At 72.1% G+C, this 187,988-nt stretch carries 152 protein-coding genes, 2 tRNA genes, 11 pseudogenes and 1 riboswitch; of the genes and pseudogenes, 71 read left to right on the top strand and 94 right to left on the bottom strand.

Features of this window, described 5'->3' with window-relative positions; genetic code table 11:
* Positions 1-472 precede the first annotated feature (472 nt).
* Positions 473-1,480 (bottom strand): stage II sporulation protein M, encoded by a 1,008-nt coding sequence (locus tag ACIQAK_RS25485; RefSeq protein WP_366392804.1) that lies wholly within the window; start codon positions 1,478-1,480, stop codon positions 473-475.
* Between the two features lie 122 nt (positions 1,481-1,602).
* On the opposite strand from ACIQAK_RS25485, the gene ACIQAK_RS25480 reads away from it, so the two are divergent.
* Positions 1,603-2,664, top strand: coding sequence for an RDD family protein (locus ACIQAK_RS25480; RefSeq protein ID WP_366392803.1), 1,062 nt, complete (start codon positions 1,603-1,605; stop codon positions 2,662-2,664).
* On the opposite strand, the gene ACIQAK_RS25475 is transcribed toward ACIQAK_RS25480, so the two are convergent.
* The 8 genes from ACIQAK_RS25475 to ACIQAK_RS25440 all read right to left on the bottom strand — a co-directional run bounded on the left by ACIQAK_RS25475 (position 2,661) and on the right by ACIQAK_RS25440 (position 11,528).
* Positions 2,661-3,290: a hypothetical protein gene (locus tag ACIQAK_RS25475; RefSeq protein WP_366392802.1), complete on the bottom strand. Its 630-nt coding sequence runs from the start codon at positions 3,288-3,290 to the stop codon at positions 2,661-2,663. The genes ACIQAK_RS25480 and ACIQAK_RS25475 overlap by 4 nt on opposite strands.
* Before the next feature lie 186 nt (positions 3,291-3,476).
* Positions 3,477-4,934, bottom strand: a complete 1,458-nt coding sequence (gene ahcY / locus ACIQAK_RS25470) for an adenosylhomocysteinase (RefSeq protein WP_366392801.1) — start codon at positions 4,932-4,934, stop codon at positions 3,477-3,479.
* 274 nt (positions 4,935-5,208) lie between these two features.
* A complete protein-coding gene (locus ACIQAK_RS25465) occupies positions 5,209-6,228 on the bottom strand; it encodes a cation diffusion facilitator family transporter (protein ID WP_366392800.1) in 1,020 nt (339 codons plus the stop codon).
* An 87-nt stretch (positions 6,229-6,315) separates the two neighbouring features.
* Entirely contained in the window at positions 6,316-7,554 is a 1,239-nt protein-coding gene (manA, locus tag ACIQAK_RS25460) for a mannose-6-phosphate isomerase, class I (RefSeq protein ID WP_366392799.1), read from the bottom strand.
* A 178-nt stretch (positions 7,555-7,732) separates the two neighbouring features.
* On the bottom strand, positions 7,733-8,866 hold the full coding sequence (locus tag ACIQAK_RS25455) for an SIS domain-containing protein (RefSeq protein ID WP_366392798.1): 1,134 nt from the start codon (positions 8,864-8,866) through the stop codon (positions 7,733-7,735).
* Between the two features lie 151 nt (positions 8,867-9,017).
* The gene (locus ACIQAK_RS25450; protein WP_015608932.1) at positions 9,018-9,200 is read right to left on the bottom strand and encodes a Trm112 family protein; all 183 of its coding nucleotides are present in this window, start codon (positions 9,198-9,200) and stop codon (positions 9,018-9,020) included.
* A 515-nt stretch (positions 9,201-9,715) separates the two neighbouring features.
* Positions 9,716-11,083, bottom strand: a complete 1,368-nt coding sequence (locus ACIQAK_RS25445) for a phosphomannomutase/phosphoglucomutase (RefSeq protein ID WP_366392797.1) — start codon at positions 11,081-11,083, stop codon at positions 9,716-9,718.
* Positions 11,084-11,150: 67 nt separating this feature from the next.
* Positions 11,151-11,528 (bottom strand): DUF3499 domain-containing protein, encoded by a 378-nt coding sequence (locus ACIQAK_RS25440; protein WP_366392796.1) that lies wholly within the window; start codon positions 11,526-11,528, stop codon positions 11,151-11,153.
* A 356-nt stretch (positions 11,529-11,884) separates the two neighbouring features.
* Between ACIQAK_RS25440 and ACIQAK_RS25435 the strand changes: the two genes are divergently transcribed.
* Complete coding sequence (locus ACIQAK_RS25435) at positions 11,885-12,316, top strand: metallopeptidase family protein (protein ID WP_366392795.1); 432 nt, start codon at positions 11,885-11,887, stop codon at positions 12,314-12,316.
* A gap of 121 nt (positions 12,317-12,437) precedes the next feature.
* Here ACIQAK_RS25435 and ACIQAK_RS25430 read toward each other — a convergent pair whose 3' ends face one another.
* The 3 genes from ACIQAK_RS25430 to ACIQAK_RS25420 all read right to left on the bottom strand — a co-directional run bounded on the left by ACIQAK_RS25430 (position 12,438) and on the right by ACIQAK_RS25420 (position 18,792).
* The gene (locus ACIQAK_RS25430; protein WP_366392794.1) at positions 12,438-13,988 is read right to left on the bottom strand and encodes a DUF5719 family protein; all 1,551 of its coding nucleotides are present in this window, start codon (positions 13,986-13,988) and stop codon (positions 12,438-12,440) included.
* Positions 13,985-18,028, bottom strand: coding sequence for a glycosyltransferase (locus ACIQAK_RS25425; protein ID WP_366392793.1), 4,044 nt, complete (start codon positions 18,026-18,028; stop codon positions 13,985-13,987). Before ACIQAK_RS25425 ends, ACIQAK_RS25430 begins: the two co-directional genes overlap by 4 nt.
* 500 nt (positions 18,029-18,528) lie before the next feature.
* On the bottom strand, positions 18,529-18,792 hold the full coding sequence (locus ACIQAK_RS25420) for a WhiB family transcriptional regulator (protein WP_014046372.1): 264 nt from the start codon (positions 18,790-18,792) through the stop codon (positions 18,529-18,531).
* Positions 18,793-19,472: 680 nt separating this feature from the next.
* Here ACIQAK_RS25420 and ACIQAK_RS25415 point away from each other — a divergent pair.
* From ACIQAK_RS25415 to ACIQAK_RS25405, 3 genes are read left to right on the top strand one after another with little or no spacing between them, the layout of a single operon-like run.
* A complete protein-coding gene (locus tag ACIQAK_RS25415; protein ID WP_366392792.1) occupies positions 19,473-19,973 on the top strand; it encodes a cysteine dioxygenase family protein in 501 nt (166 codons plus the stop codon).
* A 13-nt stretch (positions 19,974-19,986) separates the two neighbouring features.
* The gene (gene cofD, locus ACIQAK_RS25410; RefSeq protein WP_366392791.1) at positions 19,987-20,943 is read left to right on the top strand and encodes a 2-phospho-L-lactate transferase; all 957 of its coding nucleotides are present in this window, start codon (positions 19,987-19,989) and stop codon (positions 20,941-20,943) included.
* Positions 20,940-22,262, top strand: coding sequence for a coenzyme F420-0:L-glutamate ligase (locus ACIQAK_RS25405; RefSeq protein WP_366392790.1), 1,323 nt, complete (start codon positions 20,940-20,942; stop codon positions 22,260-22,262). Before cofD ends, ACIQAK_RS25405 begins: the two co-directional genes overlap by 4 nt.
* 305 nt (positions 22,263-22,567) lie before the next feature.
* On the opposite strand, the gene ACIQAK_RS25400 is transcribed toward ACIQAK_RS25405, so the two are convergent.
* The 3 genes from ACIQAK_RS25400 to ACIQAK_RS25390 form a co-directional block, all read right to left on the bottom strand.
* Entirely contained in the window at positions 22,568-23,770 is a 1,203-nt protein-coding gene (locus ACIQAK_RS25400) for a DNA-3-methyladenine glycosylase 2 family protein (RefSeq protein ID WP_366392789.1), read from the bottom strand.
* 75 nt (positions 23,771-23,845) lie between these two features.
* On the bottom strand, positions 23,846-24,937 hold the full coding sequence (locus tag ACIQAK_RS25395; protein WP_366392788.1) for an NDP-sugar synthase: 1,092 nt from the start codon (positions 24,935-24,937) through the stop codon (positions 23,846-23,848).
* 80 nt (positions 24,938-25,017) lie between these two features.
* Positions 25,018-26,592: an N-acetylmuramoyl-L-alanine amidase gene (locus tag ACIQAK_RS25390; RefSeq protein WP_366392787.1), complete on the bottom strand. Its 1,575-nt coding sequence runs from the start codon at positions 26,590-26,592 to the stop codon at positions 25,018-25,020.
* A 137-nt stretch (positions 26,593-26,729) separates the two neighbouring features.
* Between ACIQAK_RS25390 and ACIQAK_RS25385 the strand changes: the two genes are divergently transcribed.
* The 4 genes from ACIQAK_RS25385 (at position 26,730) to ACIQAK_RS25370 (ending at position 32,936) form a co-directional block, all read left to right on the top strand.
* Positions 26,730-27,482 carry a TIGR03089 family protein gene (locus ACIQAK_RS25385; RefSeq protein WP_366392786.1) on the top strand — a complete coding sequence of 251 codons (753 nt, stop codon included), beginning with the start codon at positions 26,730-26,732 and terminating at the stop codon, positions 27,480-27,482.
* 174 nt (positions 27,483-27,656) lie between these two features.
* Positions 27,657-29,228: an LCP family protein gene (locus ACIQAK_RS25380; RefSeq protein WP_366392785.1), complete on the top strand. Its 1,572-nt coding sequence runs from the start codon at positions 27,657-27,659 to the stop codon at positions 29,226-29,228.
* 434 nt (positions 29,229-29,662) lie between these two features.
* Positions 29,663-31,195 carry an LCP family protein gene (locus ACIQAK_RS25375; RefSeq protein ID WP_366392784.1) on the top strand — a complete coding sequence of 511 codons (1,533 nt, stop codon included), beginning with the start codon at positions 29,663-29,665 and terminating at the stop codon, positions 31,193-31,195.
* Positions 31,196-31,232: 37 nt separating this feature from the next.
* Positions 31,233-32,936, top strand: coding sequence for an LCP family protein (locus ACIQAK_RS25370; protein WP_366392783.1), 1,704 nt, complete (start codon positions 31,233-31,235; stop codon positions 32,934-32,936).
* A gap of 155 nt (positions 32,937-33,091) precedes the next feature.
* Here the strand turns inward: ACIQAK_RS25370 and ACIQAK_RS25365 are convergent, their stop codons facing one another.
* Positions 33,092-34,138, bottom strand: a complete 1,047-nt coding sequence (locus ACIQAK_RS25365; protein WP_366392782.1) for a glycosyltransferase family 2 protein — start codon at positions 34,136-34,138, stop codon at positions 33,092-33,094.
* 334 nt (positions 34,139-34,472) lie between these two features.
* On the opposite strand from ACIQAK_RS25365, the gene ACIQAK_RS25360 reads away from it, so the two are divergent.
* Positions 34,473-35,858, top strand: coding sequence for an LCP family protein (locus ACIQAK_RS25360; RefSeq protein ID WP_366392805.1), 1,386 nt, complete (start codon positions 34,473-34,475; stop codon positions 35,856-35,858).
* A 252-nt stretch (positions 35,859-36,110) separates the two neighbouring features.
* Positions 36,111-37,154, top strand: coding sequence for an IS110 family transposase (locus ACIQAK_RS25355; protein ID WP_401849009.1), 1,044 nt, complete (start codon positions 36,111-36,113; stop codon positions 37,152-37,154).
* Here ACIQAK_RS25355 and ACIQAK_RS25350 read toward each other — a convergent pair.
* On the bottom strand, positions 37,118-37,723 hold the full coding sequence (locus ACIQAK_RS25350; protein WP_366391946.1) for an acyl-CoA thioesterase: 606 nt from the start codon (positions 37,721-37,723) through the stop codon (positions 37,118-37,120). The two genes, ACIQAK_RS25355 and ACIQAK_RS25350, sit on opposite strands and share 37 nt — an antisense overlap.
* A gap of 137 nt (positions 37,724-37,860) precedes the next feature.
* Here ACIQAK_RS25350 and ACIQAK_RS25345 point away from each other — a divergent pair, with 137 nt between their 5' ends.
* Positions 37,861-39,156 carry an LCP family protein gene (locus ACIQAK_RS25345; RefSeq protein ID WP_366391945.1) on the top strand — a complete coding sequence of 432 codons (1,296 nt, stop codon included), beginning with the start codon at positions 37,861-37,863 and terminating at the stop codon, positions 39,154-39,156.
* Between the two features lie 172 nt (positions 39,157-39,328).
* Here the strand turns inward: ACIQAK_RS25345 and ACIQAK_RS25340 are convergent.
* Positions 39,329-39,670, bottom strand: a pseudogene (locus ACIQAK_RS25340) (DUF5954 family protein); the annotation flags it as partial.
* 557 nt (positions 39,671-40,227) lie between these two features.
* Between ACIQAK_RS25340 and ACIQAK_RS25335 the strand changes: the two are divergent.
* Positions 40,228-41,205: a hypothetical protein gene (locus ACIQAK_RS25335; protein WP_366391953.1), complete on the top strand. Its 978-nt coding sequence runs from the start codon at positions 40,228-40,230 to the stop codon at positions 41,203-41,205.
* A gap of 52 nt (positions 41,206-41,257) precedes the next feature.
* Positions 41,258-41,682 (top strand): annotated as a pseudogene (locus ACIQAK_RS25330) (hypothetical protein).
* Positions 41,683-41,754: 72 nt separating this feature from the next.
* Here the strand turns inward: ACIQAK_RS25330 and ACIQAK_RS25325 are convergent.
* Both ACIQAK_RS25325 and ACIQAK_RS25320 read right to left on the bottom strand, forming a co-directional pair.
* Positions 41,755-42,171 carry a class I SAM-dependent methyltransferase gene (locus tag ACIQAK_RS25325; protein WP_366391944.1) on the bottom strand — a complete coding sequence of 139 codons (417 nt, stop codon included), beginning with the start codon at positions 42,169-42,171 and terminating at the stop codon, positions 41,755-41,757.
* 197 nt (positions 42,172-42,368) lie between these two features.
* Positions 42,369-42,842 (bottom strand): hypothetical protein, encoded by a 474-nt coding sequence (locus ACIQAK_RS25320; protein ID WP_366391943.1) that lies wholly within the window; start codon positions 42,840-42,842, stop codon positions 42,369-42,371.
* 178 nt (positions 42,843-43,020) lie between these two features.
* Between ACIQAK_RS25320 and ACIQAK_RS25315 the strand changes: the two genes are divergently transcribed.
* From ACIQAK_RS25315 to ACIQAK_RS25295, 5 genes are all read left to right on the top strand, one after another.
* Positions 43,021-43,593 carry a dihydrofolate reductase family protein gene (locus ACIQAK_RS25315; protein WP_366391942.1) on the top strand — a complete coding sequence of 191 codons (573 nt, stop codon included), beginning with the start codon at positions 43,021-43,023 and terminating at the stop codon, positions 43,591-43,593.
* A 110-nt stretch (positions 43,594-43,703) separates the two neighbouring features.
* Positions 43,704-43,919: a hypothetical protein gene (locus tag ACIQAK_RS25310; RefSeq protein WP_366391941.1), complete on the top strand. Its 216-nt coding sequence runs from the start codon at positions 43,704-43,706 to the stop codon at positions 43,917-43,919.
* On the top strand, positions 43,900-44,436 hold the full coding sequence (locus ACIQAK_RS25305) for a DUF6879 family protein (protein ID WP_366391940.1): 537 nt from the start codon (positions 43,900-43,902) through the stop codon (positions 44,434-44,436). The genes ACIQAK_RS25310 and ACIQAK_RS25305 overlap by 20 nt, the downstream gene beginning before the upstream one ends.
* Positions 44,387-45,277: a helix-turn-helix transcriptional regulator gene (locus tag ACIQAK_RS25300; protein ID WP_366391939.1), complete on the top strand. Its 891-nt coding sequence runs from the start codon at positions 44,387-44,389 to the stop codon at positions 45,275-45,277. Before ACIQAK_RS25305 ends, ACIQAK_RS25300 begins: the two co-directional genes overlap by 50 nt.
* 287 nt (positions 45,278-45,564) lie before the next feature.
* Positions 45,565-46,590, top strand: coding sequence for a methyltransferase domain-containing protein (locus ACIQAK_RS25295; protein WP_366391938.1), 1,026 nt, complete (start codon positions 45,565-45,567; stop codon positions 46,588-46,590).
* Positions 46,591-46,663: 73 nt separating this feature from the next.
* Here ACIQAK_RS25295 and ACIQAK_RS25290 read toward each other — a convergent pair whose 3' ends face one another.
* Positions 46,664-47,821, bottom strand: a complete 1,158-nt coding sequence (locus ACIQAK_RS25290) for an acyl-CoA dehydrogenase (RefSeq protein WP_366391952.1) — start codon at positions 47,819-47,821, stop codon at positions 46,664-46,666.
* A 206-nt stretch (positions 47,822-48,027) separates the two neighbouring features.
* Here ACIQAK_RS25290 and ACIQAK_RS25285 point away from each other — a divergent pair, with 206 nt between their 5' ends.
* The 3 genes from ACIQAK_RS25285 (at position 48,028) to ACIQAK_RS25275 (ending at position 51,071) form a co-directional block, all read left to right on the top strand.
* The gene (locus ACIQAK_RS25285; protein ID WP_366391937.1) at positions 48,028-49,371 is read left to right on the top strand and encodes a UDP-glucose/GDP-mannose dehydrogenase family protein; all 1,344 of its coding nucleotides are present in this window, start codon (positions 48,028-48,030) and stop codon (positions 49,369-49,371) included.
* An 81-nt stretch (positions 49,372-49,452) separates the two neighbouring features.
* A complete protein-coding gene (locus tag ACIQAK_RS25280) occupies positions 49,453-49,815 on the top strand; it encodes a VOC family protein (RefSeq protein ID WP_366391936.1) in 363 nt (120 codons plus the stop codon).
* Positions 49,816-49,877: 62 nt separating this feature from the next.
* Positions 49,878-51,071: a GDSL-type esterase/lipase family protein gene (locus tag ACIQAK_RS25275; RefSeq protein ID WP_366391935.1), complete on the top strand. Its 1,194-nt coding sequence runs from the start codon at positions 49,878-49,880 to the stop codon at positions 51,069-51,071.
* On the opposite strand, the gene ACIQAK_RS25270 is transcribed toward ACIQAK_RS25275, so the two are convergent.
* From ACIQAK_RS25270 to ACIQAK_RS25260, 3 genes are read right to left on the bottom strand one after another with little or no spacing between them, the layout of a single operon-like run.
* Positions 51,068-52,264: a dipeptidase gene (locus tag ACIQAK_RS25270; RefSeq protein ID WP_366391934.1), complete on the bottom strand. Its 1,197-nt coding sequence runs from the start codon at positions 52,262-52,264 to the stop codon at positions 51,068-51,070. The genes ACIQAK_RS25275 and ACIQAK_RS25270 overlap by 4 nt on opposite strands.
* Before the next feature lie 9 nt (positions 52,265-52,273).
* Positions 52,274-52,816: a 5-(carboxyamino)imidazole ribonucleotide mutase gene (gene purE, locus ACIQAK_RS25265; protein ID WP_366391933.1), complete on the bottom strand. Its 543-nt coding sequence runs from the start codon at positions 52,814-52,816 to the stop codon at positions 52,274-52,276.
* Positions 52,813-53,964 carry a 5-(carboxyamino)imidazole ribonucleotide synthase gene (locus ACIQAK_RS25260; RefSeq protein WP_401849000.1) on the bottom strand — a complete coding sequence of 384 codons (1,152 nt, stop codon included), beginning with the start codon at positions 53,962-53,964 and terminating at the stop codon, positions 52,813-52,815. The genes purE and ACIQAK_RS25260 overlap by 4 nt, the downstream gene beginning before the upstream one ends.
* Before the next feature lie 163 nt (positions 53,965-54,127).
* Between ACIQAK_RS25260 and ACIQAK_RS25255 the strand changes: the two genes are divergently transcribed.
* Positions 54,128-54,646, top strand: coding sequence for a GtrA family protein (locus ACIQAK_RS25255; RefSeq protein ID WP_366391931.1), 519 nt, complete (start codon positions 54,128-54,130; stop codon positions 54,644-54,646).
* Positions 54,647-54,803: 157 nt separating this feature from the next.
* Here ACIQAK_RS25255 and ACIQAK_RS25250 read toward each other — a convergent pair whose 3' ends face one another.
* Positions 54,804-56,069 (bottom strand): ATP-binding protein, encoded by a 1,266-nt coding sequence (locus ACIQAK_RS25250; RefSeq protein ID WP_366391951.1) that lies wholly within the window; start codon positions 56,067-56,069, stop codon positions 54,804-54,806.
* A gap of 70 nt (positions 56,070-56,139) precedes the next feature.
* On the bottom strand, positions 56,140-56,817 hold the full coding sequence (locus tag ACIQAK_RS25245; protein WP_366391930.1) for a response regulator transcription factor: 678 nt from the start codon (positions 56,815-56,817) through the stop codon (positions 56,140-56,142).
* A gap of 491 nt (positions 56,818-57,308) precedes the next feature.
* Here ACIQAK_RS25245 and ACIQAK_RS25240 point away from each other — a divergent pair, with 491 nt between their 5' ends.
* A complete protein-coding gene (locus ACIQAK_RS25240; protein WP_366391929.1) occupies positions 57,309-58,793 on the top strand; it encodes an oligopeptide:H+ symporter in 1,485 nt (494 codons plus the stop codon).
* Positions 58,794-59,122: 329 nt separating this feature from the next.
* Here ACIQAK_RS25240 and ACIQAK_RS25235 read toward each other — a convergent pair.
* The 6 genes and pseudogenes from ACIQAK_RS25235 to ACIQAK_RS25210 all read right to left on the bottom strand — a co-directional run bounded on the left by ACIQAK_RS25235 (position 59,123) and on the right by ACIQAK_RS25210 (position 64,732).
* A pseudogene (locus ACIQAK_RS25235) lies at positions 59,123-60,548 on the bottom strand (hypothetical protein).
* Positions 60,545-61,655: pseudogene (locus tag ACIQAK_RS25230) on the bottom strand (hypothetical protein). The pseudogenes ACIQAK_RS25235 and ACIQAK_RS25230 overlap by 4 nt, the downstream one beginning before the upstream one ends.
* Positions 61,652-62,743, bottom strand: coding sequence for a hypothetical protein (locus ACIQAK_RS25225; RefSeq protein WP_366391928.1), 1,092 nt, complete (start codon positions 62,741-62,743; stop codon positions 61,652-61,654). The pseudogene ACIQAK_RS25230 and the gene ACIQAK_RS25225 overlap by 4 nt, the downstream one beginning before the upstream one ends.
* A 32-nt stretch (positions 62,744-62,775) precedes the next feature.
* Positions 62,776-63,499 (bottom strand): annotated as a pseudogene (locus ACIQAK_RS25220) (peptidase).
* Positions 63,500-63,673: 174 nt separating this feature from the next.
* Positions 63,674-64,165, bottom strand: a complete 492-nt coding sequence (locus ACIQAK_RS25215; RefSeq protein ID WP_366391927.1) for an ATP-binding protein — start codon at positions 64,163-64,165, stop codon at positions 63,674-63,676.
* 198 nt (positions 64,166-64,363) lie between these two features.
* Complete coding sequence (locus tag ACIQAK_RS25210; RefSeq protein ID WP_366391926.1) at positions 64,364-64,732, bottom strand: STAS domain-containing protein; 369 nt, start codon at positions 64,730-64,732, stop codon at positions 64,364-64,366.
* A gap of 288 nt (positions 64,733-65,020) precedes the next feature.
* Here ACIQAK_RS25210 and ACIQAK_RS25205 point away from each other — a divergent pair, with 288 nt between their 5' ends.
* Positions 65,021-65,992, top strand: a complete 972-nt coding sequence (locus ACIQAK_RS25205) for an RNA polymerase sigma factor SigF (RefSeq protein ID WP_366391925.1) — start codon at positions 65,021-65,023, stop codon at positions 65,990-65,992.
* A gap of 176 nt (positions 65,993-66,168) precedes the next feature.
* Here ACIQAK_RS25205 and hutI read toward each other — a convergent pair whose 3' ends face one another.
* The 4 genes from hutI to hutU form a co-directional block, all read right to left on the bottom strand.
* Positions 66,169-67,341, bottom strand: a complete 1,173-nt coding sequence (hutI, locus tag ACIQAK_RS25200) for an imidazolonepropionase (protein ID WP_366391924.1) — start codon at positions 67,339-67,341, stop codon at positions 66,169-66,171.
* A gap of 80 nt (positions 67,342-67,421) precedes the next feature.
* Positions 67,422-68,807: a formimidoylglutamate deiminase gene (locus ACIQAK_RS25195; RefSeq protein WP_366391923.1), complete on the bottom strand. Its 1,386-nt coding sequence runs from the start codon at positions 68,805-68,807 to the stop codon at positions 67,422-67,424.
* Positions 68,798-70,087, bottom strand: a complete 1,290-nt coding sequence (locus ACIQAK_RS25190) for an allantoate amidohydrolase (RefSeq protein ID WP_366391922.1) — start codon at positions 70,085-70,087, stop codon at positions 68,798-68,800. Before ACIQAK_RS25190 ends, ACIQAK_RS25195 begins: the two co-directional genes overlap by 10 nt.
* Positions 70,087-71,745: a urocanate hydratase gene (gene hutU, locus ACIQAK_RS25185; RefSeq protein ID WP_366391921.1), complete on the bottom strand. Its 1,659-nt coding sequence runs from the start codon at positions 71,743-71,745 to the stop codon at positions 70,087-70,089. The genes ACIQAK_RS25190 and hutU overlap by 1 nt, the downstream gene beginning before the upstream one ends.
* 130 nt (positions 71,746-71,875) lie before the next feature.
* Between hutU and ACIQAK_RS25180 the strand changes: the two genes are divergently transcribed.
* The 5 genes from ACIQAK_RS25180 (at position 71,876) to ACIQAK_RS25160 (ending at position 75,653) form a co-directional block, all read left to right on the top strand.
* On the top strand, positions 71,876-73,249 hold the full coding sequence (locus ACIQAK_RS25180) for an APC family permease (protein WP_366391920.1): 1,374 nt from the start codon (positions 71,876-71,878) through the stop codon (positions 73,247-73,249).
* A gap of 158 nt (positions 73,250-73,407) precedes the next feature.
* Positions 73,408-73,821, top strand: a complete 414-nt coding sequence (locus ACIQAK_RS25175) for a hypothetical protein (protein WP_366391919.1) — start codon at positions 73,408-73,410, stop codon at positions 73,819-73,821.
* Positions 73,818-74,633, top strand: a complete 816-nt coding sequence (locus tag ACIQAK_RS25170; RefSeq protein WP_366391918.1) for a helix-turn-helix domain-containing protein — start codon at positions 73,818-73,820, stop codon at positions 74,631-74,633. The genes ACIQAK_RS25175 and ACIQAK_RS25170 overlap by 4 nt, the downstream gene beginning before the upstream one ends.
* A gap of 38 nt (positions 74,634-74,671) precedes the next feature.
* Positions 74,672-75,139, top strand: a complete 468-nt coding sequence (locus ACIQAK_RS25165) for a roadblock/LC7 domain-containing protein (RefSeq protein ID WP_366391917.1) — start codon at positions 74,672-74,674, stop codon at positions 75,137-75,139.
* Positions 75,140-75,278: 139 nt separating this feature from the next.
* A complete protein-coding gene (locus ACIQAK_RS25160; RefSeq protein ID WP_366391916.1) occupies positions 75,279-75,653 on the top strand; it encodes a hypothetical protein in 375 nt (124 codons plus the stop codon).
* 144 nt (positions 75,654-75,797) lie between these two features.
* On the opposite strand, the gene ACIQAK_RS25155 is transcribed toward ACIQAK_RS25160, so the two are convergent.
* Complete coding sequence (locus ACIQAK_RS25155; protein ID WP_366391915.1) at positions 75,798-76,643, bottom strand: MurR/RpiR family transcriptional regulator; 846 nt, start codon at positions 76,641-76,643, stop codon at positions 75,798-75,800.
* A 169-nt stretch (positions 76,644-76,812) separates the two neighbouring features.
* Between ACIQAK_RS25155 and ACIQAK_RS25150 the strand changes: the two genes are divergently transcribed.
* Positions 76,813-77,238 carry a hypothetical protein gene (locus ACIQAK_RS25150; protein WP_366391914.1) on the top strand — a complete coding sequence of 142 codons (426 nt, stop codon included), beginning with the start codon at positions 76,813-76,815 and terminating at the stop codon, positions 77,236-77,238.
* A gap of 354 nt (positions 77,239-77,592) precedes the next feature.
* Here ACIQAK_RS25150 and ACIQAK_RS25145 read toward each other — a convergent pair whose 3' ends face one another.
* Positions 77,593-78,999, bottom strand: a complete 1,407-nt coding sequence (locus ACIQAK_RS25145; RefSeq protein ID WP_366391913.1) for a cystathionine beta-synthase — start codon at positions 78,997-78,999, stop codon at positions 77,593-77,595.
* A gap of 233 nt (positions 79,000-79,232) precedes the next feature.
* Between ACIQAK_RS25145 and ACIQAK_RS25140 the strand changes: the two genes are divergently transcribed.
* The 3 genes from ACIQAK_RS25140 to ACIQAK_RS25130 all read left to right on the top strand — a co-directional run bounded on the left by ACIQAK_RS25140 (position 79,233) and on the right by ACIQAK_RS25130 (position 82,938).
* Positions 79,233-80,246 carry a GDSL-type esterase/lipase family protein gene (locus ACIQAK_RS25140; protein WP_366391950.1) on the top strand — a complete coding sequence of 338 codons (1,014 nt, stop codon included), beginning with the start codon at positions 79,233-79,235 and terminating at the stop codon, positions 80,244-80,246.
* A gap of 154 nt (positions 80,247-80,400) precedes the next feature.
* Positions 80,401-81,621, top strand: a complete 1,221-nt coding sequence (locus tag ACIQAK_RS25135) for an acetyl-CoA C-acetyltransferase (RefSeq protein WP_366391912.1) — start codon at positions 80,401-80,403, stop codon at positions 81,619-81,621.
* A 426-nt stretch (positions 81,622-82,047) separates the two neighbouring features.
* A complete protein-coding gene (locus ACIQAK_RS25130) occupies positions 82,048-82,938 on the top strand; it encodes a hypothetical protein (RefSeq protein WP_366391911.1) in 891 nt (296 codons plus the stop codon).
* Positions 82,939-82,987: 49 nt separating this feature from the next.
* Here the strand turns inward: ACIQAK_RS25130 and ACIQAK_RS25125 are convergent, their stop codons facing one another.
* A complete protein-coding gene (locus ACIQAK_RS25125) occupies positions 82,988-83,305 on the bottom strand; it encodes a hypothetical protein (RefSeq protein WP_366391910.1) in 318 nt (105 codons plus the stop codon).
* Between the two features lie 135 nt (positions 83,306-83,440).
* Between ACIQAK_RS25125 and ACIQAK_RS25120 the strand changes: the two genes are divergently transcribed.
* A complete protein-coding gene (locus ACIQAK_RS25120) occupies positions 83,441-83,671 on the top strand; it encodes a DUF4287 domain-containing protein (RefSeq protein ID WP_093691897.1) in 231 nt (76 codons plus the stop codon).
* Positions 83,672-83,764: 93 nt separating this feature from the next.
* Here the strand turns inward: ACIQAK_RS25120 and ACIQAK_RS25115 are convergent, their stop codons facing one another.
* Positions 83,765-84,649 (bottom strand): Bax inhibitor-1/YccA family protein, encoded by an 885-nt coding sequence (locus ACIQAK_RS25115; protein ID WP_366391909.1) that lies wholly within the window; start codon positions 84,647-84,649, stop codon positions 83,765-83,767.
* A gap of 198 nt (positions 84,650-84,847) precedes the next feature.
* Positions 84,848-84,933 (bottom strand) — tRNA-Leu (locus ACIQAK_RS25110).
* A gap of 553 nt (positions 84,934-85,486) precedes the next feature.
* On the opposite strand from ACIQAK_RS25110, the gene ACIQAK_RS25105 reads away from it, so the two are divergent.
* Both ACIQAK_RS25105 and ACIQAK_RS25100 read left to right on the top strand, forming a co-directional pair.
* Complete coding sequence (locus ACIQAK_RS25105) at positions 85,487-86,257, top strand: ABC transporter ATP-binding protein (protein WP_366391908.1); 771 nt, start codon at positions 85,487-85,489, stop codon at positions 86,255-86,257.
* Positions 86,258-86,390: 133 nt separating this feature from the next.
* Positions 86,391-88,925: an ABC transporter permease gene (locus ACIQAK_RS25100; protein ID WP_366391907.1), complete on the top strand. Its 2,535-nt coding sequence runs from the start codon at positions 86,391-86,393 to the stop codon at positions 88,923-88,925.
* Positions 88,926-89,022: 97 nt separating this feature from the next.
* Here the strand turns inward: ACIQAK_RS25100 and ACIQAK_RS25095 are convergent, their stop codons facing one another.
* Entirely contained in the window at positions 89,023-90,366 is a 1,344-nt protein-coding gene (locus ACIQAK_RS25095) for a cyclopropane-fatty-acyl-phospholipid synthase family protein (protein ID WP_366391906.1), read from the bottom strand.
* Positions 90,367-90,626: 260 nt separating this feature from the next.
* Positions 90,627-92,015, bottom strand: a complete 1,389-nt coding sequence (locus ACIQAK_RS25090; protein WP_366391905.1) for an NAD(P)/FAD-dependent oxidoreductase — start codon at positions 92,013-92,015, stop codon at positions 90,627-90,629.
* 448 nt (positions 92,016-92,463) lie between these two features.
* Here ACIQAK_RS25090 and ACIQAK_RS25085 point away from each other — a divergent pair.
* Positions 92,464-92,649, top strand: a pseudogene (locus tag ACIQAK_RS25085) (prevent-host-death protein); the annotation flags it as partial.
* Between the two features lie 35 nt (positions 92,650-92,684).
* Here ACIQAK_RS25085 and ACIQAK_RS25080 read toward each other — a convergent pair.
* The 14 genes from ACIQAK_RS25080 to mfd form a co-directional block, all read right to left on the bottom strand.
* Positions 92,685-93,647: a Ppx/GppA phosphatase family protein gene (locus ACIQAK_RS25080; RefSeq protein ID WP_366391904.1), complete on the bottom strand. Its 963-nt coding sequence runs from the start codon at positions 93,645-93,647 to the stop codon at positions 92,685-92,687.
* Positions 93,644-94,261 (bottom strand): DUF501 domain-containing protein, encoded by a 618-nt coding sequence (locus tag ACIQAK_RS25075; protein WP_366391903.1) that lies wholly within the window; start codon positions 94,259-94,261, stop codon positions 93,644-93,646. Before ACIQAK_RS25075 ends, ACIQAK_RS25080 begins: the two co-directional genes overlap by 4 nt.
* 70 nt (positions 94,262-94,331) lie before the next feature.
* A complete protein-coding gene (locus tag ACIQAK_RS25070; protein ID WP_366391902.1) occupies positions 94,332-94,811 on the bottom strand; it encodes a septum formation initiator family protein in 480 nt (159 codons plus the stop codon).
* 93 nt (positions 94,812-94,904) lie between these two features.
* Positions 94,905-96,185, bottom strand: a complete 1,281-nt coding sequence (eno, locus tag ACIQAK_RS25065; RefSeq protein ID WP_366391901.1) for a phosphopyruvate hydratase — start codon at positions 96,183-96,185, stop codon at positions 94,905-94,907.
* A gap of 340 nt (positions 96,186-96,525) precedes the next feature.
* Positions 96,526-97,242, bottom strand: coding sequence for a transglycosylase family protein (locus tag ACIQAK_RS25060; protein ID WP_366391900.1), 717 nt, complete (start codon positions 97,240-97,242; stop codon positions 96,526-96,528).
* Positions 97,243-97,247: 5 nt separating this feature from the next.
* Positions 97,248-97,430: riboswitch (cyclic di-AMP (ydaO/yuaA leader) on the bottom strand.
* 290 nt (positions 97,431-97,720) lie between these two features.
* Positions 97,721-98,761: a transglycosylase family protein gene (locus ACIQAK_RS25055; protein ID WP_366391899.1), complete on the bottom strand. Its 1,041-nt coding sequence runs from the start codon at positions 98,759-98,761 to the stop codon at positions 97,721-97,723.
* Between the two features lie 213 nt (positions 98,762-98,974).
* Entirely contained in the window at positions 98,975-100,279 is a 1,305-nt protein-coding gene (locus tag ACIQAK_RS25050) for a cytochrome P450 (RefSeq protein WP_366391898.1), read from the bottom strand.
* The gene (locus ACIQAK_RS25045; RefSeq protein ID WP_366391897.1) at positions 100,276-102,135 is read right to left on the bottom strand and encodes a tetratricopeptide repeat protein; all 1,860 of its coding nucleotides are present in this window, start codon (positions 102,133-102,135) and stop codon (positions 100,276-100,278) included. The genes ACIQAK_RS25050 and ACIQAK_RS25045 overlap by 4 nt, the downstream gene beginning before the upstream one ends.
* 41 nt (positions 102,136-102,176) lie before the next feature.
* Positions 102,177-103,151, bottom strand: coding sequence for a nucleoside triphosphate pyrophosphohydrolase (locus tag ACIQAK_RS25040; protein WP_366391896.1), 975 nt, complete (start codon positions 103,149-103,151; stop codon positions 102,177-102,179).
* A gap of 42 nt (positions 103,152-103,193) precedes the next feature.
* Positions 103,194-103,850 (bottom strand): SurA N-terminal domain-containing protein, encoded by a 657-nt coding sequence (locus ACIQAK_RS25035; protein WP_366391895.1) that lies wholly within the window; start codon positions 103,848-103,850, stop codon positions 103,194-103,196.
* Between the two features lie 139 nt (positions 103,851-103,989).
* On the bottom strand, positions 103,990-105,642 hold the full coding sequence (locus ACIQAK_RS25030) for a protein kinase domain-containing protein (RefSeq protein ID WP_366391894.1): 1,653 nt from the start codon (positions 105,640-105,642) through the stop codon (positions 103,990-103,992).
* Positions 105,639-106,250 carry a hypothetical protein gene (locus tag ACIQAK_RS25025; RefSeq protein ID WP_366391949.1) on the bottom strand — a complete coding sequence of 204 codons (612 nt, stop codon included), beginning with the start codon at positions 106,248-106,250 and terminating at the stop codon, positions 105,639-105,641. Before ACIQAK_RS25025 ends, ACIQAK_RS25030 begins: the two co-directional genes overlap by 4 nt.
* Before the next feature lie 126 nt (positions 106,251-106,376).
* Positions 106,377-107,168: an HNH endonuclease family protein gene (locus tag ACIQAK_RS25020; protein ID WP_366391893.1), complete on the bottom strand. Its 792-nt coding sequence runs from the start codon at positions 107,166-107,168 to the stop codon at positions 106,377-106,379.
* Positions 107,169-107,393: 225 nt separating this feature from the next.
* A complete protein-coding gene (gene mfd / locus ACIQAK_RS25015) occupies positions 107,394-110,927 on the bottom strand; it encodes a transcription-repair coupling factor (protein ID WP_366391892.1) in 3,534 nt (1,177 codons plus the stop codon).
* A gap of 494 nt (positions 110,928-111,421) precedes the next feature.
* Here mfd and ACIQAK_RS25010 point away from each other — a divergent pair, with 494 nt between their 5' ends.
* The gene (locus ACIQAK_RS25010) at positions 111,422-112,417 is read left to right on the top strand and encodes a LuxR C-terminal-related transcriptional regulator (RefSeq protein WP_366391891.1); all 996 of its coding nucleotides are present in this window, start codon (positions 111,422-111,424) and stop codon (positions 112,415-112,417) included.
* A 22-nt stretch (positions 112,418-112,439) separates the two neighbouring features.
* Here ACIQAK_RS25010 and ACIQAK_RS25005 read toward each other — a convergent pair whose 3' ends face one another.
* Positions 112,440-112,694, bottom strand: coding sequence for a hypothetical protein (locus ACIQAK_RS25005; RefSeq protein ID WP_366391890.1), 255 nt, complete (start codon positions 112,692-112,694; stop codon positions 112,440-112,442).
* Complete coding sequence (locus ACIQAK_RS25000; RefSeq protein ID WP_366391889.1) at positions 112,691-114,067, bottom strand: amidohydrolase; 1,377 nt, start codon at positions 114,065-114,067, stop codon at positions 112,691-112,693. Before ACIQAK_RS25000 ends, ACIQAK_RS25005 begins: the two co-directional genes overlap by 4 nt.
* A 186-nt stretch (positions 114,068-114,253) precedes the next feature.
* Here ACIQAK_RS25000 and ACIQAK_RS24995 point away from each other — a divergent pair, with 186 nt between their 5' ends.
* Entirely contained in the window at positions 114,254-114,430 is a 177-nt protein-coding gene (locus tag ACIQAK_RS24995; RefSeq protein WP_018515646.1) for a thiazolylpeptide-type bacteriocin, read from the top strand.
* A 71-nt stretch (positions 114,431-114,501) separates the two neighbouring features.
* Here the strand turns inward: ACIQAK_RS24995 and ACIQAK_RS24990 are convergent, their stop codons facing one another.
* From ACIQAK_RS24990 to ACIQAK_RS24930, 13 genes and pseudogenes are all read right to left on the bottom strand, one after another.
* Positions 114,502-116,445: a TOMM precursor leader peptide-binding protein gene (locus ACIQAK_RS24990; RefSeq protein WP_366391888.1), complete on the bottom strand. Its 1,944-nt coding sequence runs from the start codon at positions 116,443-116,445 to the stop codon at positions 114,502-114,504.
* Positions 116,442-117,197, bottom strand: a complete 756-nt coding sequence (locus ACIQAK_RS24985; RefSeq protein ID WP_366391887.1) for an ABC transporter permease — start codon at positions 117,195-117,197, stop codon at positions 116,442-116,444. Before ACIQAK_RS24985 ends, ACIQAK_RS24990 begins: the two co-directional genes overlap by 4 nt.
* A gap of 59 nt (positions 117,198-117,256) precedes the next feature.
* Entirely contained in the window at positions 117,257-118,213 is a 957-nt protein-coding gene (locus ACIQAK_RS24980) for an ABC transporter ATP-binding protein (RefSeq protein ID WP_366391886.1), read from the bottom strand.
* Positions 118,214-118,236: 23 nt separating this feature from the next.
* Entirely contained in the window at positions 118,237-119,337 is a 1,101-nt protein-coding gene (locus ACIQAK_RS24975) for a peptidase M50 (RefSeq protein ID WP_366391885.1), read from the bottom strand.
* Positions 119,334-120,379: pseudogene (locus ACIQAK_RS24970) on the bottom strand (lantibiotic dehydratase C-terminal domain-containing protein). Before ACIQAK_RS24970 ends, ACIQAK_RS24975 begins: the two are co-directional and overlap by 4 nt.
* Positions 120,376-123,081, bottom strand: a complete 2,706-nt coding sequence (locus ACIQAK_RS24965) for a lantibiotic dehydratase (protein ID WP_366391884.1) — start codon at positions 123,079-123,081, stop codon at positions 120,376-120,378. The pseudogene ACIQAK_RS24970 and the gene ACIQAK_RS24965 overlap by 4 nt, the downstream one beginning before the upstream one ends.
* Before the next feature lie 15 nt (positions 123,082-123,096).
* Entirely contained in the window at positions 123,097-124,677 is a 1,581-nt protein-coding gene (locus tag ACIQAK_RS24960) for a nitroreductase family protein (protein ID WP_366391883.1), read from the bottom strand.
* A gap of 43 nt (positions 124,678-124,720) precedes the next feature.
* Positions 124,721-126,733, bottom strand: coding sequence for a TOMM precursor leader peptide-binding protein (locus ACIQAK_RS24955; protein WP_366391882.1), 2,013 nt, complete (start codon positions 126,731-126,733; stop codon positions 124,721-124,723).
* Positions 126,723-129,155: a TOMM precursor leader peptide-binding protein gene (locus ACIQAK_RS24950; protein ID WP_366391881.1), complete on the bottom strand. Its 2,433-nt coding sequence runs from the start codon at positions 129,153-129,155 to the stop codon at positions 126,723-126,725. The genes ACIQAK_RS24955 and ACIQAK_RS24950 overlap by 11 nt, the downstream gene beginning before the upstream one ends.
* A gap of 5 nt (positions 129,156-129,160) precedes the next feature.
* Positions 129,161-131,122, bottom strand: a complete 1,962-nt coding sequence (locus ACIQAK_RS24945; RefSeq protein ID WP_366391880.1) for an AfsR/SARP family transcriptional regulator — start codon at positions 131,120-131,122, stop codon at positions 129,161-129,163.
* Positions 131,123-131,138: 16 nt separating this feature from the next.
* Positions 131,139-131,459, bottom strand: coding sequence for a hypothetical protein (locus ACIQAK_RS24940; protein ID WP_366391879.1), 321 nt, complete (start codon positions 131,457-131,459; stop codon positions 131,139-131,141).
* Positions 131,460-131,736: 277 nt separating this feature from the next.
* A complete protein-coding gene (locus tag ACIQAK_RS24935; RefSeq protein ID WP_366391878.1) occupies positions 131,737-134,322 on the bottom strand; it encodes an FtsX-like permease family protein in 2,586 nt (861 codons plus the stop codon).
* Entirely contained in the window at positions 134,319-135,107 is a 789-nt protein-coding gene (locus ACIQAK_RS24930) for an ABC transporter ATP-binding protein (RefSeq protein WP_366391877.1), read from the bottom strand. The genes ACIQAK_RS24935 and ACIQAK_RS24930 overlap by 4 nt, the downstream gene beginning before the upstream one ends.
* Before the next feature lie 760 nt (positions 135,108-135,867).
* On the opposite strand from ACIQAK_RS24930, the gene ACIQAK_RS24925 reads away from it, so the two are divergent.
* A complete protein-coding gene (locus ACIQAK_RS24925; protein WP_366391876.1) occupies positions 135,868-136,491 on the top strand; it encodes a histidine phosphatase family protein in 624 nt (207 codons plus the stop codon).
* Between the two features lie 96 nt (positions 136,492-136,587).
* Positions 136,588-138,222, top strand: a complete 1,635-nt coding sequence (locus ACIQAK_RS24920) for an MFS transporter (RefSeq protein ID WP_401848974.1) — start codon at positions 136,588-136,590, stop codon at positions 138,220-138,222.
* A 30-nt stretch (positions 138,223-138,252) separates the two neighbouring features.
* On the opposite strand, the gene ACIQAK_RS24915 is transcribed toward ACIQAK_RS24920, so the two are convergent.
* Positions 138,253-138,780: an ATP-binding protein gene (locus tag ACIQAK_RS24915; RefSeq protein ID WP_366391875.1), complete on the bottom strand. Its 528-nt coding sequence runs from the start codon at positions 138,778-138,780 to the stop codon at positions 138,253-138,255.
* Between the two features lie 137 nt (positions 138,781-138,917).
* Here ACIQAK_RS24915 and ACIQAK_RS24910 point away from each other — a divergent pair, with 137 nt between their 5' ends.
* From ACIQAK_RS24910 to ACIQAK_RS24895, 4 genes are all read left to right on the top strand, one after another.
* On the top strand, positions 138,918-139,862 hold the full coding sequence (locus ACIQAK_RS24910) for a helix-turn-helix transcriptional regulator (RefSeq protein ID WP_366391874.1): 945 nt from the start codon (positions 138,918-138,920) through the stop codon (positions 139,860-139,862).
* Positions 139,819-139,944, top strand: coding sequence for a DUF397 domain-containing protein (locus ACIQAK_RS24905; protein WP_366391873.1), 126 nt, complete (start codon positions 139,819-139,821; stop codon positions 139,942-139,944). The genes ACIQAK_RS24910 and ACIQAK_RS24905 overlap by 44 nt, the downstream gene beginning before the upstream one ends.
* A 70-nt stretch (positions 139,945-140,014) precedes the next feature.
* Positions 140,015-140,671, top strand: a complete 657-nt coding sequence (locus ACIQAK_RS24900) for a DUF433 domain-containing protein (protein ID WP_366391872.1) — start codon at positions 140,015-140,017, stop codon at positions 140,669-140,671.
* Positions 140,661-141,047 (top strand): toxin-antitoxin system, toxin component, PIN family protein, encoded by a 387-nt coding sequence (locus ACIQAK_RS24895; RefSeq protein WP_366391871.1) that lies wholly within the window; start codon positions 140,661-140,663, stop codon positions 141,045-141,047. The genes ACIQAK_RS24900 and ACIQAK_RS24895 overlap by 11 nt, the downstream gene beginning before the upstream one ends.
* Positions 141,048-141,092: 45 nt before the next feature.
* Here the strand turns inward: ACIQAK_RS24895 and ACIQAK_RS24890 are convergent, their stop codons facing one another.
* The 3 genes from ACIQAK_RS24890 to ACIQAK_RS24880 form a co-directional block, all read right to left on the bottom strand.
* Positions 141,093-141,992 carry a cellulose-binding protein gene (locus tag ACIQAK_RS24890; RefSeq protein ID WP_366391870.1) on the bottom strand — a complete coding sequence of 300 codons (900 nt, stop codon included), beginning with the start codon at positions 141,990-141,992 and terminating at the stop codon, positions 141,093-141,095.
* Positions 141,993-142,222: 230 nt separating this feature from the next.
* On the bottom strand, positions 142,223-144,688 hold the full coding sequence (locus ACIQAK_RS24885) for an SUKH-4 family immunity protein (RefSeq protein WP_401848970.1): 2,466 nt from the start codon (positions 144,686-144,688) through the stop codon (positions 142,223-142,225).
* A gap of 5 nt (positions 144,689-144,693) precedes the next feature.
* Positions 144,694-145,671: an SMI1/KNR4 family protein gene (locus ACIQAK_RS24880; protein ID WP_366391868.1), complete on the bottom strand. Its 978-nt coding sequence runs from the start codon at positions 145,669-145,671 to the stop codon at positions 144,694-144,696.
* Between the two features lie 236 nt (positions 145,672-145,907).
* Between ACIQAK_RS24880 and ACIQAK_RS24875 the strand changes: the two genes are divergently transcribed.
* The gene (locus ACIQAK_RS24875; protein ID WP_366391867.1) at positions 145,908-146,522 is read left to right on the top strand and encodes a YwqJ-related putative deaminase; all 615 of its coding nucleotides are present in this window, start codon (positions 145,908-145,910) and stop codon (positions 146,520-146,522) included.
* Positions 146,523-146,532: 10 nt separating this feature from the next.
* Positions 146,533-147,063 carry an SUKH-3 domain-containing protein gene (locus ACIQAK_RS24870; protein ID WP_366391866.1) on the top strand — a complete coding sequence of 177 codons (531 nt, stop codon included), beginning with the start codon at positions 146,533-146,535 and terminating at the stop codon, positions 147,061-147,063.
* A 47-nt stretch (positions 147,064-147,110) separates the two neighbouring features.
* Here the strand turns inward: ACIQAK_RS24870 and ACIQAK_RS24865 are convergent, their stop codons facing one another.
* The gene (locus ACIQAK_RS24865; RefSeq protein WP_366391865.1) at positions 147,111-148,442 is read right to left on the bottom strand and encodes a histidine kinase; all 1,332 of its coding nucleotides are present in this window, start codon (positions 148,440-148,442) and stop codon (positions 147,111-147,113) included.
* Between the two features lie 261 nt (positions 148,443-148,703).
* Here ACIQAK_RS24865 and ACIQAK_RS24860 point away from each other — a divergent pair.
* The 7 genes and pseudogenes from ACIQAK_RS24860 to ACIQAK_RS24830 form a co-directional block, all read left to right on the top strand.
* Positions 148,704-148,917, top strand: a pseudogene (locus ACIQAK_RS24860) (hypothetical protein); the annotation flags it as partial.
* A 16-nt stretch (positions 148,918-148,933) separates the two neighbouring features.
* Positions 148,934-149,004: transfer RNA gene (locus ACIQAK_RS24855), tRNA-Gln, on the top strand.
* 108 nt (positions 149,005-149,112) lie between these two features.
* Positions 149,113-150,561 (top strand): bifunctional UDP-N-acetylglucosamine diphosphorylase/glucosamine-1-phosphate N-acetyltransferase GlmU, encoded by a 1,449-nt coding sequence (gene glmU, locus ACIQAK_RS24850; protein ID WP_366391864.1) that lies wholly within the window; start codon positions 149,113-149,115, stop codon positions 150,559-150,561.
* A 119-nt stretch (positions 150,562-150,680) separates the two neighbouring features.
* The gene (locus tag ACIQAK_RS24845; protein WP_366391863.1) at positions 150,681-151,658 is read left to right on the top strand and encodes a ribose-phosphate diphosphokinase; all 978 of its coding nucleotides are present in this window, start codon (positions 150,681-150,683) and stop codon (positions 151,656-151,658) included.
* 243 nt (positions 151,659-151,901) lie between these two features.
* Entirely contained in the window at positions 151,902-152,492 is a 591-nt protein-coding gene (locus tag ACIQAK_RS24840) for a 50S ribosomal protein L25/general stress protein Ctc (RefSeq protein WP_366391862.1), read from the top strand.
* A gap of 173 nt (positions 152,493-152,665) precedes the next feature.
* Positions 152,666-153,259 (top strand): aminoacyl-tRNA hydrolase, encoded by a 594-nt coding sequence (gene pth, locus ACIQAK_RS24835; RefSeq protein WP_366391861.1) that lies wholly within the window; start codon positions 152,666-152,668, stop codon positions 153,257-153,259.
* A 279-nt stretch (positions 153,260-153,538) separates the two neighbouring features.
* The gene (locus ACIQAK_RS24830) at positions 153,539-154,009 is read left to right on the top strand and encodes a hypothetical protein (RefSeq protein WP_366391860.1); all 471 of its coding nucleotides are present in this window, start codon (positions 153,539-153,541) and stop codon (positions 154,007-154,009) included.
* 31 nt (positions 154,010-154,040) lie between these two features.
* Here the strand turns inward: ACIQAK_RS24830 and ppc are convergent, their stop codons facing one another.
* The gene (ppc, locus tag ACIQAK_RS24825; protein ID WP_366391859.1) at positions 154,041-156,770 is read right to left on the bottom strand and encodes a phosphoenolpyruvate carboxylase; all 2,730 of its coding nucleotides are present in this window, start codon (positions 156,768-156,770) and stop codon (positions 154,041-154,043) included.
* A gap of 392 nt (positions 156,771-157,162) precedes the next feature.
* Here ppc and ACIQAK_RS24820 point away from each other — a divergent pair, with 392 nt between their 5' ends.
* The 3 genes from ACIQAK_RS24820 to ACIQAK_RS24810 all read left to right on the top strand — a co-directional run bounded on the left by ACIQAK_RS24820 (position 157,163) and on the right by ACIQAK_RS24810 (position 159,528).
* Positions 157,163-158,146 carry a fatty acid desaturase gene (locus ACIQAK_RS24820; RefSeq protein WP_366391858.1) on the top strand — a complete coding sequence of 328 codons (984 nt, stop codon included), beginning with the start codon at positions 157,163-157,165 and terminating at the stop codon, positions 158,144-158,146.
* Positions 158,143-158,823: a TetR/AcrR family transcriptional regulator gene (locus tag ACIQAK_RS24815; protein ID WP_366391857.1), complete on the top strand. Its 681-nt coding sequence runs from the start codon at positions 158,143-158,145 to the stop codon at positions 158,821-158,823. The genes ACIQAK_RS24820 and ACIQAK_RS24815 overlap by 4 nt, the downstream gene beginning before the upstream one ends.
* 102 nt (positions 158,824-158,925) lie before the next feature.
* Positions 158,926-159,528, top strand: coding sequence for a Uma2 family endonuclease (locus ACIQAK_RS24810; RefSeq protein WP_366391947.1), 603 nt, complete (start codon positions 158,926-158,928; stop codon positions 159,526-159,528).
* Between the two features lie 19 nt (positions 159,529-159,547).
* Here the strand turns inward: ACIQAK_RS24810 and ACIQAK_RS24805 are convergent, their stop codons facing one another.
* Complete coding sequence (locus tag ACIQAK_RS24805; protein WP_366391856.1) at positions 159,548-160,366, bottom strand: trans-aconitate 2-methyltransferase; 819 nt, start codon at positions 160,364-160,366, stop codon at positions 159,548-159,550.
* Between the two features lie 89 nt (positions 160,367-160,455).
* Between ACIQAK_RS24805 and ACIQAK_RS24800 the strand changes: the two genes are divergently transcribed.
* Positions 160,456-160,953: a MarR family transcriptional regulator gene (locus tag ACIQAK_RS24800; RefSeq protein ID WP_366391855.1), complete on the top strand. Its 498-nt coding sequence runs from the start codon at positions 160,456-160,458 to the stop codon at positions 160,951-160,953.
* On the opposite strand, the gene ACIQAK_RS24795 is transcribed toward ACIQAK_RS24800, so the two are convergent.
* Positions 160,912-161,694 (bottom strand): response regulator transcription factor, encoded by a 783-nt coding sequence (locus tag ACIQAK_RS24795; protein WP_366391854.1) that lies wholly within the window; start codon positions 161,692-161,694, stop codon positions 160,912-160,914. The genes ACIQAK_RS24800 and ACIQAK_RS24795 overlap by 42 nt on opposite strands.
* Positions 161,695-161,975: 281 nt before the next feature.
* Here ACIQAK_RS24795 and ACIQAK_RS24790 point away from each other — a divergent pair, with 281 nt between their 5' ends.
* Positions 161,976-162,416 carry a GNAT family N-acetyltransferase gene (locus ACIQAK_RS24790; RefSeq protein WP_366391853.1) on the top strand — a complete coding sequence of 147 codons (441 nt, stop codon included), beginning with the start codon at positions 161,976-161,978 and terminating at the stop codon, positions 162,414-162,416.
* Positions 162,417-162,438: 22 nt separating this feature from the next.
* Here ACIQAK_RS24790 and ACIQAK_RS24785 read toward each other — a convergent pair.
* Positions 162,439-163,311: pseudogene (locus ACIQAK_RS24785) on the bottom strand (galactokinase); the annotation flags it as partial.
* Between ACIQAK_RS24785 and ACIQAK_RS24780 the strand changes: the two are divergent.
* Entirely contained in the window at positions 163,295-163,594 is a 300-nt protein-coding gene (locus ACIQAK_RS24780) for a hypothetical protein (RefSeq protein ID WP_366391109.1), read from the top strand. The pseudogene ACIQAK_RS24785 and the gene ACIQAK_RS24780 sit on opposite strands and share 17 nt — an antisense overlap.
* Before the next feature lie 34 nt (positions 163,595-163,628).
* Here ACIQAK_RS24780 and ACIQAK_RS24775 read toward each other — a convergent pair whose 3' ends face one another.
* The 5 genes from ACIQAK_RS24775 to ACIQAK_RS24755 form a co-directional block, all read right to left on the bottom strand.
* Positions 163,629-164,360 (bottom strand): LuxR C-terminal-related transcriptional regulator, encoded by a 732-nt coding sequence (locus ACIQAK_RS24775; RefSeq protein WP_366391110.1) that lies wholly within the window; start codon positions 164,358-164,360, stop codon positions 163,629-163,631.
* 236 nt (positions 164,361-164,596) lie between these two features.
* Positions 164,597-166,513 (bottom strand): PQQ-binding-like beta-propeller repeat protein, encoded by a 1,917-nt coding sequence (locus ACIQAK_RS24770; protein WP_366391111.1) that lies wholly within the window; start codon positions 166,511-166,513, stop codon positions 164,597-164,599.
* Between the two features lie 88 nt (positions 166,514-166,601).
* Positions 166,602-168,470 carry a PQQ-binding-like beta-propeller repeat protein gene (locus ACIQAK_RS24765; RefSeq protein WP_366391112.1) on the bottom strand — a complete coding sequence of 623 codons (1,869 nt, stop codon included), beginning with the start codon at positions 168,468-168,470 and terminating at the stop codon, positions 166,602-166,604.
* 234 nt (positions 168,471-168,704) lie between these two features.
* Positions 168,705-170,123: a PQQ-binding-like beta-propeller repeat protein gene (locus tag ACIQAK_RS24760; RefSeq protein WP_366391113.1), complete on the bottom strand. Its 1,419-nt coding sequence runs from the start codon at positions 170,121-170,123 to the stop codon at positions 168,705-168,707.
* 446 nt (positions 170,124-170,569) lie between these two features.
* The gene (locus ACIQAK_RS24755; protein WP_366391114.1) at positions 170,570-172,390 is read right to left on the bottom strand and encodes an ABC-F family ATP-binding cassette domain-containing protein; all 1,821 of its coding nucleotides are present in this window, start codon (positions 172,388-172,390) and stop codon (positions 170,570-170,572) included.
* 135 nt (positions 172,391-172,525) lie between these two features.
* Between ACIQAK_RS24755 and ACIQAK_RS24750 the strand changes: the two genes are divergently transcribed.
* Positions 172,526-172,786 carry a Txe/YoeB family addiction module toxin gene (locus tag ACIQAK_RS24750; protein WP_366391115.1) on the top strand — a complete coding sequence of 87 codons (261 nt, stop codon included), beginning with the start codon at positions 172,526-172,528 and terminating at the stop codon, positions 172,784-172,786.
* Here ACIQAK_RS24750 and ACIQAK_RS24745 read toward each other — a convergent pair.
* Positions 172,774-173,498: pseudogene (locus tag ACIQAK_RS24745) on the bottom strand (acyltransferase); the annotation flags it as partial. The gene ACIQAK_RS24750 and the pseudogene ACIQAK_RS24745 sit on opposite strands and share 13 nt — an antisense overlap.
* Positions 173,499-173,500: 2 nt before the next feature.
* Positions 173,501-173,659, bottom strand: a pseudogene (locus ACIQAK_RS24740) (helix-turn-helix domain-containing protein); the annotation flags it as partial.
* Between the two features lie 154 nt (positions 173,660-173,813).
* Between ACIQAK_RS24740 and ACIQAK_RS24735 the strand changes: the two are divergent.
* Together ACIQAK_RS24735 and ACIQAK_RS24730 are read left to right on the top strand one after the other, a co-directional pair.
* A complete protein-coding gene (locus tag ACIQAK_RS24735) occupies positions 173,814-174,566 on the top strand; it encodes a methyltransferase domain-containing protein (protein WP_366391116.1) in 753 nt (250 codons plus the stop codon).
* Between the two features lie 37 nt (positions 174,567-174,603).
* Positions 174,604-175,095 carry a DinB family protein gene (locus ACIQAK_RS24730; protein ID WP_366391117.1) on the top strand — a complete coding sequence of 164 codons (492 nt, stop codon included), beginning with the start codon at positions 174,604-174,606 and terminating at the stop codon, positions 175,093-175,095.
* A 17-nt stretch (positions 175,096-175,112) separates the two neighbouring features.
* Here the strand turns inward: ACIQAK_RS24730 and ACIQAK_RS24725 are convergent, their stop codons facing one another.
* The 5 genes from ACIQAK_RS24725 to ACIQAK_RS24705 form a co-directional block, all read right to left on the bottom strand.
* Entirely contained in the window at positions 175,113-176,018 is a 906-nt protein-coding gene (locus tag ACIQAK_RS24725; RefSeq protein WP_366391118.1) for a 4-(cytidine 5'-diphospho)-2-C-methyl-D-erythritol kinase, read from the bottom strand.
* Entirely contained in the window at positions 176,015-176,887 is an 873-nt protein-coding gene (gene rsmA / locus ACIQAK_RS24720) for a 16S rRNA (adenine(1518)-N(6)/adenine(1519)-N(6))-dimethyltransferase RsmA (protein WP_366391119.1), read from the bottom strand. The genes ACIQAK_RS24725 and rsmA overlap by 4 nt, the downstream gene beginning before the upstream one ends.
* A complete protein-coding gene (locus ACIQAK_RS24715) occupies positions 176,884-178,224 on the bottom strand; it encodes a ubiquitin-like domain-containing protein (RefSeq protein ID WP_401849021.1) in 1,341 nt (446 codons plus the stop codon). Before ACIQAK_RS24715 ends, rsmA begins: the two co-directional genes overlap by 4 nt.
* Positions 178,225-178,396: 172 nt before the next feature.
* Positions 178,397-179,272, bottom strand: coding sequence for a TatD family hydrolase (locus ACIQAK_RS24710; RefSeq protein WP_366391120.1), 876 nt, complete (start codon positions 179,270-179,272; stop codon positions 178,397-178,399).
* A gap of 79 nt (positions 179,273-179,351) precedes the next feature.
* Positions 179,352-179,708 carry a hypothetical protein gene (locus tag ACIQAK_RS24705; protein ID WP_366391121.1) on the bottom strand — a complete coding sequence of 119 codons (357 nt, stop codon included), beginning with the start codon at positions 179,706-179,708 and terminating at the stop codon, positions 179,352-179,354.
* A 501-nt stretch (positions 179,709-180,209) separates the two neighbouring features.
* Here ACIQAK_RS24705 and ACIQAK_RS24700 point away from each other — a divergent pair.
* From ACIQAK_RS24700 to ACIQAK_RS24680, 5 genes are read left to right on the top strand one after another with little or no spacing between them, the layout of a single operon-like run.
* Entirely contained in the window at positions 180,210-180,386 is a 177-nt protein-coding gene (locus ACIQAK_RS24700) for a hypothetical protein (RefSeq protein WP_366391122.1), read from the top strand.
* A gap of 10 nt (positions 180,387-180,396) precedes the next feature.
* Complete coding sequence (locus ACIQAK_RS24695; RefSeq protein ID WP_366391123.1) at positions 180,397-181,161, top strand: hypothetical protein; 765 nt, start codon at positions 180,397-180,399, stop codon at positions 181,159-181,161.
* Positions 181,158-182,219 carry a DUF6895 family protein gene (locus tag ACIQAK_RS24690; RefSeq protein WP_366391124.1) on the top strand — a complete coding sequence of 354 codons (1,062 nt, stop codon included), beginning with the start codon at positions 181,158-181,160 and terminating at the stop codon, positions 182,217-182,219. The genes ACIQAK_RS24695 and ACIQAK_RS24690 overlap by 4 nt, the downstream gene beginning before the upstream one ends.
* Positions 182,216-183,142 carry a DUF6895 family protein gene (locus ACIQAK_RS24685; protein ID WP_366391125.1) on the top strand — a complete coding sequence of 309 codons (927 nt, stop codon included), beginning with the start codon at positions 182,216-182,218 and terminating at the stop codon, positions 183,140-183,142. The genes ACIQAK_RS24690 and ACIQAK_RS24685 overlap by 4 nt, the downstream gene beginning before the upstream one ends.
* Positions 183,139-184,203: a serine hydrolase domain-containing protein gene (locus ACIQAK_RS24680; RefSeq protein WP_366391126.1), complete on the top strand. Its 1,065-nt coding sequence runs from the start codon at positions 183,139-183,141 to the stop codon at positions 184,201-184,203. Before ACIQAK_RS24685 ends, ACIQAK_RS24680 begins: the two co-directional genes overlap by 4 nt.
* A 161-nt stretch (positions 184,204-184,364) precedes the next feature.
* Here the strand turns inward: ACIQAK_RS24680 and rsmI are convergent, their stop codons facing one another.
* A complete protein-coding gene (rsmI, locus tag ACIQAK_RS24675; protein ID WP_366391127.1) occupies positions 184,365-185,285 on the bottom strand; it encodes a 16S rRNA (cytidine(1402)-2'-O)-methyltransferase in 921 nt (306 codons plus the stop codon).
* Positions 185,286-185,338: 53 nt separating this feature from the next.
* Here rsmI and ACIQAK_RS24670 point away from each other — a divergent pair, with 53 nt between their 5' ends.
* Together ACIQAK_RS24670 and ACIQAK_RS24665 are read left to right on the top strand one after the other, a co-directional pair.
* Positions 185,339-187,108, top strand: coding sequence for a phospholipid carrier-dependent glycosyltransferase (locus ACIQAK_RS24670; protein ID WP_366391128.1), 1,770 nt, complete (start codon positions 185,339-185,341; stop codon positions 187,106-187,108).
* Between the two features lie 121 nt (positions 187,109-187,229).
* Positions 187,230-187,763, top strand: a complete 534-nt coding sequence (locus tag ACIQAK_RS24665; protein WP_366391129.1) for a hypothetical protein — start codon at positions 187,230-187,232, stop codon at positions 187,761-187,763.
* Positions 187,764-187,988: the final 225 nt, after the last annotated feature.

Here is a 187,988-nt window from a genome sequence, read left to right as displayed (position 1 = left end):
GTCCCGTTTCACCGGGGCCCTCCGGGCGCTTCCCTTCGTTCTTGCGTTTCCGACTCTATCAGACTCTTTCCTGTCCGATTCCCGGTCGAAGCGGGATGCTTTCGAGGTTCTTCGCTTTCGCGTTTTCCCTTTCCCGGCGGTTCCAACTTTACCAGACTCTTTTCGTTCCGTTTCCGGTCCGAATTCGATTTCCGGTGGCCTGTGGAGTGGCTTTGCCTTTCGGCGGATCCGACTTTATCAGAGATGCGTGGACCGAATGAACAGTCTGCGATTCGAGATAAAGGGGAATCATTTGGCTCTGACAGGATGTACAAGCTTCCCAGCACGAGCGAGATAGACGCTACGCGCTCCGCTCGCATATGTCTAATCCGAGGTAACCGTTTAAATCTACCTCCCCACATCCACCGTGTCAACGGTTTTTGTGGGCGAGGAGGAGACTAGCAGCTCGGCAGGGGGGAACGCACACCCGTGATCACGCTGCGGTGGGAAGCTCGGCGCTGCGTTCGATCGCAGTCAGGTCCCCGGTGTCGCCGACTCGTACCGCGCGGCGGCCCAGGATGTAGACGTAGGCGAGAAAGGCCAGCTCAGCGGCGATGCCAATGGTGATCCGGGACCAGGTCGGCAGGCCTGAGGGGGTCACGAAGCCTTCGATGACTCCGGAGACGAACAGCACCAGGGCCAGGCCGATGGCCATGCCCAGCGCGGCGCGGCCCTGTTGGGCGAGGGCGGTGCGGCGGGTGTGGGGGCCGGGGTCGATCACCGTCCAGCCGAGGCGTAGCCCCGTACCGGCGGCCACGAACACCGCGGTGAGCTCAAGCAGGCCGTGTGGGAGGACCAGTCCGAGGAAGACGTCCAGACGGCCGGCGGAGGACATCAGGCCTATGCCGATACCGAGATTGAGCATGTTGAGGAAGAGGATCCAGATCACCGGTATGCAGAGGAACGCGCCCAGGACCAGGCACATCGCAGCGGCCTGCGCGTTGTTCGTCCATACCTGTGCCGCGAACGAAGCCGCGGGGTGGCTGGAGTAGTAGGTCTCGTACTCTCCGCCCGGCCGGGTCATGGCCCGGAGGTCCTCCGGGGCGGCTATCGCCGCCTGGACCTCGGGGTGTGCGCCGATCCACCAACCCAGGAGCCCGGCCAGGGCCGTGGACAGCACCGCCGTGGGAGCCCACCAGTGCCGGGAGCGGTAGACCGCCGCGGGGAATCCCGCCGTGAGGAAGCGGGCCGCGTCACGCCAGGAGGCCTTGCGGGTGCCCGCGACCGTCGCCCGGGCGCGGGCCGCAAGCTGGGTGAGGCGGGCGGTGAGCAGGGGGTCGGGAGTGGTCGACCGGATCAGCGAGAGATGGGTGGCCGTGCGCTGGTAGAGGACGACGAGCTCGTCCGCTTCCGCGCCCGTCAGGTGGCGCCCCCGGTGCAGGAGGTGGTCGAGGCGGTTCCACTCCGTGCGGTGGGCGGTGACGAAGACGTCGAGGTCCATGGGCGGCTGTTGCTCCAGGCATGGGTGCGTACGGGGCCGTACTACTGCGGCGCGCTGCCGGTCAGCTTGGCAGACTGGGTCCGGCCGGGGGCAAAGAAGGCCGGGGAAGAGTGGGGGGCGCGATGAGTGAGTTGGTGACCGGGGACGCGGTCGTTCTGGGACTGAGGCCGGCGAGGTTGCCGAGCCGGGTCCTGGCGGCGGCGATCGATCTGACGGTGGTCTTCTGCGTCTTCATGCTGGTCTCGGTCGTGGTGGGGATTGCCTCCGTCACCTTGGACGAAGCCGCCGTCGCGGCCATCGGGGTCGCCTTGTTCCTGCTGGTGCTGATCGGGGGGCCGATCGCGGTGGAGACGCTGAGCCACGGACGTTCCCTCGGGAAGCTGGCCTGCGGGCTGCGCGTGGTGCGGGACGACGGCGGGCCCATCCGGTTCCGGCACGTGCTCGTACGGGGGGCGATGGGGGCCGTGGAGATCCTGATGACGTTCGGGGTCGTGGCCTCGATCGCGTCGCTGGTGTCGGCACGCGGGCGGCGGCTCGGTGATGTCTTCGCGGGGACGCTGGTCATCCGGGAGCGAGTGGCCGCCAAGCGGTCGCCGGCCGTGCCGCCGCCCCCTCCGTGGTTGGTCGGCCGGTTCGTGCAGCTCGATCTGTCGGCCGTGCCGGACGAGCTCTGGCTGGCGATACGGCAGTACCTGACACGGATACATGAGCTGGACCCCGGCGTAGGCGGCTCGATCGCGGGGCGGCTGGCCGACGAGCTGGTGGCGCGGACGGGGATCGCCCCGCCCCAGGGGATCCCGGCGGCCGCGTTCCTGGGCGCGGTGGTTCATGAACGGCAGGCGCGCGATGCCCGGCGGGTGTTCGCGGGGGCGCGGGTCGCGTCCTCCGCGGTACCGGTACCGGTGCCTGTCGGCGGGGCGGCGGGGGTTGCCTGGCCCGTGGGGTCCTTGGGGCCCGAGGGGTCCGTGGGGTCCGCCGGAGTCGCCGGAGTCGTGGGGTCCGCCGGAGTCGCCGGAGTCGCGGGATCCGCCGGAGCCGTGGGGTCCGTGGCGCCTGCCGGGCCTGTTACGTCTGTCGGGTCAGGGTCCTCCGGAGCGGGTGCGCCTGCTGGGGCTGCTGGTCCTGGGGGTGAGGGCCGGAAGGACGCGGGAGTCTCCTCGGCCGGGTTCGCTCCGCCCGGTTAGCCGGAGTTTTCGGCGGCGCGGGGGGACGGGGGTGTCTCCAGGTGCTCCAGCTCGATGCCCGGTGCCGCGAGGACCACGTCTCCGGCCACGTGGACGGTGTGCCGGTCCCCGGTGTCCAGGGCGCTGACCTGGTATTCGTCCACGATCAGGGGGCTGTTGTCAGTGGCGTGCGCTTCACTGTTCACCAGAGCCCAGGACTGGTCGTTGGTACGGGGCGCGAGGACCGGGTCCGTGAAGGTGACCACGCGGACGCGGGTCTCGGGGGAAGCGGGGGTGAGACGCAGCAGTCGGGTCAGGGCGACGAGGAACGCGGGGGATGTTCCGGAGAAGGCGTGGGCGCGGACGTTGCCCTCGGTGGCGTGCGTGCCGGTCGGATCGGTGCGGACCCAGGTGACGCCTTCCAGGGTGGCTCCCCGTACCTGCCAGCTCGCGGAGTGGAGTTCGAGACGGATCGGCCTGCCCAGTTCGTCCAGGGCCAGGTCGACGGAGCCGAGGTGGTCGCCCGAGGGGGACGTGGTCTGGGAGACGTAGCGCCAGCCGGAGGGGCCGGGGGCGCAGTGGAAGTGTTCTTCGCCGAGGGGGGTGTGATCGTGAAGATCGTGGAGCGAATACCTGCCGCGGGGCATGGGGTCCTTCGGGTTCCTCGGGCGCTACGGAGGCGGTAACGGGGCAGGCCCCCGACACGGGGGTGCGGGGGCCTGTCTCGTCAGCCGCCTACTACTGGCCGCTGCTTGGTACGTGCTGCTGAGGCTGGGTGCCGCCGGACGGCCGGGAGGAGATGGTGCCGCCTCCTGGCCGCCGACGGAGCCGGATCAGTAGCGGTAGTGGTCGGGCTTGTACGGGCCGTCGACCTCGACGCCGATGTACGCCGCCTGCTCGGGGCGGAGCGTCGTCAGCTTGACGCCGAGGGCGTCAAGGTGGAGTCGGGCGACCTTCTCGTCCAGGTGCTTGGGCAGCACGTAGACGTCGGTCGGGTACTCCTCGGGCTTCGTGAAGAGCTCGATCTGCGCCAGGGTCTGGTCGGCGAAGGAGTTCGACATCACGAAGGACGGGTGGCCGGTCGCGTTGCCGAGGTTCAGCAGGCGGCCCTCGGAGAGCACGATGAGGACCTTGCCGTCGGGGAACTTCCAGGTGTGGACCTGGGGCTTGACCTCGTCCTTGACGATCCCGTCGATGGCGGCCAGGCCGGCCATGTCGATCTCGTTGTCGAAGTGGCCGATGTTCCCGACGATGGCCTGGTGCTTCATCTTGGCCATGTCCGCGGCCATGATGATGTCCTTGTTCCCCGTCGTGGTGATGAAGATGTCGCCCTGCTCCACCACGTCGTCGAGGGTGGCGACCTGGTAGCCGTCCATCGCCGCCTGCAGCGCGCAGATCGGGTCGATCTCCGTGATGATCACGCGGGCGCCCTGGCCACGGAGGGACTCCGCGCAGCCCTTGCCCACGTCGCCGTAGCCGAAGACGACGGCGGTCTTGCCACCGATCAGGACGTCAGTGGCGCGGTTGATGCCGTCGATCAGGGAGTGGCGGCAGCCGTACTTGTTGTCGAACTTCGACTTGGTGACCGCGTCGTTCACATTGATCGCGGGGAACAGGAGGGTGCCGTCACGGTGCATCTCGTAGAGGCGGTGGACACCGGTGGTGGTCTCCTCCGTGACGCCGCGGATCTCGGACGCCAGCTGGGTCCACTTCTGCGGGGCCTCGCCGAGGGTGCGGTTCAGCAGGGTGAGGATGTGGGCGTACTCCTCGCTGTCCGCCGTCGACGGGTCCGGGGCCGCGCCGGCCTTCTCGAACTCGACGCCCTTGTGGACGAGGAGGGTGGCGTCGCCACCGTCGTCCAGGATCATGTTCGGGCCGCCGGTGGGGGTGTTCGGCCAGGTCAGCGCCTGCTCCGTGCACCACCAGTACTCCTCCAGCGTCTCGCCCTTCCAGGCGAAGACCGGGACGCCCGCGGGGGCCTCCGGGGTGCCGTTCGGGCCGACGGCGATGGCCGCGGCGGCGTGGTCCTGGGTGGAGAAGATGTTGCAGGAAGCCCAGCGGACATCGGCGCCCAGGGCGACGAGGGTCTCGATGAGTACGGCGGTCTGCACGGTCATGTGCAGCGAGCCGGTGATCCGGGCGCCGGCCAGCGGCTGGGCGGCGGCGAACTCCTTGCGGATCGACATCAGGCCGGGCATCTCGTGCTCGGCGAGAGTGATCTCCTTGCGGCCGAAGGCGGCGAGAGAAAGGTCGGCGACCTTGAAGTCCTGGCGGTTGGTGACCGTCGTCATAACGGGGCTGCTCCTCGTGATGGGTCGAGGTGGGCTGTCTGGGCTGACTCTGCGGCGACGGACACACGAATGCCCGAGCGCGTTCGCAGTGCAGTCCGTCGGAGGCCCTCTGTCCCTCGCCCGGCTCGCGTCCGCGGACCGGTCGACCGCCATCAGCAGCGACGTCTGTTCCGTATCCGAATCTACACCGAACGGCCCAGTGACCCCCAGCCCGTTCGTGGAGCCGGGCATGTGTGAGGGGTCACCGGGCCGATCGGGGCCGGTGTGCGGTGGGTCAGTGGCCGAGATCCTTCGGGGCCCTGGGGCCCTTCGGGGCCGGGGCGTCGGAATCATTCGGGGCCGGTGCGCCAGGTGTGTTGCCCTGGTTGGTGCCGGCAGCGGCTTCCGCGTTGAAGATGTCCGGCTCCAGGTAGATCACCCGGGCGATCGGGACGGCCTCGCGGATCCGATTCTCGGCGGCGTTGATGGCGTGGGCGACCTCGGACGCGGTGTCGTCGTGCCGGACCGCGATCTTGGCGGCGACCAGCAGTTCCTCGGGGCCGAGGTGGAGGGTGCGCATGTGGATGATGCCGGTGACGGTCTCACCGTCCACCACGGCCGCCTTGATCTTCTCGACCTCTTCCAGGCCGGCCGACTCCCCCAGCAGGAGGGACTTCGTCTCGACGGCGAGGATGATCGCGATGACGATCAGCAGGACGCCGATGCACAGGGTGCCGATGCCGTCCCATACGCCGTTGCCGGTGGCGAGGGCGAGACCGACGCCTCCGAGAGCGAGGATCAGGCCGACGAGGGCGCCGAGGTCCTCCAGGAGGACGACCGGGAGTTCGGGTGCCTTGGAGCGGCGGACGAACTCGGTCCAGGAGCGGTTGCCGCGCGTCTGGTTGGACTCCTTGATCGCGGTACGGAAGGAGAAGATCTCGGCGATGATCGCGAAGACCAGGACCCCGACCGGCCAGTACCAGGCCGTGATCTCGTGCGGGTGCTTGATCTTCTCGTAGCCCTCGTAGACCGCGAACATGCCACCGACCGAGAAGAGGACGATGGAGACGAGGAAGGCGTAGATGTAGCGCTCACGCCCGTAGCCGAACGGGTGCTCCGGGGTGGCCTCCCGCTTGGCTCTCTTGCCGCCGAGCAGCAGAAGGCCCTGGTTGCCCGAGTCGGCGAGCGAGTGGACGCTCTCCGCGAGCATCGACGAGGAACCACTGAAGAGGAACGCTACGAATTTGGCCACGGCGATCGAGAGGTTGGCGGCGAGTGCCGCCACGATCGCCTTGGTTCCGCCTGACGCGCTCATAGGTGCGTGGTGTCCCTTCGTCGGTGTGCGGCAGGTGGCGCCGCGGTACGGCGGCACATTGTTGCAGCCACGGAGAGGGACGCTGGGTCAGGCCGCCACCGTGGCACGGAAGAGTGTGCCCGATCCCGCGGCTTCCACCGCTTCACCGGCCGGTACGTAGACGGACTGCCCCGGGGACAGGTCCAGTTCGCCGACCCGTACGGTGCCTGCGGTGCAGAGCAGGATCTGGGGGGCGGCGGCGGTCAGTGCGGTGGGCGCGGCACCGGACGCGAGGGTGTAGCGGGACAGGGCGAACTCGTCGACGGGGGTGTCGTACCGCTCCTCGCCGGAAGGTGAGGCCTCGGGGCGCAGGACGCCGGGTTCGGCGGCCTCGAAGCGGACAACGCGCAGGAGTTCGGGGACGTCGATGTGCTTGGGGGTGAGGCCGCAGCGCAGCACGTTGTCCGAGTTGGCCATGATCTCGACGCCGAGGCCGCCGAGATAGGCGTGCGGGACGCCGGCGCCGAGGAACAGGGCCTCGCCGGGCTGGAGTTGTACGTAGTTCAGCAGCATCGCGGCGAGGACGCCGGGGTCACCGGGGTAGTGGTGGGCGATGCGGGCGTACGGGGCGTGGGCGCCGCCGAGGCGCTCAGCGGCGGCGGCCGCCTCGGCCACGGTGTCGGCCACCTCCGCCGGGTCGGCGCCGAGGATCGCCGTGAGCACCTCGCGGAGGGCGGCTTCCTCGGGGTGGGCGCGCAGGAGGTCCACGTACGGCTTCAGGGAGTCGACTCCGAGTGCCTCCATCGCATCCGCCGCCTCGGTGGGCCTGCGAAAGCCGCAGAGGCCGTCGAAAGGCGTGAGGGCGCAGATCAGCTCGGGCTTGTGCTTCGCGTCCTTGTACGTGCGGTGGGGGGCGTCGATCGGGACGCCCCGGGTCTCCTCGTCCTCATATCCCTTCCGGGCCTGGTCCAGGTCGGGATGGACCTGGAGGGAGAGGGGGGCGCCGGCCGCGAGCAGCTTGAGGAGGAAGGGGAGGCGGGGGCCGAACCTGGCGACGGTGGCCGCGCCGAGCTCCCCTTCGGGGTCGGCCGCGATGACGTCGGTGAGGGCGAGCTGTGGCTGCGTGGTGTTGGTGGTGTTGGTGGTGTTGGGCGCGCCGGTGGTGTTGGTCGCGCCGGGGGTGTCGGTCGTGGTCACGGGGCGGGTTATGCGGGATGGGGCCCCTGGATGGGCGCCCATCCACAGCTCGGCCTGCGGTTCGCCGGTGGGGGCGGTGCCGAGCAGGGCCGGGATGGCCGTGGTGGAGCCCCAGGCGTAGGGGCGCACGGTGTTGGACAGCCGGTCCATGGAGTCGTCCTCGGGATCGTGCGGGGGGCTGGGGCGGGGGCGGGGAGCGAGAAGGAGGGCGGTGCGCGGGGGCAGTGCGACCGGGGTGGCGTTTGGTGGGTGGGCCGGGGGGCGATGGTGGTGGGGTGCGGTGCCGTGGGGCGGGCCGGGGCGATGGTGGTGGGGTGGGGCGGCCTTGTCAGGTGGGTGTCGAGGCCAGGGAGAGGTAGACCGCCGCGAAGTCCGTGATCGCAAGTAGTTCGGCCAGAGCTTCCAGTTCGCTGCCCTCGTCCGGTTCCAGTTCGCTGACCGCTGTGTCGTGGCTGAGCGCCAGCTCGCGCGCGGCCGGATAGGCGCTGAGACCGCCCGTGGGGCGGTCCCGGAGCAGGACGACTCTGGCTCTGAGGGTCTCGCCCTCGTCCACCCGGTCGCGGAAGAAGTCGTCCGGGTCCGCGCCGGCCGCGAAGTCCCCCGCGAGGAGGGTGCCGTGCGAGGGCAGGGCCTCGGGGAGTTCGGCGGCGAGGGCGGGGCGGCCCGCGAGTTCGGAGAGTACGGCGGCGAAGCGGCGGCCGACCGGGCCCGCCGCGTCGCCCTCCGTCCACAGCAGCGGCAGGCTGTCGGCGAGCTCGGCGGCGAGCGTCTTGGCCGGGTTGCTGTACGTGGCGATGGCCGGGCCGCAGCGTTCCGCTGTGCGGTCCAGGCGGTCGGCCACCTTATGCAGCTCCTCGGCGGGGGCGGTCACCAGGCCGACTCGGTCGAGCAGGGCCAGCAGCGGGGTGAGCAGCGCCCACAGGGTGCCGGGACCGGCGGCCGAGGTCTCCGCGTCGTACTCGCCGTGCGGGGCGGCCGCCATCGGTACGACCAGGCCGTGCACCCCGTCGACCGCGTCGCGCAGCGGGGAGCGGGTGGGGGCGACGGCGACCACGGTGCAGCCGCGGCGGTACGCCTGCTCGGCGAGGAGGGCGAGGCCCGGCTCGGAACCGTCGGCGGTCGCAATGAGGAGGAGGTCCACGGAGCCGGCCCAGCCGGGCAGGGCCCAGCGCAGGGCGCCGGGGGCGGGCGCGACGCCCGTGGGGTGGATACGGGTCACCGGGGCCGCCGCGCCCGCCAGCGCGCCGATCAGGTCGGCGACGCCGGATGCCGCGGTGCCGGGGCCCGCGACGAGGACGGCGCGGGGGCGGCCCTCCGGGGTCAGACCGCCGATGCCGGCCTCGGCGGCGTGCCGGGCGGCGGTGCGGACCCGAGCGCCCGCTTCGGCGGCGCCGCGGAGCAGGTCGCGTCGGTCGGCCCTGGCCAGGGCTTCCGGGGCGTCGAGCAAGGACTCGTCGAGCATGGCGGTGGGCCTCCGATCACCGGGTGGGGTGCGGGATGCGGGTGCGGGGCTCCGTGGCGGCGGGGGTGGGAACGGGCGCCTGTGCTGGGGTGCGCCCTGGTCCGGTCCTGCGTGCCGCGCGGGGGCGTGCCCGTACGCGCTTCGCTCGCGGTCAGGCGGGTCGGCGGGCCTCGTCGACGAGCAGGACCGGGATGCCGTCGCGGACCGGGTAGGCCAGGCCGCAGTCGGCGCCGGTGCAGACCAGCTCCGGGCTGTCGGCCGCGGTGCGGTCGTCGAGCGGGGAGTGACAGGCCGGGCAGGCCAGGATCTCCAGGAGGCCGGCTTCGAGCGGCATGGGTGGGTCCCTTCGAGCGGTGCGATATCTGATTCACGTGGATCAGGCGTCGTCAGCCTACCGCTGGGGGGACGGGGGCGCGGCCCGGCCGGGGGTGGGGGGCGGGTGCGGGGCGGGGGCCGGGTGGCGGGTGCGGGGCGGGGGCCGGGTGGCGGGTGCGGGGCGGGGGCCGGGTGGCGGGCCTGTCCCCTACCCGCCCCTTCCCGAAACCGGGGCTCCGCCCCGGGCCCCCTTTGTCCTCAAGCGCCGGACGGGCTGGAGGTTCGGGGCTCCGCCCCCGCCTCCTTGTCCTTAAGCGCCGCACAGGCTGGAGGTTCGGGGCTCCGCCCCGGACCCCGCTCCTCAAACGCCGGAGGGGCTGGTTCGGGAACCGCCGGAGAGGCTGGAGCAGGGCCACCCGAGGGGACGAGGGGCAGGGCCGCCGGAAGGCCGGCGCAGGGCCACCGGAGGGGCTGGGGCGAGGCCGCCGGGGTGTTGGAGCAGGGTCCCAGCGCGTGGAAGGTCGCCGGAGTGGTTCAGGTTCTGATCAGGGCCAATACCTCGTCCCGTACCTTCGCCATCGTTCCCTCGTCCCTTGCCTCCACGTTCAGGCGCAGCAGCGGTTCCGTGTTGGAGGCGCGGAGGTTGAACCACCAGTCCGTGGACGTGACCGTCAGGCCGTCCAGGTCGTCGAAGGTGATGTCGTCGCGCTCGCCGTAGGCGGACCTGATGGTGGTCAGGCTGGCCTGCTGGTCGGCGACCGTGGAGTTGATCTCGCCTGAGCCGGCGTAGCGGTCGTAAGCGGCGACCAGTTCCGAGAGAGGGGCGGTCTGGCCACCCAGGGCGGCCAGGACGTGGAGGGCGGCGAGCATGCCCGTGTCGGCGTTCCAGAAGTCGCGGAAGTAGTAGTGCGCCGAGTGCTCGCCGCCGAAGATCGCGCCGTGCTCGGCCATCTCCGTCTTGATGAAGGAGTGGCCGACCCGGGTGCGGACCGCCGTGCCGCCGTTCTCGCGGACCACCTCAGGGACCGACCAGGAGGTGATCAAGTTGTGGATGACCGTGCCCTCGCCGCCGTTGCGGGCCAGTTCCCGGGCGGCCACCAGGGCAGTGATCGCGGAGGGGGAGACGCCCGCGCCCCGTTCGTCGACGACGAAGCAGCGGTCCGCGTCGCCGTCGAAGGCAAGGCCGAGGTCGGCGCCCTCGGCGAGGACGCGGGCCTGGAGGTCGACGATGTTCTTCGGGTCGAGGGGGTTGGCCTCGTGGTTCGGGAACGTGCCGTCCAGGTCGAAGTAGAGGGGGACGAGGTCGAGGGGCAGGCCCTCGAAGACCGTGGGCACCGTGTGGCCGCCCATGCCGTTGCCCGCGTCGACCACGACCTTCAGAGGGCGGATGGAGGTGAGGTCGACCAGGCCCAGGAGATGGGCCGCGTAGTCGGTGAGGGTGTCTCGTTCCGTGATGGTGCCGGGGGTCGTGGCGGGCGCGGGCCGCGGGGCGCCTTCCGACCACTGCTCCACCAGCGTGCGGATCTCCTTCAGGCCCGTGTCCTGGCCGACCGGCGCGGCTCCCGCCCGGCACATCTTGATGCCGTTGTACTGCGCGGGGTTGTGCGAGGCCGTGAACATCGCGCCCGGGAGGTCCAGCGCCCCCGACGCGTAGTACAGCTGGTCCGTCGAGCAGAGGCCGATGAGCGTGACGTCCGCGCCCCGGGCCGCCGCACCCCGGGCGAACGCGCCGGACAGCCCTGGGGACGTGGGGCGCATGTCATGGCCGATCACGATCGCGTCAGCTGCCGTGACCTGGACGAACGCGGATCCGAACAGCTCGGCCAGCGACTCGTCCCACTGGTCGGGCACCACGCCACGTACGTCGTACGCCTTCACGAGCTGCGACAGATCAGCAACCACGGCCGGTCCTCCTGGTGTTTACGGAGGGTCCAAACTACCCGGCGGGGCAATACCTCAAGTGGTGGCCTCAGGAGTCGGGGGAGCGCAGGACTCTCAGGTGGCCTCGGCGGGCGACCTCCACCGGGTCCGCGGCGCGGGGGCCCCGGCCTCCGCCCTCCGGCCCGCGGTCGTGCGGCCGGGCCGCTTCCCGTACCGCGTTGGCGAGGGCTTCGAGGTCGTCACCGCTGGGGTGCGCGGGCGCGGAGCCGTCGGAGAGGCGCACCACCTCCCAGCCGCGCGGCGCGGTCAGCCGCTCACTGTGCTCGGCACAGAGGTCGTAGCAGTGGGGCTCGGCGTAGGTGGCGAGCGGGCCGAGGACCGCAGTCGAATCGGCATAGACGTACGTCAGTGTCGCGACGGCAGGGCGGCCGCACGCGGTGCGCGAACAGCGACGTACAGGGCTCACGATGTTGGACGGTACCGCACTCTTGAGCGGGCTGCGACGACTCTCCCCCGGCTCACCCCGCCGTGTCGCCCTGTGGTCCCCACCACACCCCGGACCCCGGCCACCCGCCTGACCTGCGTCGCCCCTCCTCCACGGTGTGCGCCGGGCGGCTCCGGTGGGCGTGCGCCGGGGCGGACGCCGACGTCCCACGCACCGCCGTGATCGGATCAGGGGCCTGAAAACGGCTCAACCTTGGCCTGAATGTTCAACTGCGGACATCGGGGTGGACAGCGGGAATGTCCGGCCGGGGGAAACGGCCACGGGCCGAGTCCTCGGCACGATCGAGCCGTCCCGGGGAGCGTTACGCTGCGTCGGTGATGGACAGCCCCGTACCTCCCCCCCACTCGTTCGAGCCGCGGCCCCGGCGCCGCGACCGTCATGGCCGCGGTATGCGGGGGCCGGTCGCGCCACCCCAGGTGCCGCTGTCGGCCAGCCGGGGCGAGATCTTCCGCGATCTGGTCCAGGACTCGGTGGAGCGGCTGGAGCGGCGTTGGCCTCAGCTGGCCGAGGTCGACTTCGTCGTCCTGGACGTGCCCGACAACCTGGAGGAGAGCGTTCCGCTCGGCAGCGCCGTAGCGGCGGCCAAGGGGCGGCCCGCGCAGATCGTCGTCTACCGGCGGCCCGTCGAGATCCGCACCAAGAGCCGCGACGAGCGCGCGCTCCTGGTCCACGAGGTCGTCGTCGAGCAGGTCGCCGAGCTCCTGGGGCTGGCCCCGGAGTCGGTCGATCCCCGGTACGGGCAGGACTAGCCTCCGGGCGGGGAGGGCTGTTCAGTCGTCCAGTACCGGACAGGTCCCGGCAGTCATCCCCTGCCGGCCCTACCGGCAGGTCCCGTCAGTCGTCCCCTACCGGCCCTACCGGCAGGCCCCGTCAGTCGTCCAGTACCGACAGGTCCTGCTGCGCCGACGGCACCACGACCGTGCCGCCGTCGTCCGGCAGCGTCTGCACCGTGAACATCTGTACGCCGCCCGCCGGCAGGACCAGCGACCGTGACGCGTGCACCGGCCCGCCGGACACCGTCTCGACGGTCAGCGCGTACGAGCCCTTGAGGCCGGCCGGGGGCTTCGGGGTGACGGCCGTCGTCGTACCGGCCTTCACCGTGTACGTCTCGACGGCCGGTTCGCCGCCCCCGCTCCCCGCCGACGCGGTGACCTTCACCTTCGCCTCGGCACCCGGCGCCGCGAGGGAGAGCGTCGAGCCCTTGGCCCGGTTGTCGGTGACGCTCGCCCGGGCGCCCACGGGGCCGGTGGCCGGGATGTAGGCGTACTCCTGCTTGGCGCCGGTGCCCCGGACCACGAGCAGGGCGGCCACGATCGGGGTCGCCCGGTCCTTCTCGACCGGGGTCAGGCGCAGGGAGCCCGGTTCGCCCCGGGTGATGTCCTTCAGGTCGATCGTCGCGGTCATCCCGGACTTGACGTGGAGGGTGTCGTTGCCTGCCGGGGAGAATGTCGTGTTCTTCCCCATCAGCTGGACCTTCACGTCCGCGTCGTTCTCGCCGGGCGCGAACGCGACCAGCTGTACGGAGGTGGCGTCGGCCGGGATGCCGGGCATCACCAGGGTGCCGGAGGGGTCCGCGGCCGGCGTGAGCCAGTCGGTGCCCGAGCCGTCGTCGGCGGTCAGGACGACCGCGCCGACCCGGCCGGAGCGGGTGGTGACGTGGGCCGTCAGATCGTTGACGGCCTCGTCGGTGAGGGTGGAGAGCAGGACCGCGACGCTGGAGCGGGCGGGCACGGTGATGCCGTCGCCCACCTCGGACGTGACCGCGCCCTTGGCCCCGAACAGCTCGATGTCGGCCACGGCCGCGCTGTCGTCGGGGTTGGTGAGGTGGAGGTAGTCCTGGCGGGAGCGCGCGGTGCTCACGCCGGGGAACCAGAAGTCGGTGTCCGGGGCGGTGCAGCGGACCCCGAGGAGGCCGCGGGCGCCACCCGCCGTGACCGTGGTGGTCTGCTGGGCGGCCCAGCCGGGGGCGAGCTTGCCGGTGGCCGTGCCCACGAGGGCCGGGGCGCCGGAGCCGTCCGCCTCGGCGAGGACCGGCTTTCCGGGCTCCTTCACGGCGAGGACCGGCTTGTCGGCCGTCGCCTTCGCCTTCTTCGCGGCCTCCTCGGCCTTCTTGACCTTCTTCGGGTCGGTCTCGGCCTCGTCGTCGAGGACCGGCAGCGCGGGCTTCAGCTCGGCGGTGCCCTCCGTGCTCCCGCCCTTCCCGGTGCCTTCTCCGGGCGGGGTGAACGAGGTGTACTGCGTCTCGGCGAGGTCGGAGGTGCTGGGCGCGGGGCAGACCAGGCTGGAGCGTTCGACCGGCAGCGAGGAGGCGGCCCTGGCCTCGGCGGCGGCCGGGCCGTCGGGTGCGGTGAGCGTGGCGAAGCCGGTGATGGCGGCCAGGGCGACGGTGCCCGCGATGAGGGACAGGTGGGTGGACTTCACTCGGACTCGCCTCGCGTTGCGTTACGGGTCTGCCAGGGGGTCTGGCCCGGGGCCGGGGTGTCGGGGTGCTCGCCGTTCTCGGCAGGGTGCGGGGCGGGATCGGCGTACGGGGGCTGCTCCCCGGTGTACCGGCCGTACTGGCCGTATGGGCCGGGGCTGCCGTACGGGTCGCCGTCACCGTGCTCGGCGCCGTACTGCGGCTGCTGCGGCTGCTGCGGTTGTTGTTGCTGGGGCTGTTGTTGCTGGGGCTGTTGTCCGTACGGGTCCTGGGTGTCGTAGCCGCCCGCGTCCCCGTAGCCGGAGGAGTAGCCGGTGTCCTGCTGGGCGTACGGGTCCTGCTGGTACGTGGCGTAGTCGCCCTGCTGGTAGGGGGCCGCGGTCTGCCGGCCGTCCCACTTCCCGTAACTCTGCTGCGGGAGCGCCGCGTAGCCGCCGGTGCTGTCCTGCGGGTCGTAGCCATCCTGCGAGTCGTAGCCGGGCTGCGGGTGGTAGCCGCTGCTCTCGGCGTACGGGGCGGTGTCCTCGGCGTACGGGGCGGTGTCCTCGGCGTACGGGGCGGTGTCCTCGGCGTACGGGTCGGTGCTCTGCTGGCCGGGGATGTACTCCCCCGGGCCGGCGGCTGCTTCCGCCGAGGCCGGTGGGGTCGGTGGGACTGGAGGTACGGCGGGCGGTGCGGCGGGCGGCGGTGACGGGGCCTGGCCGGGGCCGTCGGCCGGGTAGCGGTCCGCCGTCGACCCGGCCGTCTCCTCGGCCGCCTCTGCCTCCGCCTCGGCCACCGCGCGGAGCCTGCGGGCGCGGCGGCCGTCGCCTTCGGCCGCGTCCGCGGCGGGCGCGAGCGACTCCTCGGACAGGTCGTCGTCGATCTCCCGGCGGCGGCCCGGCAGCGCCATGACCACCAGGACCAGGGCGAGCGCGCCCTGCGCCCAGAGCCAGACGGTGTGCGTGAACGGGGCGTCGTAGGTGAGGTCCAGGCGGCCGCCGCCCGCGGGCAGTTCGAAGCCCTGGGCCCAACCGTCGACGGTCACGCGGGTCAGCGGCTTGCCGTCGATCGTGGCCTGCCAGCCGGGTGCGGCCTCGTCTGCGATCCGCAGGATGCGGCCCTCGTCGCCGGCCGGGATCCCGGAGTGCGCCTCGACGGGCCCGGAGCCGACCGGAAGGCGCTCGCCCTCACCGCCCGCCGGGACCGCCATCACGCGGGCGACCTGACGGTCCACCCGCCACAGGGCGCTGCCGTCCAGCTGGCTGAGGCGGCTGAGGCCGGGGGTGGTGTCGAGGACGCGGCTCATCTGGCGCGGTGCTCCGTCGCGTACGAGGACGTAACGGATGGCGAAGTTGCCGAGCTGGCCGCCCTGGTCGGCGCCGGAGCCCGCGACCAAATTGGCGACGACCTTGTCGAGCCGGCTGTTGCTGCCCGCCGCCTCGGTCAGCTCGCCGTCGCCGAGGCGGGCGCCGGAGCCACGGACCAGGCTGTACGAGACGGACTCGGGCGAGGTGCCGCCGAGGACCAGGGTCCGCGCCTGGTCGCGGGTCGAGCTCTCCTCGGCCACGAACGCGGGCACCTGTACGGGGTCGCGGCGCTCCAGAGGACCGTCCGCGCCGCCGACCATCCAGCCGAACGCGGCCAGGACCGGGGCGAGCCCGGCGGCCAGGGCAATCAGGGCCGCGACGGGCTGGCGCCAGCCGAAGCTCTGCTCGGCCACCCGGATCCGGGCGCCGTCCGCGCCGACGAGCGCGGCGGCGATCAGGGCGGCGCCGTAGACGAGGGTGGCCGGTCCGGCCCACGTGGAGCCGTTGGCGAGGGCCGCGAAGAGCAGGCCGACGAGCGCGGTCACCCATGCGGCCCGGACGGCGAACTGCCGCTCGCCGCGCAGCAGGGCGGCGAGCGCCGCCAGCACGATGCCGAGCAGCAGGACACCGCCCGCCGCGTTGGGGCCGCCGGGGCTGATCCCGAGCAGGTCGAGCGCCGAGGCCTCCCCCGTACCGATGTCCAGGCCCGCTTCCCGCAGGAACGCGGACGGGTCGGTGAGGAGGGTGAGCGACCAGGGGGCCAGGGCCAGCATCGGGGTGCCGACGGCGGCGAGGAAGCGGAGCCCGTACGCCGTGATGTCGCGGCGGCGCAGCACCAGCACACCGAGGCCGAGGAGCACGGCGAGCGGCCAGACGACCGGGGTGAACGCCGTCGTGACCGTGAGGAGCAGGGCGTAGGCCCAGGTCGCGCGCCAGCTGCCGCGCGCCGCGTCCGGGCCGCCACCGCCCCGCAGCCCGTGGGCGGCGACGGCGGCGCGGGCGATCAGCGGGAGCAGGACGAGCAGGACGGCGGTGCCGAGGCGGCCGGTGGCCAGGGCGCCGGTCGCGGCGGGCAGGAAGGCGTACGCGACGCTCGCCCAGGCCCGCAGCAGCCGGGAGGGGAGCAGCGGCCGGGAGGCGAAGTACGCGGTGAGCCCGGCCAGCGGGACCGAGCAGACCAGCAGGACGGCGACGGCGAAGCCGGTGGAGCCGAGGAAGAGGGCCGACAGGGCGGCGAGCAGCGCGAGGTAGGGCGGGGCGGTCTCGGTGGAGCCGGTGGAGATCGTGTGCCAGGCGTCCGCGTACCGGCCCCAGAGCTCGCCGGCCTCCGCGGGGGCGGGCAGCAGCGCGCCGCCCGCCAGGGAGCCGCCGGAGAGCAGGTCGCGGCAGGCGATGAGGGAGACCACGAGCAGCAGCGCGAAGAGGACCGGGCCGGGTTTGCGGCCGATCCGCTTGAGCCGCGCGAACTGGTCGACCTCCAGGAAGTCGGCGTCGTCGCCGCCGGGCCCGGACTCGACGGCCCCGTGCCGTGATCCGCCGGACTCTGCCTCGCCCCGGCCGCCGAAGTTGCCCGCGACCTGTTCGACGGTGGCCCGGACGGTGGCGCCCGGCGGCGGGAAGAGCGCGCGCAGCTCGGCCGCGTCGACCACGCCCTTGCCCCGGGCGCGGCGGGCGGCGAGGACGCGGCCCGGCCGCAGGAGGGTGCCCAGGAGGCCGGTGACCTCGTCGAGCGCCTGGCCGGGAACCTTGCCGACGAGGTAGGCGAGCGTACGGAGCAGGGTGCCGACGAGGAGCCGGAGCAGAACCCAGGGCAGGGCCTTGCCGCGGGCGTTGACGAGCATCGTGTAGACCGCGCCCGCCTTGTCGACGCGGTGCGGGCCGACGACCGAGCGGCCGGCGCAGTCGATAGGGCGGCGCTCGCGGGCGGAGGCCTCGGCGTGGCGCAGGACGGCGTCCGGGGCGACGAGGACCCGGTGCCCGGCCAGGTGGGCGCGCCAGCACAGGTCCACGTCGTCGCGCATCAGGGGGAGGCCGCGGTCGAAGCCGCCGAGCTCCTCGTAGACGTCGCGGCGGATGAGCATGCCGGCGGAGGAGACGGAGAGGACGGTACGGACCTGGTCGTGCTGGCCCTGGTCCTGTTCGCGGCGGTCCAGGCCGGTCCAGCGGCGGCCGCTGTTGGCGATGGAGACGCCGACTTCGAGGAGCTGCTTGCGGTCGTACCAGCCGCGCAGCTTGGGGCCGACGATCGCGGCGTGCCGGTCGGTGTCGACGACGCGCAGCATCTCGGCGAGCGCGTCCGGTTCGGGTGCGCAGTCGTCGTGGAGCAGCCAGAGCCACTGGACCGGTTCGCCGTGCGGCAGCTCCGGCAGGTCGTAGTTCTCGTCCACCCAGGTCCGGGTTGCCGGGTCCCAGCCGCCGGGGCGCTTGAGGTACGGCAGGTCGTCCGGGGTCAACGCACCGGCGGTGCGGACCGCCTCGTCGACGGCGGTGCCGAAGCTCGTACGGCGGGCGAGGTGCAGGACGCGGTCGCCGCCGAGCGCCTCCGTGACCAGCCGGGCGGAGTCGTCGGCGCTGCCGGTGTCGGCGGCGACGGCGTTCTGTACGGGGCGTTCCTGCCCGAGCAGCCCGGCCAGCACGTCGGGCAGCCAGCGCGCACCGTCGTGGGAGACGAGCACGGCGGTGACGACGTGCCGGGGGAACTCTGGGGCGGCGGCGGCCGCGTTCGGCGCCGCCGAGTGGCTGTGCACGGACATCGAGGTACGGGCCCTCCGGCCGGGTCCGGGGGCGTATCCCCGGGGGCTGCATCGGTGTACACGCGCGCCCCGGCGGGGCGTTGGCGCATCTCGGACGGGGCCCCACACTAACGGTACGGATACCTGGTGGTGGCCCCGAGCGGGTGAAGGAGCGGGAAATGCCGGGGCCGGAAATCTCCGGGGCGGGAAACGCCCGCGGCCCGTCGTCCGCTCCCCGGGGAGGGAGTGATGGACGACGGGCCGTCGGTGGGTGGTCCTGGGGAGCCCTGCTCGGGAAAGGGCTGCCGGGGGCCGGGTAGTAGCCGGGTAGTAGCGGAGCGGAGCGGTATCGCTGCCTTCTTCAGGTGCCGGGTCCGGATCGCTGCCCTCTCAGGGCGCCGGGTCTGGATCACGCCCTCTTGGGGGTGCGGGCCTGGATCGCCGCCCTCTTGGGGGTGCGGGCCTGGATCGCCGCCCTCTTCAGGCGCCGGTCTAGATCGCCGCCTTCTTCAGGCGCCGGTCTAGATCGCCGCCTTCTTCAGGCGCCGGCGTTCCCGCTCGGAGAGCCCGCCCCAGATGCCGAAGCGTTCGTCATTGGCGAGGGCGTACTCGAGGCACTCCGAACGCACCTCACAGGCGAGACAGACCTTCTTGGCCTCGCGGGTGGATCCGCCCTTTTCGGGAAAGAAGGACTCGGGATCGGTCTGGGCGCACAGTGCGCGCTCCTGCCAGCCGAGTTCCTCGTCCGCGTCCTCGACCAGCAGTTGCTGGAACAGCTCGGTCATGTGCGCCCCTCGTCTGTCTCTTGCGTCCCGTGATGCGGCCGCTACTGATGGCGGCCGAACGACACGAGTGAAATTACAAGTGTGTATCTCCAAGCCAGTCAAGCGAGGATCTGCTATTGGCCCTGGGATTCACTCTGCGGAACCAAGCGTATGCGGTAAGTGTTCAAATCACCAAAAACCTGACATATGCCACCGGCCCCACACTCACTGCGCCTTCTCTGGATCAAGACGATCAGGCGCGTGCCCGCGTTGCGATTCGATCACTGTAGCGATCAAGATCACAGTCAGGTTACGGACCCTCGGCCGCGTTTAAGAGCGCGGATGATGCGCCATGTCTCCGCCCTTGCGGGTGCACAAACCTTTCTCCTGGCGCGGGAACCGGAAGGGGTGAAACTTTGCCCTCATATCGGGCATCGGGTTGACAGGAGTCGATTCAGCCGGTCTCCTTGATCTCATGTCAGCGATCGCAGCGATGCACGTCACCCACGTCCGTGGGTTCCGCACCGCTGTCCAGGCTCGCTGTTGCTGTTCCAGCTGTCACAGCTGTTGATGCCGTAGTGCTCCAGCTCTGATCCAGCCCGCCGGCCCTTCCGGCTTCCCCGCAGCTCCCCTGCGGCCGCCGACGCTCCACGCGACTCCCCCGCACGTGCTCCCCCCATGCCGAGGATCCACCGCACCCCATGAACAGCGACAGCGACCTTCAGATCGCCGGCGACATCCTTGAGGTCCAGCACCTCCTGCAGCCCGCCCGCGAGCACCCCGCCACCGTCTCCGAGTTCGTCGGTCTCGCCCGCTCCATCGCGGCCGACCGCGCGCGCTGGTCCGGACTCGTCCGGTACGACACCACCACCCGCTGGTACCACCGCCTCCAGACCGGGCCCGGCTATGAGGTGTGGCTGCTCAGCTGGGTGCCCGGGCAGGGCAGCGGGCGCCACGACCACGGTCGCTCCGCCGGTGTACTGACCGTCCTCGAAGGCGAGTTGACCGAGCACACCGAACGCGGGAGCCAGGCGCTCGGCGCCGGTGCGCAACGCGCCTTCGCCCCCGGTTATGTCCACGAAGTGGTCAACGACTCGCTCGAACCGGCCGTCAGTCTGCACATCTACCACCCGGGCCTGACCGAGATGCCGATGCACGCCGCGCAATGCGCCCCGACGGCCGTGGATGTCGTACCCGCCTGACAAACTGCTGTGCATGCGCATTGTTGTTCTGGCCGGTGGTATCGGTGGTGCTCGTTTTCTGCGTGGCCTCAAGCAGGCCGCGCCCGACGCGGACATCACGGTCGTCGGCAACACGGGTGATGACATCCATCTGTTCGGGCTGAAGGTCTGCCCCGACCTCGACACCGTGATGTACACCCTCGGCGGTGGCATCAACGAGGAGCAGGGCTGGGGGCGGACCGACGAGACCTTCCAGGTCAAGGAGGAGCTCGCGGCGTACGGGGTGGGGCCCGGGTGGTTCGGTCTCGGCGACCGCGACTTCGCGACCCACATCGTCCGTACGCAGATGCTCGGCGCGGGCTACCCGCTCAGTGCGGTCACCGAGGCGCTCTGCGCCCGCTGGCAGCCCGGTGTGCGGCTGCTGCCGATGTCGGACGACCGGGTCGAGACACACGTCGCCGTCGAGATGGACGGCGAGAGCAAGGCCATCCACTTCCAGGAGTACTGGGTGAAGCTGCGCGCCTCCGTCGAGGCGCAGGCGATCGTGCCGGTCGGGGCCGAGCAGGCGAAGCCGGCGCCGGGCGTGCTGGAGGCCATAGGCGCCGCCGACGTCATCGTCTTCCCGCCGTCGAACCCGGTGGTCTCCATCGGCACCATCCTCGCCGTGCCCGGGATCCGGGAGGCGATCGCCGAGGCCGGGGTGCCGGTCGTCGGACTCTCCCCCATCGTCGGGGACGCGCCCGTGCGCGGCATGGCGGACAAGGTGCTCGCCGCGGTGGGCGTCGAGTCGACGGCCGCGGCCGTGGCCCAGCACTACGGGTCGGGGCTGCTGGACGGGTGGCTGGTCGACACGGTGGACGCGGGTGCGGTCCGCGAGGTCGAGGCGGCGGGGATCCGGTGCCGGGCGGTGCCGCTGATGATGTCGGACGTGGACGCCACGGCGCAGATGGCGCGGCAGGCGTTGGACCTGGCCGAGGAGGTCCGGGCGTGAGCGTCGCTCCTGGCGCCGACGGTGGTGCGCCTTCCTTCCGGGTCTGGGCGCTGGGCGGGATTCCGGAAGTGCGGGCCGGTGACGATCTCGCCAAGCTGATCGCCGGAGCCGAGCCCGGGCTGGTCGACGGTGACGTCCTGCTCGTCACCTCGAAGATCGTCTCCAAGGCCGAGGGGCGGATCGTCGAGGCCGCGGACCGTGAAGCCGCCATCGACGCCGAGACCGTACGGGTCGTGGCGCGGCGCGGCACCCTGCGGATCGTGGAGAACCGGCAGGGTCTGGTCATGGCAGCCGCCGGGGTCGACGCCTCGAACACCCCGGCCGGGACCGTGCTCCTGCTGCCCGAGGACCCCGACGCCTCGGCCCGGGCCATCCGGGACGGGCTGCGGGACGCGCTCGGCGTGCAGGTCGGCGTCGTCGTCACGGACACCTTCGGGCGGCCCTGGCGCAACGGGCTGACCGATGTCGCGATCGGGGCGGCCGGGGTGCGGGTGCTGGACGATCTGCGGGGCGGGACGGACGCGTACGGCAATCCGCTCAGCGCCACGGTGGTGGCGACGGCGGACGAGCTGGCCGCCGCCGGGGATCTGGTCAAGGGCAAGGCGGCGGGGCTGCCGGTCGCCGTGGTGCGGGGGTTGCCGCATGTGGTGGCGGAGGACGACTCCGGTGCCCGGGCGCTGGTGCGGAGTGCGGCCGATGACATGTTCCGGCTCGGGACGTCCGAGGCCGTGCGGGAAGCGGTGACCCTGCGGCGCACGGTGCGCGAGTTCAGCGACGAGCCGGTGGATCCGGGGGCGGTGCGGCGGGCGGTGGCGGCCGCCGTGACGGCTCCGGCGCCGCATCATACGACGCCGTGGCGGTTCGTGCTGCTGGAGTCCGCGGCGTCGCGGACCCGGCTCCTCGACGCCATGCGGGACGCCTGGATCGCGGATCTGCGGCGGGACGGCAAGAGCGAGGAGTCGATCGCGAAGCGGGTGCGGCGCGGGGATGTGCTGCGCGACGCGCCGTATCTGGCGGTGCCGTGTCTGGTGATGGACGGGTCCCATACGTACGGGGACGAGCGGCGGGACACCGCGGAGCGCGAGATGTTCGTGGTCGCGGCGGGGGCGGGGGTGCAGAACTTCCTGGTGGCGTTGGCGGGTGAGCGGCTGGGGTCGGCCTGGGTGTCCTCGACGATGTTCTGTCGGTCGGTGGTGCGGGAGGTGCTGTCGCTGCCGGCGTCCTGGGATCCGTTGGGGGCGGTGGCTGTGGGGCACGCGGTGGGGGAGCCTCGGGCTCGGGGGGTTCGGGATGCGGAGGCGTTTCTCACCGTGCGGTGAGGGGGGTGGGGGGTGAGGGCGGTCACGGGGTGCGGTGGGGGGCGGGGGTGCGGTGGGGCCGCTGCGCGGGCTTGTCCCCTCCCCGCCCCTTCCCGAAACCGGGGCTGCGCCCCGGCCCCTCTTTGTCCTCAAGCGCCGGACGGGCTGAGGTTCGGGGCTCCGCCCCGGACCCCGCTCCTCAAACGCCGGAGGGGCTGGGTGGGCGAGACCCGGACCAGCAAGTGGGATGGGGGCCGTGCGGATGGGTGGGCGAAACCCGGACGGGCAAGTGGGATGGGGGCTTCGACGGGGTCGGCGGGATAGGGCTACAGCGACGCGATGTTGCCCGGGGTCATCCTCGGTCCTCGGCGCTCCGGGATGCGGCCCGCGAGCAGGATCAGGCGGGTTGCCCTGTGGCGTTGGCCCTCGTACGGGGTCAGCAGGGTCAGCATCTCCTCGTCGTCCGCGTGGCGGTTGTCCGCCAAGGCGTGGCCCACGATGCTCGGGAGGTGGTAGTCGCCCACCGTGATCGCGTCGGGGGCGCCGTTGGAGCGCTGGAGGGTTTCGGCTGAGGTCCAGGGGCCGATTCCCGGGATCAGTTGCAGGCGGGCCGTGGCCTCCGGGAGTGGCATCGCCGACGCCTCCTCCAGTCTCGGGGCCACCCGTACCGCTCGCAGGATCGTCGACGAGCGCTTGGTGTCGACCCCCGCCTTGTGCCACTCCCAGGACGGGATCATCGCCCAGGTGCGCGCGTCCGGCATGACGTGGAGGCCCAGCGCGGCCGTGGGGCCGGGGGCCGGGGTGCCGTAGCGGCGGACCAGGAGGCGCCAGGCGCGGTACGCCTCGTCCGTGGTGACCTTCTGCTCCAGGATCGAGGGGATCAGCGACTCCATCACCAGGCCCGTGCGCAGCAGTCGCAGGCCGGGGCGGCGGTGCCGGGCCACGGCGAGCAGGCGGTGGTGCGGGGTGAAGGCGTCCGGGTCGTCGTCGGCGCCGAGCAGGGCGGGGAGGCCGGCCAGCAGCCATTCCGCGCCCGGGCCCCAGGCCTGCGCCCCGACCCGGTCGCCACGCGCCGCCACCCGCAGGGTGCCGGGACCCTGCGGCGTGCGGGTGGCCCGCCAGAAGGTGCCGTCCGCCGCCATCCGGAACGTGGGGTCGGCCGGGCCCCGGCGCAGGGGCCCGAGCACCAGGCGCAGGTCCAGCGGGCCCGGCGGGGTCCACTCCCGGGTCAGCGGAGGGCCGACGGGCGTTGCCTGGGCCGTGGTGGAACCGGGCGTTGCCTGGGCCGTGGTGGACCCGGGCGTTGCCTGAGCCGTGGCGGAACCGGGCGTTGCCTGGGCCGTGGCGAAACCGGGCAGGGCCTGGGCCGTGGCGGGCCAGGGCGTCGCCTGGGCCGTGGCGGGCCAGGGCGGGTGTTGAGCCGGGCGGGTGGGCCTCGCGGCGGGGCGCGGGCCCGGGCCCCGTACGGCCGTGGCTGCCTGGTGGGGCGGCGCCTGGCGCGCGGTGCGGGGGGCGAATCGTCCTGCCACGGGTGAGGCCTCGGGTGTTCTTGGGGCGGAGGTGAATGCTGAGGAAAGTGTCCTCTTGAGGGTACGGGTCGCGCCCTACTGGTCCGAGGAGAAGCGGATCGAGGCGTCCGGGAGAACCGCCTCGCACCAGATCCGCACTCCGTCGCGCAGCTCGTTGTCCGCGCCCACCCGGGCGCCGTCCCCGATCACCGCGCCGCTCAGCACCGTACGGCTGCCGATCCTCGCGCCGGCCCCGATGAGTGAGTCCGTGACGACCGCGCCAGCTTCGACGACCGCTCCGGCCAGGACCGTCGAGCCGTCGAGCCGCGCGCCCGCGCCGATCACCGCGTCGGCCCCGACCGTCGTGCCGCCGGTGAGCTTGGCGTCGGCGGCCACCGTGGCACTCTCCAGGACCAGGCGGTCGCCGCACCGGCCCGGGACCGCCGGGGACGGGGCGCGGCCCAGGACCAGGTCGGCCGAGCCGCGTACGAAGGCCTGCGGGGTGCCGAGGTCCAGCCAGTAGGTGGAGTCGACCATGCCTTGGAGGTGGGCCCCGGAGGCGAGCAGGCCGGGGAAGGTCTCACGCTCGACGGAGACCGGACGGCCCTCGGGGATGGTGTCGATGACCGAGCGCCGGAAGATGTACGCCCCGGCGTTGATCTGGTCGGTGACGATCTCCTCGGGCGTCTGCGGCTTCTCCAGGAAGGCCGTGACCCGGCCCGTCGCGTCCGTCGGTACGAGGCCGAAGGCCCGCGGGTCCTCCACCCGGGTCAGGTGGAGCGAGACGTCCGCCCCGGAGTCGTTGTGCGAGGACACCAGGGCCCGGATGTCCAGCCCGGTCAGGATGTCGCCGTTGAAGATCAGCACGGGTTCGTCCGGCCCCGAGGACAGCTTGGCCGCGACGTTGCGTATGGCGCCGCCGGTGCCGAGCGGCTCCTGCTCGGTGACGTACTCGATGTGCAGGCCGAGCGAGGACCCGTCGCCGAAGTACGGCTCGAAGACCTCGGCCAGGTACGACGTGGCGAGCACGATGTGCTCCACCCCGGCCGCCCTGGCCCGCGCCAGCTGGTGGGTCAGGAAGGGGACCCCCGCCGCCGGGACCATCGGTTTCGGGGTGTGCACCGTGAGCGGTCGCAGCCGGGTGCCTTTGCCACCGACCAGGAGGATCGCTTCTCTTGCCTCTGTCACAGCGCCGTCTCTGCTTCCTGCTGGTGGCCTGGGCGGGATATGGCTGGCCAGTCTAAGCAGTCGGGTCGGGCGGGGACCGGTCAGCGGCCCTGCAGTTTGGCGGAGCTGGTCCTGGCCTTGCCGAGCTTCTTGTAGAGACGCGCTCCGGGGCATTCGGTTGCGAACCCGTCCCGATGGCCCGAGATCACGTTCATCTTGACCCGCACGCCCTGCTTGTACTTGTTGCTGCCGCCCGAGACGAGCGTCACCTTCCCCTTGGGGTTGCCGCCGAACAGGCCGAGCTTCCAGGCCGTGAGCTTGGAGACGGCGGTCACCGCGGCGGCGGGCGGGTTGGTGGACGCGTAGGAGCCGAGTACCGCGATGCCCATGGTGTTGGTGTTGAAGCCCAGGGTGTGCGCCCCGAGGACGGCCTTCGAGACGCCTCCGGCCCGGCCCTCGTAGATGTTTCCGCACTTGTCGACGGCGAAGTTGTAGCCGAAGTCGCGCCACCCGCTGCTCTTGACGTGGTAGCGGTAGATGCCGCGGAGCACGGAGGGGGCCTGCTTGCAGGTGTAGTTGTTCCCGGTCGCGCTGTGGTGCACGAAGGCCGCCTTGACGGACCTCGTGTACGCGAAGTTCTTCTCGCGCAGCCGTTCGTCCGCGCCCCAGCCCTTGCGGGTGACGATCCTCGGCCGCGGACCGATGTACGGCTTCGCCCCGGGTGCCATGTTCACCGTCTCCGCCGTCTCCGCCTGGGTGAGCTCGGGGATGACGCTCGCACCGATCTCCGCGAGTTCCGCGTTGACCGCGGACGCTGCGGCGATCTCGGCGGTGAGCACCTCCGGCAGGGCGACGGCGGTCGGCGGGGTGTCGGCGTAGACGGCGGGGACAGCCGCCCGGCCCACGGGGGCGCCTCGGCTGGGCTCCTGTTCGGGGTCCTCGCCGGGGTCGACGAGCTCCAGGCGCATCCCCTCCGGCAGCGGTACGGGGGTGGCCGCCCGGTCCCGCGGGTCCGGGGCCTCCGGGCGTACGCGGACCTCGACGCCGTCCGAATCGCCGACCCAGAGCGGCGCCGTCGCACCGCGCACCGCGGCGCCCTCGTGTTCGGCGCTGCCGAGGTCGGGAGCGTGGTCGGCGTTGTGCGTCTCCACGTCCTGCCAGTCCGACCAGTGCGTGGTGCCGGTGGCGCGGGTCCGGACCTGGACCGTGCCGTGCAGTTCGGCCTCGGCGTCGTCCCAGACCACGCCGACCAGCGAGAACGGGAGGGCGTCACGCTGGGGCAGGCCCTGGGCCGCCGGTGCCCCCGCGACACGGTCGGAGGGGGCGGTGAGGGGCGCCAGGGGGAGCGACTGCGTCGAGCCCGCCGGTTCGGCCGCGGACTTCGTGACACGGGACTCGGCCCGGTCGGGGGCGGGGGTGCCGGGAGCGGGGGTGCCCGAGGCGGGGGTGGCCGGGGCGAGGGTGCCGGGAGCGACGGTGGCCAGGGTGAGTGCCTCCCCCGTCGTGACTTCGGTCCGTACCGAAGGCGGTCCGGCACCCGGTGACTCCGGGGACGTGGAGGGAGGCCGGGCCGAGATGGAGTCGAGGGCGGGGGCGGACGAGGCGGGGGCGGCGAGCGGCAGAGTGAGGGCCGCCGCGCAGGTGACGCCGACTGAGGTGACCAGTAGTGCACGCATACGCATGATCCTGGCCATAAACGGATAAGTCCTGCTACCGGGGCGGAGAGCCGCCACCGACGCCGTGTCTGCCGAACCGGTGCACGTGACACTCGTTCAGCCCGCCCCGCACAGCGTCCCCGCGTACTCTTGCGCGGATGAACTCCAGCGACCTCACCGCCGCCGACCTGCTGCGATCCGCCCTGGCCGCGGACCCGGCCCGCCCCCTGGTCACCTTCTACGACGACGCCACCGGAGAGCGCGTCGAACTGTCGGTGGCCACCTTCGCCAATTGGGTGGCCAAGACCGCCAATCTGCTCCAGAGCGACCTCGCCGCCGAGCCGGGCGACCGGCTCGCCCTGCTCCTGCCCGCGCACTGGCAGTCCGCGGTCTGGCTGCTCGCCTGCTCCTCGGTCGGGGTCGTCGCCGACGTCCAGGGCGACCCGGCCGCCGCCGACCTCGTGGTGAGTGGGCCGGACACCCTGGAACGGGCCCGGGCCTGCCGTGGCGAGCGGGTCGCCCTGGCCCTGCGTCCGCTGGGGGGCCGGTTCCCGCAGGCGCCCGCCGGCTTCGCCGACTACGCGGTGGAGGTGCCGAGCCAGGGCGACCGCTTCGCCCCGTTCGCCCCGGTGGACCCCGCGGCTCCCGCGCTGACCGTGGGAGGGGTCGAACTGACCGGTGCGCAACTCGTCGCGAAGGCCCGGCAGGACGCCGACGCCCTCGGGCTCGTACCGGGGTCCCGGCTGCTGGCCGGGCACACGTACGACACCTGGGAAGGACTGAGCGCCGGGCTCTTCGCGCCGCTGGCCGCCGGCGGGTCCGTGGTCCTCTGCCGCCACCTCGGGCAGCTCGACGCGGAGGGACTGGCGAAGCGGGTCGAGAGCGAGCGGGTCACCAACACGGCGGTATGACAAGCGCCCTGAGGTGACTCGTCCGGCCCACAGCGGGCCGAGCCCCCGGTGACGATCGCCGGAGGGGGTAGATGATCGGCGGTACAGACCACTCTGTGGCAGTGCACAACCAAGCGTGAGGTTCAGCCGTCTACTCCTGCGACCGGCGGCCCATCGCGCCGCCGACCGTGAAGGATGGACGCAGACGTGACCGACAGTGCTGGCACGCCGGCCGACCCGGACCACCCGGCCGGGGACACGCCGCAGGGCAGGTCGCAGGAAGAGTCGGGGACCACGGACTCGAACAGACAGCCCGAACCCGACAACCGCGCATCTCAGGGCGGTGCCCCGGACGCCGACGCCCCACGGGGCCCCGGCGACGGGGACGGCGACAGGGACGGCGACAGGGCCGACGCCGGTCCCGGCGGCCGCGAGAGCGCTGAGAGCGGCGTAGGCAGCGGCGAAAGCGCTGAGGACGGCGAAGACAGCGGTGCCGGCCGAAGCGGCGCAGTCGGCGTGGAGACCTGGGCCGCCAGCCCCAAGGACGGCAGCGCCTCCCGGCGTAAGCGGCCCTGGCTGCGTTGGGCCGCCCTCGGCGCGTCGTTCCTCGTGCTGGTCTCCGCGGGGGCGGGCTGGTGGCTGTACAAGAAGCTCGACGGCAACATCACCACCGACACCAGCGCCGCCGCCGAACTGAAGGTGTACGAGAAGGAGCGGCCCGCCCCGGTCGTCACGGATGCCATAAACATCCTGCTCATCGGGTCCGACAGCCGGGCCGGCGACAACCGGAAGTACGGCCGTGACGACGGCGGCAGCCAGCGCTCGGACACCACGATCCTGCTGCACCTCGCGGCGGACCGGAAGAGTGCGACGGCGGTGTCCCTGCCGCGCGACCTGATGGTGGAGATCCCCAGCTGTCGCACCGGGGACGACAAGAAGAGCCGTCAGCGGTTCGCCCAGTTCAACAGCGCGTTCGAGCTCGGCGGCACCGCCTGCACGATCCGTACGGTGGAGCGGCTGACCGGCATCCGCATCGACCACCACATGGTCGTCGACTTCAACGGGTTCAAGGACATGGTCGACGCCGTGGACGGAGTCGAGATCTGCCTCAAGAAGCCGGTCGACGACAAGGACGCGCGTCTCGAACTCCCGGCCGGGCGGCAGACGCTGAACGGCGAGCAGGCACTCGGCTACGTACGGGCGCGCAAGTCCATCGGCGACGGCAGCGACACCGAGCGGATGGAACGCCAGCAGAAGTTCCTCGGCGCCCTGGTCAACAAGATGCAGAGCAACGGCGTCCTGCTCAACCCGACGCGGCTCTACCCGGTCCTGGACGCGGCGACCAAGTCGCTCACCACCGACCCGGAGCTGAACTCCCTGCGGGACCTGTACGACCTGGTGCGGAGCATGCGGGACGTGCCGACCGACCAGGTGCAGTTCCTGACCGTGCCCCGACAGCCGTACCGCCAGGACACGAACCGGGACGAACTGGTCGAACCGGATGCGGGCGATCTGTTCAGGCAACTGCGTGAGGACAGGCCCGTGGCCGTGGTCCCCGCGGACGAGCTCAAGGACGCCGAGAAGGACGCCGTGACGGACGCCGAGAAGGGCACCGAGAAGGACACCGAGAAGGACGCGGAACAGGGCGAAGGCGCGGATCAGGGGACCGGCCAGGACGGCAAGCCGGACGACACCGGCTCCGAGAGCCCCACCCCGACGCCCACCTATTCGGGCTCGAGCGCTGCGGACGACCTGTGTGAGCAGTAAAGCAATTGCCAAGACACACAAGACAATCAGCGCGTAATGGGAAGAATGCCCGGTTGTAAGGAGCGTGGTGTGGGTCACGCACGTCGCTCCTTCACGAACCGGGCGGATAGTGTGACGCGATCCGGTGCTTCCGGCCATCAGGTCGTGCACTGCCGGAGCGAAGGAACGAGCGCCTTGCCGGGGGAGGGCGCCTCGCGTGGCACCGACGGAGGACTCAGGCAACCGTGGATGCGCAAAGCCGTGGGCGGGCGGACGATATCGACCCCGCAGACCAGTGGGTACTTAACCCGCACACCGGCCATTACGAACTGCGACTGGACCAATCCGCAGGGGAGCCGCCGGTCGCGGCTCGTACGGCCACTGTCGACGGTCCCGGGCGCCGGGAGGGCGGTTCCCATTCCCGTGAGGGTTCCGCCGGGACTCCGCGCCGCGAAGTGCCCGGCCAGCGCAGCCGCCGGTCCTCCCAGAGCGCCGGGCGCGGCCCGGAGGCCGTGGCCGCCGCGGGGCGCCGCAAGCGCAAGTCCCCCAAGGCGCGCCGGAAGAGGGCGCTGATGTGGACGGGCGGGGTGACGGCGGTCCTGGTCGTCTCCGCCTCCGTGGGCGCGTACGCCCTGTACCAGCGGTTCAACGGCAACATCGACACCGTCGACATCGGCGACGCGGGCAACAAGGACGTCCTCGGCGACGGCCCGATGAACATTCTGATCATCGGCACCGACAAGCGGACCGGTAAGGGCAACGAGGGGTACGGCGACAAGGGCAGCGAGGGCCACGCCGACACCAACATCCTCTTCCACGTCTCCGAGGACCGCACCAACGCGACGGCGATGAGCATCCCGCGCGACCTGATGACGAACATCCCGGACTGCGAGACGAAGCAGCGGGACGGGTCGGGGAAGGTCATCCCGGGCACCCCGAACGCACGCTTCAACATCAGTCTCGGCCAGGACGGCCGCGACCCCGGCTGCACGATGCGGACGGTCGAGACGATCACCGGCATCATGCCCGACCACTTCATGATGGTCGACTTCAACGCGGTCAAGGAACTGACCACCGCGGTCGGTGGCGTGAAGGTCTGCATGGCCAAGCCGGTCGACGACCCGAAGTCCCATCTGAAGCTCCCGAAGGGCGAGTCGAAGGTGCAGGGCGAGATGGCGCTGGCCCTGCTGCGCACGCGGCACAGCTTCGGCAACGAGAGCGACCTCGACCGGATCAAGGTGCAGCAGCAGTTCCTCGGCTCGATGATCCGGGAGATGAAGTCGAGCGACACCCTGACCGACCCGACGAAGCTGTTCAAGCTGGCCGACGCGGCGACCAGCGCCCTCACGGTCGACAAGGGGATCGGCAGCGCGAAGAAGCTGATGACCCTCGCCCAGGAGATCGGCAAGGTCGACACCAAGAACATCACCTTCGTCACGATGCCGGTCAAGGACAACCCGGCCGAGCCCACGCCCATCACCGTCGTCGTGGACGAGACGAAGGGTGAACAGCTCTTCGCGATGATGCGCTCCGACACCTCGCTGACCGAGGTGAAGCAGAAGGAGAAGGCCGCCAAGGGCAAGCAGGCGGCCCTGCTCAAGGGCCCGAAGGCCGACCCCGCCGACGTACGCGTGGACGTCCTCAACGGCGGCGAGATCCCGGGTGCGGCGGGCGCGACCGTCACCTGGCTGCAGAACCAGCAGGGCGTGCCGAAGTCCACGAACAAGGCCAACGCCCCCGAGCGGATCAAGAAGACGACCCTGGCCTACGCGCCCGACCAGGCCGACCAGGCCCGGGCTCTCGCCGAGATGATGGGCCTGTCCGCCGCGGCCATGAAGCAGGGCACCACCGAAGCCGAAGGGCTGCAGGCGATGGTGCTGACGCTGGGGGCGGACTTCAAGGGCGCGGGCATACCCATCACCGGGCCGGCGAAGGCGCCGGAGAACATCCAGCGGGCAAGTGCCGACAAGGCGGAATGCGCACAGTGACACCGCGTCACCGCGTCGCAGCGGAAATCTGAACAGCATGGGGGGTCCGGTGGGACGGAGCAGTACGCCTGGGGAGGGGACACGGTCACACGTCCGGTCCCCGGATCGCCGCGGCCGGGGCGAGGTCCGGAACGGGAGCGATACGGACCGGGTGCGCCGTGAGGGCGGAGCCGGCGGGCCGGCCACGAACAGGGCCGGTGACGGGCCGGGGCGGCGGGGTGGGAGCAGCGGGGGCCGGAGCAACCGCCGCGCCCCGAAGAGCGGCAGACGGCGTGTGCTCCGCTGGGCCTCCTCCGCGCTCGCCCTGCTGATACTCGGCGCCGGTGGGGCCGGCTATCTCTACTACGAGCACCTCAACAGCAACATCAAGAAGGAGGATCTGACCCTCGGCGACAAACAGATGGCCGACCACAAGGCCAACGCCGCCGGTCAGACCCCGCTCAACATCCTGCTCATCGGCTCCGACGCGCGGGACTCCAAGGCGAACCAGAAGCTGGGCGGCGCGAAGGATACCTTCGGCTCCCCACCGCTCGCCGACGTGCAGATGCTGCTCCATCTCTCCGCGGACCGCTCCAACCTCTCCGTGGTCAGCATGCCGCGCGACACCATGCTCAGAATGCCGAAGTGCACGGCCCCGGACGGCGAGGTCTTCCCGGCCAGCACGGGGGACGTGCAGACCAACAAGAGTCTGAGCCGCGGCGGACCGGGCTGCACGGTGGCCGCCTGGTACGAGCTGACCGGCATCCGGATCGACCACTTCATGATGATCGACTTCGCCGGTGTGGTCTCGATGGCCGACGCGATCGGCGGCGTCCCGGTCTGTGTGACCGCCAACATCCACTCACGCGGCCGCAACAACCGTGGTGGTTCCGGACTGAAGCTGGAGAAGGGCACCACCTACGTCAAGGGTGAGCAGGCCCTCCAGTGGCTGCGCACCCGGTACGGCTTCGAGGACGGCAGCGACCTCGCGCGGGCCAAGGCCCAGCACCAGTACATGAACTCGATGGTGCGTCAGCTACGCAAGGGCACCAAGCTCACCGACCCGGGCAAACTGATGAACCTGGCCGAGGCCGCGACCGAAGCGCTGACGGTCGACAAGGGGCTCGACACGGTCAAGAAGCTCTACGACCTGGCCGAGGAGCTCAAGAAGGTCCCGACGAAGCGCATCACGATGTCGACCATGCCGAACGTGTACGGGACCGGCGTCAACGCCGGCCGGGTCTACCCGAAGGCGGGCGACGCGGAGCAGCTGTTCCGGATGGTCCGCGAGGACATGCCGCTGGACGGCAAGGCGTCCAAGCGGAAGAAGGTCGAGGCGAAGGACCCGTCCGCGCCGGTCGGCGAGATCGCCGTCGCCGTACGGAACGGGACCGCCACCGACGCGCTGGGGCCGGCCTCGGGACGCGCGGGTGACGTGGAGAAGCTGCTGAAGGAGGCGGGCTTCGCCAGGACCACCGTCGATCGCGGGAACGTGGCCGGGACGGCGCGGACCGGAATCCTGTATCCGAGCGCGGAGCTGGAGGGCGACGCCCAGGCGGTCGCCAAGGCGCTCGGCATCCCGGTCTCCCAGGTGAAGAAGTCGACCGACGTCTCGGGCATCGCGCTCGCCGTGGGCGCCGACTGGCGCGAGGACGGCGCCTACCCCGTCTCCAAGGGCACGGAGAAGACACCGGATTCGGCGGGGGCGCAGAACGGCGAGGAGAAGGGCTGTATGAAGGTCAACCCGCAGTACACGTGGTGACCCGGTAGCCGAACGTTCGCGGAGGAAGGGCCCCACCGGCTGACCGGTGGGGCCCTTCGCGTACGGAGCGTCTGCGCCGCGTACGGAGCGTCTGCGCCGCGTACGGGGCATCCGCACCGCGTACGGGGCGTACGGGGCGTACGGAACCTGCCGGATCAGACCCTCTCGCTGCTGCTGTCGCTGCTGTCGCGGCTTGCGAGCGAGGGGCGGCGGCTGGCGATGACCCGCTTCGCCAGGGAGCGCGGGCTGGTAAGGAAGCCGAAGCCCCAGCACATGTGCATGGTCGCCAGCGCCACCGGGATCTGCGCGCGGGCCTTCAGCGAGAGGCCCTTGCCGGCGGGCAGGGACCCGGCGACGATCGCGGCCACGTACCCGCCGGGGACGACCAGGGCCCAGGGGGTGACGGCCGCGCCCGCCACCAGGCCCGCCGCGATGGCGACGACGGCGGTCGGCGGGGCGAGGTAGCGCAGGTTGATCGAGCCGGAGTGGTAGCGGGCCACCACGTGGCGCCAGCGGCCGTAGTCCTTGTACTGCTTGGCGAGCGCCTTCACCGTGGGGCGCGGGCGGTACTGGACCTTCAGCTCGGGCGAGAACCAGATCAGCCCGCCCGCCTCGCGGATGCGGAAGTTCAGCTCCCAGTCCTGGGCGCGGATGAACTCGACGTTGTAGCCCTCCGCCTTCTCCAGCGCCTCGCGGCGGAAGACGCCCAGGTACACCGTCTCGGCCGGGCCCGCCTGGCCGCCGGTGTGGAAGGCCGCGTTGCCGACGCCGATCTTCGAGGTCATCGCGGCGGCGACGGCGTCCTCCCAGGCGTTCTCGCCCTCGGCGTGCATGATGCCGCCGACGTTCTGCGCACCGGTCTCCTCCAGGAGGCGGACAGCGGTCGCGATGTAGTTCGGGGAGAGCATGCCGTGGCCGTCGACGCGTACGACGACGGGGTGGCGGGACGCCTTGATCGCCGCGTTGAGGGCGGCGGGGGTGCGGCCGGTGGGGTTGGGGACCGTGTGGACCCGGGGGTCCTCGGCGACCAGCTCGGCCGCGATCTCGTCCGTGCGGTCGGTGGAGGGGCCGAGCGCGATCACGACCTCCATCTCACCGGCGTACTCCTGCTCCAGGATGTGCCGGACCGAGTTCCTGAGATGGCGTTCCTCGTTGAGCACCGGCATGATCACGGAGACGGCGGGGTACTGCGCGGCAGACATGTGGTCCTCGGGGATTCCTCGGGGGCGCCGGGGGGTTCCGCACCCCAGGAGGCGGCGTCATTCGGCCGCCACGTTACCGCGAATGGGGGACACCGGTGCGCGCCGCCGGGTCGTGGGCCGGGACGGAGATCGTATGGGCCTACCGTGCGATGGTCCCCGTGCACCGCAGAGGTGTCTCCGTCCCCCGTGCACCGCGGAGGTGTCTCCCCCCGTGCCCACCCCCCGCCCACCGCAGCGCCCACCGCACCCCCGCACCACTCCCCCGCGCCGCCGCCCCCCGCAGGGTGTGCGGCCGGTCCGCTCCCGGAAGCAGGACGAGCGGCCGCGCTGGGGCATGCGGGTGGCGACCGGGCTCTCCGTGCTGGTGCTGGGCGCGGGTGGGATCGGCCACGCTCTGGTGAGCAGCCTGGAGGGCGGGATCGGCCGGGTCGACCCGTTCAAGGACATGAAGAACCGCCCCCGGTCCGGGCACGGCACGAATCTGCTGCTCGTGGGCACCGACGGCCGGGACTCCATCACCAAGGCGGAGAAGCGGAAGTACCGGCTGGGCGGCGCCCCCTGCCACTGCACCGACACGATCATGCTGGTCCACCTCTCGGCCGACAAGCAGCGGGCGAGCGTCGTGAGCCTGCCCCGGGACAGCTACGCCGAGGTTCCCGCGCACACGGACCGCACGACCGGCAAGAAGCACGCGAGTCACCCGGTGAAGCTGAACGCCGCCTACGCGGAGGGCGGGCCGACGCTGACCGTACGCACGGTCGAGCACATGACCGGCGTCAAGATCGACCACTATCTGGAGGTCGACTTCACCAGCTTCATGAAGACCGTCGACGTGGTGGGCGGCGTGCAGATCTGTACGGCCCGGCCGATGAAGGACACGTACACCGGTCTGAACCTGCCCGCGGGCACCCATCGGCTCGACGGCGGCCGGGCCCTGCAGTACGTACGCTCGCGCCATGTCGACGTCGCCTCCGACCTGGGCCGGATGCAGCGCCAGCAGAAGTTCGTGGCAGCGCTGATCAAGCAGGCGACCAGCAACGGGGTGCTGTTGAACCCGGTGCGGTTCCAACGGGTCTCCGCGTCGGTGCTGGGCTCGGTCCGGGCCGACGAGGGGTTCGGTACGGAGCAGATGCTGACGCTCGGCAAGGCGATGAAGGACTTCAGCCCGGCCTCATCCGAGTTCACCTCCGTACCGGTCGGCAATCCGAGCTTCCCGGTGAAGGGGATCGGCTCCACGGTCCAGTGGGACGCGGCGAAGTCGAAGAAGCTGTTCCTGGCGCTGCGCGAGGACAGACCGCTGGTGCCGGCGAAGCCGAAGCCCGCGGCGGGCGCACCGGGGCAGGCGCGGACGGTTCTGGTGGACGTGGCGCCGGAGGAGATCCGGGTGCAGGTCTACAACGGCACCCCGAAGGACGGTCTCGGCAAGGTCGTGGACGCCGCCCTGCGCGCCACCGGCTTCAACACCACCGACGCCCCCCTCAACGGAAAGCTGCGGAACGTGGAGCGGACGCTCGTGACGTACGACCCGCGCTGGGACCGGTCGGCGCAGTCGCTGGCCACCGCGTTGCCCTGGAGCGAGCTGAAGGCGGTGCAGGGACAGGGCCCCACGATGGAGGTGACGGCCGGCGCGGACTTCCGGAAGGTGCGGCCGGTGCGGGCGGAGAACCGGCAGGAGGGCGAGTTCGCCACGGTGACGGGCGACGAGGTGGTCTGCCCGTAGGGCGTTTCCCGGACCTCAGTCGTCCCTACCTTGTTGATCGGGCTGAGCGAGCCATTCGTAGGGTTGGCTCACCCAGGGGTGCCGGGTGTGGCTTTCAGTCGTCTGCCGTAGTTGTGGCTTCCGTCGATTCGCCGCCCGGCGCCCCACGACGACTCGGCTGCTCATGAGGAATTGCGGCACTGATCGCTCAGTAGGGACTCGACAGCGAGGTCGTCCGTGGTACCTGTCCGAACACGACCTGCGGAGTAGCGAGTGACAGCGATCTGGGCCGGTATCGACGCCGGGAAGACCCATCACCACTGCGTGGTGATCGACGACACCGGCAAGCGGCTGCTGTCCCGGCACGTCGCCAACGACGAGAACGACCTGCTCAAGCTACTCGGAGACGTTCTCGATCTGGGCGACGAAGCGACATGGGGCATCGACCTGGACCAAGCCCGCATCCGGCGCGACCTCACGCCCTTGCGGCCCGGCGACGAGCTGGTGTCCGAGCTGAAAGTCCTCACTCGCCACCGCCGAGATCTCAGCGACGACCGCACCCGGACCATCAACCGGCTCCGCGGCCACCTCACCGAGATCTTCCCCGGCCTGGAACGTGAACTCGACCTGGGCAACACCGGCCCCCTGGTGCTGCTGACCGGCTACCAGACCCCAGCAGCCATCCGCCGCACCGGCCGGCGACGCCTGGCCACCTGGCTGCGCAACCGCAAGGTCCGCAGCGCAGACGAACTCGCCGCCAAGGCCGTCCAGGCGGCCGAAGGACAACACACCACCGTCCCCGGCGAGGAAATGACCGCCCACGTCGTGCACTCCCTGACCAGGGAGGTGATGGCCCTCAACGAGAAGATCGCGGAGACCGACCAGCTCATAGAGGGCCGGTTTCGCCGCCACCGCAACGCGGAAGTGATCACGAGTATGCCCGGCATCGGTGTCCTGCTGGGCGCCGAATTCCTGGCTGCCACCGGCGGAGATATGGACGCCTTCGCCAGCCCGGACCGGCCGGCCGCCTTCGCCGGCGTCTCCCCGGTGCCTCGTGACTCCGGGAAGGTGAGCGGCAACCTGCACCGTCCCACCCGCTACAGCCGACGCCTCCAACGCGTCTTCCACACCTCCGCATTGATCAGCATCCGCTGCTGCGACGAATCCCGGCGCTTCTACGACCGCAAGCGCGCCGAAGGCAAACGACACAGCCAGGCCGTCATGGCCCTCGCCCGCCGCAGGGTCAACGTTCTATGGGCCCTTCCGCGTGACGGACGGTGCTACGACCCCACACCGCCCGTCACACTGGCCGCTTGACATCTCCATGAGGAATCGATGCCGTCGGCGACGCGCTTCTCCCGCAGCTCCTTGATCGCCCGGCGGCGGGCCAGCCGGTGGGTTCGCCGGATCTGCGCCTCCTGGTAGCGCCGCTTGTCGCGCTCGGTCTCGGGGATCACCGGCGGTACGCGGCGCGGCTTGCCGTCCCCGTCGACGGCGGCGAAGACCAGGTAGGCGCTGCCGACCTGCTGGGCGGGGGTCGACTCGTTCCAGCGCTCGGCCATCACGCGGACGCCGACCTCCATGGAGGAGCGGCCGGTCCAGTTCACCTGGGCGCGTACGTGAACGAGGTCGCCCACCCGGACCGGCTCCAGGAACACCATCTCGTCCATCGACGCCGTGACCGCCGGCCCGCCGGAGTGCCGTCCGGCCACGGCACCCGCCGCGTCGTCGACCAGTTTCATGATCACGCCACCGTGCACCGTCCCCAGGAGGTTGGTGTCGCTGCCGGTCATGATGTGGCTGAGGGTGGTCCGGGACGCGGCGGTGGGCTTGCCCGGAATCTCTTCCTCCGAGCGGGTCTCCGCGTGGGTGGCCTGATCTGTCATACAGTCCACCTTATGCGCGGCCAGTCCACCTCGTGCGCGGGCCCGGATCGCGCGGAATGCATCAGCTTCGCAACAGCCCTGGTGCGATTTCCCTTACACCCTGTAATAGCTGTGGGTCGGCGCGGCACACTGTTCGGATGAACGATTGGCCCGATCGACGGACCGGCGACCGCAGTGAGCGCTACGGGCGGGGCAGTGCCAGCCCCCAGCCCGAGGGCGCCCGGGCGATGCCCCACATCCAGCGCCGCCCGGCCCCGCCGCAGAGGCCGACGGTGCCCCCGCAGAGCCAGGGGTACGACGACCGCTACCAGGACGGCTCCTCCGGCTACGGCAACAGCCCCGAGCCCGGTTACGACAGCGGCTACAACACCGGCCAGGTCTACGGCGCCGGGTCCGGCGGCGGAGGCCGGGGCGGTCGCGGCGGTGACGCGGGTTACGTCCAGGGCCGCCCGGCTCCGGACTGGCGCCGCCGGATCAAGCTCGGCGCGCTGACCCTGGTGGTCGCGCTCCTCGTGATCTCCGTCTCCACGTACTTCTGGGCCGACGGCAAGCTGAAGCGCGAGGTCGACCTCGCCAAGGTCATCGAGCGGCCGGAAGCGGGCGACGGCACGAACTACCTGATCGTCGGCTCCGACAGCCGTGAGGGCATGTCAGCCGAGGAGAAGAAGCGGCTGCGCACCGGTTCCGCCGAGGGCAAGCGCACCGACTCGATGATGATCCTGCACGACGGCTCCAACGGCCCGACGCTGATCTCCCTGCCGCGCGACTCCCAGGTGGAGATCCCCTCCTTCAAGGGGTCCGAGTCCGGCAAGATGTTCCCGGGCACCGGCCGGCAGGTGAAGCTGAACGCCGCGTACGCCGAGGACGGCCCCGAACTGCTGGTGCGTACCGTCGAGTTCAACACCGGGCTGCACATCGACCACTACGTCGAGATCGGCTTCGGCGGCTTCGCCAAGATCGTGGACGCGATCGGCGGGGTCGAGATGGACATCCCGGAGGCGTTCAAGGACAAGAAGTCCGGCGCCGACTTCCAGGCCGGGAAGCAGACGCTGAACGGCGAGCAGTCCCTGGCCTTCGTCCGCACCCGGTACGCGTTCGCGGGCAGCGACCTGGACCGTACGAAGAACCAGCAGAAGTTCCTCGCGGCGCTGGCGAGCCAGACGGCGACCCCGTCCACCATCCTCAACCCGTTCAAGCTCTACCCCACGATGGGCGCGGGCCTGGACACGCTGGTCGTGGACAAGGACATGTCGCTCTGGGCGCTGGGCAACATGTTCTTCGCCATGAAGGGCGTCACGGGCGGCGACGGTACGTCGATGAACATGCCGATCTCGGGCACCAACGGCGGCAACCTGGTCTGGGACAAGGCGAAGGTGAAGCAGCTCGTGGAGCAGCTGAAGAACGACGAGAAGGTCACGGTCAAGGGCAACTGAGGTCCCTCGCAAGGTTGTTGCAGGGGGGCGACGCGCGGTCGTCGCAGGGGCGACGCGCGGTCGTCGCAGGGGTGACGCGCGGTCGTCGCAGGGGTGACGCGCGGTCGTCGCGGGGGTGACGCGCGGTCGTCGCGGGGGTGACGCGCGGTCGTCGCGGGGAGGGGAGCGTCACCTACGTGCCGTAGGTGATGTTCCCCTCCTCGTCCATGAGGGGATGAACCTGCGAGGGGCCGTAGTCGTCCGTGTCGGACGGGCGCGGCTCCTCCGGCCCGTCGGGCCCGATGCGCATCACACGCTCGACCCGCACGAGCTCGAACCGGAGCCCCCGCACCAGGAGTTCGTCGGTTCTTCGGCGCGCCCTGAACTTCTTCGCGGCCCGCTCGCCGATCGCCTGCTCCTACGGAACGTCGTCGGGAGGAGCACGCCCCCCCGGGGTGGGTGGCCAACGCCCGCTGGGAGTCGGCCCGTACGTCATCGGGAAGCGGCCGGCGGTGTAGGAGAGCTGGAGCAGCCCGGGCCCGGAAGCCGGTGTCGAGTTCGCCCAGCAGCCGCCAGAAAAGGACGTCCGGCGGGCGGAGTTGCACCGCGCTCGAATCGTCCGCCGGATCGATGTCCAGGTCGAGATCGGGCTCGGATACGTCTTCGTCAGCCATGGTGCGCGGCGTAGGGACGGCTGGCAGCACCGAGGGGTGGATCCCCGGAGATCCACCCAAAAACGCTGCTCAGGCCGGGTCGTGGCGCTTCACGCCCCGGTGAGGGGCCACCGGATCGTGGCCGACCGCGACCCGGTGCGCCATGAAGTCAAAGGCCTTAAGAACCAAGAGAAATCACCCAACCCCACCCCACCCGGCCCCGGTGGTCAGCAGCGGGAGGGGCTGGTCACCCACACGGGTGAGATTCACCAACTGGGCTGAATTTCGGACGGGTTGGCAGGCATATGCTCACGCTGACCGACACCCAGACATGAGACGGCCCCCGCCGGGACGGCAATCCCGAACGAGGGCCTGACCACCAAGGAAGAGACAGAGACTTCCCGATGGATACCAGCACGATATCGCCCTCACCCGCGCCCTGGCAGAGCTCCCCGGGCCCCTTCCGTCCTCCGGCGTGATCCACATCGCGATCCCGCACACCAGCCGCTTCACGATCGTCGGCAACCACCTCGCGCAGCACGCCGAGCTCTCGCTCGTCGCGATCGGCATCGGCGTCCACATCCAGTCGCTGCCCGCCGGGTCCAAGGTCGGCATCAAGGCGCTCGCCGCCCGCTTCACCGAGGGTGAGACGAGAATCGCCGCCGCCCTGCGTGAGCTGGAGGCCCACGGCTACCTGCACCGGACCCGTGTCCGTCTGGCGAACGGCCGGATGGTCACCCGCACGGCGTTCTGCAACCAGCCGGGGGCGCTGGAAGCGCGAGGCGGGGCGGTGGTGGCGCCAGCGGTAGCGCAGGTGCCCGTGCCGTTGGTGGTGCCTGTGGCACCTGCGGCGCCCGCTCCCGTGCCGGTGGTGGCGCCCGTAGCACCTGCGGTGCCCACGCCCGCGCCCGGGCCCGCACCCCCACCTGCGCCCGAGCCCACCCCCGTACCGGAGGAATCGCATCCCCCGGTCCGCGTACCGTCGCGCACCGCGCCCGCGCCACGGCGCCGACCGCTCCCCCAGCCCCGCGAGCTCACCCCGGAGCTTCGGCAGGCATCCTCCGCGCTCCTCGCCGACCTGCGGCGTCACACGAAGGAGCTGGTGCTCTCCGAGGAGGACGTCGAGGAGCTGGTGCCCGGTGTGGCCGCCTGGCTGGAGCGTGACGCGCACCCCGACACGATCCGCCACGCTCTGACGACGGAGCTCCCGCAGCCGCCCAGGTACCCGGCGAAGATCGTCAAGCACCGCCTCACCGTGCTCCTGCCGCCGCCGCTCCCCGGCACCACGGAGCTGGCTCCGGTCCGCCGCACGCTCGTGATCCCCCTCCAGAACTGCGACCGCTGCGACCGCGCGTTCCGCTCCCCTGCGCCGGGTCACTGCCGCGGCTGCCGGAGCGAGCTGCTGGAGGCGGCCTAGCGTGAAGGGGACGACTCCTGCCCCTGGGCAGCGACGACGAGGAGTGGGCACGATGGCCATCGCCCCGGACGACGCACGGCGCGACGCCCACCTCTACCAGGCCATGCGGGAGTTCGTCGCCAGCGCGGACGACACCCTTCCCGGGAAATTCGGGATCACCCGGGAAGGGATCGTGCACGACATGATGGCCCCGGGACGCCCCCACGAACTCACCGCAGCCCAGGTGAGTCGCCGCCTGGAGAAGGAGATGCCGGTCCCGCTCCTGGGCATCCCGGTCTACGCGGTCTTCGACCCGCGCACCGGTTCCGGGGCCGTGCTCTGCGACATCCACCGGACGCCGGGCGGGCCGCGCTATGCGACATCCACCGGACGCCGGACGGGCCGCGCCATGCGACCCGTGAGGACTTCGTGTACGGGGAGGACGTCACGATCGCCGAGTGGACGATCTCGACGGACGGTCTCCCGCGTTACGCCTGACGCCCCCGCCCTACGCCCCGCCCATCAGGGGAGCTTGACGCAGACCGCTGTCTCGCCGAGCGAATGGGTGCGTCACCGGCTCGGGTCCCCCAGGCTGTCCACGACCGTCCGGTCGGGGCCGAGGATCAAGTTGCCCGCGAGCAGTGTTCCGCCGGGGCGGAGCAGGCGGCGGAGCTCCTGGACGATGTCGGCGGTCGGGGTGAACCCGTCGAAGAAGGCCATGTCGTAGGCCCCGGTGACCAGCGTGGCGAGGACCTTCTCCGCAGTGCCGTGGTGCACGTCGATCCGTTCGGCCATGTGGTGGCGAGCGATGTGGGCGCGGGCCGCGTGAGCGTGATCGCCGTCCATCTCGACGCTCTCGACTCGCGCCGTCGGTACCGCGTCGGCCATCGACAGGGCCGTGTACCCGAGGGCGGTACCGACCTCGATGATCCGTCGGGCGCCGATGGCGGCGGCGAGGGACGCGGGCAGGGAACCCTCGCCGCGCATCGAACAGATGGCGCTGGCACGGGACCGGCTGGACCATGCATCGACCTGCCGGAGCGAGAACCCTCTCGCATGCCCCACCTTTCTGGCCGGCCTGCGCGAGCTGCTTCCCGCGGACAACCCCTCGGCCGCGGCACGCTTCCCGCTCTGAGCACCGCCGCTCGCGCGCGTGCGGGGGTGGGGCCACCGCGTCATCGGCGTCAGCCCGGCCCGGGGCTCTGCGGTTCGAGTCCGGCGAAGTCCTCGTGCAGTGCGTCGAGATGACGGCCCGTCGGTACACCGGCCGGGTCCAGCTCCGCCAGCCGCCAGCCGGGCAGTTGCTCCTCCACCTCGGCGGGCAGCGATCCGTCCGCCGGGTCGGCCAGGGCGTACAGCACCCCGAACGCGGTCTCCCGGGCCACCTCACGGGCCAGCTCGCCGAGGTCCTCGGGGGTGAGCCCGGCGGCGAGGGCGCGGTCGACGGCTGCGGCGGCCACGCCGTCGCTGCGATAGGCGGCCACCCACCGGGGCGCGTCCGTGCCCCAGGCGTCGACGTCCTGCCACACCGTCCGCAGGAACCGGTAGCGGGCGAGCTGCGGGAGCCCCTCCTCGGCCTCGGATTCGGCCCAGTCCGGGGCGTCGCCGTCCGCCCCCAGGGCGCGGAAGAGGGCGGTGAGCCTGTCGAGTTCGGTCATGAGGTGGGAGGCTACCGGCCGTGGTCCGAACGGATGGGCCCACCTGGAGCGATGAGTTTCGGCGGGGTGCCCGGTCAGTACATCCGTAAGAGTTGGTGCCCCACGGGCCACCCGCCACGAGACGCCCGCCACGAGACGCCCGTACGCGATGACCGTTCGACATACCCAGGAGCCCCTGATGCGCACCCTGATCAGCACCGCCTTCGTTTCGCTCGACGGCGTCATGGAGGCCCCGGGCGGCGAGCCCGGTTACCGGAACTCGGGGTGGACCTTCAAGGACGTGGAGTTCCTCCCGGAGGCGTACGAGATCAAGGGCCGGGAGCAGGAGGAGGCCGGCGCCCTGATGTTGGGCCGGACCAGTTACGAGGCGTTCAGTCCGGTGTGGCCGGCGATGGAGGAGTTCGCCCAGTACAAGGTGATGCCGAAGTACGTCGTCTCCACCACGCTCAAGGAGGACGACCTGGTCTCCGACTGGGGCGAGACCACGATCCTGCGCTCCCTCGACGAGGTCGCCGCCCTCAAGGAGACCGAGGGCGCCCCGATCATCATCCACGGCAGCGCCGCCCTGAACCGCGGCCTGTCGGACGCCGGCCTGATCGACCGCTACCACCTGCTGGTCTTCCCGCTCCTGCTCGGCGCGGGCAAGCGGCTGTTCAGCGCGACGGACAAGGACGCGCAGAAGCTGAAGCTGGTCGAGTACGAGGCGTACGCGAACGGCATCCAGAAGAACGTGTTCGACGTCGTGCGCTGACGCACCGGCCCCCACAGTTCTATGCGACAACGTGACTGGAGTGCGGACCGCCCTTGTGGCGTGCCCGTGACCGTACGTAGCGTACTGACCACATGGAACGAGGGGGTTCAGTGGACGAACTACGGATGATCGCCGGCGGTCCGTGCCGGAGCGGTGTCGACAAGTGCGGGAATGGCGACTGCTCGACGGTGTACGCCACGCCGGAACCCGGCATGCTGGCGATCCAGGGATACGACGTGGCCCATCCGACGCCCGACGGCGAATCGGTCGTGCTGATCCCCGAAGACGTCTTGAAGGAGGCGGCCCGTGTCCGTGGATGGCTCTAGCCCCGTACTGCTGGACGGCGACGAGTGGCAGGCGTACTTCCGCGACTTCAAGCGTTCCGCCTTCCGGCTCGAAGTGCATCAGACGTACACCATGCCCACCGAGGCCGATACGGTCCGCGACTTCCTCGCCGGGGCTCGGAAACCGGATGGCTTCAATGCCTCGTGGCACCGAACGATCGGGGACCACGGAGCCGCCGGACGGACGATGACACGCGCCAAGATCGTGCGTCGGCCCCTCACGCCGTACAGCCGCTATCTGTTCGAATGGTGCATCCCCGGTAATGTCGCCGCCGGGGAGGACTACCGGATAGTCGATGTGACCGACCGGCCGCATCCTGGACTTCCTGAACAAGACTTCTGGATGTTCGATGAATCTACGGTCGTCCACCTGAACTACCGCCCTGACGGAACGCAGATCAGCCGCGAACTGATCCAGGCCCCGGACCTGGGCACGTATCTCACATGGCGTGACCTCGCCCTGGAAAGCGCCGTACCCTTCAGTGCCTATCGCACCTGAGACGCAAGCACGGGAGCGGAAGGACCTGGCGGAGGCCCTGCGGAGTCTCCGCCGCGCTTCCGGGCTCAGTGGTGGACGCCTCGCAATCCGCTGCAACATGAGCCAGACCAAGATCAGTCGAATCGAAACAGGTCGCGCACTCCCCACGGTCATCGACGTCGAGCGAATCCTCAAGGCCCTTTCCGTACCCCATGAGGTTGCGGACCAGCTGCTGCAACTGGCGCGCAGGGCTAATGTCGATTACGCGTCCTGGCGGGCATACGCCCGCGTGGGGCTGTACCACAAGCAGGCCGAACTGAAGGCGCTCGAATCCTCCTCGCGGGTGATGCGGCATTTCCTGCCTGCCATCCCCACCGGCCTGCTGCACGTCCGTGAGTACGCCGTTGAAACGCTGTCCCCTACCGTGGACAGCGATCCGGCGAGAGACATCTCCCGGGCCGTTCAGGCCCGCATGGATCGCCAAGCAGTCCTGGATGACACGTCGCGTTCCTTCTGGTTCCTGATGACCGAGCAGGCCGTGAAGTGGCGGCGGGCAAGCAGGGGGACCATGGCAGCGCAGTGCGCACACATGGCGAACGTCAGTCGAAAGCCCAACGTCGAGGTCGGGATAATTCCGCAGGGGGTCCAGATTCCTGGCACCCCCATGAATATTTTCGTTGTCTACGACGACAGACTCGTGACGGTGGAACTGTTTTCCGGGGAAGTCGCTCTGCGTGATCCCCGGGATATTACCCAGCACCGTAATCTGTTCGAGCTTTTCTGGTCTTATGCCCTCACCGGTGATGCTGCCACGGAATTCATGAACGAGATGTCAGAGAACTTTATGCGTCAACGCGACTAGTCCTTCCGCCCACGCCGCCGACTCTCGATTATGGCTTCTACGGGAGCGAGCACAGCTCTCGATCCGACAGAAAGCGAGTCCGAGATGAGCAAGAAGGGCGGCAGCCACTCCGGCACGCCGGACACCTCCAGCAGTGATGGCCACCGGGAAAGGCCGCCGGGCCCGACCCGGCCGTACGAGCCCCCGCCGAAGAAGAAGTGAGTCCGGTGACGACACAACGACAGCTCGTTCGAAGCCTGCTGAGAAAGGGCGCACTGCCTCCGGAGTGGCATGACACCGTTGCGTCGGTGGACCGGGCCCTGTTCATCCCCGAGGTGATCATGGGCGGCGACTTCGCCGAAGACCCGGAACAGTGGTTGAGGACCGTCTACGCGGACGGCCCGGTCGTGACCCAGGTCAACGACGGGAAGCCCACGGCGGACGACTCCTTCCGGCTGTACACCTCGTCATCGTCCATGCCGTCGATCATGCTCGACATGCTCGTCCTGCTGGATGTACGCGACGGGCAGCGGGTTCTGGAGATCGGAACCGGAACCGGGTACAACGCCGCCTGGCTCTCACACCGTCTGGGCGAGGCCAACGTGACCAGTGTGGAGCTGGACGAGGCGGTACTGACACTGGCCGACGAGAACTTGAAACGGGCGGGGTTCCACCCGAAGACGGTCCTCGGCAACGGCCGCAACGGCCACCGTCCGGGATCACCCTACGAGCGGATCGTCTGCACCTGCACCATGCGGGACGTACCGCAAGCGTGGTTGGAGCAGTGTCCGGACGGGCGGATCGTCACCCCGTGGGGAAGCAGCTTCTTCAGCGGTTCGTTCGCCACGCTGGATGTGACGGACGGGCGGGCCCTGGGGGCGTTCTCCGGATCTCCCGCCTTCATGTGGGACCGCACCCATCGCGGCGGGGCCGGGCGCATCTCGGACCTCTATCGCGGGGAGCAGGGGGAGAAGGGGACGACGGACATCGCTCCCCAGAACGTCGTTCAGGATGATCCGGCGTTCTTCATCGGCCTGAGCCTCACGGACGTGTGGTTTCGGTGGTGTGACGCGGACGATGACAGCGGGGAGGCCACCTTGTGGTTCTTCGCCGACGACGGCACGTCGTGGGCGACCGTGGAGTGGGTGCCGGATGCGGAGAGGTACGAGGTGGAGCAGTACGGCCCTCGGGCCCTCTGGGACGAGGTGCGGACTGCCTTCCTGAGGTGGCACGACCTCGGGGAACCGGAACGGTCCCGTTTCGGGCTGTCGGTGGACGGGAACGGTCAGCGGGTGTGGCTCGACTCGCCCGGCTGCCTCATCGGCCGGTCCTAGCCCGAGGGAACGAAGGAAGCCCCAGCCGACTGGCCGGGGCTTCCTCGTGGGGCAGGCTCGCGCGAGCCCCGGGTTACGGCAGGTTGCGCGCCATGACGATGCGCTGGACCTGGTTGGTGCCCTCGTAGATCTGGGTGATCTTGGCGTCGCGCATCATGCGCTCGACCGGGTAGTCCCGCGTGTAGCCGTAGCCGCCGAGGAGCTGGACCGCGTCCGTGGTGACCTCCATGGCCACGTCGGAGGCGAAGCACTTGGCCGCCGCGCCGAAGAAGGTGAGGTCGCCGTCGACGCGCTCGGACTTGGCTGCGGCCGAGTAGGTGAGCTGGCGGGCCGCTTCCAGCTTCATCGCCATGTCGGCGAGCATGAACTGGATGCCCTGGAAGTCCGCGATCGGCTTGCCGAACTGCTTGCGCTCCTGGACGTACCCCTTGGCGTAGTCCAGCGCGCCCTGGGCGATACCGAGGGCCTGGGCCGCGATGGTGATGCGGGTGTGGTCCAGGGTCTTCATCGCGGTGGCGAAGCCCGTGCCCTCCTCGCCGATCATGCGGTCGGCGGGGATGCGGACGTTGTCGAGGTAGACCTCACGGGTCGGGGAGCCCTTGATGCCGAGCTTCTTCTCCGGGGCGCCGAAGGAGACACCCTCGTCGGACTTCTCCACGACGAACGCGGAGATGCCCTTGGAGCGCTTGGTGGGGTCGGTGACCGCCATGACCGTGTAGTACTCGGAGACGCCCGCGTTGGTGATCCAGCGCTTCACGCCGTTGAGGACCCAGAAGTCGCCGTCGCGCACGGCCTTGGTCTTCATGCCCGCCGCGTCCGAGCCGGCGTCCGGCTCGGAGAGCGCGTACGAGAACATCGCGTCACCCTTGGCCAGCGGGCCCAGGTACTTGCGCTTCAGCTCCTCGGAGCCGGAGAGGATCACCGGGAGCGAGCCGAGCTTGTTGACGGCCGGGATCAGGGAGGAGGAGGCGCAGGCGCGGGCCACCTCCTCGATCACGATGACCGTGGCGAGCGCGTCGGCGCCGGCGCCGCCGTACTCCTCCGGGACGTGGACGGCGTGCAGGTCCGAGGCGACCAGGGCGTCCAGCGCCTCCTGCGGGAAGCGGCTCTCCTCGTCGACCGCGGCGGCGAAGGGGGCGATCTTCGTCTCGGCGAGCGCGCGGATGGTCTCGCGGAGCATGTCGTGCTCCTCGGCCGGACGGTACAGGTCGAAATCGGTCGAACCCGCCAAGACGCTCACTCCCCAGATGCTAACTACCGTTAAGTAACTCAATTTTAGTGCGGAAGCCGTCCGAGGACATACGAGAGTCGCACGTGAGCTTGGTGACAGGGGTCGGGCAAAGCGGAGGTAAGCGGCGGATCGGGTGGGGAAAAGCGGGGTTCTCCCCCGCGACTATGCTCGGTTCGCACGTCCATCCGCACCTCCCAGGAGCTTTTATGGCCCTCAGGATCACTGTGATCGGCACCGGCTATCTCGGCGCCACCCATGCCGCCGCCATGGCCGAGCTGGGGTTCGAGGTCCTCGGGCTCGACGTCGTACCGGAGAAGATCGAGCTGCTGTCCACCGGGCGCGTGCCGATGTACGAGCCGGGGCTTGAGGAGATTCTCCACAAGCATGTCGCGGGTATCGAGGGGTCCACCGGGCGGCTGCGCTTCACCACCTCCTGGGAGGAGGTCGGGGAGTTCGGGGACGTGCACTTCGTCTGCGTGAACACCCCGCAGAAGCACGGCGAGTACGCCTGTGACATGAGCTACGTCGACAGCGCCTTCGAGTCGCTGGCCCCGCACCTCGCGCGGCCCGCCCTGGTCGTCGGCAAGTCGACCGTCCCCGTCGGCTCCGCCGCCCGCCTCGCCGCCCGCCTCGCGGAGCTGGCCCCGGCGGGGGCCGGCGTCGAGCTGGCCTGGAACCCGGAGTTCCTGCGCGAGGGCTTCGCCGTCAACGACACCCTGCACCCCGACCGGATCGTCGTGGGTGTGGAGAGCGAGCGGGCCGAGAAGCTCCTGCGCGAGGTGTACGCCGTGCCGGTCGCGGAGGGGTCGCCGTTCGTGGTGACCGACTTCCCGACCGCCGAGCTGGTGAAGACCTCCGCCAATTCCTTCCTCGCCACCAAGATCTCCTTCATCAACGCCATGGCCGAGGTCTGCGAGGCCGCCGACGGGGACGTCGTGAAGCTCGCCGAGGCCATCGGTCACGACGAGCGCATCGGGAAGAAGTTCCTGCGGGCCGGGATCGGCTTCGGCGGCGGCTGCCTGCCCAAGGACATCCGGGCCTTCATGGCGCGCGCCGGCGAGCTGGGCGCGGACCAGGCCCTCACCTTCCTCCGCGAGGTCGACTCCATCAACATGCGCCGCCGCGGCCACATGGTCGAGCTGGCCCGGGAGGCGGTGGGCGGCGGCTCGTTCCTCGGGACCCGGGTGGGCGTCCTGGGTGCCGCGTTCAAGCCGGACTCCGACGACGTACGCGACTCCCCCGCGCTCAACGTCGCCGGGCAGATCCATCTGCAAGGCGGCCAGGTGACCGTCTTCGACCCGAAGGGGATGGAGAACGCCCGGCGGCTGTTCCCGACGCTCGGTTACGCCGACTCCGCGCTGGAGGCCGTGCGCGGCGCGGACGTGGTGCTGCACCTGACGGAGTGGCGTGAGTTCCGTGAGCTGGACCCGGCGGAGCTGGGCGAGGCGGTGTCCCGCCGGATCATCCTGGACGGGCGCAACGCCCTGGACAGTGCGGTGTGGCGCGAGGCCGGGTGGACCTACCGGGCGATGGGGCGGCCGAAGGCCTGAGTTGCCCGCACTTCCGCGCCGGTATGGGGTAGTCGTTACGCCATGCCGCAACAGGGCGGCCACCACCGGGAGGTATGCGTCATGCCCATCGCCACACTCGGCGCCGTCGTACTCGACTGCCCCGACCCCGTCGCGCTCGCCCGCTTCTACGCCGCCGTGATCGGCGGCACCGTCGAGGACGGCGGGGACGGCTGGGTGGATCTCACCGGCGCCCCGGGCACGCCGCTCGCGTTCCAGGCCGCGCCCGGTTTCGTACCGCCGCAGTGGCCCCGGCCCGACGACTCGCAGCAGTTCCACCTGGACCTGACCGTCAAGGATCTGGACGCGGCGGAGCGGGAGGTCCTGGCCCTGGGGGCCCGGCCGCTGGACACGGAGGACCGGAAGCGGTCCTTCCGCGTCTATGCCGACCCCGTCGGGCATCCGTTCTGTCTCTGCGCCTGCTAGCCGGAGGGTCAGGGGGTCTCGAAGTGTGTGGTGATCGGGCGTCCGGTGGACAGGCTCAAGGGATGACCCCCTCGCCCGACTGGATCAGCACTCCCCTCTCCGACAACCTCCTGCGCGGCGCGCTCGACCTGGAGCGCACCGCGCGCGGCGGCCTCCTCCCCCACCGGCTGCCCGCCGTCGCCCGGGCGCAGTTCGACGGCGACGATCAGGTGGCCCAGGCGGAGTCGCAGCCCTCCGGCGTCCGCGTGGTGTTCCGCACCCGGGCCACCGCCGTCGAACTGGGCGTCCTGCGCACGGTCGTCGGCTACCGGGGTGTCCCGCCCCGCCCGGACGGGGCGTACGACCTGCACATCGACGGGGAGCCGGTCGGACGGGCCACCGCGAGCGGCGGCAACATCCTGATGGTCGACCTGAGCGACGGCTCGCAGGAGACGTTCCCCGGGCGGGTCGGCACCGTCCGGTTCGACGGGCTGCCCGGACGGGAGAAGACCGTCGAGATCTGGCTGCCGTACAGCGAGACCACCGAGCTGATGTCCCTGCGCACCGACGCGCCCGTCGCGCCCGTGGAGCCGGACGGACGGCGGGTGTGGCTGCACCACGGAAGCTCGATCAGCCACGGATCGGCCGCCGACAGCTCCGCCACCGCCTGGCCCGCCCTGGCCGCCGCCGCGGGGGGCGTGGAGCTGATCAACCTGGGGCTGGGCGGCAGCGCCCTGCTCGACCCGTTCACCGCGCGCGCCCTGCGGGACACCCCCGCCGACCTGATCAGCGTCAAGATCGGCATCAACCTCGTCAACCGCGACCTGATGCGGCTGCGCGCGTTCGGCCCGGCGGTGCACGGGTTCCTCGACACCATCCGCGAGGGGCACCCCACCACACCGCTGCTGGTGGTCTCGCCCATCCTCTGCCCCGCCCAGGAGGACACCCCCGGCCCGGCCGCCCCGGACGTCCACGACGGGCAGGTGGAGTTCCTGGCGCTGGGGGACCCTTCGGAGGCGGCTCTGGGAAAGCTGACGCTGCGGGTCGTCCGGGAGGAGCTGGCCCGCATCGTGGAGCGGCGCGCCGCCGAGGATCCGGCGCTGTACTACCTGGACGGCCTCACCCTGTACGGCGAGGCCGACTTCGCCGAGTTGCCGCTGCCCGACCGGCTCCACCCGGACGCCGCGGCCCACCGCCGCATGGGCGAGCGCTTCGGCGCGCTCGCCTTCGGTCCGGGGGGACCGTTCGCCACCCCGGACCCGCAGGTGCGGAACTAGCGGATCCGCCGCCCGTCCAGCTCCGTGATCGTCGCGTGGGACGGGCCGCGCGTGCTCTGCTCGTCGCGGGCCACGGCTTCCGCGTCGCGCAGCACCCGTACCGCGTTCTGCCAGGTCAACTTGGCGACCTCGCCCTCGGACCAGTGACGCCGCAGCAGCTCCGCGATCAGGTTCGGGTAGCCGGAGACGTCCTCCAGGCCGTTCGGGGTGAACGCCGTGCCGTCGTAGTCGCCGCCGATGCCGATATGGTCGACGCCCGCGACCTCGCGCATGTGGTCGAGGTGGTCGGCGATGGTGGCGACGGTGGCCTGGGGGCGGGGGTGGGCCGCCTCGAAGTCCTCGTGGATGCGCATCGCCGGCGGGGTGGTGTCCAGGTGGTGCAGGCCGTGCTCGCGCATGTTGCGGTCGGCGGCCTGGGTCCAGGCGACGGCGGCGGGCAGCACGAACTTCGGGACGAAGGTCGCCATCGCGACACCGCCGTTGGCCGGGAGCGCCGCCAGCACGTCGTCGGGGATGTTGCGCGGGTGGTCGCAGACGGCCCGGGCCGAGGAGTGCGAGAAGATCACCGGCGCGGTGCTGGTGGCGATCGCGTCACGCATGACGCCGTCCGCCACGTGGCTGAGGTCGACCAGCATGCCGATGCGGTTCATCTCCCGGACGACCTCGTGGCCGAAGGCGGAGAGGCCGCCGAGGCGGGGAAGGTCGGTCGCGCTGTCCGCCCAGTCGATGTTGTCGTTGTGGGTGAGCGTCATGTAGCGGACGCCCAGGGTGTGCAGGGCGCGCAGGGTGCCCAGCGAGTTGTTGATGGAGTGGCCGCCCTCGGCGCCCATCAGGGAGGCGATGCGGCCCTCGGCGCGGGCCTTCTCCAGGTCGTCGGCGGTGAGCGCGCGCCGCAGGTGGGTCGGGTAGCGGGCGATCAGCTCGGCGACGATGTCGATCTGTTCCAGCGTGGCGCTGACCGCCGCGTCGCCGGTCAGGTCGGTGCGCACGTACACCGACCAGAACTGGCCGCCGACCCCGCCGGCCCGCAACCGGGCCAGGTCGGTGTGGAGCAGGCCGCGCTGGTCGGCGGCGATGTCCCGGGCGTCCAGGTCGTAGCCGACCTGCTCGCGCAGGGCCCAGGGGAGGTCGTTGTGGCCGTCGACGATCGGGTGGGCGGCGAGGAGCTCGCGGGCCCGCTCCAGGTGGTCCATGTGCCGCCCCTACTTTCCGAAGCCGAAGGAGTCGGAACCCTGGACCTTGGACCGCAGCCGCTTGCCCTTCTCGGTGGCCTGGGCGTTCAGCTCCTGAAGGAACTCCCCCATCCGCTCCTGGAGGGCCGGGTCGTGCGCGGCCAGCATCCGGGCGGCGAGCAGGCCCGCGTTGCGCGCGCCGCCGACCGAGACGGTGGCGACGGGGACGCCGGCCGGCATCTGGACGATGGAGAGCAGGCTGTCCATGCCGTCCAGGTACTTCAGCGGCACCGGGACACCGATGACCGGCAGCGGGGTGACCGAGGCCAGCATCCCGGGCAGGTGGGCGGCCCCGCCCGCGCCCGCGATGATCGCCTTCAGACCGCGGCCCGCCGCCTCCTCGCCGTACGCGATCATCTCGCGCGGCATGCGGTGGGCGGAGACGACGTCGACCTCGTACGGGATCTCGAACTCGTCGAGCGCCTTGGCCGCCGCCTCCATGACGGGCCAGTCGGAGTCCGAGCCCATGACGATGCCGATCACGGGTGCGGCCGGTGCGGAGGGGGAAGTCATTCGGTGATCGTTCCTCGCAGGTAGTCGGCCGCGTGCCGGGCGCGCTCCTGCACGTCCGCCAGGTCGTCGCCGTAGGTGTTGACGTGGCCGACCTTGCGGCCGGGCTTCACGTCCTTTCCGTACATGTGGATCTTGAGCTGCGGGTCGCGGGCCATGCAGTGCAGGTACGCCTGGTACATGTCCGGGTAGTCACCGCCCAGGACGTTGCACATGACCGTCCAGGGGGCGCGCGGGCGCGGGTCGCCGAGGGGGAGGTCGAGGACCGCCCGTACGTGGTTGGCGAACTGGGAGGTGATCGCGCCGTCCTGGGTCCAGTGGCCCGAGTTGTGCGGGCGCATCGCCAGCTCGTTGACGAGGATGCCGGGCTTCCCGTCGGGTCCCCGCGTCTCGAACAGCTCCACCGCGAGGTGGCCGACGACACCCAGCTCGGCGGCGATGCGGAGCGCGAGCTGCTGCGCCTCGCCGGCCAGCCGCTCGTCCAGCTCGGGGGCCGGGGCGATCACCGTGTCGCAGACGCCGTCGACCTGGATCGACTCGACGACCGGGTAGGCGACGGCCTGGCCGTGCGGCGAACGGACGATGTCGGCCGCCAGCTCCCGTACGAAGTCGACCTTCTCCTCGGCGAGGACCGGGACCCCGGCGCGGAACGGGTCGGCCGCGTCCGCCTCGGAGCGGACCACCCACACGCCCTTGCCGTCGTACCCGCCGCGCACGGTCTTCAGGATGACGGGGAAGCCCCCGACCTCCTGGGCGAACGCGGCGGCGTCGGCCGGGTCGCTCACGATGCGGTGCCGGGGGCAGGGCGCGCCGATCTCCATGAGCTTGGCCCGCATCACCCCCTTGTCCTGCGCGTGCACCAGGGCATCGGGGCCGGGGCGCACGGGGATGCCGTCCGCCTCCAGGGCCCGCAGGTGCTCGGTCGGCACGTGCTCGTGGTCGAAGGTGATCACGTCACAGCCCTGCGCGAAGGCGCGCAGCGTGTCCAGGTCGCGATAGTCGCCGATGACGACCTCGCTGACCACCTGGGCCGCCGAGTCCTGGGGCGTGTCACTGAGGAGCTTGAATTTCAGGCCGAGGGGGATGCCCGCCTCGTGGGTCATACGGGCGAGCTGACCGCCGCCGACCATGCCGACTACCGGGAACGTCACGCCTCCAGGGTATCGGGCGCGCCGGGGCGGCCGGGACGCCGTCCGGGGGCCGCCCACCGGCGGGCTCCCCGGGATCACCGGGGCAACACACGGGAGGGCTGGTTAGCATGGCGGAGTTGACGGAACCGTCGACGCCATCGGACGGACGGATCGAGCGATCACCATGAGCGAACGGGGCGCACTGCGGGCCCGGCTTGATCTGCTGGCCCGTGAGGTCGCCAAGTTCGGCGCGGTCGGCGCGGTCGGCCTGCTGGTCAACATCGCGGTCTTCAACCTGCTCCGGCACACCACCGACCTCCAGGTCGTCCGGGCGAGCGTGCTGGCGACGTTCGTCGCCATCCTCTGCAACTACGTGGGCTTCCGCTACTGGACCTACCGGGACCGCGACAAGACCGGCCGGACCCGCGAGCTGACCCTCTTCCTGCTGTTCAGCGCGGCGGGCGCGGTGATCGAGAACGGGGTGCTGTACCTGGCGACGTACGGCTTCGACTGGAACACCCCGGTCCAGAGCAACGTCTTCAAGATCCTCGGTATCGGGATCGCCACCCTCTTCCGCTTCTGGTCCTACCGGACCTGGGTCTTCAAGACCCTCCCCGCCAAGGAGGCCGTCCGCAACGCGGAACGGTTTCTGGAGCAGCGACGGCCGACGGAGACGGTAGAGCCCGGTCCCGTACGGAACTGACGTCTACCGGGGCGGCCGTCCCGTGCGGAACCGACGCCTTCCGGGGCGGCCGTCCCGTACGGAACCGACGCCTTCCGGGGCGGCCGTCCCGTACGGAACCGACGTCTCCCGGGACGTCCCTCCCGTGCGGAACCGACGTCTCCCGGGACGTCCGCGCTCAGCGCACCGGGCGTTCCGGGTCCTTGCGGTCGAGCGGGATCCGGCTGAGGAAGAGCGCGAAGACCGCCGGGTGCTGCTGGAGCAGCTCCAGTCGGCCGCCGTCCGCCTCCGCGAGGTCCCGGGCGACGGCCAGGCCGATCCCGGTGGAGTTGCGGCCGCTGATCGTCCGCTCGAAGATCCGCGCCCCCAGCTCGGCCGGGACGCCGGGGCCCTCGTCAGTGACCTCGATGACCACCTGGTTGCCGGTGACGCGGGTGCGCAGGGCGACGGTGCCACCGCCGTGCATGAGAGAGTTCTCGATCAGCGCGGCCAGGACCTGGGCGACCGCGCCCGGGGTGCCGACCGCCCGCAGCCCGTGCTTGCCGGAGCAGACCAGCGCGCGGCCGGTGGAGCGGTAGGCCGGGCGCCACTCCTCGATCTGCTGTTTGATGACCTCGTCCAGGTCGAAGACGACGGCGGAGCCGGTACGCGGGTCCCGGGAGTTGGTCAGCAGCCGCTCGACGACGTCGGTGAGGCGCTCCACCTGGACGAGGGCGATGTTCGCCTCCTCCTTCACCGTCTCCGGGTCGTCGGTCACCGAGATCTCCTCGATCCGCATGGAGAGCGCGGTGAGCGGCGTCCGCAGCTGGTGCGAGGCGTCCGCGGCGAGGCGCCGCTCGGCGGTCAGCATCCGGGCGATCCGCTCGGCGGAGGCGTCCAGGACGTCGGCGACCCGGTCCAGCTCGGGCACCCCGTACCGCTTGTGGCGCGGGCGGGGGTCGCCGGAGCCTAGGCGTTCGGCGGTCTCGGCGAGGTCGGTGAGCGGCGAGGCGAGCCGGTTGGCCTGGCGTACGGCGAGGAGCACGGCCGAGATGATCGCGAGCAGCGCCACCGCGCCGATGATCAGGAGGGTGCGCCCGACCTCGCGGGTGACGGCCGAGCGGGACTCCTCGACGGTGACCTTCTCGCCCCGCTCACCGGTCTCGGTGGCGCGCAGGACGCTGCCGCTGGGGCGCTCGCCGACGGCGATGGGCTCCCGGCCCGGGATCTCGATCAGCGCGAACCGGGTGGGGTCGATCTGCTCGGACAGCACCCCGGAGTTGATCACCTCGTCGCCCATCAGCCGGCTGTCGACCACGCTGATCAGCCGCAGCGCCTCGGACTCGACGCTCTCCTGGGCGCTGGCACTGATGGTGCGCGTCTCCACGATGACCAGGGAGACGCCGAAGACGGCGATGACCACGAGCACCACGGCGAGCGTGGAGTTGATCAGCCGGCGGCGCATGGCCACCGGCCCTGTCGGTGTGCGCGTACGAGGAGCTGTTCGTCGTCAAGGGACATGGGTGCTTCGTACGTCAACTCTTCTCGAACCGGAAGCCGACGCCCCGGACCGTGGCGATGTACCGGGGGTTGGCCGCGTCGTCGCCGAGCTTCTTGCGGAGCCAGGAGATGTGCATGTCGAGCGTCTTGGTGGAGGACCACCAGGTGGTGTCCCAGACCTCGCGCATCAGCTGGTCGCGGGTGACCACCCGGCCGGCGTCCCGGACCAGGACCCGCAGCAGGTCGAACTCCTTGGCGGTGAGCTGGAGTTCCTCCTCGCCCATCCAGGCCCGGTGCGACTCGACGTCGATCCGGACACCGTGGGTGGCGGGCTGGGCGGCGGGCTCGGAGGCGCCACGGCGGAGCAGGGCCCGGACCCGGGCGAGGAGCTCGGCGAGGCGGAAGGGCTTGGTGACGTAGTCGTCGGCCCCGGCGTCCAGACCGACCACCGTGTCGACCTCGTCCGCGCGGGCCGTCAGCACCAGGATCGGCACGGTGTGGCCGTCGGCCCGGAGGCGGCGGGCGACTTCGAGGCCGTCCATCCCGGGCAGCCCCAGATCGAGGACCACGAGGTCGACGCCGCCCTGGAGTCCGGCGTCGAGCGCCGTCGGGCCGTCCTGCCGGACTTCGACCTCGTAACCCTCCCGACGCAGTGCGCGGGCCAGTGGCTCCGAGATGGACGCGTCGTCCTCGGCGAGCAGTACACGGGTCATGGACTGATGGTAGTCCGGCGGGGACGTGCGCAGTGAGGCCCTCGCCAGCGCCTGCGGGTCAGTGCCACAGGTAGGACATAGACCTTTGAATATGGGAGCCTGGTTCCACGGTCACCTGTGATCCATCTCTCAAGTCCTTCCATATCCTGCCGTGTCGTGTCGTATGGTGTTCTGACGCCTGTTGCAGTACTGAAGGACCTTTGGGCCGCCATGAGCGCCAAGGGTCTCTTCTGTGTGCAGGGCCGGTTCGCGCCGGCCCGTATCGAGTGAATGACCTGTGAGCCGGGCCCGGAGCGTGAGGACGCGCCCCGGGTGTGGATCCCGATGCGGTATTTCCCCGCCCCGCCGCCGAACGCTCCGCCCGGAGCCCGGCCCCGGAGCGAGTCCCCCTCAGGCGTGGGGATGGGGTGCGGCCGCGCCGGTGCCGGCTACCCCCCACCGGGCGCGTACCGCTCACGAGGCGAGCGCGTCCCGACCAGCAAGGATCGACCATGGCGTCCAGCCTGACGAAGGACTCGGCCAGTTCCGGCGAGAAGACCTTCTTCGGCCACCCTCGCGGCCTGGCCACTCTCTTCATGACGGAGATGTGGGAGCGCTTCAGCTACTACGGCATGAGGGCACTGCTCCCGCTCTACCTGATCGCGCCCGGCGGGCTCGACATGAACCCCGCCACGGCGACCGCGATCTACTCGGTCTACCTGTCGCTGGTGTACCTGCTCGCCATGCCCGGCGGCTGGTTCGGCGACCGGGTCTGGGGCCCGCGCAAGACCGTCGCCATCGCCGGCGGGATCATCATGGCCGGGCACCTGGTCCTGGCCCTGCCCTGGGAAGGCACGTTCTTCGGCGGTCTGGGCCTCGTGGCCATCGGATCGGGTCTGCTGAAGTCCAACATCTCGACGATGGTCGGCCACCTCTACGACGGGCCGGACGACCCGCGCCGCGACGGTGGCTTCACGATCTTCTACATGGGCATCAACATGGGTGCCTTCGCCGCGCCCCTGGTGATCGGCACCGTCGGTGAGAACGTCAACTGGCACCTCGGCTTCGCCCTCGCGGCGCTCGGCATGGGTCTCGGCGTGCTCCAGTTCCTGCTCGGCACCCGCCACCTGGACGAGCGCAGCCTCGTCGTCCCGAAGCCGCTCTCCAAGGACGAGCGCGCCTCCACCCTGCGCAAGTCGATGATTTGGCTCGGCATCGCCGCCGTCTTCTACATCGGTACGGTCGTCACCGGCGTCTACACGCTGAACTGGCTGCTGGTCCCGATCACCCTCGCGGGTCTCATCATCCCGGTGATGGTCCTGGTGCGCATAAAGCGCGACAAGGAGCTCAGCGAGACCGAGCAGTCGAAGATGTCCGGTTACATCTGGTTCTTCGTGGCCGCCGCCATCTTCTGGATGATCTACGACCAGGGCGGCTCGACGCTCGCCATCTTCGCCGAGTCCTCGGCCGACAACAGCGTCTTCGGCTGGGAGTTCCCGGTCTCCTGGTACCAGTCGGTCAACCCGGTCCTGATCATGGCGCTCGCCCCGGTATTCGCCGCCTTCTGGCTGGCGCTGAACCGGCGGGGCAAGGAGCCGAGCACGATCGTCAAGTTCAGCTCCGGCCTCGTTCTGGTCGGCGCCTCGTTCTTCGTCTTCCTGATGCCGCTGACCATCGCGGGTGACGGCCACAAGGCCGCCGCGATGTGGCTGGTCGCCATCTACTTCATCCAGACCGTCGCCGAGCTGACCCTCTCGCCGGTCGGCCTGTCGGTCACGACGAAGATGGCTCCGGCGAAGTACGCGAGCCAGATGATGGGTGTCTGGTTCCTCGCCGTCACCGCCGGCGACTGCACCACGGGTCTGCTCTCGCTGGCCGGTGTGGAGCTCAACGGCACCGGGGTGGTGGCCCTGGAGGCGACGCTCGCGGTGGTGGCCGGTATCGCGATCTTCATGTACCGCGGCAAGGTCAAGCAGCTCATGGGCAACGTCCGCTGACGGCTCACGGCCTGTAGCGACGCGCGCGGCGAAGGGCCGCCGCACCGGAACGTTCCGGTGCGGCGGCCCTTCGTCCTTGCCCACGGCGCCTTGCCCTGGCTCGCAGCCCCTCGTTCCTTGTCCGGGGCGCCTCGCCTCTGCCCGCGGGCCTTCGTCCTTGCCCACGGCGCCTTGCCCTGGCTCGCAGCCCCTCGTTCCTTGTCCGGGGCGCCTCGCCTCTGCCCGCGGGCCTGCGCCCTTGCCCGAGGCGCCTTGCCCTGGCTCGCAGCTCCTCTTCCTTGTCCGGGGCGCCTCGCCTCTGCCCGCGGGCCTTCGTCCTTGCCCGCGGCTCAGCGCGTGCCGCGCAGCCTCCGCCACGGGGTGAACGTGAACACCGCGCCGCCCAGCAGGATCGCCGTACCCGCGACCAGGCCGAGCGCGCGCAGGGCGCCGTCGTCCTCGGCGCCGGTGGCCGCCAGGCCGCCGCCCGAGTCCGTACCGCCGCCGGACGCCGCCGCTCCGCCCGCGCCCGCCGCGCCCCCGGAGCCTGTGCCACCGGACGCGCCGCCCGGCTGGGCGGAGGTGTCCAGCTCCAGGGAGACCGCGACCCCGGCGGGCGAAGTGCAGGTCGTCGTCGTACCGGCGGCCATCACGGTGAGGACACCCGGGCTGAGCGTGGACCTCCCGCTCGCCGGGCTTGTACGTGCCGGTGAGGTCCGGGATCTCGATCGGGGCGCCGGTCTTGATGACCTCCTTGTTCAGCGGCCCCTCGACCTTGACCGTGCCCTTGTCGGCCCCGCCGAGCTTGACGTCCATCGACGGCTTGACCTGTCCGGCCGGGATGTCGATCGGGCTGTCCATCACGGGCTTGCTGAACTCCACCGTGAGGTCGTACGCGCCGCCGCTCCTCCTGGCGCTGATCCTGACCGGGGAAGTGGCGTTCTTGTCGCCGATGGGGGTTTTGCAGGCGTAGGCGACGGACACCTCCTTGCCGGAGAAGTCGGTCTCACCCCCGCTGCCGCCGGTACCGCCGCTGCTGCCGGTGCTGCCGGAGCTGCCGGTGCTGCCGCCGGATGTGGTGCCGCCGGTGTCGCCGCCTCCGGATGTGGTGCCTCCGTCCGTGGTGCCCCCGGTGTCGCCGCCGCCGGTCGTGGTGCCGCCGGAGTCGCTGCCACCCGTCGTCGTACCGCCGGAGTCGGTGCCTCCGGATGTGCTGCCGCCGGATGTGGTGCCGCCGGTGGTGGAGCCTGCCTCCGTCACCTTGATCGTGGCGCCCGGCTGGACCGCCCCCTTCGGGGCGCACTTGGTGTCCGTCGAGATCGGCTTGGAGACGTTGATGGTGTACGCGCCCGGAGTCAGCGTGATCTCCCCGGCCTTCTCCAGCTTCAGCTTGGCCGTCATGTCGGGCAGCAGCATGGGGCTGTTCTTGGGGATGGGCGGGTTCTGCCGGGGGCCCTGAAGTTTCAGCTCGCCGCTCGCCGCGCCGCCCAACGTGACCGTGCCGGCCGGCTTCACCGTGTCCTTGCCCAGGTCCAGCACGTCCGGGTTCTTGGACGCGGCCGCGACCGTCTTCCAGACGACCTCGATCTCGTCGCCCACCTTCGCCTCGGCCGGTGCGGTCAGCTGCACCTTCGTGGTTCCCTGGACCGGCGGCAGGCCCGAGATGGGCGGCGGAACGCACTCCGTCGCATAACTGACCTCGGCGGCCCGGGCCGGGCTCGCGGCCAGCACGAGGCCCGCGCCGGCGAGCATCAGCGCCAGTCCGGCCGCGCTCATCCTCCGTTGCGTGTCCACACGTGTCCCTTCGTCGTGGGTGGTGGTCGGTTCTCCGACGGTGTGGAACGCCGGTTCTCTGACGGTGCGGAGTCCTGGGTGAACCACGGCAGCGCGGCCGGGGTCGGGGTCGTACCGGTGTGCGCCCTCGTGGCGGGTGTCCTCGCGCGGTGCGCGTGGCGTGCCACCGTGCCGGCGGGACGGGGGCGGACCTTGTCCACGACGGCCATGCCGGTACGGAAGACCGCGGCCGGGACGACCAGGCAGAGCAGCACCCAGAAGAGCGTGACGCCCCACGGGCGGCTCACCCCCCCCCGGCTGCTCGGCCAGCACCTTCGTCCCGTACCGCAGGGAGACCTGGTAGTCGCCGTGCGCGCCGGCCGGGAGTTCGACCGGCAGCTTGATCTGCGCCCTGCCCCCGGGGGCGCCCGTGCCGCGCCACGGGCGTTCCTCCCACTGCGGGGCGTAGACGCCGTGCGCGGTGCCCATCTCGAAGACGGGGTCCTCAACGGGCGCCGAGCCGAGGTTGCCCACGGTGACGACCAGTTGCCGGGCGGGCGGGGCGCCGAACCAGGTGAGCAGCGAACTCTCGCCCTCCAACCGGGTGGTGGCCAGCACCGCGAGCCTCCCGTCCTCGGCCGGGGCCGGCAGCGGGGCCGTCGGGTGGCCCGCCACCGTGAACACCGCGTCGGCCAGCGCCTTTTCACCGGTCACCGTGGCGACGTGCACCACACAGGGGCAGGGCTCCGGCGGCTCGGCCACCGGCAGCTTCTTGCTGAACCCACCCCTTCGGTCGGTGGTGACGGCGCGGCCGTCGGCGTTGGCACAGGAGTTGGTGCCGCCGATCACGCCCCGCTCAGGGGTGGACCGGCCGCAGATCAGCAGCATCAGCAGCGCTTCGGAGCGCCAGCCGCTGCCCTTGACGGTGATCTCACCGCCCTTGCCCGCCTCCTTCCTGGAGAGGGTGACGGAGGGGCCGTCGGCTCGGGCCGCCGTTGCGCCCGGGGTGGCCAGGGCCAGGAGGGCGAGCAGGGCCAGGAGGGTGAGGAGCACGAGCGATGTCGGATCGGTGAGCCGGGCAGCGGGCCGGCTTTCGGGGTGTCGCGTCACGACTCCGCTCCCGTCTTCGCCATGGGCCTGGGCATGGTGTCCTGGGCCGGTCGTCGCCCGCGTTGTCCGCCGGCCGGGGCGGTGGCCGGGGTGGTGGCCCGGGCGGTGGCCGGGGTGGCGTCCCGGGCGGTGTCCCGGGCGGTGGCCGTCGCCCCGTCCGGCCCGGTCGTCCGCGGCCCGCGCCGGTCGCGCCGCCGCCGGTGCCGCCGTACGCCGAGCACCGCCAGGACACCGAGCACCAGCAGCCCGGCCCCGGCGACCGGCACCACCGGGACGTACGCCGTCGAGGCCGCCGCCTCGCCCCGCGCGCCGCCGTCCGCGGTGACCCGCAGCCGTACGGTGACCGAGTCCAGGGCCGGGGCGTCCGGCCAGGGTTCGGTGAGCTCCACCCGGCGGCCGGGGGCCAGCTCCAGCGGCAGGGGCCGGGCCGGGCGGTCCAGCAGCGTGCCGAACATCCCGTCCGCGCGCACGGCCAGCCGGGGCCGCAGCACCGCGTTACCCCGGTTGACCAGGGCGTACCGGATGGTCCGCGCGGACACCTCGACGTCCTCCACGGTGAGCGCCGCCAGTGTGGGGCCGCCGACCCGCACCCGTACCGGTACGCGCCGCTCCTCGCCCCCGCCGGCCGCCACGATCTCCCCCGCGAGGCCACCGGGCACCGCGTCGCCCGGCACCGTGAGGGCGAACGGCACGTCGGCGCGGGTCCGGGCCGGCACGGTGACCGAGGCCGCGGCGAACCGGACCCACGGCCCGGCCGGACCGTCGCCCCGCAGCCGTACGGTCAGCGGGGCGCGGGCGGGGTTGGTCACCGAGAGCCGGTCCTGGAGCACCGTCGCGGGGGTGCCTTCCAGGTAGACGTACGGCCGGGCGTCCCGGCCGGTGCTGCCGCCGCCCGCGGGCCGCGCCGTCCAGCCCGCCGGGGCTCCTGGGCTGTCGTCGGCCGCCCCGGGGGGCGCGACGAGCAACGACAGCAGCAGGACGGCGAACAGCGACAGCGGCCGGACGGCGGGCAGCGTCGGCGGCCGGACGGCGGGCAGCGTCGGCGGAGTGAACCGTCTCCTGCGTACGTATGGGGTCGACTGCGGCATTCGCGGCTCCCTCACGCTGACGTTTTCGGCGTTCAGCCCGTGGGGCGCTGTCCTCGCCGGGTCAGCCAGAGCACCCCGGCCGCCCCGGTCAGCAGCACGGTCCCGCCGAGCGTGCCGAGCGCCGCCGCCGAGTCGAGCGGGCCGGTCTTCGGCAGTTCGCCGCCGCCGGCAACTCCGCCGGCGCCCGTCGAGCCGCCTCCCGTGGAACCACCTCCGGTGGAACCGCCCGTGGAACCTCCCGAGCCCCCGGCGCCTGCGACGTCGAGTTCCAGGGAGGGGCCGGGGCGGTTCCTGGGCATACAGGTCGTGGTCGTACCGAGCGCCTTGATGGTGAGCACCCCGGCGGTGAAGGTGACCTTGCCGCTCTTCTTCGGGGTGTACGTCCCCGGCAGGTCACCGATCCTGATGGGGGTGTTGGCCGGGATCGCCTCGGCGTTCGCCGGTCCCGAGACCTGGACCTTCCCCGTCTCCGCACCCCCCACCTCGATCACGGCGCTCGGGTTCATGGCTCCCTTACCCAGACTCCACCGGGCTGGAGGAGACGCCCTTCTGGAAGGACATGGTGAGCTTGTAGCCGGCGCCGCTCCTGACGCCCTTGATATCGATGGGTGAGACGGCCCCCTTGGGCCCGATGGGCGTCACGCACTGGTAGTTGACGTCCACGACCTCGGCGTGGGCGGCGGGTGCGGCCACCAGCACCGCCGAGCCCGCCAGCACGGCCGTCAGCGCGAGAGCTGTCCGCTTCTGGTTCGACACCTCGTGTTCCCCTCATGCCGGACGTCGCCGCGCGCCACCTTCCTCACGGGCGCAGGTTACTGACGACGCATCAGATTGGGCGCTCAAGGTACGCCCGGGGCCTGACGGAGGGAAGACAAAGAGCGCGCCGGATCGGCGCGCTCTTCGAGGTGGGAGATGAGTGCCTGTCGTGGGTCAGGCGGGGGCGGCGAGCTCCGCCCAGACGATCTTGCCGGGCGTCTCCGGCGTACGCTGCACGCCCCAGTCCAGACAGAGGCGCTGCACGATGAACATGCCGTGCCCGCCGGGGCGGCCGGCGCGGTGCGGCGTGCGGGGAGCGGGCTGACCGTCCCCCCGGTCGACGACCTCGACGCGCAGCGCCTTGGCGGAGTGGCCGATCCGGAGCTCCTCAGGCCCGTTCGCGTGCAGACAGGCGTTGGTCACCAGCTCGGAGACGACCAGCAGAACGTCCTCGGCCGCGGCCCGGCGGTCGGCGCTGGAGGCCGGCAGCCAGCCCCAGTCGTGCAGGGCCTGCCGGGCGAAATCACGGGCCATCGGAACGATTCCGCTGGCCTGCCCGAGTGAGAGCGTGCGCCACTGCCGCTCGGCCGGAACGGGCGAGGCTGCGCCCGCTCCTTCCGGCTCGCGGCCGAGGTCGCCCGGCGGATGCTGCCGGGTGGTGCTCATCAGCGCTTCACCTCACCGATTCGCCATGTCGCCATGTCGCCTGAGAACAGAAATGATCAATTACCGAGTGTGCCGGATCTTTGCGGGATACCGACGGGGGTCTCCTGCCCGGCCGCATCGCTACGACACCCACTTCGGGCAGTCGATCGCATAACACGGCCGTCATCAGGTGCGACGCGAGAACGCGTCGTACCGGATTCAGGTGTCGAGGGCTTCTTCGAGCGTGCCGTGGATGGCGAAAACCGCCTCCGCGCCGGTGATCTCGAACACCCTCGCCACGACCGGCTGCATTCCGGCCAGGTGGACCCCGCCACCGGCCTCCTCCGCCTTGAGGCGGGCACCGAGCAGCACGTTCAGCCCGGTGGAGTCACAGAAGTCCAGGCGCGAGCAGTCGACCACCAGACGTGACCGCCCCTGTTCGACCGCTCCCTCCAAGGGTTCCCGCAGCAGATCGGCGGTGTGGTGGTCAAGCTCACCCACCGGTGTCACGACTTCGCTGCGCCCCTCGGTCCGGACCTCGACGTGAAGTCGACCCCGGTTCGCACTGCCGACCGTCCCGCGGTCCATGCCCATGTACCTCTTCGCCGTCCGTCACTGTGCGCGTCACTGCTTGTACGGCTGTATGCAGAGCTACCGCCGACGTGCGGGAAACAGTACGCGTTTCATGCGCCCCGCGGTAGTCGGAGAACTCAACAAACCGGACATATAGCGTCAATTGGCGCTTGTAACTGCTGGCAGGAACCGGGTAAGGGTAGAGGGACACCCGAAACACGACCGGCTTTGGAGGCGCCGCTTCACCGCAGGAGACACGTATGGGCATCGGCAGCCATATGTCGAGAACGATGGAGGAGAACCATGTCACCCCGGCTCGACGAAGCGCGTACCCCCAACGCGTCGTCGGCATGTCCTCAGGGACCGACCAATTCCGACTCCCCCGCCGCGAGCGCCGTTCCAGGCCCGCGTGCCAGCACCACCCGCACCACCAGCACCACCCCGGACTCTTCCGGCGAGGGGTTCGACGGGCTCGAGGGACTGCCCGAGATCCCGCCCTACGCCGAAGTGGGCGCTGTGGACGCCAGAGCCCTGTCGAAGACGCTCTTCGAGCGGCTCGAATCCCTTGAGGAGGGCACGCACGAGCACGCCTACGTCCGCAACACCCTCGTCGAGCTCAACCTCGCGCTCGTCAAGTTCGCCGCCTCCCGGTTCCGCTCGCGCAGTGAGCCGATGGAGGACATCGTCCAGGTCGGCACCATCGGCCTGATCAAGGCGATCGACCGGTTCGAGCTGAGCCGCGGTGTCGAGTTCCCGACCTTTGCGATGCCGACCATCGTCGGCGAGATCAAGAGGTTCTTCCGCGACACCAGTTGGTCCGTGCGCGTCCCGCGCCGGCTCCAGGAGCTCCGGCTCGAACTGGCCAAGGCGGGGGACGAGCTCTCCCAGCGGCTGGACCGCGCGCCCACCGTGGCGGAGCTGTCCGAGCGCCTCGGCATCACGCCGGACGAGGTCGTCGAGGGCATGTCCGCGAGCAACGCGTACACCGCGAGCTCGCTGGACGCCAAGCCCGAGGAGGACGACAGCGAGGGAGCCCTCGCGGACCGCCTCGGCTACGAGGACCACGGGCTCGAAGGCATCGAGTATGTCGAGTCCCTGAAGCCGCTGATCGCCGCGCTGCCCTCGCGGGACCGGATGATCCTCTCGCTCCGCTTCGTCAGCAACATGACGCAGTCGGAGATCGGGGAGGAGCTGGGCATCTCGCAGATGCACGTGTCCCGGCTGCTCTCCCGGACGCTGGTCAAGCTCCGCAAGGGGCTGACCCTGGAGGAGTAGCCGGACCGGGTCCGCTGCCCTCCAGGGGCTTGGCGGGCCGGTGCCGAGCGCATGCGGAAGGACCCGCTCCCGTACGTATCCGGGGCGGGTCCTTCGGCATGTCCGGCCACTCCACCCGCCCGCCGCCAACGCCGGAGTCGCCGAGCCACTCCACCCGCTCGCCGGACCGCGCCGAGTTACTCCACCCGCTCGCCGCCCCGCCAGACCGCGCTGACCAGCGGGACGCCCGGGCGGTAGGCGAGGTGGACGTGGCTCGGGGCGTCCAGGAGGACCAGGTCGGCGCGGGCGCCGGGGGTGATCCGGCCGATGTCGGCGCGGCGCAGGGCCGCGGCGCCGCCCGCCGTGGCGGACCAGAGGGCCTCATCGGGGGTCATCCCCATGTCCCGTACCGCCAGCGCGATGCAGAACGGCATGGACGAGGTGAACGACGAGCCGGGGTTGCAGTCCGTGGAGAGCGCGACCGTGGCCCCCGCGTCGAGCAGGCGGCGGGCGTCGGGCCAGGTGGCGCGGGTGGAGAACTCGGCGCCGGGGAGCAGGGTGGCGACCGTGCTCCCCTGGCCGAGCGCGTCCACGTCCGCGTCGGTGAGGTGGGTGCAGTGGTCGGCGGAGGCGGCGTCGAGCTCCACGGCGAGCTGGACGCCGGGACCGTACGTCAGCTGGTTGGCGTGGATACGGGGGTGCAGCCCCTTGGCGCGGCCCGCCGTGAGGATGGCGCGGGCCTGGTCGCCGTCGAAGGCGCCCCGCTCGCAGAAGACGTCGATCCAGCGGGCGTGCGGGGCGCAGGCCTCCAGCATCGGGCCGGTGACCAGGTCGACGTACCCGGCCGGGTCGTCGGCGTAGTCCGGGGAGACGACGTGGGCGCCGAGGTAGGTGACCTCGTCGGTGTGGCGGGAGGCGACGCGCAGGGCGCGGGCCTCGTCCTCGACGGTGAGCCCGTAGCCGGACTTGGTCTCCAGGGTGGTGGTGCCCTGGCGCAGGGCCTCGGCGAGGTAGTGGGCGACGTTGGCGGAGAGCTGCTCGTCGGAGGCCTGGCGGGTGGCGGCGACCGTGGTGCGGATGCCGCCGGCGGTGTAGGGCTGCCCGGACATCCGGGCGTTGAACTCCTGGGTGCGGTCGCCGGCGAAGACGAGGTGGGAGTGGGAGTCGACGAAGCCGGGGATCATGGCCCGGCCGGCCGCGTCGAGGACGTTGTCAGTGGCGGGTGCTTTGCTTGATTCACCGGTCCAGACGATGCGGTCGCCCTCGATGACGACGGCCGCGTCCTGGATCAGGCCCAGGGGGGTCCCGTTGCCGAGGGAGGGGTCATTGGTGACCAGGCTGGCGATGTGGGTGACGGCGGTGGTCGTCATCTGGAGAGTGTTCTCCTTGCGTTCCGGGGGGTCCGGGTCCGCTGTTGGGGCCGGGGTCGGTGGTGCGGGGCGGCCGGCGGTCAGTGGTGCAGGGCTGCCACGGCCGCGGCGAGCGCTCCGGGCACGTCCTCGATCAGGGCGTGGCGGCCGTCCCGCACGATGTGACGCCCTGCCACGACCGTGTGCCGCACATCAGCGGCGGAGGCGGCGAATACGGCGGTCTCCGCCGCCAGTCGGGGCACCGGTCCTGCCGTTCTGACGGAGTCCAGGGCGAGCGTCGTCAGATCGGCGGGGGCACCCGGTTCCAGGACGCCCGCGTCGGGGCGGCCGAGTGCGGCGTGCCCGTCGGCGGAGGCGGCCCTCAGCAGGGCGGCGGCCGTCCAGTGGCCCCGGATGTGGGTGCGCAGCCGCTCGTTGAGCTCCATCGCGCGGGCCTCTTCGAAGAGGTCGATGACGGCGTGGCTGTCGCTGCCCAGCGAGAGCGGCGAGCCCGCCTGCTGGAGGGCGACGGCCGGGCCGATGCCGTCGGCGAGGTCGCGTTCGGTGGTGGGGCACATGCAGGTGCCGGTGGTGGAGGCGCCGAGCAGCGCGATGTCTTCCTGCGTCAGATGCGTGTTGTGGATGCCGGTGGTACGCGGTCCGAGGACCCCGTGGTCGGCCAGCAGCCGGGTGGGGGTGCGGCCATGGGCGGCCAGGCAGGCGTCGTTCTCCGCGATCTGCTCGGAGAGGTGGACGTGGAGCGGGGCGTCCCGCTCCTCGGCCCACCGCGCGACGGTGGCCAGCTGGTCTGCCGGGACCGCGCGGACGGAGTGGATGGCCGCGCCGATCAGGGCGTGGTCGCCGCCCTTGAGGAGGGAGGCGCGCTCGGCCCAGGCGTCGGCGGTGGTGTCGCAGAAGCGCAGCTGGTGCCGGTTGGGTTTCTCGCCGAAGCCGGCGGAGAGGTAGGCCGTGTCCAGCAGGGTGATCCGGATGCCCGCCTCGGCCGCCGCCGCGATCAGCGCCTCGCCCATGGCGTTGGGGTTGTCGTAGGGCGTGCCGCCGGGCGCGTGGTGCAGATAGTGGAATTCGCCGACGGAGGTGATGCCGGCCAGGGCCATTTCCGCGTAGGTGGCGCGGGCCAGGTCGAAGTAGCTGTCCGGGGTGAGCCGGGAGGCCACCCGGTACATCAGCTCGCGCCAGGTCCAGAAGGTGCCCGAGCCCACCTGGACGGTGGCGCGCAGGGCCCGGTGGAAGGCGTGGGAGTGGGCGTTGGCCAGGCCGGGGAGGGTCAGGCCGCGCAGCACGGTGGCGCCGGGCGGGGGCGCCTGGACGCCGGTCCTGACCCCGGCGATGCGGCCGTCGGCCACCTCCACGGCGACGTCGGGCTCGACATGGGTTCCGAGCCAGGCGTGGTCCGTCCAGTACGTCGCGGTGACGGGCCCGCCGGCCGCCCGGGTTGTCAGCGCGGTCCGGGTTGTCAGCTGCACGCGAGACCTTCCAGTACGGCGGCGAGTGCCCGCACCCCGGCCGTGCAGTCGTCCTCGGCGGCGTGTTCGGCCGGCGAGTGCGAGATGCCGGTGGGGTTCCGTACGAAGAGCATGGCGGTGGGCACCGAAGCGGACAAAATACCCGCATCGTGGCCCGCTCCGGTGCCCAGGACGGGGACGGAGCGCCCCGTGTCGCCGGTCCCATCGAGGATCTTGGCGAGCTCGTCGCGCAGGGCGTGCTCGAACGCGACGACGGGCGTGAAGGACTCCCGTACGACATCGAGGTCGATCCCGGCCCGTTCGGCGTGCTCCCGGGCGGCGCGCTCGATTCCGGTGACGACGGCGTCCAGGGTGGCCTGGTCGGCGGCGCGCGAGTCGAGCCAGCCACGCACGAGGGAGGGGATGGCGTTGACCCCGTTGGGCTCGACCGCGATCTTGCCGAAGGTGGCGAGGGCGCCGGTGAGTTCGGCCTCGCGGCGGGCGGCCAGCACGGTCTCGGCGTACGTGAGCATCGGGTCGCGGCGGTCGGCCAGGCGAGTGGTGCCCGCGTGGTTGGCCTCACCCCGGAAGTCGAACCGCCAGCGGCCGTGCGGCCAGATGGCGGAGGCGATGCCGACGGGGTCGCCGGTCAGGTCGAGGGCGCGACCCTGCTCGACGTGGAGTTCGACGAACGCGCCGATACGGGCGAGCCGTTCCGGGTCGGGGCCGATGGCCTCGGGGTCGTACCCGGCCTCCGCCATGGCGGTGGGCAGGGCGGTCCCGTCCGCGTCCCGGAGGCGGTGGGCGTCGGCGACGGTGAGCTGTCCGGCGGCGAGCCGGGACCCGACGCAGGCGAGGCCGAAGCGGGCGCCCTCCTCGTCACCGAAGTTGGTGATCGCCAGCGGCCGGGTGAGCACCGCTCCCCTGGCGTGGAGTTCGTCGAGCGCGGCGAAGGAGGAGACCACGCCGAGCGGGCCGTCGAAGGCGCCGCCGTCCGGGACGGAGTCCAGGTGCGAGCCGGTGACGACGGCGTCGCCGGCCAGCGGGTCGCCGAGCCAGGCCCACTGGTTGCCGTTGCGGTCGGTCTCGTGGGTGAGACCACGTGCCTCGGCCTGCGCGCGGAACCAGGCCCGGCAGTCGAGGTCCGCCGCCGACCAGGCGTAGCGCCGGTAGCCGCCGCTGCCGGGGTGGCGCCCGAGGGGAGCCAGCTCCCGCCACATCGAGAGGAAGGAGTCACCCGCGCGCCATGACCGGGAGCCAGGTGTGGGGCCGGAACGGCCCTCCGTCGTGCCGGACGGCATCAGTTGCCCTCCGCCATCGGGACGCGTACGCCCTTGTCGGTGGCGACCGACTCCGCGATGTCGTAACCGGCGTCGACGTGCCGGATGACGCCCATGCCGGGGTCGTTCGTCAGGACGCGGCGGATCTTCTCGCCCGCGAGCTTCGTGCCGTCGGCGACGGTGACCTGGCCCGCGTGGATGGAGCGGCCCATGCCGACGCCGCCGCCGTGGTGGAGGGAGACCCAGGAGGCACCGGAGGCGACGTTGACCATGGCGTTCAGCAGGGGCCAGTCGGCGATGGCGTCGGAGCCGTCGAGCATGGCCTCGGTCTCGCGGTACGGGGAGGCGACCGAGCCGCAGTCCAGGTGGTCGCGGCCGATGGCCAGCGGGGCGGCCAGTTCGCCGCTTGCGACCATGTCGTTGAAGCGCTCGCCGGCCCGGTCGCGCTCGCCGTAGCCGAGCCAGCAGATGCGGGCGGGCAGGCCCTGGAAGTGCACGCGTTCGCCTGCCATCCTGATCCAGCGGTGCAGCGACTCGTTCTCCGGGAAGAGCTCCAGCATCGCCTTGTCCGTCTTGTGGATGTCGGACGCCTCGCCGGAGAGGGCGGCCCAGCGGAAGGGGCCCTTGCCCTCGCAGAAGAGGGGGCGGATGTAGGCGGGGACGAAGCCGGGGAAGTCGAAGGCGCGGGTGTACCCGGCGAGCTGGGCCTCGCCCCGGATGGAGTTGCCGTAGTCGAAGACCTCGGCCCCGGCGTCCATGAAGCCGACCATGGCCTCCACGTGCCGGGCCATCGACTCACGGGCGCGCTGGGTGAAGTCGGCGGGTTTCTCGGCGGCGAGGTCGGCCATGTCATGGAAGTCGACGCCGAGCGGGAGGTAGGCCAGCGGGTCGTGGGCGCTGGTCTGGTCGGTGACGATGTCGATGGGCGCGCCCTCGGCGAGCATCCGGGGCAGCAGCTCCGCCGCGTTGCCGAGGAGGCCGATGGAGAGGGGGCGGCGGGCGTCACGGGCCTCGACGGCGAGCTGGAGGGCGTGCTCCAGGCTGTCGGCCTTCACGTCCAGGAAGCGGTGCTCGATGCGGCGCTCGATGGCGCGCGGGTCGCAGTCGACGCAGATAGCGACGCCGTCGTTCATCGTGACGGCGAGCGGCTGGGCGCCGCCCATGCCGCCGAGCCCGGCGGTCAGGGTGATCGTCCCGGCCAGGGTTCCGCCGAACTTCTTCGCGGCGACGGCGGCGAAGGTCTCGTAGGTGCCCTGGAGGATGCCCTGGGTGCCGATGTAGATCCAGGACCCGGCGGTCATCTGGCCGTACATGGTGAGGCCGAGCGCTTCCAGGCGGCGGAACTCCTCCCAGTTGGCCCAGTCGCCGACCAGGTTGGAGTTGGCGATGAGCACGCGCGGCGCCCACTCGTGGGTCTGCATGACGCCGACCGGCCGCCCGGACTGGACGAGCATCGTCTCGTCCTGCTTGAGCGTCCGCAGGGTCCGGACCATCGCGTCGAAGGAGCGCCAGTCGCGGGCCGCCTTGCCCGTGCCGCCGTAGACGACGAGCTTGTCGGGGTGCTCGGCGACCTCGGGGTCCAGGTTGTTCTGGAGCATGCGCAGGGCGGCTTCCTGCTGCCATCCCAGGGTGGTGAGCGCGCTGCCGCGCGGCGCTCGTACGGGGCGGGGTCCTGACATGGCGGTGCCTCCTCGGACGGTGAAATCTATTCACATCCTGATGCGCTGAATAGTCGTAGTCAACAGGTGCGGTTCGCGCCGCGCCCGGGAAGAGGTTTTCCATCCCGACCCGAGGGCCCCGGAGGCACCGATGAGCACTCCCGACACACCCGCGACCCCCGCGCCCCAGGGGTCGCCGCCGCTCAAGCGGGCCCTGGGGCCCAAGCTGCTGATCCTCTTCGTCATCGGCGACATCCTCGGCACCGGCATCTACGCCACCACCGGTGACGTGGCGGGCAAGGTGGGCGGCGCGCTGTGGCTGCCGTTCGCCATCGGATTCGTCGTGGCGCTGCTGACGGCGGCCTCGTACGTGGAGCTCGTCGGCAAGTACCCGAAGGCGGCCGGGGCCGCGCTCTACACCCAGAAGGCGTTCAAGGTCCCCTTCCTCACCTTCGTCATCGCCTTCATGGTCATGTGCTCGGGGCTCTCATCGGCGAGCGCGGCGGCCCGGGCGTTCAGCGGCGACTATCTGGGTGAATTCACCGACGCGGTACCGCCGACGCTCATCGCGATCCTCTTCATCCTCGCCCTGTCCGCGATCAACCTGCGCGGGGTCGCCGAGTCGGTGAAGACGAACGTCGTCCTGACCGTGGTGGAGGTCAGCGGGCTCGCGGTGATCCTGGTGATCGGCGCGTACGCGGTGTTCAGCGGCGAAGGGGAGCCCTCCCGGCTGACCCAGATCGAGGCCGGCGGAACCGGATACGCCCTGCTCACCGGGGTGCTCGGTGCCACCGCGCTCGGCTTCTTCGCCTTCGTCGGCTTCGAGGACTCGGTGAACATGGCCGAGGAGACCAAGGACCCGGCCCGCAGCTTCCCCCGCGCCATCTTCATCGGCGTCGCCGTCACCGGCACCATCTACGTCCTGGTCGCCCTGGTCTCCTCGCTGCTGGTCGACTCCCGCACCCTGGCGGGCTCCAGCGGCCCGCTGCTGGAAGTGGTGAAGGCGGGCGGAGTCGATTTTCCGCCGAAGCTCTTCGCGCTGATCGCCCTGTTCGCGGTCACCAACTCGGCGCTGATCAACCTCATGATGGCCTCGCGGCTCTGCTACGGCATGGCCAACGAGCGCATCCTCCCGCCCGGGATGGGGAAGGTGCTGGCGGGCCGGCGCACCCCCTGGGTCGGCATCGTCTTCGTCTCCGTCCTGGCGATCGGCCTGGTCTCCACCGGCGAGATCGAAGGGCTCGGCGACACCACGTCCTTCCTGCTGCTCTGCGTCTTCGGCGTGGTCAACATCGCCGTGCTGGTGCTGCGCAAGGACCGGGTCGAGCACCACCACTTCCGTACGCCGACCGCCCTGCCGGTGCTCGGTGCGATCACCTCGCTGATCCTGGCGAGCCCGCTCGCCGACCGGGGCGCCGACGTGTACGTACGCGCCGGCATCCTGCTGCTGATCGGCATCGGGCTCTGGGGGGTGAACAAGGCGGTGATGGCGGCCAGGGAGAAGTCCGGCGGCTCAGCGGCCTGACGGCGCGCCACCGCACGTCCCGGCCAGCCCAATCCAGCCGCTGCTTTACACCCGGGGGCGCATGTACCAAAGGAAAATGCCAGAACCTCCACCTGCCGTGAGCACGTTGCGTAGCCTCGGGGTCACAGCCGTACGCCGCGTCGGGAAGGGGAATCCGCGTGCCCGGAATCGACGAGTGCCTGCTCGAAGTCATGAGGCTGCCCGGCGCGCGGGGCGCCTCGGTGGTCGACTGGACGAGCGGCCTCGCGCTCGGCACCATCGGCGAATCCCCCAACGGCGACCACGAGGCGACAGCGGCCGAGACGGCGGAAGTCGCCCGGATGACCGCCGAACAGCCCGCCTTCGCCCACCTCGCACAAGGGGGCGGAACCGGACGCTCCGAGGAAGCGCCGAGTACCCCCGTCGAGGACGTCATCGTCACCACACAAGACGGTTACCACATGCTCCGCTTCGTCGAGACGGCTTTCGACAGCAGCGTCTTCCTCCACCTGTGGCTGGACCGCTCCGAGGGCAACCTCGCGCTCGCCCGGATGCGCCTGGGCGAGCTGGCCGAGCGGCTGGTGCTGGCATGAGCGCGATAGCCGCCGACCCCGGTGCCCCGCCGACGGACCGGCTCCCGGTCCTCTCCCCGATGCTCCAGCGCCTCGCCACCGAACGGGCCACCGGCGCCCTGATGCGCGACCGCGGCACGCTCTACCTCGCCGACGGCCAGGTGGTGCACGCCGAGAGCCCCGCCACCCCCGGCATCGACGTGCTGCTCACCACCGGCGGCACGCTGCGGCACGAGGGCTGGTGGGACGCGGTGGCGCAGGCCGGGGCCGGGCAGCGGGTCGGGCGCTACCTCGTGGACAGCGGCCATGTGCCGGGCGGCGCCCTGGAGTTGTGCCACCTGGGCGCACTGTACGACGCCGCGTTCTTCGCCCTCGCCCCGACAGGGACACCCGCCCGCTTCCGTTACGGGGTGTCGCACTGGATCGGCCCCGTGCGGCCGGTCCCGGTGGCCGCCGTCCAGCGCGAGACGCTGCGCAGGCGGGAGCTGCTGGACCGGATCTGGCCCGACGCCGCCTGCGACAGCGCCCCCGTGGTCCGGACGGCGGCGCACCCGGGCGACAGCCCCGTACCCGCCCGCCAGCGCCCGGTCCTGGAGCTGGCCGACGGCGTGCGGACGGCCTCCGACATCGCCCAGGCACTGGGCCGTTCGGCGTTCCACATCCTGGTCGACCTGCGGCGGCTCGCCGCGGCCGGCCTGGTGGGGGCGGTGCGCGCGCGCCCCCTGCGCGCCGCCGGCACCCCGGCACACGGCCGGATCGCGCTCCCCGAGGTGACGGCCGACCCCGATACCGCCCTGCTGCGCCGGCTCCGAGACGCATTGGAGGCCCTGTGATACGCGCGCTCAGACAGCGTGCCGGGAGGAGACAGCTGATGGTTCCCGAGGCCGAGACGCGCGGTGTTCTCGACGAGCTCCAGCGATTACGCGCCCGGGTCCCGCTCCTCGCCGGGGCGCTGGCCGCCTCCACCGACGGGCTGGTCCTGGCCCACGACACCCCGGGCGTCGAGGCCGAAGGCGTCGCCGCCCTCACCGCCGCCGCGCTCGGCGTCTCGATCCGCATGACGGAGGCCACCGGCCGCGGCGGCTTCCGGGAGCTCCTGGTCCGCGGCGGGAGCGGCTACATCGCCACCTACGCGGCCGGCTCCTCCGCCGTCCTGACCCTGCTGGCCGAGGACCGCATCAACGTCGGCCGGCTGCACCTGGAGGGCCGCCGCGCGGGCGCCCGGATCGGCGAACTCGTCGACACCGCCCTGGAACGCGCCGAGCGTACGCCCCCCATGCCCCGCACCGCACCACCGCGCGTCGCCCCCGACCGCACCCTGCCGCAGCGCCCCACGTAGCGGCTCCGATCCCCCCACCCGTACCGCCAAGAACCCCGGGACCCACGCCATCACGCGGAAACCCACGCGGCAACCCACGCCACCCACACAGAAACGGACCCGGTCGACGCGACCGGCCAGGGAAAGGAAACGAGCCTCCATGGCGAACACCGAAACGGCACTGAAGGACGCGATGAGCTCGATCGAGGGCGCCACGGGTGTCGCCCTCGTCGACTACACGAGCGGGATGGCCTTGGGCACACTCGGAGGCGGCAAGGACTTCAACCTGGAGGTCGCCGCCGCCGGCAACACCGACGTGGTCCGCGCCAAGCTCCGCACCATGGAGCATCTGGGCATCAAGGACGAGATCGAGGACATCCTCATCACGCTGGGCACCCAGTACCACCTGATCCGGCTGCTCAAGACCCGTGGCAGCAACGGCCTCTTCCTCTACCTGGTGCTGGACGGGAGCCGGGCGAACCTGGCGATGGCCCGCCACCAGCTGAGGAAGATCGAAGCCGAACTGGAGATCTGAGCGCCTCGGGCACGTCCCTTTCGGAACCGGAGATCCGAGCGCCTCGCGCATCCTCACCGGCGGCGACGCCGCGCCCCGCCCGGCGCGGCGTCCCCCGCCGGTGCCCGGGAGCGCGAACGAGGACGCGACGGCTGCGGAGGGAAGTCACTCCACGAACAGGCCCCGCGCCGCCGCCCGTACGTCGAACTCCTCCAGCCGCGCCTGGGCGTCGGGCAGTTCGTCGCACATGGCCTCCAGCAGCACCCGCCCCAGCAGCATCGGCGCGCAGACGGTGTCGAAGGAGAGCCCGGAGCCGATGGCCGCCGGGAGCAGCAGATCGCTGTGCTTGGCGACCGGCGCGAAGGCGGAGTCGGCGACCGTCACGACGGTGAGTCCCTGCTCCCCGGCGTACGCCAGCGCCTCCACGCACTCCTTGGGGTGGCGCGGCAGCGCGAAGCACATCAGGGCGGTGGCGCCGGCCCGGCGGGCGGAGTCGATCCGGTCCAGGAGCATGGAGCCGCCCTCGTCCAGCACCCGGACGTCGGGGTGGACCTTGGCGGCGAAGTAGCCGAACCCCCGCGCCTGCGAGGAGGCCGCGCGCAGCCCCAGCACGCACAGCGGCCGGGAGGCGGCCAGCAGCCGCCCCGCCCGCTCCACGGGCCCGGGGTCGGCGAGCAGGTCGGAAAGGTGCTGGAGATTCTCGATCTCGGCGCGGACGGCCTGCTGGTACTCGTTGTACGTCTCCCCCGCGTCCTCCTGCTCGGCGTCGGCGGGTGCGACCGCGCGCAGGTGTCGGCGGAGCGCCGGGTAGCCGTCGAAGCCGAGGGCGACGGCGAAGCGGGTGACGGAGGGCTGGCTCACCCCGGCGAGATCGGCCAGCTCGATGCTGGAGAGGAACGGCGCGTCGGCCGCCCGGCGGACCATGCAGTGCGCGATACGCCGCTGGGTGGGCGTGAGCCGGTGCCCCTCGAAGAGCCGCTGCAACCGCGCGGCGGGGCTGCTCCCACTCATGCCTGTCCCCTTGCTGGATCCGTCGTGCCACGATCGGCGCCGACAGATCCATTCAGCCAGGAAGGCTCCTGCATGTCCATATGCAACGGGTGGACGGGCGGCTTCCCCCCGGGAAACACGGGGGTTAGCCCCCGTGTTCGGGCCCCTCGACGCTCGTACCGTAACGGGTATGGAAGCTCGTGACCATGAGATCGAGAAGGAGCTCGCCGCCACACTCCAGGCGCGCGGCGAGCTGGGGCCGGAGTACGAGTCCGCGCTCATCGACTCGTTCCTGGAGAAGGTCGAGCAGCGCCTCGACACCACCCTGGACCGCCGGGTCCGGCGCCATCTCGCCGAGCAGCGGGTGACGGCGGTCCGTGACCCCGAGTCCGCGCGGCCGCCGTCCGCGGCGGGGGCCGGGTTCGGGGAGCGGTTCGGCTTCACCATCGCCTCACTCGTCCTGGCCGTCCCGCTCTCCGCGATAGGGGGCGTGCACGCGGGCATCGAGGGGCTGGTGGTGGCCTGGATGGGGATCGTCGGGGTGAACGCGGTCCACGCGGCGCGCAACGGGGGGCGGTTCCGGCAGCGGCGCGCGGCCTCCGACTGGCCGGACTGAGTCGGACTGAGTCGGACTGAGTCGGACTTCCGGCGGTGCGGCGGGAACGACCGCGCGGCCGAGCCCTGGGGGCCCGGCCGCGCGCCGAGTATGTCGCGGGGGCCGCCGCACCCCCGGTGGCCCGGGGGGCGGGACGACGGCGGTCCCCGCGAAGGACGCGGTCCGGGTCAGGGCCGGGTGCCCGCGTCCGGGCGACGGTGGAGGTCCGGGAGCCGCTCCGAAGTCCGGTGTCGCCGTTCTGGGCGCCGGCAAGTTTCCCTGCCGACACCCATCAATGTGCCGGAGCCGTGTTAAGCGGGTGCTGCGCGGACGTGACGCGCTCGTACCGTTTCCGCGAAGCCCCGGCCCGCGTCGTCACGCCTTCGCGGAGCCGGCGTCCTTCGCCAGGAACGCCAGCACGTCCTGCCTGCTCACGACGCCCTTCGGCTTGCCCTCGACCAGCACGATCGCCGCGTCCGCCCCGTCGGCGCCACTGAGCGCGGCCATCAGGTCCTCGACCGGTTCGCCCGAGCCGACCTGCGGCAGCGGGGCCGACATGTGCTTCTCCAGCGGGTCGTCGAGCGAGGCGCGCTGGGTGAACAGGGCGTCCAGCAGCTGTCGTTCCACGACGGAGCCGATGACCTCGGCGGCCATCACGTCGGGGTGTCCGGCGCCCGGCTTCACGATCGGCATCTGGGAGACGCCGTACTCGCGCAGGACGTCGATCGCCTGGCCGACCGTCTCGTCCGGGTGCATGTGGACGAGCGAGGGCAGCGGGCCCTCCTTGAAGTTCAGCACCGTGCTGACCTGCGGGGAGGAGCTGGTGTCCTCCAGGAAGCCGTAGTCGGCCATCCACTCGTCGTTGAAGATCTTGCTCAGGTAGCCGCGGCCGCTGTCGGGCAGCAGCACCACGACGACATCGTCCGGGCCGAGCCGCCGGGCGACCTCCAGGGCCCCGACGACCGCCATGCCGCAGGACCCGCCGACGAGCAGGCCCTCCTCCTTGGCGAGGCGGCGGGTCATCTGGAAGGTGTCCTTGTCGGAGACCGCGACGATCTCGTCGGTGACCTCGGCGTCGTAGGCGGAGGGCCAGAAGTCCTCGCCGACACCCTCGACCAGGTACGGCCGGCCGGAGCCGCCGGAGTAGACCGAGCCCTCCGGGTCGGTGCCGATGACCTTCACGGCACCGTTGCTGATCTCCTTGAGGTAGCGCCCGGTGCCGGTGATCGTGCCGCCGGTGCCGACGCCCGCGACGAAGTGGGTGATCCTCCCCTCCGTCTGCTCCCACAGCTCGGGACCGGTGGTCTCGTAGTGCGAGCGCGGGTTGTTCGGGTTGGAGTACTGGTCCGGCTTCCAGGAGCCCGGCGTCTCGGCGACCAGCCGGTCGGAGACGTTGTAGTACGAGTCCGGGTGCTCGGGGTCAACCGCGCTGGGGCAGACGACGACCTCGGCGCCGTACGCGCGCAGCACGTTGATCTTGTCCGTGGACACCTTGTCCGGGCAGACGAAGATGCACTTGTAGCCCTTCTGCTGGGCGACGATCGCCAGGCCGACGCCCGTGTTGCCGCTGGTCGGCTCGATGATGGTGCCGCCGGGCTCGAGCTCGCCGCTCTGCTCGGCCGCCTCGATCATGCGCAGGGCGATGCGGTCCTTCACCGACCCGCCGGGGTTGAAGTACTCGACCTTGGCCAGGACGGTCGCCTGGATGTCTGCCGTGACGTTGCGCAGCCTCACCAGCGGGGTGTTGCCGACAAGAGTGATCAGCGAATCGTGGAATTGCACCGTGTACTCCGGGATCTCCGAGATGGTCCGGCCAAGGGTATGCGTACCAGCCGGACGATGCGTACGTACGGGGTCCGCCCGCCGGTGGGGGAGGCCGGAAAACGAGGCCGGATACGGAGCGTACGGGCCCGGAAACGCGCGGTGCGATTGGGCGGCGCCCTCGGCGGGGCAGGTAGGTAGATGGACGGCTGTACGGCGAGGAGGAGGTGGACCGGACTGTGTCGAGAGCGAGGGTGGCACGGCGGATCGCGGCGGGCGCGGCCTATGGCGGTGGCAGCATCGGACTGATCGGTGCGGCGGCCGTCGGCGTGTTCCTGGCGGAGGTCCAGCTCGCGAAGAGGCAGGTGGGCGGCGCTACGGCACCGGTTCCGCCGAGCGCGGACGGGCGGTACGGGGTGGCGTTCGCCGGGCCGAACGAGCCGTTGCGGCTCGGGATGCTCGGGGATTCGACAGCTGCGGGCCAGGGGGTGCGGCGGGCCGGGCAGACCCCGGGGGCGCTGCTCGCCTCGGGGCTCGCGGCGGTGGCCGAACGGCCGGTGGACCTGCGGAACGTGGCCCTGCCGGGGGCCCGCTCGGACGATCTGGAGCGGCAGGTCTCGCTGCTCCTCACGGACCCGGCCCGCACCCCGGACGTCTGCGTGATCATGATCGGGGCGAACGACGTCACCCACCGGATGCCCGCCACCCAGTCGGTGCGCTGTCTGACGACGGCGGTGCGCAGGCTGCGGACGGCGGGGGCGGAGGTGGTGGTGGGGACCTGCCCGGACCTGGGCACGATCGAGCCGGTCTACCAGCCGCTGCGCTGGCTGGCCCGGCGGGTGAGCCGGCAGCTCGCGGCGGCGCAGACGATCGGTTCGGTGGAGCAGGGCGGGCGCACGGTGTCGCTGGGGGACCTGCTGGGCCCGGAGTTCGCGGCGAACCCGCGGGAGCTGTTCGGGCCGGACAACTACCACCCCTCGGCGGAGGGGTACGCGACGGCGGCGATGGCGGTCCTGCCCACGCTCTGCGCGGTGCTGGGCCTGTGGCCCGAGTCGGACCGGCTGGACAGCTCGCGCCGCGAGGACATCCTCCCGGTGGCCGAGGCGGCGTCCCAGGCGGCCCGCGAGGCCGGTACGGAGGTCACCGGGGCCCGCGCCCCCTGGGCCCTCCTCAAGCACCGCAGGCGGCGGCGCCTGCCCGCCCCCGCGGAGACGGAACCGGCGCCCCACCCGCACCCGGACGCGGACGCGGCCCACGGGCACGCATAGGGGCGTGGCGCCCCCCGGCAGGCCACCTGAGCAAGCGCTTAGAAAAGAGTCCCTCATCACACGGCCTGCCGGGTGACCCCGGGGATACGCCCGGGTAGCTTCCAAGGGAGTTCTCCCCGTCCACCCAGCTTTCCAGCCCTCATGGAGCCGCGTGATGCCCGAAGCCGTGATCGTCTCTGCCGCCCGTTCGCCGATCGGCCGCGCCTTCAAGGGGTCCCTCAAGGATCTGCGCGCGGACGACCTGACCGCCACGATCATCCAGACCGCGCTGGCCAAGGTCCCCGAGCTGGACCCGAAGGACATCGACGACCTGATGCTGGGCTGCGGCCTGCCCGGGGGCGAGCAGGGCAACAACCTGGGCCGCGTCATCGCCGTGCAGATGGGGATGGACCACCTTCCCGGCTGTACGGTCACCCGCTACTGCTCCTCCTCGCTGCAGACCAGCCGGATGGCGCTGCACGCGATCAAGGCCGGCGAGGGCGACGTCTTCATCTCGGCGGGCGTCGAGATGGTGTCCCGCTTCGCCAAGGGCAACTCCGACAGCCTGCCGGACACGCACAACCCGCTCTTCGCCGAGGCCGAGGCGCGCACCGCCGCCCGCGCCGAGGAGTCCGGTACGGACTGGCACGACCCGCGCGAGGACGGCATCCTCCCGGACGCGTACATCTCGATGGGGCAGACGGCGGAGAACCTGGCCCGGCTCAAGGGCGTCACCCGCCAGGACATGGACGAGTTCGGCGTACGGTCGCAGAACCTCGCCGAGGAAGCCCTGAAGAACGGCTTCTGGGAGCGGGAGATCACCCCGGTCACCACCCCCGACGGCACGGTCGTCTCCAAGGACGACGGCCCCCGCGCGGGCGTCACGCTGGAGGGCGTGCAGGGCCTGAAGCCGGTGTTCCGCCCCGACGGCCTGGTCACCGCGGGCAACTGCTGCCCGCTCAACGACGGCGCCGCCGCCCTGGTGATCATGTCCGACACCAAGGCGCGCGAGCTGGGCCTGACCCCGCTGGCCCGGATCGTCTCCACCGGCGTCTCCGGCCTCTCCCCCGAGATCATGGGATACGGCCCGGTCGAGGCCAGCAAGCAGGCGCTGGAGCGGGCCGGCCTGACCATCGGCGACATCGACCTCGCCGAGCTCAACGAGGCCTTCGCCGCCCAGGTCATCCCCTCCTACCGGGACCTCGGCCTGCCGCTGGAGAAGGTCAACGTCAACGGTGGCGCGATCGCGGTCGGCCACCCCTTCGGCATGACGGGCGCCCGCATCACCGGCACGCTGATCAACAGCCTCCGGTTCCACGACAAGCAGTGGGGCCTGGAGACGATGTGCGTGGGCGGCGGCCAGGGCATGGCGATGGTGATCGAGCGGCTGAGCTGAGCCGCAGCGGAGGGTAGGGGTCGCGCGAGGTACGAGTGCGGCACCTGCCCGCAGCGGAGGCGAAGCTCAGCGCGACCACCAGCGCGAGCGGCTGAGCTGAGCCGCAGCGGAGGCGAAGCTCAGCGCGACCACCAGCGCGAGCGGCTGAGCTGAGCCGCAGCGGCCCGTGAGGGCCCTCGGGGCTTCCTCGCCGCGGGGTGTCCGAATCCGGCCGAGCCCCGACCGTGACCGAATCTCCCCCAGGATGTGATCTGCGTCCCGGGGGAGAGTCGTTTCCCCAGGTCACGGCGGATACGGGGGTAAACCCAGGACCGAAAGACCTGTCCATTTCGTGACGTAATGCACTGACAGCCGGTATGGGTACAGGCCAAGCTGATGTAGGAAGTCGGGGGTATCGATTGAAACCGGGAGTTGTCAGTGAGCGCCATGTCGTTTGCCCTGTTGCTGACCACCGCCGCTGCCACGGCCGTCGGCGCCGCCGCGCTGCACGCCGCTCACGGGCTGCGTAAGCAGGTCGCGGGCCTGCGCACGGAGCTGGCCGAGGGCCGCGCCCGCGGTGCGTCGGTGCCGGCGCAGAGCCGTAGTACCGCCACCCCCGCCGAGGAGATACGCGCGGCCGTGGCCGAGGCGCTGGCCGAGGAGCGCGAGCGCGAACTGGCCGAGGCGCGTGCCTTCTGGGCCGCCCAGGAGGCGCGCGACGCGGCGGACGCCCCGTCCCTGCTGGGCGGGATGCCCATGCTCGGCGAGGAGGCCCCGTTCTACCTGCCGCGCCAGGCCGACTTCGCCGGTCTGGAGTCGATGGACCTCGAAGCGGCCGAGGCGATGGAGGAGCTGGCGGAGCTGAGCGAGCGGACGCTCGCGGAGCACGAGGCGGCCGACTTCGCAGGCGAGTTCGCCGGTGAGTTCATGGACCTTCCGGAGATCGCGGACCACCCCGAGGACTCCCCCGAGCTGGCCGCGGCCCGCCGCCGCCACCCCTCACACCCGGACTTCGTCCCCGTACAGACACCGGTGGTCACCGACCACGAGCGCACCGTGAGCCGCCTGGAGGAGCTGGCCGACCTGGCCACCGAGCTCACGGATGTGCGGCCGGGACCGCTGGGCACGCTCGATGTGTACGTCTTCGCCGACGGCACCACGCTCTGTATGACCCCCGGCCACCGCGAGACGGCCGAGCGGCTCGCGGACGCGCTGCGGGCGGGCCGGCAGCCGGTGCTGCTGGGCGGTTCGGGCGTCTCCGGCGCCTACGCGCTGACCTTCTCCTGCGGCGAGGACAACGTCTACATCCTCGCGGACCGCGTCATCGCCTCGTTCTGACCGGAGGGGTTCCGACCGGACCGTCACGGTCCCCCGGGCGCGGGCCCGGCTACGCGAAAGCCCGCGCCGCCGCTTCCTCGACGTAGCGCACGGCCTCGTCCAGCTCTCCGGGCGGGGCCGTCACCAGTGCCACGGCCAGGTCCCGCCCGGCGACGGCGAGTTGGTCGCCCACGGCGAACACCCCGGCGTCCGGCAGCACCCGGGGCTGCGCCCCGGGGCTCTCGAAGCGCTGAGCCCGTACGGCGAGTTCACGGGCGGCGGCCAGCGCCTCGGCGGCCGCACCGCGCTGGAGGCGGCTCTGCGGGGCCGAGCGCAGCCGGTCGGCGAATCGGTCCACGACCAGGATCAGAGGCGTCGTATCGAGCACGCGCCCGACCCTACGCGCCCTTTCCGCCCGGCTGCCACGCGCCCCTACGCGCCCTCGCGGCATGGTTGCCAACAGCCGCACGCTCAGGCACGGTGTCGGGAAGGAACAGCAACGCGCACTGCGTCGGAGGCGCCGATGTCGCATGTCTTCTCCGAAGAAACTCATCGCAACCTGCTCTCGCGGATCCCTCAATGCACCGGTCGTGAGATCTCCGACTGGATCCGGACCGTCGATGAAGGACCCTCCCTCGTCCGCTTCGAGGAGAAGGTGAGCTGGCTGCGCGGGGAGCACGAACTCGCCTACGGGCACGCCAAGGCGATCATCCACGAGTACGACCTCAGGCGGGCCGCACGCAAACTGCTGTGACCCGCACCCGCCATGAGCACCAGGAACGCGGAAACGGCCCGCAGGCGCGATGGCTGCGGGCCGTTCCGATGGTGCCTACCGGTGCGTCGCCGGTCAGTCGTCACCCTGGAGGATGGCGACCAGACGCAGCATCTCGATGTAGATCCACACCAGGGTCACGGTCAGGCCGAAGGCGGCCAGCCATGCCTCCTCGCGCGGGGCGCCGTACGCGATGCCGTCCTCGACCTGCTTGAAGTTGAGGGCGAGGACGCACGCGCCGATCACGATGGCCACGATGCCGAAGACGATGCCGAGCGCGCCGCTGCGGAAGCCGAGGCCGTCACCGCCGCCGAAGACGGCGAAGAGCAGGTTGACCATCATCAGCAGCATGAAGCCGATGAGGGCTGCCATCACGAAGCCGTAGAAGCGGCGCGTGACCCGGATCAGACCGGTGCGGTAGGCGATCAGCACACCGGCGAAGACCGCCATCGTGCCGAGCACCGCCTGCATCGCGGCGCCGGGGGCGACGTAGACACTGACGATGTTGCTGACGATGCCGAGGAAGACACCCTCGAAGGCCGCGTACGTCAGGATCAGCGCCGGCGAGGGCCGGCGCTTGAACGAGTTCACCAGCGACAGCACGAAGCCGATGAGCGCGGCACCGATGGCGACGCCGTAGGCGCTGCTCAGGTTCCCCTGGTCGACCGGCATGACCCACCAGGCGATGGCGGCGGCCACGATCACGGTGCCGAGCGTCATCGTCGTACGCGTCACCACGTCGTCGATGGTCATCGCGTCGGTGCGCGCGGGCGCCGGGGCGCCGGGCTGGGTGCCCTGCTGTGCGTAGGGGTTGGTGGCGTACGGGTTGGCGGCGGTGCCCTGCGCGAACGGGTTGGCCCCCGTCGCGGCGGCCCCGGCCTGCGGCACCGCGTCGAAGCCCGCGTGGCCGTTGTCGCGGCTGAACCCCCGTCGCGAGAAGACCGGGTTGCTGCTCCTCATCTCACTCCTCCATGGCCACACTGCGTGGCCTTGCCACAAGAGTAATGGGTAGGCAAAAGAATCACCCTAGTGCCTGGGGAGGATCTTTGGCACCGCCGTCGGCTCGGACCGCGGAGGCCCTGTTCCGTGCCGGGACCTGGGGCCCTTCGACCCGGGCGCTACAGGGAGGGCCGTCCGGGTCACGCTCCGTACTGTGCGTGGTGCCCGGAGCCGGACTCGAACCGGCACGCCCCCGAGGGGCAGCGAGGTTTAAGCTCGCCGTGTCTACGTTCCACCATCCGGGCGTGCCGCGGGGCTCCGCGTTGGCAACAGACCCTATCCGGGGGCGTCCCCCGATCAGCGGAACAGTGGCGCGATGTTGTCCTATTTTATTGACCGCTTGAGGGGCCGTCAGCACCTTCGGGCGGCCTCACCACGCGCCCGCACCGGATACCGGCAGGCGGGGCACCGCGCGGGAATGACGGAAAGTCGCCGCACCCGTACGGCCCAATCCGCCAGGTGCGCGCCATGCTTCGCCAGGGGGCGCGCCACCCTCGCGGTCCGGGGCGTCGGGAGAGGTCCGAGCACCGCCTCCGCGGACGCTTCCGCGGCTCGGAGCGCGCTGGTCACCCTGTGTTACCGGTCGGACTCTCGAACGGGGCGTCAGGGTCGGTGTCATACCCGAGGAGGACGCCCCCACCCCTGGGATGCGACTCAAGAGGGCCACGGGAACGGGCATCGGGGGTGACGACCGAGGGCGATCGGGACGGGACGATGAAGAGGTCCCGAAGGCACCGCCGTCAGCGCGGTCCGCGTCACCCCGTATGCGTCCGCATCACCCGAACCAGGAGCGTCCCTGTGACCACCACCCCCACCGTTCACCGCGCCACCGCGGTGGCTGCCCGTGCCACGGAGCTGTCGAAGGTCTACGGCGAGGGTGAGACGCAGGTCGTCGCCCTGGACCGGGTGTCCGTGGACTTCCCGCAGGGTGAGTTCACCGCGATCATGGGCCCCTCGGGCTCCGGCAAGTCGACGCTGATGCACTGTGTCGCCGGTCTCGACAGTTTCAGCAGCGGTTCGGTGCGCATCGGCGACACCGAGCTGTCGACGCTGAAGGACAAGCAGCTCACGCAGTTGCGCCGGGACAAGATCGGCTTCATCTTCCAGGCCTTCAACCTGCTGCCGACGCTCACCGCGCTGGAGAACATCACCCTTCCGATGGACATCGCGGGCCGTAAGCCCGACGCCGCGTGGCTCCAGAAGGTCATCGACATGGTGGGGCTCTCGGAGCGGCTGAAGCACCGGCCCACCGAGCTCTCCGGCGGCCAGCAGCAGCGGGTCGCCGTGGCCCGTGCCCTGGCCTCGCAGCCCGAGATCATCTTCGGTGACGAGCCGACCGGGAACCTGGACTCCCGCTCCGGCGCCGAGGTCCTGGGCTTCCTGCGCAACTCGGTGCGCGAGCTGGGCCAGACCGTGGTGATGGTGACCCACGACCCGGTGGCCGCCTCCTACGCGGACCGGGTGATCTTCCTCGCGGACGGCGCGGTCGTCGATCAGATGATGCACCCCACGGCCGACGGGGTCCTCGACCGGATGAAGGCGTTCGACGCGAAGGGCCGCACCAGCTGACGCGAGCGGCCCGCCGCCCGCGGCGGCCGCCGCCCAGTCGACGCGTATGGCGAGCGCCCGCCGCGTCCCCCTCCCCGTCCCCCTTTCCGGAGACCCTCCCGGGCTGCCGGAACCCATCCCAGGACACACAGACATGTTCCGTACCGCCCTGCGCAATGTGCTCGCGCACAAGGCCAGGCTGCTGATGACCGTGCTCGCCGTCATGCTCGGCGTAGCGTTCGTCTCCGGCACCCTCGTCTTCACCGACACCCTCGGCAACGCCTTCCGCAACCAGTCCGCCAAGAGCTACGACGACGTCGCCGTCGCCGTCGAGACCCACGCCGGCGGGCGCGACGAGAAGACCCCCGGCCTCGACGACGCCACCCTGGACAAGATCCGCGGCGTGGACGGCGTGGCCTCCGTCACCGGCCGGGTCGACGGTTTCGCCGGGGTCGCCGACCCGGACGGCAAGCTGATCGGCAACGGCTGGTCCAACACCGGCGCGAACTTCGCCCCCGGCAAGGACGGCAAGGACGGCGCCTACGACTTCACCCAGGGCAGCGGCCCGGTGCGCAACGGCCAGATCGCGCTCGACAAGGACACCGCCTCCAAGGGCGAGTACCGCGTCGGTGACCCGGTGCGGGTGGCCACCAACGGCCCGGTGAAGAAGTACACCCTCTCCGGTGTCTTCACCACCGAGGACGGCGCGGTCAACGCGGGCGGCAGCCTGGTGCTGTTCGACACCGCGACCGCCCAGAAGCTCTACCTGAAGCCCGGCGTCTTCCAGAACGCCACGGTGACCGCCGCTGCGGGCGCCTCCGACAAGAAGCTGCTGGACGCCATCACGCCGCTACTGCCCAAGGAGGCCACCGCGCAGACCGGCGAGGCCCTCGCGGACGAGCAGGCCGAGCAGATCGAGAACGGTCTCAGCAGCCTGAACGCCATGCTGCTGGCCTTCGCGGGCATCGCCCTGTTCGTCGGTGTCTTCCTCATCGCCAACACCTTCACCATGCTGGTCGCCCAGCGCACCCGTGAGCTGGCCCTGATGCGGGCCATCGGCGCCTCCCGGCGGCAGATCAAGCGCTCGGTGCTGGTCGAGGCCGGTGTCGTCGGAACGCTCGCCTCCGTCATCGGCTTCGCCCTCGGTCTGGGCCTCGCCACCGGGCTGCGCTCCGCGATGGGACTCCTCGGCGGCAAGATCCCGGCCGGTCCGCTGGTGGTCTCGCCCACCGCGGTCGGCTCCGCCTTCGCCGTCGGCATCCTGATCACCGTGCTGGCCGCCTGGCTGCCCGCCCGCCGGGCCGCGAAGATCGCCCCGGTCGCGGCGATGAGCAGCGTGCACGCCACCGCCTCCACCAAGTCCCTGGTCGTACGGAACTCGATCGGCGGCTTCATCGCCCTCCTGGGTGCGGCGGGCATCGTCGGCGGCGCGGCGACCGGCGGGGTGAACGGCCGCTACCTGGTCGCGGCCGGCGCCTTCCTCGCCCTGATCGGCATCATCATCCTGATCCCGCTGCTCTCGCGCCCGGTCATCGCCCTGGTGCGGCCGCTGCTGAAGAAGCTGTTCGGCGTCTCCGGGAAGCTGGCCTCGCAGAACGCGGTGCGCAACCCGCGGCGTACCGGAGCCACCGCCTCCGCCCTGGCCATCGGGCTGACGCTGGTCACCGGCATCTCGGTGCTCGGAGTCACCCTCGGCCAGGCCATCGACAAGATGACCACGGACAACATCAGCGCCGACTACATGGTCTCGATGGCCAGTGGCGGCCCGCTCGACGAGTCCGCGCTCACCGCCCTGGCGAAGGCGGACGGCGTCTCCGCGCTGTCCCCGCAGCAGGCGGCGTACTTCGAGTCCGACGGGGAGTACTTCTCCGCCTCCGGCGTGACCCCGGGCGACGTGGAGAAGGTCTTCTCGCTGGACACGGTCTCCGGCTCGCTCGCCTCGCTGAAGGACGGCCAGGTCGCGGTCGGCGCCAAGACCGCCAAGGAGAACGGCTGGAAGACCGGCGACACCCTGCCGGTGAAGTTCGACGACGAGAAGAAGGACGAGCTGACGATCGGCGCGGTCTACAAGGAGAACGAGTTCCTGCAGACCTTCGTGATCCCCAAGGAGCTCGCCGACCGGCACAGCGCAGCCGCGCGTCCCGACATCCGCGAGATCTGGATCAAGGCGGACGGCGGCGCGAGCGAGGCCAACGAGCAGGCCATCGTGGACGCGCTCGGCGACAACCCGGCGATGAGCGTCATGGACCGGCAGGACATCCGTGACATGTTCGGCGGCTTCGTCAACACCGCGCTGAACATCATGTACGGGCTGCTCGCCATGGCCCTGCTGATCGCGGTCCTCGGGGTCGTCAACACCCTGGCGATGTCGGTGTTCGAGCGCCAGCAGGAGATCGGGATGCTGCGCGCCATCGGTCTCGACCGCGGTCGTGTCAAGCGGATGATCCGTCTGGAGGCCGTCGTCATCTCGGTCTTCGGCGCGGTGATCGGGGTCGGCCTCGGCGTCTTCCTCGGCTGGGCGATCGGCCGGACCCTGGCCGCCGACATCCCCGGCTACGCCCTGGTCATCCCGTGGGACCGGCTCGCCATCTTCCTGGTCCTGGCCGGCCTGGTGGGCGTCCTCGCCTCGCTGTGGCCCGCCCGCAGCGCCGCCAAGCTCAACATGCTGACGGCGATCAAGACCGAGTGACCGGGTCCCGGTGGGACCGGGAGGGGACAAGGGACGACGAGGGGCCGGCGCTCCGCTGGGAAGCGGAGCGCCGGCCCCTCGCCCGTTCGCGTACGGGTCAGTTGGCCGGCTTCTCCGTCCAGGCACGGGTGCGCAGCGGCAGCTTCGAGCCGCCGCCCTCCAGGGGGCGCACCGCGAGGATCTGGTTGACGCCGATCTTGTTGTGCTCGAAGGAGAGCGCGGAGGCCGCCATGTACAGCCGCCAGACCCTGGCCCGGCCCGGCGAGGTGGCACGTACCGCCTGCTCCCAGTGGCGCTCCAGGTTGGCCACCCAGTGGCGCAGGGTCAGGGCGTAGTGCTCGCGGATGGCCTCGACGTCCCGGGCCTCGAACCCGGCCTCCTCCAGGGTGGTCAGGGTGCGGCCGAGGGGGGCGAGCTCGCCGTCGGGGAAGACGTAGGAGTCGATGAACGCGTCGATGCGGTAGGCGTCCTCGTCCTTCTCCGGGCGGCGGGCGATCTGGTGGTTCAGCAGGCGTCCGCCGGGCTTCAGGAGGGCGTAGAGGTCGTCGGCGTACTCGCGGTAGCGGACCGAGCCGACGTGTTCGGCCATCCCGATCGAGGAGATCGCGTCGTACGGGCCGGGTGGGGTATCCCCTGTCCGAGCGGAGCCGAGAGCTCGGGGAAGGACGTCCCGGTAGTCCTGGACCCGGATCTCGATCCGGTCGGCCAGGCCCTCCTCGGCGATGCGCTTGCGGGCGTGGGTGGCCTGTTCCTGGGAGAGGGTGATGCCGGTGACCTGTGCCCCGTACTCTCGCGCCGCGTGGATGGCCATCGAGCCCCAGCCGCAGCCGACGTCCAGGAGGCGGTCGCCCGCCTTCAGGGCGAGCTTGCGGCAGACCAGGTCGAGCTTCTCGCGCTGGGCGTCCTCCAGGGTTCCGCCGTCCTGCCAGTAGGCGCAGGAGTAGACCATGGACGGGCCGAGGACCAGGGCGTAGAAGTCGTTGCCCACGTCGTAGTGGTGGCTGATGGCCTCCTTGTCGCGCCGCCTGGTGTGCAGCGGGCCGGTGCGGCGCCGGACCTCCTCGGCGGGCGGGGCGGGCGGCGGCCAGGGACCGGCCAGCTGGAGGAGCCCGCGGGCGAAGGCGCGGACGGCCGGGTTCCGGACCGGGTGGACGGCGTCCTTGGCATCGGCGCCCCGGTCCCACAGGAGCCCGGCGATCCGGCCGAGCACCTCGTACAGATCGCCGTCGACATCGATCTCCCCGGCCACCCAGGCGCGGGCCAGGCCCAGTTCGCCCGGCTTCCACAGGAGTCTGCGCAGGGCGCGGCGGTGGCGGATCACGAGGACGGGGGCGCCGGGCGGACCCGATTCGCTGCCGTCCCAGGCCCGGATGCGGACCGGTAGGGGTTCCGAGAGCAGTTCTTCGGCGAGAGCGGTGAGCCGCGATGCGGCGCGTGCCATGGCGCACACCTCCGTGATGGTGTTTCCCCGACGAACACGACAAGTCCGATGCGTACCTACGTGCTCATAGTCCCGCCGTCACCTGCCTCGGTGTCACGACGAGATATTTCTGCGTCAACTCTCCCGGTACGCTCCGTCATCCCGCTACCGGGCAACGAATCGGCAAAACGCGCCGAAGGGGCCGTCCGCACCACGGATGGCGGACGGCCCCTTCGGGCGTCGTACGGGCGCCCCCCTCGCGGAGCGGGCTCACCAGGAGGTCAGGAGGCCTTGGCCTTCTCGCCCTCGGGCTTGGCGGCGACGGCGGGAGCCGGAGCCGGCTTGGCGGCCTCGTAGAACTCCTCGCGCGGCGTCTCCATGGCACCGAGCGAGACGACCTCGCGCTTGAGGAAGACCGCGAGCGTCCAGTCGGCGAAGATCCTGATCTTACGGTTCCAGGTCGGCATCGCCATGCCGTGGTAGCCGCGGTGCATGTACCAGGCGAGACGGCCCTTGAGCTTGATCTTCACCTTGCCCATGACGATCATCGCGACGCCCTTGTGCAGGCCGAGACCGGCGACCGCGCCCTTGTTGGCGTGGCTGTACTCCTTCTGCGGGAAGCCCCGAATGCCGGAGATCACGTTGTCGCCGAGGACCTTCGCCTGGCGCAGCGCGTGCTGGGCGTTGGGCGGGCACCAGGCGTTCGGGTTGCCGGCGCGGCGGCCGACCATGTCCGGCACCTGGGCGTTGTCGCCCGCGGCCCAGATGTAGTCGGTGCCCTGCACCTGGAGCTTCTCGGAGGTGTCCACGTGGCCGCGGGGGCCGAGCGGCAGACCGAAGCGGGCGAGCGCCGGGTTCGGCTTCACACCGGCGGTCCACACGATGGTGCTGGAGTCGACCTCCAGGCCGTTCTTGAGCACCACGTGGCCGTCGACGCAGGAGTCCATGGAGGTGGAGAGGTAGACCTCCACCCCGCGGCTCTCCAGGTGCTCCTTGCCGTAGGCGCCCAGCTTCGGGCCCACCTCGGGAAGGATCTTGTCGGCGGCGTCGACGAGGATGAAGCGCATGTCCTCGCGCTTCACGTTGGTGTAGTACTTCGCCGCGTCGCGGGCCATGTCCTCGACCTCGCCGATGGTCTCCGCGCCGGCGAAGCCGCCGCCCACGAAGACGAACGTCAGCGCCTTGCGGCGGACGTCCTCGTCGGTCGTGGAGTCAGCCTTGTCCAGCTGCTCCAGGACGTGGTTGCGCAGGCCGATCGCCTCCTCGATGCCCTTCATGCCGATGCCCTGCTCGGCGAGGCCGGGGATCGGGAAGGTGCGGGAGACCGCGCCCATCGCGATGACCAGGTAGTCGAAGGGCAGCTCGTAGGCCTCGCCGACGAGCGGCGCGACCGTGGCGACCTTGCGGTCCTGGTCGATGGTCGTGACCCGACCGGTGAGAACCTCAGCCTTGGGCAGCACGCGTCGCAGCGGGACGACGACATGCCGAGGCGAGATGCTGCCTGCGGCAGCTTCGGGGAGGAAGGGCTGGTACGTCATGTACGACCGCGGGTCGACGACCGTGACGGTCGCCTCTCCGTACCGCATCTTCTTCAGAATGCGACGAGCTGCGTACAGGCCTACGTACCCACCGCCTACAACGAGGATCCTGGGACGCTCCGTGGTGCTCATGCCATCGAGTATCCACCCCGCCCCAGGGGGGTGCTCGTGAGCCCCTTCACAAGGATTGACCGACCCTCTGCTACACTTCGCCGCCCACGTGACCCAGGTCATGACCGCGCGGGGGAACCGTGAGGCCCCGGAGAACGTTCCTGACCGCCTGTGAGCTGGCCCTTGGCCCTCCAGGGGCGCCGCGCCGGCCCCCCGCTCCACACGTACGCACCGCCCCCGGAACGCGCCCGTACGCCGCCCGCGGGGCCCCGGACGGGGCCCGGACGGCCCTCCCGGGACGGAACTGCGTCCGAGAGGGCCGAATTCCTTGTGAAGAAGTTCACGAACTTCGTGGCAGCGGGTCCCCGCGAAGGTCCCCCGAGCTGCTCACCGGGGCCGTACGGCGGCTCAAAGGTGCAGGTGACGCCGCGATCGAGCGGACAGCGGAGGCGCCCGCCGCCACCCTGCGGAGGGAACGCCCACGGTGATCACCCGCACCGGCGAGCCCGTCGCCGCGCCGGTGCCTGTCGCGGACCACGAAGCACTGGCAGAAGCGGCCGACGTGCTGCCCGCCCGGGAGGCAGAAGCGGTCCTGGTCGAGGGCGGCCCGCCCGTGACGATGGCGGAGCCGCCGGCGGACCTGTTCACCGAGCGAGCCACGGACTGGCACGCGGTGCCCGGTCCGAACCCCTATCGGCCCGCCTCGACGTCTTCCGCCGCTGCGAAGGCGATGCCGTCCAGGATGTCGTGCTCGCTGACGACGACCTCGTGCGCGCCCGTCCGCTCCATCACCGCGAGCAGGACGAGGGCGCCCGCCGCGATCACGTCGACGCGGCCCGGGTGCATCACGGGGATCGCGGCGCGCTCCTCGTGGGTCGTCCGGAGCAGGTGCTCGGTGATCGCGCGGACCTGGCCGCGGGAGACCCGGGAGTGGTGGATGGCCTCGGAGTCGTACTCCGCCAGCTCCAGCGCGATCCCGGCGATCGTGGTGACCGTGCCCGCGAGGCCCACCAGGCTGCCGGCCTCGGTGAGTTGCACGGTCTCGGCGGCGAGGTCGAGGGCGGCGTCGATGTCCGCGCGGATCGCGGCGACCCGCGCGGGGGTGGCCGGGTCCACGACGGCCCCGTCCACGACGAGGTGACGCTCCGTCATCCGTACGCAGCCGATGTCCACGGAGCGGGCCGCGCTCACCCCGTCCGAGCCGAGGACGAACTCGGTGGAGCCACCGCCGATGTCGACGACCAGATACGGCTTCGCCAGGTGGTCGCTACCGGTCAGCTCCTTGGTGGCGCCGTCGAAGGAGAGCTGTGCCTCCTGGTCGCCGGTGACCACCTCGGGCTCGACGCCCAGGATGTCCCGGACGCCGGCCACGAACTCGTCGCTGTTCTCGGCGTCGCGGGAGGCGGAGGTGGCGACGAAGCGGACCCGTTCGGCGCCCAGCTCCGCGATCGCGGCGGCGTACTCGCGGCAGGCCGCGAACGTCCGCTCCAGCGCCTCGGGGGCGAGCCGGCCGGTCCTGTCGACGCCCTGGCCGAGGCGGACGATCGTCATCCGCCGGTCCAGCTTCGTGAAAGCGCCGGTGGCGGGGTCCACGTCGGCGACCAGGAGGCGGATCGAGTTCGTACCGCAGTCGACGGCGGCGACCCTGGTCATGCGCGCTTCCCGTCGGCGGGGCCATCGAGGGGACGGAAGGCGAAGTGGCCGCCGTCGCCCTCTTCCACCGTCCAGCCGTCGTCCGCGCTCGGGGCCACGGCGCACGGCGTGACACACGCCCCCTTGGCCCACCACTCGGGCAGCATCGCGATGGCCTCGTCGCCCAGCGGGTTCACCCCGGGTCCGGCTGCCAGCGAGTGGCCCACCAGGACGTGCAGGCACTTCACCCGGTCCGGCATGCCGCCCGCGCTCGGGAAGCCCTCCAGGACCTCGATGGCGTCGCGGCGGGCGAGGTAGTCCTCGTGCGCGGCCCGGTAGGCGGCGGCCAGCTCCGGGTCGGTCTCCAGACGGGCCGTCATCTCCTTCATGACCCCGTTCGCCTCCAGCGTGCCGATCGCCGAGGCCGCCCGGGGGCAGGTCAGGTAGTACGTCGTCGGGAACGGCGTGCCGTCCTCCAGACGGGGCTGGGTCTCCACCACGTCCGGGTTGCCGCACGGGCAGCGGTGCGCGATGGCGCGCAGGCCGCGCGGCGGGCGGCCGAGCTGCTGCTCGAAGGCGGCGATGTCCGCGTCGGTGGGCTGGGTGGACTCGGTCTGCGGAGGGGGCGTTTCCATGCCTGCCTTGGTTCTGCTCGGAAGCTCGTCGAAAGCTCGTCGGGGCGGAAAGAGGTGGTACGTACGGGGGTCAGTCGCGGTCGTCACGGTCGGCGCTGTCCACGCCGTCCCAGAGGTTGGAGTGCCAGGGGAGTCGGCTGTCGCCCGGCTCCCCACGACGGTCCTGCGCCGCGTCGGGGTCGGCCACGGTGTAGCCGGTCTCCCCGGGGAGGACGTAATGGAGGTGCTGGCGGGCCAGTCGCATGATGTACGCGTCGTCCTGGAGCCGCGCCTTCTCGTCCCGCAGCTCCTCGGCGCGCGCCTCGGCCTGCTGTGCGAGCCGCTCCTGCTCGGCGATGTCGTCGCGCTGGGAGACGTACTGACGCATCGGGTAGGCGAGCGCGACCACCAGGGAGCAGACCACCAGCGCCAGGAAGGCGGCCCGGCCGGTGAGCCGGGAGCGGCGGGCCTGGCGGCGGTTCTGGGAGCGGTACACGCGGGCCGCGGTCTGCTCGCCGAGCAGTCGCAGCCTGGTCGCGGTGGAGAACCGGTCGCGGTCCTTCCCGGCCATGTCTCCCGCCTCCCCGTTACGCACGTCCGTCCCCGCACACGGTACGGGACCGAGTGCGGGGACGGACGGAGGCTACCGTCTTGACGCTACGGGTCAGCCCTTGAAGCGCGGGAAGGCGGAGCGGCCCGCGTACACCGCGGCGTCGTCGAGGATCTCCTCGATGCGCAGCAGCTGGTTGTACTTGGCGACGCGGTCCGAGCGGGCCGGGGCGCCGGTCTTGATCTGGCCGCAGTTCACGGCGACGGCGAGGTCGGCGATGGTGACGTCCTCGGTCTCGCCGGAGCGGTGCGACATCATGCACTTGAAGCCGTTGCGCTGGGCCAGCTCGACGGCGTCCAGGGTCTCGGTCAGCGAACCGATCTGGTTGACCTTGACGAGCAGGGCGTTGGCGGAGCCCTCCTCGATGCCGCGGGCCAGGCGCTCCGGGTTGGTGACGAAGAGGTCGTCGCCGACGATCTGGACCTTGGCGCCCAGGCGGTCGGTGATGACCTTCCAGCCGGCCCAGTCGTCCTCGTACAGCGGGTCCTCGATGGAGACCAGCGGGTACGCGGAGACGAGCTCCTCGTAGTACTCGGTCATCTCGGCGGCCGAGCGGGACTTGCCCTCGAACTCGTAGACGCCGTCCTTGTAGAACTCCGACGCGGCGACGTCGAGCGCGAGCGCGATGTCGCGGCCCGGGACGTAGCCGGCCTCCTTGACGGCCTCGACGATGAGGTCCAGGGCGGCGCGGTTGGACTCCAGGTTCGGGGCGAAGCCGCCCTCGTCGCCGAGTCCGGTGGACAGGCCCTTGGTCTTGAGGACCTTCTTCAGCGTGTGGTAGATCTCCGCGCCCCAGCGCAGGGCCTCGGAGAAGGACTCCGCGCCGATGGGGGCGATCATGAACTCCTGGATGTCCACGTTGGAGTCGGCGTGCGAGCCGCCGTTCAGGATGTTCATCATCGGAACGGGCAGCAGGTGCGCGTTCGGGCCGCCGAGGTAGCGGAAGAGCGGCAGGTCGGACGCCTCGGAGGCGGCGTGCGCTACGGCGAGCGAGACGCCGAGGATGGCGTTCGCGCCGAGCGAGGCCTTGTTCTCGGTGGCGTCCAGGTCGAACATCGCCTGGTCGATGAGGCGCTGCTCGGTGGCGTCGTACCCGACGAGCTCCGGGCCGATCTGCTCGATGACGGCGAGGACGGCCTTCTCGACGCCCTTGCCCTGGTAGCGGTTGGGGTCACCGTCGCGGAGCTCGATGGCCTCGAACGCACCGGTGGAGGCGCCGGACGGAACGGCAGCACGGCCCGTGCTGCCGTCGTCGAGGCCGACCTCGACCTCGACCGTGGGGTTGCCCCGGGAGTCGAGGATTTCCCTGGCTACGACGACGTCGATGGACGGCACGAGGCATCTCCTTCTGGGATATGACGCTGGTTGTGCAGGGTCACTGTGGCCTTGCGACACGAGCCTAACCGGCCCGGCCGCGTCAGTCGGCCGACCGCCCGTCCCCTGGGACGAAAAAGGACCCAAGGGCCCGCATCACGGGACGAATCTCCAGAAATCTACTGGGCGGTAACAAGCGTTGGTGACAAGAGGTGAACGCATCCGCGGGCCGGATCCGCGCGTTCCTCCGCCACGGACGGACCCCGGCCCGGCGCGCACGGGGGGAGAGCGCGCCGGGCCGGGGAGCCGTGCGAGGGAGGGTGCCGCCGGACCCCCTCCCGCCGGGGAGGAGAGCCGACTGTTACTTCAGGTGGAGCTGCTGACCCGGGAAGATCAGGTCCGCTTCCTTGACGATGTCGTCGTTGAGCTTGAAGAGCTTGCTCCAGCCGCCCTTGACGTCTTCCTTGTCAGCGATCTTGCTGAGGGTGTCGCCGGCCTTGACCTTGTACTCGCCGTCACCCTTCTTGACCTTCTCACCGGTCGGGGTGGTGACGGTCTTCTTGGAGCTCTCGGCCTTGGGGACGGCCGGGGCGGTGCGCTGCTCGCTGCGCGTGGTGGGCTGCTCGGCCTTGCGCTCGGGCTGCGCCTGCTCGGGCTTGCTCGCGGACGAGCCGGAGCCGGTGTTCACGCCCGGGTCCACACCGTCGTTGGTGAGGCCGCCTGCGCCGGCGCAGGCCCAGGCACCCGGGCCCTGCATGTCGAGGAGCTTCTCGGCGGTGGCGATCTGCTGGTCCTTGGAGGCCAGATCGGCGCGGGAGGCGTACTGCGTACCGCCGGCGGCGGCCCAGCTCGACTGCGAGAACTGCAGTCCGCCGTAGTAGCCGTTGCCGGTGTTGATGGACCAGTTGCCGCCGGACTCGCACCGGGCGACGGCGTCCCAGGTCTCGACGGAGGCGGCGGAGGCGTTGGTCGCGCCCATCAGCGGGACGGCGACGGCGGCACCGGCGACGCCGGCCAGGGTGGCGAGACGGACGGTCTTCGAGGGGCGGCGGTGCTTGCCCTTGCTGTTCAGCAGCATGGAACGGATCTCCTCACCGACGCCTACGAGGTGAGCTGTCGGGTTCGGGCTGATGAGTTGCCCGGTCGCACGACCTTGCGCGCGACTTCACCCCAAGCCGTTCCCGTACGCCCCCGTCCTTCGACGAGGCCGTCCGGACCCGGCGGCCTACCTGGGTCCCCCGCTCCTGCCTACGGCGCTTCACGCGTCTGTTCCCTTCGACCGACGGCAGGATTCGGCGTGACGGTCGACGGGGCCCGCGGTGCGAGCGGTTCCGACCGTAAACACAGGCAACCCCGACATTCAAAGATGGACATACTAGTCCAATCGGCGCTTACTTGCTCACCCTGACGGATCGTTTCCGCAGGTCGGAGGGGTTCTGCGGCGAGCTGGCGGGCGCAACACGCCAGTTGCAGCAAAGAGACCCATGTCTCACTTACGCATAAGTGGGCATAGGCCTCTGAACTACCCGCGATTTTGCGGCTTTTTCCCGAATTCGTCAGTTGGCTGCGGACTCCTCGGCGCCTTCCGCGACGCTCTTCCCGGCGCTCTGCTCCAGCCCCAGTTCCAGGCTCTGTCCGGGCAGGATCAGGTCCGGGTCGGAGCCCAGGAGGTCCTTGTTGGCCTCGTACAGACCGGTCCAGCCCTGGGGAAGTTTCTGTGCGTCAGCAATCGCCCAGAGGTTGTCCCCGGGCTGCACGGTGTAGCCGTCCTCGGCGACCGCGTCGCCGTCCCGCGCGTCACCCTCGCCCCGCGAGGCGTGCCGGCCGGACTCACGGGGACCGCCCTCCCGCCCCGACGCGCCGGGCTCCTCGGGGGCCGCGGCGCCCCGGTGCTTGCCGCCGGTGCGGTCGGCGTCCCGCGAGGGGTCGGGGGCGGAGGCGGGGGGCTGCGAGGCGTCAAAGGACCCGGGGGCTCCGGTCCTTCCGGCGGACGGAGGTGCGGAGGTCCCGCCCGAGGGGTCGGGCGTGTCGCTGCCGCCCTCCCTCTCACCTCTGGCGGCCTTGTCGCCCTCGCCGGTCCTCCTGGCCTTGTCCACGGAGTCCGTGTTGCCGGAACTTCCGGCTTCCGGCTTTTCGTCCGCTTCGTCCGCCGGGGCGGTCGCCGGGTCCTGGGTGGGATCGGCGGAGGGCACGGTGCCGGGGTCGACACCGGGCAGGCTGCCGTCCACCGCGAGGCCGGAGATCACCGCGCAGCTCGGCCACGCCTGCGGTCCCTTGTCGTCCAGGACCTTCTCCGCGACGGAGATCTGCTGCGAGCGGCTGGCCAGGTCGGCCCGCTCCGCGAAGGCGGTGCCGCCGTACGCCGACCAGGTCTCCTGCGAGAACTGGAGCCCGCCGTAGTAGCCGTTGCCGAGGTCGGCACTCCACATGCCGCCGCTCTCGCACTCCGCGACCCGGTCCCAGGTGGTGGCGTCGGCTGCGTGTGCGCCTGCCGCGCCGAGGAGCGGCATGGCGATGGCCGATCCGGTCACGCCTGCGGCGACGACGATGGCGGGTGCCTGACGAGGGCGGCGGTGTCTGCCGTTCGCGGAGCCCATGGGATATGCCTTCCGTGCGACTGACAAGCAGGAACTGAGGAGCGTGAAGCCGTTGAGCACAGGAAGCTGCCGCGCGCGGCACTGCCGCGCACCGGGAGCTGTGGCGCAAGTGACGTGTGGGCAACCGGTGAACGGCGGCCGACGCGTCGAACCGTGAACCTAGCGGGACTCGAACGTATGTCACAAGTCGATGCAGCGGAGATCACGTGAAAGTCACAGAGGTGACAGCGTGTCACCTTGTTCGAGACGGCGCCCCGGCTCGAACTCCACGGGCAAGGTGCGCAGTCCGCGCATGATGAGCCCGCCACGCCAGCGCAAATCGGCAGGTTCCGCCGCAAGTCGCAGTCCAGGGAGGCGTCTGAGCAGCGTCGCCACCGCGGCCTGGCCTTCCAGCCGGGCCAGCGGCGCTCCCAGACAGTAGTGGATTCCGTGACCGTAACCGAGGTGCTGATTGTCCCGCCGTGAGAGGTCGAGGGCGTCCGGATCCGCGAACCGTTCCGGGTCCCGGTCCGCCGCCGCCAGCACCACGAGCACCGGGTCCCCGGCCGCGATCTGCTGCCCGCCGAGCGTCAGCGCCTCGGTGGCGTACCGCCAGGTCGCGAGCTCCACCGGGCCGTCGAACCGGAGCAGTTCCTCGATCCCGGTGGCCAGCAGCGCGCTCTCCCCCGCCGCCAGGGAGGCCTCCAGCCGGGCGCGCTGCTGGGGGTGGCGCAGCAGGGCGAACGTACCGTTGCCGATGAGGTTGACCGTCGTCTCGAAACCGGCGAACAGCAGGATGAAGGCCATCGCGGCGGCCTCGTTCTCCGTGAGGTGCTCGCCGTGGTCGCTGGCCCGGATCAGCCCGGAGATCAGGTCGTCGCCCGGCTCCTGCCTCTTGCGGTGGATGAGTTCGGCGAGGTAGCCGCGCATCTTCTTCACCGACCGGGCCACCCCGCCACGCGGCCCGCCGCCATGGCGGATCATCATGCCCGCCCAGTCCCGGAAGTCGTCCTGGTCCTCGCGCGGGACGCCGAGCAGGTCGCAGATGGCGTAGATGGGGAGCGGGAAGGCGAAGTCGTGGATCAGGTCCGCCTTCCCCTCCTCGACGAACCGGTCGATGAGCCGGTCCGTCAGCTCCTGCACGCGGGGCGCGAACTCCGCGACCCGGCGCGGGGTGAACGCCTTGGCGACGAGCCGGCGCAGCCGGGTGTGGTCCGGCGGATCGATGTTGAGCAGATGCGTCATCAGCTCCGCCTTGCGCTCCCCCGGGATGCCCGTCTTCCCCTTGGCCGCCGCGGACCCGGCGTGGTTCGCCGGATCCTTGGAGAGCCGCGCGTCGGCGAGCGCCTGCCTGGCATCCCCGTACCGGGTCACGAGCCAGGCCTCGACCCCGCTGGGCAGCGCGGTGCGGTGCACGGGGCTGTGCTCGCGGAGCGAGGCGTAGGCGGGGTAGGGGTCGGTGGCGAACTCCCAGGTGAAGAGTTCGGGGGCGGCTTCGGGGGGGCCGGGGGTGTGGGGGCAGGCGGGGGTGTCGTTCACTCCTCGACGGTATCGGGCGGGGTGCCGGTGACCGTACGCAGTGCGGGCAGGGCCCGCGCCGCGAGCGGGTGCCCGGCCTCCGCCGCCCGGGTCAGCCAGCTCTGCGCCCGGTCGGCCAGCAACATGCCCAGGTAGTACTGCGACCGTACGATGCCGGCCTCGGCGGCCATCTCCAGGTACGGGACGGCTTCCGCCTCCGCGTCGCGCGTCATCATCAGCTCGCCCGCGCCGGCCGCCGCTTCGGTGTGGCCCGCGTCCGCCGCCTTGCGGTACCAGTACTCGGCGGTCTCGAGGTCGCCGACGGTGCCGTTGATCCGGGCGAGCACCGCCGCCGCCTGCGGGTCGTTCCCGGCCCGGTCCACCAGGTGCACATGGGCGTTCGACCGGATCGCCGAGCGCGCGCCGTTCGACTCGACGGTGGTGAGCGCGAACATCCACACGGCGAGCGGCACCGGCGGACGGTCCGGCCGGTCGACCGCGTCGGCGAGCAGAGCGCCGAAGACGCCCCAGGTCTCCTCCTTCTCCCCGGGGACCAGCAGCCCGCTCACCCCGTACCGCATCTCGGCGGCCCAGGCGAGCCCGGCCTCGAACGGCTCGGCCTCGGCCGACGCGAACGCCTCCGGATAGAGCCTCTGCGCCCTGCGGAGCACCTCGGCGGAGACCTGCCCGTCGGGCACTCCGCACAGCGTGAGATCGACCGCGGCGCGCACCAGCAGATGGCCGCGCGGATGCCGGCCCCGTCGGCCGGCCCGGCGCCACTCCTCGACGAGATCGGGGCCGACGGTGAGGAACTCGGGCACGGTATGCGCTCCGCGCCAGAGCCCGGCGCTCCGCAGGCGGGCATCCTCGGTCCGGTCCGCGAGGCGCCGCAGCTCGCCGTCGCTCCACACCCGGTTCAGCTCGACGGGCCGGATGCCTTCGAGCACCCGGGCGCGGTCCGAGGTACCGAAGCGGCGGGCGTCGTAGACCTCGTCCTCCATCGTGGCGACCACGGGAACGCGCAGCCGCACGAGGTCCGCGAGGAGCGCCGGGGTGAGCCCCTGCTCCCCCAGATGGCTCCCCAGGTCGTCCAGCCACAGGACACAGCTCTGCTCGCCCCGCCCGCGCAACAGTGCGGGAAGCCCCCGCAGATCCGTCCCGGCCGACGGGGCGAAGACCCGCGTCGTGCCGGGCAGGTTGGTCGCCAGGGCGGCCCACCCCGTCCTGGTCTTGCCGGAGAGCGGCGCCCCGGTCACCACCACGAGGCCGCCCGATCGCGCCGCCTCGGCGACCCGGGCGTCCAGCTCACGATCGCAGTCCCGTTCCACGTACCGCGGCAGCCCCGGCTCGCCGTGCAGCCGCCGGGTGCTCCGTACGCCGCAGGCGACGGGATCGGCCACGTCCAGCCGCGGCCACTCGGTGATCTGCGGCAGGGACGGATGGGCGGGCTGCGCGTAGTACGTGTTCACGCCGCCGGAGACGGTACCGGCCTGGACGACCGGGGCGTGGAAGGCGCCGTCCAGGACCGAGTTGGTGGTGGCGCGGGCGGAGGGAGGGGGCGGAGCCGCGGCGCGTGTCTGGCCGCCGGCGACCGCGCGCGCCGCCTCGTCCTCGGCGAAGGCGTCGGCGATGGCCTGCAGCTCCTCGTACACGGAAGGGGCCGTGCGCCTCACTTCGTGCAGGATCTCGCGCACCACCAGCTGGGCCTCCACGCTGTCCGCGCGGAAGCGCGTTCCCCGCAGGTCGCCGAACCGCATCCGCAGGAAGCCGTTCTCGGCGCTCCGCAGGGCCTCGGACATGAGCAGGTACGCCTGCGGGTCGTGACTCCCGATGATCCGCGCCGTCGCCCGAACCAGCGTCTGCAACTCGGCGTCCACGCCCGTCCCCCGCCCCTCGTACGGCCCCTCAGGTCACCGTACTAAGCCGCGCCGCCCTCCGCCCCCACGATCGCGTCGCGGTAGGCGCGGGCCGCCGCGCGCAGGGCCGCCTCCGGGTCGGTGCCGGCCGCCTCGGCGGCCACGGCGAGGGCGAGGAGTTCGTAGCCGATGGTGTCGCCGGTGGGGAGGGGGACGTCGAGTCCGGCCGTACGGGCGCGGCTGCCGAGCTTCGCGGCGAGGGCCAGGCCCGGCTGGCCGAGGGGGACGCCCTCGGTGACCGAGGTGCGCTGCTTCTCGATCGCCTTCGTGCGGAGCCAGTGCGCGTGGACGTCCTCCGGGGTCTCGGCGCTCTCGTCGCCGAAGACGTGCGGGTGGCGGTGGATCAGCTTCTCCACGAGGCCGCCCGCGACGTCGTCCACGTCGAACGGCTCCTCGCGGTCCTCCTGTGCGATGCGTGCGTGGAGGACGACCTGGAGCAGGACGTCGCCGAGCTCCTCGCGCAGTTCGTCCCGGTCGCCGTCCTCGATCGCCTCGACCAGTTCGTACGCCTCCTCGATGGCGTACTTGGCGAGGCCCCGGTGCGTCTTGCGCGAGGTCCAGGGGCACTCGCGGCGGATCCGGTCCATGACCTGGACCAGGTCCAGCAGGCGGGCGCCGGGCAGGTCGTAGGAGCCGGGGAGCAGCTCCAGGTCCGGCATGGCCACCCGGCCCGAGCCGCCGAGCCGGGCCAGGCCGTCGGTGAGGGGCTGGTTCCCCTCGCCGCCGGCCAGGACCACGACGGTGCGACCGCCCGCGCAGGCGGCGACCAACTCGTCGGCGGAGGGCGCCGCGTGCTCGACGTGGACGCCCGCCTCGCGCAGGTAGGGCAGCTGGGGGTGGTCCGGGCCGGCGCACAGGACCTGGTCGGCGGCGTGCAGCGTCTGCCAGGCCGGCCAGGACAGCAGGCCGGGCGCGACCCGGTGGCTGGCGGTGAGCAGGACGATACGGCCGGGGTCGCCGGAGGCTTCAGCGTTCACCCCGTGAACCTACCCGGCGTACCCCCGGCTCAGGCGGGCGGCTCAGGCGCCCGCCTGCGGGTCCTGCGGGGCGAACTCGGTGACCTGGGTGATCCACGGCGCCTGGTAGGTGCCGAGCTGCATCTTCCGGTCGTCCCAGGCGCCGAAGCGCGGGTTGACGTCGATCTTCAGCTGCTTCGACGCCTTGGTCAGCGTCTCACCGACGACCTGCTGTCCGGCGGGCGTGCCGAGGTCCGCGCCGAGCGCCTTGGCGAGCTTGGGGAGCAGGACCTCCTGGCGCATGTCGCCGTCGATCTGGTCCGGGGCGACCCAGCGCTGCTGGAGCATCATCGCCCGCAGCTGCTCCTCGCCGCCCGCCTGGTCGCGGCTCGCGGTCCGGGCCTCCTGGATCTCCTTGCGGGTGACGGTGACTCCGGCGTCCTCGGCCGCCTTGTCCAGGATCCGGCCGAAGATCAGCCCGTGCAGCTTGGCGCGGCTCAGCTGGCCCGACTTGTTGACCAGCTGGGCCGCCTCGGGTGAGCTCTCCTGGGCGGCGCGGACGTCGGCCGCCTGGGCCTGGACCGCCGCGACCTCGATCCGCTCGCCGCCCACGACGGCCGCGGCACCGGGGTGGGCCTCGTTGCCGCAGGCGGCCAGGAGTGGTGCCGCGAGCAGCGTGGCGGCGAGGACGGCGAGCGCGGTGCGACGACGGCGGTGCAAAGGAGCCTCCCGTGGAGAGTTTGTGCATCGGTGCACAAGCCTTGCGGTGATCGATGGTAGGCAGTGGATGTGATCGGTGCCACTGATTCGACCAACGATTCGGGAGGAGTCGGGGATGTGGGGCGGGGTGGCCGCGCGGTCAGCCGTCCCGGACGTCCCTCTGGTGGCTGAGGCGGCGACGCAGGTCGAGGGAGAGCGGGTGGTGCGGCCCGTAGGTCCGCTCGGCGTCGTACAGCAGGGCCTGGAACTGGGCCCGGCCCGCCGTGTGGTCCCCGACCGCCAGGAGCAGCTGCCCGATGCGGTGCCGGATGTCGAGAGCCCGGCCGGGGTCGGTGGTGACCGGTCCGTAGGCGTTCTCGTAGTACGGGAGGACCGTGCGGTACTCGCCGAGCGCGGCCGTGGCCTCGCCGAGCTGCTCCAGGCACTGGGCGGCGTCGTAGCGGAACTGGAGGACCTGGGCGTCGGCCGGTCCGCTCTCGGCGGTGCGGTCCGCCGCGAGGCGGCGCAGCTCCGGCAGGGCGCGGCGGTACTGCCCGTCGTCCATCAGCGTCGCCGCGTACTGCTTGCGCAGGATGCGGACGACCGGGGAGTGCTCGCCGTGCTCGGCGGCGGCCGCCGGGAGGATGGCGCCGAGGGTGTCCACGGCCTGGGTGATCCGGCCCTCGCCGAGCAGCTTCTTCACCTCGTCCACGGCCTGGGCGACGTCCGGCCGCGCGGGCGGCGGGGTGAAGGGGGCCGGCGGTGCGAGCGGGGGGACCGGGGGGGCCGGGGAGAGGAGGGAGGCGACGGCGGGCCACGGGGTGGCGCCCGCCTGGGCCTGCGCCGGCAGGGACACGGACGCGGGTACGGGCGAGGTGGCCGGGGTGGCGGCCCGGTCCGGCCAAGGGGCGTGCGGGCGCAGGAAGGGACGGGTCGGGTCGAGCGGCCCGGTGGGGGTGCCGTGCCCCGGCAGCAGCGGGACCAGCTCCTCGTACACCTCCTGCGCGGCGGCGGGCCGCTCCTGCGGGTCCTTGGCGAGCAGCCGCAGCACGAGCGCTTCCAGCGGCACGGGGACCTCGGGCCGGATCTGCCGGACCGGGACCGGGGGTTCGTAGAGGTGGCGGTGCAGGACACCGAGCGCGGTGGACCCGGCGAACGGCACGTCCCCGCTGAGCAGTTCGTGCAGGAGGACCCCGAGGGCATACAGGTCGGTGTACGGGCCGACCGCGCCGCCCATCGCCTGCTCGGGGGCCATGTAGGCCGGGGAGCCGATGGGTGTGCCGGTGTGCGTGAGGCGGGTGGTGTCCGTGTCGAGGACGGAGGCGACACCGAGGTCGAGCACGGTGACGGTGCCGTCGGGCCGGACCATCACGTTGCGGGGCTTCAGGTCGCGGTGGACGATCGGCACGGCGTGCACCGCGCTCAGGACGGCGCAGAGCTGGGCGGCGACCGCGACGGCCCAGGACCAGGGGTAGGGGTAGGTGTCCCGCTCGGCCAGGTGGTCGGCGAGGTCGACGCCCTCCACGTACTGCATGACCAGATAGAGGTCGTCGCCGTCGCTGCCCGCGTCGTGGACGGCGACCAGGCCGGGGTGGTCGACCTGCGCGGTGACCCGGCACTCGCGGACGAACCGGCTGCGCAGCTCGTCGGGGGCGTCGCCGCCGGTGGGCCCGGCGACCCGGTCCGGGCGGAGCAGCTTCACGGCGACGCGCCGGTCCAGCCGCTGGTCGTACGCCGTCCACACCTGGCCCATGCCGCCCTGGCCGAGGACGGATGCCAGCTCGTACCGCCCGGCGATGACCCGGCCGCTCACCGGCCTTCGCCCTCCTTGCGGAGGAAGTCGCTGAGCTCGTCCAGCTCGGCCCGGACCTGGTCGAGCCGCTGGGGCGCGGGCTTGGGCGGCGGCGCCGGGACGGTGTACGGGTTGGGGGTGGGGGGCGGGGTCGGGTGCTGCTGGACGGGCACCTGGTTCCGGACCTGGGCGGGGGGCTGATAGGTCCGGGGCGGGGCGGACGGCTGGTACGGGGCCGCCGTGGGGCCGGGGACCGGCCTCCGGGCGTCGTACGGCCCCGGGGCCGCGTAGTGCCGGGTCTCCATGATCAGGTAGTACGTGATGACGCCGACGAGGACGGCTATGAGCCAGCCGACACCGACCAGCGCCTGGGCGTCCGTCATCTCCTCCTCCGCGGGCAGGGACGCGAAGAACGCGAACAGGCCGACGGTGAGGACGAGCACGACCGCCAGCAGCCACCAGTCACGGGGTTTGCGGGTGACGATCGCGAGCCTCAGCATCGCCACCCACCCGAGGAACCCGCAGCTCAGCACGGTCAGCACGACAAAGGTGACGCGCAGCGCGGTGAGCGTCGCCGAGGACGGCCGGGGCGTCGGCGGCTGCTGCGGCGGATAGCCGTAGCCGTGCATGTGCTGCTCCTGGGAGGCGTACGTGAGTCGGACGTGTGCGTTGAGCGTATACACCGCCGCCGACAGACCGTCCCCGGTTGTGCCCAACCGTTGCCGATGCGGAACCCGTACGGGGGCGAGCCCCGGTCAGCCCCCGCACTGCGCGAGCATGGCCCGCTTGTCCGGCGCGGTGACGGGCAGCCCGTACTTCAGCGAGACCTGGGCGAACCGGACCGCGTACGAGCAGCGGACCGGCTTGTACGGCGGCAGCCAGGAGGCGGGGCCGGAGTCGCGCTTGGCGTTGTTGGCCGGACCGTCCACCGGGAGGAGGTTGAGGGGGTCGTTGGCGATCTGCTCGCGCTTGGCCTCGTTCCAGCGGGCCGCGCCCATCTGCCAGTTGTAGGACAGCGGCATCACATGGTCGATCTGCACCCTCATCGCCTGCTGTTTGCGCCAGTCGATGCTGTCGCCGGTGTAGGGATCCTTCAGCTTCATCGAGACGACGACGCAGTCGGAGCCGGCGCGGTGCTCGATGTCCTTGCCGTCCCGGGCGAGGAGGTCGTTGCGGGTGTCGCAGCCGTTCCGGGCGAGCGGAATGCCGTCGATCCCGTCCTTCCACGCGGACCCGAACTCGTCCCGTTCGTAGCCGGTCCTCGGGCCGCGCCCCTTGGTGGCCACCTTCTCGATGATCCTGCGGGCGGCGGCCCGGTCGGTGTCCGAGACGAGGGGCGCCAGGCCCGGCTTCGTACCGTCGGGGTTGTCCAGCGGGCTGACCCCGAACCCCTCGGCGGACCGCGCGCCACCGCCGGTCGCACCACTGCCCGTGCTGCCGCCGCTCTCCGCCGCCAGGTCGTCGGGTTCGCAGCCCACGAGCGCGAGCGCGACGAGAACGCCGAGGGCGGGCAGGGCCGCTGCTCGGTACGTACGGGGAGGTATCACCTGAAGCCATCCTGACGGGGAGAAAGCCGAACGCCGCGAATCCTATGGGCGTCTTCCCCGTGGGCGGGGGTTCATGACCGGGCTTCAGGCTGCGCCCGCCGGACGGCCGGGCTGCGCCCGCCGGATGTCCGGGCTGCGCCCGCCGGATGTGCGGGCCGTGCCCGCCGCCCGCACACGTCGGCCCCGCCGGAGACCTGGCGGGGCCGACGTGGGGCGTACCCGGTGCTACGACCCCAGGATCGTCGTCAGGAACTCCCCCGTCCACGACAGCAGTTCCCGCCCCACCACCGGCTTGCCGCCGATCCTGCCCGTCGTGGGGCGCGGGACCAGGATCTGGTGGGCGGCGGGCTTGATGATCGTCTTGGGGTGCAGGCGCTTGAGGCGCAGTTCCTGCGACTCGCGGAGCTCCACCGGGGCGAAGCGGATGTTGGAGCCCTGGAGGACGATGTCGCCCACTCCGCAGGCGCGGGCCAGCATGCGCAGGCCGGCCACCAGCAGGAGGTTCTCGACCGGCTCGGGCAGGGGGCCGTAGCGGTCGGTCAGCTCCTCGCGGACCGCGCGGATGTCGTCCTCCGAGGTGGCCTGGGCGATCGCGCGGTACGCCTGGAGGCGCAGGCGCTCGCCGGGGGCGTAGTCGTGCGGGACGTGCGCGTCGACCGGGAGCTCGATCTTGACCTCCAGCGGGGGCTCCTCCTCCACGCCGCCGTCCATCTGGGCCCGGTAGTCGGCGACCGCCTCGCCGACCATGCGGATGTACAGGTCGAAGCCGACGCCCGCGATGTGGCCGGACTGCTCGCCGCCGAGCAGGTTGCCCGCGCCCCGGATCTCCAGGTCCTTCATCGCCACGTACATGCCCGCGCCCATCTCCGTGTGCTGGGCGATGGTGGCCAGGCGCTCGTGGGCGGTCTCCGTCAGCGGCTTCTCCGGCGGGTACAGGAAGTAGGCGTAGCCACGGTCGCGGCCCCGGCCCACGCGACCGCGCAGCTGGTGCAGCTGGGAGAGGCCGAAGTTGTCGCCGCGCTCCACGATCAGGGTGTTGGCGTTGGAGATGTCGATCCCGGACTCGACGATCGTCGTAGAGACCAGGACGTCGAACTTCTTCTCCCAGAAGTCCACCACCACCTGTTCCAGGGCCTGTTCGGACATCTGGCCGTGTGCTGTGGCGATGCGCGCCTCCGGGATGATCTCGCGCAGCCGGGCGGCGGCCCGGTCGATCGACTCGACCCGGTTGTGGATGTAGAACACCTGGCCCTCACGCAGCAGTTCACGCCGCACGGCCGCGCCGATCTGCTTCTCCTCGTACGGGCCGACGAAGGTGAGCACCGGGTGGCGCTCCTCCGGCGGGGTGGTGATCGTGGACATCTCGCGGATGCCGGTGACCGCCATCTCCAGCGTACGGGGGATGGGCGTCGCGGACATCGTGAGCACGTCGACGTTGGCGCGGAGCTTCTTCAGCTGCTCCTTGTGCTCGACGCCGAACCGCTGCTCCTCGTCCACGACGACCAGGCCGAGGTCCTTGAACTTCGTCTCGGCGGAGAACAGGCGGTGGGTGCCGATGACCAGGTCCACCGAGCCGTCCCTCAGGCCTTCGAGCGTCGCCTTGGACTCGGTGTCCGACTGGAAACGGCTCAACGCCCGCACGTTGACCGGGAACTGCGCGTACCGCTCGGTGAACGTGCCGAAGTGCTGCTGGACCAGGAGGGTCGTGGGGACCAGGACCGCCACCTGCTTGCCGTCCTGGACCGCCTTGAACGCCGCCCGGACCGCGATCTCCGTCTTGCCGTAGCCGACGTCACCGCAGACCAGCCGGTCCATCGGGACCGTCTTCTCCATGTCCTCCTTCACCTCGGCGATCGTGGAGAGCTGGTCGGGCGTCTCCGCGTACGGGAAGGCGTCCTCCAGCTCCCGCTGCCACGGGGTGTCGGGGGCGAAGGAGTGGCCGGGGGCCGCCATCCGGGCCGAGTACAGCTTGATCAGGTCGGCGGCGATCTCCTTGACCGCCTTCTTCGCCCGCTGCTTCGTCTTCGTCCAGTCGGCGCCGCCGAGCCGGTGCAGGGTCGGGGCCTCGCCGCCCACGTACTTGGTCACCTGCTCCAGCTGGTCGGTCGGGATGTAGAGGCGGTCGCCGGGCTGGCCGCGCTTGGCGGGGGCGTACTCGACGAGCAGATACTCCCGGGTCGCGCCCTGGACCGTGCGCTGCACCATCTCCACGTACCGGCCCACGCCGTGCTGCTCGTGGACGATGTAGTCGCCCGCCTCCAGCGTCAGCGGGTCGATCGTCTTGCGGCGGCGGGCCGGCATCCGGCCGAGGTCCTTGGTGGCGGTGCGCTGGCCGGTCAGGTCGGTCTCGGTGAGCACCGCGAGCTTCAGCGCCGGGTCGACGAACCCCTGGTCGATCGCCCCGCAGGAGACGTGCACGACGGAGGGGGCGATGTCGGCGAGGTCCGGGACGAAGCGGGCCGCGATGCCTTCGCCGCCCAGCACCTCGACCGTACGGGTGGCGAGCCCCTGGCCCTCGGTGACGTACACCGTGCGCCAGCCGTCGGCCAGCCACCCCTTGGTGTCGGCGAGCGCGCGGGCGGTGTCGCCCCGGTACGCCTCCGGGGCGTGCATCGAGAGCTTGAGGGTGTCCTCGTCGTGCTCGGCGTCCTCGGCGGCGAACGGGGAGGTCGACCACCACATCATCCCCAGCTCACGGGCCCGGTCCCGGACGTCCGCGATGCTCCGCAGCGAGGCCGCGCCCACGTCGATCGGGGCCTCGCCGCCGCCCGCCGTCGCCGCCCACGACGCCTGGAGGAACTCCTGACTGGTGGCGACCAGGTCGGCCGCCCGGGTCCGGACCCGCTCCGGGTCGCAGACCAGCGCCATCGCGCCCTTCGGCAGCACGTCGAGCAGCAGCTCCATGTCGTCGACCAGGACCGGGGCCAGCGACTCCATGCCCTCGACCGCGATGCCCTCCGCGATCTTGCCGAGCAGCTCGCCCAGCTCCGGGTGGGCCTCGGCGAGGGCGGCGGCCCGCTCCCGTACCTCGTCGGTCAGCAGCAGCTCACGGCAGGGCGGCGCCCACAGGCCGTGGGCCGCCACCTCCAGGGAGCGCTGGTCGGCGATCTTGAAGTACCGGATCTCCTCGACGTCGTCGCCCCAGAACTCCACCCGAAGGGGGTGCTCCTCGGTCGGCGGGAAGACGTCCAGGATGCCGCCGCGTACGGCGAACTCGCCCCGCTTCTCCACCAGCTCCACCCGGGAGTACGCGGCGGCCGCCAGCGCCTCCACCACCTCGCCCAGGTCCGCGTCCTGCCCGCTGGTCAGGCTGACCGGCTCCAGCTCACCGAGCCCCTTGACCTGCGGCTGGAGCACGGAGCGGACCGGCGCGACGACCACGGAGACCGGACCGGTCTCCGGGTCGTCCTCGCGCGGGTGGGCCAGCCGCCGCAGCACGGCGAGGCGGCGGCCCACGGTGTCCGAGCGCGGCGAGAGGCGCTCGTGCGGCAGGGTCTCCCAGGACGGGAACTCCGCCACCGTGTCCGGCGGCAGCAGCGTGCGCAGGGCGGCGGCCAGGTCCTCGGCCTCCCGGCCGGTCGCGGTGACGGCCAGCACGGTCCGGCCGGTCTGCCGGGCCAGCGCGGCCACGGCGAACGGCCGGGCGCCGGGCGGACCCACCAGGTCGACGTGCATACGGTGGCCGTCGGCGGCGGCCTTCACCGCCTCGGCGATCGCCGGGTCCGTTACGACGACATCCAGCAGACCGTGCAGGCTCATAGGGGTATCCGTCCGGGTGGTGAGGTCTTTGCCGGCAGCCGGCTGCTGCCAGGGGCAACGCGAAGGGCCCGACACGTGGGACGTGCCGGGGGTTCCCAGGGTACGACCCGCCAGTGACAGCCGCTTGCGCAACGGTGACCGCCGCGGTGTACCGGGCGGGCCGGGCGGGGAGTCTCCACGAGGTGTGCGGCGCGGGGTCCCCCGGCAGGTACCGGCGGTACCGGTCCGGGGCCGTCCGTCGCGCCGCCACCGCCGCTCGTCGCCGGTCGGCCGCCGTTCATCCCCGCGGGGCACAGAGTTCCGTCCGGGGTCCTCACAGGAGTGATCCCACCGTCTAGTCTGTGGCCGACCATGGCACGAACGGTTTCCGACGGATCACCGGCGCACGAACAGTTCCACCGGCCGCGACAGCGGGCGGCGACCGGCTCCGCAGGGCGATCCCCGGCGGTGCGCGGACTCAGGCGGACACCAGGTATCGGGTATCGGGGGCGTACGTGGGCGAGAACGAAATGGCCGTTTTCGGGGTCTCCGAGGCCGAGGAAGAGCTCTACCGCCATTTCCTGCGCAACCCCGGCACCACCGCCGACGACCTCCACCTCCTGCTCCACACCGAGCCCGGCCGGGCCCGCGCCCGGATCGGCCGGCTCCAGGAGCTGGGTCTCCTCCGGTCGGAGGACGACGACCGCCGGATCGTGCCCGTCGACCCGGAGACCGCCCTCTCCCGCCTGGTCGACCTCCGGCTGCATGCGCTCCACCAGGAGCTGCAGCGCGTCACCCGGTCGCGGCACGTCATTGACGGTCTACGCGCGGAGCAGGGGGCCCGTACCCCCCCTCCGCAGGGCATCGAGCAGCTGGAGGGGCTCGCCCAGATCCGTAACCGGATCGACGATCTCGCCTTCTTCGCCCGGGACGAGATCCTCTCCGTGGAGCCCTACACCCGGCTCTCCCCGGAGAACATCGCCCGCTCCAGACCGCTGGACCTGCGCTGTCTGCGACGCGGCGTCCGGATCCGCAACGTCGTCTCCAGCTCCGCCCTCCAGGACCCGCCGACCGCCGCCTATCTGCGGGAGCTGTCCGAGCACGGGGCGGCGATCCGGGTCACGGCCGACACCACCGAACGGCTCCTCGTCTACGACCGCCGGGCCGCCCTCGTGCCGCTGGACCCCCGCGACACCTCCCGGGGCGCGCTGCTCGCCCACCGCAGCGGGCTGGTCTCCAACATCATCGCGCTCTTCGAGAGGATCTGGGACCAGGCCGAGGAGCTGCCCCTGGCCGACGGTGGCGGCGGCACGGACCACGCCGGCCTCTCCGCCATGGAGCGGCGGGTGCTGGCGGCGATGTGCACGGTGGGCAAGGACGAGGCCGGGGCCCGGGAGCTGGGGGTCTCGGTGCGGACCTACCGGCGGCATGTCGCCGAGCTGATGCAGACCCTCGGCGCCGCCAGTCGCGCCCAGGCCGCGCTGCTGGCCCGCGAGCGGGGCTGGATCTGACGGGGCCTTCGAAGGGGCGCGGTCAGACCTCCTCCGTCCAGCCCCGCAGCGCCGTGTCCGCCAGGACGCAGGAGACCGCCCGCCGCACCGCCGGGGCGTCCGTCGTCCCGGCCAGCTCGATCCGCAGCACCACCCGGTCCTGGTCCACCTCCGGGTGGCAGGACCAGTGGCCGGGGAGCAGCCCCAGGAGCCGTACGACAGTGGTCCAGCCGGTCGGGGCCGCGCGGTCGCGGCGTACGAGGACGACATGGGCGACCCCGCCCCGCCCGGGCGTCATGAGCCCGCCTCCCCGGCGCCGCCCGGTGCGGGGGTCCCTCGGGGGCCCGGCGCGGGGGTCCCTCGGGGGCCCGGTCCGGTGTCCAGCACCTGCCGGGCCGCCGCCGCCAGCGCCGTGATTCCGGTCGGCAGGGCCGTGCGGACGTCGGGCGCGAAGCCCGGCGCGTGGTTCGGGGGCACCGGCTCGCCCCCGGCCCGGGCGGCGCGCCATTCCCGTACGCCCGTGGCGCCGAGCAGCCAGTACGCCGTCGGCACCCCGCCCGCCGCGAAGTGCGGGAAGTCCTCGGTGGCCGTCGCGGGGGAGGCGTCCAGCACCCGGTCCGGGCCGAGCGACGCCTCATGGGCGCGGCGGACCGCCGCCGTCAGCGCGGCGTCCGGGAGGAGGGCGGGCGAGCGGGCGGTCACCGTGAGGTCCGGGTCGCGCGGGGCTCCGGTGGCGGCGGCCTGGGCCCGTACGACGCGTTCGGCGGCGGCCAGCAGGCGGTCGAGCGCGGATTCGGTGAACGCCCTGGCGGTGAGGGAGAGTTCGGCGGTGCCCGGGGTGATGTTGCCGCGCTCGCCGGCCCGCACCGAGCCGACGGTGAGCACGGCCTGTTCGGCGGGCGCGGTCTCCCGGGCGACCACCGACTGGAGGCCGAGCACGGTGGCGGCCGCCATCAGGACCGGGTCGACGGTGAGGTGCGGAGTGGCCGCGTGGCCGCCCCGGCCGTACAGGGTGACGTCGGCCGCGACGCTGCCCGCCATCAGGGGTGCCCCGCCCGGCGCGTGGGCGAGGGTGCCGGCCGGCAGCGGGGCGGCGTGCTGGGCGAGGGCCGCGTCCGGGGTGCCGAACCGCTCGTACAGGCGGCCGTCCTCCAGCATCGACCGGGCCCCGCTCAGCGTCTCCTCGGCGGGCTGGCCCACCACGAGCAGGGTGCCGCGCCAGCTGTCCCGGTCGGCGGTGAGGAGGGCGACCGTCCCGGCGAGGGCCGCGAGGTGCAGGTCGTGGCCGCAGGCGTGCATGACCCCGGGGGCGGTGCTCGCGTAGGGCAGGCCGGTCGACTCGGTGACGGGGAGCGCGTCGAGCTCCGTGCGCAGCAGCACGGTGGGGCCCGGGCCGTTGCGCAGGACGCCGACGAGGCCGTGGCCGCCGCCGACCGCGCGGGTGACCGTACAGCCGTGGCCGGTCAGCCAGTCGGCGAGGAGGCCCGCGGTGCGGTGTTCGTGGCCGGAGAGTTCGGGGTGGGCGTGCAGGTCGAGGTAGAGGGCGAGAGCGGCGCGGAGCAGCGGGCGCGCCGGGGAGCGGCTTCTCGTCACCGCTTCGCCCACCCCCGCACTCCCGTCGCCCCTCGCGTCCTTCGCCGTACTCGGCGCTGTGACCACCGCACACCCCATCTCTCCTCGACGAACCTGATCCGTACGGCTGTCAGGTGCCCTGCCGTCCCGCTGTCATCAGGTGCCAGCGAAGTGACAGCGAGAACGCGGCCGATCTGACAGCGGCCACCCCTCCAATGGACACAGCACCGGGACACCGGGCCGGAGCAGCCGGCCGCCGGTCCCCACGAGACCAGGGAGAACACCATGGCCCCCAAGACCGAGCTCGCCACCCTCGCCGACGAGATCCTGGAGCTGGAGTCGGAGACCTTCGAGATCTCGGACTACTCCGACGCGGTGGAGGTCGTCCTCGCCGGTTCCACCTCCTCCTCCTCCACCTCCACCTGCTCCAGCACCACCAGCACCACCTCCTGCAGCGCCTGACACCGGTTCCCCGGCCGCTCGTACGCCGGCCCCCTCCGTCGGTCGGAGGGGGCCGACGCATGCCGGGCCGGTCACGGGAACGGGTGCGGGACGGCCTTGATCTCCGCCTCCGGGAGGTCGTCCGCCCGCCGCCCCGCCGCCCGCGGCGCGGTCCGCAGCCGGGGCATGCGCAACGCCCGCTGCCTGCTCCAGCCGAAGTCCAGCGGCAGCAGCCCGGGGACGGTGGTGGAGACGGTGTGCAGGCCCATCCGGCGCTGTTCCGGGGTCGTCTGGTCGACGGCGATGACGTCGTACCCGGCGTCCGTCAACTGGTCGCGCAGGCATCGCAGATCGTCCAGCAGGTCACCCGTGCGCGGCCGCAGCGGCAGCCAGTCCGCGAACACCTCATCCAGCGGGAGGACGGCGACCGGCTCCAGGTACTCCGCCGCGTGCCGGACCATCGACGGCAGCCCGTACAGCTGGGCATGGTCCTTGAGGTGCAGCACCTTGCCGAAGTCCCTTTCCATCGCCTCCAGTTCGGAGCGCCGCTCGGCCACCTGGTAGGGCAGGTGCGGGATGTAGGTGAGGACCTCCGACAGAGCCGCCTCCACCGTGTCCGCCGGGTCGAACCCGGCCGCCGCGCTGAAGGAGAGCGTGCCGTGGCCACCGTCGCGCCGGACCGCGAGGGCGGTGACGACGGGGACGGCCAGATCCATCCGTGTGTCGAAGGCGTGCACGTCGTAGCCGTGCAGGGCCGCCCGGTCGAGCATCGAGCGGACGGCTGGGGTGGTCGCGGTGGTGAGGTCGATCGCGGTGAGGTGGACGCGGCCGTACCAGGCGAGGAGGAAGGCGTCCCGCTCGACCAGTTCGAGGAGCCCGAAGAGGATGGCCTCCTCCGGACTGCCGCCGGTGGCGCAGCCGTTGGAGCACTCGAAGACGAAGTTGTCGGCGTCCACCCCGGCGCTGTAGTGCGCGAGCCGGGCCGGGACCAGGATCGGACGGTCGTCGCGCAGGGAGTGGCCCCAGACCCAGGGGATCGCCCGGTCCGGGTCGAAGGGGCTGACCAGCGGGTCGGAGGCGTACGTCTCGGGGGCGTAGAAGCCGCAGTCGGCGGGGTTCAGGGCCTGGCCGGAGAGGTCGGCGTAGGAGCCGACGACCGGGGAGGTGCCGCGTCGGCGGTGGGTGCCCGCGTACCGTTCCAGGCCCTCCAGATAGGCGAGGGTGCGGCTGGTGGCGTACCGGTTGGCCTGGCCGCTCCAGGTGACGTCGTTGAGACCGGCGTAGCCCCGCACGAAGTGGGTCCCGGCCACGGGTGCGGTGGTGGTGGAGGCGGGGTTGATCCAGGTGTCCGAACCGAGCGCCCCGCACACCGGGTTGGCCAGGGCGGCGGTCGGCAGGGAGTAGGAGTCCAGGGCGCGGACGCGGTAGCCGTCGCGGTCCGGTTTGGGGGTGGGGCCCAGCTCCATCCGGGCGGCCTTCGCCGTGTCGGGGACCTCGTGGACGCAGGCGGGGCAGAGGGGCTCGGGGAGCAGGGGGAAGGTGGCCGTGGCGAGGGTGGTGAGGTCGACCCGGGTGACCTGGGGCAGCGCGCGGTCGGCGGGCGTGGCGTCGGGATCGGTGCGGTCGCCGGTCAGGACCGCGCCGTACGTGGACCAGACCGCCTCCACCGCGTACTCGGTGAGCACCGGCCAGTGCACCGCCCCGCGCGGCTCGTGCCCGAGCTCCAGCGCCTCCCGCTCCGACCGGCTGCGCAGCCGCTGCCACCGCATCGCCAGGCACTGGCCGCAGGCGGCGCCGAAGGACCCGCCGCCCCAGGGGCCGACCAGCACGGCCCGGGAGGTCAGCTGGACGTTGGCGGCCGGGCGGGTGTCGGCGTACGGGTCCCGGTGGCCGAAGCCGAGCGTGTCGGCGGCCCCGAGCGGGACGACGTAGGGGGCGGGCAGATCGCCGGCCACCTCGCGGTGGCGGGCCGACAGTGCGGACTGGAGCCGGGTCCGCGCCACGTCCAGCGGGGTGGATGCGGTGGGCGTCGTCATGACTTGTCGCTCCAGCGGAAGGTCTTCAGCGCCACCGCGCCGAGGACGAGGGCGAATCCGGCGAGCGCCGCGCAGGCGACGCCGATGTCGTTCAGGGAGCCGCCGCCGGTCAGCGCACCCGAGACCCCGTCGTTGAGGTAGCGCAGCGGCAGGACGCGGGAGAGGCTCCGCATCCAGTGGGGCATGGCGTCCAGCGGGAAGAACGAACCCGACAGGAAGGCCATCGGAATCATCAGGCAGTTGGCGACGGCCGCGACCGCCTCCGGGGTCTTGGCGTAGCTGCCGACGATGACGCCCAGCGCGAGGAACCCGGTGATACCGAGCACCAGAACCGGCAGCGCGAGCGGCCAGCGGCCGTCCAACTGGAGCCCGAACGAAGGCAGCAGGGCCACAGCGACGAACAGCACCGCCTGTACGGCTCCGATGCCGAGCGCCAGCACGTAGCGCGAGGCGAGGACGGCGGAGACGGGCGTCGGCGTCATCCGGATCAGCCGGAGGATGTCGTCGCGCCGCCACTGCATGAGGACGAACCCGACACCGAAGACGGCCGCGTTGCCGACACCCCAGGACAGGACGCCCGGCGCGATGTAGTTGATGTAGGGCTTGCCGCTCTCCTCGACCGTCTGGCCGTGGAAGATCAGCCCGAAGACCACCAGGAAGATCAGCGGGAAGGCGAAGGTGAAGAAGAGGGTGGTGCGGTCGCGGGTGTAGGCCCGGTATCCGGCCTGGCTCAGCGCGGCGTAGGCGCTCATGGGGGTGTCTCCGTATCGCTGGTGCGCGGGGGCGGGGGCGGGGCGGCGGGGATGGGCGGCTAGGGCTGGGGGGCTCCGGCACCGGTCAGCGCCAGGTAGACGTCCTCCAGGCTCGCCGTCCTGGTCTGTACGCCCTGGAGCCCCGCGATCTCGTCGAGGGCCGCGAGGACCTGGCCGGAGGTGAGGGTCTCCAGCACGATCGAGCCGCCCTCCTCCGTGACCCGGTCCACGCCCGGGATCGCACGGGCCTGGGCGGGTGTGAGCCGGTCGGCCGGGACCAGCAGCCGGGTGGTGGGGCTGGAGGCCGCGATGAGCCGGCCGGGGCTGTCGAGCGCGGCGACCCTGCCCTGGACCATGATCGCCACCCGGTCGCAGAGCGCCTCGGCCTCGTCCAGGTGGTGCGTGGTGTAGACGATCGTGCGGCCCGCGCCCTTGAGCTCCCGGAGCACCTGCCACAGCGCGCGGCGGGCCTGCGGGTCGAGGGCGGCGGTCGGCTCGTCCAGGAAGATCAGCTCGGGGTCGTGGACGAGGGCGGAGGCGATGGCGAGCCGCTGCCGCTGGCCGCCGGAGAGGTCGTCCACCCGGGTGTCCCCCTGCTCGGTGAGGCCCACCGAGGCCAGGGCGCGTTCGGCGGCGGCCGGATCGCACCGGTGGAGGGCGGCCATGGTGACCAGGTGCTCGCGGGCGGTCAGCCGGACGAAGAACGACGAGGTCTGGGTCTGCACGCCGAGCCGGGGCAGCAGGGCGGTGTTGCGCGGCCAGGGGCTCGTCCCCAGGACCGCCACCGTCCCGGAGTCGGCCCGCCGCTGTCCCTCCATGATCTCGACGAGCGTGGTCTTGCCCGCCCCGTTGGGCCCGAGCAGCCCGAAGAACTCCCCGCGTTCGACGGTCAGCGAGACCCCGTCGACGGCCCGGGTGGCGCCGTAGGTCCGGTGGACGTCGGCCAGGGCGACGGCGGGCCCGGCGGACGGTCCCGGCGGGGGGTCGTACGGGGTGCGGGGGGCGGTGGACGTCATGGCACTCTCCTTGGGGTGGAACATCAGGCCGTCAGCAGGTGATGGGCGCCCGCGACGACCGCCGCGACCACGGCGGCGAGAGCGAGTGCCGTGCCCAACAGATAGGCGGGGTAAGCGATTCGGGCACGGCGTGGGTACGCGGTGGCCTCCGGTGAGCGGCGCACCGCGAGCCGCAGGTAGCCGGTCGCGGAGGCGGCGAGTCCGGTGGCCCCGGCGAGCTGGCCGGCGATCCTGTACCCGTCGAGCGGCGGCAGCGGCACGAGCATCGCCAGCGCCTGCACGCTGCCGAGGAGCAGCAGCGCGGAGAGCGCCTCGTGCGTGGCTTCGTCGAGCGGGGCCAGCAGCCGGAGGGCGCAGAAGGGCAGCAGGAACAGGAGATTCATCACCGCGCCCGCGCCCGCCGTGGCGATGCGCTGCCACCGGCCGCCCAGGTAGAGGTAGTCGTCGACCGTGCAGTACATGATGACGACGGGCAGCCGCCACCGCAGCCCGATCTCCGCGACCTGCCCGCCGTAGTGCCGGGCCACCACGCCGTGCGCCAGCTCGTGGAGGGCGGTGCTCAGCCAGAGCAGGATCGCCGTGCCGGTGAGCAGGACGGGGTTGGCGAACACTGCCCGTACCGCGATGAGCAGTTCACCGGCACGGGCGGCGACGAGCCCCTCCATCGCCACGATCAGCGCCAGCAGCGGCACCATGGCCCAGGGCGTGAGCAGGAAGCCGAGGACGCGGTGGAGGCGGGCGGTGGTGGCGTTCGCGTCGGCCACCAGGGGGAGGGTGCCGCGCAGCAGGGTGCGGCGTTCAGCCGTGGGAGCGGAAGGTGCCGGCGCGGGCGTCCCGGTGAGCAGCCCCCTCGTCCCCAGCAAGGTCAGCAGCTGCTGCCAGTGGGCGTCCGCCAGCCGCCGCCCGTACTCCCCCGCGTACTCCTCACCGATCTCCGCCAGGCTCCGCCGCCCGTCCATCCGGGCGATGAGGAAGTGCTCCTTGGGCCCGACCTTGAAGGAGTTGCCGCTCTCGGTGTCCTTGATCAGGTGGACGGTCGCGGCTCCGTCCAGCAGCGGGCCGCTGAGCAGGACGCGGGGCCGCAGCCCGGGCCGGTGGGCGGCGAGCGCCCCGGATGGGCTCATGCGGACCCCTCGCCGGACTCGGCGAGGACCCGGCCCAGGACATGGCTGAGATACGCCTCGTCCCGGATGGTGACGTGGAGCCGGTTGTTGGTCATGTGCATGTACGGGGAGAGCAGCGGCGGCAGCGCCACCGCCGGGTCGGTGACCCGCTCGTCCCGCTCCCCGTCCCAGGACCGGAACACCAGGTCCCCGTCGACGGCCGCCGCGCCCGGTCCCGGAGTCCGGCGCAGTGCTCGGCCCAGCCGGCCAGGGACCCGGGCAGCGAGCGCGCACCCCCCGGGGTAGCCGTGGCAGTGCGGATGCGGGTGAAGCGGTCCCGCAGCCCGTCCGCCGTGCGGGCGTAGTTGCGGTCGTACTCGTCGGTGCCGATGAAGCCGGTGCCGGGGAAGGCGCGGTGCCAGAACTCGTAATAGCTGTCCAGGTAGGCGGTCAGCTCCGTCCGCTCCGGCAGGAAGGTCGACGACATCACCATCATCAGCTGGGCCGAGGTCCCGAGCAGGACCGTGCGCAGGTGGAGGTTCTTCGTGGCGAACGCGTCGATGACCAGGTCGCTGGAGTGCCGGAAGTGCCACTCGGCCAGCTCGATCCCGGCCGGACCGCCGTACTTGCCGAACTCCGGTTCGTACGCCTCCCGGTGGCGGGAGTTGTTGGGGCGCAGGTTCATCCGCCCCCGCTCGTCCAGGTAGTGGCCGCGCTCGCTGCCGGGGAACTCGATCTCGAAGAGGGTGTTGTAGAAGTCGTTGAGGAACCCGGAGTCGACCTCGTACAGCGCGGGCCGCTCCGCGAGGAACGCGTCCACGGCCCGCTCGGTGCGGCGGGCCACCTCGGGTCCGGCGGCGGGTGCGGACGGCTTGAGGCGCAGGCGTACGTGGGGGCCCTCCAGCCAGTAGTTGATGAAGAAGTACCCGGCGAGCAGCCCGTCCGCCTCCAGCTCAGCGACCAGCGGGCGGACGCAGTGCAGGAGGAAGGGGCGGGGGTTGGCAGCGTAGAAGACATGGGTGGCCTGCCAGGCGCCGGCCATCCCTGTCATGAGCGGTGTCATACGGTCCTCCTGCGGACGGGTACGGCCGTCTCCACGGCCAGTTCGGCGACATGGCGGCCGTCGCCGGAGACGGTGGGCAGGGCGTCCTCGTCCGGCAGCGCCTCCCGGAACACCACCCGGGCCTCCGGCGCCTTGATCAGGGCCTCGAAGGCCGAGAGGGAGAGCGGGCTGTCGAAGTCCAGGTACTGCGGCTTGGCCCCGGTCGCGCCCCGGGCCCCGGAGTCCGAGACGGTCACGAAGACCCGGTCGGGCAGCGCGTGCGCGCGCCGGAACGCGTGCCAGCCCAGGAACCATCCGTCCTCCGGCGCGCACGCCCGGTGCAGCGGCAGCGCGGTGGCCGGGGCGCTCCAGCTGCGCCGGCTCAGGACGAGTGAGCCGTGGCGCACCCGGGGGCGCGTGGTGACCCCGCTCGCGTCCGGAGCACCCTCGGGAACCCCGGCCCAGACGTTGAGCGGGGCCATCGAGGTCGGGGAGAGGAGGAGCAGGGTGCGGGGCAGTTCGGGGAGGGCGAGGGGGACGAGATAGCCGAGGTAGACCGGGATCACCTCGCGGTCCAGGCGGGCCGAGCGCAGGACCAGCCGGCCGGCCTCGGGGTCGTGGACGAGGTGGAGGTCGTCCAAGGACATTCTGAACTCCGCCTCCAGCGTGCCGCGTTCACCGGGGCAGACGATCTCGTACGGGGTCAGCCGGCCGTGCAGGTTGAGGTTGCTGGTGACCGGGCCGCCGGTGACCTCGGCGAGGACCGCGCCCTCGGGCACGATGGCGTCCGTTTCCGTGCGGAGCCGTTCGGCGAGCCCGTCGAAGAGCTGGGTGAACCGGCTGAAGGGGAACGAGACCCCGCCGTAGGACCGGTTCAGGACGACGAGCGGGTCGCCGGGCCGGTCGGCGATCTGGAGGTGGTGGCTCATCGGTGCGAACTCCGGTGCGACGCCCTCCAGTTCGGCGGCCACGTCGGCCAGGAAGGCGTCGTCCACCCGCACCTCGGCCGCCTCGGGCCCCGCCGCCCGCCACAGCGCGGTCATCCGCGCGGTGAAGGTACGGCGGGCGGTGTCCAGGGCGCGCAGCCGGTCCAGGCCGAGCCAGTTCACCTCCGGTACGTAGGCGCCGTCGGCGTCGTACGCGGTGCGGGTGGCGGTGAACGTCATGTACTGGTCGAAGAAGTCCTCGTGGAAGTCGTGGACCAGCTTCAGCAGGTCATCGCACCGGCCGCCGCGCCCGTACCGCGCGAGGAAGAAGCCCTCGAAGGTGATCCGTTGCGGGAGGGTGAGATCGAAGGCGGGCAGCACGCGCTCCACGGCCGCCAGCGGGCCTGCCGCCAGCTCCCGCCAGGCGACGGGGTCGAACTCCGGGTGCGCGCCCGCCGCCGCGTCCTCGTACAGCAGCGTCCTCGGCACCTTCGCCCGCTCCGCCCCCAGCTCCTCCTCCTGGACGGCCCGCAGCCCCGCCCGCAACGCGTCCAGCAGCACGCGCCGCTCGTCCGGCGAGGCGTCCGCGAACCGCTCGACGCACCGGGCGGGCTCCTCCAGCCGGTCCGCGAGCCGGCCGGCCCAGGGGCGCTCCAGCCCCCGCAGCGCACCCTGGAACGCGCGCAGCGGGTCGGTGTCGTGGACCTCGGTCCGCAGGCACGGCACCTGGACCATGCCGACGTCCAGCAGCGCCCCGAGGTACTGCTCGCACTCCTCGCGCGCGGCCCCCTGGTCCCGGGCCAGCCACTCCACCAGCTCCCCGTACCGCAGCACGGTCCCGCTCCGCTCCTCGAAGAGGCCGAGCAGCCGGTCCAGGGTGCCGCTGCGGCGCAGGAAGAACAGCCGGTCCTGCACCGCGTCGAAGGTGACGGCCGTGTCGTCGTCGCCCGCCGTGACCCAGCGCCGCACATAGCGCACCCGGTCGTCGTCGCGGCCCCAGCCGGAGGCGGGGGCGACCGGCAGGTCGGCGCGGCGGGCCGGGTCGGCGACCACCGCGTCGGCGAGGCGGCCCAGCGCGACGACGTTGAGCCGGGCCTGCGCCCGCCACCGCCCGTCGACGCGCAGCCGCAGACCGTCCGACCCGGTCAGCGAACCGAGGGCGACACCCGTGAAGGTGGAGAACGGGCTCGTCTTGCACGCCGTCCGGTACACGTAGCCGAGCAGCGACCGCTCGATCTTGCGCTGCTTCTTGTCGGGGCGGGCCCCTGCCGGTGGGGGCTGCCTCCGGTACGCGTCGAGCTGGGCGTCCAGGGCGGGCGAGGCGAGCACCAGCCCCCGGCGCAGGCGTTCGTGACCGGCGAGCCGGCGCAGGACCTCCCGGCTGCGGCCGGTCTCGGCGGCCAGCAGACCGGCCCCCGCCGCGCGCCGCCCGTCCAGGGCGCGGCGGCCGGCGAGCCAGTCGGCGAGGGTGGCGGCGGCGGCCGGGTCCAGAGCGCGGACCCGGGTGAGGGCCCGGTCGGCGGAGTCCGCCGTGGGCAGCCGGTCGTTGAAGACGTCCCGGCGGAGCTTCAGCAAGGCCCGGCGGAGCCCGTCGTCGTCGCTGCCGCCGATCAGGGCGTGCAGCTGGTCCCCGGCCTTCTCCGCGAGCAGCCCCAGCTGGTCCGCCTCGTCCAGCACTTCGTCGGCCCACCGGCGGCTCTCCGGGCAGCGCAGTTCCTGCACGCTGCGGACCGGCAGTCCGGCGACCCGGACCATGAACGCGGACCGGACCACGGGGGAGTTCACGTCAGCACTCATCCTCGGCTCCCCCGCTCAGACGATCTCGTAGCGGAAGTCGGCGGGGGCGGGCCGCTCGTTGCCGATCATCATGATCAGCAGCGGCGCCTCGCCCGTCCCTTCGAGGCCGAGCTCCTCGATGTAGGAGATGTTGTCGAAGCCGAGCGCCACTCCGCAGCCCAGGTCCACGGCGGAGGCGGCGGTGTAGAGGGACTGGGCGACGGCCCCGACGGTGGCGTTGACCAGGCGGTATCCCCGGTCACCGACCGCGTCCAGTACGGCGGTGGTACGGACGGTCGGGACGAGGACGGCCCCGGCCTGCTCCAGGTTGTAGTTGGCCAGGAAGTAGTTCTTCTGCAGGAACTCCCCCGGCCGCCCCTCCCTCACCTGGCGCAGGCTCCGCCGCTCGGGGTCGTACGCGTAACTGCCCGGCACCAGCCCCTCCACATGGCTCACGAACGCGTACAGCCTCACGAGCCGGACCTCACCGGTGTCCCCGCCGAGCCGCGACCCGGCGACGGCGGCCGCCAGGCAGGCCGCCAACTGCGGCCGTGTCACCGGCCGCTGTGCGTCGAACCGGCCGAAGCTGGAGCGGCGCTGGCGCAGGGCGGTGCGCACGTCGGTCTCCAGCGGCCGGGCGGGCGGCAGCCCGGCCTCCGGGGCCGCCGGGTCGGCCGGGTGCGCGGCGACCGGGACCAGCGCGCCGGGGGCGGGGCGGGCGGTGGCCTCGGCGGAGGTGGCCGCCTGCATGCGCGACAGCGCGTCGAAGGTGAGGACGGTACGCGAGCGCTCGATGTCCTTGCGGCGCACGGTGACAGGGGCGGCCGGTCCGCCTGGACCCGGCGTGTGTCCGGCCCACTTCAGCGGCACCACCGCGAAGATCCCCTCCTCCTTCGGGTCCACGCCGAGCAGGGCCGCGAGCCGCTCCTCGTCGAACCAGAGTGCCGGTTCGACCGCCAGCCCCCGGGCCGCCGCCCACATCCGCCAGGTCTGGACACAGGCGCCGAGGTCCATGGAGACGGCGTGGAAGGAGAAGCTGTTGTACTTGAAGGAGTTCTGCCAGTACTTGACGGAGAGCACCAGGTACTGATCGGTCACCGGGCCCGGCGCGCCCTCCCCGAGCGCGGCCCGCACCTGGCCGGACACATCGCCGGTGAGCAGCCGCTGCATGGTGTGGTGCCGGGTGGAGTAGTAGTGCGCGCCGGGCGGTACGGAAGCGCTCGGCCCGGAGATCCAGTGGACGCCGACCGGGTACAGGCCGCCCCCGGAGGCCGAGCCGCGCGACCAGTTGGCCAGCGGGTAGAAGGGCAGGGCGCTCAGGTCGGTGTTGGCCTGCACGCCCAGGCGGCGGCCGGTCAGTCCGTAGGAGTCCCGGAGCATCCCGGAGAGTGCGAGCAGGTCGAACTCACCGTCTGCGGGGGCCCCTTCCGGGCCCAGCGCCCGGTCGAGCGTGGCGTCGGCGGGGTAGGGGGCGTCGGGCAGCGGGAAGCTGTCGGCGCCGGGGTAGAACTTGGCCTTGCGGGGGCCGTCCTGCCAGTCGGGGACGAAATCGGCGGGGTCCATCGGGACCCGGCCGCGGTGCATGATCGCGGCGGCGTATTCATGGGCGTATCCCATGGCGGGCTCCTTGGTCACGGCAGAAGTGGGAGAGGCGCGGCGGTCATGGGAACGGATGTGGGGCGGGGTTGAGGTCGGCGTCGGTGAGGTCCGCCGTACGCAGCCCCGCCTCGCGCAGCGCGGTGCGCAGCCGGGGCATGTGCAGGGCACGCTGCCTGCTCCACCCGAAGTCGATCGGCAGCAGGCCGGGCACCAGGACGCTCACCGTGGTCAGGCCGAGGGCCCGCTGTTCGGGCATCGTCTGGTCGACCACGACCACGTCGAACCCGGCCGCCGTGACGGCGTCCACGCACCGCCGCAGGTCCTCGCGCAGATCGTCCGAGACGGGGAGGACGGGCCGGCCGGCGGGGCCGGAGCCGTTCCCCTTCCCCCCGTCCCCGCCCCCGTCCCCGCCCCCGTACAGCTCGTCGAAGGAACGCGCCGGTGGGCGGACGGCTCGCGGCGCGCCGAGCAGGAACTCCGCGTGGTCGCCCATCTCCGGGATGCCGTACGCCAGCGGGTGGTCGTGGAGCGCCGCCACCTTGTCGAAGTCGTACGCCATCGCCCGCAGCCGCTCCTCGTCCCGCTCGGTGCGGCCCTGGAGGTTGACGGCGTCGGTGGCGATCTCGCAGAGCGCCCCGGCGAGCGCCGCCTCCGGGTCGAGTCCGGCACCCGCGCCGAAGCACATCCGGCCCGGGCCGCGGTCGGGCCGCACGGCGACCCCGGTGACGACGGGGATCGGGAAGGAGATCCGGGTGTCGAAGAACCGGGCCTCGTAGCCGTACATCTCCAGCCGGTCCACCATCTGCCGGGTGGCCGGGCGCCGGCTGGTGCGCGGGTCGATCTCGGGCAGCGCGGCCCGCCCGTACCACGAGAGCAGGAACGCGTCCCGCTCCACCACCTCCATCAGCCCGAAGTAGACGGCTTCCTCCAGACAGCCGCCGGAGGCACAGCCGTTGGAACTCTCCTGCACGAACCGGTTCTCCAGGCCGGGCGCGTGGTAGTACGTGAGCACCTCGGGCACCAGCACGGTCCGCGCGTCCCGCAGCGACCAGCCCCGCACCCACGGGATCTCCCGGTCCGAAGTGAACGGCAGGACACGGGGGTTGGCGCGGTGGAAGGCGTCCGCGTAGAGCCCGACGACCCGGGGGTCGACCGCGGCCCGGCCCTGCGCCCGCAGCCCGTCCAGGCTCGCGTGCACCTGGGCGCGTTTGGCCCGCGACCGCATGCCCGCGTACCGCTCCAGACCTTCCAGCACCCCGATCCGCACGCTCTCGGCGAAGGTGTCGGCGTGCCCGCCCCAGAACGTCTCGCGGAGGTAGGGCCCCGAGCGCATCGAGAAGCAGCCGATGGTGGCGGAGGTGGAGGTGGAGGAGACGTCCTGGACGACGGAGGGGCCGAGCGACCCGCAGACCGGGTTGGCGTACGGCTCGACGGGCAGTTCGTACGTTCCGATGTCCCGGACCCGGAAGCTGCCCGGCCGCAGCTTGGGCGCGGGCTTCAGGGTGATGGCAGCGGCCGCGTCGGTGTCCGGCTCGGGGGTTCCGCAGACCGGGCACTCGGGGTCCGGGACGAGCGGGTAGTGGCGTACGGCCAGGGTCTGGAGGTCGACGAGGTGGACGGCGGGGAAGGCCCCGGTCTCCGGCCCACCACCGTCCAGCCGGGCGGCGATGAGCCCGGCAAGCGTCTCCGCCGCGAAGGGGGTGATGTACGGGGACGGGCCCGCCGCCCGGGTCCCGGAGCCGAGCTCCAGCGCCTCGCGCAACGCGACCGAGCGCACGGCCTGCCAGCGGCGCTCCAGGCAGCGGGCGCAGGGGGGCCGGGGCGTGGCGGGGTCCACCGCCGGGAAGGGGCCGACGACGGCGTGCCGCCCGTGATAGCGCACAGGGACGGCGGAGGTGTCGGGCAGCCCCTCCTCCCCGAACGCGTCCCGTACGCCGAGGGGCTGGACGTCCAGGCGTGCGGGGACCACCACCGCCTCGCCGAACCGGCTGAGCCCGGCCGTCACCAGCTCCGTGAGCAGTTCGGTGGACTCCCCCAGGACGGGTGGGGCGTCCGCGGGGGTCTCAACGCGCATCAGGGCCGCCCTCGCCGTCCACCGTCAGCAGCACCCGGGCCGTGGCGATGGAACCCGCCGGAAGGTCCGCCGGGGTCGTCCCCACATACAGGGCGTCGCGCCCGGCGGACCGCAGCCGCTCCAGCACCGCGTCGAACGTCGTCTCCGGCCCGCCCACCGCAAGCGACTCCCCGCCCACCGCGATCGCCGCCGGAGCCAGGTCCCCCACCAGCGGGTCGCCGAGGTCGACCGCCGCGCCCGGGTCCTCGGCGGCGAGCTGCACCTGGCCCAGCAGGTCGCGCAGGGCGCAGGCGGCCGCCACGCGCAGGGAGAGCCCGGCCCCGGCCGCCCAACGGCCCTGTGCGGAGGGCGCGTCGGCCTCGCGGGCCAGGACCACATGGGCCGAGGTGCGCTCCGCCTCACCCAGGTCGAGCAGCTCCACGGCGATGTCCAGGTTGGCGGCGGACCTCAGCAGGAACACCAGCTCCGGGTCGGTCCCGCCGGCCGCGACCGGGCTCACCTGGGTGGTGCCCCGCACCGCCCGGAGAAGCGCGTCGTGCGCGAGCGCCGAGAGCAGCGCCTGCCCCGCCGCCTCCGCCGCGCTGCCGCCCGCCCCGGAACCGGCCCGGCTCGCCAGGTGCGCCCGGTCGCGGTTGTGGGGGCCGAAGGGGCGCAGGGCGGCTGCGGGTACGTGTACGGGCTCCTTGGTGGTCAGCGAGGTGGCGGCGGCCCAGGCGGTGGGCTCGGCGCCGGTGCCGCCGCCGGTGGTGAGGGCGGCGGGGCCGAGGGTGCGCACGGCCTGCCGCGGACCGTCCGGCGCCGGGAGCGGCACCACGTGTTCGACGTACGCCTCCGCCGCCGCGTGCAGCGCCCGCATCCGCGCCCCCGCCAGGTGGTGCACGTCGAACGCGGCGATCCGGCGGCGCACCCCGCCCCCGAGTGCCACCTCCACGCGGCTGAGCTTCAGCGGGGTCTGGGTCAGCTCCTCGTCGTCGTACCGGCGGAAGATCCCGGTGTACGGGCGCACCAGCGCCGTACCGACCCGGTTCAACTCCTCCACCAGCGCCTCCGCGTCCCGGGCCGTCTCCACGGTCGGGGTGACCGGCGGCGCGAGGGCGTCCGGCAGCGCGGGGACGGGCTCCGCGGTCCCGTCGGCGGCCCGGGCGGCGCAGCGGGCACACCGGGGGTGCGGCTGGACCGGCTCCGCCATCACATCGAGCGATTGCAGGTCCTGGACGAGGACCTGGCCGTCCGTCTCTGCGGGCAGGGCGCCGGTGGTGAGGCGGAAGATCTCGTAGCCGACGAGGTTGCCGACCATCGCCGCGACCGGCCCGGACAGGGCGTCGCCGCAGGACGGTACGGCTCCCGCCGCCTCGCTCCACAGCTCGGCGGCGGTGCCCGGGTCGACGTTGGAGCCGAGGCGCAGCAGCGCGCAGGACCAGCACCCGGTGGAGGTGGCGGTGGAGAGCGGGCCGACGACCAGCCGGCGGCCGAACAGCCAGGCGGGGATGAGCGTCACGCCCTCGGGGACCCCGGCGGCCAGCAGCCGGTGGGTGCGCGCGCCTGCCCCGGAACCGGTGACCACGACGACGTCGTACCCCTCCAGGTCCGCCCAGCCCGCGTCCGCGCCGGCGCCGACCGTCTCGGCCTGGGCGCCGGCCCCGGCCGCCTCGGCGGTGATGTCGTCGTGGGCGGTGGCGTCGGCGGTGGTGGTGGTCCCGATCCGGGCGCAGCCGTTGCGCAGCAGGCTCAGCGCGCACCAGCGGGCGGTCTCGTCGTTGCCGAGGACGGCGACGCGGGTGGTGCGGTAGCGGAGGAAGCGGGCGCGGGCGTCGTCGGTGTAGTGGTCGACGTAGGCGATCTGGGCGGCGAAGCGTTCGGCGATCTCCGGGCTCAGCCCGTCGTCCCCGGCGGGGTCCGTGCCCGCCTCCGGGATGTCGCGGGCGAAGTCGCGCGCGTACAGCGTCCTGACGAGCTCGGCGGCCATGGCCCGCTGGGCCGGCCCGAATCCGGCGCACAGCTCGTCCAGGCGGTGCTGTCCCGTCAGGTGGGGGACGACGAGGGAGGCGAAGCGGTAGGCGGTGCGGCCGGTGAGGTGGAAACCGCCGTCGGCGTTGTGGAAGAGCACCCCGCCGGGGGTCTCGGTGAACAGGACGTCCCGGCGGATGCGCGGACGGGTCCCGGCGAGTGCGTCGACCGCCCCGGTGGGGACGGGCGCGGCCCCGGCGGGGGTGACGGACCCGGCGGGGGCGGGTGCGGAGGGTGCGGAGGGTGCGGGCGCGGCGGGGGTGGCGGACCTGGTGGGGGCGGGTGCGGAGGGTGCGGGCGCGGCGGGCGCGGCGGACCCGGCGGGCGCGGCGGACCCGGCAGGGGTGGGTGCGGAGGGTGCGGGCGCGGCGGACCCGGCGGGGGCGGGTGCGGAGGGTGCGGCGCTCTCGGCCATGGGGATCACACCTTCTCTGTGCGGCGGTTGCGGATCCGGACGGTTCTTCGCAGATGGGCGCGGAGCAGGTCATGGATGCGGTACGGGCCCGGCGGCCCGTCCTCCAGGAGCCCGGCGTCGGCGAGCTGTTCCAGTACGTCTTCGGGAACGGGCGGGGGCGGGTGGCTTCCGGTACGGCCCGTGTCTGCGGAGCCTGCCGGGCCACCGGGCTCGTCCAGCAGCTCCGGCGGACCGGCGCCGATACGGAGGAACGCCTCGGAGAGCCGGGGGTCGAGGCGGCCGAGGGCACGGTCGAAGAGGCCGCTGACCGAGTGGTCCGGGGAGTCGGTCAGGGTGAGCCGGGCCAGCGGGTCGTCGCCCAGCCAGTCGACGGCGTCGCCGAGCCGGAGCCCGGGGCGGGTCAGCAGCCGGGCGGTGAGGATGCGCAGGGCGGCCGGGAAGTGGCCGCAGAGCGCGGCGAGCCGGCGGGCGGCCCGGGGTTCGGCCTCCACCCGTTCCGTGCCGAGGGCGGCGAGCAGCAGCGCGTACGACTCCGCCTCCGTGAAGGCGGTGAGCCGGTGCACCCAGCCGCCGTGGGTGGCGATGAGGCCGCCGAGCCCCATCCGGCTGGTGACGACGACGGCGAGGTCCGGCGGCCCCGGCTCACCGGCGGGCCCTGCGCCGGGTCCTGCGACACGCCCTCCGGGGAGCCCTCCGGCGGGCGCGAGCAGCGGGCGGACCTGGTCGGCGTCGACCACGTCGTCCAGGACCAGCAGGGCCCGCTCGCCCGGCCGCCCGGACCCCAGCGCGGCGGCCACCTCGGCGGCGACCTCCTCAGCCGTGCGGGGGTGCCCGTCCGCCCGGGTCATCCGCACGAGCAGCCGGCCGGCCGGGAAGCTGTCCCGCACGAGGTGGGCGACGTGCTGGGCGAGGGCCGACTTGCCGATGCCGGGGGCGCCGGAGACCACGACGGTGAGGGGCCGTTGGGCGTCGGCTCCCGGAGGCGGCGGTGCGGTGAGACGGGCGGCCATGGCGGCGGCCTCCGCCTCGCGCCCGGTGAAGTGGGGGACGGCGGGGACCGGTCCGGCCCCGGTGGCGGCGGCCGGGAGGGGGACCGCCGAGCCCCGGATGACGCGCGAGGCGGGACCCGGGGCCTGAGCCGCGCCCGAGGACGGCCCCGGGGCCAGGGCGGGCGGGACAGCGCCGACGACCACCCCCGCACCGGCCCCGCTCCCTCCGCCGGTCCCCAGGTCCTCGCCGCGCAGGATGGCCAGCTCCAGCTGCCGCAACGACGGCGAGGGGTCCACGCCCAGCTCGTCCAGCAGGAAGCCCTTGACCCTGCGGTACTCGGCGAGGGCCTGGGACTGGCGTCCGGTGCGGTAGAGGGCCTCGATGAGCTGCTCGTGGAACCGCTCGTGCCCCGGATATACGCGCGTAGCGGTCCACAGGTCGACCAGTGCCTCGCCGCAGCGCCCGAGCCCCAGCAACAGGTCGCAGACCCGCTCGACCGCGCGGAGCCGCTCCTCCGAGAGCCGGGGCACCTCGTCCCGGTGCAGGACGTCGGACCGGACGTTGGCGAGCAGTGCGCCCTGCCAGAGCGAGAGGGCGTCCTTGAGCGTGTAGAGCTCCGCCTCCGGGTCCCGCACGAGGGCGCTCGCCCGGCGCACCTGGTCGCGGAAGCCGAGGAGGTCCAGGGTGGGAGGTCCGGCGGTGATCCGGTAGCCGCCGGGGACCGCTTCGATGGACGAACCGGTGACCCCGTGCCTGGTGAACAGCCGGCGCAGCCGTAGGACGCAGGTCTGGAGGGCGGCCCTGGCGGTGGCCGGCTGGTCCTCACCCCACACCGCGCGCTGCAAGTACTCGACGGAGACGGTGGAGTTGGCGTGCAGCAGGAGCGCGGCGAGCAGGACGACGGGTTTGGAGGGCTGGAGGACGACGACATCGGGGCCGTCCGCGAGGGCCAGCGGGCCCAGAAGCTGAAACCGCATCACGAGGGGTCCGGCCCTAATCCCAGCCGTTGACCAGCTTGCACAGCCGGGCGGGCACGGAATCCGGCGGCAGGTGGCCGATGACCTCCGCCAGCTCCGTACAGATCAGCCGGGTGACGTGCTCGTGAGCACCGGCCGACGCGGAGTGCGACACGGGGTACGACACGGAGTGCGACACGGAGTGCGACGCGGACGCGTCCGGTGCGGTCCGCTGGGCGGCGGCGGCGGTTGCGGGGCCGGCGAGGAGGGTGACGGCGGCGAGGGCGATTCCGGCGACGAGAGCGGCGGCGGTGCGGGGCGATCGGCGCGGCTTCGGGAGGGGCGAAGTCCTGTACACGTTGTCCCCTTTCGGCGGTGACATGCGTGCCGGGGAGTCCCGGTAGGCACGACGATGCCAGCGCGGGACGGGGACGCAGAGGTGCAGTCGTGTCAGCTTGCTGCACACGTCCACGCCCGCCCGTGCAACAAGCTGACAGCGCCCGCCGTGACCGGCGGGCGCTGTCGGGGAACGCGTTCGGTCCCGGGACGTTCGGAGGAACGCCCCGGGACCTGCCGGTCATCCTACGGTGAACGCCGGCTGTTCATACGTGTCATACGTGCGTTCAGTGGTGGCCTCAGCCGTCCGTAGCGATGGCGTTGAGGACGTTCATCCGGCCCGCCCGGAAGGCCGGGACGAGTGCGGCGAACAGTCCGACCAGCGCCGAGCAGGCGAAGACCGTGAGGATCGTCGGCCACGGGATCTCCAGGACCTCCAGGCCCTCCAGGGCCAGCAGCTTCTGCGCCGCTGTGCCCCATCCCATCCCCAGTCCCAGTCCGAGCAGGGCGCCGAAGAGGGCGATGACCACGGACTCCAGCCGGATCATGCGGCGAAGCTGACGGCGGGAGAGACCGATGGCCCGCATCAGGCCGATCTCCCGGGTCCGTTCGACCACGGAGAGGGCGAGGGTGTTCACCACTCCGAGCACCGCGACGATGATCGCAAGGGCGAGCAGGCCGTACACGATGTTCAGCAGCTGGCCGACCTGGTCCTTCAGGTCCTCCTTGAAGTCGGCCTGGTTCTGCACCTTGTAGACCGGATACTCGGCGAGCGCGCTCTTGAGGGCCGCGTACGCCTCCTTCTCCTTGCCCTCCTCGGCCTTGCCGAACATGATCACGTTCTGCGGCAACTTTTCGGCGGTGATGTACGCGGTCGCCGTCGTGAGGTTGGTGTACATCGCGCCGCGGTCGATGTTGGTGTCGTCGGAGGTGATGGCCGCGACCTTCAGCTTCGCGCTCTCCCCTGCCTTGAACGCGACGGTGAGGGTGTCGCCGACCTTGACCCCGTGCTTCTTGGCGTAGTCCTCGCCGACGGACATGGCGTTCTTGCCGTACGCCTTCGCCAGGTCGCCGGAGAGGGCGGTGCGGCGGACGTCCTGCTGGTAGGTCGGGTCGGCGGCGACGACGCCCTCATCGACCGTCTTGCCGTTCGGGGCGGTGACCTTCGCCTGGAGGAAGGTGTAGTCGGTCATGTGCTCCAGGCCGGGCACGGCGTGCAGGACCTCGGCGGCCTGCGGCACGATCGGCCGGCCCGCACCGCTGTCCTGGACGATGAAGTCCGCGCCGACCGACCGGTCCAGCTCCTCGGTGGCCGAGGCGACCATGGAGGACCCGACGACGGAGAGGCAGGCCACCAGGGCGAGCCCGATCATCAGCGCGGCGCCGGTCGCCCCCGTACGCCGGGGGTTGCGCAGCGCGTTGCGCTCGGCCAGCCGGCCGACCGGACCGAAGAGCCGCAGGACGACCACGCTGAGGGCCCGGATGACGACACCGGCCAGCAGCGGACCGATCACGATGAAGCCGATCAGGGTCAGCAGCACACCGACGGCGAGGAACATCGAGCCCTCGGTGGCCTTGTCGGCCTGCGTCGTCGCCCACAGGGCGGCGGCCCCTGCCCCGGTGAGCACCAGGCCGATCCCCGCCCTGACCCAGCCGGACCTGCCGTCGGCGGGGGTCCCGGCGTCGCGGAGCGCGGCCATCGGGGAGACCTTGCCGGCCCGGCGGGCGGGTATGTACGCGGCGAGGACGGTGACGACGACACCGAGCGCGAGACCGATGACGGGGGTCGTCCAGGCGACGGTGAGGTCCCGGGTGGACAGCTCCATGCCCATGGCGCCCATCAGCTTCATCAGCCCGAGGGCGAGTCCGACACCGGCGGCCACACCGAGCACGGAGCCGACGATGCCGAGGAGGACCGCCTCCAGCAGCACGGACCGGTTGATCTGCTTACGGCTGGAGCCGATGGCCCGCATCAGACCGATCTCGCGGGTCCGCTGGGCGACCAGCATCGAGAAGGTGTTGACGATGAGGAAGATGCCGACGAGGAAGGCGATCCCGGCGAAGCCGAGCATCGCGTACTTCATGACGTCCAGGAACGATCCCATGGAGTCCTTGTTGGCGTCGGTGGCCTCCTTCTGGGTCTGCAGCTTGTACGCGGCGGAGCCGTCGAGGGCCGCTGCCACGTTCTTCTTGAGCTGGGTGTCGCTGACGCCGCTCTCGGCCGTCACCGATACCTGGTTGAAGACGTCGGGGGCGCCCAGCAGGTGCTTCTGGGCGGTGGCGGTGTCGAGGTAGACGACGGCCGCGCCCGGGTTGGTGACGGTGAAGGACGCGATGCCGCTGATCTTCGCCTTGAGGTCACCGGTGACGGCGATGGTGCGCAGCTCGTCACCGATCTTCAGCTGGTGCTTCTCCGCGGTGTCGGCGTCGACCATCACCTCGGTGGGGCCGCGGGGCGCGTGTCCGGAGGTGATCTCCATCGAACGCAGGTCGTTCTCGGTCCAGTTGCCCGCGATGGTGGGGGCGCCGGTCTCGGAGCCCATGTTCTTGTTCTCGCTGTCGACGACGGTGACCGCCATGGAGAAGACGGCACCCTCCGCCTTCTTCACACCCTCGGCCTTCTCGACCTGCTGGACGAGCGAGGCGGGCAGGGACGCGGGCTTGCCGTTGTCGGGCTGCTCGTCGTTCTCCTGGGCCTCCTTCGGGCTGACCGTGACGTCCGGGGAGCTCACGGCGAAGAGCTTGTCGAAGGTGGTGTTCATCGTGTCGGTGAAGACGAGCGTGCCGCAGACGAACGCCACGGACAGCAGCACCGCCACCGCGGAGAGAGCCATCCGGCCCTTGTGCGCGAAGAAGTTGCGCATCGAGGTCTTCCACACAGTCATGACGTCCGCCCACGTGCGTCGAAGTGCTTCATGCGGTCGAGGACCTGATCCGCGGTCGGGTTGTACATCTCGTCCACGATGGAGCCGTCGGCGAGGTAGAGCACCCGGTCCGCGTAGGAGGCGGCGACGGGGTCATGGGTGACCATGACGATGGTCTGACCCAGCTCGTCGACCGACTTACGCAGGAAGGAGAGGACTTCGGCCCCGGCCCGGGAGTCCAGGTTCCCCGTCGGCTCGTCGCCGAAGATGATCTCCGGCCGGGCGGCGAGCGCCCTGGCGACCGCGACGCGCTGCTGCTGGCCGCCGGAGAGCTCGGTGGGGCGGTGCTTGAGACGCTCGGCGAGGCCGACGGTCTCCACGACCTGACGGAGCCAGGCGGCGTCGGGCCTGCGGCCCGCGATGTCCATCGGCAGCGTGATGTTCTCCAGCGCGTTGAGCGTCGGGAGCAGGTTGAACGCCTGGAAGATGAAGCCGATCCGGTCGCGCCTGAGCTGGGTGAGCTTCTTGTCCTTGAGCTTGGTGATCTCGGTCTCGTCGAGGAAGATCTCACCCGACGTCACCGTGTCCAGACCCGCCAGGCAGTGCATCAGCGTCGACTTGCCGGAGCCGGACGGGCCCATGATCGCCGTGAACTGCCCGCGGGCGATGTCCACGTCGACGTGGTCGAGCGCGACGACCCGGGTCTCCCCGCTGCCGTAGGCCTTGACGACCTGCCGCGCTCGCGCCGCGACGGCCGTACGCCCTCCAGTGCCCCCGTGCCTGGGAATGGTTACAGCCGTTGTCACGGTTTATCTCCTATGTCGGTCGATGACTGGACGTCGGTGAGTACAGTCCGAGTCTGGATTCTGGAAGCGGTCCGGCGCGATGGTGCCCAGCGCAGTCTTGAGGTGGGGTTTTCCCCACCCTCCCCCCTGCCGCGGGCCGCACGTGCGACGTAAGAAGAGGTTAAGGAAAACGTCCCGCCGCCCACGTCCTCCGCCGGGAGGAAGCGGCCCTGGCCCCTATGAGGGGGTGCCCCCTAGGGGGAGTCGTCCTTCGGGGGGAGGCCAGGTCAGGGGCAGTCCTCCGCCCCCGCGGCCACCGCCCCAACCGGAGCGATCCCGTCCGCCCGCAGGACCCCGGCCCGGGCGCCCGCACCGGCCCAGCACCCCGTCCCCGGCCCGGCGCCCCACTCCGGCCCGGCACCCCGTCCCCGGCCCGGGCGCCGGCCCGGCGCCCGCACCGGCCCAGCACCCCGTCCCCGACCGGCCGCCCGCAGGACCCCGGCCCCGTCCCCGGCCCGGCGCCCGCACCGGCCCAGCACCCCGTCCCCGACCGGCCGCCCGCAGGACCCCGGCCCCGGCCCCGGCCCCGGCCGGCCGCCCGCACCGGCCCAGCACCCCGTCCCCGACCCGGCGCCCCACTCCGGCCCGGCGGCCGGACCGCACCGGCCCGGCGACCGCGCGGCACCGGCCCGGCGAGCGAGCCCCGTACCGGGAACCGGGACCGGCGAGCCCGGCGTCCACCGAGGGACAAGATCACCAACGGGCCCGAAGGGATTGGGACATGACCACCACAGCCACCCGCTACCTCCACCTCGTCCGGCACGGCGAGGCGACACCGGACGAGAGCGGACTGACGGAGAACGGCCGCCGACAGGCCACCCTGCTCGGCCGCCGCCTCCAGGACATTCCCCTCGCGGCCGTCCACCACGGCCCGCTCCCCCGGGCGGAACAGACCGCGCACCTCATCGGCGACGAGCTGAAGAACGTCCCCCTGCACCGCTCGGAACTCGCCGGCGACTACGTCCCCCACTTCCCCCTCAAGGGCGAACTCCCTCCGGATTCAGCGGACTTCTACCTCCGCTTCCTCGAAGGAACCACCGCCGACGAGCGGAAGCACGGCCCCGCCCTGGCCCGCCGGGCGCTGGAGAGGTTCACCGGCCCGGTCGACGGCGACGAGGACCGGCACGAGCTGGTCGTCACCCACAACTTCCTGATCGCCTGGCTCGTCCGGGACGCCATGCACGCACCCAAGTGGCGCTGGCTCGGCCTCGATCACGCCAACGCGGCCCTGACGGTCATCCGCTACGCACCCGGCCGGCCCGCCTCCGTCCTCCTCTCCAACGACCTGCGCCACCTGCCCGCCGACCTGCGCTGGACCGGCTTCCCGCCCGAACTGCACCTCTGAAACCCGGCACGGGAGAACCGTCAGGGCCTCCACAGACCCCCGCAGGACCCTCAACGCCCCCGAACCACCGGATCACCCCCGTACCCGCCGCCCGGGATGAGACAGTGCCCCGAGAGATACGTGCATGGGGAAGGCATTGAGGAAGGGAATCCGGTGAGCGGCACGAGAGCTGAGGACAACGCGGGCGGCACGGCAGACAGCGCAGGGGCCCCCGCCGCCCTCACCTCCCCCCGGGGCCGCCGCCCCGTCGTCGCCGCCCTCATGCTCGGCATGGCCCTGGCCGCCATCGACGGCACCATCGTCTCCACCGCCGTACCCCAGATCGTCGGCGACCTCGGCGGCTTCACCGTCTTCTCCTGGCTCTTCTCCGGCTATCTGCTCGCCGTCACCGTCACGCTCCCGGTGTACGGGAAGCTCTCCGACACCTTCGGCCGCAAACCGGTCCTGATCGCCGGGATCGTCCTCTTCCTGATCGGCTCCCTGCTCTGCGCCGCCGCCTGGAACATGGGCGCGCTCATCGCCTTCCGCGTCATCCAGGGACTCGGCGGCGGCGCCCTCCAGGGCACCGTCCAGACCATCGCTGCCGACCTCTACCCACTGAAGGAACGCCCGCGCATCCAGGCCAGGTTGTCCACCGTCTGGGCCACCTCGGCGGTCGCGGGACCGGTCGTCGGCGGGCTGCTCGCCGGGTACGCCGACTGGCGGTGGATCTTCCTCATCAACCTCCCGGTCGGCGCGATCGCCCTCTGGCTGGTCGTGCGCCACCTCCACGAACCCGCACGCCCCCGCCCGAAGTCCCGCCCCCGTATCGACTGGGCGGGCGCCCTCGCCGTCTTCGCCACCGGCGCCCTGCTGCTCACCGCACTCGTCCAGGGCGGGGTCGCCTGGCCCTGGCTCTCGGCGCCCTCGCTCGGCCTGTTCGCGGCGAGCGCGGTGCTGGCCGCCCTGACCGCCGCCATCGAACGGCGAGCGGCCGAACCGATCATCCCGGGCTGGGTCTGGCGCCGCCGCACCATCGCCTCGGTCAACCTGGCGCTGGGCGCGATGGGCCTGCTGATGGTCGCGCCGACCGTCTTCCTCCCCACGTACGCGCAGTCGGTCCTCGGCCTCGGCCCGATCGCCGCCGGTTTCGTGCTCTCCGTGATGACCCTGAGCTGGCCGGTCTCGGCGGCCCTGTCCGACCGGGTCTACAACCGCATCGGCTTCCGGCTCACCGCCATCATCGGCATGAGCGCCGCCCTGCTGATCCTGCTGGCCTTCCCGCTGCTCCCCTACCCGGGCGAACCCTGGCAGCCGGCCCTGATCATGCTGCTGCTCGGCGCGGCCCTCGGCCTCTTCCAACTCCCCCTGATCGTGGGTGCGCAGTCGACCGTGGGGTGGGCGGAGCGCGGTACGACGACGGCGTCCGTCCTCTTCTGCCGCCAGGTCGGCCAGAGCATCGGCGCGGCCGTCCTCGGCGCCGTGGCGAACAGCGTGCTGGCGGCCCGCCTCCTCGACGCCCCCGCCCCCGGCCTCCCCGACGACCTGGACGCGGTCGCGCGCGCCCTGGAGGACCCGGGCGCGCTCTCGGCTGCGGCGACGGACCACCTGCGCCGGGCGGTCGACGCGGCGGTGGACCACGTCTACCTCGGCGCGGCCGGAGCAGCGGCCCTGGCCCTGCTCGCCCTCGTCGTCCTCGCCCCGCGCCGCTTCCCGGTCATCACCGAGGCGGAGGCCCGCCCGGACGCCTGACCCCGAGACCGGGCACCACCGAACCCGCACCTAGGACGTACCACCCGCACTCACGGCCGCCACCTCCGCCCACACGGTCTTCCCGACCGGATTCCGGGGCTCCCACCCCCACCGCGTCGCCAGGCACTCCACCAGGAACAGCCCACGCCCCGACTCCCGGTCGCCCGGCGGCAGGACCGGCTCCTCGGGCGTCCGGCCGAGCCGGGCGTCCGAGACCTCGATACGGAACCGGCTCGCGGGACCCTCGTAATCCACCCGCACCGCGAACTCCCGCCCCGGCAGCCGCCCGTGGCGCACCGCGTTGGCGGCCAGCTCCGCCACCACCAGGGCCACGGTGCACGAGGCGTCCGTCATCGGCCCGAACCCCCAGTGCCCCAACTGCCGCACCACCGCGTGGCGTGCCTCCTGGGCACCCCGGGGCGTGGAGGGGAACTGCCGGGACAGCGAGCCGTACCCGTTGGCGCTCAGTCCGAATCCGCGCGGGGCGGGCGGGTCCTCCTGTTGCGCGTCGGTCTTCGCAGCCGCGATCCTCGTCCTCTTGCCGGTCATGCTGGCCATCCACTCGCTCGACTCCTCTCACGTCACCCACACGTGCGGGTTCCGTGACGTTCCGTACTCAAGAGTCGGCCGGGCGGCCTAGCCTCGAAAGATGACAGCGCCTTACCTCGCAGGCCGTAAGGAACGGAAGTGACGCCGTGGCCAAAGCACTTGATCCGCACTCCTCCATCGCCGCCCTCTTCGGCACCCGTGTACGCAAGCTCCGCGAGGCGGCCGGGCTCACCCAGACCGAAGTAGGTGCCCTCACGCACGTGGTCGGCAGCCGGATCACCCAGATCGAGCGCGCCACCGGAGCGAAGCCGACGCTGGAGCTGACCCGGGCCCTGGACAAGGAGCTGGTGGCGGACGACCTGCTGATCGACCTGTGGCCGTACGTGTACCGGGAGGCGTTTCCGGACTGGTCGCAGGCGTTCATCGCCTACTCCGCCCGCGCGGCGGTGATCCGTCAGTACGCCTCGCACGCCGTACCGGGCCTGCTGCAAACCCCCGAGTACGCGCGGGCGTTGCTGAGCGTGGGGCACTCGCTGCGGGACGCCGAACACCTGGAGGAACGCCTCGCGGCCCGACTCGGCCGCCAGACGCGGCTCACCACTCCGGACCGTCCGCGGTTGTGGATCATCCTCGACGAGGCCGTGCTGCGTCGGCCGGTCGGCGGACCGGCCGTGATGCGCGGCCAGTTGGAGAAGCTGCTTCGGGTGGCCCAGGGGCCCGACATCACCCTCCAGGTGCTGCCGTTCGACCAGGGCGAGCACGGGGCGCTGGGCGGCTCCCTCACCGTGCTGGTCATGCCGGACGGCTCCGAGGTGGCGTACACGGAAGGAGCGCACCACGGCCAGTTGACCGAGGAACCGGACGAGGTCGAACGGTTCGTTCTGACCTACGATCACCTCAGGGCGATGGCGTTGCCGCCGCTGATGTCGCTCGACCTGATCCGATCCGCGCTGGAGGCCGATTACCGTGCAAGCCGCGTCCCGTCCCGACCTGACCGGCGCCGCCTGGCGCAGCAGCAGCTACAGCAACCAGGAGGGCGGCGACTGCGTGCAGGTGGCGGACGGATTCCCGGGCGTCGTCCCCGTCCGTGACAGCAAGAACCCCACCGGCCCCGCCCTGGTACTGACCGCTGCCGCCTGGACCACCTTCATCGAAGCGGTCGCCGCTCCCTGAGGATGTGTCCGCAGCCGGGCCCTGGCATGGTGGTATGCAACGATGCGGAGTCCCGTACGGGAGGTGGATCATGGTCGACAGATTTACGGATGGGCTCCTGACGCCCTCGGAGACGTCCTCGTACCTTGAGATCCCCTACACGACCCTCAAGAGCTGGCTGAACGAGAAGGCAGCGGGGGCCCCGCTCGTCCACGTTGTCGAGCCGACGCGCACGAGGCAGCCCTCCGTACCGTTCATCGCCGTGGCCGAAGCGCACGTGCTGCGCTCCCTGCGCACCTTGGGCCTGCGGATGAGCGAGATCAGGGAGGCGGCGGCAGCTGTACGGGCTGCCTTCGACACCCCGTACGGCCTCGTCTCCAAGCGCATCGCCACCGACGGCGTGGACATCTTCGTCGAGCACGGCCTCGGGGACCTGCGACGGGCCAGGGACGGCCAGGCCCCGATCCAGGAGGTCGTGGCGCAGTATCTCCGCTACCTGACATGGGAGGCGGACGACGACTTCCCGTCGAGTTTGCAGCTTAGCCAGTACGGGGAGGCGGTACCCGTGGTGATCGATCCACGGTTCGGTCGCGGTCTGCCCGTGGTCGCGGCCAATCGCGTCCCGGTCCAGGCCATCACGGACCTGTGGGAAGCCGGAGAGACCGTCGAGGACATCGCCTACGACTTCGATATGACCCCCGAGCAGGTGGGCGCACTCTGCGAAGCCGTGGTGCAGCTTGCCGCCTGAATTCTTCCTCGACCGCAACCTCGGACGCCGGGTGGCGGATGAGCTGCGAACACGCGGATGGATCGTCCACCACATCGGAGACGTGTTCCCCGAGGACGCGCAACTCATCGCGGACGAGGAGTGGATCGACCACGGTCTGTGCCGGTCATGGGTCCCGTTGTCCAAGGACGGTCGCATCAAGACCCGCGACTCCGAGATCAGGCCGGTCCGGGATCACGCTGCGGTGTTCTTCTACCTCGACAACCAGCAGCTCTCCAGCATCCGGATGGTCGAGCGGCTGGACACGCACCGCACAGCGATGCACGAGGCGATCGAGAAGGGCGGCCCGTCCGCCTACGCCGTGCGGCACGATCGCATCGAACGCACCTGGCCGTAAGCGGACCCCTGCCCCGCGCGGTGCCGGACGGCCCGCGCGGAACCCTCACTCCTCCCCCGCCCCCGCCGTCACCCGCCCCGTCAGCGCCGCCAACGAGCTGCGGACGTGCGCCATGTGCGCCTGGGCCTCCTCGCGGCCCTCGTCGTGCTCCCGCAGCACACGCTCGGTCTCCCGGACGATCCGCTCCTCGCGCACCCGGGCCTCCGACAGGATCTCGGCCGCTCGGGCCTCCGCGTCCTCCTGGCCGTGCCGGGCCGCCTCCTGGGTCTCCGCGAGGCCACGGGCCGCCTCCGCGAGCAGGGCCTCCGCCCGGTCGGCCGACTCCGCGTGGCGCGCCTCCAACTCGGCTTCGGCGGCGGCGATCTCGGCCTCGGCGGCCTTGTGGCGCTCGGCGTGCTCCTGCTCCTGGTGGGCCAGCACACCCGCCGTACGGCTCCGGGTCTGCGCCATGGCCTCCTCGGCCTCCCCGCGCACCCCCTCGGCCTCCCTGCGAGCCGCGGCGAGCACACCCTGCGCCTCCCGGACCGCCTCGGCGACCCGCTCCTCCGCCGCCGCCACGGCAGCGGCCCGTACCGCGTCCGCCGCCTCCCGCGCCGCGTCCCCGGCCGCCCGGCCCGCCGCGTCGGCCGCCTCCGCCAGCTCCTGGCCCACCGCCTCCGCGTCCGCCCGCAGCGCCTCGGCCTGCTCCCGCGCCAGACCCACAATCCGCTGGGCCCGCTCCCCCAGCTCCGCGTAGTCCTGCTCGGGCAGCGCCGCCGCGGTCTCCGCCAGCCGGGCCGCCTCCGCCGCCAGCTCCTGCGCCAGCCGCTCCAGCCGCACCGCCTCCGCGAGCGCCGTGTCCCGCTCGGCCGTCCGTTCGGCCACCGCGCGGTCCACCTGCTCCGGACGGTAACCACGCCCCCGCACGCCGACCACGTCGAACGCGGACACCGGTCCAGCACTCATATCCTGAAGCCCCTCTACGACATACGGACACACGGACACACGGACACGCGGGCGCACACGGGTCTCCCCGCGATACGTCAAGGATGCGGCAATTGGGGCCGGAAGTCGGAATCGATCAGGCGCTTTCAGGACGGAAAGCGACCGGCGTCACACGCCCGGAACGCCACGAGGCACCCGATCCGTCCCCGGACCGGGTGCCTCGTACAACACATCTCAGCCGTGCGTACGGATCAGAGCAGACCGTCCCACATCTGCTCCAGCAGCACCGACCACCAGCTCTCCGGCGACGCCAGCGCCGCCGGATCCAGCGCCACCAGCTGTGCCTGGAAATCGACGGTCCACCGCCCCGCCTGCTCCGGAGTCAGCCCGAACCGGAGCCGCCACATCCGGCCCAGCAGCGCCATCGACCGCACGAACTCCGGCAGCCCCGTGTTCACGAACTGCGGTGCCGTCGGCTGACCACCCGGGCCCGCCTCCACCGGCACCGCCACGATGTTCGCCGTCCCGTACTGGACACAGACCGCCCGCCCGAAGTCCGTACCCATCACCAGGTACGACCCCGCGTCCGGCGCCGCCCGCACCTGCCGCCGCGCCGCCACCTCGCCCAGCGTCGGCACCACCGGCTGCCCAGGCTGCGCCCAGAAGAACGGCCCGAAATCAGCGGGCAGCCCGGCCCACACCAGGGTCCGCGCGACGATCTCCGGCACCCCCTGACGGGACACCGCCCGCTGGTCGAACCGGAGGATCCCCTGCGGACCGAACGCCTGCATCAACTCCTCGGCCACCGCCTCCGGCGGCAGCGCCGGAGCAGGCGGCATCTGCGGCAGCGGCGCCCGCACCGGGGCCGGCCGCGCCGGACCGTCCGCCACCTGATGCAGCTCACCCTGATGGGTGAGCAGGTGCTGCATGCCCTGCTGACGGCTCGCGTGATCGGTGCCGTACGGCGCGACGCTGGTGATCCGCACCTGCGGCCAGGTCTCCCGGATCATCCGGGCGCAGTACCCGCCCGGCAGCTCGCAGGACTCCAGCTCCGTGTGCAGCTCGATCACCTGCTGCGGCGGCACGTTCATCGCCCGCAGCTCGTGCAGCATCTGCCACTCGGGGTGCGGGGTGCCCGGCGCCGAACGGCGGATCAGCTGCTGCTCACTGCCGTCCGGCGCGCGGAACCGCAGCACCGCCTGGTACCCGGGGCCCACGGTCGGCAGACCCGAGGGCTGCTGCGGATAGCCGTACGCCGGGGGCGGCGGGGTGTGCGGACCGGGCCGGTGCGCCTGCGGTACGGGACCGGGGGCACCGCCCTGCGGAGCTCCGGGCGGGCCCGGAGCTCCGGGGGGAGCCGGGGGGCCGGGCCGGCCGGGGACCGGGATCGGGCCGGAGTTGGCGAACACCGTCTCGGCGTGGTGCACCCCGCCACCGGGAGGCGGCGTGGCACCCGGCGGCGGACCGGGCGGGCCCGGAGGCCGCGGGGCGCCAGGAACACCGGGAGGACCCGGGGGCAGTGGAGCGCCCGGAGCCCCGGGCGGGCCCGGCGGGCGGGGCGCACCCGGGGCCGGGACACCCGCCCCGAGACTGCTCCCGTCCGCGAACATCGTCGCCGCGTGATGCACCCCGCCACCCGGAGGCGGCGTGGCACCCGGCGGCGGACCGGGAGGACCGGGGGGAGCGGGCGGGCCGGGGGGAGCGGGAGGCCGCGCGGCGCCGGGCGGGCCGGGCGGCGGTGTGGAACCGGGCTCGGGCGCGCCGAGCTGCGAGACGAGCTGCGTCGGGATGTACCCGCCCGCCGGAGCGCCGGGCGCACCCGGACCCGAGGGCGGCGGCGTCGTACCGGGGCGCACCCCGAGGACCCCGGGCGCCCCGGGCGGCGGCGGGGTGGTCGAACCCCCTCCACGCGAACCGCGCGGCGGCACCACGGCCCTGCTGGTGGCCGCGTCCGCGATGTCCCCGGCGGCCTGGGAGCCCTGGCCGGGCCTGAGCGCGGGCGCCACCTGCGTACGCGGCAGCCCACTGCCCCCCGACATCAGCGCGGTGGGCGCCTCCGCCGACACCACCGGCGGCGGGGCCTCCTCGTCGTCCGCCCCCGAGAGCGGCGGGGCGAACACCGTCGCGGGCAGCGGAACGGCGCCGTCGTCCGTGTCGGAGGTGTTGGTGTCCGTACCCGCCCACGGGGTCGCCCCGGCCGGCACACCGTCGTTGGCGGTGGGCTCGTAGGCCGTCTCCGCTGTCTCCGCTGTCTCCGCAGCGTCCGCCGCGTCCGCCTTCTCCGCAGCGTCCGCCGTCTCCGGCGCGTCCGCCGCCGCCCGCCGCTCCGCCCGGTGATCCGGAATCCCCAGCTTGTCCGCCGCCTCCTGCAACCACTCCGGCGGCGTCAACAGGAACGACGTCTGATTCAGGTCCACCCGCTGCGGCGGCTCCGGCGCGGCGGCCGGCGCACCCGCCACAACCCCGTACTCCTCCTCGTACCGCCGGATCACCTCACCCACCGGCAACCCCGGCCACAACGTCGCCTCACCGCTGTCCCGGGCGATCACCAGCCGCTGACGGCCCCCGTCCGAGGCCGGGCCCTCCGCCCGGTCCTCGGCCCACACCACGAAACCCAGCTCGAACTCACGGACCCGTACCTCACGGTGCTGATACGCGGGCACGTCACCGTTGACCCACTCGTCCGCCCGCTCCTGCGCCTGCGCGAAAGTCACCACCGCGCTCACCCCTCCACCGGGACGGCGCGCGCGAAGCCGCCGTCCACCATCAGGTTCGCCACCGTCTCCAACTCCGGTGGCTTGCCCGCCAGCCGCCGCAGGAAGGCGTCGAAGTCCGCACCGCACGGCAGCAACAGCCGCTCCACCCGCTCCTGCACGCTCCAGCCGTCCTGGTCCCGGACATCGTCGTACGGGCAGAACCACACCGAACCGACGTCCTGCCCGCGCACCTTCACAGCCAGGATCCCGCCCTGGACGAACGCGACGCCCAGGTAGTCCTTGGTGAAGTGGTCCCGCAGACACTTGTTCACGTACACCAGGTCGTTCACCGCGGCCTCGTCACGCACCGTGAAGAACGGCTGGTCCACCAGCAGCCCCAACTCCGCGTCCAGCGCCGCGCCCACCGGGGCCGAACCACCCGCCGCCTTCAGGAAGGAGCGGTACGCGCCCGGCAGCCGGTAGCCGAGATCCTCCTCGACCCCCTGGATCTGCTGCTCGCTCACCGCGACAGCGCCCTTGGGCAGCCGGAAGTGCGCCGGACGGGTCTCCTGCAACGGCCGCGTGCCCCGCCGGTTCCGGTCCACCTCGGTCGTCGCCAGACCGCCGTGATGACGCAGCAGCGCCTTCACCTCGACCGGCACCAGCTCCATCCGCCGGCCGCCCGCCACGTGGTGCCAGGTCCAGCCGTGCGGCGTCGCCACCGCGGGAATCGTGTCCCACAGCTCATGACCGGCCGCCGCCATCGCCGCGTTCGCCGACACGTAGTCGGTCAGCCGCAGCTCGTCGACACCGAACCCCTGCGGCGGATCGGCGATCTCCGCGGCGGCCCGCGCGTACGGCGAGAAGTCCGGGTGGCCGCCCTCGCCCACACGCACACCTCTGGGGTGGCGGGAGGCCCGGACCGGGTCCGGGAAGTGCACGACCTGACCGGCGTAGGCCGCGTTCGGTGGCGCGGCTTGCTGCCCGAGCCGACCTGTCGTCATGGCGGTTGCCCCCTGCTGCGTCTGGTGGTTCCGCACAGCCTAAGCGGTGGGGCAACAGGGGGTCCCGCCCCGCCGGTTCCGTCACGAACGGTCACATTCGGGTGACGGTGAGGCGACGGTCTCGCACCTTCGGGCGACACGCAGACACGTTTCCCCGCCCCAGCTTCCCCACCACCCTGCACATTTGGCAGGCTGTCCCCGCAACTCGGGGGATTGCAGGGAGGGACGACAGCACCATGCATACGGCACAAACCGTTACATCCGGCACGGCCGGCACATCCGGCACGGCCGGCACATCCGGCACATCCGGCACATCCAACACGTTCGGCACGTCCGGCACGTCCGGCACATCAGGAGACCCGCGACTCAACTGGAGCAGCACCGAGACCAGCCGCACACCTCACCTGCTCCACCGCCGCGACGGGATCCTCCCCGCCGTGGCCGCCGCACTGTCCGTCCGGGGCGAAACCCTCACCTGCACCGCCGGCAAAGGGGATCAGCCGCCGGTACTGCACCCACTCGTGCAGGACTTCCTCGACACCCTCACCAGCGGCCAGCGCGAACGCTTCACCGGCCGCTGCCCCGAAGCCATACTGCTCTCCCGGCAACTCACCGCCGCCGAGAGCGGCCGATCCAAACGCGCCCAGCGAAAACCCCTGTCCAACGGGGAAGCCCGCCGCGCGCTCAAACACTCCCGGATCACCGCCCGCCGCATCCGCGAGGACGGCGACCCGCTCCACGGCAGCTACGCACCACCGTGCCGATCCTGTTCGGCGCTCCTCTCCCACTTCGGCGTACGCCCCGTCGACCTCACCACCACCGGCGCCGCGACCACCGCCGAGAAGGGCTGAGCGCCCACCGATGCACGACCAACTCCCGCACCGCCCGCACCATCCGAACCTCCCCCGGCAGCACAGCTCCACCCGCTTCCCCGTCGCCGTCGACGCCGCCCTGCGCGCAGCGGGCTGGCAGCCCGGGCGGTGGGACATCCGGCAGGCCGAGGAGTGGGCCGACGCCCTGCGCGCCCACACCTCACCCGCCGGGCACCGGCACGCGGTCTTCCCGGCCGCGGTGGAGGCCTGGGCGGAATTCGGGGCCCTCCACATCACCGCGTCCGCACCGGGCCGGCACATCGCGCCCGCGGCCGTCCACATCGACCCGCTGCACGGGCTGCACCTCGCCCGGACGCTGGGCGACCTCAGCCGGGCCCTGGAGACGGAGGTCGCCCCGCTGGGAGCGGAGGGCGCGGAGCAGGCGGTCCTGGCGATCGACACCGAGGGGCGCGTCTACAGCATCGACCACACCGGGGACTGGTTCCTCGGCCAGGGCATCGACGAGGCCCTGGCCACCCTGGTCACGGGCACGCAACCGGCGCGCCTGACGGGGGCCTGAGCCGGGACCGGGTCAGGCCCCCGTCCTGGGTCAGCCGACGGGCCCGGTCAGCCGGGTGGGCCGGAGGCGTCCGGCAGCACCGCCGACACCCGGAACCCGCCCGCGTCCGTAGGGCCGGACACGAACACACCCCCCAGCCCCAGCACCCGCTCCCGCATCCCCACCAGCCCGTTCCCCCCGCTCGGCAGCCCCGCATCCGCCACCGCCGCGTCCGAAGGACCGTTCTCCACCTGCATGGCGACCTCGGAACCCCGGTGCGCCAGCCGCACCCACGTCTTCGCCCCCGCCGCATGCTTGTGCACGTTCGTCAGAGCCTCCTGCACCACCCGGAACGCCGTCTGCTCGACCTCGGGCGCGTACGGACGCAACTCACCGGCCACCGACAGCTCCACCACCATCCCCGCCTGCCGCGACTGCGCCACCAACGCCTCCAGCTCACTCAGCCGAGGCCCGTCCTCCGACGCCGCCGCCGCGGCCGCCGCAGCCGCCTGCCCCACCACCGCCAGCGGCACCGCACCCCCGCCCCCAGCCGTCGGCGCGACCACCGCGTCCCCGCTGCGCAGCACCCCGAGCATCTCCCGCAACTCCGTCAGCGCCTGCCGGCCCATGTCCCCCACCAGCGCCGCGTTCCGCACCGCCTTCGCCGGGTCCTTCGGGGCGACGGCCTGGAGCGCCGCGGCGTGGACCACCATCAGGCTCACCCGGTGGGCCACCACGTCATGCATCTCCCGCGCGATCCGGGTCCGCTCCTCCGTACGCGCCCACTCGGCCCGCTCCTCCGCCCGGTCCGCCAGCAGCGACAGCTCCCGCTCCAGCGAGTCCGCCCGCTCCCGCAGGCTCTCCATCAGCCGGCGCCGCGCCCCTATGTAGAGGCCGAACAGCACGGAGGGCGCCGTCAGCCCCACCGCCATGAACACGGACATCAAGGGCACATACCAGTCCCCCGGACCAAAATCCGCCTGCTCGGCCACGCTCTGCCGCAGCCGCACATAGGTGACGATGAACGTCCCCACCAGCGCCATCCCCGCCAGGACCACGGTGATCCGGCGCGGCACCTCGGACGCCGCCAGCGTGTACAGGCCCACCAGAGCCATCAAGAAGCCCATCTCGGCCGGCGTCACCGCGATCGTCACCAGCACCACGGCGATCGGCCACCGCCGGCGCACCAGCAGCACCGAACCCGCCAGCAACCCGAACACCACGCCCGCCGGCACCGGCACGCCGATGTTCCGGGCGAACTCCACCCCCTCCAGGCCACACTCCAACGCCGATACCAGCGCCAGTCCCACGTCCAGGGCGACACCGCGCCGCCGCTCCCACCACCAGTAGCCGCGGGTGGTCGATCCCGCCGCCTCCCGGTCTGCCCCCGTTGCGGTCATGGCATCCAGCCTACGGGCGAGCGCATCCCCTTTTCCGGGGACCGCCAACCGCACGTTCCGCGTTCGAACGTGCACGAAACGCACACCGATCGCCTGAAATAGCGAATCGACCGCGTTTTCGATCCGGACGTCCGCGTTCCGGACGAGCATCGTCGTATGACGGAAACGACCAGCAGGTACGCCGACTTCGAGGGCCTGCGCGCGCAGGCGGTGGCGCTGCGCCGGGAAGGGCTCAGCGTCCGGCAGATCAGGGACCGCCTGAAGCAGTTCTGGGCCACGCTCACCGGCGCCGAACCTTCGGCTTTCGGAAACGCGTCACTCAAGAAACACACCCCGAAGACGAACCGGAAGAACAATCGGGGAGAACTACCGAGGCTGCCTCGCGGTACGTGTCCTGAAAAGCGCCGAGCTGTACCGTCGCATCGAGGGCTCCTGGTGCGGCATAGTGGGTGCTGCAAAAGAGCCGATCAAGTGATCGGACATAACGCCCATCCCGGGTCGTCTAAGGGCAAGACGTCAGATTTTGGATCTGATCATGAGGGTTCGAGTCCTTCCCCGGGAGCAGCGCACGCGGGCCCCGACCACACCGGTCGGGGCCCGCCCCCATTCCCCGCCGAAACACCCCCGGTATCCTGCGGATGACCACCACCCGAAGCCGAAGGGCACATCCGTGAGCGCAACCAGCCCGGCAGCCGTCGTCGTCCTCGCAGCGGGTGAGGGCACCCGCATGAAGTCGAAGACCCCCAAGGTCCTGCACGAGATCTCCGGGCGCTCGCTCGTCGGACATGTCGTCGCCGCCGCCCGTGAGCTGGACCCCCAGCACCTCGTCGTGGTCGTCGGCCACGCCAGTGAGCAGGTCACCGCCCACCTGAACGCCGGTGACGCCCCCGTGCGCACCGCCTTCCAGGCCGAGCAGAACGGGACCGGGCACGCCGTCCGCATGGGGCTCGAAGAGCTCGGCGGGTCCGTCGAGGGCACCGTGATCGTCGTCTGCGGCGACACTCCGCTGCTGTCCGGCGAGACGCTCGGCGCGCTCGCCGCCACCCACGCCGCCGACGCCAACGCGGTCACCGTGCTGAGCGCCGAGGTGCCGGACTCCACCGGGTACGGGCGCATCGTGCGCGACCCCGCCTCCGGTGCGGTCACCGAGATCGTCGAGCACAAGGACGCAACCGACGAGCAGCGGGCGATCCTGGAGATCAACTCCGGGGTGTTCGCTTTCGACGGGTCGCTCCTGGCCGACGCGCTGGGCAAGGTGCGCACCGACAACAGCCAGGGCGAGGAGTACCTCACCGATGTGCTCTCCATCCTGCGTGAGGCGGGGCACCGGGTCGGGGCGTCCGTGGCGGGTGACCACCGGGAGATCCTCGGCATCAACAACCGGTTGCAGCTGGCGCAGGCGCGCCGGTTGCTGAACGAGCGGCTGCTGGAGCGGGCGATGCTCGCGGGCGTGACGGTGGTGGACCCGGGGTCGACGCTGATCGACGCGACGGTGACGTACGAGCGTGACGCGGTCGTGCATCCGGGGACGCAGCTCCTGGGGACCACCCATCTCGCGGAGGACAGCGAGGTGGGGCCGAACTCGCGGCTCAAGGACACCGTGGTGGGGGCCGGGGCCCGGGTGGACAACTCGGTGACGGACTCGGCGGAGATCGGACCGGGGGCGTCGGTGGGGCCGTACGCGTATCTGCGGCCGGGGACGCGGCTGGGGACGAAGTCCAAGGCCGGTACGTACGTGGAGATGAAGAACGCGACGATCGGGGAGGGGACGAAGGTCCCGCACCTGAGTTACGTCGGTGACGCGACGATCGGTGATCACACCAACATCGGTGCTGCCAGCGTCTTCGTGAACTACGACGGGGTGGGCAAGCACCACACGACGATCGGTTCCCACTGCCGTACCGGTTCGGACAATATGTTTGTGGCACCGGTCACGGTCGGGGACGGGGTCTACACCGCCGCCGGGTCGGTCATCACGAAGGACGTGCCGGCCGGTTCGCTCGCCGTGGCGCGGGGCCAGCAGCGGAATATCGAGGGTTGGGTGGCCCGGAAGCGTCCGGGCAGCGCCGCCGCCCAGGCCGCTCAGGCATCGTCGCAGGAGCCTGACCGGCAAAGCTGACCGGAAACAGGTGCGCCGGTGACGGCGTACCGTGATAGATGCTCACCCATTTCGGCTGGCTCGTTGCACATCGGGACCTATGCGTGCAGCGCCAGATACACGTCTGAGGAGACTGTGCTGTGACCGGGATCAAGACGACCGGCGAGAAGAAGCTGATGCTCTTCTCCGGCCGCGCCCACCCCGAGCTGGCCGAGGAGGTCGCACATAAGCTGGGTGTCGGTCTCGTGCCGACGAAGGCCTTCGATTTCGCCAACGGTGAGATCTATGTGCGGTTCCAGGAGTCGGCACGTGGCGCGGACTGCTTCCTGATCCAGAGCCACACGGCTCCGATCAACAAGTGGATCATGGAGCAGTTGATCATGCTGGACGCGCTGAAGCGCGCGTCGGCCCGCTCCATCACGGTGATCGTGCCGTTCTACGGGTATGCCCGTCAGGACAAGAAGCACCGTGGCCGTGAGCCGATCTCCGCGCGTCTGGTGGCGGACCTGATGAAGACGGCGGGTGCGGACCGGATTCTCACGGTCGATCTGCACACGGACCAGATCCAGGGCTTCTTCGACGGTCCGGTGGACCACCTGTTCGCGCTGCCGATCCTGGCGGACTACGTGGGTGCGAAGGTCGACCGCTCGAAGCTGACGATCGTGTCGCCGGACGCGGGCCGGGTGCGGGTCGCCGACCGCTGGTGCGACCGGCTGGACGCGCCGCTGGCGATCGTGCACAAGCGCCGCGACAAGGACGTGCCGAACCAGGTCTCGGTCCACGAGGTCGTGGGTAACGTCGAGGGCCGGGTCTGTGTGCTGGTCGACGACATGATCGACACGGGTGGCACGATCTGCGCGGCGGCGGAGGCGCTGTTCGCGCACGGTGCGGAGGACGTCATCGTGACGGCGACGCACGGTGTGCTGTCGGGTCCGGCGGCGGATCGGCTGAAGAACTCGAAGGTGAGCGAGTTCGTGTTCACGGACACGCTGCCGACCCCGGGTGAGCTGGAGCTGGACAAGATCACGGTGTTGTCGATCGCGCCGACGATCGCGCGTGCGGTGCGTGAGGTGTTCGAGGACGGTTCGGTGACGAGCCTCTTCGAGGAGCAGGGCTGAGAGTGCGGGTGACAGCGGGGCTGACAGCAGGAACGATCACCTGCTGACCGGCGTCCTGTTGATCCATTTTGGGGTGCGGCCTCCCCGCCGGGTAGACTCAGCGAGTTGCTCGGCGAGGGAGGCCGTACCTGTGTGTACGGCGGTCCGTTATCGACGCGCTCTTCGTAGCAGGCCTGTCGTGGGCCGGGTGACCGTTCGAGTTCCGTCACCTGACGGCTCACCCACCTGACGAGGAGTGCAACCATGGCTGAGATCAAGCTCGCCACCGAGGTCCGTACCGAGTTCGGCAAGGGCGCTGCCCGTCGCATCCGCCGCGCCAACCTGGTCCCCGCGGTCGTCTACGGCCACGGTGCCGATTCGGTCCACATCACGCTGCCGGGTCACGAGCTGCTGCTGGCGCTGCGTACGGCCAACGTGCTGATCGGTCTGGAGATCGACGGCAAGGACACGCTGGTCATCCCGAAGGCCGTGCAGCGTCACCCCCTCAAGGGCACGATCGAGCACGTCGACCTGCTGACCGTGAAGCGCGGCGAGAAGGTCAACGTCGAGATCGCGGTGCACGCCGAGGGCGACCTGGCGCCGGGTGCCAACCTGCTGGAGTTCGTGCAGAACACGCTGCTCGTCGAGGCCGAGGCCACCCACATTCCCGAGTCCGTGACGGTCTCCGTCGAGGGCCTGGACGCCGGTGACTCGATCGTCGCCAAGGACATCCCGCTGCCCAAGGGTTCCGTGCTCGCCGGTGACGAGGACGCCATCGTGATCCAGGTCGTCGCCGCGCAGGCCGAGGAGCCGTCCGAGGGCGAGGCCGCCGAGACCGAGAGCACCGAGGCCTGAGCCTCGCCGCTCACCATTTCGCCTGGTCGGCCGACTCGACCTGGTCGGCCGGCTCGACCTGTTCCACCTGCTCGACCTGTTCCACTGCTTGACTGACGGGGTGGTGGTTCCCTTCCGGGGGAGCCACCGCCCCGTTCGCCTGCCATCCCCCCGTACGAGGAGACCGAGCGCTGATGTCCGACGCCACCGACCCCTGGCTCATCGTGGGCCTCGGCAATCCCTGCCCCGAGTACGCGGCGAACCGGCACAACGTCGGGTTCATGGTGGCCGATCTGCTGGCGACGCGGATCGGCGGGAAGTTCAAGCGGGCGCAGAAGGCGCAGGCGCAGGTGGTGGAGGGGCGGATCGGTCCGCCGGGTCCGGGGAGCCGGCGGGTGGTTCTGGCGAAGCCGATGTCGTACATGAATCTTTCGGGCGGTCCGGTGACGGCGTTGCGGGACTTCTACAAGGTGCCGTTGGATCATGTCGTGGCGCTCCATGACGAGCTGGACATCGATTTCGGGATGTTGCGGCTGAAGCTGGGTGGCGGGGACAACGGGCACAACGGGCTGAAGTCGATGACGAAGTCGATGGGGCCGGACTATCACCGGGTGCGGTTCGGGATCGGGCGGCCGCCGGGGCGGATGCAGGTCGCGGATTTCGTGCTGAAGGATTTCGGGTCGGTGGAGCGCAAGGAGCTGGCGTTCCTGGTGGACCGGGCGGCGGATGCGGTGGAGTGTCTGCTGGCGGAGGGGTTGGAGCGGGCGCAGAGCGCGTACAACTCGTGAGCGGGGGCCTGTTCGCCTTGGCCGCCGCGTGCACCTTCTGACCAGGGTCTGTTCCTCTTTGGCGCCGCGTGCAGCACCTTCTGACCGGGGTCTGTTCCCCTTTGCCGCCGCGTGCAACTCCTGACCGGGGCCTGCTCCCCCTTGCCGCCGCGTGCACCTTCTGACCGGGGCCTGCTCCCCTTTGCCGCCGCGTGCGACTCCTGACATTTCTGTCCCTCGTGGGGCGTTTTTCGGCCACAGGTTGACCGGGGGCTGTGCTCTGGCCAAGGATCTGCCCCCATGAAACGGAGCTCTTCCCAGCGTGCGGCGCTCGTGGGCCGGCGGACCGCCATGGGGCTGGTCGCCCTGGTGCTGCTGGTCGCGGGGGTGTGGTCGTCGTGGGGTGCCGCGCACCATGTGGTCCTGGCCAAGGGGCGTGAGCACGGCATGCTGACGGTGACGGAGTGCGGTGCGGAGACCTGCACCGGCCGGTACGAGCCGGATGCGACGTCGGCGGCGCGGGCGCGGGTGACGGTGGAGAGGTCGGTCGCCGCGGCGAAGGGGGACCGTTTTCCGGTGGTCGTGAAGCCCGGTACCGATGTGGTGGTCCGCACGGGGGTGCCGGGCTTTCTGCATGCCTGGATTCCGCTGGGCGGGGCGATGGTGCTGGCCGCTTTGGTGATCGGCGGCGGGCTGCGGATGCCGCGTACGGCGTGGGGCGTCGGTACGGCGGGGGCGGCCCTGCTGGTGGCGACGTTCGTCGCGCTGTAGCAGGGCCGCCCCGTTCGAGGCGTGCGTACGGTCAGCCGGTGTTGCGCAGGCCTGCCGCGACGCCGTTGACGGTGAGCAGCAGGGCGCGGGCGAGGAGCGGGTCGGGGTCTTCGCCGCGTTCGGCTGCCTGGCGCTGGCGGGCCAGCAGGGAGACCTGGAGGTAGGAGATCGGGTCCAGGTAGGCGTCGCGGATGGCGAAGGTCTGCTGGAGCACCGGGCTGGTGCCGAGCAGTTCGGTGGAGCCGGTGACCTTGAGGACTTCCCGGACGGTCAGCGCGTGCTCGGCCTCGATGGCGTCGAAGACGTGCTTGAGTTCGTCGGGGACGAGTGTGTCGACGTAGTGCCGGGCGATGCGCAGGTCGGTCTTGGCGAGCGTCATCTCCACGTTGGAGAGGAAGTTCCGGAAGAAGTGCCAGTGCTCGTGCATCTCGTCGAGGACGGTGTCGAGTCCGGCTTCGCGCAGGGCCTTGAGGCCGGAGCCGACGCCGTACCAGCCGGGCACGATCTGCCGTGACTGGGTCCAGCCGAAGACCCACGGGATGGCCCGCAGGCCGTCGAGGGAGACGCCCGAGCCGGGGCGGCGGGAGGGCCGCGAGCCCAGGTGCAGGTCGGCGAGCTGGTCCACGGGGGTGGAGGCGAGGAAGTACGCGGGCAGGTCGGGGTCCTCGACGAGCTTGCGGTAGGCGCTGTGGGCGGCGTCGGAGACGGTGTCCATGGCCGCGTCCCAGCGGGCGAGCGCTTCGTCGGACTGGCGGGGTGCGGTGTGCAGGGCGGATGCCTGGAGGGTGGCCGCGACGGTCAGTTCCAGGTTCTCGCGGGCGAGGGCGGGGATGAGGTACTTGTCGGAGATGACCTCGCCCTGCTCGGTCACCTTGATCTCGCCCTCCAGGGTTCCCCAGGGCTGGGCGAGGATCGCGTCGTGGGAGGGGCCGCCGCCGCGCCCGACGGTGCCGCCGCGGCCGTGGAAGAGGCGCAGGCGTACGCCGTAGCGGTGGGCGACGTCGCGCAGCCGGCGCTGGGCGCGGTGGATCTCCCACTGGGAGGTGGTGATGCCGCCGAACTTGGAGGAGTCGCTGTAGCCGAGCATGACCTCCTGGACGTCTCCGCGCAGGGATACGAGGCGGCGGTAGGAGGGGTCGGCGAGCATGGCGTCGAGGATGACGTCGGCGGCCTTGAGCTCGTCGGTGGTCTCCAGGAGGGGGACGATGCCGATCTTGGCCCAGCCGGCGTGGAGGTCGAGGAGTCCGGCCTCGCGGGCGAGGACGGCGGCGGCGAAGACGTCGTCGGCGCCCTGGCACATGGAGATGATGTAGGACTCGATGACTTCGGGGCCGAAGCGTTCGAAGGCTTCCTTGATGGTGTGGAAGACGCCGAGGGTCTTCTCGCCGTCCGCGTCGAGCGGGGCGGGGGTGGGGGCGAGGGGCCGGCGGGAGCGGAGTTCCTTGGCGAGGAGCTTCTGCCGGTAGTCGCGGGGCATGTCGGCGTAGCGCCAGGACTCCTCGCCGAGGCGGTCGAAGAGCTGGCCGAGTGCGTGGTGGTGGGCGTCGGCGTGTTCGCGTACGTCCATGGTGGCGAGCTGGAGGCCGAAGGCGGCCAGCGTGCGGATGGTGCGGTCCATGCGGCCGTCGGCGAAGAGGCCGCCGCGGTGTTCGCGCAGGGAGGTCTGGATGAGGGCCAGGTCGGCGAGGAGTTCGGAGGTGCCGAGGTAGTCGCAGCCGGGGCGGTGGGGGGTGCCCTTGGCGAGGCGCTCGCGGGTGTTGACGAGCTTCTGCCGGATGCAGGTGGCCTTGAGGCGGTAGGGCTCCTCGGCGTTCAGCCGCTTGTAGCGGGGGCTGATCTCGGGGAGGCGTTCCAGGTCGGCCTGGAGGGAGGTGAGGAGCTCGTCGGTGGCTCCGGTGTAGCGGATGGAGTTGGAGAGCAGGCCGCGCAGGTAGTCGATGAGTTCGAGGGCGTCGGTGATGCCGTGCTCGTGCTGGAGGATCAGGACGTCCCAGGTGACGGCGGGCGTCACGTTGGGGTTGCCGTCGCGGTCGCCGCCGATCCAGGTGCCGAAGGTCAGGGGGCGGGTGCCGGCGGGCAGTTCGACGCCGACGCGCTCCAGTTCGGCGGCGAGGTCTTCGAGGACGTCGCCCACCGCGCCGGTGTGCAGCTCGTCGAGGTAGTAGATGGCGTTGCGGGCTTCGTCGGCGGGCTCCGGGCGGACGACGCGGAGTTCGTCGGTCTGCCAGATGAGGTCGATGTTCTCGGCGAGCCGGAGGTCGTGGCGGCGGCGGTCGGCCTCGATGACCGGGGTCTCCAGCAGCTCGGCGATGCGGCGGAGCTTGTTGAGGACCGAGCGGCGGGCGGCTTCGGTGGGGTGGGCGGTGAAGACGGGCCGGACGTTCAGGTTCTTGACGGTGGCGCGCAGGTGTTCGGGGTCGGCGTCCTTGAGCCGGTCGGCGGTGCGGGCCAGCAGCCCGCCCTCGGCGGCGCGGCGGTCGCGCATCTCGTGGGCGCGGTGGACCTGCTCGGTGACGTTGGCGAGGTGGAAGTAGGTGGAGAAGGCGCGTACGAGCTGGGCGGCGGTCTCCAGGTCGGTGTCGCCGAGGAGTGCGGCCGCCGCTTCGCCGTCGGTGCGGGTCAGGGCGCGTACCCGCTCGACGAGGTCGAGGAGTTCCTGGCCTTCCTGGCGTACGAGGGTTTCGCCGAGGAGGTCGCCGAGGCGGCGGATGTCGGCGCGCAGCTCGGGGCTGGCGGCGGGGGTCTGGTCGGCACTGCTCACAGTGTGCGGCTCCTTGCAGTGAATGAGGAGGTGCGTCGCTTCGGCGTCTCCCGGCGACGGTTGCGGTGGGAGGCGCGTGGCGGGGTGGGGGGCCCTGCGGCAGGCAGCGGTGCTGTTGCCACGCCCCGACGAGCGGGTGCGGACCGCGCTGTCCGACCCTTCCAGGATAGGTGTCGTCGCCTTCGGCGTGTCCGCAGCCCTGGCGGGGGCGGGCGAACACCGTCGGCATGGGTGCCCTACCCGGCGGGAGGTCCGGGGTACCGCGGGTGACGGGCTGGACCGGGTTCTCGTGTTGTGGGGCCCGTCACTGTCATACTTACCAAGCCGTAGGTTACGGAACCGTAGCCACGGCCGTCCGAGTACTGCTTCCTCACCCTCCGGGGGACTCCCCTATGCCGTCCACGCCCGATGTGATCGACGAGACCGGCCCGTCCACCGCCACCTCCGCTCTTCCGCCCGGCACGCTCGGCGGGGACAAGAAGAGGTCGATCGAGCAGTTCGCGCTGCTGGCGTTCATCGTGGTGCCGTTCGTGGCCCTGCTGGCGGCGGTGCCGTTGGCGTGGGGATGGGGGGTGAGCTGGCTCGATGTGGGGCTGCTGGTGGCGATGTACTTCATCGGCTGCCATGGCATCACGATCGGTTTCCACCGGTACTTCACGCATGGTTCGTTCAAGGCGAAGCGTCCGCTGCGTATCGCGCTGGCCGTGATGGGTTCGCTGGCGGTGGAGGGGCCCCTGGTGCGGTGGGTGGCCGATCACCGCAAGCACCACCGGTTCTCGGACGCGGAGGGTGACCCGCATTCGCCGTGGCGGTTCGGGGAGACCCTGCCGGCCCTGATGAAGGGGCTGTGGTGGGCGCACATCGCCTGGATGTTCGACGAGGAGCAGACTCCGCAGCAGAAGTACGCCCCCGATCTGATCAAGGACCCGGCGATCCGGGGGATCTCGCGCCACTTCCTCTCCTTCACGATCGTCTCGCTGACGATCCCGCCGCTGGTGGGCGGTCTGGTGACGATGTCGTGGTGGGGTGCGGCGACGGCCTTCTTCTGGGGTTCGCTGGTACGGGTCGCGCTGCTGCACCACGTGACGTGGTCGATCAACTCGATCTGCCACGCGGTCGGCAAGCGTCCGTTCAAGTCGCGTGACCGTTCGGGGAACGTGTGGTGGCTGGCGGTGCTGTCGTGCGGCGAGTCGTGGCACAACCTGCACCACGCGGACCCGACGAGTGCGCGGCACGGGGTGATGCGGGGGCAGATCGACTCCAGTGCCCGGCTGATCCGCTGGTTCGAGAAGCTGGGCTGGGCGTCCGACGTGCGGTGGCCGGACGCCGCGCGTATCGACTCCCGGCGCACGTCCGTACCGGCCGACCCGGCATGATTGACGACGTGGCGACCGACTCCAGCAGCGAGAAGAGCAGACCGACCTCCTCCCGGCGGGCCCGGCGGGTCCGGATGACCGGCAAGGAGCGCCGTGAGCAGCTGCTGGACATCGGCCGCGCCCTCTTCGCCGACAAGGGGTTCGAGGGCACGTCGGTGGAGGAGATCGCGGCCCGCGCCGGGGTCTCCAAGCCGGTGGTGTACGAGCACTTCGGTGGCAAGGAGGGCCTGTACGCGGTGGTCGTCGACCGCGAGATGCGCCAGCTGCTGGACATGGTGACGGGGGCGCTCACGGCGGGGCATCCGAGGGAGCTGCTGGAGCAGGCGGCGTTCGCGCTGCTGGACTACATCGAGTCGTACACGGACGGGTTCCGGATCCTGGTCCGGGACTCCCCGGTGGCGCAGTCGACGGGCACGTTCGCTTCCCTGATCAGCGATATCGCCACACAGGTGGAGGACATCCTGGGCCTGGAGTTCAAGGCCCGCGGCTTCGACCCGAAGCTGGCCCCGCTGTACGCGCAGGCGCTGGTGGGGATGGTGGCGCTGACCGGCCAGTGGTGGCTGGACGTCCGCAAGCCGAAGAAGGCGGAGGTCGCGGCGCACCTGGTCAATCTGTGCTGGCACGGGCTGGAGAACCTGGAGTCGAAGCCGCGGCTGATAGGGCACCGGAAGAGCTGATCGCGTAACCCTTCCGCACATCGTCACCCGTTGTGATGACGCGTGCGGATGTCCCGCCGTAGTGTGGTCGGGAGGGCAGAGGATTCGTCCATGGGAGGAACCATGACCGCCGAGCCGACCACCGCGCACAGCTCCCGCTGGCCGGTGCCCCCGCAGGACGGATACACCGTGGACGATCTGTTCACGCTGCCCGATCTCCCGCCGCACACAGAGCTCATCGACGGGAGCCTGGTTTTCGTGAGTCCGCAGCGACGCTTTCACCAAAAGACGATCGACCTGTTGGTGAATGGCCTACGCAGTATCGCTCCGGCCGATGTGAAGGTGGAGCGCGAGATGACGGTGGTTCTGGACCAGCGCAACGGTCCGGAACCCGATGTGTCCATCGTCAAGGCTTCCGCCGCCGCCAGCCTTGAGCAGACGCACTTCAAGGCTGCCGATGTCCTCCTCGCCGTCGAGGTCGTCTCCCCCGACTCCGAGGCCCGCGACCGTGAGGCCAAGCCGCACAAGTACGCGACCGCCGGCATCCCGCACTTCTGGCTGGTGGAGATGACCGGCACCGACCAGCACCCCGTGGTGCGGGTCTACGAGCTGGACCCGGTGACGAAGGCGTACGCCCTGACCGGCATCCACCACGACCGGCTGAAGACCGGGGTGCCCTTCCCCGTGGACATCGACATCTCGGCGGACGCGCTCAAGGAGCTGTAGCCGCGGGTGGCGGCAGTCGTCACGTCCCCTTGCGGGCGATGGCGAAGATGCGGCGGAACGGGAAGACCGTGCCGTAGGGGCCCGGCGGGTACGCCTCGCGGAGCAGGTCGCGGTATTCGGTGACGAACGCGTCGCTGGCCTCGGGGTCGTCCGCCAGGGCGGTGAGGACGGGGCGCAGGGCGGTGCCCTTGACCCAGTCGAGGACAGCGTCTTCGCCGTGCAGGGTCTGGAGGTAGGTGGTCTCCCAGACGTCCGCCGTGCAGCCCAGGTCCCGCAGGCGGGTGAGGTAGTCGGTGGGCTCCAGGACCGAGGCTGCGCGGTCGCCGGTGGAGTGGAGGCGGGGGCGCCAGCGGTCGGACTCCCTCAGCTGGGCGAGGAGCCGGTGGCTGGGGGCGGTGAAGTTGCCGGGGACCTGGAAGGCGAGGGTGCCGCCGGGGGCCAGGGCGTCGAGCCACCGGGGGAAGTACGCGGCGTGGCCGGGGATCCACTGGAGCGCGGAGGTGGAGACGATCAGGCCGTACGTCTCGGTGGGCGCCCAGGTCGCCGCGTCGGCCTCCGCGAAGTCGAGCAGGGGCGGGCGGGCGTGGGCGGCGGCTTCGGCGAGCATCTGCGGTGAGGTGTCGTAGCCGGTGATCCGGGCGGTGGGCCAGCGGTCGGCGAGGAGGGCGGTGACGTTGCCGGCGCCGCAGCCGAGGTCGGCGACGCGGGGTGCGGGGTGGCCGGGGAGGTCGCCGATCCGGGCCAGGAGGTCGTGGAAGGGACGGGTGCGGTGGTCCGCGTGGCGCAGGTACTGCCGCGGATCCCAGGTGGGTTCGGTCGTGGGCGTCGTGGGTGTCATGGGAAACAGGATCACGCGCAGAATCTCTTGATGTCAAGACACTTGAATTCAAGAGACTTCATGTCGACAGACCCTCTACACTGATCCACATGGAGGACGAGGTCGACCGACTGGTCGCTGCATGGCGCCGCGAGCGCCCCGACCTCGACGTGGAACCACTCGAGGTGCTCAGTCGCGTCTCCCGCCTGGCACGCCACCTCGACCGGGCCCGCCGGATAGCGTTCGCCGAGCACAATCTGGAGCCCTGGGAGTTCGACGTGCTCACCTCGCTGCGCCGGGCCGGCGCCCCGTACCAGCTCTCCCCGGGGCAGCTGCTCACCCAGACCCTGGTCACCTCGGGCACGATGACCAACCGCATCGACCGGCTGACCAAGAAGAACCTCGTCGAGCGGCTGCCCGACCCCAGCGACCGGCGCGGGGTCCTCGTCCGGCTGACCGCCGAGGGGCGTGACAAGGCCGACCAGTCGCTGGCCGGGCTGCTCGACCAGGAACGCGCCATCCTCGGTGAGCTCTCCCGTTGTCAGCGCGGTGAACTGGCCGATCTGCTACGCCAGTTGACTGCCCCGTTCGACAACATCCCCGGCTAGCCGGACCGTCACGGGCTCCGCCGGGCCGACCCCCGCCCGCCGGGCGAGCGCCACGGCCGCGAGCGTCGAGTGCACCCCGAGCTTGCCCAGGACGTTCTGCATGTGCGTGCGGACCGTGTGCGGGGAGAGGAACAGCCGCTCCGCGACCGCCTTCCGGCCGAGCCCCGCCACCATGCAGCGCAGCACCTCCCGCTCGCGCGGCGTCAGGGACTCCACCAGCTGCTCGCTCTCGGTGCGGTGCTTACGGGTCGCGGTCAGCTCCCGCAGGACACCGGTCAGCAGCGCGGGAGGCAGATGCGTCTCGTCGCGCAGCACGCCTCGGATCACGGTGAGCAGCCGCTGGAGCGAGCAGTCCTTCGCCACCCACCCCGAGGCCCCTGCCTGGAGCGCGCGGGCGGCGCACCGGGGGTCGTCCCGCTCCGCGAGCACCACCGAGCGGACGGCGGGACGGGCCGCGCGGACCCCGGCGACCAGCGAGATGCCGTCGACCAGGGTGCCCTCCTCCTGCCGGGGCACGGGGAGCGCCGGGACGCCGCCGGTGGCCAGGGCCCCCAGCTCGGCGTCGACCAGCATCACGTCGTACGGGCGTGCCTCGGCGGCCGCGCGCTCCAGTGCGCGCAGCGCGGCCGGGCCGCTGCCCGCCGCCGCCACGTCCACGTCCGGTTCGGCCGCGAGGGCCGCCGCGAGCGATTCGGCGAAGATGCGGTGGTCGTCGACCACCAGAACCCGGATCCGAGCCACAGAGAGACCCCCATCAGCGGGGGCGGACAGCTGCGGGTACGGCGTCCGGAACTTCCGGCCGGCCCGTGGCCTGCCTTCCGGGTGGCCCGTGGTGCTCCGACCGCCGTCGTATGCGCCGCCTGCCGCCCCGCTCCGGGCGCCGTACCCGACTCTCTCGCCCCCTGATTCGGCACCGGCCCCCACCGGTGCTGGGATCAGCGTACGGGCGGGGGCCGGAGGGGGAAGGCAATTCACGGAACTGATGGCCCGGGGTGGTTGCCGGGGTGTTTAGGGTGGGGTTCATGTTCCGTCTTGAGACAGAAGTAGACAAAGAACGTCGCATTCTGCTGAGCGGGCGTCTGCACGAGGACAACGTCGCGGCATCGGCCGGCCTGCGTGCGCTGCTCTCCACCTCGGCCGAGCACGAAGCGCCGCTGGAGGTCTGGGCGTCGGACGAGCACGGCGCTCTCGCCGGCGGGCTGACCGGGCGGACCTGGGCGTACTGGCTCCATGTCGACCTGCTCTGGGTCGATGCCCGCCACCGCTCCGCCGGCCTCGGCTCCCAGCTGCTCGCCGAGGCCGAGCGGGTGGCGCGCACGGAGCGGGCCTGTACCCGCTCCCGGCTGGAGACCTGGGACTTCCAGGCTCCGGACTTCTACCGGAAGCAGGGGTACGAGGAGATCGGCCGGGTCGAGGACTACCCGTCCGGCGTCACCGAGTTCATCCTGGTCAAGCGGCTCTGAGGGCCCCTGTCCGTACGTCGGTTCACCGCAGCCGCCGCGCTCCCGCCGAGGAGACCGCGGCGAAGATCCCCGGTGCCGCGTGTCCCGCCCCGGCGAACGCCTTGGTGACGGCCTCGGCCACCGTGTCGGCCGCCGCCGCCTCCACCAGCACGATCGCCGAGCCGCCGAAGCCGCCGCCGGTCATCCGCGCCCCGAGCGCCCCGGCCTCCCCCGCTGCCGCGACCGCGAGGTCCAACTCGGCGCAGGAGACCCGCAGATCGTCCCGGAGCGAGCGGTGGCCCTCGTCCAGGACCGGGCCCGCCGCCCGCACCTCGCCCGCGTCGAGCAGGGCGATGACCTGCTCGACCCGGCGGTTGTCGCCGACGACATGGCGTACGTAACGGATGACGGACTCGTCCGCCCCGGCGTCCGCGAGGGTGGCCAGGGCCGCGTCGAGACCGTCGTACGGGAGGTCGCGCAGGGTGGGTATCCCCAGCAGCCGGGCGCCCTCCTCGCAGCCGGCCCGGCGCTCCGCGTACGCCCCGTCGCCGAGCGCGTGCTTGACCCGGGTGTCGACGACCAGGAGCGTGAGGCCCTGGGCGGCCAGGTCGAAGGGGACCTGGCGCAGGGTGAGGTCGCGGGTGTCCAGGTGCAGGGCGTGGCCCTCGGTGCAGCAGGCCGACGCCATCTGGTCCATGATCCCGCAGGGCACGCCGACGAAGTCGTTCTCGGCGCGGCGGCCGACGACGGCGAGCTCGGGTCCGCTCAGGCCGAGCTGGAAGAGGTCGTTCAGGGCGAGCGCGGTGACGGTCTCCAGGGCGGCGGAGGAGTACAGGCGCAGGATGCCGTCGGTGCGCGTCGAGACGGCGGAGCGGGCGGTGTGCGGGAGGGCGACCGGCATGACGAAGCCCTCGTCCGAGCTGGAGCGCAAGTCCGCGACCGCGGCCCGTCTCTTCGACATCCGGCGGATCATCGCCGGCCTGTTCGTGGTCTACGGAGTGATCGTCACCATCGCCGGGATCAGCCCGTCCGACGCCGACCTGAAGAAGGCGGAGGGCGTCCACATCAACCTGTGGACCGGCCTCGCCATGCTGGCGCTCGGCCTGTCCTTCCTGGTCTGGATGAAGCTCCGCCCGGCGCAGGCACCGGCCGCGCCGGAGGCGGAGCCGGGGGCGGAGCCGGGGTCCGACGCGGGCTGAGACGCCGTCGGCCGTGCACACCAGGGGCCCTGCGTCACCCGATCCGCCGGGGGGCGCAGGGCCCCCGCTCCGTACCGCCGTTGCCGCCGTTGCCGCCGCCGTGGTCCGCCGCCCGGTCCAGCAGTCCCGTACGGGCCGCGAGGGCGGCCGCCTCCAGCCGGGAGCCGACGCCCAGCTTCATCAGGACCCGCTGGACATGGGTACGGGCGGTGCTCGGCGCGATCCGCATCCCGGCCGCGATCAGCCGGGTGTCCTCGCCCTCGGCGACCCGGACCAGGACCTCCGCCTCGCGCGGGGTCAGTATCTGGAGCAGGCGGCGGCCCTCGTCGTCGGGCTGGGCCGCCGGGTTGAGCAGCTCGGCGAAGGCGCCGCGCAGCAGTTGCGGGGCGACCGCGCTCTCCCCCGCCCGCGCCTTCAGCATCGCCCGCTCCACGCCCTCGATGCGCTCGTCGTGGCGGACGTACCCCGCTGCCCCGGCCGCGAAGGCGGCGGCGATCCCGCGCGGGCTGGGCACCGGACCCAGCACCACCACCGCCACCTGCGGCCGCTGCTGGCCGATGCGCACGATCGGGTCGAAGACCCCCGGCGCGGCGGGCGACGCCGTACCGAAGAGGCAGACCTCCGGGGCCCTGCTGACCACCAGCTCCGCCGACCCGGACGTCGGGGCGGCCGCCGCGAGCACCCGGTGCCCGCGCAGCTTCAGCGCCGAGGCGAGCGCCTCGGCGAGCAGGCGGTGATCATCGACCACCATGAGCCGCACGCTCATCGATCAAGCCCCCAAGTGACCTGGTAAGCCCTGAATTCCGTCCCCCCGGACTCCTGCCCCGGCAAGGTACACGCTTGTTCGACGCCGTGTGCCCCTTACGGGGGAGGAGCCCCCCGAAATGCCGATCTCCGCGCCGTTCTAGACCACGTGAGTGGCAGAAAACGATCAGCCCTGCCGGTCGGTGATCGACTGGCAGGGCTGATCGGCAGCATCCGGCGCCCGGGAGAGCGTCGGTGTCACTCGGTGCGGAAACCCACCACCAGGTAGAGCTTCTCGTCGGCCTGGCTGTCGCGGCGCTCGCTGATCAGCTGCTTGGAGAGGTAGAAACGGCCCTCGCCGTAGAGGAGTTCGGAGTGGTCGATGGAGAACACGGTCTCCGCGTCCCGCACCGCCTCGTCGCTCGGGTTCTCCATCAGCAGCGTCTGCTCGAAGGTCTCCCCGTCGATGGAGACGATCTGGCCCCCCTTGTCGTACGGGGGCCGCTTGTACGCGATGACGCTGGTGCCGTCCATCCGGAGCGGGACCAGGCTGTAGCGGTCGCCCGCGTCGGCCCGGCCGCCGAGCAGCTTGCCGGTGGTCAGGTCGAAGGCGACGACCTCGTTGGTGTCGCCGTACTCGCTCGTCCCGTCGTGGTCCTCGGTCGGCAGGTAGAGCCGGTTGTTGCCGACGACCGCCGCCCGGCAGTTCTCCACGTCGGTGGAGCCGCAGCGCGCCGCGTACTTCTCCGCGTCGGCGGAGATCCGCACGATCAGCTTGCCGGTCGCCGCGTCGACCGAGAAGAAGTCGGAGATGCCGCTGCCGTCACCGGCGGTCTCGCCGACGTTGGCCGCGACGACCAGCGGCTTGGTGGAGACGATGGAGGCGTACTCGACGCCCGCGGGCATCCGGAACGAGGAGAGCGGTGCACCGGTGGCCGGGTTCAGCGCCTGGACGGTGAGCTGCGGGCTGTCGTACGAGCCGCACTTGCGCACCACGGCGAGGGCCTCGCCACCGGCGTACCCCATGTCGTAGCAGCGGTCGGCGTCGACCTTCGGCTTCCAGAGCTCGGCGCCGTCGTCCAGCTTGAAGGCCGCGCCGCCCGAGGTGCCGCCGGCGGCGACGGTGGTCCCGCTGAGCGTGACCTCGTCGAACTGGACGGGCCGGTCGCCGCCGGTGGCGGCGGTGACGGACTTGCTCCACAGCAGCTTGCCCGCGGCCAGGTCGACGACGCCGACCTGGTTGCACGCGGGGTACTTCCTCGCCTTGGTCGGCTTGCCCTCCTTGAAGAGGATCGCCGTCTTGAAGTCCTTGCTCATGTGGCGGGAGGCGCCGCAGACCTCGCCGGGCACCGCCACGGACCAGAGCTTGGTGCCCTTGTCCCGGTCGTGGGCGACGACCGCGTTGACGCCGGACTTCACGTACGCCTTGTCGGTGAGCCAGGAGCCCTTGACCGAGGTGACCTCGGCGACCTCCGGCTGCGGGAGCTGGAAGGCGACCTTGGACCGGGTGTTGCCGGGTGCCTTCTCGCTGCCGCCGGCCAGTCCGCCGCCCTCGCCGCCCTTACCCTCGCCGCCGCCGGTGGAGCCGGACGAGGACGCCTGGCCGCCCGTGTCGTCACCCTGGGTGGAGCTGTAGACGACGGCCGCGCCGATGATCAGCACCACGGCGACGGCCGCGGCGACGATGATCTGCATCTGGGTGCTGAACTTCTTGCCGCCGCCGGCCGGGGCGCCGGGCTGCGGAGCCCCGTACATCGGCTGGGTCGGGTAGCCGTAACCCTGCTGCGGCATCCCCGGCTGGCCCGGGTAGCCAGCCTGGCCCGGGGCTCCCTGCGGGTAGCCGTAGCCGGGCTGGGGGGTCTGCGGGTAGCCGTACCCGTTGGGCTGCGGGGCCGGCGGTGTCGGGTAGCCGCCCTGCGGTGCGCCGTAGCCACCGGGGGGCGGGGGCGTCGGGGAGCCGTAACCACCGGCGGGCGGGGGCTGCTTGGCGAAGGGGTCCGCGGGCGGGGTCGGCGCGCCGAACCCGCCGGGGGGCGGGTCCTGCGGGGCGCCGAACCCGCCGGCGGGCGGGGCGGCCGGCGGCTGGTTCGGCGGACCGGCGGGGGGGCCGGCCGGGGGCTGGTTGGGCGGCTGGTTCGGGGGCTCGTTGGGTGGCTGCTGCGGCGGCTGGGTCATCGCGTACGTACCTCGGGAGATGGGTGGTGGGGGCGGGGGCGCGTCCGGCCGGGAAGGGCCGGACGCCTGCGGACGCCGTCGTGAGCGGTCACTTGCTGAACACCAGGGCCGTCGCCTGCTCCATCTCCTCCTCGTCGCGGCCACTGACGCGCTGGGTGAGGACGTAGGAGCGGCCGCCCTGGTACAGGGGCCGGGCACCGAAGAGGCCGTTCTCGATCCGGTTGGTCCCCTCCGGGTGCTGGAGCAGGACGCTGGTGGCGCCGCCGGTCGGCGGGAGCGTGAGGATGGCGCCGGCCTTGTCGTACCGCGGCTCCAGGTAGAGCAGCACCTTGCCGCCCTCCATCCCGATCGGGCGCAGGGTGCGCTCGGCCGGGGCGGGCGCCGTCCACTTGGGCTTTCCGGTGTTCAGGTCGAAGGCGACGACCTTGTTCGTCCGCGCGGAGCCGGTGTCGGGCTTGGTGGCCATGTAGAAGGTGTCGGCGTCGGCGGCGACACCGGTGCACCCTTCGAGTTTCTGGCCGAAGATGGCGAACGAGCCACCGCAGTTGGCGACGACCTCATCGCCCTTGGCGGGGCTCAGCTGGGAACGGAGCTTGCCGTTCCCGGTGAACGCGGCGACCGACCCCTGCTTCTTCTTGGCGTTCTCCAGCGAGACCACGAGCGGGCTCGCCGAGTAGACCTTCTTGATCTCCCAGCCGCGCGGCGGCCGATAGGTCCACTTGGCCTTGCCGCTGACCGGGTCCAGCTCCTGCAGCTGGTGCTGCGGGTTCTCGACGTCGTCGTTGCGGCAGTTGGCGGCGGCGATCAGCTTCGGGCCGCCGGCGAAGGCGAAGGTCTTGCAGTTGCCCGCCGGGGTGCCGAACAGCTCCTTGCCGTCGCTGACCCGGTACGCGCTGGAGTAGCTGGTCCGCCCGGCGGTGACCGTGTCCCCGCTGATGGCGAGCCCGATGTCGGACATCAGGTCCCAGGTGCCGTTCTTCTTGACCGGCGCCTTCCAGCCGGCCTTGCCGGTGTTGAGGTCGATCATCTGGAGCACGGAGCAGGTGGACCGGTCCGTGGTGCCGCTCTCGATGCCGATGACGATCTTGCCGTCGGGGGTGGCCGTGTCGGGGGTGGCGCAGACATCGGCGGGGAGCGCCACGGACCACTTCTTCTTGCCGTCGGCGACCGCGTAGCCGGAGATCCCGCGGTACATGGCCCGGACGATCGTGTCGCCGACGAACCAGGGGCCCTGGATCTCGGCGCCGTTGCGCGGGAGGTCGACGTCGTTCTTCTGGAGCCAGGCGACCTTGGCCTCCCCCGGCTTGCGGCCGGCGTTGAGGTCGTCCTCCGACTCCCGGCCGCCGCCGGTGCCGTCGCCCTCGTCGACCGTCGGGGACTCGCTGGGCTTCCCGGACGCCTTGGGGTCCTCGCCGGCGCCGGCGACCGGCTTCTTGGGGTCGTCGCCGCTGTCGCTCACCACGTACCAGGCGCCCGCGCCGACGAGCAGGACGACGGCGACGGCCGCCGCGGCGAGGATGCCGGTCCTGCCCTTGAAGGGGCCGCCACTGCCGCCGGGACCGCCCGGGGCGGGGACGCCGGGGTACTGCTGCTGCGGGTAGCCGTGACCGGCCTGCGTGGGCAGGCCGTACGGGCCGGAGGCGGCCTGCTGGCCGTAGGGGCCGGGGTGCTGGCCGTAGGGGCCGGGAGGCTGCTGCCCGTACGGGCCGGAGGGCTGCTGCCCGTACGGACCGGAGGGCTGCTGGCCGTACGGGCCGGAGGGCTGTTGCCCGTACGGGCCGGGGGCCTGCCCGGCCCCGGGCTGACCGGCCGGTGCCTGCGGCGGCTGGGGTGGAGCCTGCGGCGGCTGGGGCGGGGCCGGCGGCTGGTCCTGCGGCGGCTGAGGAGTTCCCGGCGGCGGCTCCTGCGGAGCCCCGAAGCCCCCCTGCGGCGGTTGCTGGCTGGGCGGCTGGCTCATCAGCACGTCCCCCTTCGTGCGGGCCGGTGCCCGATCCGGTCTCCCCCGCGATTCCGGGAGGATTCGATTTCCCCGGAAAGGAGCGGATCGGGCATGGCTTGCGCGGTGTTGCGACAGTCGAGCGGGGCTTCTTTGTACCACCCGTCGGCCATCGAACACCGGATCGGTCCGCCCCCTGTTCCCAAGGGAGAACCGCGTTGTGATGCCCTCGTTACGACCGCCCGGAGGTGACGGTCAGTCACCGAAGGCGAGCATCGCCACGATGGCCTTCTCCTGCTTGTCGTCGCCCCCGCTGATGTACGGCTGCAGGAGCACCACCCGTCCGCCGGAGTAGCTGACCACCGCTTCGCGGAAGGGCTTCTCGACCGTGCTCGCCGAGTCGGGGTGGCGCAGGACCGGCTGCAGAGCGCCGCCGGTGGGCGGGAGGGCGTAGACGCCGCCGCCCAGGCGGGAGCCGTAGGCCCCCGACGCGTTCGCGTACATCAGCACCTTGCCGCCCTCGACCCGCAGGGGCAGCAGCTTCTGCTGGGCGGGGGCGGCGACCTTCCACCGGGACTTGCCCGTGGCGGTGTCGAAGGCCACGACGGTGTTGGCGGCGTCGAGGTCGCCGCCCTCGGCGGGCGCGGTGGCCAGGTAGACCGACTTCGCGTCGGCGGCGACACCCAGGCAGCTGTCGAGGGTCGGGTTCTCGGGGCGCAGCTCCTGGCCGCAGCGGGGCGCGTAGTTCTCCCCCTTGTCGCCGATCAGCTGGGAGCGGTAGGTGCCGTCGTCGTTGAGCACGACGATCGCCCACCGCTCGGTCCCCTTGCGGAGGGAGAGCACCGGCGGGTCGGTCGAGTAGAACTGGTCGACCGTGAAGCCCTTCTTGACCGGGTAGGCCCACAACTCCTTGCCGGTGGCCGGGTCGATGCGCCGTACGTGCTGGACGGCGTGGTCGTCCGCGGCGGTCTGGCAGCTGGTGGCGGCGAGGGGTACGGCGCCGCTGGCGAAGCCGTACGGCTGGCAGTTGCCCGGCAGCTTGCCCCAGAGGTGCTTGCCGTCGCTGATCCGGTAGGCGTCGGTGCGGCCGGTCCGGCCGACCGTCACGACGTCACCGTTGACGGCCATGGCGAGCTCCGAGAGCAGGTCCCAGGGGCCGCTCCGCTTGAACTGGGCGCTCCAGCCCGCCTTACCGGTCCTGAGGTCGACCATCTGGAGCCGGTCGCACTGCGCCGCGTCCGAGGTGTCGCTCTGCAGCGCGAGGACGATCTTCCCGTCCGTCGTGGGCCGGGAGGGCGCCGAGCAGACGTTGGTCCTGACGGTGAGGCTCCACCGCTGGGTCCCGTCGGCGGCGGAGTAGCCCGACACCGTGCGGTGCAGGCCCTTGGCCACGATGTCCCCGGCGAACCAGGGGCCGTACTGCGTGCCCCCCTTCCCGGGCAGGTCCACGTCGTTCTCCTGCACCCAGAGGACTTTGTTCTCGCCGTCCTTGCGTGCGGCGTTGAGTTCGGCGGGCTTCGGGGCGGGGGTCATGGTCCGGCCCGGCGGGGCGTCGTCGGGCTGTTTCGGAGCGGCGCTCCCGCTCTTCTCGGCGGCGGGCCTGGCGGCGTCGTCGCCGCCGTCGCCGGTGGCGTACCAGAGCCCGGCGCCGATGACGAGGACGCCGGCGAGCACAGCGGCGACGAGGGAGGCGGTACGCCCCCGGGACCTGCGCCCGCCACCGGGGCTTGCGGGTCCTGCGGGGCCACCGGTTCCTGCGGGGCCACCGGTTCCTGCGGGGCCACCGGTTCCTGCGGGGCCACCTGGTTGGGGATAGCCGTAGCCGTACGGGGAGTTCGGCGCGGGCTGCCCGTAGGGCGCGGCGGGCGGCGACCCGTACACGCCGGGCTGCGGCTCGAACGGTGCGCCGAAGACGCCGGGGTCCGCCCGGCCCTCTCGGTGCGGTGGCTGACCCGGCGGGCTGGGCGGCTGCGACATCGGTACGTGTCCCCCTCGTACGGTCGTACATCCCGTTCCGCAGGGTTCATGTCAGCCCCGGGCGGGGTTTCTTTGTACCACCCGCCCCACCAGCCCCATCGCGCCGGGCTGGCCCCTCGTCAGGCACCCGTGCCGACAAGCTCTCAGGCGTCCTCGGCCAGCTCCAGCCAGCGCATCTCCAGCTCGTCCCGCTCGGTGACGAGTTCGCGGAGTTCGGCGTCGAGCTTCGCGACCTTCTCGAAGTCGGTGGCGTTGTCCGCGATCTGCTTGTGCAGTGCGGTCTCCCGGGTCGAGAGCTTGTCGAGCTGCCGCTCGACCTTCTGGAGTTCCTTCTTCGCGGCGCGGGCCTCCTGGGCGGAGACGGCCGGTGCCGCCGGAGCGGAGGTGCCCCGTGCGGGGGCGGGGGCGGCGGAGGGGGTGACGGCCTCCTCCATCCGCTGCCTGCGCTCCAGGTACTCGTCGATACCGCGCGGCAGCATCCGCAGGGCGCGGTCGCCGAGGAGGGCCATCACGCGGTCGGTGGTGCGCTCGATGAAGAACCGGTCGTGGGAGATCACGATCATCGATCCGGGCCAGCTGTCGAGGAGGTCCTCCAGCTGGGTGAGGGTCTCGATGTCGAGGTCGTTGGTCGGCTCGTCGAGGAAGAGGACGTTCGGCTCGTCCATCAGCAGCCGCAGGATCTGGAGCCGGCGGCGCTCACCGCCGGAGAGGTCGCCGACGGGCGTCCACTGCTTCTCCTTGGTGAAGCCGAACTGCTCGCAGAGCTGGCCCGCCGTCATCTCCCGGCCCTTGCCGAGGTCGACCCGGTCGCGGACCTGCTGGACGGCCTCCAGGACCCGCAGGTTCGGGTTGAGCTCGGAGACCTCCTGGGACAGGTAGGCGAGCTTGACGGTCTTGCCGACGACGACCTTCCCGGCGGCGGGCTGCTCGTCGCCCTGTGTCCGGGCGGCCTCGGCCAGGGCGCGCAGCAGCGAGGTCTTGCCCGCGCCGTTGACCCCGACCAGGCCGACGCGGTCGCCGGGGCCGAGCTGCCAGGTGAGGTGGGTGAGCAGGGTCTTGGGCCCGGCCTGGACGGTCACGTCCTCCAGGTCGAAGACGGTCTTGCCGAGGCGGGCGTTGGCGAACTTCATCAGCTCGCTGGTGTCGCGCGGGGGCGGCACGTCGGCGATGAGCTCGTTGGCGGCCTCGATGCGGTAGCGCGGCTTGGAGGTGCGGGCGGGGGCGCCGCGGCGCAGCCAGGCCAGCTCCTTGCGCATCAGGTTCTGCCGCTTGGACTCCTCGGTCGCGGCGATCCGCTCGCGCTCGGCGCGGGCGAAGACGTAGTCGCTGTAGCCGCCCTCGTACTCGTGGACGGTGCCGCGCTGGACGTCCCACATGCGGGTGCAGACCTGGTCCAGGAACCACCGGTCGTGGGTGACGCAGACGAGGGCCGAGCGCCGGGTGCGCAGATGGCCGGCCAGCCAGGAGATGCCCTCGACGTCGAGGTGGTTGGTGGGCTCGTCGAGGACGATCAGGTCCTGCTCGTCGATGAGGAGCTTCGCCAGGGCGATACGGCGGCGCTCGCCGCCGGAGAGCGGGGCGATGACGGTGTCGAGCCCGTGCTCGAAACCGGGGAGGGCGAGGCCTCCGAAGAGGCCGGTGAGCACGTCCCTGATCTTGGCGCTGCCCGCCCACTCGTGGTCGGCGAGATCGCCGATGACCTCCTGGCGGATGGTCTTCTTCGGGTCCAGGGAGTCGTGCTGGGTCAGCACACCGAGGCGCAGCCCGCCGTTGTGGGTGACGCGTCCGGTGTCCGCGTCCTCCAGCTTGGCGAGCATCCGGATGAGGGTCGTCTTGCCGTCGCCGTTGCGGCCCACGACACCGATCCGGTCGCCCTCGGACACCCCGAGGGATACACCGTCGAGCAGGGCACGGGTGCCGTACACCTTGCTGACCTGCTCGACATTGACCAGATTGACGGCCATTTCACTCCTGCCCAGGGGGTTGATCGACCTTCCCAGGGTACGGCGCTGCGGAGGGGGGTCGGTGGCACGCCCGTCGGCTGCTGCTTCGATCGACCGCTGGGAGAGCGGCGGCGGCACGGTACAGGGGCTCGCGGAGTGAGGTTCGTGTGGGACCAGTCGTCGTGGGACGACCACGTCTGGTGGCAGAACCAGGATCGCAAGATCCTCAAGAGGATCAACACCCTGCTCCAGGACATCGCCCGGAACGGGAACGAGGGGATGGGCAAACCGGAACCCCTGAAGCACGGCTTCCCGGGGTACTGGACGCGCCGCATCACCGGCGAGCACCGCCTCATCTGCAAGGGGGCCGACGACGGGGTCCGCATCGCCGCCTGCCGCTACCACTACGGCCGCTGACCCCTGCGCGCGTCGGCCCCCCTCCCCGCCCGCTCCACCAGCAGCCAGCCGCACAGGATCATCGCAACGGCGGCCGGGGCAGTGACCGGGACCGCGACGAGCAGGGCCGTGCGGCCATCCAGCAGGCCGGCCAGTCCGACCATGGACAGGCCCAGCACGCCGAGCAGGCAGAGCGCGGCGCCGAGCGCGGCCGGCCAGGCGGGGCCCGTACCCGGAACGACCGGGGCGGCAGCCGCCGGGCGTTCGAAGGTGCGGAAGGCGGCGACCAGGGCGGCGGTGAGCGCGGCCGCGGCGGCGAGCCGCAGCGGGGTCTGGGCCCACCAGGCGGCGGTGGCGGGTTCGGGGAGCGGGAGGTCGAGGGCGAGCATCGCCCCGTACACCCCGAGCATCGCCGTGAGGTGCCAGAGGAACGCGGTCATCGCCACCCCGTTGGCGGCCACCACCGGGCGCCAGGTGCGGGGGCGGGCCAGCAGGCGGGCGGCGGGGGCGCGGAGCAGTTCGACCGCGCCGACCAGCCAGAGGCCGTGGCAGAGCAGGGCGAGGTGGGCGGGGCCATGTTGCTGACCTTCTCGCCGGGCATCCCGACCATGGACAGCGGGTAGGGCCCGAACGCCACCAGGGCCCCGGCGGTGATCAGGCCGCCGGCGGCGAGCAGGGCGGGGCGGCGCAGGGCGAGGAGGCCGGGCCCGGCTCCGAGGCGGCCGTCGGCGCGTGGGTGCTCTCCGAGATCCCGGTCGTCGCCGCCAGCTCGGCGAGGGTGATCCCGCGTTCGCGGCGCAGCGCACGCAGCCGGGGGCCCACGGCGTCGAGCACGCCGTCCGTCTCCCCGGCGGCGCCGTCGCGGCCCCCGTCACCGTCCCGGTCGCGGTCCATCCCGCCATCTTGCCAGAAGGGCAAGATCCCGTGCGGGTGGTGGCGGGCCTGGCAAGACTGAAGGCGCGTCACGGCAAACAGGAGTTCCGACCGCCCCGACCGCCTCGACCGCCCCGACCGCCCCGACCGCCCCGACCGAAGGAGCACCGCCCCGATGAACACGACCGACGCGACCGACGCCCGCACGTCCTGGGACGGCGTCTACGCCGCCCGGCCCGCCGCCACCGACCCGCGGCCGAACGTCCGGCTCACCGAGACCGTCGCGGACCTGCCGCCCGGCGACGCGCTGGACCTGGGCTGCGGCGAGGGCGGCGACACGCTGTGGCTCGCCCGCCAGGGATGGCGCGTCACCGCCGTCGACCTCTCGGCCGTGGCGGTCGAGCGGCTCACCGGCCTGGCCCGCTCGCACGGCCTGGGCGACCGGGTCACCGCCGAGCAGCATGACCTGGGTGCGTCCTTCCCGGAAGGACCGGAAGGGCCGGAAGGGCCGGAAGGGCCGGAAGGGCCGCGAGACTCGAAGAACCCGCGAGACCCGCAGGGCCCGAAAGACCCGCAGGAGTTGAAGGGCCCGCTGGGCCGCGTAGGCGCGTTCGACCTGGTCACCGCCCACTACCTGCACACCGCTTTCCCCCTGGACCGGGCGGCCGTCCTGCGCCGGGCCGCCCACGCCCTGCGTCCGGGCGGTCTGCTGCTGGTCGTCGACCACGGCTCGACCGCGCCGTGGTCGTGGAACCAGGACCCGGAGGTCCACCACCCGAGCCCGCGCGAGGTCGCGGAGGCCATCGCCCTGGACCCGGCCGCCTGGACGGTCGAACGGGCCGACGCGCTCCGCCGGAGGGCGACCGGGCCGGACGGCAGCACCGCCGAGGTCACCGACCACGTGCTCCTCATCCGACGCACCGCCTGACGCCGGTGCCGACCGCTCGCCTCGAAGGAGACCCGCCATGGCCACCCATGACCGACGCCGTGACACCCCGCCGCCCCGGACCGGCGGCGGCGAGGCCGAGACCCTGCGCGGCTTCCTCGACTACCTGCGGGCCTCGGTCGCCGCGAAGGTCGGCGGCGCCCCGGAGCCGGCGGTCCGGACGGCTCAGGTGGCTTCGGGTACGAACCTGCTCGGCCTGCTCCACCACCTGACGTGCGTCGAGCGCGCGATGTTCCTCGGGGACCGCGTCACCGACTGGCGGGCGACGTTCTCGGCCCCGCCGACGGACGGCGTGGCCGAGGTCGTCGCCCGCTACCGTACGGCGGTCGAGCGCGCGAACGCCGTCCTCGACGGGTGCACGGATCCGGCCGCACCGGTCCCTCGGCCGCGACCGGGGAGGCCCGCGCCCAGCGTCCGGTGGGCGCTCATCCACATGATCGAGGAGACCGGGCGCCACGCCGGGCACGCGGACATCCTCCGCCAACTGATCGACGGCACGACCGGCCGCTGACCGGCTCTGTCACCGGCTCACGCCCTCCCGACGCGCGCCCCCGGCGCCGGGGCCGACGCCACCCGTGCGTTCCGGCAGGTCCCCGACGCCAGCAGCGCGTCGGCCACCTTGCGGGCCATCGACGCGTCCTCCACCAGGAACGCCGTCGTCGGCCCGGACCCGGAGACCAGGGCGGCCAGCGCCCCCGCCTGCGTGCCCGCGGCCAGGGTGTCGGCGAGGGAGGGGCGCAGGGAGAGCGCGGCGGGCTGGAGGTCGTTGCTCAGGGCGGCCGCGAGTGCGCCGGAGTCGCCGGAGCGCAGGGCGGCCAGCAGCGCGGCCGAGGCGGCGGGTTCGGGGACCTCCGCCTCGGCCGTGAGCCGGTCGAACTCCCCGTACACGGCGGGTGTGGACAGCCCCCCGTCCGCCACCGCGAAGACCCAGTGGAACTCCCCGCCGACCTCGATCGGGGTCAGCTTCTCGCCGCGTCCGGTGCCGAGCGCGGCCCCGCCGACCAGGCTGAAGGGCACATCGCTGCCCAGCTCGGCGCAGATGGCCAGGAGTTCGTCGCGGCTCGCGCCGGTCCCCCACAGCGCGTCGCAGGCGACCAGGGCGGCGGCCCCGTCGGCGCTGCCGCCCGCCATGCCGCCCGCGACGGGGATGTCCTTGGCGATGTGGAGGTGGACGGCGGGGGTGACGCCGTACCGCTCGGCCAGCGCGAGGGCGGCCCGGGCGGCGAGGTTGGTGGCGTCCAGCGGGACCTGGGCGGCGTCCGGGCCGGAGCAGGTGATGCGCAGCTCGTCGGCGGGGGTGGCGGTGACCTCGTCGTACAGGCCGACGGCGAGGAAGACGTTGGCCAGGTCGTGGAAGCCGTCGGGGCGGGCGGCGCCCACGGCGAGCTGGACGTTGACCTTGGCGGGGACGCGGACGGTGACACCCGTACTCACAGGGACACCTCCGGCCTGTTCTCCGCGATCGCCGCGAACTCCTCCACCGTCAGCGCCTCGCCGCGCGCCTGCGGCGAGATGCCGGCGGCGACCAGCGCGGCCTCGGCGGCGGGCGCGGAGCCGGCCCAGCCGGACAGGGCCGCGCGCAGCGTCTTGCGGCGCTGGGCGAAGGCCGCGTCCACGACCGCGAAGACCTCGGCGCGGGAGGCGGTGGTGGCGATGGGCTCGGTGCGCCGGACGAGCGAGACGAGCCCGGAGTCGACGTTCGGGGCGGGCCAGAAGACCGTACGGCCGATGGACCCGGCGCGCTTGACCTCCGCGTACCAGTTGGCCTTCACCGAGGGCACGCCGTAGACCTTGTTGCCGGGGCGGGCGGCCAGCCGGTCGGCCACCTCCGCCTGGACCATGACGAGGGTCCGCTCGATGCTGGGGAAGCGCTCCAGCATGGTGAGCAGGACGGGCACGGCCACGTTGTACGGGAGGTTGGCGACGAGCGCGGTGGGCGCGGGGCCCGGCAGTTCGGTGACCAGCATCGCGTCGGAGTGGACCAGGGCGAAGCGGTCGGCGCGCTCCGGCATCCGGGCCTGGACCGTGGCGGGCAGGGCCGCCGCGAGCACGTCGTCGATCTCGACCGCGACCACCCGGTCCGCCGCCTCCAGCAGCGCCAGGGTCAGCGAGCCGAGCCCGGGGCCGACCTCGACGACCACGTCGTCCGGGCGGACCTCGGCCGTGCGCACGATACGGCGGACGGTGTTGGCGTCGATGACGAAGTTCTGACCGCGCTGCTTGGTGGGGCGTACGCCCAGCTTCGCTGCCAGGTCGCGGATGTCTGCGGGGCCCAGGAGGGCGTCGGGCTCTGTGCTGCTCACCCGGTAAGCCTACGGCCGCAGTGCGGCCACGGACTCGTCCCCCGCTGCACGTAGAGCTTCCTGGCCCGGTACGTCTGCTCGGCGGCGGGTGCGTCCTGGGGCCGTCCGCTCCCGCCGAGGGACTGCCAGGTCTGCGTGTCGAACTGGTACAGCCCGCCGTACGTCCCGCTCGGGTCCACCGCCCCCGCCCGCCCGCCGGACTCGCAGGCGGCGAGCGCGGACCAGTTCAGCCCGTCCGCCCCGGCGACCGAGGCGGGCCGCTGCCGGGTACCGGTGCGCACGACGCGGCTGACCGGCTGGTGGACCAGCTCCTCGGCGGTCCTGCGGGGCTTCTGCCGAACCCCGTTGACGGTCCGCACGGCGTACGTGACCCGGCGCACACCGTTGCGGCCCGCCCGCTCCACCACCTCGGTGCCCCGGAACAGCTCGGGGTCCTCGCTGCGTTCGACGGCGTACGGGATCGGCTCCTCACGCACCTCGCGGGTGTCGGTGATCCGCATGACGGAGACCGTCTGGCCGTCGCGCGGGAAGCTGCCGGGGTCCACGGAGGTGGTGTCGTGGCCGTGCAGGGTGATGCCGGCCTCGGCGAGGGCCTCGCGGACGGTGGCGGTGTTGGTGCGCAGGGTGCGTTCCTGGCCGTCCGCCATGAAGGTCACGGTGCGTTCGGTGCGGACGGTGAGGGTCAGGCCGGTGCGGGCGATCCGGGCGGACCGGGACGCGGAGAGGTACGCGCCCTCGGCGCGGACCCCGAACGCGCGCAGGGCGTCCTCCACCGTGTCGGCGGTCGTCCACACCCGGCGGTGGTGGCCGTCGAGGGTGAGGTCGAGGGGGCGGCCGTAGCGGACGACGACCTCGTCGCCGTGATCGAGTGCGGTGCCGGGGGCCGGGGAGATGTGGTCGTGCGCGCCGACGCGGACGCCCTGGTCCGCCAGCAGCTCGGTGACGTCGTCGGCGAAGGTGTGCAGGGTGCGGGGGGTGCCGTCGACGTCCAGCCGGACCGCTTTGTCGTGGGCGACGAACGCGGTGGTGCCGCCGGCCAGGAAGGCGACGACGAGGGCCTGCGGGACGAGGCGCCGCAGGGTGTCGGGGTTTCCCGCGAACGGCCCCGCGAACGGGTTCCTCGCGAACGTACGGCGGCGCCTGGCGGCCCGCCGGGCGTCGGCGCGGGTGGGGCCCTGCCGGGGCACCCCGGTCGGCGGCCCGGCGAGCGGGGTGTCGACGACGGTCGGGGCGTGGGTGGCGGGGCCCGCGATGAACACCCCGTCGGCCACGGTCAGCTGCTCGTGGAACGCGCCGGGGGAGGCCGCCGGCACCGGGGCGGGCGGCGGTGGCGCCAGTGCCGTACGCCGTCCGCCGCGCGCCGCCCGGTGACTGCCCTGCGAAGTACTCACGCCGCTCCCGAAGATCCGCCCACCGCCACCCCGTCGTGCGCGGGGACGATAGCGGAGCTCCGGTGACTCTCCAAAGCGACACGGCTACCCGGAGTGTCCGGGCGGGTCCGGCCGGGGGTCAGAAGTCGAACGCCCGTGCCGTGTTGTCGTGGATCGCGGCGGCCAGCGTGTCCTCGTCCAGCCCCTTGACCTCGGCCATCGCGCGCAGGGTGACCGGAATGAGATACGGGGCATTGGGCCGTCCGCGGTACGGGGCGGGGGTCAGGAAAGGCGCGTCCGTCTCGACGAGGACCAGCTCCGTGGGGGCGACGGCGAGCGCGTCGCGCAGCGGCTGGGCGTTCTTGAAGGTCATGTTGCCGGCGAAGGACATGAAGTACCCGGCCCGTGCGCAGATCCGGGCCATGTCGGCGTCGCCGGAGTAGCAGTGGAACACGGTCCGCTCGGGCGCGCCCGTCTCGCGCAGGACCCGCAGGACGTCCGCGTGCGCGTCGCGGTCGTGGATGACCAGGGCCTTGCCGTGCCGCTTGGCGATCTCGATGTGGGCCCGGAAGGACTCCTCCTGGGCGGCGATGCCCTCGGGGCCCGTACGGAAGAAGTCCAGACCCGTCTCCCCGACCCCGCGTACGTGGTCGAGGGCGGCCAGCGCGTCGATCTCCGCCAGCGCCTCGTCCAGCGCGGCCTTCCCGCCGGGCTCCCGGGCCCGCTGCCGCGCGGTGCCGTCGGTGCCCTCGACGTACCCGTGGACGATGCGCGGGGCCTCGTTGGGGTGCAGGGCGACCGAGGCGTGGACGGCCGGGTGGGCGGCCGCGGTCTCGGCGGCCCAGCGGGAGCCGGCCACGTCGCAGCCCACCTGGACCACGGTCGTCACGTTCACCGCGGCGGCCCGGGCGAGGGCCTCCTCGACGGTGGCGTCCTGCATGTCCAGGTGGGTGTGGGAGTCGGCGACCGGGACCCGGAGGGGCTCGGGCAGCGGCGGGGCTTCGGTACGGCTCATGCGGACGACTCTACGAGGGCCCGGTTCACCGGCGTACGGGACCGGGTCCCTCACCCGGGGGAGGCGATCGGCGGACGGGTCACCTGCGGTGGAACAGGTCCGACAGCCGCCAGTGGCGCTCCGACGCGGCGGTGGCCCCGACGGGCTCGGCCGGCTTCGCCGCCGGGGTGGGGCCCGGCCGGCGCTGGAGCAGCTGCTGGACACCGGCCACCCGCCCGGCCCGCATGATCCGCACCACGTGACCGCCGCAGTTCGCGCAGGTGGGCGTGGAGAGCGGGGACGGAACGCGCTCACCGTCGGCCAGGTAGACGACGAACTCGTGGCCGTGGATGTCCACGTGGTGCTCTATCTCGTACGACTGCTCCCAGCCGTATCCGCACTTCATGCAGGCGAAGGCATACGCCTCGTGGACGGTGGTCGCTGCGATCTCGCTCATACCCGCTCCTCTTGTCCGCCGGTCAGGCACTCCGGGGACGGCCGGCCCGTCCGAGGGTTTCGAACAGGTGGCCCGTCCCTTCCAGTGGACACCCGCGCAGGGGTGGACGCACCAGCTCAGAGCCGGTATTGGTGCGTTCTTGGCCTCCTTTTGCCGCCCTTTGCCGCCGCATGGCCCAGGACAGGGCAGCCCATGACCGGGAGAGCAGACGGCCGGTGACCGCCGGATCACCGAGCGCCCCCGAGTGCGCCCCACGCCCGTCGTGAATGCGCCCGCGCACCACCCCCGCGCGACCCCCCTCGATTCCCCGAATTCCCGGCCCTTTTTCACCCGCTTGCCGCGTGAATTCATCATTCAATTGAATTCCTCATCACCATGGATGTCCACGCCCAATTTGCGGCGCTCCCGTTTTCCGCTTTCACTCGGAACGTACGTAAACCGTGACTTGGTTCGTACGACAACCGGTACATCAACCCGATTCCCACAGGATGGGGAGCACCCATGTACACCACGGACACCACTGCTACCGACATCGAGCTCGACCTCGACGCGGCGCTCAACCCGGGCGAGGCCGAGGGCTTCTACCGCGACTCCCGCGAGTGCGCCTCCCTCGCGCTCATCGCCGGCGGCGGCGCCCTGCTGCTGTCGCCTCCGACCCCGCGCCCGAAGAAGGGCTGAACGTCGGAACATGGACCAGACACATGCTTCGTCCCCGCTAGCGGGTGCCGTGCATGACCTGGCAACAGAGGTGGCCCTCGCTCTTCGGAGCGGGGACCACCTCGCCACGGTGTGCGGCGCGGCTGGAATCGACGAGGAGAACCGGACCGGAATCGCCGCCGCGCGGGTCATCGGCGCCGATCTGTTGCTGCCGAGTGTTCTGTACGGGCGTCATCCGCATCCCGGGGATGTCGCCGTGCTCGACCGGGCGGTACGGGAGTTCCCGCCCAAGCCGGACGCTCCGGCCGCGACGGCCTGGAGCCACTGGCACATGATCTCCACGCTCCAGCGGATCGCGCGGCCGGCCCCGGGCGCGACGGGCGCGACGGGCGCGGGCGGGACGGCCGGCCCGACTGAGGCGACCGGTGCGACCGGCACGACCGGCGACCACGAGGAGCCCGACGCCGCCTGGCTGGAGAGGGCGCCCTGGCAGTCCTTCACCTACCAGCTCTCGGTGCTCGCCCCCCTCGCCGTACCGGCGGCCCCCTCGGCGGTGCAGCGGGCCGCGGCGATGCGGGCGGTCGACCTCTCGCGCGGCTTCGTCCGTGCGGTGCGGCGGCGCGACTGGCTCCAGGCGGCCGGCGCGGGCCGCTGGCTCGCGGCGATCGGCGGCGAACCGGCGACCCTGGGCCTGGAACGCGGCCTGGACTTCGTCGAGCTGATGGGCGGTCACGACCCCCGCGTCACCCTGCACGTGCGGGCGGCCCGGCTGATGGCCGAGGCGAGGGCGCGATGACGGCGACCACGACGCAGGACCCCCCGGAGCACGCGTCCCCCGGCGCCGCACTCGCCGTCCTGCCACACGTCCTGCGCGGGGCCCTCGCCTGGACCGACGCGCACCGGGCTGGGTTCGCGCTCCCCGATGACGTCCTGGAACCCCACATCCAGGTCAACGCCACGCTCAAACCCCTCGGCGAACTGGCCCAGCTCTGCTCCACGGTCCGCGCCGCCACCGCCCCCGGCACCCCGGAACACGAGGTGGCCGGGGACCTCGTCACGTACGCCTGGGAGCGGGTGGAGGCGGGCGGACTGCTCCTGGAACTGCTGCGCAACGAGCCGTTCGCCGCCTATCCGTACGAGATCTACGCCGCCTTCGCCGGGTACGGGCTGCGCCACGAGGGGTTCGAGGCCCTGGCCCGCCCGCTCACCGGCACCCGCTCCTGGGCCCACACCGAGCAGCAGGCCAACCGGCAGCTCGGCCTGATCAACTCCGAGCGGCGGGTGGGGGTGGTGAGCCACACGGACGCCGGTGCGGTCCTGTCCCGGACCTGGCTGGGCGGCCTCTCGGAGCCGTGGACGTTCGAGGGCCCGTCCGGCTACGCGCTGACCCACACGGTCTTCCACCTCACCGACTGGGGCCGGCTGCCCGACCGGGTGCCGGAGAGGACGGACGCGTACCTGCGGACCTGGCTGCCCGCGTGGGCCGACGGCTGTGTGGAGAGCGGCCAGTGGGACCTGACGGGCGAACTGCTGGCGGTGGCCGCCTCGCTGCCGGGCCCGGCGCCCGTGGAGCTGCTGGACGCGGTCTGGCCGGTGCTCGCCGACGTCCAGCACGGCAGTGGCTGCGTACCGGAGACAGGCGTGCCGGTGCGGGAGGCCGAGCCCGGCGGACCGGTTCAGGACGCCGCGTCGCGGGACCCCGCGCCGTCGGACCCGTACCCCTTCATCGACTGCTACCACTCCACGCTCGTCACGGCCTTCGCGGCGGCCCTGTCCCTGAGGTCGCTGCGGTCGCCTGGGTCGCCGCGGCGGACGGACGAGGCCGTGCCCGGCCGGGAAAGGCGCACCGCATGAGCAGCGGCATCCAGCAGATCCACGACGTCGGGGCGAAGGCCCTGGGCTGGCTGTACGAGCACCGGCAGGGGTTCCGGCTGGAGGCCGACCCGGCCCCGGAGGCGGGGATGCTGGACCGGTTCAAGCCGCTGGGCGAGCTGGCGCTGATCTGCAAGGTCATCTTCCGCGAGGGGGTGGCCGGCTCGCAGCAGTCCGCGCTCGCCCACAAGTTGCTGGACCACGCCTGGCACGAGCTGCTGGGCTCCGGGGCCCGGCTGCTGGAGGGCCAGCGGCGCGAGCCGCTCTCGCCGGTGCCGCTGGAGGTCTACGTACCGTTCCGGGAGCTCGGTTTCCGGCAGCCCGGCCTGGAGTCCGCGATCCGGCTCAACCACCGGCTGGCCAGCTGGGGTGCGCTGGAGGTGCTGCCGGTGCGGCGGCTGGGGCTGAGTGCGATCGAGCGACGGTTCGGGGTGGAGCCGAGCGTCCCGGAGACAGCCGCGCTGGCGCACACCTGGCTGGCGCGGCGGCCCGAGCCGTGGACGGCCGAGGGCCATATCGGCTACGACGTCACGCACACGGTCTTCCACCTCACCGACTGGGGCGAGAAGCCGGCCGGGCTCCCCGCCGACCTCGCGGAGTACCTGGCGCTGTGGCTGCCGGTCTGGCTGGACGACTGGCTCGACCTGAAGCGCTGGGACCTGCTGGGCGAGCTGCTGGTGGTCGACGCGTGCCTGCCCGAACCGACGCTGGACGCGGCGGCCTGGCAGGGGTTCGCGCAGGCCCAGCAGCCGGACGGGGCGATGCCGGTGGTGGGCGGGATGCCGGAGGGGGACGAGGAGTCGGTGTTCGACCTGGTCTACCACCCGACGCTGGTCGCCGCGTTCGCCTCGGCGCTGGCGATGTCCCGCGCCCTGTCGGACCTGAGCGCCCCGGCCCCGGCATGAGGGACGCGACGGACACCGCGGCGGTCCGTGCGGCCGCCCCCGACGACTCGGCCACCGCTCACCTCCTCGCGGAGGCGGCCCGCGCGGTCGACGCGCCGGACCTGGTGATCGCGATGAGCCGGGGCGGGGCGCGCACGGTCCACACGGGCGGCAGCGCGGAACCGGGCCCGGTCGCCCGCGAGCGTCTGCGCTACGAACTGGGCTCGGCGTCGAAGCCGTTCGCGGGCCTGCTGCTGGCCCGGCTGGTGGCGCAGGGCCGGGTGCGGTACGAGGACCGGGCGGTGGACCTGCTGGCCCCGGGCCTCCCGGTGCACCCGGTGGTGCGGCGGATCACCCTGCGCCATCTGCTCACCCACACCTCGGGGCTGCCGGGCCTGCCCGCCGACTTCTACCCGCAGGCGGTGCCGCGCTGGTCGACCGACCCGTACGGCGACTACCCGGCGGACCGGGTGGTCCGGGCCTTCCTCCGCGCCCGCCCGCGCCACCGCCCCGGCACCCGCTGGCACTACTCGAACTTCGCTGTCTCCGTCCTCGGCCACACCCTCGCGGCGGCCACCGGAACCCCATGGGAGGTGCTGCTGCACCAGCAGGTGCTGGCCCCGCTGGGCCTGGAGGCCACGCTGCTGCGCCCCGGCCCGGACGGCACGGACGCGACCGGCCACCGCCGCGATGGGACCCCGCTGCCCGCACTGGACACGGGGGGCTTCACGGCCGCCGGGGCGCTGCGGTCGACGCCGCTGGACCTGCTGACGTTCCTGGAGGCGCATGTGGGGGGCGCCGAGCCCCGGGACCCGACGTTGAGCGCCGCACTCACCGAGGTGACCCGCCCGGTGCTGCGGCGCGGCTGGCGGCACGCGCACACCCACACGCTGACATGGTTCCGGCACCTGACCCCGTACGGCCCGGCGCTCTTCCACGCCGGCGCGACCATGGGCCAGCAGGTGTTCCTCGGCTTCCGCCCGGAGACGGGCCTGGTGGTGACCGCGACGGCGACCCGGCGGGTGTACCGGGGGGACACGTTCGTGGCGACGGCGCACGGGCTGCTGACGGAGACGCCGTAGGTAGGGGGACGCCCTGAGTACGGGGACCGCGGCCCCTACTGGGGTTCACGCGTGACCTACGGGGCTCACGCGTGACCTGCCGGGGGTTCACGCGTGACCTGCCGGGGCTCACGCGTGACCTGCCGGGGTTCACGCGCGGCCGGCTGAGGCCGCCGCGCGACCTACGCCTGCGGCTTGGACGCCTGCTCCGGACCCGTCCCGGCGGCCTTCCCGGCGGCCTTCTCGGCGTTCTTGGCCGCGACCACCGCGTCGAACACCTCGCGCTTGGGCAGCCCGGCCGCGGCGGCGACAGCGGCGATGGCCTCCTTGCGCCGCTCCCCCGCCTCCTCGCGCACCCGCACGCGCCGCACCAGCTCCTCGGCGTCCAGCCCCTCGTCGCCGGAGTCGGTCGCGCCCGCCACGACCACGGTGATCTCCCCCCGCACCCCGTCGGCGGCCCACACGGCCAGCTCACCGAGCGGACCGCGCTTGACCTCCTCGTACGTCTTGGTCAGCTCCCGGCACACGGCGGCGCGCCGCTCGGCGCCGAAGACCTCGGCCATGGCGGCGAGGGTGTCGTCGAGCCGGTGGGGGGCTTCGAAGAAGACCATGGTGCGCCGCTCGTCCCCGACCTCGCGGAGCTTGGAGAGCCGTTCGCCGGCCTTGCGCGGCAGGAACCCCTCGAAGCAGAAGCGGTCCACGGGCAGCCCGGAGAGCGCGAGCGCGGTGAGGACCGCGCTCGGCCCAGGAACGGCGGTGACGCGGATGTCCCGCTCCACGGCGGCGGCGACGAGCCGGTAGCCGGGGTCGGAGACGGACGGCATCCCGGCGTCGGTGACGAGGAGCACCCGGGCACCGCCCGTCAGTGCCTCCACCAGCTCCGGCGTACGGGCGGACTCGTTGCCCTCGAAGTAGGAGACGACACGCCCCGTGGTGTGGATGCCGAGCGCCTGGGTGAGCCGGCGCAGCCGCCGGGTGTCCTCGGCGGCGACGACGTCGGCCCGCTCCAGTTCGGCGGCCAGGCGTGGCGGCGCGTCCGCCACGTCACCGATGGGGGTCCCTGCGAGCACGAGCGTTCCAGTCGTTCCAGTCACATCAGCCATCCTCGCAGCACGGGCAGCACCCTTCGCACAGATGCGTTCCCTACGATGGCGCGGTGACGAGTACCGCACCCGAGACCCAGCAGGGCCACGACGCCAGGGACCCGCTCGGCGGACAGCCGACCTCCTGGCAGCGGCGACTGCGCCGTTTCGGCCATGTCCCCAGGCCGGAGGCCTCTCTCCGCGACCGGCTGGACCCGCCGTACACCCGGCCGGGACGGCAGATGTTCTCGGTGCTCGCGATCCCCCCGCAGGTGGCCGACCGGCTGGTGCGGTGGTCCGGCTGGGGCGGTCCGCTGCTGGTGACGCTGGTGGCGGGGCTGCTGCGGTTCTGGAAGCTGGACCAGCCGCACGCGGTGATATTCGACGAGACGTATTACGCGAAGGACGCGTGGGCCCTGGTCAACCAGGGGTACGAGGGGTCGTGGCACAAGGACGTCGACAAGCTGATCCTGAAGGACCCCTCCTCCGTCCCGGTCCCGACCGATCCGGGCTATGTGGTGCACCCGCCGGCCGGCAAGTGGATCATCGGGTTCGGTGAGCAGCTGTTCGGCTTCACGCCGTTCGGCTGGCGCTTCATGGTCGCGGTGCTGGGCACGGTCTCGGTACTCCTGCTGTGCCGGATCGGCCGGCGGCTGTTCCGCTCGACGTTCCTGGGCTGTCTGGCGGGTCTGCTGCTCGCGGTGGACGGGCTCCACTTCGTGATGAGCCGGACCGCGCTGCTCGACCTGATCGTGATGTTCTTCGTGCTGGCCGCGTTCGGCTGCCTGGTGGTGGACCGGGACCGGGCCCGCCGCAGGCTGGCCGCCGCGCTGCCGGTGGACGAGGAGGGGGTGCTGCGCCCGGACGCCCGGATCGCGCAGACGCTGCGCCTGGGCGGGCGGCCGTGGCGGCTGGGTGCGGGCGTGATGCTGGGCCTGGCGTTCGCCACGAAGTGGAACGGCCTCTACGTCCTGGCCGCGTTCGGCCTGATGACGGTGGTGTGGGACGTCGGCGCGCGGCGCACGGCGGGTGCGGAGCGGCCGTACCGGGCGGTGCTGCGCCGGGACCTGGTCCCCGCCTTCGTCTCCACGGTGCCGGTGGCGATCGTCACGTACCTCCTGTCGTGGACCGGCTGGATCGTCACGGACAAGGGCTACTACCGCGATTGGGCGGCCACGGAAGGCCAGGGCTCGTCCTGGAGCTGGCTGCTGCCGGACTGGCTGCGGAGCCTGTGGCACTACGAGAACCAGGTGTACGACTTCCACGTGGGCCTGACATCGGGCCACACCTATGAGTCGAACCCCTGGAGCTGGCTGGTGCTGGGCCGGCCCGTCTCGTACTTCTACGAGGAGCGGACGGGCTGCGAGGAGTCGACGACCGGCAAGTGCGCGGCCGAGGTCCTGGCCATCGGCACCCCGCTGCTGTGGTGGCTGGCGTGCTTCGCCCTCGCGTACGTGGTCTGGCGCTGGCTCTTCCGCCGCGACTGGCGGGCCGGTGCGATCGCCTGCGGCGTGGCGGCGGGCTGGGTGCCCTGGTTCTTCTACCAGGAGCGCACGATCTTCCTCTTCTACGCGGTGGTGTTCGTCCCGTTCCTCTGCCTGGCCGTGACGATGCTGCTGGGCGCGATCGTGGGCCCGGCGTCCGGCAGGGGCACCCGCGCGGAACTGGGCCTGACGTCCTCGGACCCGACAGGCGAACGCCGCCGCACCATGGGCGCGATCGCGGCGGGCGTGCTGGTGCTCCTGATCATCTGGAACTTCATCTACTTCTGGCCGCTGTACACCGGGACCTCGCTCCCGGAGGACCTGTGGCGGGACCGGATGTGGCTGGACACGTGGGTGTAGCCGCCGCCCGACTGCCCGGCAGTGCCCGCGAGGCGTGACGTCCCGGCGTTCCGGCGGGCAGGATGGGACCGGAACGCCATGTCCGGCCGTGTCGGGCGGCCACGGAAGCGAGGGGGCGGCGGTGGCGCGCGAGGAGACTCGGCAGAAGCACGAGCGGTGGGCGCGGGAGGCCTATTCGCTACTGATCGGTGTGGCGTGCAGCTACCACGCGGTCATCACCTACAAGGAGCTGGGAACAGAGGTCCAGGAGCGATCGGGCATCCACACCCGGGCCCCTTTGCAGTACTGGATCGGCCCGGTCCTGGGCAGGGTGGTCCGCGAGGCGCACAGAAGGGGTGACCCGCCACTCACGGCTCTGGTCGTGCACAGTGGCGACGGCATGGTGGGCGAGGGCTACAAGGAGGTTCTGGAGATCGCGGGACAGCCGCCGGTGCAGGACGCGTTGGACCGCGAACGCCATGCCGCACGGGCTCGGCTCGACTGCTACCGACGTTTCGGCGCGGCTCTGCCGCCGGGCGGAGGGGAGCCTGCCCTCGCTCCCAGGTACCGAGCGACCATCGAGCGGCGGCGGGCCCGGGACGCCGCGCCGCCGCCGGTGTGCCGCGGCTGCTTCGTCCAGCTCCCGGCAACCGGCGTCTGCGACTCCTGCGGCTAGGCGGTCAGACCTTGTCCTCTTGTGTCACGGTGCGTGAACGGAATTCCGGACGTCCGCTGCCGGTACCCCGTATCGCCTTGCGCGCGACATGCGGGCGGGGGGGGCCCGGGAAAAAAGGCGGCCCCCCCCCCCGGGAACCGGTGGGCCCACCCCGCCCGCGGGAAAAAACGCGAGCGGAGTAAAGAGTGGTTGGGGCCACCCCCCCCCGCCCCCGCGCGCCCCCCC

This window comes from Streptomyces sp. NPDC088706 (assembly GCF_044752765.1).
In the GTDB taxonomy this organism is placed as follows: Bacteria; Actinomycetota; Actinomycetes; order Streptomycetales; family Streptomycetaceae; genus Streptomyces.
The sequence above is the reverse complement of the archived record's forward strand: the minus strand, read 5'-3'. Positions and strand labels throughout refer to the sequence as shown.

Excerpts from the sequence above, each read along its gene's own strand:
- ACIQAK_RS25435 (WP_366392795.1), top strand. The coding sequence starts at position 11,885 with ATGGACAGCCCCGTACCTCCCCCCCACTCGTTCGAGCCGCGGCCCCGG.
- ACIQAK_RS25165 (WP_366391917.1), top strand. The coding sequence starts at position 74,672 with ATGGTTCCCGAGGCCGAGACGCGCGGTGTTCTCGACGAGCTCCAGCGA.
- ACIQAK_RS25385 (WP_366392786.1), top strand. The coding sequence starts at position 26,730 with ATGAACTCCAGCGACCTCACCGCCGCCGACCTGCTGCGATCCGCCCTG.
- ACIQAK_RS25155 (WP_366391915.1), bottom strand. The coding sequence starts at position 76,643 with ATGAGTGGGAGCAGCCCCGCCGCGCGGTTGCAGCGGCTCTTCGAGGGG.
- ACIQAK_RS25425 (WP_366392793.1), bottom strand. The coding sequence starts at position 18,028 with ATGTCCGTGCACAGCCACTCGGCGGCGCCGAACGCGGCCGCCGCCGCC.
- ACIQAK_RS24780 (WP_366391109.1), top strand. The coding sequence starts at position 163,295 with ATGACGAAGCCCTCGTCCGAGCTGGAGCGCAAGTCCGCGACCGCGGCC.
- ACIQAK_RS24990 (WP_366391888.1), bottom strand. The coding sequence starts at position 116,445 with ATGACGACGCCCACCGCATCCACCCCGCTGGACGTGGCGCGGACCCGG.
- ACIQAK_RS25350 (WP_366391946.1), bottom strand. The coding sequence starts at position 37,723 with ATGACAGATCAGGCCACCCACGCGGAGACCCGCTCGGAGGAAGAGATT.
- ACIQAK_RS24985 (WP_366391887.1), bottom strand. The coding sequence starts at position 117,197 with ATGAGCGCCTACGCCGCGCTGAGCCAGGCCGGATACCGGGCCTACACC.
- hutU (WP_366391921.1), bottom strand. The coding sequence starts at position 71,745 with ATGTCAGGACCCCGCCCCGTACGAGCGCCGCGCGGCAGCGCGCTCACC.
- ACIQAK_RS24945 (WP_366391880.1), bottom strand. The coding sequence starts at position 131,122 with ATGCGGTTTCAGCTTCTGGGCCCGCTGGCCCTCGCGGACGGCCCCGAT.
- ACIQAK_RS24690 (WP_366391124.1), top strand. The coding sequence starts at position 181,158 with ATGACGGCGACCACGACGCAGGACCCCCCGGAGCACGCGTCCCCCGGC.
- ACIQAK_RS24995 (WP_018515646.1), top strand. The coding sequence starts at position 114,254 with ATGGCCCCCAAGACCGAGCTCGCCACCCTCGCCGACGAGATCCTGGAG.
- ACIQAK_RS24700 (WP_366391122.1), top strand. The coding sequence starts at position 180,210 with ATGTACACCACGGACACCACTGCTACCGACATCGAGCTCGACCTCGAC.
- ACIQAK_RS25325 (WP_366391944.1), bottom strand. The coding sequence starts at position 42,171 with ATGCGCGGCGAGGGTTCCCTGCCCGCGTCCCTCGCCGCCGCCATCGGC.
- ACIQAK_RS25190 (WP_366391922.1), bottom strand. The coding sequence starts at position 70,087 with ATGCCGTCCGGCACGACGGAGGGCCGTTCCGGCCCCACACCTGGCTCC.
- ACIQAK_RS24890 (WP_366391870.1), bottom strand. The coding sequence starts at position 141,992 with ATGAGTGCTGGACCGGTGTCCGCGTTCGACGTGGTCGGCGTGCGGGGG.
- ACIQAK_RS24935 (WP_366391878.1), bottom strand. The coding sequence starts at position 134,322 with ATGACTGTGTGGAAGACCTCGATGCGCAACTTCTTCGCGCACAAGGGC.
- ACIQAK_RS25270 (WP_366391934.1), bottom strand. The coding sequence starts at position 52,264 with ATGGACCACCTGGAGCGGGCCCGCGAGCTCCTCGCCGCCCACCCGATC.
- ACIQAK_RS25205 (WP_366391925.1), top strand. The coding sequence starts at position 65,021 with ATGTCACCCCGGCTCGACGAAGCGCGTACCCCCAACGCGTCGTCGGCA.
- ACIQAK_RS25420 (WP_014046372.1), bottom strand. The coding sequence starts at position 18,792 with ATGACCGAGCTGTTCCAGCAACTGCTGGTCGAGGACGCGGACGAGGAA.
- ACIQAK_RS25135 (WP_366391912.1), top strand. The coding sequence starts at position 80,401 with ATGCCCGAAGCCGTGATCGTCTCTGCCGCCCGTTCGCCGATCGGCCGC.
- ACIQAK_RS24815 (WP_366391857.1), top strand. The coding sequence starts at position 158,143 with ATGATTGACGACGTGGCGACCGACTCCAGCAGCGAGAAGAGCAGACCG.
- ACIQAK_RS25370 (WP_366392783.1), top strand. The coding sequence starts at position 31,233 with ATGGGGGGTCCGGTGGGACGGAGCAGTACGCCTGGGGAGGGGACACGG.
- ACIQAK_RS25275 (WP_366391935.1), top strand. The coding sequence starts at position 49,878 with ATGACCCCCTCGCCCGACTGGATCAGCACTCCCCTCTCCGACAACCTC.
- ACIQAK_RS24765 (WP_366391112.1), bottom strand. The coding sequence starts at position 168,470 with ATGAGCCAGCCGCCCAGCCAGCAACCGCCGCAGGGGGGCTTCGGGGCT.
- ACIQAK_RS24710 (WP_366391120.1), bottom strand. The coding sequence starts at position 179,272 with ATGAGCCGTACCGAAGCCCCGCCGCTGCCCGAGCCCCTCCGGGTCCCG.
- ACIQAK_RS24965 (WP_366391884.1), bottom strand. The coding sequence starts at position 123,081 with ATGAGTGCTGACGTGAACTCCCCCGTGGTCCGGTCCGCGTTCATGGTC.
- ACIQAK_RS25345 (WP_366391945.1), top strand. The coding sequence starts at position 37,861 with ATGAACGATTGGCCCGATCGACGGACCGGCGACCGCAGTGAGCGCTAC.
- ACIQAK_RS24900 (WP_366391872.1), top strand. The coding sequence starts at position 140,015 with ATGGTCGACAGATTTACGGATGGGCTCCTGACGCCCTCGGAGACGTCC.
- ACIQAK_RS25390 (WP_366392787.1), bottom strand. The coding sequence starts at position 26,592 with ATGCGTGCACTACTGGTCACCTCAGTCGGCGTCACCTGCGCGGCGGCC.
- ACIQAK_RS25245 (WP_366391930.1), bottom strand. The coding sequence starts at position 56,817 with ATGACCCGTGTACTGCTCGCCGAGGACGACGCGTCCATCTCGGAGCCA.
- ACIQAK_RS25450 (WP_015608932.1), bottom strand. The coding sequence starts at position 9,200 with ATGCCGCTCGAAGCCGGCCTCCTGGAGATCCTGGCCTGCCCGGCCTGT.
- ACIQAK_RS24730 (WP_366391117.1), top strand. The coding sequence starts at position 174,604 with ATGGCCACCCATGACCGACGCCGTGACACCCCGCCGCCCCGGACCGGC.
- cofD (WP_366392791.1), top strand. The coding sequence starts at position 19,987 with ATGCGCATTGTTGTTCTGGCCGGTGGTATCGGTGGTGCTCGTTTTCTG.
- ACIQAK_RS24925 (WP_366391876.1), top strand. The coding sequence starts at position 135,868 with ATGACCACCACAGCCACCCGCTACCTCCACCTCGTCCGGCACGGCGAG.
- ACIQAK_RS25485 (WP_366392804.1), bottom strand. The coding sequence starts at position 1,480 with ATGGACCTCGACGTCTTCGTCACCGCCCACCGCACGGAGTGGAACCGC.
- ACIQAK_RS24775 (WP_366391110.1), bottom strand. The coding sequence starts at position 164,360 with ATGAGCGTGCGGCTCATGGTGGTCGATGATCACCGCCTGCTCGCCGAG.
- ACIQAK_RS24960 (WP_366391883.1), bottom strand. The coding sequence starts at position 124,677 with ATGGGATACGCCCATGAATACGCCGCCGCGATCATGCACCGCGGCCGG.
- ACIQAK_RS25380 (WP_366392785.1), top strand. The coding sequence starts at position 27,657 with ATGGACGCAGACGTGACCGACAGTGCTGGCACGCCGGCCGACCCGGAC.
- ACIQAK_RS24915 (WP_366391875.1), bottom strand. The coding sequence starts at position 138,780 with ATGGCCAGCATGACCGGCAAGAGGACGAGGATCGCGGCTGCGAAGACC.
- ACIQAK_RS25120 (WP_093691897.1), top strand. The coding sequence starts at position 83,441 with ATGTCGCATGTCTTCTCCGAAGAAACTCATCGCAACCTGCTCTCGCGG.
- ACIQAK_RS25360 (WP_366392805.1), top strand. The coding sequence starts at position 34,473 with ATGCGGGTGGCGACCGGGCTCTCCGTGCTGGTGCTGGGCGCGGGTGGG.
- ACIQAK_RS25115 (WP_366391909.1), bottom strand. The coding sequence starts at position 84,649 with ATGAGGAGCAGCAACCCGGTCTTCTCGCGACGGGGGTTCAGCCGCGAC.
- ACIQAK_RS25415 (WP_366392792.1), top strand. The coding sequence starts at position 19,473 with ATGAACAGCGACAGCGACCTTCAGATCGCCGGCGACATCCTTGAGGTC.
- ACIQAK_RS25005 (WP_366391890.1), bottom strand. The coding sequence starts at position 112,694 with ATGACGCCCGGGCGGGGCGGGGTCGCCCATGTCGTCCTCGTACGCCGC.
- ACIQAK_RS25365 (WP_366392782.1), bottom strand. The coding sequence starts at position 34,138 with ATGTCTGCCGCGCAGTACCCCGCCGTCTCCGTGATCATGCCGGTGCTC.
- ACIQAK_RS24805 (WP_366391856.1), bottom strand. The coding sequence starts at position 160,366 with ATGACACCCACGACGCCCACGACCGAACCCACCTGGGATCCGCGGCAG.
- ACIQAK_RS24790 (WP_366391853.1), top strand. The coding sequence starts at position 161,976 with ATGTTCCGTCTTGAGACAGAAGTAGACAAAGAACGTCGCATTCTGCTG.
- ACIQAK_RS24875 (WP_366391867.1), top strand. The coding sequence starts at position 145,908 with ATGCATACGGCACAAACCGTTACATCCGGCACGGCCGGCACATCCGGC.
- ACIQAK_RS25060 (WP_366391900.1), bottom strand. The coding sequence starts at position 97,242 with ATGCTGCTGAACAGCAAGGGCAAGCACCGCCGCCCCTCGAAGACCGTC.
- ACIQAK_RS24705 (WP_366391121.1), bottom strand. The coding sequence starts at position 179,708 with ATGAGCGAGATCGCAGCGACCACCGTCCACGAGGCGTATGCCTTCGCC.
- ACIQAK_RS24955 (WP_366391882.1), bottom strand. The coding sequence starts at position 126,733 with ATGCGCGTTGAGACCCCCGCGGACGCCCCACCCGTCCTGGGGGAGTCC.
- ACIQAK_RS24685 (WP_366391125.1), top strand. The coding sequence starts at position 182,216 with ATGAGCAGCGGCATCCAGCAGATCCACGACGTCGGGGCGAAGGCCCTG.
- pth (WP_366391861.1), top strand. The coding sequence starts at position 152,666 with ATGTCCGACGCCACCGACCCCTGGCTCATCGTGGGCCTCGGCAATCCC.
- ACIQAK_RS25210 (WP_366391926.1), bottom strand. The coding sequence starts at position 64,732 with ATGGACCGCGGGACGGTCGGCAGTGCGAACCGGGGTCGACTTCACGTC.
- ACIQAK_RS25075 (WP_366391903.1), bottom strand. The coding sequence starts at position 94,261 with ATGGAAACGCCCCCTCCGCAGACCGAGTCCACCCAGCCCACCGACGCG.
- ACIQAK_RS25280 (WP_366391936.1), top strand. The coding sequence starts at position 49,453 with ATGCCCATCGCCACACTCGGCGCCGTCGTACTCGACTGCCCCGACCCC.
- ACIQAK_RS24820 (WP_366391858.1), top strand. The coding sequence starts at position 157,163 with ATGCCGTCCACGCCCGATGTGATCGACGAGACCGGCCCGTCCACCGCC.
- ACIQAK_RS25320 (WP_366391943.1), bottom strand. The coding sequence starts at position 42,842 with ATGACCGAACTCGACAGGCTCACCGCCCTCTTCCGCGCCCTGGGGGCG.
- ACIQAK_RS25180 (WP_366391920.1), top strand. The coding sequence starts at position 71,876 with ATGAGCACTCCCGACACACCCGCGACCCCCGCGCCCCAGGGGTCGCCG.
- ACIQAK_RS25130 (WP_366391911.1), top strand. The coding sequence starts at position 82,048 with ATGTCGTTTGCCCTGTTGCTGACCACCGCCGCTGCCACGGCCGTCGGC.
- ACIQAK_RS25255 (WP_366391931.1), top strand. The coding sequence starts at position 54,128 with ATGAGCGAACGGGGCGCACTGCGGGCCCGGCTTGATCTGCTGGCCCGT.
- ACIQAK_RS24880 (WP_366391868.1), bottom strand. The coding sequence starts at position 145,671 with ATGACGACAGGTCGGCTCGGGCAGCAAGCCGCGCCACCGAACGCGGCC.
- ACIQAK_RS24840 (WP_366391862.1), top strand. The coding sequence starts at position 151,902 with ATGGCTGAGATCAAGCTCGCCACCGAGGTCCGTACCGAGTTCGGCAAG.
- ACIQAK_RS24830 (WP_366391860.1), top strand. The coding sequence starts at position 153,539 with ATGAAACGGAGCTCTTCCCAGCGTGCGGCGCTCGTGGGCCGGCGGACC.
- ACIQAK_RS24695 (WP_366391123.1), top strand. The coding sequence starts at position 180,397 with ATGGACCAGACACATGCTTCGTCCCCGCTAGCGGGTGCCGTGCATGAC.
- ACIQAK_RS25240 (WP_366391929.1), top strand. The coding sequence starts at position 57,309 with ATGGCGTCCAGCCTGACGAAGGACTCGGCCAGTTCCGGCGAGAAGACC.
- ACIQAK_RS25095 (WP_366391906.1), bottom strand. The coding sequence starts at position 90,366 with ATGGCACGCGCCGCATCGCGGCTCACCGCTCTCGCCGAAGAACTGCTC.
- mfd (WP_366391892.1), bottom strand. The coding sequence starts at position 110,927 with ATGAGCCTGCACGGTCTGCTGGATGTCGTCGTAACGGACCCGGCGATC.
- ACIQAK_RS24950 (WP_366391881.1), bottom strand. The coding sequence starts at position 129,155 with ATGGCCGAGAGCGCCGCACCCTCCGCACCCGCCCCCGCCGGGTCCGCC.
- ACIQAK_RS24755 (WP_366391114.1), bottom strand. The coding sequence starts at position 172,390 with ATGGCCGTCAATCTGGTCAATGTCGAGCAGGTCAGCAAGGTGTACGGC.
- hutI (WP_366391924.1), bottom strand. The coding sequence starts at position 67,341 with ATGACGACCACCGCCGTCACCCACATCGCCAGCCTGGTCACCAATGAC.
- purE (WP_366391933.1), bottom strand. The coding sequence starts at position 52,816 with ATGACTTCCCCCTCCGCACCGGCCGCACCCGTGATCGGCATCGTCATG.
- ACIQAK_RS24920 (WP_401848974.1), top strand. The coding sequence starts at position 136,588 with ATGAGACAGTGCCCCGAGAGATACGTGCATGGGGAAGGCATTGAGGAA.
- manA (WP_366392799.1), bottom strand. The coding sequence starts at position 7,554 with ATGGACCGGCTGTCCAACACCGTGCGCCCCTACGCCTGGGGCTCCACC.
- ACIQAK_RS25475 (WP_366392802.1), bottom strand. The coding sequence starts at position 3,290 with ATGCCCCGCGGCAGGTATTCGCTCCACGATCTTCACGATCACACCCCC.
- rsmI (WP_366391127.1), bottom strand. The coding sequence starts at position 185,285 with ATGGCTGATGTGACTGGAACGACTGGAACGCTCGTGCTCGCAGGGACC.
- ACIQAK_RS24770 (WP_366391111.1), bottom strand. The coding sequence starts at position 166,513 with ATGACCCAGCCGCCGCAGCAGCCACCCAACGAGCCCCCGAACCAGCCG.
- ACIQAK_RS24810 (WP_366391947.1), top strand. The coding sequence starts at position 158,926 with ATGACCGCCGAGCCGACCACCGCGCACAGCTCCCGCTGGCCGGTGCCC.
- ACIQAK_RS24800 (WP_366391855.1), top strand. The coding sequence starts at position 160,456 with ATGGAGGACGAGGTCGACCGACTGGTCGCTGCATGGCGCCGCGAGCGC.
- ACIQAK_RS25225 (WP_366391928.1), bottom strand. The coding sequence starts at position 62,743 with ATGCCGCAGTCGACCCCATACGTACGCAGGAGACGGTTCACTCCGCCG.
- ACIQAK_RS24975 (WP_366391885.1), bottom strand. The coding sequence starts at position 119,337 with ATGAGCCCATCCGGGGCGCTCGCCGCCCACCGGCCCGGGCTGCGGCCC.
- ACIQAK_RS25025 (WP_366391949.1), bottom strand. The coding sequence starts at position 106,250 with ATGCACGGCTACGGCTATCCGCCGCAGCAGCCGCCGACGCCCCGGCCG.
- ACIQAK_RS25055 (WP_366391899.1), bottom strand. The coding sequence starts at position 98,761 with ATGGGCTCCGCGAACGGCAGACACCGCCGCCCTCGTCAGGCACCCGCC.
- ACIQAK_RS25070 (WP_366391902.1), bottom strand. The coding sequence starts at position 94,811 with ATGGCCGGGAAGGACCGCGACCGGTTCTCCACCGCGACCAGGCTGCGA.
- ACIQAK_RS25150 (WP_366391914.1), top strand. The coding sequence starts at position 76,813 with ATGGAAGCTCGTGACCATGAGATCGAGAAGGAGCTCGCCGCCACACTC.
- ACIQAK_RS24735 (WP_366391116.1), top strand. The coding sequence starts at position 173,814 with ATGAACACGACCGACGCGACCGACGCCCGCACGTCCTGGGACGGCGTC.
- ACIQAK_RS25480 (WP_366392803.1), top strand. The coding sequence starts at position 1,603 with ATGAGTGAGTTGGTGACCGGGGACGCGGTCGTTCTGGGACTGAGGCCG.
- ACIQAK_RS25285 (WP_366391937.1), top strand. The coding sequence starts at position 48,028 with ATGGCCCTCAGGATCACTGTGATCGGCACCGGCTATCTCGGCGCCACC.
- ACIQAK_RS24865 (WP_366391865.1), bottom strand. The coding sequence starts at position 148,442 with ATGACCGCAACGGGGGCAGACCGGGAGGCGGCGGGATCGACCACCCGC.
- ahcY (WP_366392801.1), bottom strand. The coding sequence starts at position 4,934 with ATGACGACGGTCACCAACCGCCAGGACTTCAAGGTCGCCGACCTTTCT.
- ACIQAK_RS24980 (WP_366391886.1), bottom strand. The coding sequence starts at position 118,213 with ATGACGTCCACCGCCCCCCGCACCCCGTACGACCCCCCGCCGGGACCG.
- ACIQAK_RS25315 (WP_366391942.1), top strand. The coding sequence starts at position 43,021 with ATGCGCACCCTGATCAGCACCGCCTTCGTTTCGCTCGACGGCGTCATG.
- ACIQAK_RS24680 (WP_366391126.1), top strand. The coding sequence starts at position 183,139 with ATGAGGGACGCGACGGACACCGCGGCGGTCCGTGCGGCCGCCCCCGAC.
- ACIQAK_RS25250 (WP_366391951.1), bottom strand. The coding sequence starts at position 56,069 with ATGCGCCGCCGGCTGATCAACTCCACGCTCGCCGTGGTGCTCGTGGTC.
- ACIQAK_RS25080 (WP_366391904.1), bottom strand. The coding sequence starts at position 93,647 with ATGACCAGGGTCGCCGCCGTCGACTGCGGTACGAACTCGATCCGCCTC.
- ACIQAK_RS25215 (WP_366391927.1), bottom strand. The coding sequence starts at position 64,165 with ATGAGCACCACCCGGCAGCATCCGCCGGGCGACCTCGGCCGCGAGCCG.
- ACIQAK_RS25090 (WP_366391905.1), bottom strand. The coding sequence starts at position 92,015 with ATGAGCACCACGGAGCGTCCCAGGATCCTCGTTGTAGGCGGTGGGTAC.
- ACIQAK_RS25455 (WP_366392798.1), bottom strand. The coding sequence starts at position 8,866 with ATGCTCGACGAGTCCTTGCTCGACGCCCCGGAAGCCCTGGCCAGGGCC.
- ACIQAK_RS24870 (WP_366391866.1), top strand. The coding sequence starts at position 146,533 with ATGCACGACCAACTCCCGCACCGCCCGCACCATCCGAACCTCCCCCGG.
- ACIQAK_RS25160 (WP_366391916.1), top strand. The coding sequence starts at position 75,279 with ATGGCGAACACCGAAACGGCACTGAAGGACGCGATGAGCTCGATCGAG.
- ACIQAK_RS25100 (WP_366391907.1), top strand. The coding sequence starts at position 86,391 with ATGTTCCGTACCGCCCTGCGCAATGTGCTCGCGCACAAGGCCAGGCTG.
- ACIQAK_RS25465 (WP_366392800.1), bottom strand. The coding sequence starts at position 6,228 with ATGAGCGCGTCAGGCGGAACCAAGGCGATCGTGGCGGCACTCGCCGCC.
- ACIQAK_RS25000 (WP_366391889.1), bottom strand. The coding sequence starts at position 114,067 with ATGGGGTGTGCGGTGGTCACAGCGCCGAGTACGGCGAAGGACGCGAGG.
- ACIQAK_RS25170 (WP_366391918.1), top strand. The coding sequence starts at position 73,818 with ATGAGCGCGATAGCCGCCGACCCCGGTGCCCCGCCGACGGACCGGCTC.